The 228,029-nt window shown below is 68.1% G+C and carries 194 protein-coding genes and 1 tRNA gene (1 of these 195 only partly in view); 100 read left to right on the top strand and 95 right to left on the bottom strand.

The window, feature by feature from the left end:
* Positions 1–146 precede the first annotated feature (146 nt).
* The 8 genes from DM194_RS25890 to DM194_RS25855 all read left to right on the top strand — a co-directional run bounded on the left by DM194_RS25890 (position 147) and on the right by DM194_RS25855 (position 7,982).
* Complete coding sequence (locus DM194_RS25890; protein WP_111070518.1) at positions 147–1,268, top strand: muconate/chloromuconate family cycloisomerase; 1,122 nt, start codon at positions 147–149, stop codon at positions 1,266–1,268.
* 40 nt (positions 1,269–1,308) lie between these two features.
* Positions 1,309–1,599, top strand: a complete 291-nt coding sequence (catC, locus tag DM194_RS25885; RefSeq protein ID WP_111070517.1) for a muconolactone Delta-isomerase — start codon at positions 1,309–1,311, stop codon at positions 1,597–1,599.
* 58 nt (positions 1,600–1,657) lie between these two features.
* Positions 1,658–2,572: a catechol 1,2-dioxygenase gene (gene catA / locus DM194_RS25880; protein ID WP_111070516.1), complete on the top strand. Its 915-nt coding sequence runs from the start codon at positions 1,658–1,660 to the stop codon at positions 2,570–2,572.
* A gap of 55 nt (positions 2,573–2,627) precedes the next feature.
* Positions 2,628–3,992, top strand: coding sequence for a benzoate 1,2-dioxygenase large subunit (gene benA / locus DM194_RS25875; RefSeq protein WP_111070515.1), 1,365 nt, complete (start codon positions 2,628–2,630; stop codon positions 3,990–3,992).
* An 11-nt stretch (positions 3,993–4,003) separates the two neighbouring features.
* Entirely contained in the window at positions 4,004–4,495 is a 492-nt protein-coding gene (gene benB / locus DM194_RS25870) for a benzoate 1,2-dioxygenase small subunit (RefSeq protein WP_111070514.1), read from the top strand.
* An 84-nt stretch (positions 4,496–4,579) separates the two neighbouring features.
* Positions 4,580–5,602, top strand: a complete 1,023-nt coding sequence (gene benC, locus DM194_RS25865) for a benzoate 1,2-dioxygenase electron transfer component BenC (protein ID WP_111070513.1) — start codon at positions 4,580–4,582, stop codon at positions 5,600–5,602.
* A gap of 2 nt (positions 5,603–5,604) precedes the next feature.
* Complete coding sequence (locus DM194_RS25860) at positions 5,605–6,384, top strand: 1,6-dihydroxycyclohexa-2,4-diene-1-carboxylate dehydrogenase (protein ID WP_111070647.1); 780 nt, start codon at positions 5,605–5,607, stop codon at positions 6,382–6,384.
* A 209-nt stretch (positions 6,385–6,593) separates the two neighbouring features.
* A complete protein-coding gene (locus tag DM194_RS25855) occupies positions 6,594–7,982 on the top strand; it encodes an MFS transporter (protein WP_111070512.1) in 1,389 nt (462 codons plus the stop codon).
* A gap of 184 nt (positions 7,983–8,166) precedes the next feature.
* Here the strand turns inward: DM194_RS25855 and DM194_RS25850 are convergent, their stop codons facing one another.
* Entirely contained in the window at positions 8,167–9,081 is a 915-nt protein-coding gene (locus tag DM194_RS25850) for a LysR family transcriptional regulator (protein ID WP_111070511.1), read from the bottom strand.
* Positions 9,082–9,264: 183 nt separating this feature from the next.
* Here DM194_RS25850 and DM194_RS25845 point away from each other — a divergent pair, with 183 nt between their 5' ends.
* Positions 9,265–9,726 carry a (2Fe-2S)-binding protein gene (locus DM194_RS25845; RefSeq protein ID WP_111070510.1) on the top strand — a complete coding sequence of 154 codons (462 nt, stop codon included), beginning with the start codon at positions 9,265–9,267 and terminating at the stop codon, positions 9,724–9,726.
* A gap of 3 nt (positions 9,727–9,729) precedes the next feature.
* Complete coding sequence (locus DM194_RS25840) at positions 9,730–11,985, top strand: xanthine dehydrogenase family protein molybdopterin-binding subunit (protein WP_176581514.1); 2,256 nt, start codon at positions 9,730–9,732, stop codon at positions 11,983–11,985.
* Between the two features lie 11 nt (positions 11,986–11,996).
* On the opposite strand, the gene DM194_RS25835 is transcribed toward DM194_RS25840, so the two are convergent.
* The 3 genes from DM194_RS25835 to DM194_RS25825 all read right to left on the bottom strand — a co-directional run bounded on the left by DM194_RS25835 (position 11,997) and on the right by DM194_RS25825 (position 14,935).
* Positions 11,997–12,464, bottom strand: coding sequence for a hypothetical protein (locus DM194_RS25835; RefSeq protein ID WP_111070645.1), 468 nt, complete (start codon positions 12,462–12,464; stop codon positions 11,997–11,999).
* A 152-nt stretch (positions 12,465–12,616) separates the two neighbouring features.
* Positions 12,617–13,183 carry a mismatch-specific DNA-glycosylase gene (locus DM194_RS25830; protein ID WP_111070509.1) on the bottom strand — a complete coding sequence of 189 codons (567 nt, stop codon included), beginning with the start codon at positions 13,181–13,183 and terminating at the stop codon, positions 12,617–12,619.
* A 51-nt stretch (positions 13,184–13,234) separates the two neighbouring features.
* Positions 13,235–14,935: a GMC oxidoreductase gene (locus tag DM194_RS25825; protein WP_111070508.1), complete on the bottom strand. Its 1,701-nt coding sequence runs from the start codon at positions 14,933–14,935 to the stop codon at positions 13,235–13,237.
* 294 nt (positions 14,936–15,229) lie between these two features.
* Between DM194_RS25825 and DM194_RS25815 the strand changes: the two genes are divergently transcribed.
* Together DM194_RS25815 and DM194_RS25810 are read left to right on the top strand one after the other, a co-directional pair.
* Positions 15,230–16,186: a DUF4142 domain-containing protein gene (locus DM194_RS25815; RefSeq protein WP_246024626.1), complete on the top strand. Its 957-nt coding sequence runs from the start codon at positions 15,230–15,232 to the stop codon at positions 16,184–16,186.
* A 102-nt stretch (positions 16,187–16,288) separates the two neighbouring features.
* On the top strand, positions 16,289–16,507 hold the full coding sequence (locus DM194_RS25810; protein WP_111070506.1) for a hypothetical protein: 219 nt from the start codon (positions 16,289–16,291) through the stop codon (positions 16,505–16,507).
* Between the two features lie 35 nt (positions 16,508–16,542).
* On the opposite strand, the gene DM194_RS25805 is transcribed toward DM194_RS25810, so the two are convergent.
* The 3 genes from DM194_RS25805 to DM194_RS25795 all read right to left on the bottom strand — a co-directional run bounded on the left by DM194_RS25805 (position 16,543) and on the right by DM194_RS25795 (position 20,219).
* The gene (locus DM194_RS25805) at positions 16,543–18,006 is read right to left on the bottom strand and encodes a TrkH family potassium uptake protein (protein ID WP_111070505.1); all 1,464 of its coding nucleotides are present in this window, start codon (positions 18,004–18,006) and stop codon (positions 16,543–16,545) included.
* 70 nt (positions 18,007–18,076) lie between these two features.
* Entirely contained in the window at positions 18,077–19,456 is a 1,380-nt protein-coding gene (trkA, locus tag DM194_RS25800; protein ID WP_111070504.1) for a Trk system potassium transporter TrkA, read from the bottom strand.
* Between the two features lie 175 nt (positions 19,457–19,631).
* On the bottom strand, positions 19,632–20,219 hold the full coding sequence (locus DM194_RS25795) for a hypothetical protein (protein ID WP_111070503.1): 588 nt from the start codon (positions 20,217–20,219) through the stop codon (positions 19,632–19,634).
* Positions 20,220–20,429: 210 nt separating this feature from the next.
* Between DM194_RS25795 and DM194_RS25790 the strand changes: the two genes are divergently transcribed.
* From DM194_RS25790 to pstB, 6 genes are all read left to right on the top strand, one after another.
* Entirely contained in the window at positions 20,430–21,035 is a 606-nt protein-coding gene (locus DM194_RS25790; RefSeq protein ID WP_176581513.1) for a glutathione S-transferase N-terminal domain-containing protein, read from the top strand.
* 330 nt (positions 21,036–21,365) lie between these two features.
* On the top strand, positions 21,366–23,963 hold the full coding sequence (locus DM194_RS25785; protein ID WP_246024625.1) for a methyl-accepting chemotaxis protein: 2,598 nt from the start codon (positions 21,366–21,368) through the stop codon (positions 23,961–23,963).
* Between the two features lie 185 nt (positions 23,964–24,148).
* Complete coding sequence (pstS, locus tag DM194_RS25780) at positions 24,149–25,216, top strand: phosphate ABC transporter substrate-binding protein PstS (protein ID WP_111070502.1); 1,068 nt, start codon at positions 24,149–24,151, stop codon at positions 25,214–25,216.
* Between the two features lie 112 nt (positions 25,217–25,328).
* Complete coding sequence (pstC, locus tag DM194_RS25775) at positions 25,329–26,312, top strand: phosphate ABC transporter permease subunit PstC (RefSeq protein ID WP_111070501.1); 984 nt, start codon at positions 25,329–25,331, stop codon at positions 26,310–26,312.
* Positions 26,313–26,318: 6 nt separating this feature from the next.
* Complete coding sequence (pstA, locus tag DM194_RS25770; protein WP_111070500.1) at positions 26,319–27,203, top strand: phosphate ABC transporter permease PstA; 885 nt, start codon at positions 26,319–26,321, stop codon at positions 27,201–27,203.
* Positions 27,204–27,205: 2 nt separating this feature from the next.
* The gene (gene pstB, locus DM194_RS25765) at positions 27,206–28,063 is read left to right on the top strand and encodes a phosphate ABC transporter ATP-binding protein PstB (protein ID WP_425457331.1); all 858 of its coding nucleotides are present in this window, start codon (positions 27,206–27,208) and stop codon (positions 28,061–28,063) included.
* A 510-nt stretch (positions 28,064–28,573) separates the two neighbouring features.
* On the opposite strand, the gene DM194_RS25760 is transcribed toward pstB, so the two are convergent.
* Positions 28,574–29,914 carry a ferredoxin reductase family protein gene (locus tag DM194_RS25760; protein ID WP_111070499.1) on the bottom strand — a complete coding sequence of 447 codons (1,341 nt, stop codon included), beginning with the start codon at positions 29,912–29,914 and terminating at the stop codon, positions 28,574–28,576.
* Between the two features lie 326 nt (positions 29,915–30,240).
* Between DM194_RS25760 and DM194_RS25755 the strand changes: the two genes are divergently transcribed.
* Both DM194_RS25755 and DM194_RS25750 read left to right on the top strand, forming a co-directional pair.
* The gene (locus DM194_RS25755) at positions 30,241–31,488 is read left to right on the top strand and encodes a TCR/Tet family MFS transporter (protein ID WP_111070498.1); all 1,248 of its coding nucleotides are present in this window, start codon (positions 30,241–30,243) and stop codon (positions 31,486–31,488) included.
* A gap of 220 nt (positions 31,489–31,708) precedes the next feature.
* The gene (locus tag DM194_RS25750; RefSeq protein ID WP_111070497.1) at positions 31,709–33,820 is read left to right on the top strand and encodes a YgiQ family radical SAM protein; all 2,112 of its coding nucleotides are present in this window, start codon (positions 31,709–31,711) and stop codon (positions 33,818–33,820) included.
* 262 nt (positions 33,821–34,082) lie between these two features.
* Here the strand turns inward: DM194_RS25750 and DM194_RS28340 are convergent, their stop codons facing one another.
* The 4 genes from DM194_RS28340 to DM194_RS25735 form a co-directional block, all read right to left on the bottom strand.
* Positions 34,083–34,970 (bottom strand): WcbI family polysaccharide biosynthesis putative acetyltransferase, encoded by an 888-nt coding sequence (locus tag DM194_RS28340; protein WP_162630185.1) that lies wholly within the window; start codon positions 34,968–34,970, stop codon positions 34,083–34,085.
* A gap of 428 nt (positions 34,971–35,398) precedes the next feature.
* On the bottom strand, positions 35,399–35,800 hold the full coding sequence (locus DM194_RS25745; RefSeq protein WP_111070496.1) for a response regulator: 402 nt from the start codon (positions 35,798–35,800) through the stop codon (positions 35,399–35,401).
* On the bottom strand, positions 35,797–37,665 hold the full coding sequence (locus tag DM194_RS25740; protein WP_111070495.1) for a sensor histidine kinase: 1,869 nt from the start codon (positions 37,663–37,665) through the stop codon (positions 35,797–35,799). The genes DM194_RS25745 and DM194_RS25740 overlap by 4 nt, the downstream gene beginning before the upstream one ends.
* Before the next feature lie 7 nt (positions 37,666–37,672).
* Entirely contained in the window at positions 37,673–38,332 is a 660-nt protein-coding gene (locus DM194_RS25735) for a chemotaxis protein CheX (RefSeq protein ID WP_111070494.1), read from the bottom strand.
* Positions 38,333–38,736: 404 nt separating this feature from the next.
* Here DM194_RS25735 and DM194_RS25730 point away from each other — a divergent pair, with 404 nt between their 5' ends.
* Positions 38,737–39,531 carry a DUF2076 domain-containing protein gene (locus DM194_RS25730; protein WP_111070642.1) on the top strand — a complete coding sequence of 265 codons (795 nt, stop codon included), beginning with the start codon at positions 38,737–38,739 and terminating at the stop codon, positions 39,529–39,531.
* A gap of 476 nt (positions 39,532–40,007) precedes the next feature.
* Positions 40,008–42,644 carry a methyl-accepting chemotaxis protein gene (locus DM194_RS25725; protein WP_111070493.1) on the top strand — a complete coding sequence of 879 codons (2,637 nt, stop codon included), beginning with the start codon at positions 40,008–40,010 and terminating at the stop codon, positions 42,642–42,644.
* 109 nt (positions 42,645–42,753) lie between these two features.
* Here the strand turns inward: DM194_RS25725 and DM194_RS25720 are convergent, their stop codons facing one another.
* A complete protein-coding gene (locus tag DM194_RS25720) occupies positions 42,754–42,942 on the bottom strand; it encodes a hypothetical protein (protein ID WP_111070492.1) in 189 nt (62 codons plus the stop codon).
* Positions 42,943–43,215: 273 nt separating this feature from the next.
* Positions 43,216–45,987 carry a phosphoenolpyruvate carboxylase gene (ppc, locus tag DM194_RS25715; RefSeq protein ID WP_111070491.1) on the bottom strand — a complete coding sequence of 924 codons (2,772 nt, stop codon included), beginning with the start codon at positions 45,985–45,987 and terminating at the stop codon, positions 43,216–43,218.
* Between the two features lie 371 nt (positions 45,988–46,358).
* Between ppc and DM194_RS25710 the strand changes: the two genes are divergently transcribed.
* The 7 genes from DM194_RS25710 (at position 46,359) to uxuA (ending at position 54,173) form a co-directional block, all read left to right on the top strand.
* Entirely contained in the window at positions 46,359–47,117 is a 759-nt protein-coding gene (locus DM194_RS25710; protein ID WP_111070490.1) for a GntR family transcriptional regulator, read from the top strand.
* A 157-nt stretch (positions 47,118–47,274) separates the two neighbouring features.
* Positions 47,275–48,771 (top strand): mannitol dehydrogenase family protein, encoded by a 1,497-nt coding sequence (locus DM194_RS25705; protein WP_111070489.1) that lies wholly within the window; start codon positions 47,275–47,277, stop codon positions 48,769–48,771.
* Positions 48,772–48,811: 40 nt separating this feature from the next.
* On the top strand, positions 48,812–49,840 hold the full coding sequence (locus DM194_RS25700) for a Zn-dependent oxidoreductase (protein WP_111070488.1): 1,029 nt from the start codon (positions 48,812–48,814) through the stop codon (positions 49,838–49,840).
* 84 nt (positions 49,841–49,924) lie between these two features.
* Positions 49,925–50,950, top strand: coding sequence for a TRAP transporter substrate-binding protein (locus tag DM194_RS25695; protein WP_111070487.1), 1,026 nt, complete (start codon positions 49,925–49,927; stop codon positions 50,948–50,950).
* Between the two features lie 201 nt (positions 50,951–51,151).
* Positions 51,152–51,655, top strand: coding sequence for a TRAP transporter small permease (locus tag DM194_RS25685; protein ID WP_111070486.1), 504 nt, complete (start codon positions 51,152–51,154; stop codon positions 51,653–51,655).
* Positions 51,655–52,929: a TRAP transporter large permease gene (locus tag DM194_RS25680; protein WP_111070485.1), complete on the top strand. Its 1,275-nt coding sequence runs from the start codon at positions 51,655–51,657 to the stop codon at positions 52,927–52,929. The genes DM194_RS25685 and DM194_RS25680 overlap by 1 nt, the downstream gene beginning before the upstream one ends.
* Before the next feature lie 47 nt (positions 52,930–52,976).
* Complete coding sequence (gene uxuA / locus DM194_RS25675; protein ID WP_111070484.1) at positions 52,977–54,173, top strand: mannonate dehydratase; 1,197 nt, start codon at positions 52,977–52,979, stop codon at positions 54,171–54,173.
* A 17-nt stretch (positions 54,174–54,190) separates the two neighbouring features.
* Here the strand turns inward: uxuA and DM194_RS25670 are convergent, their stop codons facing one another.
* Positions 54,191–55,708 carry a sigma-54 interaction domain-containing protein gene (locus DM194_RS25670; RefSeq protein WP_111070483.1) on the bottom strand — a complete coding sequence of 506 codons (1,518 nt, stop codon included), beginning with the start codon at positions 55,706–55,708 and terminating at the stop codon, positions 54,191–54,193.
* A 229-nt stretch (positions 55,709–55,937) separates the two neighbouring features.
* Between DM194_RS25670 and DM194_RS25665 the strand changes: the two genes are divergently transcribed.
* The 3 genes from DM194_RS25665 (at position 55,938) to DM194_RS25655 (ending at position 59,683) form a co-directional block, all read left to right on the top strand.
* Positions 55,938–57,782: a sensor histidine kinase gene (locus DM194_RS25665; RefSeq protein ID WP_111070482.1), complete on the top strand. Its 1,845-nt coding sequence runs from the start codon at positions 55,938–55,940 to the stop codon at positions 57,780–57,782.
* 81 nt (positions 57,783–57,863) lie between these two features.
* Positions 57,864–58,403, top strand: a complete 540-nt coding sequence (locus tag DM194_RS25660; protein ID WP_111070481.1) for a TRAP transporter small permease — start codon at positions 57,864–57,866, stop codon at positions 58,401–58,403.
* Entirely contained in the window at positions 58,400–59,683 is a 1,284-nt protein-coding gene (locus tag DM194_RS25655) for a TRAP transporter large permease (protein ID WP_111070480.1), read from the top strand. Before DM194_RS25660 ends, DM194_RS25655 begins: the two co-directional genes overlap by 4 nt.
* Here DM194_RS25655 and DM194_RS25650 read toward each other — a convergent pair.
* Positions 59,680–59,946 carry a DUF1488 family protein gene (locus DM194_RS25650; RefSeq protein WP_111070479.1) on the bottom strand — a complete coding sequence of 89 codons (267 nt, stop codon included), beginning with the start codon at positions 59,944–59,946 and terminating at the stop codon, positions 59,680–59,682. The genes DM194_RS25655 and DM194_RS25650 overlap by 4 nt on opposite strands.
* On the bottom strand, positions 59,943–61,544 hold the full coding sequence (gene norR / locus DM194_RS25645; RefSeq protein WP_111070478.1) for a nitric oxide reductase transcriptional regulator NorR: 1,602 nt from the start codon (positions 61,542–61,544) through the stop codon (positions 59,943–59,945). Before norR ends, DM194_RS25650 begins: the two co-directional genes overlap by 4 nt.
* Positions 61,545–61,676: 132 nt before the next feature.
* Here norR and hmpA point away from each other — a divergent pair, with 132 nt between their 5' ends.
* Together hmpA and DM194_RS25630 are read left to right on the top strand one after the other, a co-directional pair.
* Entirely contained in the window at positions 61,677–62,852 is a 1,176-nt protein-coding gene (gene hmpA, locus DM194_RS25640; protein WP_111070477.1) for an NO-inducible flavohemoprotein, read from the top strand.
* A gap of 500 nt (positions 62,853–63,352) precedes the next feature.
* Positions 63,353–65,518, top strand: coding sequence for a methyl-accepting chemotaxis protein (locus DM194_RS25630; protein ID WP_111070476.1), 2,166 nt, complete (start codon positions 63,353–63,355; stop codon positions 65,516–65,518).
* A gap of 101 nt (positions 65,519–65,619) precedes the next feature.
* Here DM194_RS25630 and DM194_RS25625 read toward each other — a convergent pair whose 3' ends face one another.
* Positions 65,620–66,462 (bottom strand): fumarylacetoacetate hydrolase family protein, encoded by an 843-nt coding sequence (locus DM194_RS25625; protein ID WP_111070475.1) that lies wholly within the window; start codon positions 66,460–66,462, stop codon positions 65,620–65,622.
* 192 nt (positions 66,463–66,654) lie between these two features.
* On the opposite strand from DM194_RS25625, the gene DM194_RS25620 reads away from it, so the two are divergent.
* The 3 genes from DM194_RS25620 to DM194_RS25610 all read left to right on the top strand — a co-directional run bounded on the left by DM194_RS25620 (position 66,655) and on the right by DM194_RS25610 (position 69,116).
* Positions 66,655–67,581, top strand: coding sequence for a MurR/RpiR family transcriptional regulator (locus tag DM194_RS25620; protein ID WP_111070474.1), 927 nt, complete (start codon positions 66,655–66,657; stop codon positions 67,579–67,581).
* Positions 67,581–68,234: a bifunctional 4-hydroxy-2-oxoglutarate aldolase/2-dehydro-3-deoxy-phosphogluconate aldolase gene (locus DM194_RS25615; RefSeq protein WP_111070473.1), complete on the top strand. Its 654-nt coding sequence runs from the start codon at positions 67,581–67,583 to the stop codon at positions 68,232–68,234. Before DM194_RS25620 ends, DM194_RS25615 begins: the two co-directional genes overlap by 1 nt.
* A 162-nt stretch (positions 68,235–68,396) precedes the next feature.
* Positions 68,397–69,116 (top strand): hypothetical protein, encoded by a 720-nt coding sequence (locus tag DM194_RS25610; protein WP_111070641.1) that lies wholly within the window; start codon positions 68,397–68,399, stop codon positions 69,114–69,116.
* Between the two features lie 51 nt (positions 69,117–69,167).
* Here the strand turns inward: DM194_RS25610 and DM194_RS25605 are convergent, their stop codons facing one another.
* Positions 69,168–69,836: a response regulator transcription factor gene (locus tag DM194_RS25605; protein ID WP_111070472.1), complete on the bottom strand. Its 669-nt coding sequence runs from the start codon at positions 69,834–69,836 to the stop codon at positions 69,168–69,170.
* A gap of 202 nt (positions 69,837–70,038) precedes the next feature.
* Positions 70,039–71,076: an OmpA family protein gene (locus DM194_RS25600; protein WP_246024673.1), complete on the bottom strand. Its 1,038-nt coding sequence runs from the start codon at positions 71,074–71,076 to the stop codon at positions 70,039–70,041.
* Positions 71,077–71,295: 219 nt separating this feature from the next.
* On the opposite strand from DM194_RS25600, the gene DM194_RS25595 reads away from it, so the two are divergent.
* The gene (locus DM194_RS25595; protein WP_111070470.1) at positions 71,296–72,381 is read left to right on the top strand and encodes an MBL fold metallo-hydrolase; all 1,086 of its coding nucleotides are present in this window, start codon (positions 71,296–71,298) and stop codon (positions 72,379–72,381) included.
* 34 nt (positions 72,382–72,415) lie between these two features.
* Here the strand turns inward: DM194_RS25595 and DM194_RS25590 are convergent, their stop codons facing one another.
* Positions 72,416–72,622: a hypothetical protein gene (locus DM194_RS25590; protein WP_111070469.1), complete on the bottom strand. Its 207-nt coding sequence runs from the start codon at positions 72,620–72,622 to the stop codon at positions 72,416–72,418.
* A gap of 228 nt (positions 72,623–72,850) precedes the next feature.
* Here DM194_RS25590 and DM194_RS25585 point away from each other — a divergent pair, with 228 nt between their 5' ends.
* The gene (locus DM194_RS25585; RefSeq protein ID WP_111070468.1) at positions 72,851–73,129 is read left to right on the top strand and encodes a hypothetical protein; all 279 of its coding nucleotides are present in this window, start codon (positions 72,851–72,853) and stop codon (positions 73,127–73,129) included.
* Positions 73,130–73,214: 85 nt separating this feature from the next.
* Here the strand turns inward: DM194_RS25585 and DM194_RS25580 are convergent, their stop codons facing one another.
* The 7 genes from DM194_RS25580 to DM194_RS25550 form a co-directional block, all read right to left on the bottom strand.
* Positions 73,215–74,315, bottom strand: a complete 1,101-nt coding sequence (locus tag DM194_RS25580) for a branched-chain amino acid ABC transporter substrate-binding protein (RefSeq protein WP_111070467.1) — start codon at positions 74,313–74,315, stop codon at positions 73,215–73,217.
* Positions 74,316–74,484: 169 nt separating this feature from the next.
* Positions 74,485–74,844, bottom strand: coding sequence for a DUF6867 family protein (locus DM194_RS25575; RefSeq protein ID WP_111070466.1), 360 nt, complete (start codon positions 74,842–74,844; stop codon positions 74,485–74,487).
* 1 nt (position 74,845) lies between these two features.
* Entirely contained in the window at positions 74,846–75,556 is a 711-nt protein-coding gene (locus tag DM194_RS25570; RefSeq protein ID WP_111070087.1) for an ABC transporter ATP-binding protein, read from the bottom strand.
* Positions 75,557–75,559: 3 nt separating this feature from the next.
* Entirely contained in the window at positions 75,560–76,441 is an 882-nt protein-coding gene (locus DM194_RS25565; protein ID WP_246024570.1) for an ABC transporter ATP-binding protein, read from the bottom strand.
* Positions 76,442–76,449: 8 nt separating this feature from the next.
* Positions 76,450–77,958, bottom strand: coding sequence for a high-affinity branched-chain amino acid ABC transporter permease LivM (gene livM / locus DM194_RS25560; protein ID WP_111070091.1), 1,509 nt, complete (start codon positions 77,956–77,958; stop codon positions 76,450–76,452).
* A gap of 5 nt (positions 77,959–77,963) precedes the next feature.
* Positions 77,964–78,869 (bottom strand): ABC transporter permease subunit, encoded by a 906-nt coding sequence (locus DM194_RS25555; RefSeq protein WP_063635815.1) that lies wholly within the window; start codon positions 78,867–78,869, stop codon positions 77,964–77,966.
* A gap of 400 nt (positions 78,870–79,269) precedes the next feature.
* The gene (locus tag DM194_RS25550) at positions 79,270–80,010 is read right to left on the bottom strand and encodes a hypothetical protein (protein WP_246024672.1); all 741 of its coding nucleotides are present in this window, start codon (positions 80,008–80,010) and stop codon (positions 79,270–79,272) included.
* A gap of 274 nt (positions 80,011–80,284) precedes the next feature.
* On the opposite strand from DM194_RS25550, the gene DM194_RS25545 reads away from it, so the two are divergent.
* Positions 80,285–81,286 (top strand): ROK family protein, encoded by a 1,002-nt coding sequence (locus DM194_RS25545; RefSeq protein WP_246024671.1) that lies wholly within the window; start codon positions 80,285–80,287, stop codon positions 81,284–81,286.
* Here the strand turns inward: DM194_RS25545 and DM194_RS25540 are convergent.
* From DM194_RS25540 to DM194_RS25520, 5 genes are all read right to left on the bottom strand, one after another.
* Positions 81,280–81,699, bottom strand: a complete 420-nt coding sequence (locus tag DM194_RS25540; protein WP_111070463.1) for a hypothetical protein — start codon at positions 81,697–81,699, stop codon at positions 81,280–81,282. The two genes, DM194_RS25545 and DM194_RS25540, sit on opposite strands and share 7 nt — an antisense overlap.
* 130 nt (positions 81,700–81,829) lie before the next feature.
* The gene (locus tag DM194_RS25535) at positions 81,830–83,521 is read right to left on the bottom strand and encodes an ArnT family glycosyltransferase (protein WP_111070462.1); all 1,692 of its coding nucleotides are present in this window, start codon (positions 83,519–83,521) and stop codon (positions 81,830–81,832) included.
* Positions 83,518–83,853, bottom strand: coding sequence for a lipid-A-disaccharide synthase N-terminal domain-containing protein (locus DM194_RS25530; protein ID WP_111070461.1), 336 nt, complete (start codon positions 83,851–83,853; stop codon positions 83,518–83,520). The genes DM194_RS25535 and DM194_RS25530 overlap by 4 nt, the downstream gene beginning before the upstream one ends.
* 48 nt (positions 83,854–83,901) lie before the next feature.
* Positions 83,902–84,663: a glycosyltransferase family 2 protein gene (locus DM194_RS25525; protein ID WP_111070460.1), complete on the bottom strand. Its 762-nt coding sequence runs from the start codon at positions 84,661–84,663 to the stop codon at positions 83,902–83,904.
* Positions 84,664–84,777: 114 nt separating this feature from the next.
* Complete coding sequence (locus tag DM194_RS25520; protein ID WP_111070459.1) at positions 84,778–86,394, bottom strand: DegQ family serine endoprotease; 1,617 nt, start codon at positions 86,392–86,394, stop codon at positions 84,778–84,780.
* Positions 86,395–86,860: 466 nt separating this feature from the next.
* Here DM194_RS25520 and DM194_RS25515 point away from each other — a divergent pair, with 466 nt between their 5' ends.
* Together DM194_RS25515 and DM194_RS25510 are read left to right on the top strand one after the other, a co-directional pair.
* A complete protein-coding gene (locus tag DM194_RS25515) occupies positions 86,861–87,721 on the top strand; it encodes a hypothetical protein (RefSeq protein WP_111070458.1) in 861 nt (286 codons plus the stop codon).
* A gap of 171 nt (positions 87,722–87,892) precedes the next feature.
* Positions 87,893–87,977, top strand: a tRNA-Tyr gene (locus DM194_RS25510).
* 131 nt (positions 87,978–88,108) lie between these two features.
* Here the strand turns inward: DM194_RS25510 and DM194_RS25505 are convergent.
* Entirely contained in the window at positions 88,109–90,010 is a 1,902-nt protein-coding gene (locus tag DM194_RS25505) for a PAS-domain containing protein (protein WP_111070457.1), read from the bottom strand.
* A gap of 264 nt (positions 90,011–90,274) precedes the next feature.
* On the opposite strand from DM194_RS25505, the gene DM194_RS25500 reads away from it, so the two are divergent.
* From DM194_RS25500 to DM194_RS28520, 4 genes are all read left to right on the top strand, one after another.
* Complete coding sequence (locus DM194_RS25500) at positions 90,275–90,700, top strand: YqaA family protein (protein WP_111070456.1); 426 nt, start codon at positions 90,275–90,277, stop codon at positions 90,698–90,700.
* 241 nt (positions 90,701–90,941) lie between these two features.
* Positions 90,942–92,420, top strand: coding sequence for a cytochrome c oxidase accessory protein CcoG (ccoG, locus tag DM194_RS25495; protein WP_246024669.1), 1,479 nt, complete (start codon positions 90,942–90,944; stop codon positions 92,418–92,420).
* A gap of 205 nt (positions 92,421–92,625) precedes the next feature.
* The gene (locus tag DM194_RS25490; RefSeq protein WP_111070454.1) at positions 92,626–93,183 is read left to right on the top strand and encodes a hypothetical protein; all 558 of its coding nucleotides are present in this window, start codon (positions 92,626–92,628) and stop codon (positions 93,181–93,183) included.
* Positions 93,184–93,388: 205 nt separating this feature from the next.
* Complete coding sequence (locus tag DM194_RS28520) at positions 93,389–93,559, top strand: hypothetical protein (protein WP_176581511.1); 171 nt, start codon at positions 93,389–93,391, stop codon at positions 93,557–93,559.
* A gap of 28 nt (positions 93,560–93,587) precedes the next feature.
* Here DM194_RS28520 and DM194_RS25485 read toward each other — a convergent pair whose 3' ends face one another.
* Together DM194_RS25485 and DM194_RS25480 are read right to left on the bottom strand one after the other, a co-directional pair.
* Positions 93,588–94,754, bottom strand: coding sequence for a cytochrome-c peroxidase (locus tag DM194_RS25485; protein ID WP_111070453.1), 1,167 nt, complete (start codon positions 94,752–94,754; stop codon positions 93,588–93,590).
* Between the two features lie 188 nt (positions 94,755–94,942).
* Positions 94,943–95,782, bottom strand: a complete 840-nt coding sequence (locus DM194_RS25480) for a uroporphyrinogen-III synthase (RefSeq protein ID WP_111070452.1) — start codon at positions 95,780–95,782, stop codon at positions 94,943–94,945.
* 182 nt (positions 95,783–95,964) lie between these two features.
* On the opposite strand from DM194_RS25480, the gene DM194_RS25475 reads away from it, so the two are divergent.
* A complete protein-coding gene (locus DM194_RS25475; RefSeq protein ID WP_111070451.1) occupies positions 95,965–97,149 on the top strand; it encodes an acyltransferase family protein in 1,185 nt (394 codons plus the stop codon).
* Positions 97,150–97,183: 34 nt separating this feature from the next.
* Here DM194_RS25475 and DM194_RS25470 read toward each other — a convergent pair whose 3' ends face one another.
* Together DM194_RS25470 and DM194_RS25465 are read right to left on the bottom strand one after the other, a co-directional pair.
* Positions 97,184–97,804: a class I SAM-dependent methyltransferase gene (locus DM194_RS25470; RefSeq protein WP_111070450.1), complete on the bottom strand. Its 621-nt coding sequence runs from the start codon at positions 97,802–97,804 to the stop codon at positions 97,184–97,186.
* Positions 97,805–98,206: 402 nt separating this feature from the next.
* A complete protein-coding gene (locus DM194_RS25465) occupies positions 98,207–99,907 on the bottom strand; it encodes a glycosyltransferase family 39 protein (protein WP_162630184.1) in 1,701 nt (566 codons plus the stop codon).
* 247 nt (positions 99,908–100,154) lie between these two features.
* On the opposite strand from DM194_RS25465, the gene DM194_RS25460 reads away from it, so the two are divergent.
* Both DM194_RS25460 and DM194_RS25455 read left to right on the top strand, forming a co-directional pair.
* Complete coding sequence (locus tag DM194_RS25460; protein ID WP_246024667.1) at positions 100,155–100,619, top strand: MerR family transcriptional regulator; 465 nt, start codon at positions 100,155–100,157, stop codon at positions 100,617–100,619.
* Positions 100,604–102,229 (top strand): 3-(methylthio)propionyl-CoA ligase, encoded by a 1,626-nt coding sequence (locus tag DM194_RS25455; RefSeq protein ID WP_111070447.1) that lies wholly within the window; start codon positions 100,604–100,606, stop codon positions 102,227–102,229. Before DM194_RS25460 ends, DM194_RS25455 begins: the two co-directional genes overlap by 16 nt.
* 142 nt (positions 102,230–102,371) lie before the next feature.
* Here DM194_RS25455 and glpK read toward each other — a convergent pair whose 3' ends face one another.
* The 8 genes from glpK to glpD all read right to left on the bottom strand — a co-directional run bounded on the left by glpK (position 102,372) and on the right by glpD (position 111,748).
* Positions 102,372–103,865, bottom strand: a complete 1,494-nt coding sequence (gene glpK / locus DM194_RS25450; RefSeq protein ID WP_111070446.1) for a glycerol kinase GlpK — start codon at positions 103,863–103,865, stop codon at positions 102,372–102,374.
* 140 nt (positions 103,866–104,005) lie between these two features.
* Positions 104,006–105,769, bottom strand: coding sequence for an ABC transporter substrate-binding protein (locus tag DM194_RS25445; protein WP_111070445.1), 1,764 nt, complete (start codon positions 105,767–105,769; stop codon positions 104,006–104,008).
* Positions 105,770–105,900: 131 nt separating this feature from the next.
* On the bottom strand, positions 105,901–106,173 hold the full coding sequence (locus tag DM194_RS25440; RefSeq protein ID WP_111070640.1) for a DUF2160 domain-containing protein: 273 nt from the start codon (positions 106,171–106,173) through the stop codon (positions 105,901–105,903).
* Positions 106,174–106,205: 32 nt separating this feature from the next.
* On the bottom strand, positions 106,206–106,958 hold the full coding sequence (locus DM194_RS25435) for a carbohydrate ABC transporter permease (protein ID WP_246024677.1): 753 nt from the start codon (positions 106,956–106,958) through the stop codon (positions 106,206–106,208).
* A 113-nt stretch (positions 106,959–107,071) separates the two neighbouring features.
* On the bottom strand, positions 107,072–107,947 hold the full coding sequence (locus tag DM194_RS25430; RefSeq protein WP_111070444.1) for a carbohydrate ABC transporter permease: 876 nt from the start codon (positions 107,945–107,947) through the stop codon (positions 107,072–107,074).
* A 14-nt stretch (positions 107,948–107,961) separates the two neighbouring features.
* Positions 107,962–109,050, bottom strand: a complete 1,089-nt coding sequence (locus DM194_RS25425; protein WP_111070443.1) for an ABC transporter ATP-binding protein — start codon at positions 109,048–109,050, stop codon at positions 107,962–107,964.
* A gap of 14 nt (positions 109,051–109,064) precedes the next feature.
* Entirely contained in the window at positions 109,065–110,168 is a 1,104-nt protein-coding gene (locus tag DM194_RS25420) for an ABC transporter ATP-binding protein (protein ID WP_111070442.1), read from the bottom strand.
* Complete coding sequence (glpD, locus tag DM194_RS25415; RefSeq protein WP_111070441.1) at positions 110,165–111,748, bottom strand: glycerol-3-phosphate dehydrogenase; 1,584 nt, start codon at positions 111,746–111,748, stop codon at positions 110,165–110,167. The genes DM194_RS25420 and glpD overlap by 4 nt, the downstream gene beginning before the upstream one ends.
* A gap of 371 nt (positions 111,749–112,119) precedes the next feature.
* Here glpD and DM194_RS25410 point away from each other — a divergent pair, with 371 nt between their 5' ends.
* The 3 genes from DM194_RS25410 to uvrC all read left to right on the top strand — a co-directional run bounded on the left by DM194_RS25410 (position 112,120) and on the right by uvrC (position 116,162).
* Positions 112,120–112,935 (top strand): DeoR family transcriptional regulator, encoded by an 816-nt coding sequence (locus DM194_RS25410; RefSeq protein ID WP_111070440.1) that lies wholly within the window; start codon positions 112,120–112,122, stop codon positions 112,933–112,935.
* A gap of 155 nt (positions 112,936–113,090) precedes the next feature.
* Complete coding sequence (locus DM194_RS25405) at positions 113,091–114,146, top strand: GMP reductase (protein WP_111070439.1); 1,056 nt, start codon at positions 113,091–113,093, stop codon at positions 114,144–114,146.
* 126 nt (positions 114,147–114,272) lie between these two features.
* A complete protein-coding gene (gene uvrC / locus DM194_RS25400) occupies positions 114,273–116,162 on the top strand; it encodes an excinuclease ABC subunit UvrC (RefSeq protein WP_111070438.1) in 1,890 nt (629 codons plus the stop codon).
* A gap of 18 nt (positions 116,163–116,180) precedes the next feature.
* On the opposite strand, the gene DM194_RS25395 is transcribed toward uvrC, so the two are convergent.
* The 5 genes from DM194_RS25395 to DM194_RS25375 all read right to left on the bottom strand — a co-directional run bounded on the left by DM194_RS25395 (position 116,181) and on the right by DM194_RS25375 (position 121,232).
* A complete protein-coding gene (locus DM194_RS25395) occupies positions 116,181–117,482 on the bottom strand; it encodes a hypothetical protein (protein WP_111070638.1) in 1,302 nt (433 codons plus the stop codon).
* Positions 117,483–117,634: 152 nt separating this feature from the next.
* Complete coding sequence (locus tag DM194_RS25390; RefSeq protein ID WP_111070437.1) at positions 117,635–118,105, bottom strand: hemerythrin domain-containing protein; 471 nt, start codon at positions 118,103–118,105, stop codon at positions 117,635–117,637.
* 103 nt (positions 118,106–118,208) lie between these two features.
* On the bottom strand, positions 118,209–118,469 hold the full coding sequence (locus DM194_RS25385) for a hypothetical protein (RefSeq protein ID WP_111070436.1): 261 nt from the start codon (positions 118,467–118,469) through the stop codon (positions 118,209–118,211).
* A 149-nt stretch (positions 118,470–118,618) separates the two neighbouring features.
* Complete coding sequence (locus tag DM194_RS25380; protein WP_111070435.1) at positions 118,619–119,485, bottom strand: universal stress protein; 867 nt, start codon at positions 119,483–119,485, stop codon at positions 118,619–118,621.
* Positions 119,486–119,669: 184 nt separating this feature from the next.
* Entirely contained in the window at positions 119,670–121,232 is a 1,563-nt protein-coding gene (locus DM194_RS25375) for a bifunctional aminoglycoside phosphotransferase/ATP-binding protein (RefSeq protein ID WP_111070434.1), read from the bottom strand.
* 201 nt (positions 121,233–121,433) lie between these two features.
* On the opposite strand from DM194_RS25375, the gene DM194_RS25370 reads away from it, so the two are divergent.
* From DM194_RS25370 to DM194_RS25355, 4 genes are all read left to right on the top strand, one after another.
* The gene (locus tag DM194_RS25370; protein WP_111070433.1) at positions 121,434–122,105 is read left to right on the top strand and encodes a hypothetical protein; all 672 of its coding nucleotides are present in this window, start codon (positions 121,434–121,436) and stop codon (positions 122,103–122,105) included.
* Between the two features lie 135 nt (positions 122,106–122,240).
* Entirely contained in the window at positions 122,241–122,786 is a 546-nt protein-coding gene (locus DM194_RS25365) for a DUF2934 domain-containing protein (protein ID WP_111070432.1), read from the top strand.
* Positions 122,787–122,905: 119 nt separating this feature from the next.
* Positions 122,906–123,844 carry a DMT family transporter gene (locus tag DM194_RS25360; protein ID WP_176581510.1) on the top strand — a complete coding sequence of 313 codons (939 nt, stop codon included), beginning with the start codon at positions 122,906–122,908 and terminating at the stop codon, positions 123,842–123,844.
* A gap of 192 nt (positions 123,845–124,036) precedes the next feature.
* Complete coding sequence (locus DM194_RS25355; RefSeq protein WP_111070431.1) at positions 124,037–126,754, top strand: TIGR02302 family protein; 2,718 nt, start codon at positions 124,037–124,039, stop codon at positions 126,752–126,754.
* A gap of 82 nt (positions 126,755–126,836) precedes the next feature.
* Here the strand turns inward: DM194_RS25355 and gloB are convergent, their stop codons facing one another.
* A complete protein-coding gene (gene gloB / locus DM194_RS25350; protein WP_111070430.1) occupies positions 126,837–127,604 on the bottom strand; it encodes a hydroxyacylglutathione hydrolase in 768 nt (255 codons plus the stop codon).
* A 54-nt stretch (positions 127,605–127,658) separates the two neighbouring features.
* On the opposite strand from gloB, the gene DM194_RS25345 reads away from it, so the two are divergent.
* Positions 127,659–128,471 carry a methyltransferase domain-containing protein gene (locus DM194_RS25345; RefSeq protein ID WP_111070429.1) on the top strand — a complete coding sequence of 271 codons (813 nt, stop codon included), beginning with the start codon at positions 127,659–127,661 and terminating at the stop codon, positions 128,469–128,471.
* On the opposite strand, the gene DM194_RS25340 is transcribed toward DM194_RS25345, so the two are convergent.
* The gene (locus DM194_RS25340) at positions 128,456–129,682 is read right to left on the bottom strand and encodes a methyl-accepting chemotaxis protein (RefSeq protein ID WP_111070428.1); all 1,227 of its coding nucleotides are present in this window, start codon (positions 129,680–129,682) and stop codon (positions 128,456–128,458) included. The genes DM194_RS25345 and DM194_RS25340 overlap by 16 nt on opposite strands.
* A gap of 128 nt (positions 129,683–129,810) precedes the next feature.
* On the opposite strand from DM194_RS25340, the gene DM194_RS25335 reads away from it, so the two are divergent.
* Positions 129,811–130,371, top strand: coding sequence for an RBBP9/YdeN family alpha/beta hydrolase (locus tag DM194_RS25335; protein WP_111070427.1), 561 nt, complete (start codon positions 129,811–129,813; stop codon positions 130,369–130,371).
* A 77-nt stretch (positions 130,372–130,448) separates the two neighbouring features.
* Positions 130,449–131,489: a 4-(cytidine 5'-diphospho)-2-C-methyl-D-erythritol kinase gene (locus DM194_RS25330; RefSeq protein WP_111070426.1), complete on the top strand. Its 1,041-nt coding sequence runs from the start codon at positions 130,449–130,451 to the stop codon at positions 131,487–131,489.
* A 46-nt stretch (positions 131,490–131,535) separates the two neighbouring features.
* Here DM194_RS25330 and DM194_RS25325 read toward each other — a convergent pair whose 3' ends face one another.
* From DM194_RS25325 to DM194_RS25315, 3 genes are all read right to left on the bottom strand, one after another.
* Positions 131,536–131,850 (bottom strand): DsrE family protein, encoded by a 315-nt coding sequence (locus DM194_RS25325; protein ID WP_425457345.1) that lies wholly within the window; start codon positions 131,848–131,850, stop codon positions 131,536–131,538.
* Between the two features lie 5 nt (positions 131,851–131,855).
* Complete coding sequence (locus DM194_RS25320; protein WP_111070424.1) at positions 131,856–132,917, bottom strand: ABC transporter substrate-binding protein; 1,062 nt, start codon at positions 132,915–132,917, stop codon at positions 131,856–131,858.
* Positions 132,918–133,023: 106 nt separating this feature from the next.
* Positions 133,024–134,253, bottom strand: a complete 1,230-nt coding sequence (locus DM194_RS25315) for a Bcr/CflA family multidrug efflux MFS transporter (protein ID WP_111070423.1) — start codon at positions 134,251–134,253, stop codon at positions 133,024–133,026.
* A 281-nt stretch (positions 134,254–134,534) separates the two neighbouring features.
* Here DM194_RS25315 and DM194_RS25310 point away from each other — a divergent pair, with 281 nt between their 5' ends.
* Positions 134,535–135,578: a BMP family lipoprotein gene (locus DM194_RS25310; RefSeq protein ID WP_111070422.1), complete on the top strand. Its 1,044-nt coding sequence runs from the start codon at positions 134,535–134,537 to the stop codon at positions 135,576–135,578.
* A gap of 54 nt (positions 135,579–135,632) precedes the next feature.
* On the opposite strand, the gene DM194_RS25305 is transcribed toward DM194_RS25310, so the two are convergent.
* A complete protein-coding gene (locus DM194_RS25305) occupies positions 135,633–136,826 on the bottom strand; it encodes a pentapeptide repeat-containing protein (protein WP_111070421.1) in 1,194 nt (397 codons plus the stop codon).
* Positions 136,827–137,105: 279 nt separating this feature from the next.
* On the opposite strand from DM194_RS25305, the gene msrB reads away from it, so the two are divergent.
* From msrB to DM194_RS25290, 3 genes are all read left to right on the top strand, one after another.
* Positions 137,106–137,522 (top strand): peptide-methionine (R)-S-oxide reductase MsrB, encoded by a 417-nt coding sequence (gene msrB, locus DM194_RS25300; protein ID WP_111070420.1) that lies wholly within the window; start codon positions 137,106–137,108, stop codon positions 137,520–137,522.
* A gap of 241 nt (positions 137,523–137,763) precedes the next feature.
* On the top strand, positions 137,764–138,327 hold the full coding sequence (locus tag DM194_RS25295; RefSeq protein WP_111070419.1) for a hypothetical protein: 564 nt from the start codon (positions 137,764–137,766) through the stop codon (positions 138,325–138,327).
* 27 nt (positions 138,328–138,354) lie between these two features.
* The gene (locus DM194_RS25290; RefSeq protein ID WP_111070418.1) at positions 138,355–138,978 is read left to right on the top strand and encodes a hypothetical protein; all 624 of its coding nucleotides are present in this window, start codon (positions 138,355–138,357) and stop codon (positions 138,976–138,978) included.
* A gap of 164 nt (positions 138,979–139,142) precedes the next feature.
* Here the strand turns inward: DM194_RS25290 and DM194_RS25285 are convergent, their stop codons facing one another.
* A complete protein-coding gene (locus DM194_RS25285) occupies positions 139,143–139,838 on the bottom strand; it encodes a response regulator (RefSeq protein WP_111070417.1) in 696 nt (231 codons plus the stop codon).
* A gap of 210 nt (positions 139,839–140,048) precedes the next feature.
* Between DM194_RS25285 and DM194_RS25280 the strand changes: the two genes are divergently transcribed.
* Entirely contained in the window at positions 140,049–141,470 is a 1,422-nt protein-coding gene (locus DM194_RS25280; protein WP_111070416.1) for an aminotransferase-like domain-containing protein, read from the top strand.
* A gap of 8 nt (positions 141,471–141,478) precedes the next feature.
* Here DM194_RS25280 and DM194_RS25275 read toward each other — a convergent pair whose 3' ends face one another.
* Positions 141,479–145,075: an ATP-binding protein gene (locus tag DM194_RS25275; RefSeq protein ID WP_246024663.1), complete on the bottom strand. Its 3,597-nt coding sequence runs from the start codon at positions 145,073–145,075 to the stop codon at positions 141,479–141,481.
* A 65-nt stretch (positions 145,076–145,140) separates the two neighbouring features.
* Here DM194_RS25275 and DM194_RS25270 point away from each other — a divergent pair, with 65 nt between their 5' ends.
* The 3 genes from DM194_RS25270 (at position 145,141) to DM194_RS25260 (ending at position 149,011) form a co-directional block, all read left to right on the top strand.
* A complete protein-coding gene (locus tag DM194_RS25270) occupies positions 145,141–146,235 on the top strand; it encodes an amino acid ABC transporter substrate-binding protein (protein WP_111070414.1) in 1,095 nt (364 codons plus the stop codon).
* 197 nt (positions 146,236–146,432) lie between these two features.
* Positions 146,433–147,053, top strand: a complete 621-nt coding sequence (locus tag DM194_RS25265; protein WP_111070636.1) for a hypothetical protein — start codon at positions 146,433–146,435, stop codon at positions 147,051–147,053.
* Positions 147,054–147,295: 242 nt separating this feature from the next.
* Complete coding sequence (locus tag DM194_RS25260; protein ID WP_111070413.1) at positions 147,296–149,011, top strand: MFS transporter; 1,716 nt, start codon at positions 147,296–147,298, stop codon at positions 149,009–149,011.
* A gap of 102 nt (positions 149,012–149,113) precedes the next feature.
* Here DM194_RS25260 and DM194_RS25255 read toward each other — a convergent pair whose 3' ends face one another.
* The gene (locus tag DM194_RS25255; protein WP_111070412.1) at positions 149,114–150,295 is read right to left on the bottom strand and encodes a calcium-binding protein; all 1,182 of its coding nucleotides are present in this window, start codon (positions 150,293–150,295) and stop codon (positions 149,114–149,116) included.
* Positions 150,296–150,551: 256 nt separating this feature from the next.
* On the opposite strand from DM194_RS25255, the gene DM194_RS25250 reads away from it, so the two are divergent.
* On the top strand, positions 150,552–154,049 hold the full coding sequence (locus DM194_RS25250; RefSeq protein WP_111070411.1) for a PAS domain-containing hybrid sensor histidine kinase/response regulator: 3,498 nt from the start codon (positions 150,552–150,554) through the stop codon (positions 154,047–154,049).
* A gap of 21 nt (positions 154,050–154,070) precedes the next feature.
* Here DM194_RS25250 and DM194_RS25245 read toward each other — a convergent pair whose 3' ends face one another.
* The 3 genes from DM194_RS25245 to gltA form a co-directional block, all read right to left on the bottom strand.
* Entirely contained in the window at positions 154,071–154,721 is a 651-nt protein-coding gene (locus DM194_RS25245; RefSeq protein ID WP_111070410.1) for a response regulator, read from the bottom strand.
* Between the two features lie 142 nt (positions 154,722–154,863).
* Positions 154,864–155,877 (bottom strand): NUDIX hydrolase, encoded by a 1,014-nt coding sequence (locus DM194_RS25240; RefSeq protein WP_111070409.1) that lies wholly within the window; start codon positions 155,875–155,877, stop codon positions 154,864–154,866.
* Between the two features lie 79 nt (positions 155,878–155,956).
* The gene (gltA, locus tag DM194_RS25235) at positions 155,957–157,288 is read right to left on the bottom strand and encodes a citrate synthase (RefSeq protein ID WP_111070408.1); all 1,332 of its coding nucleotides are present in this window, start codon (positions 157,286–157,288) and stop codon (positions 155,957–155,959) included.
* A 196-nt stretch (positions 157,289–157,484) separates the two neighbouring features.
* On the opposite strand from gltA, the gene DM194_RS25230 reads away from it, so the two are divergent.
* The gene (locus DM194_RS25230) at positions 157,485–157,748 is read left to right on the top strand and encodes a hypothetical protein (RefSeq protein WP_111070407.1); all 264 of its coding nucleotides are present in this window, start codon (positions 157,485–157,487) and stop codon (positions 157,746–157,748) included.
* A gap of 48 nt (positions 157,749–157,796) precedes the next feature.
* On the opposite strand, the gene DM194_RS25225 is transcribed toward DM194_RS25230, so the two are convergent.
* The 3 genes from DM194_RS25225 to DM194_RS25215 form a co-directional block, all read right to left on the bottom strand.
* A complete protein-coding gene (locus DM194_RS25225) occupies positions 157,797–160,793 on the bottom strand; it encodes a hybrid sensor histidine kinase/response regulator (protein WP_111070635.1) in 2,997 nt (998 codons plus the stop codon).
* Positions 160,790–162,214: a sigma-54-dependent transcriptional regulator gene (locus DM194_RS25220; RefSeq protein ID WP_111070634.1), complete on the bottom strand. Its 1,425-nt coding sequence runs from the start codon at positions 162,212–162,214 to the stop codon at positions 160,790–160,792. The genes DM194_RS25225 and DM194_RS25220 overlap by 4 nt, the downstream gene beginning before the upstream one ends.
* A 162-nt stretch (positions 162,215–162,376) precedes the next feature.
* Positions 162,377–163,147, bottom strand: a complete 771-nt coding sequence (locus DM194_RS25215; protein WP_111070406.1) for an FCD domain-containing protein — start codon at positions 163,145–163,147, stop codon at positions 162,377–162,379.
* 298 nt (positions 163,148–163,445) lie between these two features.
* Between DM194_RS25215 and DM194_RS25210 the strand changes: the two genes are divergently transcribed.
* The 5 genes from DM194_RS25210 to DM194_RS25190 all read left to right on the top strand — a co-directional run bounded on the left by DM194_RS25210 (position 163,446) and on the right by DM194_RS25190 (position 169,511).
* On the top strand, positions 163,446–166,328 hold the full coding sequence (locus DM194_RS25210; RefSeq protein WP_111070405.1) for an FAD-binding and (Fe-S)-binding domain-containing protein: 2,883 nt from the start codon (positions 163,446–163,448) through the stop codon (positions 166,326–166,328).
* A 107-nt stretch (positions 166,329–166,435) separates the two neighbouring features.
* Positions 166,436–167,188 carry a (Fe-S)-binding protein gene (locus tag DM194_RS25205; protein ID WP_111070404.1) on the top strand — a complete coding sequence of 251 codons (753 nt, stop codon included), beginning with the start codon at positions 166,436–166,438 and terminating at the stop codon, positions 167,186–167,188.
* A complete protein-coding gene (locus tag DM194_RS25200) occupies positions 167,178–168,602 on the top strand; it encodes a LutB/LldF family L-lactate oxidation iron-sulfur protein (RefSeq protein WP_111070403.1) in 1,425 nt (474 codons plus the stop codon). Before DM194_RS25205 ends, DM194_RS25200 begins: the two co-directional genes overlap by 11 nt.
* Complete coding sequence (locus DM194_RS25195; protein WP_111070402.1) at positions 168,595–169,257, top strand: LutC/YkgG family protein; 663 nt, start codon at positions 168,595–168,597, stop codon at positions 169,255–169,257. The genes DM194_RS25200 and DM194_RS25195 overlap by 8 nt, the downstream gene beginning before the upstream one ends.
* The gene (locus tag DM194_RS25190) at positions 169,254–169,511 is read left to right on the top strand and encodes a hypothetical protein (protein ID WP_111070401.1); all 258 of its coding nucleotides are present in this window, start codon (positions 169,254–169,256) and stop codon (positions 169,509–169,511) included. Before DM194_RS25195 ends, DM194_RS25190 begins: the two co-directional genes overlap by 4 nt.
* Here DM194_RS25190 and DM194_RS25185 read toward each other — a convergent pair.
* Positions 169,454–170,755 (bottom strand): D-amino acid dehydrogenase, encoded by a 1,302-nt coding sequence (locus tag DM194_RS25185; protein WP_111070400.1) that lies wholly within the window; start codon positions 170,753–170,755, stop codon positions 169,454–169,456. The two genes, DM194_RS25190 and DM194_RS25185, sit on opposite strands and share 58 nt — an antisense overlap.
* Positions 170,756–171,014: 259 nt before the next feature.
* On the opposite strand from DM194_RS25185, the gene DM194_RS25180 reads away from it, so the two are divergent.
* Complete coding sequence (locus tag DM194_RS25180; protein ID WP_111070399.1) at positions 171,015–172,556, top strand: sigma 54-interacting transcriptional regulator; 1,542 nt, start codon at positions 171,015–171,017, stop codon at positions 172,554–172,556.
* Between the two features lie 21 nt (positions 172,557–172,577).
* Here DM194_RS25180 and DM194_RS25175 read toward each other — a convergent pair whose 3' ends face one another.
* Both DM194_RS25175 and DM194_RS25170 read right to left on the bottom strand, forming a co-directional pair.
* A complete protein-coding gene (locus DM194_RS25175) occupies positions 172,578–173,357 on the bottom strand; it encodes an MJ0042-type zinc finger domain-containing protein (RefSeq protein ID WP_111070398.1) in 780 nt (259 codons plus the stop codon).
* Positions 173,358–173,487: 130 nt separating this feature from the next.
* Positions 173,488–175,137 carry an electron transfer flavoprotein-ubiquinone oxidoreductase gene (locus DM194_RS25170; RefSeq protein WP_111070397.1) on the bottom strand — a complete coding sequence of 550 codons (1,650 nt, stop codon included), beginning with the start codon at positions 175,135–175,137 and terminating at the stop codon, positions 173,488–173,490.
* Between the two features lie 151 nt (positions 175,138–175,288).
* Here DM194_RS25170 and DM194_RS25165 point away from each other — a divergent pair, with 151 nt between their 5' ends.
* The 5 genes from DM194_RS25165 to DM194_RS25145 all read left to right on the top strand — a co-directional run bounded on the left by DM194_RS25165 (position 175,289) and on the right by DM194_RS25145 (position 182,055).
* The gene (locus tag DM194_RS25165) at positions 175,289–176,179 is read left to right on the top strand and encodes a uracil-DNA glycosylase (protein ID WP_111070396.1); all 891 of its coding nucleotides are present in this window, start codon (positions 175,289–175,291) and stop codon (positions 176,177–176,179) included.
* Positions 176,180–176,401: 222 nt separating this feature from the next.
* Positions 176,402–178,630 carry a lytic transglycosylase domain-containing protein gene (locus tag DM194_RS25160; RefSeq protein WP_425457344.1) on the top strand — a complete coding sequence of 743 codons (2,229 nt, stop codon included), beginning with the start codon at positions 176,402–176,404 and terminating at the stop codon, positions 178,628–178,630.
* Positions 178,631–178,684: 54 nt separating this feature from the next.
* Positions 178,685–179,221: a molybdenum cofactor biosynthesis protein B gene (moaB, locus tag DM194_RS25155; RefSeq protein ID WP_044553526.1), complete on the top strand. Its 537-nt coding sequence runs from the start codon at positions 178,685–178,687 to the stop codon at positions 179,219–179,221.
* Positions 179,218–180,234 carry a phosphotransferase gene (locus DM194_RS25150; RefSeq protein WP_111070394.1) on the top strand — a complete coding sequence of 339 codons (1,017 nt, stop codon included), beginning with the start codon at positions 179,218–179,220 and terminating at the stop codon, positions 180,232–180,234. Before moaB ends, DM194_RS25150 begins: the two co-directional genes overlap by 4 nt.
* Positions 180,235–180,327: 93 nt before the next feature.
* A complete protein-coding gene (locus tag DM194_RS25145) occupies positions 180,328–182,055 on the top strand; it encodes a tetratricopeptide repeat protein (protein ID WP_111070393.1) in 1,728 nt (575 codons plus the stop codon).
* A 25-nt stretch (positions 182,056–182,080) separates the two neighbouring features.
* On the opposite strand, the gene DM194_RS25140 is transcribed toward DM194_RS25145, so the two are convergent.
* A complete protein-coding gene (locus DM194_RS25140; RefSeq protein ID WP_111070392.1) occupies positions 182,081–182,521 on the bottom strand; it encodes a bacteriohemerythrin in 441 nt (146 codons plus the stop codon).
* A 229-nt stretch (positions 182,522–182,750) separates the two neighbouring features.
* Between DM194_RS25140 and DM194_RS25135 the strand changes: the two genes are divergently transcribed.
* Positions 182,751–183,506: a Fic family protein gene (locus DM194_RS25135; RefSeq protein WP_111070391.1), complete on the top strand. Its 756-nt coding sequence runs from the start codon at positions 182,751–182,753 to the stop codon at positions 183,504–183,506.
* Positions 183,507–183,539: 33 nt separating this feature from the next.
* On the opposite strand, the gene DM194_RS25130 is transcribed toward DM194_RS25135, so the two are convergent.
* The 10 genes from DM194_RS25130 to DM194_RS25085 all read right to left on the bottom strand — a co-directional run bounded on the left by DM194_RS25130 (position 183,540) and on the right by DM194_RS25085 (position 195,604).
* Positions 183,540–185,201 carry a CocE/NonD family hydrolase gene (locus DM194_RS25130; RefSeq protein WP_111070390.1) on the bottom strand — a complete coding sequence of 554 codons (1,662 nt, stop codon included), beginning with the start codon at positions 185,199–185,201 and terminating at the stop codon, positions 183,540–183,542.
* Positions 185,202–185,435: 234 nt separating this feature from the next.
* Entirely contained in the window at positions 185,436–187,145 is a 1,710-nt protein-coding gene (gene ade, locus DM194_RS25125) for an adenine deaminase (RefSeq protein ID WP_111070389.1), read from the bottom strand.
* 66 nt (positions 187,146–187,211) lie between these two features.
* Positions 187,212–188,435, bottom strand: a complete 1,224-nt coding sequence (locus DM194_RS25120; protein ID WP_162630183.1) for a GNAT family N-acetyltransferase — start codon at positions 188,433–188,435, stop codon at positions 187,212–187,214.
* Between the two features lie 21 nt (positions 188,436–188,456).
* Positions 188,457–189,785, bottom strand: coding sequence for a PAS domain-containing sensor histidine kinase (locus tag DM194_RS25115; RefSeq protein ID WP_111070387.1), 1,329 nt, complete (start codon positions 189,783–189,785; stop codon positions 188,457–188,459).
* Positions 189,782–190,915: a SpbR family protein gene (gene spbR, locus DM194_RS25110; RefSeq protein WP_162630182.1), complete on the bottom strand. Its 1,134-nt coding sequence runs from the start codon at positions 190,913–190,915 to the stop codon at positions 189,782–189,784. Before spbR ends, DM194_RS25115 begins: the two co-directional genes overlap by 4 nt.
* Positions 190,916–191,141: 226 nt before the next feature.
* Positions 191,142–191,906 (bottom strand): DUF6969 family protein, encoded by a 765-nt coding sequence (locus DM194_RS25105; protein WP_111070385.1) that lies wholly within the window; start codon positions 191,904–191,906, stop codon positions 191,142–191,144.
* Between the two features lie 112 nt (positions 191,907–192,018).
* A complete protein-coding gene (locus DM194_RS25100) occupies positions 192,019–192,681 on the bottom strand; it encodes an ABC-type transport auxiliary lipoprotein family protein (RefSeq protein WP_246024660.1) in 663 nt (220 codons plus the stop codon).
* A gap of 2 nt (positions 192,682–192,683) precedes the next feature.
* Positions 192,684–193,643 carry an MlaD family protein gene (locus DM194_RS25095; protein WP_111070383.1) on the bottom strand — a complete coding sequence of 320 codons (960 nt, stop codon included), beginning with the start codon at positions 193,641–193,643 and terminating at the stop codon, positions 192,684–192,686.
* 9 nt (positions 193,644–193,652) lie between these two features.
* Positions 193,653–194,450, bottom strand: a complete 798-nt coding sequence (locus DM194_RS25090) for an ABC transporter ATP-binding protein (protein WP_111070382.1) — start codon at positions 194,448–194,450, stop codon at positions 193,653–193,655.
* Positions 194,450–195,604 (bottom strand): ABC transporter permease, encoded by a 1,155-nt coding sequence (locus DM194_RS25085; RefSeq protein WP_246024658.1) that lies wholly within the window; start codon positions 195,602–195,604, stop codon positions 194,450–194,452. Before DM194_RS25085 ends, DM194_RS25090 begins: the two co-directional genes overlap by 1 nt.
* 269 nt (positions 195,605–195,873) lie before the next feature.
* Between DM194_RS25085 and DM194_RS25080 the strand changes: the two genes are divergently transcribed.
* Positions 195,874–196,389 (top strand): adenine phosphoribosyltransferase, encoded by a 516-nt coding sequence (locus tag DM194_RS25080; RefSeq protein WP_111070380.1) that lies wholly within the window; start codon positions 195,874–195,876, stop codon positions 196,387–196,389.
* Positions 196,390–196,404: 15 nt separating this feature from the next.
* Here DM194_RS25080 and DM194_RS25075 read toward each other — a convergent pair whose 3' ends face one another.
* The 3 genes from DM194_RS25075 to DM194_RS25065 form a co-directional block, all read right to left on the bottom strand.
* Positions 196,405–196,866 carry a DoxX family protein gene (locus tag DM194_RS25075; RefSeq protein WP_111070379.1) on the bottom strand — a complete coding sequence of 154 codons (462 nt, stop codon included), beginning with the start codon at positions 196,864–196,866 and terminating at the stop codon, positions 196,405–196,407.
* 233 nt (positions 196,867–197,099) lie between these two features.
* Entirely contained in the window at positions 197,100–198,062 is a 963-nt protein-coding gene (locus DM194_RS25070) for a DMT family transporter (RefSeq protein WP_246024657.1), read from the bottom strand.
* Positions 198,063–198,234: 172 nt separating this feature from the next.
* Positions 198,235–199,074 (bottom strand): 2-keto-4-pentenoate hydratase, encoded by an 840-nt coding sequence (locus tag DM194_RS25065; protein WP_111070377.1) that lies wholly within the window; start codon positions 199,072–199,074, stop codon positions 198,235–198,237.
* A 172-nt stretch (positions 199,075–199,246) separates the two neighbouring features.
* Here DM194_RS25065 and DM194_RS25060 point away from each other — a divergent pair, with 172 nt between their 5' ends.
* Together DM194_RS25060 and DM194_RS25055 are read left to right on the top strand one after the other, a co-directional pair.
* On the top strand, positions 199,247–200,551 hold the full coding sequence (locus DM194_RS25060) for an acetylornithine deacetylase/succinyl-diaminopimelate desuccinylase family protein (RefSeq protein ID WP_111070376.1): 1,305 nt from the start codon (positions 199,247–199,249) through the stop codon (positions 200,549–200,551).
* Positions 200,552–200,928: 377 nt separating this feature from the next.
* The gene (locus DM194_RS25055; protein ID WP_246024654.1) at positions 200,929–201,303 is read left to right on the top strand and encodes a response regulator; all 375 of its coding nucleotides are present in this window, start codon (positions 200,929–200,931) and stop codon (positions 201,301–201,303) included.
* 79 nt (positions 201,304–201,382) lie between these two features.
* On the opposite strand, the gene DM194_RS25050 is transcribed toward DM194_RS25055, so the two are convergent.
* The 5 genes from DM194_RS25050 to DM194_RS25030 form a co-directional block, all read right to left on the bottom strand.
* Positions 201,383–204,073, bottom strand: coding sequence for a bifunctional diguanylate cyclase/phosphodiesterase (locus DM194_RS25050; protein WP_246024653.1), 2,691 nt, complete (start codon positions 204,071–204,073; stop codon positions 201,383–201,385).
* Positions 204,074–204,234: 161 nt separating this feature from the next.
* Complete coding sequence (locus tag DM194_RS25045; protein ID WP_111070374.1) at positions 204,235–204,741, bottom strand: hypothetical protein; 507 nt, start codon at positions 204,739–204,741, stop codon at positions 204,235–204,237.
* A gap of 145 nt (positions 204,742–204,886) precedes the next feature.
* Complete coding sequence (locus tag DM194_RS25040) at positions 204,887–206,632, bottom strand: methyl-accepting chemotaxis protein (protein WP_246024652.1); 1,746 nt, start codon at positions 206,630–206,632, stop codon at positions 204,887–204,889.
* Positions 206,633–206,851: 219 nt separating this feature from the next.
* Complete coding sequence (gene prs, locus DM194_RS25035; RefSeq protein WP_111070372.1) at positions 206,852–207,763, bottom strand: ribose-phosphate diphosphokinase; 912 nt, start codon at positions 207,761–207,763, stop codon at positions 206,852–206,854.
* Positions 207,764–207,875: 112 nt separating this feature from the next.
* Positions 207,876–208,400, bottom strand: a complete 525-nt coding sequence (locus tag DM194_RS25030; protein WP_111070371.1) for a hypothetical protein — start codon at positions 208,398–208,400, stop codon at positions 207,876–207,878.
* Positions 208,401–208,584: 184 nt separating this feature from the next.
* On the opposite strand from DM194_RS25030, the gene corA reads away from it, so the two are divergent.
* Positions 208,585–209,586, top strand: coding sequence for a magnesium/cobalt transporter CorA (corA, locus tag DM194_RS25025; RefSeq protein ID WP_111070370.1), 1,002 nt, complete (start codon positions 208,585–208,587; stop codon positions 209,584–209,586).
* Between the two features lie 52 nt (positions 209,587–209,638).
* Entirely contained in the window at positions 209,639–210,058 is a 420-nt protein-coding gene (locus tag DM194_RS25020; RefSeq protein ID WP_111070369.1) for a hypothetical protein, read from the top strand.
* 89 nt (positions 210,059–210,147) lie between these two features.
* On the opposite strand, the gene DM194_RS25015 is transcribed toward DM194_RS25020, so the two are convergent.
* From DM194_RS25015 to DM194_RS25005, 3 genes are all read right to left on the bottom strand, one after another.
* The gene (locus DM194_RS25015) at positions 210,148–211,197 is read right to left on the bottom strand and encodes a LysM peptidoglycan-binding domain-containing protein (protein ID WP_111070632.1); all 1,050 of its coding nucleotides are present in this window, start codon (positions 211,195–211,197) and stop codon (positions 210,148–210,150) included.
* Between the two features lie 185 nt (positions 211,198–211,382).
* On the bottom strand, positions 211,383–212,315 hold the full coding sequence (locus DM194_RS25010; RefSeq protein ID WP_111070368.1) for a c-type cytochrome: 933 nt from the start codon (positions 212,313–212,315) through the stop codon (positions 211,383–211,385).
* Between the two features lie 3 nt (positions 212,316–212,318).
* Positions 212,319–212,804 carry a c-type cytochrome gene (locus DM194_RS25005; protein ID WP_111070367.1) on the bottom strand — a complete coding sequence of 162 codons (486 nt, stop codon included), beginning with the start codon at positions 212,802–212,804 and terminating at the stop codon, positions 212,319–212,321.
* Positions 212,805–212,947: 143 nt separating this feature from the next.
* Here DM194_RS25005 and DM194_RS25000 point away from each other — a divergent pair, with 143 nt between their 5' ends.
* The 7 genes from DM194_RS25000 (at position 212,948) to DM194_RS24970 (ending at position 219,111) form a co-directional block, all read left to right on the top strand.
* The gene (locus DM194_RS25000) at positions 212,948–213,532 is read left to right on the top strand and encodes an LOG family protein (RefSeq protein ID WP_111070366.1); all 585 of its coding nucleotides are present in this window, start codon (positions 212,948–212,950) and stop codon (positions 213,530–213,532) included.
* A gap of 131 nt (positions 213,533–213,663) precedes the next feature.
* Positions 213,664–215,169, top strand: coding sequence for a replicative DNA helicase (locus DM194_RS24995; RefSeq protein WP_111070365.1), 1,506 nt, complete (start codon positions 213,664–213,666; stop codon positions 215,167–215,169).
* The gene (gene alr, locus DM194_RS24990; protein WP_246024651.1) at positions 215,166–216,293 is read left to right on the top strand and encodes an alanine racemase; all 1,128 of its coding nucleotides are present in this window, start codon (positions 215,166–215,168) and stop codon (positions 216,291–216,293) included. Before DM194_RS24995 ends, alr begins: the two co-directional genes overlap by 4 nt.
* 128 nt (positions 216,294–216,421) lie before the next feature.
* Positions 216,422–217,198 (top strand): MlaE family ABC transporter permease, encoded by a 777-nt coding sequence (locus DM194_RS24985; RefSeq protein ID WP_111070364.1) that lies wholly within the window; start codon positions 216,422–216,424, stop codon positions 217,196–217,198.
* Between the two features lie 10 nt (positions 217,199–217,208).
* Positions 217,209–217,985, top strand: coding sequence for an ABC transporter ATP-binding protein (locus tag DM194_RS24980; protein ID WP_111070363.1), 777 nt, complete (start codon positions 217,209–217,211; stop codon positions 217,983–217,985).
* Positions 217,986–218,086: 101 nt separating this feature from the next.
* Positions 218,087–218,767: an endonuclease III domain-containing protein gene (locus DM194_RS24975; RefSeq protein ID WP_246024650.1), complete on the top strand. Its 681-nt coding sequence runs from the start codon at positions 218,087–218,089 to the stop codon at positions 218,765–218,767.
* 113 nt (positions 218,768–218,880) lie between these two features.
* Positions 218,881–219,111, top strand: a complete 231-nt coding sequence (locus DM194_RS24970) for a DUF1178 family protein (RefSeq protein ID WP_111070362.1) — start codon at positions 218,881–218,883, stop codon at positions 219,109–219,111.
* A 15-nt stretch (positions 219,112–219,126) separates the two neighbouring features.
* Here DM194_RS24970 and DM194_RS24965 read toward each other — a convergent pair whose 3' ends face one another.
* Complete coding sequence (locus DM194_RS24965; protein ID WP_111070361.1) at positions 219,127–220,011, bottom strand: peptidoglycan-binding domain-containing protein; 885 nt, start codon at positions 220,009–220,011, stop codon at positions 219,127–219,129.
* A gap of 247 nt (positions 220,012–220,258) precedes the next feature.
* On the opposite strand from DM194_RS24965, the gene DM194_RS24960 reads away from it, so the two are divergent.
* A complete protein-coding gene (locus DM194_RS24960) occupies positions 220,259–220,546 on the top strand; it encodes a hypothetical protein (RefSeq protein ID WP_111070360.1) in 288 nt (95 codons plus the stop codon).
* Between the two features lie 19 nt (positions 220,547–220,565).
* Here the strand turns inward: DM194_RS24960 and DM194_RS24955 are convergent, their stop codons facing one another.
* Positions 220,566–220,973, bottom strand: a complete 408-nt coding sequence (locus tag DM194_RS24955) for a hypothetical protein (RefSeq protein WP_111070359.1) — start codon at positions 220,971–220,973, stop codon at positions 220,566–220,568.
* 69 nt (positions 220,974–221,042) lie between these two features.
* On the opposite strand from DM194_RS24955, the gene DM194_RS24950 reads away from it, so the two are divergent.
* On the top strand, positions 221,043–221,636 hold the full coding sequence (locus tag DM194_RS24950; protein WP_111070629.1) for an NAD(P)H-dependent oxidoreductase: 594 nt from the start codon (positions 221,043–221,045) through the stop codon (positions 221,634–221,636).
* Positions 221,637–221,647: 11 nt separating this feature from the next.
* Here the strand turns inward: DM194_RS24950 and DM194_RS24945 are convergent, their stop codons facing one another.
* Positions 221,648–223,108 carry a GH1 family beta-glucosidase gene (locus tag DM194_RS24945; protein WP_111070358.1) on the bottom strand — a complete coding sequence of 487 codons (1,461 nt, stop codon included), beginning with the start codon at positions 223,106–223,108 and terminating at the stop codon, positions 221,648–221,650.
* Positions 223,109–223,314: 206 nt separating this feature from the next.
* Here DM194_RS24945 and DM194_RS24940 point away from each other — a divergent pair, with 206 nt between their 5' ends.
* The 5 genes from DM194_RS24940 (at position 223,315) to DM194_RS24920 (ending at position 226,917) form a co-directional block, all read left to right on the top strand.
* Positions 223,315–223,509 carry a twin transmembrane helix small protein gene (locus DM194_RS24940; protein ID WP_111070357.1) on the top strand — a complete coding sequence of 65 codons (195 nt, stop codon included), beginning with the start codon at positions 223,315–223,317 and terminating at the stop codon, positions 223,507–223,509.
* An 8-nt stretch (positions 223,510–223,517) separates the two neighbouring features.
* Positions 223,518–224,087 carry a cob(I)yrinic acid a,c-diamide adenosyltransferase gene (locus DM194_RS24935; protein WP_111070356.1) on the top strand — a complete coding sequence of 190 codons (570 nt, stop codon included), beginning with the start codon at positions 223,518–223,520 and terminating at the stop codon, positions 224,085–224,087.
* Between the two features lie 152 nt (positions 224,088–224,239).
* On the top strand, positions 224,240–224,989 hold the full coding sequence (locus tag DM194_RS24930) for an electron transfer flavoprotein subunit beta/FixA family protein (protein WP_111070355.1): 750 nt from the start codon (positions 224,240–224,242) through the stop codon (positions 224,987–224,989).
* A 13-nt stretch (positions 224,990–225,002) separates the two neighbouring features.
* A complete protein-coding gene (locus DM194_RS24925; RefSeq protein WP_111070354.1) occupies positions 225,003–225,950 on the top strand; it encodes an electron transfer flavoprotein subunit alpha/FixB family protein in 948 nt (315 codons plus the stop codon).
* Between the two features lie 88 nt (positions 225,951–226,038).
* The gene (locus DM194_RS24920) at positions 226,039–226,917 is read left to right on the top strand and encodes a 3-hydroxybutyryl-CoA dehydrogenase (RefSeq protein ID WP_111070353.1); all 879 of its coding nucleotides are present in this window, start codon (positions 226,039–226,041) and stop codon (positions 226,915–226,917) included.
* 146 nt (positions 226,918–227,063) lie between these two features.
* On the opposite strand, the gene DM194_RS24915 is transcribed toward DM194_RS24920, so the two are convergent.
* Positions 227,064–228,029: the 3' end of a glucose/quinate/shikimate family membrane-bound PQQ-dependent dehydrogenase gene (locus DM194_RS24915; RefSeq protein ID WP_111070352.1), read on the bottom strand. 1,464 nt of this gene lie beyond the right edge of the window; the window shows 966 of its 2,430 coding nt (coding positions 1,465–2,430); its start codon lies off the right edge, out of view — the gene reads right to left on this strand; its stop codon occupies positions 227,064–227,066.

Genomic DNA, 228,029 nt, shown 5'->3' with positions numbered 1-228,029 from the left:
CCGTCATTGAGCGCGGCGGCCCGGATCGCGTCGCCGCGCCATACCATACCTGGAAGGTATCAAATCAGACCAACTCGGTCTTTCACAATGTGCCCGGCGACAGATAGCGTGGTCGCACAACAAAGTTTGCCGAGGACAGCCGCAAGATGACCAGAATTGACGGCATCGAGACCCTCATTGTCGATGTGCCGACCATTCGGCCGCATGTGCTCTCGATGGCCACAATGCACCGGCAGACGATCGTCGTGGTGCGGCTTCGCTGTTCCGACGGTGTGGTGGGCATCGGTGAGGGGACAACGATCGGGGGATTGAGCTACGGCGAAGAATGCCCCGAAGGTATTAAGCTGGCGATCGACACCTATATCGCCCCGGTGCTGCGGGCCAGCGACCCCACCCGTGTCGCCGCAACCATGGCGCAGATCGGGAAAGCCGTTGTCGGCAACCACTTTGCCAAGGCGGCGGTCGAGACGGCGCTGCTGGACGCCATGGGAAAGCGGCTCGGCCTCCCGGTTTCCGAACTGCTGGGCGGGCGGCACCGCGACACGCTTCCGGTCGCTTGGACGCTCGCCAGCGGCAACACGGCCAAGGACATCGACGAAGCCGAACGCATGCTGTCCCTGCGGCGGCACAACATCTTCAAGCTGAAGATCGGCAAGCGCCCGGTGGCCGACGACGTCGCGCATGTCGCTGAGATCAAACGCGCCTTGGGCGACCGGGCCAGCGTGCGCGTCGACGTCAACCAGGCCTGGGACGAAGCCGCCGCGTCGCGCGGAATTGCAATGCTGGAAGACGCCGGCGTCGATCTGATCGAACAGCCGGTGGCGCGCGGCAATCGCTCGGCACTCGCACGCCTGGCCGCACGCTTCATCGTGCCGATCATGGCCGACGAAAGCCTTCACGGGCCGGAGGATGCCTTCGCCATCGCATCGCAGGCGGCAGCCGATGTCTTCGCCGTCAAGATTGCCCAGTCCGGCGGTCTTCAGGCTGCGGCCCGCGTCGGCGCCATTGCGGATGCGGCGGGGATCGGGCTGTACGGCGGCACCATGCTGGAAGGAGGGATCGGCACCATCGCCTCCGCTCACCTCTTCGCCACCTTCCCCCGGCTCGACTGGGGGACGGAACTGTTCGGTCCGCTGCTGCTCACCGAGGAAATCCTGACCGAGCCCCTCGCCTATGGGGAGTTCAGCCTTCAGGTCCCCAACAAGCCCGGCCTCGGCATTGAACTGGACGAGGACCGCATCGCCTTCTTCCGGCGCGACGGCCGCTAACACTCACCCCCCCCCACTTTTCCCGATCGAGACCAAGACCATGCTGTTCCAGGTCGAAATGGATGTCCGCCTGCCGCCTGACATGGCGCCCGAGGTGGCGGACGAGTTGAAGCGGGTCGAGCGCGAGCGCGCCCAGCAGATGCAGAAGGAGGGCAAGTGGCGGCACCTGTGGCGCGTCGCCGGCCGCTACGCCAATGTCAGCATCTTCGATGTTGAAAGCGCGGACGAACTTCACGCGCTGCTCACCTCGCTGCCGCTTTTCCCCTACATGGCGATGAAGGTTACGGCCCTTTGCCGCCATCCCTCGTCCATCCGCGACGATGATCGCTGAACCGGTCGCCGCCTGCCCGCCGCTGAGGCTGCCATAACCAAGGTTTAGGGAGAAAACGATGAACAAGACCCATATCCAGGATTTCGCGAAACGCATCTCCGGCACCCAGATCGCTCCGGCGAACGAGCGGGTGAAGGCGGTCGTCGACCGCATGCTGCTCGATCTTTTCGTGCTGATCGAAGAGATGGACGTCACGCCCGAAGAGATCTGGTCGGCGTGCAGCTATGTCACCGAACTCGGCAAGTCCAACGAGGTCGGACTGCTGGTGCCGGGTCTCGGCGTCGAGCATTTCCTCGACCTGCGCCAGGATGAGAAGGAGCGCGCCGCCGGAATGGACGGCGGCACCCCGCGCACCATCGAAGGTCCGCTCTATGTGGCCGGCGCTCCGGTCTGCCAGGGCGATGCGCGGCTGGACGACGATACCGACGACGGCGAAATCCTGTTCATGGACGGCCGTGTCCTCGACACCCGCGGCAACCCGGTTCCCGGTGCCCAGGTCGAGGTCTGGCACGCCAACAGCCGCGGCAACTATTCTTACTTCGACCAGTCGCAGAGCGCCTTCAACCTGCGCCGCACCATCATCACCGACGCCGAGGGGCGCTACCGGTTCCGCAGCATCATGCCGTCGGGCTACAGCTGCCCGCCCGACGGGCCGACCCAGAAGCTCCTGACCCTGCTGGGCCGCCACGGTCACCGTCCGGCGCACATCCACTTCTTCGTGTCGGCGCCCGGCTATCGGACCCTGACGACGCAGATCAACATCAAGGACGATCCCTACGTCCATGACGACTTCGCCTTCGCCACCCGCGACGGCCTGATCCCCGAGGTCGAGCACCACACGGACCCGGCCGCCCTCCACGACAAGGGTGTGAACCGGCCCTTCGCCACCATCACCTTCGACTTCGTTCTCCCATCCGCACTGGATGGCATGCTGAGCGCGCTGCCCGAGCGTCCGCGCGCCACGGCCGCCTGATCTCCCGGGGGCCTTGCCCGGCCCTCATTCCCGCCATCTTGTGGAGAACCAGATCATGACCGCCAATCTCATGGCGCGGCTGGACGGCGCCGTCGTCGAGGACAAGGAACAGGGCATCTATCGGTGCAGGCGCGACATCTTCACCGATCCTGAGCTGTTCGAACTGGAGATGAAGCACATCTTCGAGGGGAACTGGATCTACCTCGCCCACGAAAGCCAAATCCCCGGCAAGAACGACTACTTCACCACCTTCATCGGCCGGCAGCCGATCATCATCGCCCGCAACAAGGACAACGAGCTCAACGCCTTCATCAACGCCTGCAGCCACCGCGGCGCGATGCTGTGCCGGCACAAGCGCGGCAACAAGGCGACCTACACCTGTCCGTTCCACGGGTGGACCTTCAACAACTCCGGCAAGCTGCTGAAGGTCAAGGATCCGGAGGCCGCCGGCTACCCCGACGCCTTCAATCGGGAGGGATCGCACAACCTGACGAAGGTCGCCCGGTTCGAATCCTACCGCGGCTTCCTGTTCGGCAGCCTGAACGCCGACGTGGTTCCCCTGGCCGAATACCTGGGTGAGGCCGCCAAGATCATCGACATGATCGTCGACCAGTCGCCGGACGGTCTGGAGGTGCTGCGCGGCTCCTCGACCTACATTTATGATGGCAACTGGAAGCTCCAGACCGAGAATGGTGCCGACGGCTATCACGTCAGCGCCGTGCACTGGAACTATGCGGCAACCACCAACCGCCGCAAGACGGCCGCGGCCGGCGACTGCGTGCGTGCGATGGACGCCGGAAGCTGGGCCAAGCAGGGCGGCGGCTTCTATTCCTTTGAGAACGGCCATCTTCTGCTGTGGAGCCGGTGGGCCAATCCGGAGGACCGCCCGCTTTATGAACGCCGGGATGAGTTGGCGGCACAGTACGGGGCCGCGCGGGCGGACTGGATGATCGGCAACTCGCGCAACCTGTGCCTCTACCCCAACGTCTACCTGATGGATCAGTTCAGTTCGCAGATCCGCACATACCGGCCGCTGTCCGTCGACAAGACGGAGGTCACGATCTATTGCATCGCGCCGAAGAACGAGAGTGCGGAAGCCCGCGCCCGGCGCATCCGGCAGTATGAGGATTTCTTCAACGCCAGCGGCATGGCCACTCCGGACGACCTGGAGGAGTTCCGCTCCTGCCAGACCGGCTATCTCGGCAGTGCCGCCCCCTGGAACGACCTGTCGCGCGGTGCGGTCCATTGGGTGACCGGCGCCGACGATGCGGCAAAGGCCATCGACCTGCAGCCGCTGATGAGCGGCGTCCGCACCGAGGACGAGGGGCTGTTCGTCGTCCAGCACCAGTACTGGCTCGACACCATGCGCCGTGCCGTGGCGACGGAAGAGGCATCGTCCGACGTGAAGACGCCGGCCTGAAGGGGGAACGCATGACCATCACCCATGAAGCTCTGCAGGCCTTCCTTCACCGCGAGGCCCGTCTGCTCGATGAAAAACAATGGGACGACTGGCTGCAGCTTTATGCACCGGACGCCGTGTTCTGGATGCCGGCCTGGGATGACGATGGCGCCCTGACCACCGACCCGCAGCGCGAGATTTCGCTGATCTATTACAGCAACCGCGGCGGCCTGGAGGATCGCGTGTTCCGCATCAAGACGGAGCGGTCGAGCGCCACCAGCCTGCCGGAACCACGCACCTCACACAACATCAGCAACCTCGAAGTCGTCGAACAGGGTAACGGTGTCTGCAAGCTGCGCTTCAACTGGTTCACGCTGAGCTTCCGTTACAAGACGACCGACACCTATTTCGGCACCTCCTTCTACACACTGGATGTTTCGGGCGAGACGCCACTGATCAAAGAAAAGACTGTGGTTCTGAAGAACGACTACATCCACCACGTCATCGACATCTACCACATCTGATCGGCCGGGCGGGATCGATCATCCCGGACGGGCGGCAACTGGCCCGACGCCCTTCTGTGCGCCTTAAAGCCAGGGAGACGACTCATGAGCTTTCACATCGCGCTGACTTTTGAGGACGGGCTGACCCGCTTCATCGATGCCAACCCCGGCGAGACGGTCGCCGATGCCGCTTACCGGCAAGGCATCAACATTCCGCTCGATTGCCGCGATGGTGCCTGCGGCACTTGCAAGAGCTTTTGCGAGGCCGGGCGCTATGACGGCGGCTCTTACATCGAGGATGCCCTGACGGACGCCGAGGCGGAGGAGGGCTACTGTCTGACCTGTCAGATGCGTCCGGCATCGGACGTCGTCCTGCGCATCGCCGCATCATCGGAGGTGTGCAAGACCAAGGCGATGGACGTCTGCGCGGAGGTGGTGTCCGTCACCCATCTGTCCGAAAGCAGCATCCAGTTGTCTTTGGCTTTGGACGGAGCCGCGCGCCTGGCCTTCCTGCCCGGACAATACGTCAACATCGAGGTGCCGGGCACCGGACAGACGCGCTCCTACTCCTTCAGTTCGCCGCCGGGGGCGGAGCTTGCGAGCTTCCTGATCCGCAACGTGCCAGGCGGGCTGATGAGCGGCTATCTGACCGGCCGGGCCAAGCCGGGCGACCGTCTGACCCTGACCGGTCCGCTCGGCGGCTTCTATCTGCGCGAGGTCCGGCGGCCGGTGCTGATGTTGGCGGGTGGGACAGGGTTGGCGCCCTTCCTGTCGATGCTGGGCCGCATCGCCGCGGAAGGCGGCAATCCGCACCCGGTTCATCTCATCTACGGCGTCACCCAGGACCATGATCTCGTCGAGGTCGAGGCGCTGCAGAGATTCGCTGAGCAAATCCCGGGCTTTACCTTCACCACCTGCGTGGCCGACCAGGGCAGCGGCCATCCATTGAAGGGATACGTCACCCACCATCTCCAGCCGGAGCATCTGAACGGCGGGAATGTCGACGTGTACCTCTGTGGCCCACCCCCGATGGTTGAGGCCGTGCGCACCCATTTCCGCGACTGCGGCCTGACCCCGGCAAGCTTCCATTATGAGAAATTCGCCGCCAGCGAAGGGAATGGCCGATGACCATGAGCGGACGCCTCGACAATCAGGTGATGATTGTCACCGGTGCCGCCCAGGGCATCGGGCGAGCGGTCGCCGCACGGGCGGCAGGTGAAGGGGCCAGGCTGCTGCTGGTCGACCGTTCCGAATTGGTGCATCAGGTGGCGGAGGAGTTGTTGGGCCAAGGCGCGCCGGCGCTGGCGCTCACCGCCGATCTGGAAACCTATGCCGGCGCTCAAGCGATGGTCGATGCCGCGGTTGACGCTTTCGGGCGCATCGACATCTCCGTCCACAATGTCGGCGGCACCATCTGGATGAAGCCCTTCTGGGAATACCAGGAGGAGGAGATGGTGAAGGAAATCAACCGTTCGCTCTGGCCAACCCTTTGGTCTTGCCGGGCGGTGGTCCCGGTGATGATCGCGCAAGGCGGCGGCAGCATCGTCAATGTCGGCAGCAACGCCACCCGCGGCATCCACCGTGTCCCCTACTCCGCTGCGAAGGGCGGCGTGCATGCCATGACCACCTGTATGGCGATGGAACTGGCGGACAAGGGGATCCGCGTCAACGCGGTCTCCCCGGGGGCCGTCGACAATGGACAACGTGCCATCCCACGCAATCCAAAGCCGATGAGCGAACAGGAGAGGATCTGGCAACGGGAAACCTACGACCAGGTCATGCGCGACACAATGATGGGGCGGATGGGCACGCAAGAGGAGATCGCGGCTGCGATCTGCTTCTACGCGTCGAATGACGCATCGTACATCACCGGCCAGACCTGCTTCGTCGCCGGTGGCAGCATCGGCTGAACAACTCGGCCGACCGCCGGGAGAAGAAGACAAATCCATCGCCAAACGACCTGAAGGGCGCCCACCGCCAAGTGGGCGTCGGCCGAACCGTCGGCATCCCGGCCCATCGAGCCCAAAGCGTTGCCCTGCTCCGCGGGAGCACGCGGGTGGGTCCACTGCGCAACGACGCAGCTTTTTCCCGTCCATCACGTCAATAGGGAGGAACGCCCGTGTCATCGACACCACGCGTCATCGACGTTCAGGACTTCATCAATGCCCACAAGGTTTCCCGATACCAGGCCACACTGATCGCCCTTTGCTTCCTGATCGTCGCCATCGACGGCTTCGACACGGCGGCGATCGGCTTCATCGCTCCGGCGCTCCGCGCCGAATGGCAGCTGGCGCCGGCCCAACTGGCGCCGCTGTTCGGTGCCGGCCTGTTCGGGCTGATGATCGGGGCGTTCATCTTTGGACCTCTGGCCGACAAGATCGGGCGCAAGCGCGCGTTGATCCTCACCGTCCTGTTCTTCGGGTCGACCAGCCTGGCGTCCGCCTGGGCGACGAACCTCACCGAACTGACGGTGCTTCGCTTCCTGACCGGCATGGGGTTGGGTGGAGCGATGCCCAACGCCATCACCTTGACTTCGGAGTTTTGCCCCGACAAGCGGCGGTCTTTCCTGACCACCTTGATGTTCTGCGGCTTCACGCTCGGTTCCGCGCTGGGCGGGCTGGCGGCGGCACAGCTGGTGGCCGGCTACGGCTGGTCGTCGGTTCTGCTGCTCGGCGGCATCGTGCCGTTGCTGCTGGTGCCGGTTCTGCTGCTGACCCTGCCTGAATCGGTGCGATTCCTCGTTCTGCAGAATGCGCCGGCGGAGCGCGTGGCGGCCATCCTCAAGCGCATCGCTCCGGAGGCGGAGTTGTCCGGCGCTCGGTTCACCGGCGTGCAAAGGCCGACGGGCTCACCGGTCGGGCAGCTGTTCCAGCCAGGACTGGTCGCCGGCACGCTGCTGCTGTGGCTGACCTTCTTCATGAGCCTGCTCGTCTTCTACCTGCTGTCGAGCTGGCTGCCGACGGTGATCAGCAGCGCGGGCATGACCATGAAGGATGCTTCGCTGATGACCATGATGCTGCAGTTGGGCGGTACGGTCGGGGCTCTGGCAATCGGCGCATCGATGGATCGTGTCGATCCTCACAAGGTTCTGGGCATCGCCTACGCGACCGCCGCCCTGTTCATTGCGCTGATCGGCAGCGCCACCACCTCTCCTGCCCTGCTTGCCACCGCCGTGTTCGGCGCCGGCTTCTGCCTGGCCGGTGCGCAGGTCGGCGTGAATGCGCTGGCGGCGGGCTTCTACCCGACGGCGAACCGCGCAACCGGCGTCGCCTGGGCCAACGCCGTCGGGCGCAGCGGATCGGTTCTCGGCTCCATGGTCGGCGGCACCATCTTGTCCAGCGGCCTCGGCCTGCCGACCGCCTTCGCCATCGTCGGTATCCCGGTCATCCTGGCCGGCCTGTTCATGGTGGTGAAAGGCAGGTTGGCTCCGCAGCCGGCTCATCAGACGGCTGCTTCCTCGGCGTCGTCCTTCGCCGGCCCGCTGCCAGCCGCGAGCAGCATCGACTGACCCTGCTGCCGCTTCCGCCAATCACAACAGGGACGCCCCGGCCTTCGCGGTACGGGGCGTCTTGCATCCGCCGGCCTCCACCACCGCCATGAGCCTGTTTCCGGACGGCTTCCTCCGGAACCCGGAACATCCTCACCGCCGCACCGGAGTGCCTGCGCTCCCTAACCAGCTGCCCGCGGCGCTATCATAGCTTCGCCGCCTCCTCGCCGATGCGCTGGCGCAGCCAGCTGTGGGAGGGGGAGCCGGTGTTGCGGCGGTGCCAGATCATCGACATCTCGTAGTCGCCGACATCGAAGGGCAGGGGGCTGGTGGCGAGTCCGAGCGCGTCGGCGCACAACCGGGCCAGCCGGGCCGGCAGCGAGGTCAGCATCGGCGCCCGCATCAGGATCATCGGGATCGCCAGGAACTGGGTGGTGGAGGCGGCGACGCGCCGGCTCGTGCCGAGCGCGGCCAGTTCGTCGTCGATGAAGCTGGTCAGGCCGCCGCGCAGGGACGGCATCAGGTGCGGATAGCGGGTGTAATCCTCCAGCCCGATCGGCGGGGAGACCGGCACGAGATCCGGGTTGTACAGACAGACATGGGTCTCCCGGTACAGCACCTGACGGTCGTGCCAGCGCCGCAGCTCCGGCAGATAGCCGATCGCCAGATCGAGGGTGCCGTCGTCCAGCGCATCCAGCATGGCGTCGGGATCGAGGCTGCGCAGAGCCACCGACACGCGCAGGTCGCCCTCCACCGCATCGCGCAGGATGCCGGTCAGCAGAACCGCCTGCATGGAATCGGGGGTGGAGATGCTGAAGCTCCGCTCCTCCCGCTGCGGATCGAAATCCTCCTCCCCCGACAGGGCGCGGGCCGCGCCCACCAGCAGGTCGCGCAGAGGCTCCGCCAGCCGCTGGGCGCGGGGCGTCGGCTCCATCCGGTTGCCGGTGCGCACGAACAGGGGATCGCCGACCAGCGTGCGCAGCCGGCCCAGCGCGTGGCTGACCGCCGACTGGCTGACGCCCAGCGCCTCGGCCGCACGGGAGACATTGCGGGTTTCCAGCAGCGCGTCGAACACCTTGATCAGGTTCAGGTCGAGCGCCGGGTTATGAATTGCTTTCATGACGATATGAACCAAAGCCGCCTACTTCATTGTGCACTAGACGGTGTATTCTGTCGAGGCAGAGCTGCTCCAGCAGCCGACAATCAAGAAATCGCCAATTCGCAGCCAACGCCCGCAACCGGGCAACGGACCCGTCGTCGCCACAGCCCGGCGGTTCCGTTCAGGGAGAAAGAGGCAAGAGCCATGATTCGCATCAACGTCAACGGCGAGGACCGTCAGGTCGACGTGCCCGAGGACATGCCCCTCCTCTGGGTTCTGCGGGACGAGTTGAACATGACCGGCACCAAGTTCGGCTGCGGCGTCGCCCAGTGCGGCGCCTGCACCGTCCATGTCGACGGCACGCCGACCCGCGCCTGCCAGACCCCGGTCGGCATGCTGGGACCGGACAGCAAGGTCACCACCATCGAAGGCGTGACGGGCAAGGCGGCGCAGGCCGTTCAGGCGGCGTGGCAGAAGCTGGACGTCGTCCAGTGCGGCTATTGCCAGTCGGGCCAGATCATGAGCGCGGTCGCGCTGCTGACCGACAACCAGAACCCGACCGACCAGGACATCGACGCGGCGATGGACGGCAATGTCTGCCGTTGCGCCACCTATGTCCGCATCCGCGCGGCGATCAAGGATGCCGCCCAGACTATGAGGGCCTGATCCATGCTGCACCATCTGATCCGTCAGGCCGCCCGGAACGGTTTCCCCGAGGCCGGTTTCGCTCCCGGTCCGCTGGCGGCGCCGTCACGCCGCGGCTTTCTGAAGGCCATCGGCGCCGGGGCCGGTGCGCTGGTGATCGGCGCGCATCTGCCCATGCCGGCGCTGGCCGCCGAAGCGGCTGCGAAGACCGTCGGCCCCGCCGACCCGCGTCCGCATGCCTTCATCATCATCGCGCCTGACAACACGGTCACCGTGCTGGCCAAGCATCTGGACAAGGGCCAGGGCATCGTCACCGGCATCGCCACCATCGCGGCGGAGGAACTGGACGCCGATTGGAGCCAGGTCCGCGGCGCCTTCGCTCCGGCCGATGCCAAGCTGTACGCCAACCACTTCTTCGGCATCCAGGGCACCGGCGGCTCCACCGCCATCGCCAACAGCTGGGACGAGCTGCGGATGGCCGGTGCCGCCGCCCGCGCCATGCTGGTCGCCGCCGCCGCCGCCCGCTGGACCGTGCCGGCCGGCGAGGTGACCGTGTCGAAGGGCGTCGTCCGCCATGCGGCGAGCAACCGCAGCCTGACCTTCGGCGAGTTGGCGGAGGAGGCGGCGAAGCTGCCTGTGCCGCAGCAGGTCAAACTGAAGGATCCCAAGGACTATGTGCTGATCGGCAAGCCGGACCTGCACCGGCTGGACCACGTCAGCAAGACCAACGGCACCGCGATCTTCGCCATGGACATCCGCCGCCCCGATCAGGTGACGGCGGTTCTGGCCCGCAGCCCCCGCTTCGGCGGCACGGTGAAGAGCGTCGACGACGCGGCGGCCCGCAAGGTGCCGGGCGTGATCGAGGTGGTGAGCCTGCCGGTCGGCGTCGCGGTGATCGCCAGGAACACCTGGGCCGCCATGAAGGGCCGCGAGGCTCTGACGGTCACCTGGGACGATGTCAACTCCGAGATGCGCGGCACCGACGCCATGCTGGCCGACTACCGCAAGCTGGCCGACCAGCCGGGCGCCGCCGCCGCCGGCAAGGGCGATGCCGACAAGGCCTTCGCCGAGGCCGCCGCCAGGGGCGGTCATGTGGTGGAGGGCGACTTCGTCTTCCCCTATCTCGCCCATGCGCCGATGGAGCCGCTGAACGCCGTGGTGGCGCTGAACCCGGAGGGCGGCTGCACCATCTGGGCCGGCTCCCAGTTCCAGGGCGTTGAGCAGATGGTCGCCGCCCATATCCTGGGCTGCAAGCCGGAGCAGGTGAAGATAGAGACCCAGTGGGCCGGCGGCAGCTTCGGCCGGCGCGCCACCACCAACGCCGACTACATCGCCGAGGCGGTGATGGTCGCCAAGGCCTACCCCAAGGCGCCGGTGCATCTGGTCTGGACGCGCGAGGACGACATCAAGGGCGGCCGCTACCGCCCGCTGTTCCTGCACCGGATCAAGGCGGCGGTGGATGACAAGGGCGCCCTGGTCGCCTGGAAGCAGCGCATCGTCGGCCAGAGCTTCATGGCCGGAACGCCGTTCGAGGCGGCGATGGTCAAGAACGGCGTCGACGCGACGATGGTCGAGGGTGCCTCGGACATGGCCTATGCCGTGCCGAATCTGGCGGTGGACGCCCACACCGTCGCCTCGCCGGTCACCACCCTGTGGTGGCGGTCGGTCGGGCACACCCACACCGCCTATTCCAAGGAGGTGATGATCGACCGGCTCGCCAAGGCGGCCGGCAAGGATCCGGTGGCCTTCCGGCTGGAGATGCTGAAGGACCATCCGCGTCTGGCCGGCGTGCTGAAGCTGGCGGCGGAGAAGGCCGGCTGGGGCCAGCCCATGCCGCAGGGCAAGGGCCGCGGCGTCGCCGTGCATGAGAGCTTCAACAGCTATGTCGCCCATGTCGCCGACGTGACGGTCGACGCCAAGGGGCAGGTCAAGGTCGACCGGGTCGTCGTCGCCATCGACTGCGGCCAGGTCATCAACCCCGACATCGTCAAGTCGCAGATGGAGGGCGGCACAGGCTGGGGCATCGGCCATGCGCTGCGCGGCGAGATCACCATGACCGACGGGATGGTCGATCAGGCCAACTTCGACAGCTTTCTGCCGATGCGGATGTCGGACATGCCGGTGGTGGAGGTCCACATCATGCCGTCGAGCGAGCGGCCGACCGGCGCCGGCGAACCCGGCGTCCCGACCGCCGCACCCGCGGTGGCCAACGCCATCTTCTCGGTGACCGGCCAGCCGCAGCAGACGCTGCCCTTCAGCCGGGGCGGCATCGTCAGCTGAAGCGGGGCCAGCTAAGGCGAGGCGGATTGCGGTGAAACGGCGATCCCGGCGGTCCTTGCGGCGGCCGGGATCGCCGCCGGCCGCAAGGCGGTCCAACCCTGCTCGGCCAGCCGTTGCAGGGCTTCGTCCGGCCGGACCGGAGAGGCGGGCAGGGCGGCCGGAGGGGTATGCTCCGCCGTCTCCGGCGGCTTGCCGCTCAGAATCCGGGCGAGTTTCCAGGGCCGCGGCCCCAGCGGATGCGGCCCCCAGGGGGCGGCCGCGGGGTCGGCCACGGGGCTTGCCGTGGCGCCTGCCGTCGCCGGCGACAACGCCGTCAGGTAGACGGCGGCGCGCACCACCCCGGCCAGCAGCAGGACGGCCAATGCCAGCACCATCCAATGTCGGCGGCGCAGCCGGGCGGCGACGGGATCCGGCTCCGCGTTCCCGTCCCGGGGCGGTATCCGGTCATGGCTGGAGTTGCGTCGTGCGATAATGGTCATGCGGCGCACAGCATGGCCCATCGACGCCCCGGACGTGTCGGGCTTTCCCGGCGAAAGGCGGGAACAGGGGGAGTGCCCCCGGCGCTCATCCCTCCGCCCGCCGGCCTGCTCCGTTCGGCGCGGGCGCGGCACCCCGATGGCGGCAGCCGCCGTCAGCGCCGCCGCCCGATCTCCGCCCGCACCTCGCGGAACCAGCGCAGTTTTTCCTCGAAGGGCAGGCGGGCGAGACCGCTCGGCGACGGCACCACCACGTCGGCGACACCGTCGAACAGCCCGCGCTCCTGCACCCCCCAGGGCGCGTCCGGCAAGCCGGTCGCCGCCAGATAGACCCCCTTGCCGGTATAGGCCAGCACCCGCGGCCGGACGAAACCGACGATCCGCGCCAGCCGCGGCACCCCGCCGCGCAGCTCCGCCCGCGACAGTTCGGCGGCGCTGGCGGTGGCGCGGGCGACGAGGTTGGTGGAGCCCAGGCCGATGGCCGGCAGGGTGACGTCCTCCTCCGGCCGGTAGAGGCGGGGGGTCAGCCCGGCCTCATGCAGCAGGCGCCAGAACTGGTTGCCGCGCCCGGCATAATGGTGGCCGAGCGCGCCCGACCGCAGGCCGGGGTTGAAGCCCACGAACAGGCAGTCGAGCCCCGGCGCCACGATGTCGGGCAATGGTCCGGCGGCAGCCGGTATCCCTTCCGGGGAAGGGGCCGGAACATCGTCGAACAGGTCCATCGGTCGGTTCCTCTCCGCAGGGAGAGGAAATATGGGAGTCCGCCGCCCCGCTTAAAGCGAGGCGGCGACCGCGGGGGCAGGCGGACTGCTCCGTTCGTCCTGCAGCATCGCGAGGATGCGGTCGGTCATTCTCAGGGCCAGGGCCACGATGGTCATGGTCGGGTGGTCGGCGCCCATGGTGGGGAAGACGGAACTGCCGGCGATGTAGAGGTTGCTGACGCCATGCACGCGCCCCTCGGCATCGACAACGCCGTGACGGGGCGATACATGCATGCGCGTCGTGCCCATGTGGTGCCAGCACCAGCCGACATCCGCCATCGCCGCCTCGTCGGGTTCGTCCTGCCGTTCGTCCGTCTCGATCAGGCCGCGGCGCAGCAGATCCTCGCGCAGCAGGCGCTGGGTCTCGGCCGCGCCCCTGCGGTCCTGCTCGGTCAGCCGCCAATCCACCCGCGGCAGGTTGCAGCCGAACGGGTCGGTGGCATGGTCCAGCGTCACCCGGCTGTCGGGATTGGGGACGGGCTCCAGCACCGTTTCCAGGGTGAAGCGCCGGGACAGCCATCCCGGATCGACGATGCTGTCGAACAGGGCGTGGGCGAGCTGCGGCATGCTGCGCAGGATGCGCGGACCGGCGTTGCGCAGCAGGCTGGCCGCCTCGTCCTCCGACACGCCGAAGCGCCGGCAGCTGTGGCGCGAGGGCAGAATCCGCAGGTCGCGCATCGCCTTGAAGGCGTCCAGCGCCCCCGAATGGTAGGAGGCGACCAGATATGTGCGGGAATTGGGCAGTCCGTGGCGTTCCTGAGACTTAGCGGTCGGCGACAGCGCCAGCGCCACCGACGGGTGCGGCCGGCCCAGCCGGCGCCGCGCCAGGCACAGGCTGACGTCGTAGAGCGCGCGGTGCCGACCCTGCCGGGTCAGACGGACCGGCGGCGTCTTGAAGCGCGGATGGTCGGCGAAGTAGCGGCCGACCAGATCGTTGCCGTTGCCCAGACCCGCCGCCTGCACCTTGTTGGACAGCAGCAGGATGCGCGCATTCTCGATGCCGCCGCAGCACAGCACGAACAGCCGGGCGCCGACGGTGAAGCTCGGGCCGTCCAGCGTGCGGACCTGCACCCGTTCCACCGCGGTGGCGGTCGGATTGCTGTCCAGTCCGGTGACGTTGGCGTTGAGGAAGGCGGTGATGTTGGCGGCGCGCCCGATCTCGGCGCGGTAAGCCTCGCCCATGCGGATCGGCGGGCTGAGCTGGGCGACGCGGTTCTCGAAGCCGTCCCTGTCCCCGTTTCCCCCCCCGTCCTCCACCGGCATCAGTGCCGCCCTCGGCCCGCCGACCCGCTCCATCCAGAAATCGGTGTCGTAATCGAACGGACCCAGGCCCAGCACGCTCTGCGAGCGCTCGTAATAGGGCATCATCGTGTCGCGCTCGATCGGCCATCCGCTTTTGGGGATCCAGGGCCGTTCGGCGAAATCGCCCGGCTCCAGCGGGCGGGAAAATCCGCCCCAGCAGTTGGTGCTGCCGCCCAGATAGCGGCTGCGCGCAGTGGTCAGCCGCTCGTAAGGCAGGCCGACGTTGCGGCCGGCATAAAGCGCCTGGGAGATGCCCTCGACCTCCAGCCCGCCGCCTTCGAGCAGAACGACACTGCAGGAACTGCCGGCCAGCTCGCGCGCGATGGTCAGGCCGGCGGCGCCGCCACCGATCACGCAAAGGTCGCAATCGATATGGGTGCCGTTCAGGACATGGCGGGCGTCACGAAGCAAGCGGGGCCTCCGTACCAGGGATATAAGCCATCCCTTCTTGCCCCGGACACGTGGCTTAGACCGAGCGCGCATTCGGCGATACCCCCGGCGCGCCGGACTACTCCGATGTTCAGCACAAGCGCGGCACCCCATACGATTCGGATAGCTGGTCCGCCTCGCCCCGGCCGCTGGGAGTAATGGCGGGAACGGCGGTCGCAGTCGCCGGTTGAAGGTGGGAAGTACGGTGCCTCGGATCGCCCGGAAGGGCCAGGACGAACGCGCACCGGCAACCATGCAATCGCAGGAACCGTCGCCATGAAACGCCATCATCTTCTTGCCACCGCCGCCCTGATCCTGTTCTCCGCTCCGGCGCTGTCGCTGGCCCAGACGCCGACGCCGCAGAAGACCGTGACCGAGAAGGGACAGCTGTCGCCGCAGGACATGACCTTCGTCGAGGAGGCCGCGATCAGCGACATGTACGAAATCCAGGCCGGCAAGCTGGCGCAGGACCATGCCAAGGACAACGGCGTCAAGCAGTTCGGCAACCACATGGTGACCGAACACACCAAGACGTCGGACGCCATGAAGACGATGGCCCAGCAGAAATCGGTGACGCTGCCGACCAAGCTCGATTCCGCGCACCAGCAGAAGCTGGACAAGCTGCGCGGCCTGCAGGGCGAACAGTTCGATGCCGCCTATCTGCAGGACCAGATCGACGGCCACCAGCAGGCCGTCGCCCTGTTCCGCACCCAGGCCGAAAAGGGACAGGATCCCGACCTGAAGCGCTTCGCCGAGCAGACCCTGCCGGCGCTCGAGCAGCATCTGCGCCAGGTCCGCGACCTGCGCCCGAACGTCGCCTCCACCAGCAGCGCTCCCCAGCAGAGCACCAGCTTCGAAAGCATGATCGGCGAGGAGGTCTATGGCGAGGACGGCGGCCAGTTGGGCGAAGTCGCCGACATCATCCTCGACGCCCAGACGGGCGACGCCACCCAGGTGATTCTGGACCGCGGCGGTATTCTGGGCATCGGCGACAAGCAGATCGCCCTGGACTTCTCCCTGCTGGAGGTCGACGGCGACCGCATCGTCGCCCGGCAGGTGACCGAGGAACAGGTCAATGCGATGCCCGAGTTCCAATACGGCGACAACACCGTCTCGCTGGGCCAGCGCAGCGGCAGCGGCGGCAACGCCGGTCAGGGCAATGCCGGCCAGGGCAACGCGGGTCAAGGCGCCGGCAACAGCCCGGACAGCACCCCGCCGCGCAACCCGCAGTAAGCCTGCGGCGGATCTTCGACACCGCAACCGACACCCAGCCGGCCGGCACCGGGAAACCCCTTCCCGGCGGCCCCGGCAGGCCAAGCAAGGGAGAAAGCAAGGATGGCGAACGCCAGCAAGAAGCACATGAGCCCCGGTGGACAGGGCAAGGGCAGCGGCACCGGCGCGACCACCGACCTGCCGGCCGGCGCCATCGGCGACAACGAAGTGCTGTCGAACCGCGACAAGTCCCGCCATTCCGACGCCCGCGGGCTGGACAGCAAGGCCGTGCAGACCGAACAGATGCAGGAACACGTCGCCAACCGCAATCCCGACGAATAGGTGACCGGAAGGGGCCGGCGGCAGGCGCCGGCCCCTCAGCCCCGCCAGAACTGGGGCATGAACAGCACCAGCACGGTGAACAGTTCCAGCCGGCCCAGCAGCATCGCCAGCGACAGCAGCCATTTCGCCGAATCCGGCAGCGCCGAGAAGGTGCCGGCCGGGCCGATGACGTCACCCAGCCCCGGCCCGACATTGGCCAACGAGCTCGCCGCGGCGCTGATGCTGGTGATGAAATCCAGTCCCAGGGCCATCAGCGCGATGGTGAGAACGCTGTAGGCGGTGAAGAACAGCGTGAAGAAGACGACCACCGATCCCAGCACGTCGTCGTCCAGCTGCCGGCTGCCGTACTGGCGCGGAAAGACGCCGCGGGGATAGACCAGCCGCAGGAAATGGGTGCGCAGCACGATCGCCATCACCTCGAAGCGGAAGATCTTGATGCCGCCGGTGGTCGAGCCGGTGCAGCCGCCGATGAAGGTCAGCCCGAAGAACACGCCGACCGCCAGATTTCCCCATTGGGTGTAATCGGTATAGGCAAAGCCGGTGGTGGTGACGACCGACACCACGTTGAAGGCCACCATCCGCAGGGCGTCGTGGAACTCGTAGCCCTGCTTCAGAGCCAGCCAGACGCTGAGCGGCAGGATCACCGCGGCGAGGAAACCCAGGAAGGTCCGCACCTGGCTGTCCTTCCACAGCGCGTCGCGCTGTCCGTTCAGGGTGCGGACATACAGCACGAAGGGCAGGCTGCCCAGCAGCATGAACAGCGTCGCCAGCCAGTGCAGGGCCGGGCTCTCGAAGTTCCCCATCGATTTGTCGGAGGTGGAAAAGCCTCCCGTCGACAGGCTGGTCAGCGCATGCACCACCGCCTCGAACGGCGTCATTCCGGCCAGCCAGTAGCAGGCGGCACAGATCGTCGTCATCCCGACATAGATCGCCCCGATGGCCTTGGCGATCTGCTGGGCGCGCGGCAGGACCTTCTGCGACCGATCGGAGGATTCGGTGCGGAACAGCTGCATGCCGCCCACCCGCAGGGCCGGCAGGACCGCGATGGCGACGCCGATGATGCCGATGCCCCCCAGCCATTGCAGAAGCGCCCGCCACAGCAGGATGCCCTCCGGCATCCGGTCCAGCCCGACCAGGATCGTCGCCCCGGTGGCGGTCAGACCCGACATGGTTTCGAAGAAGGCGTTCGTGTAATTCAGCGACAGGTCGGGGAAATGGCCGAACTGGAAGGGCAGGGCGGCGAAGACCGCGGTGCTGGTCCAGGTCAGCGGCGTCAGCAGGAAGGCCTGCCTCAGCGACAGCCCGCCCTGCTGGCGGCTGCTGCGGGTGCCGAGCGCCAGCGCACCGCCGCAAACGGCGGTGAAGGCGGCCGAATAGAGGAAGACCTCCGCATCCGGGTTGCCATAGGCGAAATCGACCGCCGCCGGGATCAGCATCATCGCGGCAAGCGCCAGCAGCACGACGGCGACGATGAACAGGATCGGCCTGAAATTCGGCATGATGTCTCTGGTCAGGGGAATGGGCGGCGGCGGGCGGGGGATGACGCGTCGGGCCGGGCCGTAAGGCCGCTCAGAAGAATTCCAGCCCCACCGCGAACAGCTTTTCGAGCTTGCGCACCAGATCGGCGGTGGCCATCACGACGACGCGGTCATGCGGTTGGATCACCGTCTGGCTGGTGGGGATGATGACCTCGTTGCCGCGGACCAGCGCGCCGATGATCATGCCGGGCGGCAGGCCGATGGAGCCGATGGGGCCGCTGACCGCGCGAGAGGTCTCCAGCGCCTCGGCCTCCACCACCTCGCCGAAATTGTCGCCGATGGTCTGCACCGCGGCGACCCGCCCGCGCCGGACATGGCGCAGGATCGAGGACACGGTGACGGCGGAGGGGTTGACCACCACGTCCATTCCCAGACCGGCGACGATGGGCGCGTAGGACGTCTTGTTCAGCAGCGTGATCGCCCGTTCGCAGCCGGCGCGCTTGGCGAGCAGCGAGGCGAAGACGTTGGTCTCGTCGTCGTTGGTGACGGCGACGATGGTTTCGGCCCGGCCGACCTGGGCCTCCTCCAGGATCTCGTTGTCCAGCGCGTCGCCGTTCAGCACCACCGTGCTGGAGCGCAGCGAGCGCGAGATCAGCTCCGCCCGCGCCGCATTGCTTTCGATCATCTTGATGGAGATGCCGCGCATATGCCGTTCGACGACCTGCGCCAGGTTGAAGCCGACATTGCCGCCGCCGGCGATGACCAGACGGCGGGCCGGCGCCTCGGTGTGGCCGAACAGGGAAACGACGCGGACGATGTCGGCGGTGCGGCATACCAGATGCACGTCGTCGCCCAGCCGCAGCATGTCGTTCCCCTTGGGCACGAAACCGGTGCCGTCGCGGAACACCGCCAGCACGGCCGCGCGCACGTCGGGGAACATCTCGGTCAGGCGGCGCAGCGGCGTATTGAGCAGGGGCGAACTGGTGGTGCAGTGGACGCCGATCAGGTGAACCTTGCCTTCGGCAAGCGGCAGCATCTCGAACGCGCCGGGAGAGCGCAGGCGCCGGGCGATGCTGTGGGCGATCTCCACCTCCGGCGAGATGACGACGCTGATGGCCAGATGCTCGGCGGAGAACATGGTCGACCATTCCGGCCGCAGATAGGCCTGCTTGCGGATGCGGGCGATGCGCAGCGGGATGTTGAACACCGAATTGGCGACTTCGCAGGCCACGATGTTGACTTCGTCGGAATGGGTGACGGCGATCAGCATGTCGGCATCCCGCGCCCCCGCCTGGGCCAGCACGTCCGGGTGCGAGGCATAGCCGACCATCCCGCGCACGTCGTGGCTCTCGTCCATCCGCTGCGCCAGCTCGGTCGAGGTGTCGATCACGGTGATGTCGTTGTCTTCCTGCGCGAGGTGCCGCGCGATGCTGGCCCCGACCTGCCCCGCCCCGCAGATGATCACCTTCATGCGCCCGCCCCCGCCTGTCCACGATGCACCCGGCCCAACCGGCCAGTGTCAGCAAATGACGGCAAAGGCGAAGCGTTGCAAGGCAAAGCGGATCGGCCATGGCGGACCCATGCATGGAAAGACCCGCCGGTGGGGGCCGGGCGGGTCGGGGAGGGCGTCGGCGGACTGCGAAAGATCACTTGAATTTGAAAGGCAGGCGAAAGCCCATCTTTGCCGTGTTGAACCCGGCCTTCCGAAAATCCCTTTCCAGCAATTCCAGGGACTTGAGCCCTTGTATGACGTAGCCCTGCGACCGATCCACCATATCGGGAGTGAATGTCCTGAACGGAAGGGAGCTGCTGTCTGTTTCGATGTTCATAAGTGCAAAGTTCAGTATCAGATCGTACATGGTGGAAGATGGGTGGTTGCCCAGCTGACTCTGCCGTTCGTTCCTGAGCTTTCCCACCCAAGTCTTGCGGCTGATGTAATATCTGGATGCTTCATTGATATAGTCGATTTTTTTTCTGAGCCCGCTCGTCCCATCGGATTGCAAATTCATTGATCCCCAGTTGAATTGGGCGGCCTTCTTGGTATCTGGATCAAGAAGCCATTCGTAAATTGCCTGGGATTTCGCTTTTGACGGCGCCTGTTGGAATTGTTCGAGGCAGGTCACAAAAACGATATCCGGGAGGATAAATCCCAGTTGCGCCCCCCATAGGTAAAACAGTGGGCGCTCATTGATGCTTGTCGCTTCCTTGGAAAACCGCTCGAATGCAAGAGCCATGATAACTTATCCGTCCCTATGGTAGATCGATCTGGTAAGGTCCGAAGGGCAAAATGGATTACCACGATTTGGGATGATACCTCAAAATGTAGCCTTTATACAAATCTTGGACGCTGATGGCTCCCGCAACCGATGGTTCGGTGGCAGAATGTGGGGCGGGGCCTCCGTTAGCCGACAGGAACGAGGGCCGACATTGCCAAAGGAACGCCCATGTTGAAGCTGCGCTGGAGCCCCACCTCGCCCTATGTGCGCAAGGTGATGATGGTCGTCATCGAACGCGGGTTGGAGGATCGGGTGGAGCGGGTGGCGACCGATCCGTGGTCGGCCGATACCGATCTTTCCAAGGAGAACCCGCTGGGCAAGATTCCCGCCCTGACGCTGGAGGATGGCACCACCCTGTTCGACAGCCCGGTCGTCGCCGAGTATCTCGATTCGCTCGGCGACCGGTCGCCGCTGTTCCCGCCCGCCGGGCCCGCACGCTGGACCGCGCTTCGGTTCCAGGCGGTTGCCGACGGCATCTGCGACGCCGCCATCCTCCGCCGGCTGGAGTCCATGCGCCCCGATGGCGAGAAGTCGCAAGGCTGGATGGAACGCCAGCGAAAGGCGGTCGTCCGCTCGCTCGATCTGCTGGAGGCCGACGCGGCGGCACTGGACGGCGAGGCCACCATCGGCACGCTCGCCGTGCTGGCGGCGCTCGGCTATCTCGATTTCCGTTTCGGGCAAGAGGACTGGCGCGAAGGCCGCCCGGCGCTCGCGGCGTGGTTCGGAACGGCAGCGGACCGCGACAGCCTGCGGCGTACCGCACCGCCGGTGTAACCCGCGTAACAAGAGGAATGTCTTTCCCCGGTAATACGTAATGAAGCGGCGCCCCGCAGCGATGGGCGCCGCTTTCGCTTCGCAGCGCTGTTTACCTTCGATTCATCATGATTGGCCGGTGCTCGGCCGTCGACCATTGCCGGGACCGGCGATGTCGCGAGCGCAACGCCATTTCGATTGTGCGTCGCGAAAACTTCATCGAAGCGTCACTCAAACATACAAATCGAAGCGTCACTCAAACATACAAGGAGAGGGGCTACCCATGGCGTCGGCCGGGCTGCGGAGAACCGCGGGTCCGGTGCGGACGACTTCCAGACCAAGGTGGCCCATATGGCTAATCGCGCCGACCAGCGCCGCCGATCCGGCATCAAGTCGAAAATGCTGATCGCCTTCGGCACCGTGGCGGCGCTGCCCTGCATCGCGGCGGTCGTCGGCTGGATGTCCTACGGCGCGGTCCGGGGCCATGTCGCCGACATCACGGGAACGCAGGTGCCGCTGCTCGGTGCCGCGCACGGCCTCGCCACCACCACGGCGCGGGTGCTGGCGCTGGGGCCGCTGATCGACGCCGCGTCGTCCGAGGATGATCTGGCCCGGCTGCGCAGCGCGGTGGCGGCGCAACGCGCGGAACTGGACGGCCAACTTACCCTGCTTGCCGGCGGGCAGGGCGATATCGGCCGCATGGGCGAACTGGCGGCCACCGCCCGTTCGCTTTTGGGCACCATCGACGCGCTGGGAGCGGCGACCGGCCGCCGGTTGAGCCTGCAGGAACAGCGCAGCGCCCGGCTGGCGGAGCTGAGCGCCGCCCATGCCCGGCTGCTGGCGGCGCTGAAGCCGGACATGCAGGCCTCGCGCGAACAGCTCGCACAGGCGATCGCCGCGATGGTGGAGGCGACCTCGCACTCCTCCGAGGCGATCGGCGGCGAGTTGGGGCAGACGGTGATCCCGCTGTTCCAGCTGCGGGGCGCGGAGGCGGCGCTGACCAAGGCGCTGCTGATCGGGGCCTTCGAGACCGACCGGTCCAAGGTGATGTCGCTGTCCACCGACTTCGATTCGGCGCTGTCCGACCTGCAGGGCGCCCTGCGTCCGCTGGCGAACAGCGAGGCGGCGGTTCCCGTCGTCGCGACGATGAACGAACTGGCGGCTTACGGCGACGGCGACAAGAGCGTCTACACCCGCCGCGTCCGCCAGCTGACCCCCGGCATCGGGGAGGCGGAGGCGCGCAGCCTGGCCGAGGCGCAGGCCACCGCGGTCGCTGAGATCGTCCGGCTGGACCGCGACGCCAACAGCCGCATGCTGCCGCTGATGCTGAATTCGCGCGGGCGCATCGCCGAGGCCGGGAATGCCATCGCGGAGCGCATGCAGGATCTCTCCACCAATGTCGTGCCGGAGGCCCAGCAGCGCTACACCGTGCTGAGCGGCCTGATGGCCGACGCCAACCTGCTGGCCGGCAAGCTGGCCGAGGCCGGCAATGCGGAGACGCCGGTCCGGCTGGCGGCGGCGCGCCGCACGCTGGACCCGCTGGCCGCGGCCATCCGCAACGCTCTGCAGGACGGGCGGGGCGATCTGGAGGACGAGGTCCGCCGGCTTGCCGAGCGGCTGCTGGTCCTGGGCTTCGGCGACGACGGCATCCTGGCGCTGCGCGGCGGCGAGCTGGCGGCCTATGCCGAGAATGCCGCGCTGATCGACAGCAACCGCAGCACCGGCGCCGTCCTGACCGGGATGGTCGACGGGCTGGTCCGGTCGGCCGGGCAGGCGACCGCCGCCGGGGCATCCGCCGCCCACGAGGCGCTGGAGCGGACCAGCCGGGTGCAGATCCTGCTGGCGACGGCCGGCGTGCTGCTGGCCGGGCTGATCGTCTCCTTCTATGTCGGGCGCCGCGTCGTCGGCCGGATGGAGGCGCTCGCCGCCGCCATGCGCCGGGTGGCCGGCGGCGACCTGAATGTGGAGCTGAAGTCCGGCGGCAACGACGAGATCACCGACATGGCGCGTGCGCTCGACGTGTTCATCGCCAACGCCCGCGCCATGGAAGAAGCGCATGAGAAGGTGGAGGTCGAGCGCCGCAACGCCGCGTCGGCCCGCCGGACCAGCATGCTGGAGATCGCCGAGCAGTTCGAAAGCAACGTGCTGAGCAGTGTCGAGACGCTGGCCGAGGCCGCCGGCCTGATGGCGGCGCGTGCCCGCTCGCTGACCGACATCGCCGCCAACGCCAACGACCGCGCCGAGGCCGCGATGCAACTGTCCGGCGAGATGGCGGCGGGAATCCAGCAGGTGGCGACCGCCGCGTCGGAGATTTCGCAATCCATCGCCGAGATCAGCAAGCGCACCGGCGAATCGGCCCGCATCATCGGCGACACCGCCGCCGGGGCGGAACAGGTCAAGGCCACCGTCGCCGACCTGTCCGGCACCGCCGGCGAGATCGGTGCCGTGATTGGGCTGATCGACGAGATCGCCGGCCAGACCAACCTGCTGGCGCTGAACGCCACCATCGAGGCGGCGAGGGCAGGGGAGATGGGCCGCGGATTCGCGGTGGTCGCCGGAGAGGTGAAGGCCCTTGCCGGCCAGACCGCCCAGGCCACCGCCGAGATCGCCCGCCAGATCGCCGCGACCCAGGCGGCCAGCCGCCAGACGGCGGAGGTGGTGGCGACCATGGCCGGCAGCGTCCAGCGCATCGAATCCAACGCATCCGCCATCGCCGCCGCGGTGGAGGAGCAGGCGATCATCACCTCGAGCATCGTCGACAGCTCCCACCGGGTCGCGGTCGGCACGCAGGCGGCATCGGACCATGTCGCCGGCCTGTCGGAGGCCGCGGCCAAGGTGCGCGCCCAGGCCGGCGACGTGCTGCAGGTGGCGGAAAGCCTGTCGCACGAGGCGACCAGCCTCGGCTCCGCCGTGCATCTGTTCCTCCAGGAAATCCGGGCGGCGCGATGATGGCGCCGCCTCGGCCACGAACGGGTCGGTTTCATAAAACTGACACGTAAACAAAACAAACCCGTCACCAGCGGTGGATATGGTCACCGCGACGAAGAAGGCGGGTTACGACCTCCGGCGAAGGCCGGGCTTTTCCCAAACCCAACGACACCGTCCAACCTATCGGGAGTTTTGCCGTGAAAACCATGACCTCGGCGTTCGTTCGTTGCGCCGCCTTCGGTGCCCTGGCCGTTCTCTCCGTCTCGGTCGCCCCGCTGTCGGTCGCCTCGGCCGCCGACATCTCCGGCGCCGGCGCTACCTTCCCGTACCCGATCTATGCCAAGTGGGCCGACGCCTACAAGAAGGAGACGGGGGTGGGCCTGAACTACCAGTCCATCGGTTCGGGCGGCGGCATCAAGCAGATCAAGGCCAAGACGGTCACCTTCGGCGCCTCGGACATGCCGCTGAAGCCGGAAGATCTTGAGCAGGCCGGCCTGATCCAGTTCCCGATGATCATGGGCGGCGTCGTTCCGGTCGTGAACCTGAAGGGTCTGAAGTCCGGCGACGTGAAGCTGTCGGGCACGGTTCTCGCCAACATCTACATGGGCGAGATCACCAAGTGGAACGATCCGCAGATCAAGGCCCTGAACCCGGACGTCAACCTGCCGAACACCGCCATCGCGCCGGTGTACCGTTCCGACGGGTCGGGCACCAACTTCCTGTTCACCGACTACCTGTCGAAGACCAGCCCCAAGTTCAAGACCCAGATCGGCGCCAACAGCTCGGTCCAGTGGCCGGCCGGCATCGGCGCCAAGGGCAATGAGGGCGTGGCCAGCATGGTCAAGCAGACGGACGGGGCGATCGGCTACGTCGAGTACGCCTACGCCAAGCAGAACAACATCATGTATGTCGGCCTGCAGAACAAGGACGGCAAGGCCGTCGTTCCGAAGATCGAGTCCTTCCAGGCCGCCGCGGCGAACGCCGACTGGGCCAATGCCAAGGGCTATTACGTCATCCTGACCGACGAGCCGGGTGCGGACAGCTGGCCGATCACCGGCGCCAGCTTCATCCTGATGTACAAGGATCCGAAGGATCCGGCGACTTCGGCCGAGGCCCTGAAGTTCTTCGACTGGGCGTACAAGAACGGTGCCCAGATGGCCATCGATCTGGATTACGTGCCGATGCCGGAGTCGGTCGTCTCCATGGTCCAGAAGACCTGGTCGCAGTCGATCCAGTCCGACGGCAAGCCGATCTGGACCGCGTCTGCCAAGTAACCACGGCCAACCCGACCCCGGGATGCGCCGGCGGACGGCGCACTCCGGGGGCAAGATCCGCCGGTGGGGGCGGAAATTTCGCCGACCCCACCGCACGCCTCACGGAGCGGCCATGACCGAGATAACGCTCAACTTGACCGACGCACAAGCTTCCATCGCCCGACGGGCCCGCCGCCAGCGCATGATCGACGCGGTTTTCCGCAACTCCACGCTCTTCTTCGCGCTGCTCGTCCTGCTCATCCTGGGCGGCGTCACGGTTTCTCTCATCGGCGGCGCGCTTCCGGCACTGCGCGAGTTCGGCTTCGGGTTCGTCACCAGCGAAGTCTGGAACCCGGTGACGGATCAATTCGGCGCGCTCGCCCCCATTTACGGCACGTTGATCACGTCGGTCATCGCCATGGCTGTCGGCATTCCGGTCAGCTTCGGCATCGCGCTGTTCATCACCGAGATGTGCCCGGCCTGGCTCAAGCGGCCGCTCGGCGTCGCCATCGAGCTGCTGGCCGGCATTCCCAGCATCATCTACGGCATCTGGGGCCTGTTCGTCTTCGCCCCCTTCATGCAGTCGACCGTCCAGCCCTTCCTGATCAACACGGTGGGGCAGGTGCCGGGCATCGGCCATCTGTTCGCGGGCCCGCCCTACGGCATCGGCATCCTGACCGCCGGCCTGATCCTGGGCATCATGGTGCTGCCCTTCATCACCTCCATCACCCGCGACGTCTTCGAGACGGTGCCGCCGATGGTGCGCGAATCCGCCTATGGGCTGGGCGCCACCACCTGGGAGGTGGTGTGGCATGTGGTTCTGCCCTATACCCGCACCGGCGTGGTCGGCGGCATCATGCTGGGGCTGGGCCGCGCGCTGGGCGAGACGATGGCCGTCACCTTCGTCATCGGCAACGCGCACCGCATCAGCTCCTCCATCATGGCGCCGGGCACGACGATCTCGGCCTCCATCGCCAACGAATTCACCGAGGCGGTCGGGGACATCTACACCGCCTCGCTGGTGGCGCTGGGCCTGATCCTGTTCATGATCACCTTCGCCGTGCTGTCGATCGCCAAGCTGATGCTGCTGCGCCTGCAGCACAAGGCCGGAGTCTGAGGCCCCATGTCCAGCACGACAAATTCCGCGGCTCTGGCCGCCCCGGCCGGCGGCCTGTACAACCGCCGCCGCATCGTCAACAAGGTGGCGCTGACCCTGGCGCTGGGTGCGGCCGGCTTCGGCCTGTTCTGGCTGGTCGCCATCCTGTGGACGCTGCTCTACAACGGGCTGTCGGCGATCAACATCGCCCTGTTCACCGAGAGCACACCGCCGCCGGGCGGGCAGGGCGGTTTGCTGAACGCCATCTTCGGCAGCGTCATCATGACCACGGTCGCCACCCTGGTCGGCACGCCGATCGGCATCATGGCCGGCACCTACCTGGCCGAGTTCGGCCGCAACGGCAAGCTGGCCGAAGTGGTGCGCTTCATCAACGACGTGCTGCTGAGCGCGCCGTCGATCATGATCGGCCTGTTCGTGTACGAGGTGATGGTCATCCGCATGGGCCATTTCTCGGCCTGGGCGGGTGCCATGGCCCTGGCGGTCATCGTCATCCCCGTCGTGGTCCGCACGACGGAGGACATGCTGAAGCTGGTGCCCAACAGCCTGCGCGAGGCCGCGGCCGCTCTCGGCGCGCCGCAGTGGAAGGTGATCACCATGGTCGCCTACCGCGCCGCCCGCAACGGCATGATCACCGGCGTCCTGCTGGCCGTCGCCCGCATCAGCGGCGAGACGGCGCCGCTGCTCTTCACCGCCCTGAACAACCAGTTCTGGAGCGCGGACATGAACGCGCCGATGGCCAACCTGCCGGTGGTCATCTTCCAGTACGCGATGTCTCCCTATGAGGACTGGCGCCAGCTGGCTTGGGGCGGCGCGCTGCTGATCACGGTCGCCATCCTGTTCCTCAACATCGGCGCCCGGCTGCTGGCCGGTCTCGGCTCGACGAGAAAGTAACCATGACGATGACCCACATGGACGCCAACAGCCCCGCCCAGGGCGGCCACGCGATGCCCGCCGGCATGGTCCCCGGTGCCGACCGCCCGATCGCCGGCGCCGGCCTGCCGGAGAAGATCACCATCCGCAACCTGGACTTCTTCTATGACGGCTACCGCGCCCTCAAGGACGTCTCGCTGCCGCTCTACGACCGTCAGGTCACCGCCTTCATCGGCCCGTCGGGCTGCGGCAAGTCGACCCTGCTGCGCATCCTGAACCGGATGTACGACCTCTATCCCAAGCAGGTCGCGACCGGCGAGGTCATGTTGGACGGCGTCAACATCCTGTCGCCCAAGCAGGATCTGAACCTGCTGCGCGCCCGCGTCGGCATGGTGTTCCAGAAGCCGACGCCGTTCCCGATGTCGATCTACGACAACATTGCCTTCGGCGTGAAGCTGTACGAGAAGCTGTCCCGCGCCGAGATGGACGAACGGGTGGAGTTCTCGCTGCGCCGCGCGGCATTGTGGGACGAGGTGAAGGACAAGCTGCGCCAGAACGGCATGAGCCTGTCCGGCGGCCAGCAGCAGCGCCTGTGCATCGCCCGCGCCATCGCGGTCAAGCCGTCGGTTCTGCTGCTGGACGAGCCGACCTCGGCGCTCGACCCCATCTCCACCGCCAAGTGCGAGGAGCTGATCGACGAGCTGCGCTCCGACTACTGCATCGCCATCGTCACCCACAACATGCAGCAGGCGGCCCGCATCTCCAACTTCACCGCCTTCATGTATCTGGGCGAGCTGATCGAGTTCGGGAACACGGAAGAGATCTTCACCAACCCGACCAAGGAAAAGACCTCCGAATACATCACCGGCCGGTTCGGCTGACGCTTTTGCTTTGCCCGTCCTTCCCGCCATGGGCAGGGACGGCGGGGAATTGGCGTCGAGATGAATATCGGAAGCAGTTCAGGGCGGCGGTTCACTCAACCGCCGCCTTTCGCGCGATTCTCAGGCGGGGTTGGATCGGGCCGCCGACTGTGACGGCAAATGGTAAGGGCGTGTATCTTCAATCCCAGCGTCGTTCCAATGACAACCGGATCGCAAACGGTGCTGCTCGCCTTAAATTTCCATAACTGTACTTATGTGCCGTAATTCGCGTCTCCAAGGTCAAACTGCCAATGTCTCCGTGAGCGTCGGCGCCACCCCGGCAAGACGTGCAGACTTTCTCCAAGCCGGCTCTGAACCCACAACTCCGTCGTCGCGGCGATGTCCGTTGCTGCCGCTTCACCCACCGGAAACCGACTTGGGGGCGCCTTGGGCGCACCCGCTCCCGCTGTTCCGGCTGTGGCTGGTGCCGGACCGGCGGATCGGGCGCGCCCTGGAGGCATGACGGGACGATCATCGCATCTCGAAAAGCTCCTGGTGGAAGCGATGCTCCACCGGCAGTCCCTGCTCTGCGAAATCCTGCCGCAGCGCCTGTCCGAAGCCGGTCGGGCCGCAGAACCAGATGCTGGCGTTGCTCCAGTCCGGCACCGCCGCGCGAATGCGCTCGCCGGTCAGGCGACCGTCGCGGCCATCGACCAGGATGTGCAGGCGCACGCCCGCCGCCGCCGCGTCGGCCATCAGCTTGGCGCTCGCGTTCTCGTCATGGTCGTGTGTGGTGTGGAAGAAGTGGATGGTTTGCGGCAGCCGTCCGTCCTGCATCGCCAGATATTTCATGCGGGCGATGAAGGGTGTCACGCCGATGCCCGCCCCTACCCAAATCTGCTGGGGGCAGTCGTCGTCGAAGGTGAAGCAGCCGTATGGCCCTTCGACCGTCACCGTCTGGCCGAGCAGCAGCTTCTCCCGCAGGCGCCGCGTGTGGTCGCCAAGTTCCTTGATCACGAAGGTGATGCGGTGCTCGGCCTCGTTCCAGGCCGAGGCGATGGTGTAGGGATGCGCGCCCTCGGCGGCATCCGACATGGCGAAGGCGAACTGCCCCGCCTTATGGCCCGGCCATCCCCGCGGCACGTCGACCTCGGCCTCGAGCACGCGCAGGGCTGGATAATACTGGAGCTTGCCGATGCTGCCCGGAACCCGGCGGTCGGCTCCGACGCGGCCCAGCAGCGCCACCACGGCCGCCCAGGTGCCGCCTGCGAGCAGAATTGCCAGCACCCAGCCAACCGGCGTGCTCCAGTAAGCGAATTTCGTGAGCACGACGGTGTGGAAGACCAGCGCCAGATAGGTGAGCGCCAGCAGCTTATGCAGCTTGAAGAACTGCCGGTATGGGAAGCTCTTGATCAGCGCCATCGCGATCAGCACCAAGGCGGCGTAGAACGCCCATTCGCCGATCGCTTCCGCCGTGCCGCGAAGCTCCGTCAGCGACTGCGCGACCGGGTTCTCCAACGCCGCGCGCGGGCCACGCTGCGGCCGATCGAGCCAGCCCCAGCCCACCGCCCATTTCGTTCCCTGCGCCCAAAGCCAATGGCCGACCGCAAAGACGAGAGCGCCGATGCCCAACCACTTGTGCAGACGGTACATCTTGTCCAGGCCGCCGAACCACCTCTCCGGCCAGCGGGGACGCAATGCCAGGATCATGGCGACGCTCATGCAGCCGATGGCGATCAAGCCGCTGTGCTGGATCATGCCGGAGCGGAACGGGAAATAGCCGGTCCAACGGAACACCGAGGCATCCGCGGCGAGCCACAGCACGGTTAACAGCGCCAGCAAGCCCCAAAAGGCAAGCTTGATCCTCTGCATGGCGAGCGTCCTCCCGTTGCGCCGCCGGGCGGGCGGCAGTGCATAATTGTTTTTTCTAATGATGAGGACCGGCAAGCCGAATCGCCGAAATGCAGCCATTCGCGTGAGGAACAGATTCGGAACCCGTACAGTGCGGTGGGAAAACCGGTCATCCGCACTTCCCCAAAAGCATCCGCGGTCGGAAATAATTCACTTCACAACCGCGCTCGTGCCGTCTATGATCGCCGCTTGCCTGGGCGATCCCGGCCCGGCTGCCAGTTTGGCCGGCATTGCGTACCCTGCCCGGTTCGGGCGTCTTTATCCGTCGAGTTCCTCAAGGCTCCTCCATGTCTTCCGTTCTTCGGCCGCGCAAGGCCGCGATCGCCTTCATTCTGGTCACCGCAGCGCTCGACATCGTCGCGATGGGCATCGTCATTCCGGTGCTGCCGGCGCTGATCGAGGAATTCGTCGGGCCAAGCGCGCAGGCGGGCACCATCAACGGCGCGCTGGTGGCGCTGTGGGCTCTGATGCAGTTCTTCTGCTCTCCCGTGATCGGTTCGCTGTCGGACCGTTTCGGGCGGCGGCCGGTGATCCTGCTGTCGGCCCTGGGGCTGGCGGTGGATTATGTGCTGATCGCGGTGGCGCCGAACCTGTGGTGGCTGGTGGTCGGCCGGGCGATCGCCGGCATCACCTCCTCAAGCTTCACCACGGTGTTCGCCTATATGGCTGACGTGACGCCGCCGGAGCAGCGGGCGCGGGCCTATGGCCTGATCGGCGCCGCGTTCAGCGCCGGCTTCATTGCCGGCCCGCTCCTCGGCGGCTTGTTGGGAGAGGTGTCGCCGCGCGCCCCCTTCTGGGCGGCCGGGGCGCTCAGCGGGTTGGCCTTCCTCTATGGTCTGGCGGTGCTGCCGGAATCGCTGGCGCCGGAAAACCGGATGGCCTTCTCCTGGCGCCGGGCCAATCCGTTCGGCGCGCTGCGCCTGCTGCGGTCCCACTCCGAGCTGTCGGGGCTGGCCCTGGTCAATTTCATGCTGCATTTCTCCCACAATGTCTTTCCCGCGGTCTTCGTGCTCTATGCCTCGCATCGCTTCGGTTGGAGCGCCTGGGACGTCGGGCTTCTGCTGGCGGTGGTCGGCGCGCTGGACATGGTGGTGCAGGGGCTGGTCGTGTCGCGCATGGTGAAGTGGCTGGGCGACCGTGGCACGATGGTGGTCGGCCTGTTCTGCGGGGCCGGCGGGCTGACCTGCATGGGGCTGGCGCCGGACGGCGGCTGGTTCGTGCTGGCCATCCTGCCGAACGCGCTGTGGGGCCTGGCGATGCCGACCATCCAGTCACTGATGACACAGCGGGTCTCTCCCTCGGAACAGGGCCAGTTGCAGGGCGCCAACATGAGCGTGGCCAGTGTTGCCGGCATCCTGGCGCCGCTCTTCTTCGGTGCGGTCTATTCCGCCTCCGTCGGGGCCTACCCGCTGTTCCCCCATCCGGGCACGGCCTTCGTCAGCGCGGGAGTGGTGCTGCTGGCGGGTGCGGTGATCGGCTGGGTGGTGGCGCGGCGCAACGGCCGGCCGGAAGAGGCCGGCGGCGCCGCGGCCTGACCGGCGCCCCTTCCCTTCCCTTCCCTTCCCACTGCCCCCTGCCCCGCCCCTTTCGTCACCGGCAAGCCTTGCACCGGCTGTGGGGCGTCCCACATAGCTGCGCACCCACCCGCACAATATCCCATTGCTCCGCTGCGTTATCAGCGGTGGGAATTTGCGGGCCGACAAGGTATGACTGTCGGCTTCCATCCGCATTATCAGCTGAGACCCGGAGAACGCGATGCTCGCGGCCCCCAACCTGTTCGCCCAACGCCCGGACCGGAGCGTGCGCCCCAAGGCCGCACCCTTCCTGCCGATGTCGCGTGCGGAGATGGACCGGCTGGGCTGGGACCAGTGCGACGTCATCGTCGTCACCGGCGACGCCTATGTCGACCATCCCAGCTTCGGCATGGCGATCATCGGCCGGCTGCTGGAATCGCAGGGCCTGCGCGTCGGCATCATCGCCCAGCCGGACTGGAGCAGTGCGGAGCCGTTCAAGATCCTGGGCAAGCCGCGGCTGTTCTGGGGCGTGACCGGCGGCAACATGGATTCGATGGTCAACCACTACACGGCCGACCGCCGCCTGCGCCACAACGACAGCTACACGCCGAACGACGAGGGCGGCAAGCGGCCGGACCGCGCCGTCATCGTTTATTCCCAGCGCTGCCGCGAAGCCTTCAAGGACGTGCCCATCGTGCTGGGCGGCATCGAGGCGTCCTTGCGCCGCATCGCCCAGTACGACCATTGGAGCGAGAAGATCCGCCGCTCCGTCCTGGTTGATTCCAAGGCCGACATGCTGGTCTACGGCAACGCCGAACGCGCCATCATCGAGATCGCCCAGCGTGCGCTGAAGGGGGAATCGCCCAAGGCGATGACCGACATCCGCGGCACCGCCATCATGCGCTCCTCCTTGCCGGAGGGCTGGACGGTGGTCGACAGCAGCTCCATCGACGATCCGTCGGCCACGGTGTCGCCGCGCGCCGCCGGCGCCGACCGCATGGTGGTGCGCCTGCCCAGCTACGAGCAGGTGACGGCCGACAAGGTGCTCTACGCCCATGCCAGCCGCGTGCTGCACCAGGAGAGCAATCCCGGCAACGCCCGCGCGCTGGTCCAGCGCCACGGCGACCGCGACGTGTGGCTGAACCCGCCGCCGATCCCGCTGGAAACCAACGAGATGGACGGCGTCTACGACCTGCCCTATGCGCGGGCGCCGCATCCGTCCTATGGCGACGCGCGCATTCCGGCCTGGGAGATGATCCGCTTCTCCGTCAACATCATGCGGGGTTGCTTCGGCGGCTGTTCCTTCTGCTCGATCACCGAGCATGAGGGGCGCATCATCCAGAGCCGGTCGGAAGGCTCCATCCTGCGCGAGATCGAGCATATCCGCGACAAGACCAAGGGCTTCACCGGCGTCATCTCCGACATGGGCGGGCCGACCGCCAACATGTACCGCCTCGCCTGCAAGGACAAGGAGACGGAATCGGTCTGCCGGCGCCCGTCCTGCGTCTTCCCGGACATCTGCAAGAACCTGAACACCGACCACTCGTCGCTGGTGCAGCTCTACCGCAAGGCCCGCGCGGTGCCGGGGGTGAAGAAGATCCACATCGCATCCGGCCTGCGCTACGACCTTGCCGTCCGCAACCCGGAATACGTCAAGGAGCTGGTGACGCACCATGTCGGCGGCTACCTGAAGATCGCGCCGGAACACACCGAGCCGGGTCCGCTGGCGAAGATGATGAAGCCCGGCATGGGCGCCTATGACGAATTCAAGCGGATGTTCGACAAGGCGGCGAAGGAGGCGGGCAAGAAGCTCTACCTGATCCCCTACTTCATCGCCGCCCACCCCGGCACCACCGACGAGGACATGATGAACCTCGCGCTGTGGCTGAAGCGGAACGGCTTCAAGGCGGATCAGGTGCAGACCTTCCTGCCCTCGCCGATGTCGCTTGCGACCGCCATGTACCACAGCGAGCGCAATCCGCTGCGCCCGGTGCGCCGTGTCGGGTCGGAGGTGGTGTCGTCGGCGAAGGGGTTGAAGCAGCGCCGCCTGCACAAGGCCTTCCTGCGCTACCACGACCCGGAGAACTGGCCGATCCTGCGCGAGGCGCTGAAGCGCATGGGCCGCGAGGACCTGATCGGACCGGGCGAGGAGCATCTGATCCCGGCCTGGCAGCCGGTCGGCGCCACCGCCAAGCCGCGGGACAAGGGACCGAAAGGCAAGACCTTCCTCACCCAGCAGGCCGGTCAGGGGCGGCGGGTGGTGCCGCCGGTCGGCAAGGCGCCTGGAGGCAATTCCGCTGCGCCGAAGCCTTCAGGCATGAAGCCGCGCCAGACGAACCTGAAGGGTCGCTGACAGCAAAGGGTACACCCCACATTCCCCCTCTCTTCCTTGGGAGGGAGGGCTGTCTTGGGTGGTCTCTACCGCCGCCAGTTCGAGCAGCAAGCGGCAACGGAGCCGGTATGGCGCAACGGGGGCGTGCGGAATTCCGGTGGGGATGACGGACATGTCGGGAAGGTCCGGTTCGCGCCTGGGCGGCGCGGATCGACCTCTCCGGCATGATTCCGGCTACGGTGGTCCGCCAGCCACCCCGGCGGGGCTCCCGCTGATACGACCGTCAGGCGGAGTCTGAGAAAAAGAGCACCTCTGCTGGCAGTCCCCTGACAAGATTGTACAGTGCCGTCATGTGCGATTTGTAATAGCTTGGCGCTGCCACATCTTGTTTTTGTGCAAATTCGAAATTATAATGACGGACGGAATAAAAATCGATTGGGTAGTACCCTGGAAGCTTGCATATGTTTTCAGGAGAAAATGACTGAGTACGCAAGAACTCTTCCTGGTCAAATTCAAACCCAATATTTGAGGATATTATATGGATAATCTGCCGTGCCATTTCACTCATCACTGCCGAAGTTGGGTGATTGTGAGTTAAGAACAGACGCTTTTTTGCTATGTTATCTTTAATGAAATTAGAAATTTTTACATCGCATTCCTGCTCTATTTTCTCAAGTTCATTGACAAAATCTGTAAACCGTCCAGAAAAATTGAAATACATATCGCCATTCATGTATTTCTTTATTAGGTCATCCTCTGAGCGCGCCGAGCGGGCCATCTCCACTATATGGGGATCCGTTTTAAAAGATATCCCCTTAGTCCTTTCTTCAATATATGTCGGCCAAATCGCATTATTGTTTAGATAAGGAAACGATATTTTCAGGGAATCCTTTTTCGCTTTCGTCATAAAGGAATTGGCAATCCTTCCGCTCGTGGATAGAACGCCTTGATTTTCCGACAAATTTTGATAAACTATGATGTCGGCATCACTTATTATGCGGCTATAGTGCTCAGGAAGATCTGCTGCACCAACAGAGCCATATCCTAACTTGATCGCTTCATAATTTACGATATGAACTGCAGATACCACTACATGCTTGGATATTTCCGGGACGACAAATTTCTCCACCATTGAACCTTGGCAGTTCGCATAAACCAGCAAATTCAACATTCATTCCTCTTATGGAACGTAAAATCGCCTATTGCCCACACCCCAGCATCGGCGACGTGCGGCACTGCGACGTCCGTACTTCAATCACCAAGGTGACGGATGTCTTATGACAAGGCGATCTCGGCTGAAACCATTCGAGCGCAGTATCAGCGCAAAGGAATGCAGTGTTCAAGAGGCATAACCGATCCGAATCGAATCGCGATCAAGCCCCCGTCTCCATCTGTCCTGGAGCCTGCTTGACGGCCGCCTCAGCGGCAGACCCCGTCGGGGTGGCTGGCGGGCCATAGCCGGCATCATGCCGGAAAGGTCGAACCGCGCCGCCCAAGCGCGAACCGGACCTCCCCGACATGTCCGTCATCCCCACCGGAATTCCGCACGACTCCCAAGTGTCGCGGTGCGATTTGGAAAGGCTTCTCCGCCCCTTTCCTTCACACGAACAACTCCATCGTCTGCGGGACGTTGCGCGGCGTCTCCCCCGCCAGGATCGCGCGGGCGACGTCGACGGCGGCGAGGAGGCCGCTTTCGGTGAAGGGCTTGGGCAGGCAGCCGATGCCGGCGAGCGGGCCGTCCTTCTTCAACTCGTCGCGGAACGAGGTGATGAACAGGCAGGGCACGCCGAGCGCGTTCAGGCTGCGCGCGGCGTCTATGCCGTTGGTTCCCATGCCTAGATGCACGTCGACCAGCGCCAGGTCCGGCCCGTCGGCCTCGGCCATCTCCACGGCCTCCATCGCGGTGACGGCGGGGCCGATGACGCTGTGGCCGACGGATTCAAGGTAAAGCTGCTGTTCCAGCGCGATCAGCACCTCGTCCTCCACCAGCAGGATCTTCATCCATCGATCTCCTCGGCGGAGGAAGGCTCCAACAGCGGCACCGCGTCAGGCACCGGAAGATCGATCCGGAAGGTGGTCCCCTGCGGCGTGGTGTCGATGTCCACGCTGGCCCGGATCTGCCCGGCGAGGCTGGAGATCAGGCGCATGCCCAGGCTGCGGCTCTTGCGGATGTCGAAGTTGGGCGGCAGGCCGGGACCGCGGTCCGATACGGTCAGGGACAGATCGTCGCCCGCGCGCCGGAAGGTCACCGTCACCAGTGCCGGCCCGCCCCCGCGATGCTTCACCGCGTTGGTGATCAGTTCGTTCGCGATCAGTCCCAGCGGTGCGGCGTGGTCGATCGGCAGGTCGATCACCTCGGACCGGACGACGATGTCGCACATGCTCTCGCCGCCCGAGGCGCGCGCCAGATCCTCGCACAGTTCGTTCAGGTAGGTGCCGAACTCGATGGTCTGGAACTGGTCGGCCTGATAGAGCCGGTTGTGGACGCGGGCGATCGCCTCGATGCGGCTGCGGGCGTCCTGGAAATGGACCCGCACCCCCTCGTCCGGCAAGCTGAGGGTCTGCAGGGTCAGGAGGCTGGACACCAGCTGCAGGCTGTTCTTGACGCGGTGGTTGACCTCGCGCAGCAGGGTCGATTTCTGTCCGACCAGCTTGCGCAGCGCCGCCTCCATCGACTTGATCTCCGTCACGTCGATGTGCATCAGCACCGCGCCGCCGAAGGGGCCGGCCGGCATGGGGGCGGCAAGGCAGCGGAACCAGTGCTGGTTTGCGGTGACATATTCCGCCGACACCGGCGGCCCGCCGTCCCTCAGCAGCTTGCGCAAGCCCTGCATCACATCGTCCGCCCGCGGGTCGGCGGTCTGGCCCTTGCCGCAATGGTCGATGTAATCGTCGCCGACGATGCAGCCCTGGCCGAGGAAGGTGGTCTCCGGTCCGGCCTCGGCCCAGGCGCGGTTGGCCGAGACGATGCGGCCGGAGCGGTCGAGCACGGCGATGAAGGCGGGCAGCGCGTCCAGCGTCGCCTTGGTCTGCTCGGCCAGCTGCCGCATGGCGAGCGCGCTGGCCCGCAGCTCCTCGCGGGTGCGGCGGCGCTCGGTGATGTCGCGCAGGATGCCGGTGATGAAGCTGCGCCCTTCCGATTCCCAGCGCGCCAGCGACAGTTCCAGGTCGATGTGGCTGCCGTCGCGGCGCCGGCCGGACAGCTCCACCGGCTGGGTCGCGGCGTCGAGGCTGCCGGCGCTGCCAGGTCCGCTGTGCTCGGCCATGGCGATCCAGTCCGGCGCATCGTCGCCCAGCAGCACAGCCACGCTCTGCCCGATCAGTTCCTCCGGCCGATAGTCGAACTGGCGGATCGCGGCGCCGTTCATCCACTGCACCATGCCGCGGGTGTCGGTGGTGACGATGGCGTCTGGCGCGGTGTCGACGATGGCGCGGTGGCGGGCGTCGCGCTGTTCGCGCAGGACCCGCTCGCGGTTGACCGAGGCGGTGACGTCGGTCACCTGGATCAGGCAGCGCGCCTCCCCCCCAGCCATTCCTCCGGCCATCTGGGCGTGGGACGGCAGCGGACGGATCACGACATTGTGGACCATCCGCCGCCCGTCCGGCAGGCGCAGCGGGAACAGCATCGGGTTCAGCGTGTGGGACAGCACGCCGGGCGCCCCGGTCGCCAGCGTGTCGCGCACCGCGATGTGCAGGCGCGATTCGCGCAGGTTCGGCAGCGCGTCGAACAGGTCATGCCCGAGAATCTCCCGGGCGGTCAGGGTGGAGGCCTGCTCCATCCAGCCGTTCCAGTACAGAACCCGGCAATGGCGGTCGAGAAGCAGGATCCCTGCATCCAGCGCCCCCAGGACATCCAGGGCCCACATCGGTTGTTCAGGCAATCTGGGGACCATGTGGCGTTCCGGCGGATGTGGGATCTTCGGAGGCGATGCCTTCGATGAAGGCGTGGATCAGCAGCTGCAGCGATTCCAGCGAGGAAACGCCCATCAGCAAGGCGATGTAGCCACGGATGCTGCGGCTGCGGATCGTGAAGTCGATGTAGAGGAACAGAACGAGCTCGTCGGAAGCTCCTGCCTTGTCCTTCAGGATGTTGGCGCCGTCGCCGCGCAGCACCGCCGGCAGCGAGATGGTCAGCCGATCCTTGAGCGCGTTGGCGACCACCACGAGGCAGCCGTTCAGGATGATGTTGCCGATCTCCGCCAGGGCGTCCTGTTCGAGATCGACGATTTCCGCCAGGGTCAGGTCGCCGCCCAGCACCGCGCGGGCCAGTTCCAGGCTGTTGGCCTCCGGGAAGATCAGCATGGCGCGCCCGTCGAAGGAGCCCTGGAACTGCTGCTCCACCGCCACCAACCCGCTGCGCTCCCGCGCGCTGAGGAAATCGGATGCCTCCTGCCGGCTGACGATGTCCACGGTCGGGACGGACAGCAGAACCTGGTCGTTGACCATGCGGCTGAGATGGGTAGCGGCGCGGCCGACCCCCATGTTCACCAACTCGGTCAGCGCATCGCGCTCCAGGTCGGTCAGTTCCACCATCTCTCGGCGCCTGTTCAGTCTTGGTCTCGGCTTCACAACCGGCGCCGCCCGGCGGTCGCATTCCGAATGTGGCCCATCGACAGCAAAAAGGGCACCCCCGTCAATGTCATATGTTAAGCCGGCGACGCCATAGCCGGTATAGCCGCCCCTATTCCTACAATGGTCAGCCTGTCGATTCACCAACTCATGCTCCAGGTTGGGAAAGGTCGGAAAGATATCGGTACTCTGATGTAATATTGCGTTTAAGAGCCGCAATGAAATGGAACCGTCGCTGTTCGAGGTGACGACAGCGCCCTCGAACGCGCCTCTCCAGGGGACTTGTCCGCCGGGAGATGGCGACTCCACATCATATATGGCGCCCGCGCGATGGACGCCGCGCGAGAACACGGCGCGAGGAGATGGCGATGACCCCAGAGGAACGCAGCCTTCTGTCCGACCTGTTCCGTCGCCTGCGCGAGGTGGAATCCCAGCCGCGCGACGTCGAAGCGGAGGACTTCATCCGCCGCGCCGTGCAGGACCAGCCGGAATCCGCCTATTACATGGCGCAGACCGTCCTGGTGCAGCAGCAGGCCCTGACCGCGGCGCAAACCCGGATCGAGCAGTTGGAGCGGCAGCTGCGCGACCGCCCGGCCCAGCCGGCCGCATCCGGCGGCAGCTTCCTGTCGAACGTGCTCGGCCGCAGCCCGTGGAGCCGGGGTGCTGAGCAGCCCCCCGCCCCACCCCCTGCTGCCGGCCGCAGCCCGTGGGGTGGCGGTCCCGGCGCCGCCTATCCGCGGCAACCCTATGCGCCGCAGCCCTCCCCGCAAGCCGGAATGGCGCCCGGAATGGCCCCTGGGATGGCGCCACGCGGCGGAGGCTTCTTCGCCGGGGCGGCGCAGACGGCGGCGGGCGTGGCCGGCGGCATGCTGGCGGCGAGCGCCATCTCCTCCCTCCTTCACCATTCCCCCGGCCCCTTCGGCGAGGCGGTGGCGCAGACCCCGGTCAGCGAGACGATCAACGAGACGGTGATCGACAACGACTACGGCGGCGATCCGGGAGCGCAGCCCGACGCGGTGCAGGATGCATCCTACGACCCCGCCCCGCCGCCGGCCGACGACGCAACCTACGACCCCGGCCCTCCCCCGGCAGACGATGGTTCGTTCGATGATTCGCCCTTCGATGACGGAGGCAACGACGACGGGGGCGATTCCTGGATCTGACCGGCGCCGGACGGTTCAATCCTCGCCGCTGTAGCGGTTGGCGATATCCCTGAACTCGTCCTCCAGCGCGGAACCGCCTCCCCCGCCGGCCCCCGGGGGTAGCCGGTGCCGAGCCAGCGGCCGGAGAAATAGGCGTGATCTGTCACCGGGTTCCAGCCCCACGGCCCGGTGTTGGCGGCGTCTCCCCGTCACCGATGTCCCGCACGGAAGACCGACATGGCGGTGGCGGGGGAGAGGAGCATCCATAACGCCCGCGCTAGGCCGATAGCCATAATGGCGCATGAGGTGCTGTCGGTCCGCCGATGCATCGCCGAAAGCGAATATGCCCATGGATGGCAGAAAATGAGAGTTCCTCCGTAAGGATCTGTCAACCACACTGCGGTATGGTTGGTACGGCCAGCAATGCGGGGCGGAAACAAATAAAACGGGCGCCAAGCCCGGCCAGTCACATCTTTTCGGGGGAGCAGGGGCAAAATATGACGATCGATGTCCGCGACGACACCATGATGCCGGACCGCAAGGACGGCGAGCCACGCGCCCGCCGCCTGGGCGTACGCGGCAAGCTTCTGCTCGCTTTCGCCGGCATGGCCGGCATGACGGTCGCCGCCAGCATTGTCGGGCTGACCTCCTTCTCCGCCGTCGAGGCGCCGCTGACGCGGATCGTCGGCACCGGGCTGCCGGAAATGGAGCTGGCCAAGCGCCTGTCCGCCGAGAGCAGCGGCATCGCCGCCGCCGCCCCGGTGCTCGCCGCCGCGGACAGCCAGAGCGAACGCGAGCGCGTCCACGGCGAGATCATGGGCAACGGCAAGGCGCTGGGCGCTTTGGTGGAGGAACTGGCGGCCCGCCGGGCCGGCGATCCGCTGATCGCCGAACTGCGCGGCAAGACCCAGGGCCTGATCGCCACGCTGGATCGCGGCAACGCCGCCGCCACCCTGCGCCTGTCCGTCCGCGGCACGCGCGAGACGATGTCGGCCGAACTGGCCAAGGCCTACGATGCCTTCCTCGCCGCTCTCGCCCCGCTGACCGACCGGGCGGGCGCCACCCTGCGCGACAAGGGCGACACGCTGGACAACAGCACCGAACGCGACATGAACGCGCTGAGCGACGCCGTCCGCTCGCTGATCACCATGTATGAGGTGCGCGGCGATCTGAGCGTGGCGTCGGAAGCGCTGATCCGCGCCGGCAGTGCCGAAACCGCCTTCGCCGTCACCCAGCATCAGCAAGCCTATCTGGAGGCGGCCGCCCGCATGGTCAGCGCCACCGCGCAGATCGGCGGCCGGCTGAGCAAGGAGACCGCCGACGGGCTGGACGCCTTCTTCCTGCTGGGCGATGGCGCCGCCGGCGTCTTCGACTTGCGCCGCGCGGCCCTGGAACTGCCGGCCGGCAGCGGGGAGCGCGACGGGCTGCGCCAGAAGGTGGCCGACGTGCTGGCCGACGCCGCGCGCCGTCAGGCCGCCCTGGTGGAGCAGATGGAAGCGCCGCTGATGCGGCTGAAGGCCGAGATCAGGCTGTCCAGCGTCAATGTCCGCTCGCAGACCCGCGAATCCATGCAGGATCTGCTGGGTGACGGGCTGGCCCGCTTCCGGACCTATCTGGAACTGTCGACCTACGCCGCCGCCACCGTCGGGGCGCTGAACGAGGCGGCGCAGGCGCCCAGCACCGACCGGCTGGCGATGCTGGAAACCCGCTATGCCGCTGCGGCCAAGGCGATGGACGAGCGGCTGAAGGCGCTGCAGAAGGCGGGCGACGACGGCCTGCCGAAGCTGGTCAAGAGTGTGGAGGTTCTGGCCGGCTTCGGCAAGGGCGAGAACAGCCTGTTCAAGCTGCGCCGCTCCGAACTGGATGCTGCGGCTGAGAATGAGAAGGTGCTGGCGGAGAACCGGCTGATCGCCCGGCAGTTCGCCGGCACGGTCGACGGGCAGATCGCGGCAATGAAGCAGGAGGCCGATTCCGCCGCCGCCGGCGCCACCGACGCGCTGTCCGCCGGCCGCATGATGCTGATCCTGTTCGCCGCCGCCAGCCTCGTCGGCGCCGCGGCGCTGGCCTGGTTCGTGGTCGGCCGCAACATCGTCGCCCGGCTGAGCGCCCTGTCCGACGCCATGCGGGCGATCGCCGCCGGCAACCTGAACGCCCCGATCCCCGCCGCCGGCTCCGACGAGATCGGCGACATGACCCGCGCGCTGATCGTTTTCCGCGACACCGCCAACGAGGCCAACACCGCCAACGCCCGTGCCGAGGCCGAACGCAGCCGGGCAGCCGGCGAGCGCCGCCGCGCCATGGTCGAGATGGCGGAGAATTTCGAGAGCAGCGTCCGCGGCGTGCTCGACCGCGTCGCCCGCGCGGCCGGCGAGATGCAGGACATGGCCCAGCGCATGAGCCGCAACGCGGAGGCGACCACGGGCGAGGCGGCGACCGCGGCCAGCACCTCGCAGCAGGCCGAAGGCAGCGTCAAGGCGGTCGCCGCCGCGACGGAGGAGCTGTCGGCGTCGATCCAGGAGATCGGCAGCCAGGTCCACGCCTCCAGCCAGATCGCGCGCAAGGCGGCCGGCGAGGCCGAACGCACCGACCGCACGGTGGAAGGGCTGTCGCAGTCCGCCAACAAGATCGGCGAGGTGGTGCAGCTGATCAACGACATCGCCAGCCAGACCAACCTGCTGGCCTTGAACGCGACCATCGAGGCGGCGCGCGCGGGCGAGGCCGGCAAGGGCTTCGCCGTGGTGGCATCGGAGGTGAAGAGCCTCGCCAACCAGACCGGCAAGGCGACGGAGGAGATCTCCAGCCAGATTCAGGCGATGCAGTCGGTGACCCAGGACGCGGTGGACGCCATCCGCTCCATCGCCGGCACCATCCGCGAGATCAACGAGATCGCCGCCAGCGTCGCCGTCGCGGTCGAGCAGCAGAGCGCGGCCACCCGCGAGATCGCCCGCAATGTCGGCGAGGCCGCCGACGGCACCCAGCATGTCCGCCGCAACATCGATTCGGTGGCCCGTGCCGCCGCGGAATCGGGCGAATCCGCCACCCGCGTGCTGACGGCATCCTCCACCGTGGCGGACGAGGTGCGGTCGCTCGGCTCGCAGGTCGACAGTCTGGTCAACCGGATGCGGGCGGGCTGAAGAGAGGCCCCCTGGTGAAAAAGGGGGCGGAAAGCCGGCCGGCTCTACCCCGCCGTCCGCGCTGCGGCGCGGCGGGGTAGAGCCGGGTTCCCGATCGACCCGGCCGCCGTCACCGCCGGCGGCTTTCCTGGACGGTGACGGGCTGCCAGAGGATCGCCGCCCCCGCGCCGGCGCCGCAGGCACTGCCCCAGACGAGGCGCTCTTCCTTACCGGCGGCTTCCGGCTTGGTGTCGGTTGTCTCTTGCGCCCGAGCCTCGTCCGGCTGGGCCATCTGCTGCTGTTGCGACTGAGTGGTCATACCGATCCTCCTGGTGAAGAGACGACAGCTACCAAACCAATCAACAGTCCACAACTCAGATTTTTTAAATAAGCTATGACTTTTTGCGGCCAATTCTTTCGATTTCACCGAATTTCTTTTGCGCATGCGAAGAGATGAACGGCGCCGCACAAGAAAAAATAGCGTCAGCTTGGCATTTTTATTTATTGTATGCACGCAAACAAAACGAGCCCCTCTTCCATGGGAAGAGGGGCTCGTTTTGAAAGGGGCGGGCGCGGGAGAACCGGGTGCGGATCAGCCGCTGTTGCGCAGGCCGGCGGCGATGCCGTTGATGGTCAGATGGATGCCGCGGGCGATCTGCTCGCCGCTATCGCTGGTGCGGTGGCGCTTCAGCAACTCGACCTGGACATGGTTCAGCGGGTCCAGATAGGGGAAGCGGTTGCGGATCGACCGCGCCAGCAACGGGTTCCCTTCCAGCAGGGCCGACTGTTCCGTGATCGCCAGCAGCACCTCGATGCAGTCCTGCCACTCCGCCCGGATGCGGGAGAAGATGGCGTCGCGGAGTTCCGGGTCGGACACCAGCCCGGCATAGCGGGACGCGATGGCGAGGTTCGACTTCGCCAGCACCATGTCCATGTTGGACAGCAGCGTGCGGAAGAAACCCCAGTCGCGGTGCATGGCGCGCAGCCGTTCCATGCCGTCCGGATGCTGGGCCAGATAGGCCTTCACCGCCGACCCGAAGCCGTACCAGCCCGGCAGCATCAGGCGGCATTGCGCCCAGCTGAACACCCAGGGAATGGCGCGCAGATCCTCGATGCTGGTCGACTTCTTGCGCGAGGCCGGGCGGCTGCCGATGTTGAGGTTGGCGATCTCGCCGATGACCGTCGATTCCCAGAAATACTTCTCGAAGCCCTCGGTCTCGTAGACCAGCCCGCGATAGGCCTTGAAGGCATGCTCCGACAGCTCTTCCATGGTCTGGAGGAACAGATCGGTGCAGGGCTCCGCCGATTCCGGGTGCAGCAGGGTCGCTTCCAGCGTCGCCGCCGCCAGGGTTTCCAGGTTGCGGCGGCCGACTTCGGGGTTGGAATACTTCCCGGCGATGACCTCGCCCTGTTCGGTGATGCGGATGGCGCCCTGCACCGCGCCGGCCGGCTGGGCCAGGATCGCCTGGTAGCTGGGGCCGCCGCCGCGGCCGACCGAGCCGCCGCGGCCGTGGAACAGGCGAAGCCGCACGCCATGCTTGGCGAACACCTCGACCAGCGCGATCTCCGCCTTGTACAGCTCCCAGCCGGAGGTGAGGAAACCGCCGTCCTTGTTGCTGTCCGAATAGCCGAGCATCACCTCCTGCAGGTTGCCGCGGCTTTCCAGGAAGCGCCGGTATGTGGGGATCGACAGCAGCCGGTCCATGGTGGCGGCGCAGTTGCGCAGGTCGCCGATGGTTTCGAACAGCGGGGCGATGTTCAGGTGCAGCGCCTTGTCCTTCGGCCGCAGCAGCCCTGCCTCCTTCAGCAGGACGGCGACCTCCAGGATGTCCGACACGCCGTCGGTCTTGGAGATGACGCAGTTCACCACCGCGTCCGAGCCGAAGCGGGCGCGGGCGTCGGCGGCGGTGCGCAGGATGTCGAGTTCCGACGCGGTCTCTTCCGAATAGTCGGCGTAGCGCGAGGAGAGCGGCCGGTTTGTTTCCAGCTCGCGCACCAGCAGCTCGATCCGCTCGTCTTCCGACAGCGATTTATAGTCGATACGGGGATCCGCGAAGGACAGCAGCTCCGCCACCGACCGTTCATGCACGTCGGAGTTCTGGCGCAGGTCGATGCTGGCCAGATGGAAGCCGAACAGGTCGACCGCCCGGCGCAGGTGGCGCAGCCGGCCCTTGGCGAGCGCCGCCGAGCCGTTGACGGTCAACGACCGGTCGATGATGTCCAGGTCGGAACGGAATTCGGCCGACGTCTGGTAGGGCGGCGCGTCGCCCACGGCGTGGCGCGGCGCTTCCAGACCGTCCAGCGTCCGCAACGTCGCGGCGACCCGCGCATAGATGCCGGAGATGGCCTGGCGGTACGGCTCCATCTTGCGGTGCGGCGACGGGTCGGGGGACCGCTCGGCCAGCTGGCGCAACGGCTCGGACACGGCGATGACGCGGGTGCTCAGCGACAGTTCGGCGCCCAGCGCGTGCAGTTCGTCCAGATAGAATTGCAGGGCGCGGGTGCTCTGCATCCGCATCGCCTGACGCAGCACGGGGGCGGTGACGAAGGGGTTGCCGTCGCGGTCGCCGCCGATCCAGCTGCCCATGCGCAGGAAGGAGGGCAGCTCCGTCGTGGTCCAGGACGGGTCCATCCGCCGCAGATGGTCCTCCAGCTGGGCGTAGAAACGCGGCATCTCGCGCAGGAAGGTGTAGTCGTAGAAGGTCAGCCCGTTCGCGACCTCGTCCGTCACCGCCAGCTTGGTGGTGCGCAGGATGGCGGTCTGCCACAGCGTCAGCACGGCGCGCTGGAGGGATTCGAGGTTGGCCTCCTCCTCCTCCGGCGTCATCGGGCCGTGGTCGCGCTCCGCCAGCAGCTTGGCGACCTCCATCTGCACGGTCAGGATGCTCTTGCGCTGCACCTCGGTCGGGTGGGCGGTGAGCACCGGGCTGACCAGGGCGCCGTCGAAGAATTCCTTCAGCTGCTGCGGGGTGATGCCGGCCTTGGTCGCCTCGTCCAGCGCGTGGGCCATGGTGCCTTCGCGCGGCGCCGAGCCGGCGAGCGCATGGGCGCGGGTACGGCGGATGTGGTGCTGGTCCTCGGCGATGTTGGCGAGGTGCGAGAAGAAGCTGTAGGCCCGCACCACCCGCGCCGTCTGCGGCGGCGACAGGCTGTTCAGGATCGCCTCCAGCTCCTTGCGGGCGCCCTGGTCCTCTTCACGGTGGAACCGGATGGAGGTCTGGCGGATGCGCTCGACGATGTCGAACACCGCCTCCCCTTCCTGGCTGCGGACGGTGTCGCCCAGGATGCGCCCCAGCAGGCGGATGTCTTCGCGGAGCGGCTGGTCCTTCGTCTCGGAACTTTCCTGCAGCAGGATGGCGGACATGGGCGGCGGTTTCCTGGTCGAGGATGGACGGATACGGGGCGATGCGCGAACGCCGGATGCTTGAGCCGGATACTTGAATTGGGATGATCGGAATCCGGGCAGGAGCTGTCCCCTGCGCGCGAAGTGGTCAGACCATCGCCGACAGCATGCCGATTCCTCAGGAAGTTTCAACCGTCAGTGTGCTGGTGCGAAATGATTTCCATAGGGCGCAATGCATGAGAAATGCGACGTCGCATATCGCCCCCATCCCCGTAAGGCGGCCTTGCTTCCAAACTAGTATGGTAGTATGCTTGACCGATTGTTTATCCCTGCCCATGCTCCGTATGACGAAGCCGGCGGGGAGAAGGGCGGACTGACGGGATGGCGAAGCGATGCTGAACAAGATCGACCTGGACTCCGGGGAGCCGATCGCTCGGGGCGTGTACCGGGTGCTGCGCCAGGCCATCGTGACGATGCAGTTCCACCCCGGTCAAGCTTTGTCGGAGCAGGAGATCGCCGACCAGCTCGGCGTCAGCCGCCAGCCGGTGCGCGAGGCCTTCATCAAGCTGAGCGAGTCCGGCCTGCTGACCATCCGGCCGCAGCGCGGCACCTTCGTCGTCAAGATCTCGGTCAAGCAGGTGCTGGATGCCCGCTTCGTCCGCGAGGCGGTGGAGACCGCGGTGGTCCGCAAGGCTTGCGAAACCATCACGCCGGCCGGCCTCGCCGAATTGCGCGAGAACCTGAAGGCCCAGTGGGACATCGCCGACGAACCGGTGCCGGTGCGATTCCTGGAGCTGGACGAGGCCTTCCACCGCACCATCGCCATCGGGGCGGAATGCGAATACGCCTGGCGCATCGTGGAGGAGACGAAGGCCCAGATGGACCGCGTCCGCTACCTCAGCGTGCCCTACGCCACGCCGATCCGCCGCCTGATCTCCCAGCATCAGGCGGTGCTGGAGGCGATCGCCGCCCGCGACCCGGTGAAGGCGGAGGCGGCGATGGGCATGCACCTGCGCGAGATCCTGACGTCGCTGCCGGAACTGGAGGGCAAGTTCCCCGACCTGTTCACGCAGGAGGATGGGGCGGCGCCTCCGGCTCCCAAGGCCTCCACCCGCTCCGCCGGCCGTTCGAAGGTCGCCGGCCTGCGCTGACCGGCGCGGGATCGCCCGGCCTCCCGATCAGGGCGCCGTACCGTTTCTCTGCCGAACAATCCTGGTTGCTCTCGCCCGCCCTCTTTGACATACTACCATACAAGAATGTGAGACAACGCCTCGCGCAATCGCTCGGCCGGGAAGGAAACCGATCCACATGCAGCCCCCCGCGACCTCATCCCTGCCCCGTCTCGGCGCCGCCGGCCTGTCCACCCTGCCGGCGGCGGTGGCGCGGCCGGCCTATGACCGCAAGGCGCTGGAACTCGGGATCGTCCATCTCGGCGTCGGCGCCTTCCAGCGCGCCCATCAGGCCGCCTACACCGACGCCCTGCTGGAAAAGCGGTTCGGCCCCTGGGGCATCGCCGGCGTCAGCCTGCGCAGCCCCGACACCCGCGACGCGCTGGAACCGCAGGACGGGCTCTACACCGTCGCGGTGCGCGATGCGGCGGGAGAGCGGCTGCGGGTGATCGGCTGCCTGCTGGAACTGCTGGTGGCGCCCGAGGATCCCCAGGCGGTGCTGGAGCGGATGTGCCGCCCGTCCGTGCGCATCGTCACGCTGACGGTGACGGAGAAGGGCTATTGCCACGACCCGGCGACCGGCGCGCTGAACGAGGATCACCCCGACATCCGCCACGACCTGGACAATCCCGCCAGCCCGCGCACCGCCATCGGCTTCATCGCCGAGGCGCTGGCCCGCCGCCGCGCCGCCGGGCTGGAGCCCTTCACCGTTCTGAGCTGCGACAACCTGCCGAGCAACGGCGACACCGTGGCCCGCATCCTGCGCCGCTTCGCCGAACTGCGCGATGCGGAGTTCGGGGCCTGGGTCGGCGCGGCCGTCGCCTGCCCGAACAGCATGGTCGACCGCATCGTGCCCGCCACCACGCAAGCCGACCGGGCTCGCGTGTCCGAGGCCCTCGACCTGCAGGATGCCTGGCCGGTGGTGACGGAGCCTTTCACCCAATGGGTGGTCGAGGACCGTTTCCCCGCCGGCCGCCCGGCCTGGGATGAGGTGGGGGTGGAGCTGGTCGCCGACGTCCATCCCTACGAGACGATGAAGCTGCGTCTGCTGAACGGCAGCCACTCCACCATCGCCTATCTGGGATATCTGGCGGGTTACGAGACGGTGTCGGACACCATGGCCGATCCCGCCTTCGCCACGCTGGTCCGCAACCTGATGGACCGGGAGACAGGGCCGACGTTGCACATGCCGCCCGGCGCCGACATGGAGCAGTATAAGGACGCGCTGATTGCCCGCTTCCGCAATCCGGCGCTGCGCCACCGCACCTGGCAGATCGCCATGGACGGCACGCAGAAGCTGCCGCAGCGCCTGCTGAACCCGATCCGCGACCGGCTGGCGGCCGAACAGCCCATCGACCGGCTGGCTTTGGCCGTCGCCGCCTGGATGCGCTACGTCGCCGGCATCGACGAGAAGGGCCAGCCCATCGACGTGCGCGACCCGCTGGCGCCCCGTCTGGCGGAGATCGCGGCATCCGCCGCCGGCAACCCGGACCGGCTGGCCGAGGCCCTGTTCGGGCTGACCGCCGTGTTCGGCGAGGATCTGCCGCGCGACCCGCGCTTCACGGGGCCGGTCACCGCCGCGCTTGGGCGCCTGTTCGCCGAGGGGGCCCGCGCCGTGGTCGCCGCCGACGCCTGATCCCGCTTCCGAAGCATCACATCCCCTGGGGAGCATTCCCGTGGTTGCCCTGATCGTCGAAAAGCCGCATGTGCTGGCCCTTCGCCCCGAAAACGCCGCGGATGCCGGGCCGGTCAAGGCCGGCGAGGTGCTGGTGCGTGTCCAGCGCGCCGGGATCTGCGGATCGGACCTGCACATCTACCACGGCTCCAACCCCTTCGCGGTTTACCCGCGCGTGATCGGCCACGAGTTCGCCGGCACGGTCGAGGCGGTCGGTGATGGCGTCACCAACGTCGCGGCCGGCGACCATGTGGTGGTCGATCCGGTGGTGTCCTGCGGCCGCTGCTATGCCTGCCGGGCCGGGCGCAGCAATGTCTGCGCCAATCTGGAGGTGTTCGGAGTCCATCGCGACGGCGGCTTCCGCAACCATGTGGCGGTGCCGGCGGCCAATGCGATCAAGCTGCGTTCCGACCTGCCGATCTCCATCGCCGCCTTGGCGGAGCCGCTGTCCATCGCCGCCAACGTGCTGTCGCGCACCGGCATCGGCGCCGACGACACGCTGCTGGTCTATGGCGCCGGGACGGTCGGGCTGACGGTGGTGCAGGTCGCCAAGCTGCACGGCGCCCGCTGCATCGTCGCCGACCTGGACGACCGGCGGCTGGAGCGCGCGAAGGAGTTCGGCGCCGATGTCGTCCTCAACTCCTCGCGCGTGTCGGTGCCCGAAGCGGTGCGCGACGAGAATGACGGGCTCGGCCCCACGGTGGTGATCGACGGCGCCGGCGTGCCGGCCCTGCTGGAGGAGGCCTGCCGCCTTGCCAGCCCGGCCGCGCGCATCGGTCTGCTGGGCTTCTCACCCGCCCCCTGCAACGTCAGCCAGCAGGAGATCGTGAAGAAGGAACTGACGCTGGTCGGTTCCCGTCTGAACCGCCGCCTGCTGCCGCAGGTGATCGAGTGGCTGGAGAGCGGCAAGCTGCAGCCGGCGGCGATGATCACCCAGGTCTTCCCGATCGCCGACGCGGCAAGCGCCTTTTCCCTGATCGAGACCGACCCGTCCAGCACGATCAAGGTGCAGTTGGACTTCGAGAGCTGACCGCCGGCTTCGAGTTTTCCATCGCGCAAAGGAAGGCGGACCCGATCCGCCCAAAGCGCCCGCCCAAAACGGAGGAACACCAGGATGAACAGCAAGACCCCGATCTCCCGCCGCACGCTGGCCAAGAGCATCGGTCTCGGCGCCGGGATCGCCGCCGGTGCGACCCTGTTGGGCGGCATCGCCGCCCCGGCCATCGTCCGCGCCCAGGCCAAGACGACGCTGAAGCTGGGCCATCTCGGCAACGAGGAGAATGTCTGGCACAAGGCCTCGCTGGTCTTCGCCGAGGAAGTCGCCAAGCGCACCAACGGCGCCGTCGAGGTCAGGGTTTTCCCCAATGAGCAGCTCGGCAAGGAAACCGACCTGATCAAGGGTATCCAGCTCGGCACCATCGACTTCACCATCACCGGTGAATCCCTGCAGAACTGGGCGCCGGCCGCGGCGTTGCTGGCGGTTCCCTACGGTATCCGCGACCTCGACCACCTGGACAAGGTCGTCACCGGCGAGCCCGGCCGGAAAATCGCCGAATCCATCGAGCAGAAGACCCAGCTGGTCCCGCTGACCTACTTCGCCCGTGGCCCGCGCAACCTGACCAGCAAGCGCCCGATCAAGTCGCCGGACGATCTGAACGGCCTGAAGATGCGCGTGCCGAACGTGCCGCTGTTCGTGTCCTTCTGGCAGGGGCTGGGCGCCAAGCCGACGCCGATGGCCTTCTCGGAAGTGTTCACCGGCCTGCAGAACGACACCATCGAGGCGCAGGAAAATCCGCTGGCCCTCATCAAGTCGGCGAGCTTCCACGAGGTCCAGAAATACGTGAACCAGACGGAACACGTCATCAGCTGGATCTATCTGGTCGGCGGATCGAAGAAGATGGGCCGCCTGCCGGCGGAGCAGCGCACCGCCATCATGGAAGCCGCCAAGGCGGCGCAGGCCGCCGAGCGCAAGCTGTTCATCGAGGACGAGGCCAAGCTGGCCGCCGACCTGAAGGCCAAGGGCATGGAGTTCGTCGCGGTCGACAAGGCCGCCTTCGCCGAGAAGGGCCGCGCCGCCGTGGTCGCGGCGCTGTCGCCGGAGATCAAGCCGATCTACGACGAAATCCTCGCGGTGAAGTGAGGGGAAAGAGCCTTGCCCTCTCCCGTCCCGGGAGAGGGAGGGGAGCCACGAAGTGGGGAGGGTGAGGGGTAAGCCAAGCGGCCCGAGTCACATGGCTCCTTGCACCACCCCTCACCCCTCCCACCGCTTCGCGGCGGACCCCTCCCCTCTCCCGGGGCGGGAGAAGGTGTAATCCTTCCCCAACCGCAAGAGCCTTCTCCCATGCGCACAGCCTTTGCCGCCCTGGTGTCGGCCGTATCCGCCCTTTGCCGTTGGGGAACCCTGGCGGCGATCGGCGTCCTCATCATCGTCGTGACGATCCAGGTTCTGGGCCGCGTTCCCGGCTTTCCTTCCCCGGCCTGGACCGAGGAGGTGGCCCGCTTCGCGCTGGTCCAGCTCGTCGCCTTCTCCTGCGGGCTGGCTCTGCTGCGCGGCGAGCTGGTCAACGTGGACATGTTCATCCTGCTGCTGCCCAAGCCGGCGCAGTGGGCGGTCGCCCGGCTGGTGGACGTGGCGGTCCTTGTGTTCGCTGTCGCCATCATCCCCGGCGCCTGGGACTACGTGGTCGGCAGTCTGGGCGAGCGGGCACGCTCCATCAACATGCCGATGATATGGGTCTATGTCGTGACGCTGATCATCCCCGTCTCGCTCGCCTTCTTCTCCATCGCCCGCCTTGCCGGGTTCGGACGCGACAGCGCGCCGCCCAGCCATGGGGAAACCGTCTGATGGTCACCGCACTGTTCCTCACCTTCGCCGTCCTGCTGATCCTGGGCGCGCCGGTCGGCATCGCGCTGGGCGGCGCCTCGGCGGTCTATCTGGTCGGCAGCGACATCGACCTCGCGGTGGTTCCGCAGTTCATGTACGCGGGCATGGACAGCTTCGTCCTGCTCTGCATCCCCGGCTTCGTGCTGGCCGGCAACCTGATGAACGGCGGCGGCATCACCGACCAGATCGTGCGGTTCAGCAACCGGCTGGTCGGCCATATCCGCGGGGGTCTCGGCCTCGCCAACGTCACGGGATCGATGGTGTTCGCCGGCATCTCCGGCACCGCCGTGGCGGAAACGGCCTCCATCGGGTCGGTGATGATCCCGGCGATGCGCAAGTCCGGCTATGACGCACCCTTCGCCGCCGCCGTCACCGCCGCCGCCTCCACCGTCGGGCCGATCATTCCGCCCAGCGTGCCGATGATCATCGTCGGCACCCTGACCGGCCTGTCGGTCGGCAAGATGTTCATGGCCGGCGCCATTCCGGGCCTGCTGTTGGGTCTGGGCATGATGCTGACGGTCTGGATCCTGGCGCGGGTGCGCAACTACCCGAGGGAGCCGTGGCAGGGCTTCGGCGCGCTGATCCGCGCCAGCCGCGGCGCCTTCTGGGCGCTGCTGATGACGGCGATCATCCTGTTCGGCATCGTCGGCGGCTATTTCACCCCGACCGAGGCGTCGATCGTCGCAGCGCTCTACGCCTTCGTCATCGGACTGTTCGTCTACAAGGGCTTCACCCTGCGCCAACTGCCGGCGATCCTGCTGGAAAGCGCCATCGGTTCGGGCGGGCTGATCCTGCTGGTTGGCCTCGCCAACGTCTTCGGCTGGATCCTGACCAGCGAGCAGATCCCGCAGGCCATCGCCGCCTCCATGCTGGAGCTGACCACCAACAAGTACCTGATCATCCTGATGATCAACATCCTGCTGCTGATCGTCGGCACCTTCATGGAGACGATCGCGGCCCTGATCATCCTGTTCCCGCCGCTGCTGGCGGTGGCGACCCAGGTCGGCATCGACCCGATCCATTTCGCCACCTTCGCCGTGCTGAACCTGATGATCGGCCTGACCACCCCGCCGGTCGGCGTCTGCCTGTTCGTCGCGGCGAACATCGCGAAGATCTCGCTGGGCGCGATCACCAAGGCGATCTGGCCCTTCCTGCTCTGCAACATCCTGGTCCTGTTCCTGGTCTCCTACGTGCCGGCGCTGTCGCTCTGGCTGCCGAGCCTGCTTTTCCGCTGATTGCCCGCAATTCCAAAGCCCCCTCTCTTTCCAAGGAGTTCGCAGCCATGGAACAGTCCTGGCGCTGGTTCGGCCCCGAAGACGCCATCAAGCTGAACCACATCCGCCAAGCCGGCGCCACCGGCGTGGTCACCGCCCTGCACCACATCCCCTATGGCGTCGTCTGGTCGGTCGAGGAAATCCAGAAGCGCAAGGCGATGATCGAGTCCGACGAGGAACTCGGCCTCAGCTGGACCGTCACCGAAAGCCTGCCGGTCCACGAGGCGATCAAGATCGGCGAAGGCGACCTGACGGAGCTGTTCGACAACTACCGCCAGTCGATGCGCAACCTCGCCGCCTGCGGCGTGACCACCATCTGCTACAACTTCATGCCGGTGCTGGACTGGACGCGGACGGAACTGGCGGCGGCGCTGCCGGGCGGCGGCACCTCGCTGCGCTTCAACGCTTACGAACATGCGGCCTTCGACGTCTACATGCTGGAGCGTCCGGGCGCCGAGGAGGACCACGCACCGGAGGTTCTCGCCAAGGCGAAGGAGTGGTTCGACCGCTCCTCCGAAAGCGACCGGGGGAAGCTGCTGGCCAACATCATGGCCGGCCTGCCGGGCGCCTATGACCGCTACGACATCCCCGGCCTGCGCAAGATGATCGCGCGCTTCAACGGCATGACCGCCGACGGCCTGCGCGAGACGCTGGCCCGCTTCCTGCGCGAGGTCATCCCGACGGCGGAGGAGGTCGGCATCCGCATGGCGATCCACCCCGACGACCCGCCTCGCCCGCTGTTCGGCCTGCCCCGCGTGGTCAGCACCGAGGACGACCTCGCCCATCTGATCGGCGCGGTGAAGTCGCCCAACAACGGCCTGACCTTCTGCACCGGCTCGCTGGGGGCCGGCCAGACCAACGACGTGCCGGCGATGGCCAGGCGCTTCGTCGAGGACATCCACTTCGTCCACCTCCGCAACGTCGCCAAGGAGCCGGACGGATCCTTCGAGGAAGCCGACCATCTCGGCGGCGACGTCGACATGGTGTCGGTCGTCACCACCCTGCTGGAGGAGCAGAAGCGCCGCCGGGACGCCGGAAACGACAACTGGCGCCTGCCCTTCCGCCCCGACCACGGCCATGAGCTGCTGGACGACATCGGCAAGCCGACCCATCCCGGTTACCCGATGATCGGCCGCCTGCGCGGTCTGGCCGAAATCCGCGGCGTGATGACCGCCGTCGCGGCGATGAAGCAGTTGCCGGTGTGATGCGGGTCGCGCCGGCCTCACCCGCCGGCGCGCATCCCCAGCCGGGCAAGCTTCTTGTAGAAGGCGGCGCGGGAGATGCCGAGCGCCCGCGCCGCCTCCGTCGCCCGCCCGCCATGGGCGGCGAGCGCACGGCCCAGCAGCCCGCGCTCGAACTCGTCGAAGGCCGCGTCGTAGCCCGGCAAGGGCTGCGGCTCCGCGTGAACCAGCGCCGGAACCGCCGGCGGCAGCGCGGCCTCCGCCGGTGCGTCCACCGCCAGATCCGGCAGCGCCTCCGCAAGGTCGGCGGCGGTCAGGCGGCGGTTGTCGGTCAGCAGGCAGGTCCGCTCCAGAACGTTGCGCAGCTCGCGCACATTGCCGGGCCAGCGGTGGCGGCCCAGCGCCTCCACCGCTTCCGGGGTCAGGCCGCGCAGGGGCAACCCGGTGCGGGCGGCGATCTCCTGCAGGATGGATTCGGCGATGGCTTCCAGCCCGCCGCCCATCTCCGCCAGGGCCGGCAGACGGATCGGCAGCACGTTCAGCCGGTAATAGAGGTCGGAGCGGAAGCGGCCGTCGCGGATCCGCTGCTCCAGATCGACGTTGGTCGCCGCGATCACCCGCACATCCACCTTCACCGGCCGGTCGGAGCCGAGCGGTTCGATCTCCTGCTCCTGCAGGGCGCGCAGCAGCTTGGCCTGCAGGCCGAGCGGCATGTCGCCGATCTCGTCCAGGAACAGGGTGCCGCCGTTGGCGGTCTTGAAGCGCCCTTCCCGCCCGCGGCGGTCAAGCCCGGTATAGGCGCCGGGTACGGCGCCGAAGAACTCCGCCTCCAGCAGCGTTTCCGGGATCGCCGCCACGTTGACGCCGACGAAGGACCGGCCGCTGCGGGCCGAAAGGCCGTGGATGGCCTGGGCGATCAGTTCCTTGCCGGTGCCGGTCTCGCCCAGCAGCAGGATCGGCGCATCGGTGCGGGCGGCGAGGCGGGCCTTGCGCTTGACCTCCAGGCACACGGGGCTGTCGCCGACATAGCTCTGCAGCGTGTAGCGCGGCTGCCGTCCCTCGTCGAGCCGGCGCTTGGTCGCCGCCAGTTCCGCCTCCAGGCGCGACAGCTCGGCCAGCAGGGGCTTCAGCCGGTGCAGGCTGTCATACAGGACGAAGCCGACGGCGCCGATCACCGTGCCGTTGTCGTCGGTCAGCGGGAAGCGCGTCACCACCAGCCGCTGGGTGCCGAACAGCATCAGGTCGAGCAGGATCGGCTGGCCGGTGGCCAGGACCTGGCGCATCTGCGAATGGGGGATGATCTCTTCCACCTCGCGGCCGATCGCCTCTGCCGGATCGGCGATGCCCAGCATGCGGGCGTATTTTCCGTTGATCCACACCACGCGGGCGTCGCGGTCGACCGCCACGGTGCCTTCGGATTGGGTCTCCAGCGCCTCGAACAGCGACGGAATGGCGCGGCTGCGCAGCAGAGCGGCGTTCCCGGCGAAGGCATCGCCATCGAAGGGACGGCCGTCCCGCCCATCACGTGAATACCGGTCGCTGTCCGTTCCCTGCGTCACCCCTGCCGCTCCCCTGTGCCCGTCCGTGCCATCCCCGTGTTATCGGGACCGCGCACGGAAACCGCAATGACGGAACGGGCCGGCGTGCGTCCCCGGCCATGGTGCCGCACCCCCCTTGCGGAGTTGCGGCAGGCCGGTCCATGCTGCTCCCGCGCCGCCGGCCCGAACCGGTCCCGGGCGGGCAGCACCTGTCCACCGGAGCCGTCTTGCCTCTGCCGTCCGTCCCGCCATGCTGAGCCTGCCTGCCGTCCTTCTTTTGGCCGCGGTGCTGGCAACCCTGTGGACGGCGTGGCGCAGTTGGGCCCTTGCGCCCTTCCCCGGCCAGTTCGATTTCGTGGCGATGCAGCTTTCCGCCTCCTGGTGGGCGACCGCAGCCGCCATCGAGATCATCATCCCGGCACCGGCGGACAAGCTGTTCTGGGCGGAGATGGCCTGGCTCGGCATCGTCGGCGCACCGAGCTACTGGGCGCTGTTCCTGTGGTCCTACACGCGGGAGGAGCTGCCGTCGCGCTGGCGGCTGGTGCCGGCCGTGGTGGGGGCGGCGACCTGGGTGGCGTCGCTGACCAACGACAGCCACGGACTGATGTACACCGCGGTCCAGCCCATCAGCGATGCGCCGGGGGCGGCGCTGGAGTATAGCCACGGGCTGCTGTTCTTCGTCGTCACCATTTATCTCTATGCTTTCATGGTGATGAGCATCGTCGTCACCGCCAACGGCGTCCACCGGGCGACACCGGCCTACCGCACCCACTATCTGGGATTCCTGGTGGCGATGGCGGTGCCTTGGGTGGCGAATGTCGGCTACGTCACCGGCAACCTGACCCTGTTCGATTTCGATCCGACTCCTTTCAGCTTCCTTCTGATGGGAGCGGTCTTCTATTGGCTGATCACCCAGCAGCGCCTGTTCGACCTGCTGCCGGTCGCGCGCGACGCCCTGCTGGACGCGGTGCCGGACCCTGTGCTGGTGCTGGACGCCGACGGCACGGTGGTGGAGGCGAACGCCGCCGCCCAGGCGCTGGTGCGCGACGGCGGGCCGCTCGGTCACCGGCTGGCCGAGCTTCCCGGCCTGTGCGACCTGTCGTTCGGCACCTCCGCCGCGCTGCCTGTTCCGCTGACGTTGGAGTGCGACGGTGGCCTGCGCAGCTTCGAGGCGACGCGGGTGGCGCTGACCTCCGGCAACCGCGGCGGCGGACGGTCGGCACCGCGCGAGGTCGGTTGCCTGCTGATGCTGCGCGACGTCACCCACCGCCGCCGGGCAGAGAAGAGGCTGGAGGACACCATCCGCCGCCTGAACCTCGCCCGGCTGGAGGCGGAGGAACGGCTGGTCGCAGAGCAGGAGGCGAAGCGGGCGCTGAACGGCTTCCTGTCGATGACCGCGCACGAGTTCAAGACGCCGCTCGCCATCATCGACGGCGCCGCCCAGATCCTGCAGATGGATGCCGAGGTGAAGGCCCCCGGCATGCTGCCGCGCCTGGAGAAGATCCGCCGCGCGGTGCGCCGGCAGGTCAACATCCTGGAGACCTGCCTTGCCGACGACCGGCTGAACGACCCGGCCTTCGCCCTGCGGCGCGATCCGCTGGACCTGCCGGCCCTGCTGCGCGCCGCGGCGGCGGCCCAGTGCGACGCCGCCCCCGGCCGGCGGATCGAGCTTGATCTGAAGGACTGCCCTGCGGGCTTGACCGGCGACGGTCCGATGTTGGAGCTGTGCGTCCACAACCTGCTGAACAACGCGCTGAAATACTCGCCGGCCGGCACGCCGGTGCGGCTGCGCGCGTGGATCGAGGACGATACGGGCGGGCAGTCGCGGGTGGCGCTGTCGGTGGCCGACCAGGGCATCGGCATTCCGGCGGAGGAGGTGGAGCGGGTGTTCGACCGCTTCTTCCGCGCCACCAACACCGGAGCGGCGGCGGGCAGCGGCGTCGGCCTGAACATGGTCCGCCGCATCGCCGCGCTGCATGGCGGGACGGTGACGGTGGACAGCCGGCTGGGCGAGGGCAGCGTATTCACGATGAGGATGCCGCTGGGCCGGGAAGCGCTTTGCGAGAAAGGGATGGCGGACATGTCCGCGAAATAATCCGCAGGTCAGAACGTTTCTTGCATTGATTGCTCGGCGAAGGGAATAATCCCCCCTCCCTCCATCCTGGACCCTGGCAATATGAGCGATCACGACCCCACCGTCGTCCGGCCGGTGCCGGAACCGCGCGTCCCCCTGGGCATCGAAGAGGTGCTGGTCGCCGTCACCATGGCGGCGGTGGCGCTGATCACCTTCGCCAACGTCGCGGTGCGCTACCTGACCGACGTGTCCTTCGCCTTCACCGAGGAATATTCGATCGCCCTGATGGTGATCCTGACCTTCCTCGGCGCTTCGGCCGCGGTGGTGAAGGACCGCCACATCCGCATCACCTTCGTCACCGACAAGATGTCGCCCGCCAACCGCCGCCGGGCCGAACAGTTCGCCATGGCCTGCGTGGCGCTGATGTACGGGCTGCTGGTGTTCTACGGCGTCTGGACGACCTGGGACGACTACCGGTTCGAGGTGACGTCGCCGGCGCTGGGCCTGCCGCAGTGGATCTACACGATCTGGCTGCCGGTGCTGTCGCTGGTGGTGCTGGCCCGCACGGTGGGCCGGATGATCCGCATCCACAAGGGAACCGAGCCGCTGGCAACCGGCCATATCCCGGAGGGGGAACCGTGATCACCACCCTGCTTTTCGGTTCCTTCCTGGTCATGATGGTGCTGGGCGTGCCGATCGCCGCCGCCCTGGGGCTGGCCGGCACCGCCGCCATCGCCTTCGCCCATCTCGGCGTCATCTCCGTGCCGACCAGCGTCTATACCGGCATCGCCAAGTATCCCCTGCTGACCATCCCGATGTTCGTGCTGGCCGGCACCATCTTCGACCGGTCGGGCGTGGCGCAGAAACTGGTGCGCTTCGCCACCGCCATCGTCGGCCAGGGCAAGGGCGCGCTGGCGGTCATCGCCGTGGTGGTGGCGATGATGATGGGCGGCATTTCCGGTTCCGGCCCTGCCATCGCCGCCGCGGTCTGCGGCGTGATGGCGCCCAGCATGATCCGCGCCGGCTATCCCCGACCCTACATCGCCAGCGTCATCGCCGCGGCGGCGGCCACCGACATCCTGATCCCGCCGTCGGTGGCCCTGATCATCTACAGCGTGCTGGTGCCCGCCGCCCCGACCACCTCGATGTTCGCCGCCGGCATCATCCCCGGCACGCTGGCCGGATTGGCGCTGATCGTCCCGGTCTATTGGCTGGCGCGGAAGCACAATCTGGGATCCAAGCTGTCGCAGGAACCGCGCCCGCCCTTCTGGCGCAGCCTGTGGGACGCCGCGCTCGGCCTGTTCGCCAAGGTCATCATCCTCGGCGGCCTGCGCTTCGGCATCTTCACCCCGACCGAGGCGGCGGTGATCGCGGTCGCCTACGGCCTGCTGCTGGGCATGGTGGTCTATCGCACCATCCGCTTCCGCGACCTCTATTCCATGCTGGTGGAGGCGGCGGAGATCTCCGCCATCATCCTGACGGTGATCGCGCTGGCCAGCGTGTTCGGCTGGGCGCTCAGCACCCTGTCGGTGATCGACCCCATCGCCGACGCCATCATCCATTCCGGCCTGGGCGAATATGGCGTACTGGCGCTGCTGGTGGTGATGTTGACCGTCATCGGCACCTTCCTGGACGGCATTTCGATCTTCATCATCCTGCTACCGCTGCTGATTCCCATCGCCCAGGCCTACAACTGGGACCTGACCTGGTTCGGCGTCATCCTGACCCTGATGATCGCCGTCGGCCAGTTCACCCCGCCGATGGCGGTCAATCTGATGGTCGCCTGCCGGATGACCGGCTGTTCCATGGAAAGCACGGTGCGCTGGGTGCTGTGGCCGCTCGTCACCCTGCTGCTGGTGGTGGTCGCGGTGATCGTCTGGCCCGATCTGGCGCTGTGGATGCCGCGGCAGATGGGGTTCTAAAGAGCGCGGGCGATGTCGCGGCTGGTCAGATGCAGGCTGGCCGCGGCGGCGTAGGCGCGCCGGGCGATCTTTTCGGCCGCCGCTGCCTCGAACGCCGCGCGATGGGCGGCGGCATGGGCAAGGCAGTCCTGAGGCGTCGGCTCCCGCAGGCCGAGCAGGGCGCGGAAGGCCAGCCGGTGGACGGCGCACCAGCCGCCATGGCCGGCCGGCTGGAAGACCAGCGCGTCGATCTCCGCCCGCCAGGACAGCCCCTCCCCGCTCATTCGCGCAGCCCCAGCCGCTTGGCGAGGCGGAACAGGTTGCTGCGGTCGAGCCCGAGCGACCCGGCCGCCTTCGCCCAGTTGCCGCCGTGGCGGCTCAGCCGGTCATGGATCATGCGCCGCTGAAGCTCCTCCACCGCATCCCGCAACGGGAGATTTTCCGCCAGAAGTTCGGCCGGCAGGTCGGCCGGCGAATCCGGCAGGCCGGGCTGCGGGATGGCGGGCGCCGCGATCCCCTCCCCCACCTCTTCCAACCCGAGATCGGCCGGAGTCAGGGTCAGCACGCCGCCATCCGGTGGACGGGCGACACGGGCGCGGATGGCGCCGCGGCCGATGGCATGTTCCAGTTCCCGCACGTTCCCCGGCCAGGGGTAGGACAACATGCGCCGCTCCGCCGCCACCGACAGGCGCAGGTTGCGCAGGCCGAGCCGCGCCCGGTTGCGCTCCAGGAACAGACCGGCCAGCCGCAGGATGTCGGTGCCGCGGTCGCGCAAAGGCGGCACCCGCAGCGGATAGACGCTGAGCCGGTGGTAGACGTCGGCACGGAAGCGTCCCTCCCGCACCTCCGCCGCCAGATCGCGGTTGGTGGCGGCGATCACCCGTACGTTCACGGTGATGTGGCGGTCGGAGCCGACGCGCTGGATCTCGCCGTTCTGCAGCGCCCGCAGCATCTTCGCCTGCGCGGCCAGCGGCATCTCGCCGACCTCGTCGAGGAACAGGGTGCCGCCGTCGGCCAGTTCGAACTTGCCGCGCCGGTCGGTCACCGCACCGGAGAAGGCGCCCCGCACATGGCCGAACAGCTCGCTCTCCACCAGCGCGTCCGGCAGCGCCGCGCAGTTGACATGCACCAGCGGACCGGCCGCACGGCTTGAGCGGGCGTGCAGCCGGCGAGCCACCAGTTCCTTGCCCACCCCGGTTTCGCCCAGCACCAGAACGACGAGGTCGCTCGCCGCCACCGTGTCGATTTCCGTCAGCAGGGCCGCCATCGCCGGGCTGGAGCCGGCCGTGCCGGATTCGAGCTCCGCCGGCGGGTCGTCGATCTCCTTGATCCCCCGGTTGCCGTCATCCGTGAGAGCCGCCCGCCGTTCCACCGCGGCGGCGAGCTCGGAAGCAAGCCGCGCCCAGGCGGCGATAGCCTCCTCCCAGCCGTCGAAGCGTCCTTCGTTCAGCGCATCCAGGGTCAGCATGCCCCATGGACGGCCATCCACGTTCAGCGGCGCCCCGACGCAGTCGTGAACATGCAGGCGCTGCTTAAGATCGGGGATCAGCCCGTCATAGGGGTCGGGAAGTTCGCAATCGGGAGGAAAGCGCAAAGGCCGACCCGTCGTCCCGGCGATCGCCCGCAACCGGGGATGATCGTCCAGCGCGAAACGACGGCCGAGCGTGTCCGGGCTGAGCCCGCGCGTGGCGAGCGGCACCAGCAATGCGTCGGCGGAGCGGCCGTCATGGCGCAGCAGCGCACAGGCATCGCAAGGCAGGTGCCGCGCCATCAGATCCAGCAGCAGCGGCCACAGCCGCACCGGATCGTCCAGCATGCGCAGGAGCGTGCCGGCTTCGTCGAGCGTGATAATTGTTGTCGGAATGACCGCGCCGTTGTCCATCCGACATCATAGCCGGCGTGGTCGCTTTGACAACACCCTTCCCGCACTGCGCGGAAACCCGCCCGGTGGCGCCTTGGCACGGGGTTTGCCAACCGGTTGCGGCATCGTGACGCGCAAAAGGAATGCTCCCCCATGCTGACGCCTGCCCAGATCGCCGTCATCAAGGCCACCGCCCCAGTCGTGGCCGCCCATGCCAGCCGGATCACCGGCACCTTCTATCCGCTGATGTTCGAGCGCTTCCCCGAGGTGCGCGCCGTCTTCAACCAGAGCCACCAGCGTAGCAGCGCCCAGCCGGAGGCGCTGGCCAACGCCATCATCGCCTATGCCTCCAACATCGACCGGCTGGAGGTTCTGGGACCGGCCGTCGAAGGCATCGTGCAGAAGCACGTCTCGCTGAACATCACTCCCGACCAGTACGAGATCGTCGGCGCCTGCCTGATGGAAGCCATCGGCAAGGTCCTGGGCGATGCGGTGACGCCGGAGGTCGCCGATGCCTGGGGCGCTGCCTACTGGCAACTCGCCCATCTGCTGATCGCGGCGGAGGAGAAGGAATATGCCCGCAAGGCGGCGCTGACCGGCGGCTGGCGCGGCGCGCGGCGCTTCCAAATCGTGGAGAAGACACCGGAGAGCGCCGTCATCACCTCCTTCCGGCTGGCGCCGGTGGATGGCGGGCGGGTGATGGATTTCCAGCCCGGTCAGTATCTCGGCCTGCGGCTGACCATCGACGGCGAGACCATCCACCGCAACTACAGCCTGTCGGCTTCGCCCAACGGCCGCGATTACCGCATTTCGGTGAAGCGGGAACCGCAGGGGGTGGTTTCCGGCTTCCTGCATGACCGTGCGCAGATCGGTGACGAGTTCGACGTCTACCCGCCGGCCGGCGAATTCGTGCTGCGCGAGGGGACCGGCCCGCTGCTGCTGATCACCGGCGGCGTCGGCCAGACGCCCGCGCTGCCGCTGGCCGAACAGGCGCTGGCGGCCGGCCGCAAGGTGATCTACGTGCATGCGGCGCTCAACGGCTCGGTCCACGCCTTCCGCGAGCAGATCGACCGTCTGGCCGAACGGCACGACACCCTGAAGCCGGTCTATTGCTATGCCGATCCGCAGCCGGGAGACCGGCCGCACATGGTCGGCCTGCTCGACCAGGAGCGCTTGGGCGGTCTGCTGCCGAAGGATGCGGGGGTTGCCGCCTATGTCGTCGGCCCGAAGCCCTTCATGGCAACGGTGGTGAAGGCGCTGACCGCGCTGGGCGTTCCGGAAACGGCGATCGTCCACGAGTTCTTCGGCCCGCGGGAAGCTCTCGCCTGAACCCTCGCCCGATCGGCGGCACCTGATCGTTGCCTTGCACTTCGGCGGGCCGGCCCTTCCACCTTGGGCCGGCCCGTTCCTGTTTCCGCTTCGCGGATGTCACACCCGCGCTCGGCGGTTTTGAGTAAAACTGTTATATTACCACGAAAGTCCGACCATCCGACAGCTGTTCACCGCTTCAAGCGGCGTGCATGGGCCATCTGCACGCCTATTCGCTGAAATCGTTCTGTGACCACGCCGAATCGCCATCGCACGGCGGCAACGTTCATCCCGGTAGACCGAAATATCGTGGATTCTCCTTATTTATTTCTTGGCGAAATTGGCGCTTTCCTAACCGAGCATCCGTCAAATTATTTTCAAGTGTTCCCTTCCCGTGACATCGCCACCAGCTGTCCGGCGAAGGGGACGGATGCAACGACCAATGCGGCGAGAGCCGGAACGGCCAGCCGCGGAAGAGACATGACCATGCCGGTGCGCCGGCACCAGGGGGGGAAGACGGGATGTCGAACGATAGCCACCGGAACAAGCCCGTGAAGGGCAATGCCTGGTATTCCGGCCTGCGTGGAAAGCTGATGATCGCCATCGGCGTCGTGCTGTCCGGCACGCTGGTGGCCGCGGCCGTGGCGCTGATCGGCTATGCAAACGTACGCACCACCATCGACGCCATCGTGGGCGAGGCGGTGCCGGCGATGACCGAAGGCATGGGCGTGGCGCAGCAGGCCGAACGGCTGGTCGCGCTGGCGCCGGAACTGACCTCCGCCGACAAGACCGCCGCGCGAGAGGCGGTGTCCGCCCGCATCGCCGCGGCGAAGGAGGAGTTCAACGCGCGGCTCGACCGGCTGCGCGCCACCGGTTCCGCCGGTGCCCAGTTGACTGCCATCGAAGACTCCTCGAAGGGGCTGCTCGGCAACCTCGCGCAGCTCGATCAGGCGGCGGCGGATCGGGTCGCGCTTGCGGCGGCGCGGGAGGCGATGCTGCCCAAGGTGATGGCGGCGGAAGCGGAAATCCAGAAATTCACCGCGCCCTGGACCTCCGTCCTGAACAATGAGGAGGAGCAGGCGCGCACGACCCTGGCCGATCCCGAAGCGGAGCCCGCCATCCTGCGCGAGGCCGCGACCGCGCTGAACCGCGTCATGGCCCAGAGGAAGCCGCTGGGCACGGTCACCGCCGAAGCCGCCAACGTCCGCAACATGCTGATGGAGGCGGCGAGCACCCGTGACGACCAGCGGCTTGCGATCATCGAAACGCGCGTCGGCGTGTCGTTGGCCGGTCTCGCGAACGCCGCGCAGGCCTTGCCGGAGCGTCTGGCCGCCGTCGTCACCCAGCAGGCGGAGCTTCTGACCGGCTATGCCGTCGGCGAGGAGTCGATGGTCACCCTGCGCCAGAAGGAGTTGGCGATCGAGGGCTATTTCGGCCAGTTGCTGGAGAGCAACCACGCGCTGGCCGGCACCCTGTCCAAGGGCATCGCCACGCTGGTCGACGCACAGAAGCAGGGCATCTCCGCGGCCAGCGGCGCCACCACCCGCATGCTGGACAACAGCCGCCTGACCCAGATCGCGGTGGCGGTCGCCAGCATCCTGGTGTCGATCCTGGTCGTCTGGCTCTATATCGGCCGCGTCGTCATCCGCCGGATGCTGGCGCTGAAGGCCGGGATGGGCCGCATCGCCGTCGGCGATCTGGATGCGGAGATCGCTCTGCACGGCCATGACGAGATCGCGGAAATGGGGGCGGCGCTGCTCGTCTTCCGCGACACCGCGCGCGAGGTTGAAACGACCCGCGCCGCCGCGGAGGCCGAACGCCAGCGGGCCGCCGGGGAACGCCGCGATGCCATGCTGTCGCTGGCCGACCAGTTCGAGAACGGCGTGAAAATGGTGGTGGAGACGGTGTCCGCGGCCGCGACCCAGATGCACCAGACCGCCGCAGGCATGGTGGCGACCGCCGACGACACCTCCCGCCAGGCCGGCAGCGCCGCCGTGGCGGCGGAAACCGCGTCGGTCAACGTCGACGGTGCGGCATCCGCCGCCCATGAACTGTCGCAGTCGATCAGCGAGATCGCCCGGCAGGTGACGGAATCGGCGACCATCGCCGCCAAGGCAGCGAACGAGGCCGAGCGCACCGACGGCACGATGCGCGAGCTGAACGAGGCGGCCAGCCGGATCGGCGCCGTCCTCGACCTGATCTCGGACATTGCCGGCCAGACCAACCTGCTGGCGCTGAACGCGACGATCGAGGCCGCCCGCGCCGGGGAGGCCGGCAAGGGCTTCGCCGTCGTGGCGCAGGAGGTCAAGCAGCTGGCGAGCCAGACGGCCAAGGCCACCGACCAGATCGCCGGCCAGATCGGCGCCATGCAGCAGGCGACCGGCGAGGCGGTGAACGCCATCCGCAGCATCGGCACGACCATCGGCCGGCTGAACGACATCGCCGCCAGCATCGCCACGGCGGTGGAACAGCAGGGCGCGGCCACCTCGGAAATCGCCCGCAACGTCCAGCAGGCGGCGGGCGGCACCGCCCAGGCCTCGCAGAACATCGGCGACGTCCGCACCGCCGCCGGTCAGACCGGGCAATCCGCGCAGGAGGTCCTGTCGGTGGCCCAGGAGGTTTCGACCCAGACCAGCCACCTTCAACAGCAGATCGACCGCTTCCTGCGTCAGGTGCGGTCGGCCTGACGAGGGGGAGAGGGGGCGCGATCCCGGTTGCGCCCCCACCCTTCGGCGCCTCCCTCACCCCAATCCTTCCCCGCGAGGGGAGAAGGGCTTGGGTTTGCCGATCAGCCCTGGACGACCGTCTGGCGCTGGGTGCCGAGACCTTCGATGCCCAGTTCCACCACGTCGCCGGCCTTCAGGAAGACCTGCGGCTTCCGCCCCATGCCGACGCCCGGCGGCGTGCCGGTGGAGATGATGTCGCCCGGCTGCAGGCTCATGAAACGCGACAGGTAGGACACCAGATAGCGCACGCCGTAGACCATGGTGGCGCTGCTGCCGTCCTGATAGCGGTGGCCGTTGACCTCCAGCCACATCTTCAGCTTCTGCGGATCCTCGATCTCGTCGCGCGTCACCAGCCAGGGACCGGTCGGGCCGAAGCTGTCGCAGCTCTTGCCCTTGGTCCACTGCCCCTGCCGCTCGATCTGGAAGGCGCGCTCGGACACGTCGTTGACGATGCAATAGCCGGCGACATGGTCCATCGCCTCGTCTTCCGAGACGTATTTGGCGGTCTTGCCGATCACGAAGGCCAGTTCGACCTCCCAGTCGGTCTTCTCCGACCCGCGCGGCAGTTCGATGGGATCGTTCGGCCCGACGATGGCGCTGGTCGCCTTCAGGAAGATGATCGGCTCCGGCGGCACCGCCATCCCCGTCTCCGCCGCGTGGTCGGAGAAATTCAGGCCGATGCAGACCATCTTGCCGACGCGGCCGACGCAGGGGCCGAGGCGCGGGTCGCCCTCGACCAGCGGCAGCGTCGCCGGGTCGATCGCCCGCAGGCGGTCCAGCCCATCCGGCAGCAGCACCGCGCCGGCGATGTCGTCCACATGGGCGGACAGATCGCGGATGCGGCCGTCGGCGTCGAGCAATCCCGGCTTTTCCTGGCCCGGCGGGCCGTAGCGCAGCAGCTTCATGAAAACTCTTCCCTGGTAGGAGGTTGGCGTCCGCCGATCCTGACCGGTCGGCGCCGAATGTAAAGGGGGTGAGCGAACGGAATGTAGCGTTACTTCACAGATCGGTCGACAGCACGCCAATCCAGTAGTAAAACTACATCGGGCTCGCAGGCAGCCGGACCGGCCGCCGCACCTCCCCAGGTAGACACCCGCATGCTGGACACGATCGCATCCTCAATCGACAGGCTCCGCCGGGCGGAAGCCGCGGTGGCCCGTACCGTGTTGGCCGCCCCCCATGCCGCCGTGCGTGCCAGCCTGGCCCAGCTCGCGGGCAAGGCCGGTGTCAGCGAACCGACCGTCCTGCGCTTCTGCCGCACCGCCGGCTTCGGCGGCTTCCACGAATTCAAGATCGCACTGGCCCAGCATCTGGCGGCATCCGCCGCACGGGAAGAGGCCGGCGACCGGCCAACCCCGCTGGTGCGTGACCTCTCCCCCAACGACAGCGTCGCCAGTGCGACGGAAAAGGTGCTGAACCGCTCCATCGACGCGCTGGTCCGGCTGCGCAGCCGCCTCGACACCGCGGCGCTGGAGCGCGCGGCCGGCGTGATGGCCGGTGCGCAGCGGGTGCAGATCGTCGGCGTCGGCGCGTCCGGCACCGTGGCGCTCGACGCCCACCACAAACTGTTCCGCCTTCTCCCGCAGGTGACCGCCAGCACCGACGCCCATCTCCAGGCGATGGCCGCGGCGACGCTCGGTCCCGGCGATGCGCTGCTGGCGATCTCCAAGACCGGCACCAGCGACGAGATCTTCGATGTCGCCAACATCGCGCGTGACGGCGGCGCGACGGTCATCGCCATCACCGCATCTGCCACGCCGCTTGCCGAACGGGCCGACATCCGCCTGACCGTCGATGTGGACGAGGACACCGCGGTCCACACCCCGATGGTCTCCCGCCTTGCCCAGCTGGCCCTGATCGATGCGTTGACCGTCGCCATCGGGCTGCAGGCTCTCCCCGGGCTCGACCGCCGCCTTGCCCGCATCAAGGCCGTGCTGGCCGGGCACCACCGCGTGCCGGACCGTCCGGCCTCCGCCGCTCCATCGCTTTCCCCGTCCCCTCAAGAGAATCCCGAGGAATTCTGATGTCCACCACCGCGACCGCTTCCGAGATCCTGGACCAGCTCGTCGCCCACGGCGTCGTTCCGGTCATCCGCAACAGCTCCGCCGATCTGGCGCGCACCGCCGTCGGCTGGCTGCGCGAGGCCGGCTACGGCACCTTCGAGATCACCATGACCACCCCTGGCGCCGTCGGCCTGATCGAAGAGCTGTCGGCGGAGGGCGGCGCCCTGATCGGCGCCGGCACCGTGCTGACCCCGGCGGCCGTCGCCGACGTGGTGAAGGCCGGCGCCAAGTATGTCGTGTCCCCCTGCGTGGTGCCGAAGGTGGCCGCCGCCTGCCGCGACCATGGCGTGGCCTGCCTGATGGGCGCCCTGACCCCGACCGAGGTGCATGCCGCCATCTCCGCCGGTGCCGACGCCATCAAGATCTTCCCGGCCTCCACCGTCGGCCCGGCGCACATCAAGGCGCTGAAGTCGGTCTTCCCCGGCGTCCGCTTCGTTCCCACCGGCGGCATCGACGCCACCACCGTGGCCTCCTATGTCGCGGCCGGCGTGGCCTGCGTCGGCGCCGGCGGCAAGCTGGTCGACGAGGGGTTGGTCAAGAACGGTGACCGCGAGGCCATCCTGGCTGCCGGCCGCCAGCTGATGGAAGCCTATCGGGCCGCCAAGAGCGCCTGACGCCCACTGGGAAAATCCTTCCGCCCGGCGGGGAAAAACTGCCGGGCGGCAGGGTCGGCACGTTCGAACTCCCCTTATTGCCAATGACTTGCGTCTGGCCTGCATCCTGCAAAGCCCCCGCCGGCATTCCTTCCGGGGATGCGGAACGAGGGAGAGAACGCCATGGTCAGCCTGTCCAGCTACGCCGATATCGGCGGCATGGCCCAGAGCCTGCAGCAGTCGATCGATGCCGCGGTCAAGCGCGTGCAGCAGCAGGCGGCCGGCAATGGCGGCGCGACCGGCAAGGTCCAGGAATACGAGCAGACCGTGAACAAGTCGGCGCTGAACGCCGCGCCCTTCGCGACCAACATCGGCACGCTGGTGAAGGACACCAGCAGGCTGAACGTCTTCAGCTCCCTGGCTGCCAACGATCCCGCCGATTTCTACAAATTCACCGTCACCACTTCCGGCGCTCCGACGCTGGGGACGGTGGGGGATGCCGGGGTGCGGCTGCAGCTGATGGACCGCGGCGGCAAGGTCATCGCCGACAGCAACAAGGATGCCGGCACCACGTATGATGCCTTCCAGAAGCTGAAATCCGGCCAGCTCACCCTGGACAAGGGCGATTACACGCTGCGCATCGCCCGCGAGAAGGACATTCCGATCAAGGAGGCCAAGAATTACGGCGTCCAACTGCGCATGGGCGACTACAGCAAGGACTATGACACCATCGCCAAGCAGCCGGCCAAGGGCGACAACCCCTTCGGCAACAACACCAAGCTGCAGGGGCTGGCCGCCATCCTGGGCGCCGGCAGCACCTCCCTCAATCCGGCCTCGATGATACTGGGGGGAACCGCCGGCAGCTATGGGGGGCGCGGGTCGCTGCTGAACGCGCTGCTGTAAGGACGCGGCCGTCCTGCCGCTGCCTTCGCAGGACCGGGCCTGCAGGCGATATCACACCAGCCGGTCGCGCCCCGATTCCTTGACCAGCAGGACCGCCTGGGTACGGCTGCCGACGCCGAGCGCCTTCAGCACGCCGGTGACGTGGGTCTTCACCGTGGACAGGTTCAGTCCCAGCCTTTCGCCGATCTCCTGATTCGACAGGCCCTGTGCCAACAGGTCGAGAACCTCCAGCTGGCGGCGGGTCAGGCCGTCGAACACGCTGGGCGCGCCGCCCCGCGCAGGCGCAGCCCCCGCCGCCGCGGGCGCTCCCGGCATGCCCAGAACCGGCGGCACATAGGATCCGCCGGCCATCACCAGCCGCAGGATGTTGACCACCAGCACGTCGTCGGTCGATTTCGGGATGAAGGCGCGCACGCCGCGCGACAGCACCGCGCGCATCTCGTCCGGCGAGTCGATCATGGAGAAGACGGCGACGGGGACCGGCGCCACCCGCTTCACCAGCGCCTCGACATCGTCCAGCCCGCCCAGGCCGGGCATGCGCAAATCCATCACGATCAGATCGAATGCGGTGCCGCCCTCGAGCGTCGACGCGTCGAGGATGGCGTTCAACTGGCTGAAGCTGGTCGCGGCCACCACGGTGGCCTGTTCGTCCAGTTCACCCACCAGATGGGTCAAGCCGCTGCGGACGATGGAATGATCGTCGGCGATCAGAACCTGCATGTAACGTCTCGGACCGAAGCTGCCTCGCGTGCAGCACCGTCATACGCTTACGCAACGGCCGGCGCTACCTCCTTTGCACGTACAGGCACGGCAATGCGGTGAGGAACCGTAAAGAAAAACGCGGAGGAGGTCATCCGCCACCTCCCCCGCGTGCAGGTCCGCGCCGGGAGCCGGGTCGCCGGCCCCGATCCGGTTCCCCCGATCAGGAGACCTTGATGATGATCTGGGCGCGGCGGTTCGACGGGTCGCGCACGTTCGGACCGGTGGGAACCAGCAACTGGTTCTCGCCCACGCCTTCGATCGAGATGATGTTGGCCGGCGTGCCGAGCCCAATCAGCGCCTGACGCACCGCCTCGGCCCGGCGAACCGAAAGCCGCTGGTTGTAGGCCGGCGAACCCGAGGTGTCGGTGTGGCCGATCACCTGGATGTGGACGGCGCGGGAACGGCGGGCCGCCTCGGCGGCTTCGGCGATGATGCTCTCGGCATTCTGCGTGATCGTCGCCTTGTCCCAATCGAAGAACACCTGATACTCGTTCTGCGGCTGGGGGGCTGCCGGCGGGGCGGCGGGTGCGGGCACCGCGACCGGCGTGGGAGGCGGCGGCCCGCCGAAGGTATAGCGCAGGCCGGCCAGGATGGTGTGGTTGCGGTATTCGCCCTTCGAAGTCACCGGACCCAGTTCGAATTTCGGATCGACGGTGGCGAAATAGCGGTAGTCCAGCGTCAGCGCCACATTGTCGTTGATGGCATACGACGCGCCGATGATGCCCTGATAGGCGAAGACCCAGTCACGGTCGCTGACGCCGTTCAGCGTCTGCTTGACCCCGGCGATACCGGCCCCGGCGCCGATATAGGGCGTGACCGGCAGGCCGATGTCGAAGTCGTAGAGCAGGTTGCCCATGAAGGCGTAGGAGCTGATCTTGCCGCCCAGGCCGTTCAGGGCGGGGGTGGCGCTGCTGGTGCTGTCGACGCCGTTGCGCCAACGCCAGGCGGCCTCCAGTTCAGCGCGCAGCCCCATCGCGGTGGCGTAGCCGACGGAAATGTCGCCGATGCCGCCGATCTTGAACTTCTCCTTCAAACCTAGGCCCACAGTCGGATAGCTGCTGATGTCGGCATCCTGGGTCCAGTTCACGCCGGCCCCCGCGCCGACGTAGAAGCCTTCCGGCGCGGCGAATGCAGCGGTCGGAAGGGCCAGGGAAGGAACGGCGACGGCCAGTGCCGTGCCCAACAAAATCCCACGCATCGTCATGTTCTTGTTCCCATGGTTGACGGCGTTGGCGGATCGGGACAACCCGGCCTGCGGCGAAATACGTGACAGAACGGGCTCCGGCCCCGACTATGGAATCGGCGCGCGCGGCTTCCAATCCCGCCCACGCACGGCCGTTTTTTCTGTTGCAGTTTTGCCGCAGCGATGTTGCTGGCATTTCCTTCCGTTATAACAATGACTTGGATACTAGACCCGATGCTTCCTACCCCGGACGATGCGATCGATTACCTCCTCTGCACCACCCCGGATCCCGGCGGCTGGCAAGAGGTGGCGCCGGGCGTGTTGTGGATACGGCTGTCCTTGCCCTTTCAACTCGACCACATCAACACCTGGGCGCTGGACGGCGGTGCGGACGGCTGGACTCTGATCGATTGCGGATTGGGCGACAAACATACCTTGGCGCTGTGGGAGGGGTTGCTGCGCGGCGCGCTCGGCGGCCGGCCGGTGGAGCGGGTGGTCGCCACCCATTTCCATCCCGACCACATTGGCGCCGCCAATTGGCTGGTGGAGCGGACCGGTGCGGCCTTCGCCACCTCGCTGACCGAATGGCTGTTCGCCCGCATGCTGTCGGCCGGCAACGATGCCGCCGCCGATGCCGCGGTGGAGCGTTTCTACCGCCGCTGCGGTCTGGCGCCGGAGACGCTCGATGCCGTGCTTGCCCGCAGGGGCGCCTACAGCCGCGGCGTCCCCGCCGTGCCGGCGACGCTGACCCGCCTGCGTGCCGGCGACAGGCTGCCGGTGGGCGGCCGTCTGTGGACCGTGATCGGCGGCAGCGGCCATACGGCCGAACCGGTCAGCCTCTTCCGCCCGGCCGGGGGCGATGACAATGGCAACGGCCCCGCCCTGCTGATCTCCGGCGACCAGATTCTGCCGCGGATCAGCCCGAACATCAGCGTCTGGCCGACCGAACCCGACGCCGACCCCCTCGCCGACTATCTCGCCAGCCTGAAGGATTGGGCCGCGCTGCCGTCCGACACGCTGGTCCTGCCCTCACACGGCCGCCCCTTCCGCGGCCTGCACCGGCGCGCCGACGATCTGGCCCTCCATCATGCCGAACGGCTGGCCGAGATCGAATCGCTCTGCGCGTCGCCCCGCACGGCGGCGGAGGTGACGCAGGCGCTGTTCCCGCGGCCGCTCGACCCGCACCAGACCGTTTTCGCAGTGGGCGAAGCCGTGGCGCATCTCAACCATCTGATCCGCATGGGGCCGCTGGAGCGGGTGTCCGGCGGCAGGGCGGGCGGGCCTGACATCGACCTTTACCGGCGGCATACCGCCGGCTAGCCCCGATGCCCCGAGGCGCTTGCCGGACGGAGCGCTACTCGGTGACGAGCTCGAACTGCTGGGGATCGAGCAGGGTCGACACCGACAGGGTCTTCAGCGTCTTCGGATCATCGGTCCGCTTCATCTGGGCATGCTGGGTACCCATGCCGTCCTTGCGGATGGCGAGCACTTCCCAATAGCCGCCGCTGGGGGACAGCTTGCGATAAATCTGTCCCTCGATCACCTCGCGCTTTCTGCGCATTGACGTTCTCCAAAACCCATCCCATACCTGCTGCCGTCACGGCAGCTGCGAAGGGCGCCATTGAACCACAAAACACCCCGGTCGTGGCGAGTGTCCGTTCGGTGACAGTTCTTCGATGCCGCATGGGCGTTGTTGCGGCGCAGCACGTCCGGGGCACCCCCGATGACCCTTTGTCGCAGTGCAGCTTCAAGCTGGAACATTGGTCCCGCTTGTGGGTTCATAGGGGTCATGAACACCGATCTCGACGTGCTTGTCTTCGCGACCCGCCTGGTTGATGAACTGGGTGAAACCGCGATTCGAATGAGCCGCGTTCGTCTTGTCGAACTCACGGCCGCCAACCACACCCGTGCCGCCGCCTTTTGGCGGGAGGTGATGAGGACCTCCGAACGACTGCTGAGCGAGCGGTCGGGGCGCCGGATCGCATCCGGCCTTTCGTCACCAGAGATTGCTGCGGCGCAACCGTCCATGGTCCAGTCGGTCGCTTATGTTCCCCGACCTATTCCCTGACCCGGCGGCAAGGCGGGTCGAATGAAAAAAGGGCCGGCACATCTGTGCCGGCCCTCCTTTTTCACGGAACGCGGAAGCGTTTCGCTTACTTCACTTCGGCGTACTGGCCGTTCTGCCACTTGTACCAGACATAGGCCGGGCTGGTGACGTCGCCCTTGGCGTCGAAGCCCAGCTTGCCGATGACGGTGTCGTAGTTGCCCTTGCGCATGACTTCGGCAACCTTGGCAGCGTCGGTCGACTTCGCTTCGTTGGCGGCATTCGCCCAGATCTGGAGCGCGGCGTAGGTGTAAAGGGTGTAGCCTTCCGGCTCGTAGCCCGCCTTGCGGAACTTCTCCACGACGGCCTTGGCGTCCGGCTTCTCGCGCGGATCCGGGCCGAAGGTCATCATGGTGTTCTCGCCGGCGTCGCCGGTGATGGCCCAGTACTCGTTGGTCACCAGCGCGTCACCCGACACGATGATGGCCTTCAGACCCTGGTCCTTCATCTGGCGGGCGATCAGGCCGGCTTCGGTGTGGTAGCCACCGATGTAGACGGCGTCGACGTTCGCCTGCTTCAGCTTGGACACCAGGGCGGAATAGTCCTTCTCACCGGCCGTGTAGGCTTCGTAGATGGTTTCCTTCTGGCCGCCGGCGTTCAGCGCCTTCTGCGTCTCGTCGGCCAGACCCTTGCCGTAGGCCGACTTGTCGTGAAGGATGGCGACGTTCTTGCCCTTGTAAGTGTCCAGCAGATACTTGCCGGCAATCAGGCCCTGCTGGTCGTCACGGCCGCAGACGCGGAAGACGTTCTTCAGGCCCTGCTCGGTCAGCTTCGGGTTGGTCGAAGCCGGAGAGATCTGCAGGATGCCTTCCTCGGCGTAGACCTGGCTGGCCGGGATCGACGAACCCGAGCAGAAGTGGCCGGCCACGAACTTCACACCGGCCTTGGCCAGCTGGTTGGCGACGGCGACGGCCTGCTTGGGATCGCAGGCGTCGTCGCCGACTTCCAGCTTCAGCTTCTGGCCCAGGACACCGCCGGCGGCGTTGATGTCCGCGACGGCCTGCTCCATGCCCTTCTTCATCTGCTCGCCGAAAGTGGCGTACTGGCCTGTGATCGGGCCGGCGGTGGCCACCGCGATGTCGGCCTTGGCGGCCGTGGCGGAGAGCGCGGTCGCCGCGATCGCGGCGAGAAGGGACAGCTTGAATTTCATGGGTGTGCTTCCCTGTTCTGTGAATGGTCCCTGTTGCAACATACCCCCGGCCCTTGCGGGCCTTGCCGCCGGGTCCCCTCCGGCGGATTCCAGATTACCATACCCCAAGTGGTGCGGTATGCGACAGTTTCGCTGGCACCAATCAGCTGTACGGCCTATCCTGAATGACTTATTCGTCGGTGGCGGCGCCCGTTTTCTCCCGCCATGCGAATGGTCCGGCGCGCTCGTAGAGCCAGGGATACTGGTTGACCATGCGGCGGGCGGTGGCGATGCGGTGGGCGGTCAGGGTGATCAGCGCGATCACCGCGGTGTGGACGGCGAAGCCCCACAGCGACAGCAGCTGCTCGCCGAACAGGCCCCAGGCCAGGAAGCGGTCGCCCACCCCCAGCAGGAGCGAATAGGCCAGCACGCTCGACACCGGCTTCCACCCCTCCGCCAGGGTCTGGCCGGTCAGCACGCCGCAGCCGCCGAACACCAGAACCGTCAGGAACACGAACACCGGAACCGACGAGCCCAGGATCGTCTCCATCTCAGTGGCCCCCTTCCAGATAGGCCGCGCGGACCTCCGGGTCGGCCAGAAGCTGCGCCCCCGTCCCCGTCATCGTGATCTTCCCCGTCACCATCACATAGGCCCGGTGCGCCAGCTTCAGCGCGTGGAACGCGTTCTGCTCCACCATGAACACCGTCATCTTCTGTTCCCGGTTGATCTCCTGGATCACCTGGAAGATCTGCTTCACGATCAGCGGCGCCAGACCCAGGCTCGGCTCGTCCAGCAGCAGAAGACGCGGCTGGCTCATCAGCGCGCGGCCGATCGCCAGCATCTGCTGCTCGCCGCCCGACATCGTGCCGGCGCGCTGGTTGATGCGCTCCTTCAGCCGCGGGAACAGCGTCAGCACCCGCTCCAGCTCGCGCTCGAAGCTGCCGGGCTGGGCGACGATCGAGCCCATCTGCAGGTTCTCCAGCACCGTCATCCGCGGGAAGATGCGCCGGCCCTCCGGGCTCTGCGCGATGCCGCGCCGCACGATCTCGTGGGTCGGCAGGTCGGTGATGTCCTCGCCCTCGAAGAACACCCGGCCCTGGCGCGCCCGCGGGCTGCCGCAGATCGTCATCAGCAGCGTCGACTTGCCCGCGCCGTTGGCGCCGATCAGCGAGACGATCTCGCCGGACCCGATCTCGATGTCGATGCCCTTCAGCGCCTCGATGGCGCCGTAGAAGGTGTGGACGCCCGATACCTTCAGCATGGCTCAGGCCCCCTTCTGCGCTTCTTGCGGCATGTTCAGGTCGGCCGCCACCTCCGGCGGCAGCGCCTCGTCCTCGTCCTCGCCCAGATAGGCGCGGATCACCGCCGGGTCGTTCTTCACATGCTCCGGATCGCCGTCGGAAATCTTCCGGCCATAGTCCAGCACCACCACATGGTCGGAAATGCGCATCACCACGCTCATGTCATGCTCGATCAGCAGCACGCCCGTGCGGTGCCCCTGCGGGGTCTGGACGTCGCGGATGAAGGTCAGGATCTCGGCCAGCTCCGCCGACTCGCGCGGGTTCAGCCCGGCCGCCGGCTCGTCCAGGCAGAGCAGGACCGGCTCCGAGCACATCGCCCGCGCGATCTCCAGGCGGCGCTGGGCGCCATAGGGCAGGTTGCCGGCCTCCCAGTCGGCGAACTCGGTCAGACGCACCCGGTCCAGCCAGTATTTCGCCAGCTCCACCGCATCGTGCTCGGCCTTGCGGTAGCTGGGCAAGCCCAGCAGCCCGGCGATGGCGAATTTGGAGGCGCGCATCAGCTTGTTGTGCTGGGCGACGATCAGGTTCTCCAGAACGCTCATGCCGCTGAACAGCCGGATGTTCTGGAAGGTGCGCGCCACCCCGGCCAGCTGGGCGATGCGGTAGCCCGGCATCCGCTCCAGCAGGAACTCCCGGCCCTCCGGGTGGCGCAGCGTCAGCCGGCCCACGGTGGGGGTGTAGAAGCCGGTGACGCAGTTGAACAGCGTGGTCTTGCCGGCGCCGTTCGGGCCGATCAGCGCGGTGATCTCGCCGGCCCGCGCCTCGAACGACACGTCGTTGTTCGCCACCAGACCGCCGAAGCGCATGGTCAGGTGTTCGACGGTGAGCAGGGGCTTTTCACTCATGACGGCGCTCATTTCGCGGCTCCCGTCGCGGCGGGGGGCTTGTTGCCGCCATGGGAGCCGCCATGCAGGAGGATGGTCGGGTCGCGGTGGGCCAGCAGGCCGCGCGGACGCCACAGCATGATCAGCACCATGCCGCCGCCGAAGGCCAGCATGCGGTAGTCGGCCAGCTCGCGGAACGCCTCGGGCAGGCCGATCACCAGCAGCGTGGCGACCACCACGCCGATCTGGCTGCCCATGCCGCCCAGCACCACGATGGCCAGGATGATCGCCGACTCGATGAAGGTGAAGCTCTCCGGGCTGATGAAGCCCTGGCGCGTGGCGAAGAAGGAGCCGGCGAAGCCGCCGAACATCGCGGCGATGGCGAAGGCCGCCAGCTTCATGTTGGTGCGGTTGATGCCGAGCGAGGCGCAGGCGATGTCGTCCTCGCGCAGGGCCTCCCACGCCCGGCCCAGCGGCAGCTTGCGCACCCTCAGCGTGAACAGGTTCACCACCAGCGCCAGGGCCAGGATGAGGTAGTAGAGGAAGATGATGCGGTGCAGCGGCGAGAATTCCAGCCCGAACATCTCGTGGAAGGCGGCCATGCCGTCGGCCGGGCTGCGCGAGAAGTCGGCGATGCCGAAGAAGCTCGGCCGCGGAATGCCGGAGATGCCGTTGGGCCCGCCGGTGAACTGGTACCAGTTGACCAGGATGATGCGGATGATCTCGCCGAAGCCCAGGGTGACGATGGCGAAATAGTCGCCGCGCAGCCGCAGAACCGGGAAGCCGAGCAGCACGCCGGAGATGGCGGCGAGCAGGCCGGCCAGCGGCAGGCAGACCCAGAAGCTGAGGCCGAAGTAATGGGCCAGCAGGGCGTAGGAATAGGCGCCGACGGCGTAGAAGGCGACATAGCCGAGGTCGAGCAGGCCGGCCAGCCCGACGACGATGTTCAGGCCCCAGCCCAGCATGATGTAGGTCAGCAGCAGGATGCCGATGTCCAGGATCATGCGGTCGGCCATCGGGGTCAGCGGCAGGACGGCGGCGAAGGCGACGGCGACCGGGCCGATGTAGCGGCTGGCGTGCTGCACCTTGGCGGCGATGCGGTCCATGCGCTTGTCGCGGTCGGCCTGCGACAGCTTGGAGCGGCCGGTGGCCACCGTCAGCGCGGCGCGGATGGCGATGACGCCGCCGCCCAGCACCAGCACCAGGCGCAGCACCTGGGTCGGCATCGGCAGCAGCAGCCCGACGCCGGCGCAAACCAGCGCCAGGATCAGCACCGGCAGCGCCAGGCCATGGCGGATCAGCCCGAGCCCGAGGCGGCCGAGGAAGACCAGGACGATGGAGGCGACGACCTCCTCCGGCCGGGCTTCGATGCCCAGCCCGGTGGGGCGGTCCACCGTGCGCAGGCCGACCAGCGGCACGGTCAGCAGCAGGGCGACGAAGGCGGCGAGCCCGGCCTCCCTGACGGCGGCGGCCCAGTCGACGCCGCGCGCCTTGCCGCCCGCGGCGGCGGACGGGACGGTGTTGGAGTGCAGGGTCATGGCGCTTACACCTTCTCGATCTCGGGCCGGCCGAGCAGGCCGGTGGGCCGGAAGATCAGGACGAGGACGAGGATGGAGAAGGTTGCGACGTCCTTCCATTCGGAGCCGACATAGCCGGACCAGAAGGCCTCGATCAGGCCGATGACCACGCCGCCGAGCATGGCGCCGGGCAGCGAGCCGACGCCGCCGAGCACGGCGGCGGTGAAGCTTTTCACCCCGGCGAGGAAGCCGATGTAGAAGTCGATGACGCCGTAGATCAGCAGCACCATCATGCCGGCGACGGCGGCGAGCGCGGCGCCCATGACGAAGGTCAGCGAGATGACGCGGTCGACGTTGACGCCGAGCAGCCCGGCCATCTTCTTGTCCTGCTCGCAGGCGCGCTGGGCGCGTCCCAGCGAGGTGCGGTTGATCAGCATGGTGAAGCCGACCATGAGGACCAGGGTGATGACGATGGTGGCCAGGCGCACGTAGCTGACGGAGACGGCGCCGTCCATCAGGGTGAGGTTGCCGGGCAGGATGGGCTGCAGCGGCTTGGAGCGGGCGCCCTGGAGGAGCTGGATGTAGTTCTGCAGGAAGATCGACATGCCGATGGCGGAGATCAGCGGCGCCAGCCGGGGCGAGGAGCGCAGGGGCCGGTAGGCGATGCGCTCGACCGTCCAGCCGTAGACGCTGGTGAACAGCATGGAGGCGAGCAGCATGACCAGCAGGGCCAGAGGCACCCAGGTGATACCGAGCGCGCCGATGGCCAGGAAGGTGATCAGCGCCACGAAGGAGCCGATCATGTAAATCTCGCCATGCGCGAAGTTGATCATCCCGATGATGCCGTACACCATCGTGTAGCCGATCGCGATCAGGCCGTAAATCGCCCCAAGCGACAAGCCGTTGATCAATTGTTGTAGAAAATAATCCATGTCCTCACCCCACCTTCAGCACGGCGCAAAGGCAGGGTGCGGCGGCACGGGCACATTCGGCACACCGGTCACGCAACAGCAGCCCCCTGTCTGGTGCAGCCCGTCCATTCACCAAACGGAATGCCGTAACAGCCGGAGTTCCGTCTACTGGACTGACGGACCATGATTTTTCCTATTTGGAGGATGCAGTTCCGACACGGCCGGGCCGTTCGGCGAGAGTTCCTCCTGACCTTTTCGGTAGTACCAGCCTGACGGATTTTTGCAAGACAGATTTGTGCTGTCCGCATGAGTCGTTCGCGGCGGGCATCGTTCGGGAGAGGTGGAAAAACGCAAAACGCCCCGCCGGCGGTTGCCGTGCGGGGCGTTGCGAATGCGCGTCCGGAAACCGGACGTTGCAGCGTCAGCGGGCGGCGACGGACTGCTTGGCCGGGACGGCGGCGACCTTCGGCTTCGGCTTGGCCGGAGGCTTCGCCTTGGCGGCGGCCTTCGGAGCCGGCGTGGCCTGGGCGACGGCGAAGACCGGATCCGGCCCGCTGACCACCTTCACGTCGCAGAGCGGGCGGCTGGCCAGATGCATCAGGCCCGCGTTCTTCTCGTCCGAGGTCAGGGTGCGCAGGTCGTCGGGGGTCAGATCCTTGGCGACCGCCGACCGTTCGACGAAGTTGGCGCAGTATTGCGGGATGCCGATGGTCGCGGCCCGGCGGCTGATCTCGTTCGCCAATTCCGTGCGGAACATGTCGAACTGGCGGGTGGCGTTGCCGCCGCTGCCGGAGCGCTTGTAATAGCTGATCAGCGACGCTTCCGAATTGGACAGCAGGGCACGGTTCTTGACCGAGAAGTCCTTGTAGATGTCGAACGGCTTCTTGTCCGGCACCACGGTGCGGCAGGTCAGCCCGACCACCATCATCTCGGTGTGCAGGCGCATCATCTGCTCGGCCGCATGTTCGGTCCGATTGTAGCAGGCGGGCGCGGCCGGGACGCTGGCCTTGGTCGGGCGCGCCTTCGCGGCGGCCGTCTTCGCAGCCTCCTTGGCGGTGGCGGCGCTGGCGGGCGCGACAGGCAGGGCGAGCAGCGCGCCGAGGACGGCGGCGCCGGTCAGGGCTTTCAGGGAGAGGCGAAGGGCAGCGCGCTGGCGACTCATCAGGGGCTCCGTTGGCGCGGTACGGTAGGAGGGGCTGGGGCGGGATCGGCGACCGCCCGACAGTCGGCGACCTTCTACCCGAACGCCGTGGCCGGTCAATGGTATTTGCCGGCCGCTTGCGTTTTGTCCCACGACCGCGGCGGAGTCGACACGCCGAGTCGCGGTAGCGACCTATACCTTCGGCGACTGTCCTTTTTGGCAGTTTCCATCGCTGGACGCCGCGGCGGCGGCGACGCTATGGATGATCATTCCATCGCAAGACAGGTCACGCGGCATGGCAGCCACCGGATTGAAATCAGCCGGAACCGGGTTGGACGGCTCCGGGTCGAGCGGATCGGATTTTGCGGGCGGGCGCCGCATCGGCATCGATCTGGGCGGCACGAAGACGGAGGGCATCCTGCTCGACCGTCAGGGAAACGAACTGGCCCGCCACCGGGTGCCTACGCCCAAAGGCGATTATGAGGGGACGGTCGCGACGATCCGCGATCTGGTCGCGAGGCTGGAGGGAGAAATCCCCGCCGGAGGCAAGGCGACGGTCGGGCTGGGCATTCCGGGCGCCATTTCCCCGGCCTCCGGGCTGGTCAAGAACGCCAATTCCACCTGGCTGATCGGGAAGGACTTCACCCGCGATCTCGTCCAGGCGCTCGGCCGGCCGGTGCGGATCGAGAACGACGCCAACTGCCTGGCGGTGTCGGAGGCGACCGACGGCGCCGGGGCCGGCTGCGGCGTGGTGTTCGCGGCGATCCTCGGCACCGGCTGCGGCGCCGGCATCGTCGTGCATGGCCGGCCGCTCGGCGGGCGCAACGCCATCGCCGGCGAGTGGGGACACAACCCCCTGCCCTGGCCGACCGACGCCGAACGGCCGGGACCCGCCTGCTACTGCGGCAAGCACGGCTGCCTGGAGACCTTCGTTTCCGGGCCCGCGGTGGCGGCGGACCATCTGGCGGCCACCGGCGAGGCGCTGGACGCCGCAATGATCCTCTCGCACGCCGACAGCGACCGCGGATGCGCCGCGACGGCGGACCGGCTGGTCGGCCGGCTGGCCCGCGGGCTGGCGGCGGTGGCCAACCTGCTGGACCCGGACGTCATCGTGCTGGGCGGCGGCCTGTCGAACGCGGGACTGCTCTATGACCGGCTGCCGGCGGCGATGGAGCCCTGGGCCTTCTCCGACCGGCTGGACACGCCTGTTCGCCGCGCCCGCCATGGGGATTCCAGTGGCGTGCGCGGCGCTGCGTGGCTGTGGCGGCCGGGCGAGATGCCGGGCGCGGATTACTGAGGCTGGGCCGTCCGCGGGGTGGGCGGGGCGTCGGCGCTGCGCGGCGGGGCCATCATCCGCCGGGCGGCGGCGGGATCGACCGGCGGCGGCGTCAGCGAATGGGTGGTTGAATAGTGGCGGTTCGTCCGCCTCACGTCGGTGCCGTAGCGGGTCATGCCGGCGCGATGCTCACCCGACCGCGTGGCGCCCCAATGGGACGGCGCCGGGCCGGGGAGCGGCTGCGCCTGATCCATGTTGCGCATATAGGGACCGGTCGGCACCATCTGGTCGTACACCCAGGGCGCATATTCCTGCTTCTGGGCGTTGGCCGGCAGCGACAGCGCCGCCATCCCCAGGAGGGACACGGCAGCGACGGCGGCAGTCTTGACGACAGCGGTCCTGGCGGCTCTGGCAGCGGATGCAACGCGGGTCATCGAACAGGCACCTTTCGTCCGGAAAACGGATCTGAAGATGCAGTCGAGCGGAAAGCGCCCGCGCCGTCCAATGCGGAGGCGCGTTACCCATCCCGGCGGCGCCCTCCCCAAGCGGGGAGGCCTTCTGCCCTTATGGCGCAGGCAGGCGGTAGAGGGTGAGGTGCAGGCGCTTGCCCGTGTTGTAGTTGAATCCGTCCAGTTCCGCCAGCGGCAGCGGCGTGGCGGTGCCCAGGCTGTCGAGGAAGGCTGCGGCCTCCCGGTCCTCCACCAGGGCCAGACCGCAGGCGCGGTCCGACAGCAGATGCGCCGCCGCACCGGCGCCATGGACCAGCTTGGTCGGCGTGCCCAGCAGGAAGACGAGGCTCGGTTCCGAATAGCCGGCGGAGGCGACGACGCTGTCCGCGCAGGGCTGGACCTGCGCCACCGCGCGGGCGGCCTGCCGGCTGACCCAGACGCCGTCGATGCCCGGAAGCACCGCGGTGTAGGTCCCCACATAGAGCAGGGCGGCAGCCGCCACCCCGGCCGCGAGGCCCATCTGGCGCCTTGCGCCAAGCAACAGATGAATGGCGAGCGCGAAAAGCCCGCCCACCGCCGGCACCAGCGACACCGCGATCGGGTCGATCCGCTGGCCGACCAGCCAGGGGATCACCGCGACCGCCAGGGTCAGTGCCCCGAAGCCGATGACGCCGAGCGCCACGGCGGCGGCCGTCAGCCAGCGGCGCGGCCGTTCGCGGCTGCGGTCGAAACTGTCGAGCAGCGCCGCCGCGGCCAGCCCGGCGATGGCCGGGAAAACCGGCAGAGTGTAGTGCAGCAGCTTGGTCGGCACCGCCTCGAACACCAGCCAGCTCGGGACGATCCAGGCGATGCAGAAGCGCACGGCGTCCAGCCGGCGGCGCGCCCAGATCCAGGGAAGCGCCAGCAGGGCGAGGAACGACCAGGGGGCGAAGGTGACCCAGAAGGTACCGAGATAATAGCCGGGCGGCAGCCCCTTGCCCTCCTGCCCGCCGGATACCTTGCCCAGCATGTCGTGGCCGACGGATTCGGCGAAGAAGGCGCCATTGCTCTTGATGGCGATGGCGATCAGCCACGGCGCGGCGATGGCGGCGACGATGCCGAGCCCCGCCAGCGGCTTCAGACGCTTCAGCCAGCCGGCCTCGCGGTCCCACAGCGCGAGCACCAGCGCCGTGCTGCCCGACACCAGCAGGACCAGCGGCCCCTTGACGAGAACGCCAACGCCGGCGGCGATCCAGAACACCAGCGGCGCGGTCCAGGCCGCCCGCCCGGCGGGAGCCGGATCGCGCCGCGTGAGGTAGAGATGCGCCAGCACCGCCTGTCCGATCACCACGGTGGCGAGCAGGACGGCGTCCGTCTTGGCCATCCGGGCTTCGACCCCCAGCACGACGCAGGACGCCATCATCAGCCCGGCGATGAAGCCGGCCGGACCGCCGAACAGCCGCGCCGCCGTCCAGGCGCTGCCGAGCACCGCGAGGATCGCGCCCAGGAAGGACGGGATGCGATAGGTCCAGATCAGCTTTTCGCCGCCCACCGGAACGCCGCGCACCGCATCGGCCAGCGTGGTCGCCGCGGTCTGCAGCCAATAGATGCCGACCGGCTTCTTGTAGCGCGCCTCGTCCTGGAAGCGGATGTCGATGAAATTGCCGCTGTCCAGCATCTGGGACGACGCCTGGGCGAAGCGCGCCTCGTCCCGGTCGAAGGGCGGCAGCACCGTGAAGCCCGGCAGGAAAAGCGCGGCGGCGATCAGCGCCAGCAGCGCATAGGCCCAGATCGGCAGGGCGGCGCGCGGCAGGGTGGATGTGGTCACGATTTGCTCGGCACCGCGTCGCCGTCGGCCAGCGACTTCTTGTGGGTCCAGACGAAATAGACGTTGCGGGCGTAGATCACCAGACCCATCCCCTGCCCCAACATGAAGACCGGGTCGAAGCGGTAGAAGGCATAGGCGAACAGCATCAGGCCGCCGCCCAGCGAGAAGTACCAGAACAGCTCCGGCACCACGCTGCGCCGCGCCTTCTCGCTGGCGATCCACTGGACGATGAAGCGCATGGTGAACATCAGCTGGGCGAAGAAGCCGATGCCGACCCAGATCAGGTCGGTCGTGCTCTGTTCGTGGAACCAGGCCGCAGCGCGCTCTAGCATTGTGAAAATCCTGTCCCGGAAGGGTCTTGTGGTCGCAGCGAAGGTCGGTCAGAGGCGTTCGGAGACGGGCGACAGCTTCGTCCGCCGCTTCAGCCAGTAAACGCCCAGCAGATCGACCACGCCGATCAGCCCGCGCCGCCAGTTGTTGTATTTTGACACGCCGCGTTCGCGCGGGCGATGGTTTACCGGCACATAGGCGACCGGATGGCCGTGGGCGCGGAACAGGGCCGGCAGGAAGCGGTGCATCGCCCCGAAGAACGGCAGGTCGAGGAAGGCGTCGCGGCGGAACAGCTTCAGCCCGCAGCCGCTGTCGGTGCAGCCATCCTGCAGGAAGGACTGGCGCACGGCGTTGGCGATCTTGGAGGCCCAGCGCTTGGACAGGGTGTCCTGCCGCTTCCTGCGCAGGCCGCCGACCAGAACCGGAGCGCCGGCCTCTCCCGTCGACACCAGGGCGTAGAGCGCCGGAATGTCGGCAGGGTCGTTCTGCCCGTCGCCGTCGAGGGTGACGACGAATTCGCCGCGCGCCGCCTTGACGCCGCTGCGCACCGCGGCGCTCTGGCCGGAGCGGCGGACATGGCGCAGCACGCGCAGCCGGCCGGCCTCGACCGCCGGGGCCAGCCGCGCCTGGGTGTCGTCGTCGGACTGGTCGTCGACGAAAATGACCTCGAAGCCGCCGACCGGCGCCAGCGCCCGCTCGATCTCGTCGAGCAGCGGCAGCACATTGTCGGCCTCGTTGAAGACGGGGACAACGACCGACAGCCGCACCGGCTGGCCGCTCTCCGGATAAATGCTCACGGTTAGCCATCCCATTCGCCAAACGGGCCGCAAATTACTCTCGCGGCGCGGCGAACGGTAGCGGAAAAGGATGTGACAGGAGCGGGGCAGATGCCCGCTCCTGTCTGACCCTACGGGCTCCGGTACGGGTTAACCCTTCTTGCCATCCAGCGGAAGCGGAACGTAGCGCAGGTCGCCGCCGCGGCTGACCAGCATCAGCAGGGTCTTGCGCCCCTCCTCCCTGGCCTTGGCGATACGGCTTTCCAGGTCGGCGGGGGTTGCCACCGGCTCCTGGCCCGCCTCGACGATCACGTCGCCCAGGTCGAGTCCGCGCTGGGATGCGACACTGTTGCCGTCCACCTCCGTCACCACCACACCGTCGACATCGTCGCCGATCGAGAAGGTTGCGCGCAGGCCCGGCGTCAGCGGAGCGAGCTTGAGGCCGAGCGCCGTCTTGCTCTCCTCCGGCTGGGCGGAACGCGGGGCGCCGCTGGATCCCGACATCGCCAGTTGCTGCGGCTCGTTGGGCAGTTCGCCGAGCGTGACCTGCACCGACTCCTGCTTGCCGCCGCGCAGCACGGTCAACGGCACCTCGCGGCCGATCCCGGTCGAGGCGACGAGGCGGGGCAGTTCGCGCATCTGCTCCAGCGCCTTGCCATTGAAGGCGGTGATGACGTCGCCCTGGCGCAGGCCGGCGGCGGCGGCGGGGCTGTCGGGGGAAACGCTGGTGACGAGCGCCCCGCCGGTGCCGTCCATGCCCAGGCTCTCGGCGATGTCCGGGGTCACCCGCTGGACCTGGACGCCCAGCCAGCCGCGCCGCACCTTGCCGCCGTCCTTCAACTGTTCGATGATCGGCTGGGCGAGCGAGGACGGGATGGCGAAGCCGATGCCGACCGACCCGCCGGTGGGCGAATAGATCGCGGTGTTGATGCCGATCACCGCGCCGCTGGCATCATAGAGCGGGCCGCCGGAATTGCCACGGTTGATGGCGGCATCCGTCTGCAGATACTCGTCATAGGGGCCCTGCTGGATGTCGCGGGCGCGGGCCGACAGGATGCCGGCGGTCACCGAGCCGCCCAGGCCGAACGGGTTGCCGATGGCGACGACCCAGTCGCCGACCTCCACCGACTCGCTGTCGCCCCAATGGGCGGCGGTCAGCGGCTTGTCGGTTTCGACCTTCAGAAGCGCCAGATCGGTCGGCGCGTCGGACCCCACCAGCTTGGCCGGGAGCCGGGTGCCATCATGCAGGGTGACGGAGATTTCCGCCGCATCGGCGACGACATGGCTGTTGGTGACGATCAGGCCTGACGGATCGATGATGAAGCCGGAACCGAGCGCCATGCCGGGAGGGCCGCCCGGTCCGCCGGGCGCGCCATTGGGACCGCCGGGCGGACCGCCTTCCGGCGCGCCGTTGGGCTGGCCGCCGCGCTGGCGGTTGCGGAACTCGCGGAAGAATTCCTCCAGCGGCGAGCCGGGGGGCACGTCCATCCCCTCCGGCATACGGCCGCCGCCGGATGCCTGCGGCGCCTGGGTGCTGGAGATGTTGACCACGGTGTCGACCTGCGTCCGGGCAAGGTCGCGGAAGGATGGCGGCGCGTAGGTCCGGCTGGCGTTGGGCGCAGCGTTGGCGGTGTTCGCGGCCGGCGCCTCCTGCGCGGCGGCGGGAAGCGCCGGAAACAGGAGGGAGCCGGCCAGCAGCGCATACAGCGCCGCAGCCGGAAGGGGGCTGGAACTTTGGGACGAACGCGGAACGGACGCATGCGGCATGGACGGTCTCCGCAAAATCGGTGGGGCAAAACAGTTGGAGCCAACGGGCACCGCCCGCCGAGCCGACAAGTCCCGGTGACGGTCGGAAAGCCCCGTTCAGGGAAATTCCTGCAATCGAAACACGTCACCCCCCGTCCGGGGTCCATCGCTGTTTTCAAAAGACGCCACCACCGGCGGTTTACGGTCCGCGTTTATCATCCGCCGCCGGATTTTTAAAACCGCCTCCATCCACCAATCGTCGTGCCCCGTTGTGACACCGGACACAAAATCACGATTCCGTGCAAAGTTATGCTGGCATTTTTGAGAAGAGTTTCCGATAGTCATCCGTACCGAAAACATCGCCCGCCAGCGTGAAGCCACGATGCAGCCGACGCACGCGCCCGCGTGGTCCCGCGTCGGAAGCGTGCGGTTCGGGTGGACATGCTGACGAATGACTGAAAATTCACTTTGGCAACCGAGCGATATAATGAACTCAGAAACCGGGAGCGAACCGGAGTCTCCCAAGAAGCGTGGGCGCATTCCGCAGTCGGCATGGCCCCAAATTCTTGAACGCTACCGCAGTGGCGCAACGCTTTCGGCCATCGCGCGCGAATTCGAATGCACGCCCAGCGCCATCTCCTACATCATCAAGAAGGCGGAGGCCGCGAGCGGCCAGGGCGACGCCGCCCATGGTGATGACGACCAGGGCGGCGCCCAGGCTGACGACGGCCAGTCTTCCGCGCCGGCCGCTCCGGTCGAGGAGACATCCGCACCGGTGAGCGCGGCTCCGGCTTCCCCGGCGGACGAACCCGCTCCCGCCGCTCCCGCGGAAACCGAATCTCCCGCAGAACCGCGCCGCGCCGGCCGCACGGTCCGCGGCACGCTGACCCGTGCAGCGAAGACGGAGCCTGCGGCCGATCAGACGGCGTCCGATACGCCTGCCGCCTCCCCGGCTCCGGCCCCTGCCGCACCGCCGACGGAAACCCTGCGCCTGAACCGTCAGGAACCCGCACCGGCTCCGGCTCCCGCGGCTCCGCCGGTCACTGCAGCCCCGGCGACGGCGGTCCCTGCGACGGCTGATGCCCCGCGGACGGCCGGACAGCCGACCCCGCCGGTGGATGCGGTCGAAGGCCGGCTGCGCGATACGGCCAAGGCCTGCATCTCCGCCTATCGCGGCTGGCGCCAGCAGCCGAGCGAGGCGACCATCCAGGCGCTGTCCGACAGCGTGCACGAACTGCGCAAGGCTTTGGCCCGCGTGGAAATCGACATGTCGGCCAGCCGGCGCGAGGAACAGGCGATCCGCCCGATTCCGATCCCGGCGCACCGGGCGTCGCGCCGCCCGAACTGAACGGATTTTGAAAAGCGGGTTGCCAAGTCCTCATTGTCAGTTCCGCTTTGAAAGCCGTGTTTCAAAAAGCCTCCGCCCCCTCCTTGGGGCGGAGGCTTTTTGTTGGAGCAGAAATCCATGAAAAGGGCTTGACGCCCGACCTATCGAAAGGCTAATCCTCTGCGCCCCGATGGAAGGGTGGCCGAGTGGTTAAAGGCAGCAGACTGTAAATCTGCCCGCATAGCGTACGCTGGTTCGAATCCAGCCCCTTCCACCATCGCACCAAGGCGTGCGCCGCAGCAGACCGCCGAAAGCAGACGACCACGTCCTGGCGGTGCCGCGATCAACTCCCCGGTTTTGAATTTCCGGGTTTTCAACTTCCAAAATTTGAAAACCTGTGGCGTGCGGCTACAGCGGCAGAGGGTCCGCCGGCGTGACGCGCGGGAAACGCAGCATGAAGGCCGTGCCGGACCCCGGTGCGCTGTCCAGCCGCAACCGACCGCGCAAGGTACGCGTGACCAGCGTATAGACGATGTTCAGCCCCAGCCCGCTGCCGCCACGGTCGCGGCTGGTGGTGAAGAAGGGCTCGAAGACCCGGCCGTGCAGGTTCGCCGGGATGCCTTGGCCGTCATCGGCATAGACCAGTTCCACCTCATCGTCCGACAGCGTGACCGTCACGCTCAATCGGCCGCGCACGCCCGGATCGTAGCCGTGCAGGATGGAATTGATGACGAAGTTGGTCAATATCTGGCTGATGACGCCGGGATAGCTGTCCAGCATCAGGTCTTCCGGGCAATGGACGGCGACGGCATGTCCGCTGCGGCGGATGCGCATTCCCAGGCTGCGCAGGACTTCGTGGATATAGTGGTTCAGTTCGAAAACGCGGCGTTCCTCGCTGGCCTGGTCGACGGCGATCTGTTTGAAGCTTTGGATCAGGCGGGTGGCGCGCTCGACATTCAGAAGCATGAGCTGCGTCGCCTCGTCGGCGATGTCGATGAACTCCGCGAAGTCGCCGCGCCGCAGCGAGCCGGCTTCAAACAGGCGGCGCAGGCTCCGCGTCTTTTCCGCCAGCAATGAGGCACCGGTCAGGGCGATGCCGACCGGCGTGTTGATCTCATGCGTCACGCCGGCCACAAGGGAACCGAGCGCGGCCATCTTCTCCGCCTGGATCAGCTGGACCTGCGCTTCCTTCAAATCCTGGAGGGCGCGCTCGGCCTCCTCCTTGGCGGCGCGGACCGCTTCCGCCGCGCGGACGCTTTCGGTCACGTCGGTGTGGGAGCCGACGATGCGGAACGTCCGGCCGTCGCTGCCCGCCACCGCCAATGCGCGGGTTTCCAGGAAGACCGTCGCGCCCGACCTATGGCGGAACCGCTGCAGCAACCGGCTTTCGGAACGCCGGCCCGACGCCAGTTCCGCCACCATCTCCAATGCGGCCGCGCGGTCGTCGACATGGATCAGCTCTTCCCAACGGCGGCGGCTGTTTTCCATCTCGGCCTCGCCATAACCCAGCAGGCCCCACCATTGCGGGGAGAACCATATCTCGCCCGTGCGCAGATCCCATTGCGAGATGCCCTCCCGCGCGGCGCGGATCGCCAGTTCGAACAGTTCGCGGCTGGCAGCCAGTTCCCGTTCGGCCTGCTTGCGCTCGGTGATGTCGGTGTAGGTGGTGACGAAGCCGCCGTCCGGCAGCGGCAGGGTCACCGTCTCGATGATCACACCGTCAGGCCGCACCCGCTCGTTGTAGAAGGGCCAGGACGCGTTGCGGATATAGTCGAGCCGCTGCGCCACCAGATCGTCCACGTCGCCGCGGCCATAGCCCCCCTGCTCCGCGATGTGGCGCACCACCGCCTCGTAGGGCTGGGCATAGCGCGGGAAATCCGGGTCGATGAAAAGCAGTTCCAGCACGCGCCGGTTCCATGCGACCAGCCGCAGGTCGTGGTCGAAGGCCATCACCCCCTGGCTGAGACAGTCGAGGACGAGGCTGGTCTTTGCCCAGGGTTCCCGCTCCGACGGGATTTCCGCCCGACCGGCGATCTCGACGACCGTCAGCAGACTTTCCCCCGGCGGGCCCGCTCCCAGCGCCAGCGTGACCGTGGCTCCATCGGGAAACACCCGCGTCACGGCATGACCGCGGCGCAGGTCAGCGACCCCGGACAGCCCGAGAGGACCGGCGAGAAGCGCGTCGAGCGTCGCATGGAAGGGCACTTCGGGCGCCCCGACGGCATGCACGGCGAACCGGGCCGCAAAGGCGGCATTGGTCCAGACCAGACGTTCGTCGGCGTCGAAGCGGGCGAACCCGGTTTCCCCCATGCGCGTGCCTTCTCCCACCGCCAATCGGGCCTGCTTGCGATGATCATCGCGATATCCTGCGAGCAAAAGTCGAACGCTGGACACGCTTAAAGGATCGTCGCCCCATTCTTGTTCCTTGACGGTTGCAGGGCAAGCGCCATTGCGCAAACCGCACCCGCCCGCTGCCGCCGCTGAACCCTTGATTTTACGTCCGCCCGACGCCTAATCCTGCGCAAGACAGCAAAGCGTAGCAGGCAAACCATTGGCCGTGAAAGGATTTGCACGATGTCGGACGTCGCGGCCTATGGCAGCCTGTTCCTTGTGGCGCTGGCAGCCGCGACGATTTTTCCCGCCCAGTCGGAGATCCTGCTGGCCGGGTTGCATGCCTCGGGCAACTATCACGACGGCCTCCTGATTCTGGTGGCGACCACCGGAAACGTGGCGGGATCGACGGTCAACTGGGCTCTCGGCCGTTATCTGATGCATTTCCAGGACCGCCGCTGGTTCCCGGTTTCGCGCCGTCTGGTGGAGCGGGCAACCGGATGGTACCAGCGCTTCGGCGTCTGGTCGCTTCTGCTGGCCTGGGCCCCCTTCATCGGTGATCCGCTGACCCTGGTCGCCGGCATCCTGCGCGTCGACCTGCGCGTGTTCCTGCTGCTGGTCACGATCGGCAAGCTCGCACGGTACGTTGCACTGATAGTCGCAATCTAATACAGTACATTATTGACACTGTATTTAATCCACGCACGCCCACGAAATAATGGGCTTGTCGGCGACGGTGGCTGCACAGTATTAACGGAACCCGGACCGCGGATCCCTCGAACCGGCGGAAGGCCCCAACGCGATAGGGGCTTTTCAAAATATCGGTGCTGTTTGACAGAGGTCAAACGCGCCGCACTGGTGGTCGACTATGCTCCGCGCCAACGTGGAATCGCAAATCAGGCGCATCGACATGCCAGACGGAAGCATCGTTCAGCAGGGGTCAGCCCAACCAGCCAAGGTTCCGCTGTACGAAAGCCATAAGACGATTCATCCCAAATCGGTCAAGGGCCTCTATCGTCGCCTGAAAACCGTGACCTTCTCCGTTCTTCTGGTGCTGTTCTTCATCGCTCCGTGGATCCGGTGGGAACGCGGGCCCGACGCCCCGGCCCAGGCGGTCCTGTTCGACCTGACGGCGCCGCGTTTCTTCCTGTTCTGGATCGAGATCTGGCCGCAGGAGATCTACTACCTCACCGGCATCCTGATCGTGTCGGCGCTGGGCCTGTTCCTGGCGACGGCGCTGGCCGGGCGCGTCTGGTGCGGCTTCGCCTGTCCGCACACGGTGTGGACCGACCTGTTCGTCTGGATCGAACGCGTCTTCGAAGGCGACCGGGCGGAGCGCATCCGCATGGAAAAGCAGCCCTGGACCGCGCGCAAGATCCTGCGCAAGGCCGGCAAGCATGCGGGCTGGATGGCGCTCAGCCTCGTCACCGGTTTCGGCTTCCTCGCCTACTTCACCGACGCACCGGCCCTGCTGCGCGATCTGGCCACCTTCCAGGCGAGCTACGAGGCGACGTCCTTCTTCGCCATCTTCGTCGGCATGACCTACATCATGGCCGGCTGGACGCGCGAGCAGATGTGCATGTACATGTGCCCCTGGCCGCGCATCCAGACCGCGATGCTGGACGAGCATTCGCTGGTCGTCACCTATCAGGCCGACCGCGGCGACAACCGCGGGCCGAAGCGCAAGTCGCAGAGCTGGGACGAGCGGCGCGCCCAGGGCTTCGGCGACTGCATCGACTGCGGCCAGTGCGTCCAGGTCTGTCCGATCGGGATCGACGTGCGCACCGGCGAACAGGCCGACTGCATCAACTGCGGCCTGTGCGTCGACGCCTGCGACACCATCATGATCCAGCAGGGCCTGCCCACCCGCCTGATCGCCTTCGATTCGCTGGCGGCCCAGGACACCCGCGCGTCCGGCAAGACCTATCAATGGCGACTGATCCGTCCGCGCGTGATCGTCTATGCCCTGCTGATGCTGGTCATCGGCGGCGCCATGGCCTGGAGCTTCGCGCTGCGTCCCAGCCTGAACATCACCGTCCTGCGTGACCGCGCCCCCCTGTTCGTGACCCTGTCCGACGGGTCGATCCGCAATGCCTACACCTTCAAGGTCGCCAACAAGACCCGCCAGAACCGCTCCTACACCCTCAGCGTCGCAGGCCTGTCCGCCGCCGACATCAAGGTGGTCGGCGAGACCGAGGCGGAGGGCGCCGCCCACACCGCCACCCTCTCGGCGGGGGCGGACAGCGTCGCCACCTACCGCGTCTATGTGACGGTTCCCCGCGGGGAAGTCACCGCCGCCTCGCTGCCGCTGACCTTCCAGCTGTCCGACACCGCGACCGCCGAAAAGAACAGCCGCGACAGCGTGTTCCTGGGACCGGCCAACCAGTAGCCCTTCCCCGAATCTCTCCCTTTGCGCGGAGCAGAAAGGCGGTGGCCGACGGATCGGTCTACCGCCTTTCGCATTTTCGCGCAAAGGGATGACCCACGCATGGACAGTTTGCGCGAACCAGAGCGCCACTCACCTGACTCACCGAACGAAGGCTGGGCAGTCGGGAAATCCGGGCCCGCCGACCGGCAGCAGGGGTGAACAGGCCATGCTTTTCGATTTCGAACCGTCGGGTATCAACGACACCTATCTGCGCCTGACACGCTGCGGCGTGTCCTGCATCGTTGCCCCGGCGGGCGCCTGGAACGGCCTGCTGCGGGTCAATTACATCGTCGCCGGCGCGCCCGGCGGCGGCGAACCGCACATGATCTTCCGCAGCCTCGACGTCGGCTGGGACGACGGCCGCTTCTGCTGGAAAGGCCGCGCCGCGCCGGTGATGACCAGTTCCGCCATGGTGGACATCCTGCTGGAACGCACGCTGGTGACCGAGGCGGAGGCGGAACGCCTGCTGTTCGGCATCAACACACCGGCGGCCGGCGCATCCTCCGACGAGGCGCTGATGATCCGCGCGCTGCTCGCCGGCTGCAGCTTCACCCCCGTCTACGAGTCGCAGCCGCTCAGTACCGAACCGCCCGCCGTGGTCGGATTCGCCATGCGCACGCTGTCCGATCCCGGCGCCTATATGCTGGACGCACGCGGCGGGCTGCCGGTTCTGGACGGCGAAGCGCGGGACGCGTTGCGGCGGCTGGTCGGCGTCGTGATGTAACCTCCCCGCACTTCGACCCTCCTTCTTTGGTCGAAGATAGGGCGGAAAAACGCCAAAACCCTGCCCTATGGCCTATGGATCACACCTTCGGGCGATAGAAACCGTCACAGTGCCGCGACATTCTTACTGCAACCGCTCACAGGAGCCTGCCGCCAGCCCATCGAACCGCCGATCCCGACATCCCGTGCGAGAAAGCTGATCAGCCATGAACGCCAGACTGTCCCATCGCTGCACCGCCCTGCTCGACCGCGCCCGCGAAGCCTGGCTCAGCCAGCCGCTGGCCCAAAAGCTGAGCGCCCGCAAGGCTGCCGGCCGCCGCCGGATGACGATGGAACTGCTGGATATGCAGCTTTACCGGATCGATATCGGCGGCTGAGCGAAGTCCTCGGCCTCTCCCCGGCACCTCACTTCAGCAGATGCTCGTAGCGTGCGTCGGTCAGCGTCTTCATGAAGGCGACCAACGCCTTGACGCGGCGGGTATCCAGCGCCGGGCCTGATTCAAGTTCCTTCCTGGACAGAGTCGCCGCCACCTCGGGTGGGCCCCAGGGCTTGCCGGTTTCCGGGTTGATCGCCGCCTTTTCGGTGCGGTTGTTGTAGTGGTCGTAGAAGCGGACCACCGTCTCCAGATCCTTGAAAACGCCGTTGTGCATGTAGGGGCCGGTCACCGCCACGTTGCGCAGGCTCGGCGTCTTGAATTTCCCCTCGAAAGCCGGTTTGTCGGCCGCCGGGTTGTCGCGCAGGCCACGGTCGGCGAAGGACGCCGGCTTGCCCGACGCCTCGCGCAGGGCCGGGTTCGCCGGAACGCCGATGTTGTGGTGTTCGTAGTTGGTGAACATCTCCCCGGCGGCGGCCGGCATCGGCTTCAGCTTGTGGCACTGGTTGCAATTGGTGAACTGGGTGGAGAAGAACAGGGTCATGCCCAGATCCTCCTCCGGCGTCATCTTGTACTCGCCTCGCAGATGGCGGTCGTATTTCGAATCGAAGGGCGCGAAACGGTCGGTCTTCTCGAAGGCGGCGAGGCTGTCGCTCATCGCGTCATAGGCGCGCTCCGCATCGTCGAGCACGCTGGCGCCATAGAGCGCCACGAAGGCGCGGACATAATCGGGATTTTCTGCCAGCCTGTCGCGCGCCTGCTCCTTGGAAGTCAGCCCCATTTCGGCCGGGTTCAGCGGCGGACCTCCGGCCTGTTCCTTCAAGGTCGCGGCGCGACCGTCCCAGAACTGTCCGCCGACCGCCTTTCCGTCCGCGGTGATGTGAAAGGCCGGCGTGAAGGCCGCATAGCTCGCCGTCGGTGCGTTGCGGTCGCCCACCGATTTGCCGTTGTCGCCGACCGAGGCCGCCCCGCCCGCCCCGCCGGTGCGCGGATCGGCAAAACCGAAATCGGGATTGTGGCAGTCGGCGCAGGCCTGGCTCCGATTGGCCGACAGATTGTGATCGAAGAACAGCGCCTCCCCCAGCCTTTCCTTCGTCGACAGATCCGCCGCGAGCGCGGACCCTCCCCCGGCGATTCCGGCCGACAGAAGCGCCAGCGCCAGCGCGCCGCGGGACAGGGAAAGGATGGTGACGGACATGACCACGCTCCAGGCAACGACCGGCCACCGGCAGGAGCCCGGCGGTCGGCGCCAACATTGCGAGTCAAAGGTTAAGCGAGAGTGAGAATTGTTATCAATATGGCTGCGCAAGGAAATGGTGGGGCGAAAGGTCGCTGTGCTGCCACCACCCCGCCCTGTGCGCGCGCCCTGCCCCGCTCCTGCCGGAGTTATCCGGCCTGCACCCCTTCCGTCAGCAGACGGCGGATGGCATTGACCAGCGGCTTCATGTGGAAGGTCGATTCCGGGGACACCGCGACGGTTCCGCCCGCCGCCTCCACCGCCTCGGCCACCACCGGGCCGACCGCGGCGATCCTGGTCCTGGCGAAGCCCTGGCGGAAGTCGTCGGCAAGGCCGCAGGCCTCCGCCACCTCCTGCAGGCGCCGCACCTGGGGCGAGGCGGTGAAGGCGACGAAGTCGATCCGTCCCGCCGCCATGTCGCGGATGGCGGTCTGCACCGCCCCGGTCTCGGAATCATTGGCATAGCGGTAGGGCGTGACCGCCACCGGCGTGCCGCCGCGCGCCCGCACCGCCTCCAACAGCGGCTCGTTCGGGTTGTCGGGGTAGAGTTGGATTCCGACGCGGCGGCCAGAGAGATCCTCCTCCGACAGCATGGCGATGACGCCGTCGGTGGTCGGGGCCGGAGCGGATTTGAAGGGGCTGCAACCGATCTCCCGCAGCGCCTTCACCGGCTTCGGCCCGCGGACGAAGACGCGCGCCCGGCCGATGGCGGCGATCACCTCGGTTTCGCGGTCCATGGCGCTGGCGACCTTCATCAGCCGCCGCAGCCCTTCGCCGGTCAGCAGCACGATGTCGTCGAATCCCTCGGCCATCAACCGCTCCAGCCACTCCCTGGCCGGCGCCGGATCGTCGAGATCGAGGATCTTGACCATCGGGCAGCGGATGGTCTCGGCCCCATGCTGTTCCATCATGCCGGCGAACAGGTCGAGATCCCGGCTCTCCGGCACCAGAATCCGCTTTCCCGCCAGATCTCCGCCCTGTTCGGCCATGGCCCCGCTCCCGTGATCGCCTGTGTGGTCACCGGCGAGACTAACAGCAGGCGGAGGGGGCGGTCACGCGGGTTGGAGGGGAGCATTCAGCCGACCGCCGGCAAACAACCTTGACAAGCGAAGCACAGCCGCTCCCCATCACGCGGCCTTCATGGCTGCGCATGATGATCCGGAAAGACGCTATGGCCTTGTCCCCGCTCCTGTCGGTTTTCCTGTTCGCGGTGGCGATCTGCGCGTCCTGGGCCGTCCTGCGCCTCATTGCCATGCCGCTTCGCCCGCATGCCGGCGCGGAAGGCCGTTATGCCGCCATCGACGGCATGCGCGGGCTGCTGGCCTATGCCGTGTTCATCCACCACGGCGTCATCACCTGGCAATATCTGCACACGGGTCTCTGGGCGCTGCCGCCGTCCCGGCTCTATACCCATCTGGGACAGACCAGCGTCGCGCTGTTCTTCATGGTCACGGCTTTCCTGTTCTGGGACAAGCTGCTGAGGGCTGGAGCCGATATGGACTGGCCGGGCTTTGTGTCGTCCCGTTTCTACCGCGTCTATCCGCTTTACGCGGTCGCCGTCCTGCTGATCGCGGTCCTGGCGCTGGCCGCGACGGATTTCGAACTCAGGACCGGTCCGCTCGACCTGCTGCGCCGGCTGATCGGATGGGCGACCTTCAAGGCACCGCCGATCAACGGAATGGAGAACACCGGCCAGATTGTCGCCTATGCCACCTGGTCTCTGCCTTACGAACTCCTGTTCTACGCGGCGCTGCCTGCGCTGGCCTTCCTGTTCACGCCGGCGCGGCGGCTGCGGCCCGCCCTCGTCTCGGTCGCCGCGACGCTGATCCTGTTGCTTTATTTCCGCAATTTCAGCTTTGCAGCGCTGGAGTGCTTCCTCGGCGGCATTGCCGCCGCCTATGCCATCCGCCAGACGCGTCTCGTCCGGTTCGCGCGATCCGATCGTGGGCTGGTCGTGGCGCTGGCCGCACTGTTGGCGGTCGTAACAGGCTTCGAAACCGCCTATGCACCGCTCCCGACGCTGGGGCTCGGCCTGTTCTTCATCATGGTCGCGGCCGGGCAGGATTTTCGTGGAGCCTTGACCCGGCAGCCGGTCCTCTGGCTGGGGGAAATAAGCTATGGCGTCTACCTGCTGCACGGAATCGTGATTTGGGCTTCGATCACCGGCAATGCCTCCTTGCGCCCTCTCGTGGAGGAGGATGCGAGCCTATACGCTCTGGCGCTTGCGGGAGCGGGCATTCTCGTCGTGTGGCTAGCCAGCTTGGTTCACCTGACGATCGAGCGGCCGGCGATCATGGTTGGCCGGCGGAGTCGTGCCCTGCGTCGGGACGACCCTACCGACCGTGTCCCAGCCTGATACCGTCCGGCAATCGACCCCCTAACCGCGCCCTCTACCCCCGCCGGCAATGCAGCAGGCTGAACAGCCCGAAGGGCGGCAGGGTGCGGATGCTTTCCACGGCCAGCCGCGATCCGGCCATCATGGCGTCCAGGGTGAAATCGGGCCGCCAGCCCAGCTTCTTCGACAGCGGCGACAGCCAGCCCTCCACCGCGCGGCGGACCCCCGGGCGGGGAGCGGCGAAGTGGTTGACGATCACGATGTCGCCGCCCGGTTTGCAGACGCGCTCCAACTCCGCCATCGTGCCCTGGGGATCGGGGACGACGGTCATGACATACATGGCGACCACAACGTCGAAGCTGCCGTCGGCGAAGGCCAGCTTGCCGGCATCCATTTCCAGCAGCCCTTCGACATTGTCGAGCTTCTCGCGCTCCACCCGCTCCTGCGCGACCTTCAGCATGTCGGTGGACAGATCGATGCCGACGACGCGGTTGTCCTTGCGGTAGTCGGACAGCGACAGGCCGGTGCCGACGCCGACCTCCAGGATCCGCAGGTTCCCGCGACGGTTCAGCCACTCCACCGCCGCATGCCGCCCGGACGCCAGAAGCACCCCGAACACCTTGTCGTAGAATCCCGCATAGCGGCGGTAGGCGGCGCGAATGGAGTCGGCGTCCATGATCCTGTTCCCCCTCTCTCGATCCCTAAGCCGGGTATTGTTCAAAGGCCAAGTCCAAGCCGGCCGGGGCGCACCATAGCCGTCTTCGGAGCTTCATGAAAGTGACGCAAACAACAGAATCGAGACAATGTCGCCATCCGGTATTCCATTCATTTGGTCTATCCATTTCGTGAATTGCCACCCCCCATTCTTGATTGAACGTTCATTCAAAAAAACGTTCGGCATTTTCACGAAGGGATTTCCCGCTCCCGCTGTCCCATCGACGGAGCAAGGCCGGCATGGCCTTCCCCGTTCCGCTGCGGCGTCACAGGCCGGCGTTTCTCGTCGCGGTTCTGGCCGCAGTCACCGCCTTGGCCTGCTGGAGCGCCTACCGCGGGGTGATGAGCGCCCGGTATCGGGCCTCTACCACCAGTGGCGCTGCTGGCGGCCGGTGCGCAGACGGGCGACCTCCACCAGTTCAGCCGGATCCTCCGGTTTGCGCAAATCCTTCACCACCGCCAGCAGGGCGCCGCCGCGCTCGACTTCCGCCACCGTCCGGCCGGTCATCAGGGTGTCGCAATCCTCCTGGGTCGGCGCGATGAAGAAGTCCGCGCGGGTCCAGTCGGTCACCCAGCGCATGTTGGGCGGAGCCAGCTTTTCAAAAGCCAGCGGTTCGGCACAGACGGCGACGCTGTAGGTGCGGTGATGGTGGGTGCGCGCCTCCTCCTCCGCGATCACTTCCGACAGGTCTCCCACCGCTTCGGGCAGGCTGTTGGCCCAGTAATCGACATCGTACTTGCGCACCGCACCGGCGACGCCGCCGACCAGTTCATTGAAATAGACGTATTCGTTGGGATGCAGCGATTCGAGGACCGTCGCCTCGCGGACCAGCACCAGCGTCAATGCGATGCCGGCCAGGGCTGCGGCGGAAAGCCCGCGCCCGGTGCGTTGCGACACGCCGAGCCTCCAGGCTCCGGCCCATCCCAGCAGCCGGTCGAGCCCGATGCCGCCCAGCACCGCCAACGGCGGCAGTACGAACAGGAAATGGCGGATCGCCGTATAGCCGGGTGAATGGGCGGCGGTGAACCAGACGACCGGGAACAGCGCCGCCAGCGCCACCAGCCCGCAGGCCACCGCGCGCGCCCTTCCCCCCTCCCCGGCCATGAGGTCGGAGCGCATCATGCCGGGCAGCGCCAGCAACCCCACCGCCGCCCCGGCCAGCATCACCAGCGGCAGCTTGATGGCGAGATACCAGGCCAGATAGCTGCGCGGCACCTCGTACATCCAATATTCGGTGCCGCCCAGCAAGGTGCGGATCGGGTAGTGGAAATGCGAGAAATCGGCCAGCGCCCGCAACGGGTTCAGCGGATCCAGCACCGCCCAGGGCCAGAAGACCGCCATCACCGCATAGGCGGCCGGCAAGGCCGGCAGCAGGCGCAGCGCAGCGGAAGCCCCCTGACGCAACCGGTCCACGGAAAGGCCGCCGGCCAGCACCCAGCCAACCAACGCGGCAGCCACATAGCCGGCAAGCATCAGCGCCCCGACCCGAATCCCAAGCGCAAGCCCGACGACGACGCCGAACCCCAGCACCATACCCAAACGCGGCCGCGGCATCTGCCCAAGCAACCGGATCAGCAGCGCCACCGCCGCCATCATCAGCACGGCGAAAGGCACGTCCTTGGTGTGGTTGAACAAGCCGCCGTACCAGGGCCCGCACAGAGCCAGCAGCAGCCCGGCGAGCAGGCCCGCCCGCGGCCCGGCCAGCCGGCGCCCGACTGCCCAAACCACCGCGACACCCGCCACCCCGATCAGGGCGCACAGCAGGTGCCGCGTCTCGTAGGGGTCGAAAGGCAGAAGCGGCGCGATCGCCACCGCCGCCATGTCGAACAGCCCGCCATAGAGATAGAGATTCTTGTAGGTGAAGGCCGAGTCGTCGCTGAAGCCGCTGCGGTACAAGTCGATCAGCTTGGCGCCGTAGACATGCTGCACCTCCTCGTCGTTGGAGATGCCGTAATGCCGGAAGGTAACGGCGACAAGGCCCAGCAGCGCCAGCAGGCCGACCGCCGCGGCAAGGTCCCACGGATCGCCGAACAGCCGGCGCAAAAAGCTGGTCCTTCCCGTCAAACCGCTCCCCCTCCGCATACGCCCTAAGCCCGGTCGCAGAAAGCACCGGCCGGTGCAACTTGTCATGTGAAATCTCTGCCACGGCAACACCGGACCGTCAGCAAGCCGGATGCCGCGGCAAGCGGGATGACAGTCCGCACGGCATAAAGCCCGCTTTAGCTGACTGACGTTGACTTCCCCCTGCACCCATGGCGAAATCCACTGGCGCAGAGGATTGTCCATGTCCGAACGGGATCGGGTTTACGGCGTGACGGAACTGGCGGCGGAGTTCGACGTCACGCCGCAGGCACTGCGCTTTTACGAGGAAAAAGGGTTGCTGGCGCCGCAGCGGGCGGGGCGACGCCGGGTGTTCACCCACCGCGACCGCGCGCGGCTGATCCTGATCCTGAGATTCCGGCGGGCAGGCTTCTCGCTGGACCAGATCGCCGAATACCTCGTCCATTCCGATTCGGGCCGGCACAGTGCCGCGCAATATCGCGACGGACTGCGGAAGATCCGCGACGGGCTGGCCGAGCTTGAACGGATGCGGTCGGACATCGCCGAAGTGATCGTCGAGCTGAAGGCGATGGAGACCGACGCCGAAGGGCGGCTCGCGGCCTGCATGGATGACGAAATCCCGATGCAGAAGACGCCGGACCGGAAAACGCCTAAACAGAATTTGCCCAAGCAGACCATGAACGAACCGGGAGGGAATCGATGCTGCGTGGAATGATGATGAACGAGCCGCTGCTGGTGACGTCGATCCTGCGTCATGCGGCTCTCTACCACGCCGACACCGAGATCGTGTCGCGCACCACCGAGGGGTCGATCCACCGCTACACCTATGCCGACGCCTGGGTCCGCGCGCAGAAGCTGGCCAATGCCCTGGCGGCGCTGGGGATGAAGCCGGGCGACCGCATCGGCACGCTGGCCTGGAACGGCTACCGCCATCTGGAATGCTATTACGGCATCGGCGGCTCGGGCATGGTCTGCCACACCATCAATCCGCGCCTGTTCCCGGAACAGATCGCCTACATCGTCAACCACGCAGAAGACCGGCTGCTGTTCACCGACCTGACCTTCGTGCCGCTGCTGGAGGGCATCGCCCATGAGCTGACCGGGCTGAAGGGCATCGTCGTGATGACCGACCGGGCCAACATGCCGCAATCCTCGCTGTCCGGCCTGCTGTGCTACGAGGATCTGCTGGCCGACCAGCCGGGCAGCTTCGACTGGCCGGAGCTGGACGAGAACACCGCCTGCGGCATGTGCTACACCTCCGGCACCACGGGCAACCCGAAGGGCGTGCTGTACAGCCACCGCTCCTCCTATCTGCATGCCATCGCCGCCTGCATGCCGGACGTGTTCGGCCTGTCGGCTTCGGACGTGGTTCTGCCGGTGGTGCCGATGTTCCACGTCAACGCCTGGAGTGTTCCCTATGCCGCGCCGATGGCCGGCGCCAAGCTGGTCTTCCCCGGCGCCAAGCTGGACGGCGCCAGCCTCTACGAGCTGTTCGAGGCGGAGAAGGTGACCAACACCGCCGGCGTGCCGACGGTCTGGCTCGCCCTGCTGAACTGGCTGGATGCGAACAAGAAGCGGCTGTCCACCATGCGCCGCATCGCCATCGGCGGCTCCGCCTGCCCGCCGGTGATGATCCAGCGCTTCCGCGAGATGGGGGTCGAGGTTCTGCATGCCTGGGGCATGACGGAAACCAGCCCTCTCGGCCTCGCCAACATGCCCAAGGGCAAGCATGCGGGGATGAGCGCCGACGACGCGCTGGCGCTGGCCTCCAAGCAGGGACGGCCGATCTGCGGCGTGCAGTTCCGCGTCGTCGACGGCTCCGGCAACGACGTGCCGCGCGACGGAACCAGCTTCGGCCGGCTGCTGGTGCGCGGCCCCACCGTCTGCTCCGGCTATTTCGGCGTGACGGAAAGCCCGGCGCACCAGATGGTGCCGGGCTGGTTCGAGACCGGCGACGTGGTGACGATGGACGCCGACGGCTATGTCCAGATCGTCGACCGCACCAAGGACGTCATCAAATCGGGCGGCGAGTGGATCAGCTCCATCGACCTGGAGAACATCGCCATCGGCCATCCCGGCGTCCAGGAAGCCGCCGCCGTCGCCGTTCCCGACGAGAAATGGGGCGAGCGTCCGGTCCTGGTTGTGGTGCGCAAGCCCGACTCGACCGTCACCCGCGAGGAGCTGCTTGCGGTCTTCGACGGCAAGGTCGCGAAATGGTGCATCCCCGACGACGTCCGCTTCGTCGACAGCCTGCCCCACACCGCCACCGGCAAGCTGCTGAAGAGCGAGATCCGCCAGATGGTGACCAGCCCGGAGGGGGTGTGACGGCGGTTCCGCGATAGGTCCGGGGTGTCCGGATCGTAAAAGAAAACGGGCCGGACGGCGCGAACCGCCCGGCCCAGTGCCCCGCCGGCCGGCGGGGGGACGCACCCGAGGGAGGAGTGTGCGTCTGTTCGGTGGAGTCTCCTCAGCGCTCCGACCGCACCCGCGCCACGGCGTCGCGCCAGCCGGCATAGAGGCGGTCGCGCTTGCCCTGCTCCATGCGGGGGGCGAAACGGCGCTCGCTGCCCCAGGCGCCGGAGACCGAGTCCAGCCCGTCGAACACCCCGACCCGCAAGGCCGCGAGGCAGGCGGCGCCGAGCGCGGTGGTCTCGATCACCTTCGGGCGCTCGACCGGCATGTCCAGCAGGTCGGCCAGGAACTGGCAGAGCCAGTCGTTTGCGGCCATGCCGCCATCGACGCGGAGCGCGTTGATGGTGCCGCCCCAGTCGCCGCCCATCGCCTCCATCAGGTCGCGGGTCTGGTAGGCGACGGCCTCCAGCGCGGCGCGGGCGATATGGGCCGGCCCGACGTCCAGCGTCATGCCGAAGATCGCGGCGCGGGCATCCGAATCCCAATGCGGGGCACCCAGCCCGACGAAGGCGGGGACGAAATAGACGCCGTGGCTGTCGGACACTCGGGTGGCCATGTCGTCTGTCTGGCTGGCATGGGTGATGATGCCGAGGCCGTCGCGCAGCCACTTGATCGCCGCCCCGGCCACGAAGATCGAGCCCTCCTGCGCATAGGCGGTCCTGCCGTCCAGCCGGTAGGCGATGGTGGTCAGCAGCCGGTTCTTCGACACCACCGGAGTCTCTCCGGTGTTGATCAGCGCGAAGCAGCCGGTGCCGTAGGTCGATTTCGCCATGCCCGGCGTCAGGCAAGCCTGCCCGAAGGCCGCCGCCTGCTGGTCGCCCGCCACGCCGGCAATGGGGATCGGCCGGCCGAACAGCTCCGGGTCGGTCTCGCCGAAATCGTCGGAGCTGTCGAGCACCCGCGGCAGCATGGCGCGCGGCACCCGGAACAGCGCCAGCAGCTCGTCGTCCCAATCCTGGGCATGGATGTCGAACAGCATGGTGCGCGAGGCGTTGGTCGCGTCGGTCACATGCGCGCGGCGGCCGGTCAGGTGATGGATCAGAAAACTGTCGATGGTGCCGAAGCACAGCTCGCCGCGCTCGGCCCGCGCACGGGCGCCCGGCACGTTGTCGAGGATCCAGGCGATCTTGGTGGCGGAGAAATAGGCGTCGATCAGCAGGCCGGTCTTGGAGCGCACCAGTTCGGCATGGCCGGCGGCGACCAGATCGTGGCAGAGCGAGGCGGTGCGGCGGTCCTGCCAGACGATGGCGCGGTGGATCGGCTCGCCGGTGGCGCGGTCCCACACCACGGCGGTCTCGCGCTGGTTGGTGATGCCGATGGCGGCGATGGCGGCGACGCCGATTCCGGCCTTGTCCACCACTTCGCGCGCCACGCTGCGGACGTCGCGCAGGATGTCGGCCGGGTCATGCTCCACCCAGCCGTCGCCGGGGTAATGCTGCGAAAATTCGCGCCGCGCCTCGGCCAGCGGCGTCCCCCGGCCGTCGAACAGGATCGCCCGCGACGAGGTGGTGCCCTGGTCGATGGCGAGGATGTGGCCGGCCTTGCTCATGGATGCGTTTCCTCGTGATTTTCTGTGTTCGATAAGAAAGGGGCGGCGGCACGCCATTGAAGGAATGGCCGCCGCCCCAGGGGCACCTCCGGCTCAACCAGGACGAATGCCGGGGTGGGAACCCGTCACCGCAGCCGCCGTCAGCGGGCGCGGCCTTCCTTCCAGGCATTCAGCAGGTCGTCGTAGGCGATGGTCTCGCCCTTGGGCTTCTCGTTGTCCAGCTTGGCCTTCGGAGCGCCCGGCTTGTCGAACCAGACCTTGGCGTCCTCCTCCTTGTTCAGCTGCGGGGCGCACTCCCCGCCGATCTTGGCGCGCTCCATGCGGGCCAGCACCTGTTCCATCTGGGTCGCGAGGTTGTCCATCGCCTGCTGCGGGGTCCGCTCGCCGGTGACCGCCTCGGCGATGTTCTGCCACCACAGCGGGGCCAGCTTCGGGTAGTCCGGCACGTTGGTGCCGGTCGGCGACCACGAAACGCGGGCCGGGCTGCGGTAGAACTCGACCAGTCCGCCCAGCTTGGGGGCGGCGGCGCTCATCGGCTCGGAGTTGATGTCGCTCTCGCGGATCGGGGTCAGGCCGACCAGCGTCTTCTTCAGCGACGCGGTCTTCGACACGGTGAACTGGGCATAGAGCCAGGCGGCCTTGCGGCGTTCCAGCGGGGTGGACTTCAGCAGCGTCCAGGAGCCGACGTCCTGGTAGCCCAGCTTCATGCCGTCTTCCCAATAGGGGCCGTGCGGCGAGGGGGCCATGCGCCATTTCGGCGTGCCGTCGGCGTTGACCACCGGCAGGCCCGGCTTGGTCATGTCGGCGGTGAAGGCGGTGTACCAGAAGATCTGCTGCGCGACGTTGCCCTGGGCCGGCACCGGGCCGGATTCGGAGAAGGTCATGCCCGAGGCTTCCGGCGGCGCGTATTTCTTCAGCCAGTCGATGTATTTGGTCAGGGCGTAGACCGAGGCCGGGCCGTTGGTGTCGCCGCCGCGCTTGACCGAGGCGCCGGCCGGGCGGCAGCCCTCGACGCGGATGCCCCATTCGTCCACCGGCTTGCCGTTCGGCAGGCCCTTGTCGCCGGCGCCGGCCATCGACAGCCACGCATCGGTGAAGCGCCAGCCGAGCGACGGATCCTTCTTGCCGTAATCCATGTGGCCGTAGACGCGGACGCCGTCGATCTCCTTCACGTCGTTGGTGAAGAACTCGGCGATGTCCTCGTAGGCCGACCAGTTCTGCGGAACGCCCAGATCATAGCCGTACTTGGCCTTGAACTTCTCCATCAGGTCGGGACGGGCGAACCAGTCGGCGCGGAACCAGTAGAGGTTGGCGAATTGCTGGGCGGGCAGCTGATAGAGCTTGCCGTCCGGGCCGGTGGTGAAGCTGGTGCCGATGAAGTCCTTGACGTCCAGCGTCGGCAGGGTGACGTCCTTGCCCTCCCCCGCCATGAAGTCGGACAGCGCGACCGCCTGGCCGTAGCGGACATGGGTGCCGATCAGGTCGCTGTCGTTGACGTAGGCGTCGTAGACGTTGCGTCCCGACTGCATCTGCGTCTGCAGCTTCTCGATGACGTCGCCTTCCTGGATCAGGTCGTGCTTGAGCTTGATGCCCGTAAGCTCGCTGAACAGGCGGGCCAGCGTCTTCGATTCATATTCGTGGGTGGTGATGGTTTCGGAGACGACGTTGATCTCCATGCCCTTGTAGGGCTCGGCCGCCTTCACGAACCATTCCAACTCCTTCATCTGCTCGTCCTTGGACAGCGTGGAGGGCTGGAGTTCCTCGATGATGCGCTTGGCGACGGCTTCCTGTTCCGGCGTCATGGCGGCGGACGGGGCGGCCGAGGCCATCGCCAGCAGAACGCCGATGCCGCCGGCCATCACGGCACCGGTCAGGCGGCGCCGCAGAGTCTGGTGCTGAAGCATGTTTCCTCCCATTTGTTCGACTTGATGTCGGGTTGACGCTTCGTATTGCCCTTACCGGCGGAAACCGCCGTTCACCCTCGTCATCCGCCGCCTATGCGGCGGTGACGAATTCCTTATGAAACCCTTTTCCCTCAGCCGAAGCGGATCACGATGGCGATCCACACGAGCGAGACCGCGACGGCGCCCCAAAGCGACAGCTCGGTCGTGGCGAGCCAGCCCAGGGTGATGAAGGCGCTGCCGAGCAGGCCGATGAACAGCCGGTCGCCGCGGGTGGTGCGCATCGGCAGGAAGCCCTTCGCCTCCACCGTCGGCGATACCAGCTCCCACACCGTCATGCCGGCCAGCATCAGGGCGATGCAGAGGAAGAAGATCGCGGTCGGCGTGGTCCACGCCATCCATTCCATGTCCATTGCAGGTCTCCCCCGGATGAGGCCGGTCAAACGCGACCGAGCGCGAAGCCCTTGGCGATGTAATTGCGGACGAACCAGATCACGAGCGCGCCCGGCAGGATGGTCAGCACACCGGCGGCGGCCAGCAGGCCCCAATCCATGCCCGACGCGCTGACGGTGCGGGTCATGGTGGCGGCGATCGGCTTGGCGTCGACCGAGGTCAACGTACGGGCCAGCAGCAGTTCCACCCAGCTGAACATGAAGCAGAAGAAGGCGGTGACGCCGACGCCGGACCGGATCATCGGCAGGAACACCGTGCCGAAGAAGCGCGGGAAGCTGTAGCCGTCGATGTAGGCCATCTCGTCGATCTCGCGCGGCACGCCCGACATGAAGCCTTCCAGGATCCAGACCGCCAGCGGCACGTTGAACAGGCAGTGGGCCAGCGCCACCGCGATGTGCGTGTCGAACAGCCCCACCGTCTGGTAGAGCTGGAAGAAGGGCAGCAGGAACACGGCCGGCGGCGCCATCTTGTTGGTCAGCAGCCAGAAGAAGACATGCTTGTCGCCGATGAAGCGGTAGCGCGAGAAGGCGTAGGCCGCCGGCAGCGCCACCATCAGCGAGATGACGGTGTTCAGCGTCACATAATAGATCGAGTTGATGTAGCCGCTGTACCAGCTGGGATCGGTGAAGATGACGGCGTAATTGCGCAGGGTCGGGTTCTGGGGGAACAGCGTCAGGCCCGACAGGATCTCCTCGTTCGTCTTGAAGGACATGTTGACCATCCAGTAGATGGGCAGCATGAGGAAGACGATGTAGAGGATCAGAACGATCGTCCGGTTGGACACCCGCGCGGTGGAGCGGCGGATGTTCGCCGCCGCCGCCAGCGAACCGGGGGCGAGAACCGCGGCCTTGCTCATTTCTTCTCTCCCTCCCCGGTGTTGATGATCATGGTGTAGAAGATGAAGCTGAACAGCAGCACGATCAGGAAATAGACGATGGAGAAGGCCGCGGCCTTGCCGATGTCGAACTGACCCACCGCCATCTGCGTCAGATACTGGCTGAGGAAGGTGGTGGAGTTGCCGGGACCGCCGCCGGTCAGCACGAAGGGCTCGGTGTAGATCATGAAGCTGTCCATGAAGCGCAGCAGCACCGCGATGATCAGGACGCCGCGCATCTTCGGCAGTTGGATGTAGCGGAACACCGCCCACTTCGACGCGCCGTCGATCTTGGCCGCCTGATAGAAGGCCGGCGGGATCGACTGCAGGCCGGCGTAGCACAGCAGCGCCACCAGGCTGGTCCAGTGCCAGACGTCCATGACCAGCACGGTCAGCCAAGCGTCCAGCGGGTTGTTGGTATAGTTGTAGTCGATGCCGATGGCGCGGAAGGTGGCGCCCAGCAGGCCGATGTCGCCGCGGCCGAAGATCTGCCAGATGGTGCCGACCACGTTGAACGGGATCAGCAGCGGCAGGGCCAGCAGAACCAGCGTCAGCGACGTCTTGGCGCTGCGGCCGCCGGGCATGCTGAGCGCGATCAGGATGCCGAGAGGGATCTCGATCGCCAGCACCGCCAGCGAATAGATGATCTGGCGGATCAGCGCGTCGTGCAGCCGTTCGTCGGCCAGCACCGCCTCGAACCACTCGGTGCCGACGAAGAAGGTCTGGCCGGGGCCGAAGATCTCCTGCACCGAATAATTGACCACCGTCATCAGCGGGATAACCGCGCTGAAGGCGACGATCATAAAGACCGGGATGATGAGGAACCAAGCCCGGTTGTCCTGGACCTTATCCATGGCTCGCGCCTCCTTCAACCGACCAGATGGCTGTCGCGGTAGAGCTTCGTCCACCGGGTGGGGAAACGGATGGCGGCGTCCAGCGCCGGGATTTCCTGCTCCTCGCTCAGCCGGGCCTTCAGCGTGTGGCTGCCCAGCCGCACCGTCGCCAGCTTGGAGGTGCCGAGGTCGTCGACGCCGGTGACCTGAACCGGGATGGCGCCGGCACTGCCGCTGCGGGTCAGCTCCAGGAACTCCGGCCGGATGCCCAGCTCGAACTTGCCGCCGCCTCTGGAGCCGAAGGCAGGAACCGCACGGTCGGGGAGCGGGATGGAAATCCCATCCACCAGCGCGTGGTCGCCGCCCAGCGTGCAGGGCATCAGGTTGATGCCGGGGCTGCCGATGAAATAGCCGACGAAGGTGTGCTGCGGATTCTCGAACAGCTCCTGCGGCGTGCCGAGCTGGACCATGGCCCCTTCGTACATCACCGCGACCTTGTCGGCGAAGGTCAGCGCCTCCACCTGGTCATGGGTCACGTAGATCATGGTCAGGCGGTATTCCTCGTGAATCTGGCGCAGCTTGCGGCGCAGGATCCACTTGGTGTGCGGGTCGATGACGGTCAGCGGCTCGTCGAACAGGATGGCCGCCACGTCGGAGCGCACGAGGCCCCGGCCCATGGAGATCTTCTGCTTGGCATCGGGCGTCAGCCGCTTCGCGCGCCTCTTCAGGTCGGCGGTCAGGTCCAGCGCCTCCGCCACCTGCCGCACGCGGCGGTCGACATCGGCGGCCGGAACCTTGCGGTTGCGCAGGGGGAAGGCGAGGTTCTCGTACACCGTCATGGTGTCGTAGATGACCGGGAACTGGAACACCTGGGCGATGTTGCGCTCTTCCGGCGTGCAGCGGGTCACGTCCAGCCCGTCGAACAGCACCCGTCCCTCGCTGGGCACCAGCAGGCCGGAGATGATGTTCAGCAGCGTTGACTTGCCGCAGCCCGATGGACCCAGCAGCGCATAGGCCTTGCCGTCCTCCCATTCCTGCGACAGCCGGCGCAGCGCATAGTCCTCGGGCCGGCTCGGATGCGGGTGATAGGAGTGGCCGAGATTGTCGAATTGGATGGTCGCCATCGCTCCCGCCCCCCTTAAGCGATGTAGCGCAGCGCGCCGCGCCGCCAGTTGGGTGCCGCCACCAGCCGCCCGGCGGTGGAGAAGACGAAGATGCGGTCGGGATCGGCATAGACCTGGATCTCGCCGCCGATCGGGTGGCTGTGCACCCCGTCCTCGCGCGCGATCAGCGTGGTTCCGCCATGGTGCAGGTGGATGAAGGTCTCCGACCCGCTGATCTCCGACAGCTCCACCCGCCCCCTGATCGGCACCAGCCGCTCGTTCCGCCGCAGCACCGTCAGGTGGTTGGCGCGGATGCCGACCTTGCAGGGTCCGGCCGGCAGGTTGCGGTCATGGGCCGACAGCGGCAGGCTGGTGCCGTCGGACAGCGCGACCCGGTCGTTGGTGAGGATCGCGTCCACCACATTCATCGGCGGGTCGCTGAACACCTCGGCGCAGTCGAGCGTGGCGGGGGCATGGAACACGGCGCCGGTCGGCCCGTTCTGCAGCATCCGCCCCTCATGCAGCACCGTCACGCTGCCGCCGAGGATCAGCGCCTCCTGCGGTTCGGTGGTGGCGTAGACGACGGTGGTCCTGCCATCCGCGAAGATGTCGCGCAGTTCCGCGCGCAGCTCCTCGCGCAGCTTGTAGTCGAGATTGACCAGCGGCTCGTCCAGCAGAAGCAGGCCGGCGCCCTTCACCAGCGCGCGGGCGATGGCGCAGCGCTGCTGCTGCCCACCCGACAGCTCGGCCGGCAGCCGGTCGAGATAGGGGTCGATCCGCAGCATGGCGGCGGTGCGGCGCACCTTGGCGTCGATCTCCTCTTTGTCCTTGCCCTGGCGGCGCAGCGGCGAGGCGATGTTCTCGTACACCGTCATCGCCGGGTAGTTGATGAACTGCTGATAGACCATCGCCACGTCGCGCCGGCGCACCGACACGCCGGTCACGTCCTTGCCGTTCTCCAGCACGCGCCCGGCGCTGGGCGCATCCAGCCCGGCCATCAGCCGCATCAGCGTCGTCTTGCCGGCCAGCGTCCGCCCCAGCAGGACGTTGAAGCTGCCGGGCTGCAGCTCCAGCGACAGGGGGTGGAGATGCTGCTCGGCGCCGACACGCTTCGCCACGCCTTCCAGTGTGAGTGTCACCGCTGTCCTCCCATCGACCGCAGGGTGGCGGTATCGCCGCCCAAATCCCTGTTGGCCGTCGCTTCGCGGCGCCGGTCGAACCAGTCGCCGATGGCTTCCCGGATATTTGCGTCCAGGTGCAGACCAAGTTTGGAGCGCCGCCACAGGAAGTCGTCGCCGGTCAGGGCGAACTCCTCCCGCATGGCGTAGTCGAGTTCGGCCTCATGGACGCCGCCCCCGAAATCGATGCCCAGGTCGTCCAGCCCCTTGGCGTCGCCCAGCAGCCGGTCGACCCGCGTGCCGTAGGCTCGGGCCAGCCGGTAGGCCAGGGCTTCCGGCAGCCAGGGCCGGCTCCGCTTCAGCCCGGCGAGGAAGCCGGCGAAGTCCGCGCCGGCGATGTCGCCGCCGGGAAGCGGCACGTCCGCGGTCCAGGCGGCTGTCCAGGCGGCGCCATCCTTGCCGAGCGCCCGGCCCAGCTTCTCCGTCGCCTCCTCCGCCAGCCGGCGGAAGGTCGTGATCTTGCCGCCGAAGATCGACAGCATCGGCGCGCCGCCGGCCGGCTCGTCCATCTCCAGCACATAGTCGCGGGTGACGGCCGAGGCGTTGCCGCTTTCGTCGTCGAACAGCGGACGGACGCCGCTGTAGGTCCAGACCACATCGCTTTCGCGCACGGGCGTGGCGAAATAGCGCGACACCGCCCGGCACATGTAGGTGATTTCCTCCGCGCTGATCGCGGCGGCGCCGGGATCGCCCGAATAATCGAGGTCGGTGGTGCCGATCAGGGTGAATTCGCGCTCGTAGGGGATGGCGAAGACGATGCGGCGGTCGTCGTTCTGGAAGATGTAGGCGTGTTCGCCTTCGAACATCCTGCGAACGACGATGTGGCTGCCCTTCACCAGGCGCACCGACTTGTCGACGGTGACGCCGGTGCGCCTGGCGATCATCTCGCGCACCCAGGGGCCGGCGGCGTTGACCAGCGCGCGGGCGCGGACGGTGCGCGCGGCGCCCGAGTTCACGTCGACCAGCGTCGCTTCCCACAGCCCGTCGCGGCGGACCGCCCTGTCGCAGCGGGTGCGCGTCAGAATCTCCGCCCCGCGGGCCTGCGCGTCCATCGCGTTCAGCACGACCAGCCGGCTGTCCTCCACCCAGCAGTCCGAATATTCGAACGCCTTGGTGAAGCCGCCCGACAGCGGCTTTCCGGCCGGCGAGCTGGTCAGGTCGACGCCGTGCGAACCCGGCAGGAGCTTACGCTTTCCCAAATGATCGTAAAGGAACAGGCCGATCCGCACCATCCAGGCCGGGCGCATGCTGCTGTCGTGGGGCAGGACGAAGCGCATCGGCCAGATGATGTGCGGAGCGGCGCGCAAAAGCACCTCGCGCTCCTGCAGCGCTTCGCGCACCAGACGGAATTCGTAATATTCGAGATAGCGCAAGCCGCCATGGATCAGCTTGGTGCTGGCCGACGAGGTGGCGCCCGCGAGGTCGCCCTGTTCGCACAGCACCACCGACATCCCGCGCCCGGCCGCGTCGCGGGCGATGCCCGCCCCGTTCACGCCGCCGCCGACGATCAGAAGGTCGGTAACCGCGGACTCGTTCGCCATGAGTTCCTCTCCGTACCGCGCCGGTTCCTTGCGAACCCGGCCGCTTTCGTTTTGGAACGTACGATGTTCGTTTGCGTTTGGAAAGGAAAATGTTCGCTTAGCTGAACATATCTCCGAGGCTACGCCGGTTTTGGCGTCCTGGCTACAGGCAAGAGGGTGGCAGACCGTTTGAAACGCTCATGACGCCGGCCCGCTTTCGGAAACGAATATGCTTGTGCAGCAAACAATCCTTCCCTTACGGTGAAGCCCGCGCCCCGCGCCGGCATGCGGGAGGCCGGCCAGCGGGATCGCTTTTCGCTTTGACCGAATCCGCGCATCTGATTCACTGACGCTCCCACAGTCAGCCCCCACCGACCGGAGACAGCCCCCCGATGGATGCGCGCCTGGACGCCGAACGCCGCCAGCAGGAAATCGTGACCCTCGTCCATGCCAAGGGCATGGTGCAGATCCAGTGGCTGGCCGAGCATTTCGACGTCACGCCGCAGACCATCCGCCGCGACATCGAACATCTCGCCGGGCAGTCCGCCGTGCGGCGTTTCCGCGGCGGCGTCACCGTGCCGTCCAGCGTGGAGAACATCGCCTACTCCACCCGCCAGACCCTGATGGCGGAGGAAAAGCGCCGCATCGCCGAACTGGTCGCCCGCCATGTGCCGGAGGACGCCTCGCTGTTCCTCAACATCGGCACGACGACGGAGGCGGTGGCCCAGGCCCTGCTCGGCCACAAGCGGCTGCGCGTCCTGACCAACAACCTGAACGTCGCCACCATCCTGCACAAGAACACGAACTTCGCGCTGTCCATCGCCGGCGGTCTGGTGCGCGAACGCGACGGCGGCATCATCGGCGAGGCGACGGTGGAGTTCATCCGCCGCTACAAGGTCGACATCGGCATCATCGGCATCAGCGGCATCGATTCCGAAGGCGACCTGCTGGATTACGACGAGCAGGAGGTGCGCGTCGCCCGCGCCATCATCGAAAGCTCGCGCCGGATCTTCCTGGTCACCGACCACACCAAGTTCGGCCGCAACGCCATGATCCGCATGGCCGACGTCAGCGTGCTCGACGCCCTGTTCACCGACCGCCTGCCGCCGCCCGAACTGATGGAGGTGCTGGGCAACGCCGACTGCCAGGTGCATGTCGCCGACGGCAGCGAACCGGCGAACGCCGACGGGGAGGATGCGGAGGAGTGAGGGGATACCCCTCGTTTCGGCGAAACAGCTTCAAACGCGGCACCCCCGCCCATCGCCCGCGATGGCGCTTGCCGAAGCCGGGCCGCGCCTCCACTCTGTGGTGTTGGGCCTGGTGAAAGCGGCCGGCCCGGCAAACAGAGATGAGCAGGTGTGCGGTGATCATCGAAAGCGATCTCAAGCTCGACTTCAAGGATGTGCTGATCCGGCCGAAACGCAGCACGCTGCAGAGCCGCAACGACGTGGACGTCAACCGGAGCTTCACCTTCCTGCACACCCAGCGCGACTGGACCGGCTTCCCATTGATCGCCGCGAACATGGACGTCACCGGCAGCATGGGCATGGCCCGCGCGCTGTCGCGCTTCGGCGCGATGACCGCCCTGCACAAGCATTACAAGGCGGACGAACTGGCCGCCTTCTTCCGGGCGGAGGCGGAATCCGCCACCCTGTCCAACGTCTTCTATTCCATGGGCATCGCCGAAGCCGACCATGACAAGTTCCAGGCGGTGAAGGCCAAGGCGCCGGTGGGCAAGATCTGCCTCGACGTCGCCAACGGCTATACCGAGCGCTTCGTCGAGGTCATCTCCCGCCTGCGCGAAGAGAACCCGGACACCGTCATCATGGCCGGCAACGTCGTCACCGGCGACATGACGGAGGCGCTGCTGCTGGCCGGCGCCGACATCGTCAAGGTCGGCATCGGGCCGGGTTCGGTCTGCACCACCCGCAAGATGACCGGCGTCGGCTATCCCCAGCTGTCGGCCATCATCGAATGCGCCGATGCCGCGCACGGGCTGAAGGGGCAGGTCTGCGGCGACGGCGGCTGCACCGTGCCGGGCGACATCTCCAAGGCCTATGGCGCCGGCGCCGACTTCGTGATGCTCGGCGGCATGCTGGCCGGCCATGACGAATGCGAGGGCGAGATCCGCTACGAGGACCGCGACGGCAACCGCGTGCCCGTCGCCATGACCTTCTACGGCATGTCGTCTGACACCGCGATGCACAAGTATTCCGGCGGCGTCGCCTCCTACCGCGCGTCGGAGGGCAAGACGGTGGAGATCCCCTACCGCGGCCCGGTGGAGAACACGATGCAGGAGATCATGGGCGGCGTGCGCAGCATGATGACCTATATCGGCGCCACCCGGCTGAAGGAGGTGCCGAAACGCACCACCTTCGTGCGCGTCGGCGCCCAGTTGAACACCGTGTTCGGGGGCTGATCCGCGCCCTCGCCGCATGGCAGATCCCTGCCGCCGCGCCCAGTCCGATTCTTGTCTCTTGGTCCTGTTCCGTTCTACTGCTTGGGTGAGCGGCGAATCGGGATCATCGCGGGAACGAGAGTGCTTATGGACAGGGTGCCCGGCAGCGGAGCGGACGTCATCCGCGCGCAGTTGCCGACCCTGCCGGACACGCCCGGCGTCTATCGGATGCTGGCGGCCGACGGGTCGGTCCTTTATGTCGGCAAGGCCAAGAACCTGAAACGCCGGGTGGCCAGCTACACCCGGACCGACGGACTGCCCAACCGCACCCGCCGGATGGTGTCGCTGACCCGCTCCATGGAGTTCGTCACCACCCATACCGAGGCCGAGGCGCTTCTGCTGGAAGCGAACCTGATCCGCAGCCTGCTGCCGCCCTTCAACATCCTGGTGAAGGACGACCGCTCCTTCTCCTACATCGTCATCGGCCACAGCAGCAAAGGAAGCGGCCACGACTTCCCCCGCCTGATGCATCATCGCGGCAGCGCCGAGCGCCGCGGCACGGCGGGCAAGGGCAACCGCCGCGATTCCGACCTGTTCGGCCCCTATGCCTCGCCGCATCTGGTCGGCATGACCATCGCCGCTCTGCAGCGCGCCTTCCTGCTGCGCACCTGCGACGACGGGGTGTTCGTCTCGCGCACCCGCCCCTGCCTGCAGCACCAGATCAAGCGCTGCTCCGCCCCCTGCGTCGGCCGTGTCAGCGAGGAGGAATACACCGCCCAGGTCCAGGGCGTGCGCGACGTGCTGTCCGGCCGCAGCGCGGAGGTGCAGGCGGAATTCGCCCGCCACATGCTCGACAGTTCGGACCGGCTGGAATACGAGGACGCCGCCCGCTGGCGCGACCGCATCCGCGCCCTGACCGCGCTGCAGAGCCGCCAGGACATCAATCTGGAAGACGCGCTGGGCGATGCCGACGTGCTGGCCCTGCACCGCGAGGGCGGAGCGGCCTGCGTCCAGGCCTTCTTCTTCCGCGGCGGCCGCAACCAGGGCACCCGCGCCTTCTTCCCGCGCATCGACGCGGAGGAGGAACCGGGCGACATCCTGGCCGCCTTCGCCGCCCAGCTCTATGCCGATACCCCGCCGCCGGCCCTGCTGCTGCTGAGCGACCCGGTCGAATCCCCGGAACTGCTGGCCGACGCGCTGAGCCTGTCGGCCGGCCACCGTGTCGCCGTGGAATGCCCGAAGCGCGGGCCGAAGCGCCGCGCGGTCGAACATGCGCAGACCAACGCCCGCGACGCCCTCGGCCGCCGGATGTCCGAGCGATCCACCCAGGCGACGCTGCTGGAGGGGGTGGCCCGCGTCTTCGGCCTGCCCGCCGCCCCGCGCCGCATCGAGATCTACGACACCTCGCACATCCAGGGCTCATTCCCGGTCGGCGCGATGGTGGTGGCCGGGCCGGAGGGGTTCCAGCGCAACGCCTATCGCCGCTTCTACATCCGTGACCCCGAAGCCGCCGGCGACGATTACGCCATGCTGCGCGAGACCTTCACCCGCCGCTTCCACCGCAGCAATGATGCCGGCCGCGATTCCGGGCAATGGCCCGACCTCGTCCTGATCGACGGCGGGCTGGGCCAATTGAACGCGGTGAAGGACGAGCTGGCGATGCTGCAGATCACCGACATCCCGCTGGTCGCCATCGCCAAGGGACCGGACCGCAATGCCGGGCGCGAGCGCTTCTTCCGCCCCGGCCAGCCGCCGCTGACCCTGCCGCCCAACGACCCGGTGCTGCATTTCCTGCAAAGGCTGCGCGACGAGGCACACCGAACCGCCATCGACAGCCACCGCGCCCGCCGCATGAAGGCGATGTCGCACACCCGCATCGACGGCATCCCCGGCATCGGCCCGGCCCGCAAGAAGGCGCTGCTCCACCATTTCGGCAGCGCCACCGCCGTCGCCTCCGCCGGGCTGAAGGATCTGGAAGCCGCCCCCGGCATCAGCGCCGCCACCGCGCGGAAGCTCTACGAGCATTTCCACGGATAGACGGTCGGGGATTAACAGTCAGGGCACCGTCTTCCCCGTGAACGGGTTCCATCCCAGCGCGGCCAGCGCCGCCCAGGCGGTGGCGCCCAGATGGGGGCGGCGGTAATAGAGGAAGTCGTCGGTCTTGCTGTCCGGCCCAATGGCGAGCCCGGTCGACAGCACCTGCGGCCGGGTGGCGTAGAGATAGCCGCCGGGGCTGATCTCCTTCAGCAATTCGCCGAACAGCCGGTCGGCATCGGCACGGCGGCCGACGACGCGGTAGGCGAGCGCCGCCTGCGCCGTGCCCTCCACCCACATGCCGTCGCGGTCGTCGTTGAAATCGAAACCGCCGTCGGCGCCATGGGCGCGCTCGGCATAGGACAGCGCGGCGCGCCAGGACTCCGGCGCCTTGGGCAGCATCTGCGGCCAGAGCTGGGCGTCGAGGCCGGAGGTGGAGGTGCTGACCGTCACGCCGTCCGGCCCGGTGCCGATCGGGAAACGATCGCCGCCGGCCGTCCACAGCCTGTCGAGAAAGGCGCGCGCCTCGCGCTCCGGCCCGGCGAAATCGCCGCCGAGCCAGCCGAACAGGGCGACGAGATCGGTGTTGTGCTCGGTCGATTTCCAGGTCAGCGGCTGCGGCGCGTCGTCGAAGCCCTGCAGACCGCCGTTGAAGCCACCGGGGCCGCGCGGATCGCGGGTATGCTCGATGACCCAGCGCGCCAACTCCTCGGCGCCGTCGCGGAACCGGGATTGGCCGGTCGACTCCGCCAGGGTCAGCAGAGCCAGCCCGGCCCAGGCGACGTTGCCGGTGGCGGTGCCGACCTGATAGGGATCCTCGCCCCAATGGTTGCCGACGGCATCCCACCAGCCGTTCGGCGGTATCGGCCGCTGCTTCTGCGCGCCCGCCCGGTAGGTGTTGCGCAGCCGTCCCTTCCAGCCGGCGCGGTCGAGCGACACCGCGTCGAGCAGCGCCTCGCCGATGCGCAAGGCGCGGTCCTGCCGACCGCAGGCGGTCAGCGCCATGATCGCCAGCGCGTTGTCGTAGGTGAAGGCGGCGGTCGAAAGCGCCGGCTCGGAGGACGGGCCGGGGGCGTAGGAGTTGTCGTAGCTGCGCAGGAACAGCGGCCCGCGTCCCGGCACCTCATCGACCCGCGCCGCAAGCGTGGCACAGGTCTTCTGGGCCAGTTCCTTTGCGGGCGCCGCCGGAGCGGCAAAGGCCGGACCGGTCATGGCGGCGGAAGCGGCTGCGGAAATCCCGAGGACGGCCGCCGCCAGCAGGGCGCTGCGGAACCGTCCGGCCCGCCGCGGAGGCACTCGCTTGACGCAGATAGGCTTGGACATCGACACCGCCGGCCAGTTCAAGGAGGTTCCAGATATGGCCCCTTTACCGGCCGGCGGCAACCGAATGGGCGGCGAGCGTAAACTTGCCCTCTCATGCCCCAATGTCCCTCCTCCCCAGGGGGAGAGGGAGAAAAGTGGAAGCGCAGGCCTGCTTACAGCGGCGCCAGCCCGGCCATGATGTGCTGCTTGCGGTCGGCGTAGACGCTGCCCAACTCGGCGGCGCGGGCGTCGTCGAGGACGTCCTTGGCCTCCTCGAACAACTCCTCCTCCTCCTCGTCCAGATGGTGGCGGACCAGTTCGCCCAGCACCTGGAGCTTTTCCTTCCAGCCGCTGTCGCTGGTCTTCATCGCGTTCAGCTCGTCCAGCAGGCCGTTGATAAGGTGGTGCTCGTTCAGCCCTTCGATGGTTTCCGACTTCGCTTCCTTGGCCTTTTTCAGCGAGGCGTAGAACACGCCCTCCTCGACCTTGGAATGGGCCCACAACTCGCGCTGCAGATCCTCGAACACGGCGCGGCCGCTGCCGTTGGCCTTCTCGGTCTTTTCCAGAAGGCTGCGGATGGTGTCGTGATCGGTCTTGATGCGGGCGAAGATGTCGGCCTGGGTGCCGGTGGTCTTGCTGGCCATCGTCAGGGTCCTTGGCAATCGTTGCGGGGGCAATCTCTGAAAGACAGGTTGCCAATAGAACCCCGCCGCGTGCCGACTGTTCCCAAAACCCCAGGCCGCAGCTTCAGCTCTGCGGATGCGTTTCGACGAATTCCCGCAGGGTATGCATCAGTTCCACCGCATGGACGACCTGCCCGTGGGCGCAGGCCTCGGCGATGTCGTCGGCGATGATGTGGGCGATGCGGTCGGGTCCGCCGGGGCAGTGGGCAAGGCAATGGCCCATCTCCACCGCCAGCATTTCCGGCAGATGTTCGTGTTCGGCGATCGCGTCGATCTCGGCTTCGGTGAGATCGCTCAGCGCGATGCAGTCCTTGATCGTCAACATGGCGCGTTCCTCCCGGGAACGGCCGGGCCTCCCTGCGGACAGGGGTGGATCGGTTCGGCTGGACCGCCCGCCTTGGAACGGCCAACGCCGCAAGGCATCCCCGCCCGATTGGGCGGCGGGGATGCCGCGCGGCCGAAGGCCGGCAAAGATCAGTGAGCCATAAGAACCGGCAGCCCGGCGTGGTTCAGCACGTAGCGCGTGACACCGCCCAGGATCATTTCCCGCATCCGGCTGTGGCCGTAACCGCCCATCACGAGCAGGTCGGCGCCCAGCTCCACGGCTTTCTTGGTGACCGTCTCCCCGACGGGTTCCGATCCCGGATGCAATATAGTTAACTCAGGGTTAACGCCCTGCCAAGCGAGATAATCGGTGATGCGGCGTCCTGTCGCGGGCTCGGTAACCGAGGTTTCGGCGGTCAGAACCAGAGCGCGCTCGGCGCTGCGCAGGAAGGGCAGTGCGGCGGCGACGGCGCGGGTCGCCTCCACCTTGCCGTTCCAGGCGACGGCGACGGTGCGGCCGATTTCCGCCGGCAGATCCTTGGGCACCAGCAGCACCGGCCGGGCGGAGCCCAGCAGCGCCGTTTCCATGGTGGTGTAGCCCTGGGTGTCCGCCTCGATGGAGGTGTGGGCGCAGACGATCAGGTCGGACAGGCGGCCTTCGGCCGGCACCACGTCCTCAATCCGCCCGACGACCTCGCGCCAGGCGGCGGACGGCGCCTCCACCCCGCCGGGGAGGTCGCGCAGCTCGATCCCGGCATCGGCGATCACCGTCTCGAAATGCCTGCGGGCGGCGACGCGGTGTTTGTTCGATTCGTCCTCCGCCGCGCGCATGATCTCGTCCACCATGGCGCCTGACATGCCCTCGCCCAGCATCGGCACGGCATCGCGCGGGTCGAGGCACACGAACAGGGCGACGATATGCGCGTCGAAATCCTTCGCAACCGCGACCGCACCTTTGAGGGCCACCGGATCGTTGTCACTGCCGCACAGCGGCACAAGGATGGTCTTATAGGTCATGGACTCCTCCCGGACCGGTTCGAGCGGCCCTTCCCGGACGGTTCCGGTCCGCCCGCCGCTGCGGCGGAACGTTCACCGGGTCGTCGTTCGCCCCATCATACCCGTATGATCGTATCGGTCCACGGCCTGGGGCGGAGCCGCCGACTTCCGACATTCAACCTTTAACATGTTGTCCGCCCTGGAATTAGGCCAAGCTTGCGCGGGCGTCGTCCAGCACATCCGCTGCAACCCTGCCAGCATCCAGGCGCGTCCAATCGATTGTACCCAAATCATAGCTTTCCTGCCGCTCCACCACCCCTGGGGTGGCGTCGGACGCGTCGTTGCGGCGATTGGCCACACGCTCCACCCGCGCGGTCAACGGCGCCTCCAGCCAGATCCCGTCGAATCGCACGCCGGCATCCGCAGCCAACGAGGCAAGTCGGCGGCGCTCCTCCGGCCGGGCGCTGACCGCGTCGACCACCACCGCCTGGCCGGCGGCCAGCACGGCGGCGGCCCGCCGGTACAGTTCGGCATAGACCCGCTCCGTCATGGCCGGGGCATAGCCGTCCTCCGGCAGCCGGTCGGTGTCGGCCACGCCGCACAGCCGCTTGCGCAGCACGTCCGTGCGCAGGACCACCGCGCCGGGTGCCGGTTCCAGTCCGGGGGCGAGCCCTTCGGCAAGGCGCGTCTTGCCGGTGCCGGACAGGCCGCCGACCGCGACCAGCCGCGCCGGTGCCGGATCGAGCGCCGCCAGCGCATGGTCCAGATAGCGCCGGGCCTCCTCCGCCAGCCCGGAGGCGGTGCCGTCCAGCCGCAGTGCGGCGGCCAGCACCTTTGCCCGCACCGCGGCGCGGAGCGACAGGAACAGCGGCAGCGCCGCCAGCCCGCCGTAATCCTCCGTCTTCTCCAGATATCGGTTCAGCACCACATTGCCGAGCGGCCGCAGCCCGCGGTGGTCGAGATCCATCAAAAGGAAGGCGAGATCGTAGAAGACGTCGGCGACCGCCAGCGCCTCGTCGAACTCGATGGCGTCGAACAGGGTCGGCTCGCCGTCCAGCAGGACGATGTTGCGCAGATGCAGGTCGCCATGCCCGTGCCGGACGAAGCCGGTCCGCCGCCGCTCCTCCAACAGCGGCGCCAGCCGGTCGAGCGCCGCCGCGCCGCGCGCCGCCAGCCGTGCCACCATGGTTTCGGGAAACAGGTCGGGAGCGGCACGCAGTTCCTCCAGATTGCCGTCGGCGACCGCCCGCATCGCCGCCGCGCCGCCGCCATCCGGCCTGGGGGCGGCCTCGCCATGAAAGGCGGCGATCCGTTCGGCCAGCCGGCGCATCAGGCCGGGGGTCAACCGGTGCCGCTCCGCCATGCGGTCGAGCAGCGCGTCGTCCGGGAAGCGCTTCATCGCCACCAGCCAGTCGACCGCCTCCCCGCTTCCTTCGCCGGCATCCAGGAACAGCCGTCCGTCGGCGCCGCGGCGGAGTGCCATCACCTCCCGGTAGAGCGCGGGCGCGGTGCGGCGGTTGACCGCCAGTTCCGCCAGACAGGCGGCGTGGCGCTTGTCCAACGTCGAATAGTCCAGATAGGGATAGCGCACCGCGCGCTTCAGCTTCAGCGCCCGGTCGCCGGCCAGGAAAACCAGGGCGGCATGGGTGTCGATCCGCTTCACCGCCAAACCGCCATGGCTGCGCGGATCGCCCAGGAAGGCGATCGCCTCCTGCTGTCCATGGTTCTGCGGCAGGCCGGGCTGCCGGTCGGCGGGGGGCGCTGTCATGACGGGATGGTAACAGTGTCGACCCCGCCCCGCTTCTGCTTTCATGGTTGAAACGCCGATGCCGATCACGACATCCTAGGGGTAGCGCGGATACACCATGGGACGATGGGCACGCCCCATCGTTATAGTGGCCTGACCGCATGGTCCAGAACGCTTGGTAGGAAGCGCTCGCCAGAGCCGACGCGTCACCGGAGGGTGCCCGTGAATCGCCTGTTCAGCCGTCTGACGCACAGCATACCCGCCGCAGCGCGGGCCGGAATGATCGCCGGCATCCTTGCGTGCATCCTGGCGGAACCGGTAGCCGCGCAGACGATCGACGCCGACGGGCGATTCGGCAATTGGGCGCTGGGCGGCCTCGCCTACAGCCTGCAGCCGCCGGCCGAAAGCAGCCTGACCGTGCTGAACAGCAAGATGCGGATCGGCAGCTCGCTGATTCCGCAGATCGAGGGCTATGCCAGTGTGCGGCCCTGGATCGGGCCGGGCACCGGAAGCAGCCTTACCCCGCGCGGCGCCGTGACCGGGCTGACAGGCGGTCTGGGCGGTGGGCTGGGCAGTGGGCTGGCCGGCACGGGAAGCGCCGGGATTTCCAGCGGGCTGGCCGGCATCATGGGCGGCGTGCTGATCGACGTCCCGCTCGGCTCCTTCGTCTTCACGCCCAGCGTCGGCGCCGGCACCCTGCCCACCGTGCGGCGGGAGGGCGCGCCCACCACCGAATTCCGCTCGCAGTTGGAACTGGGGTACCAGTTCGACAACAACTCCCGCTTCAGCCTGGGCTACAGCCGCATCATCAACGATGCCGCCTCGGGCGATCCGTCGGCGGGCGCCAACAACGTCTTCGGCTTTTATTACCGTTTGCCTTTCGGCGGCCCCTGATCCCGCCGGCAGGTCGGGACATCGTGTCGCGGCGACTGGCGGCGGGAAAACGCGCGCTGGGGTAGCATCTTAACGGCATGTTAAACATGGTTCGTTCAAGTGGACCCGGACCGAACGCTTCCCGGGGAACCCACCATGGCCACCAAGCGCAAGACCGCTGCCTCCGCTGCTCCCGCAACCGCTCCCACCGCTGCCGCGCCCGTCTTCGAAGCGCCGGTGGAAAGCTGGGCCGACATCATCCTGCGGACCAACTTCGCGTCGGTGGAACAGGACAGCATCGTCTTGCTGCAGGCGGCCAGCAGCCTCCTGGAATCGGACTCGCCGGAGAAGGTCAGCATCGCGCTGGACCAGAATCTGAAGCTGTGGATCGCGATCAAGACCGTCCTGCTGAACGACGACTGCCCGGTCGAGCCGGAGGTGAAGGCCAACCTGCGCAATCTGGCGCAGTATGTCGTCTCCACCACCATGCTGGCGACCCAGGGCGCCATCGAGACGAGCAAGCTGGTTTCGCTGGCCCGCCTGAACATGAACATCGCCGAGGGCCTGCTGAGCGGCCAGCGCAACCGGATGATCCAGGAACGCGCCTATCAGATTTGGGAAGAGGAAGGCCGTCCGGGAGGGCGCGAGGAGGAGCACTGGCTGCGCGCCGAGGCGGAGGTCTCCGGCCTGTTCACGGTCTAGGCACCTTAATCAGCTAAACAGCGGGGCGGGTTTCGCAACGCCGCCATACCGCATGGACATGACCGCCCGCGTCGCGACACCGTGACGCGGGCGGTTTCGCTTGGTAGGTTCGGTGCACCGTGACAGTCCCGCAGCAAACCCTCTCCAAGCCGCACAAGCGCATCGACAACATCCGGCTCGGCATCGGTTCGATGCTGGCGTCCGTGCTGTTCTTCTCGCTGATGAACGCCCTGGCGAAGCTCCTCATGGACCGCTTCCCGGTGACGGAGGTGATGTTCTTCCGCAGCCTGTTCGCGCTGATCCCGGTCTGCCTGTCGATCCATCTCGGCAAGGGCTTCGCTGCGACGCTGTACACCCGTCATCCCTGGGGCCATATGGGGCGGTCGCTGATCGGGCTGACCACCATGGTCGCCATGTTCTGGTCGTTCCACCTGCTGCCGCTGGGCGACGCCATCGCGCTGAACTTCGCCGCCCCGCTGTTCCTCACCGCGCTGTCGGTGCCGCTGCTCGGCGAGAAGGTCGGCATCCACCGCTGGAGCGCGGTGCTGGTCGGCTTCGCCGGCGTGCTGATCATCGTGCAGCCCAGCGGCGACGTGCTGAACCTGGGCGCCATCATCGCGCTGTGCGGCGCGCTGACCAACGCGCTGGCGATGATCACCATCCGCCAGTTGAGCCGGACGGAACCGCCGGACACCATCGTTTTCTATTTCACCCTGCTGACCACGGTCCTCCTGGGACTGACCCTGCCCTTTTCCTGGGTCACGCCGGATCCGCTGGATTGGCTTCTGCTGGTCGCGATCGGCCTGCTGGGCGGCTGTGGGCAGCTGATGCTGACGCGCGCCTATTCGCTGGCGCCGGCCGCGGTGGTGGCGCCGCTGAACTACACCTCGCTTCTGCTTGCGGTCGGCTTCGGCTGGCTCATCTGGAGCGAAGTGCCGACCGTGACCATGGCGATCGGGGCCGCGGTGGTGATGGCCAGCGGCCTGTACATCCTGCATCGCGAAACCCGTCGCCGCGCCGCCGCGTCGCAGACGCTGCCGCCCGGCGACGGCGATTGACGCTTTAACCTCCTGTTCCGGTTCTGCATTTTCGCGCCATGGTGTTGCCGCCATAGTTTCGCCACTGCGCAATGATGGGCTGTACCATCGCGCCGATGGGCAAACTCCATCGTCGGCGCCATATGATTGGAGTGCGCGGCAGTATCGGTGGGCGGCGGCGGACCGGCTGCATTTCGGCGCGGAGGGGGCGGCATGAAGCAGAACGAGCGGCGCGGCGACTCCGGACCCGGCGACAGCCGGACTGCCAACGGCGACCGGCAGGGCGATGGGTGGGGCGATGGCGTGCGGGAACCGCGCTTCCGGCTGGTCCAGGCGCGCGCGGCGCTGTTATGGGAACGGCTGGGACCGGCTCTCTGGGCGCCCCTGTCCGTCCTCGGCGCCTTTCTGGCGCTGGCCCTGCTGAATCTGCTGGTCCTGTTGCCGGGCTGGCTGCATGCGCTGGCGCTTCTGGGGCTCGCCGCGGCCTTCCTGCTGTCGGTCGCCGTCGGGTTCCGGCGCTTCCGCGCGCCCGCCGAGGATGAGGCGCGGCGGCGGTTGGAGCGCGACAGCGGCCTGGACCACCGTCCGCTGCACACCCTGCGCGACCGCCCGGCCGGCAACGACCCGATGGCCCAGGCCCTGTGGCGCCTGCACCAGGAGCGCGCCCGCGCCGCCATGCGCAAGCTGCGCGTCGCGTGGCCGGGAACCGAGGTGCCGTCGCACGACCGCTACGCCCTGCGGGCCCTCGTGATCCTGATGCTGGTGGTGGCCGGCGCCGCCGCCTGGGGAGATTGGCGCCCGCGGGTGGCCGCCGCCCTGACCCCTCGGTTCGACGGCGGCGCGGCCACGGCCACGGCCACGCTCGATCTCTGGATCAACCCGCCCGAATATACCGGCCTGCCGCCGGTCTTCCTGAAATCCGGCTCCGCCGCAACACCTGCCGGCACACCCGGCGCCACGTCCGGTCCGACATCCGCCGGCCAGCAGCCGGCCAACCAGCCGGTCCAGGTTCCGCAAGGCAGCCTCGTGCTGGCTCGCGTCACCGGCGGCAGCGGCACCCCCAGCCTGGAAGCCGGCGACCAGACCGGCCCGTTCGAGGCGGTGGATTCCACCAATTTCCAGGTACAAAGGCCGGTGACCGGCGGAACCCGCATCTCCGTCACCCAGAGCGGCAGCACGCTCGGCTCCTGGCCGATCGAGGTGGTGCCGGACCGCGCGCCCATCGTCGCCCATGTCAACCAGCCCTCGGCTGCCGAGCGCGGCGCCCTGAAGCTTGAATATGCCGCCCGCGACGATTACGGCCTGACCGAGGTGAAGGCGCAAATCCGCCTCGCCCCCGCCGTTCCGCCGGCAACCGCCCCGGCACCGGACGGGGCCGCGAAGGCGGACAGCGCCGAGATGATGGAGCTTGCGCTGTCGCTGCCCGGCGTCCGCCCGAAGGAGGCGCACAGCACCGCCTTCCAGGACCTGACCGCCCATCCCTGGGCCGGCATGCCGGTGACGGTGCGCCTGACCGCCACCGACGGCGCCGGCCAGACCGGCCGGTCGGAGGATGCGGCGATCACCCTGCCGGAACGGACCTTCAACCACCCGGTCGCCCGCGCCATCGTGAACCAGCGCAAGATCCTGACCCGCAATCCGCAGGGCTCGCGGGTGCAGGTCGCCCGCGCGCTGGCCGAGCTCTCCGCCCGGCCCGGCACCTATGGCGACGACATCGTCGCCTTCCTGTCGATGCGCACCACCATCGCCCGGCTGATGTTGGATGAAAGCCCCGATGCCATCCCCCCGCTGCAGCAGCAGATGTGGGAAACCGCGCTGCGCATCGAGGACGGCGGCCTGTCGCTGGCCGAAAAGGACCTGCGCGACGCCGAGAAGCGGCTGTCCGAGGCGCTGGACAAGAATGCGCCGGACGAGGAGCTGAACCGCCTGATGGACGAGTTGCAGGCCGCGCTCGACAAGTTCCTGGACGCCATGGAACAGCGGATGATGGAAGCCCTGCAGCGCGGCGAGCAGCTGCCCATGGTCCCGCCCGAGATGGCCGATCAGATGACCGACCGCAATGACCTGCAGCAGATGCTCGACCAGATGCGCGAGATGGCGCAGACGGGATCGCGCGACGCCGCGCGCCAGATGCTGTCCCAGCTGCAGCAGATGCTGGAGAACATGCGCTCCGGCGCCATGGCCCAGATGAACCAGCAGAACGGCCAGCAGCAGAACCAGAGCTGGGAGATGATGCAGCAGCTGCAGAAGCTGACCCAGGAGCAGCAGAAGCTTCTGGACCAGAGCTTCCGCCAGTCGCAGGAATCGATGGACCAGCAGCAGCAGGGCGAGCAGGGACAGCAGGGCGAACAGCCGCGCAACCGGCAGTCCGGCCAACGCCGCAGCCAGAACGGCCAGCAGCAGAACGGACAGCAGAATACCGGCAGCCCGACCCTGCAGAAGCAGGCCGAGCAGCAGGAGGCCCTGCGCCGCCAGCTGGGCGAGCTGATGCGCCGCATGGGCGAGCAGCAGGGCGGCGAAATCCCGCAGCCGCTGGGCCGCGCCGAACGCGCCATGCGCGACGCCGCCCAGGCCCTGCAGCAGGGCGCCCCCGGCGCCGCCGTACCGTCGCAGACCGAGGCGATGGAACAGCTCCAGCAGGGGATGCAGGGCATGGCCGAGCAGATGGCCCAGCAGATGATGATGGGCCAGGGGCCGGCCATGATGGGCCAGCAGGGCCAGATGCCGCGCCAGAACGGCCGCGGCCGCGACCCGCTGGGCCGCCGCCCGTCCGGTTACGGCATGCAGGACTCCAACGACGTGAAGATCCCGGAACAGTCGGAACTGCAGCGCGCCCGCGAAATCCTCGATGAACTCCGCCGCCGCTCCGGTCAATACGGCCGCCCGCAGGAGGAACGCAACTACATCGACCGCCTGCTGAAGCAGTTCTGACCGTCTGCGACGGTGTTCCCCCGGCCGGCAAGCTCCTGTCAGTTAGCTCATAGGAACTCTCCGGGAATGCGAGCCGCGCCGGCTAACCGCGGAAATGGTCCTTGCGGTGGCGGAGTTCGGTGAAGACCTCCACCGCCGGGGCGCCGGGCAGGCCGATGGCGGACTGGACGCCGGGGTCGTCGGCGCGCAGGAACGGGTTGGTCCGGCGTTCCAGGCCGATGGTGGTCGGGATGGTCGGCTGGTTGCGCTCGCGCAATGCCGCGACCTCCTCCATGCGTTGGCGCAGCGCGGAATTCTGCGGGTCGACGGTCAGGGCGAAGCGGCCGTTGGACTGGGTGTACTCGTGGCCGCAATAGACGCGGGTCGAATCGGTCAGCGACCGCAACCCTTGCAGAGACTCCCACATCTGCGCGGGCGTGCCCTCGAACAGGCGTCCGCAGCCGAGCGAGAACAGGGTGTCGCCGCTGAAAAGCGTCTCCGCCGCCTCGAACCAGAAGGCGATGTGGCCGCTGGTATGGCCGGGAACGGCGATGACGCGGGCGGTCTGCTCCCCGAACACCGTGCGGTCGCCGTCGCTGAGCGCAACGTCCAGGTCGGGAATGCGGTGGGCGTCGGCGCGGGCGCCGATCACGGTGGCGCGATGGCGGGCCTTCAGCTCCGCCACGCCGCCGATATGGTCGTTGTGGTGGTGGGTCAGGAAGATGTGGGTCAGGGCCCAGCCGCGCCGCTCCAGCTCCGCCTGCACCGGGGCGGCTTCGCCGGGATCGACGACTCCGACCTTGCCGGATGCCGCGTCGCGCAGCACATAAATGTAATTGTCGGCGAAAGCCGGAACCAGAATGACCTCCACGGCAGCGGACTCCCTGCTGTTGCGATACGAAACCCGTGTTACACTTGGGATACCATGTACACAGATATCGTCGATCTGAGGGAGTTCTACGAGTCCGGATTGGGCAGGAGCGCCCAGCGGATGATCCGCCGGCGCATCCGCACCATCTGGCCGGACGTACGCGACCAGATCGTGCTCGGCGTCGGCTACACCACCCCCTATCTGCGTCCCTTCATGGGCGAGGCGGATCGGGTTGTCGCGGTGATGCCGGCCAGCCAGGGCGTCAGCTTCTGGCCGGCGGAGGGGCCGGGCATGGTGGCGCTGGGCGACGAAGCCGACCTGCCCTTCGGCGACAACACCATCGACCGCGTCCTGCTGGTCCACGGGCTGGAAGGCACGGAGCAGCTGCGGCCGATGATGCGCGAGATCTGGCGCGTGCTGGCCGGCGGCGGCCGGGTGCTGGCCGTGGTGCCGAATCGCCGCGGCCTGTGGGCGCGCGCCGACTGGACGCCCTTCGGCCACGGCTTCCCCTATTCGGCCTCGCAGCTGAAGCAGGTGCTGCGCGACACCATGTTCGTGCCGGAACGCACCCGCCACGCCCTGTTCATGCCGCCGTTGCGCTCGCATTTCCTGCAAAAGACGGCGCCGGCCTGGGAAGAGGTCGGCGCGCGCTGGTTCAAGGCCTTCGCCGGGGTGACGATGATCGAGGCGTCGAAGCAGATCTTCGCCGGCGTGTCGCGCCGGGCGGCGCAGCAGCCGGTCAAGCGCCGGCTGATCGTCCCCCTGCCGGGCGGCGCGGCCCCCGCCGCGCGAAGCGGCAGCGCCCGCATCATCACCGGCCCCGGCGGCGACCCGGTGGACGGGCAGCAGCCCTATCCGCGGGCCTGACGCAGCGCGTCGGACAACCGGCCGCCCAGCCCGCTGCCCAGGCTTCCCGCCCGCGCCGCGATGGTCTGGCTCAGCGTCGCCAGCTCGTCGAGCGTGCGCGTCACCCCGCCCAGCGTCTGTTCGGCGTCGCCGATCCGCTGTTCCGCCGCCATGGCGTCCTGGCGGGAGCGGTCGAGCGAGCGCGCCACCTCGGCGGTCAGCGACGCCTGTTCGTCGATGGCGGCGGCGACGGTGCCGTTGATCGCCTGGATCGAACCGATGGTGGAATGGATACGGCCCAGCGCCTCGTCCACCGCCGCCGTCTCCTTCTGCAGGTTGGCGACCTGATCGGCGATCTGCTTGGTGGCGTCGGCGGTCTGGCGCGACAGGGCCTTCACCTCGTTGGCGACGACGGCGAAGCCGCGCCCGGCCTCTCCGGCGCGGGCCGCCTCGATGGTGGCGTTGAGCGCCAGGAGATTGGTCTGGCTGGCGATGGCGTTGATCAGCTTCACCACGCTGGCGATCTGCTCCGCCGCCGAGCGCAGGGAGTTCATGACCGTGGTGGCGCGGTCGCTGTCGGATGCCGCCGCGAGGCTGATTTCCCGCGCCTTGCTGGTGTCGCCGGAAATCTGGTCGGAGGTGGAGGCCAGCCGGTCGAGCATGCCGGCGATCGCGCCGACCGAGCCGTCGACGGCGTGCGCGGCGGCGCCGGCGTCGGCGGTCTGGCGCAGTCCCTCAGCCCCGGCGGTGCGGACGGAGGCGACCGCCGCCTCCAGCCGGCGCCCGGCCTCGACCAGTTCGGCGGACAGCCCGCCGACCTCGCGCTCCACCCGGTCGGACAGGTCGCGCATCGCGGCGACGCGGCGGGTCTCCTCCGTCTCGGCCCGCAGGGTCGCCACCGCCCAATGGCGGGCGAGGCGGGCGAAACGGCGGGCCTGATCGGCCGGCCCGGCGACGGCCAGCGCCCCCACCCGCTCGCCGTCGAGGTCGATGGCGATGGCGTATCCCTCGCGCATCGTTCCGCCCGACTTGGCCGCCTCCTCCCGGCTGACGGCGCGTTCGTCCAGCCGCCGCGCGACGATGTCGGCCGCGGCCGGATGGCCGGTGCCGATCCGCTCGCGCGCGGTGGAGGCGGCGACGGTGCCGCCCTTGCCGATGAAGGACACGACGGCGTCCAGTTCACGGCCGATTGCATCGCAGAGATCCTGTGCGATGGTAGCGCTGATGTCCAAGGCGCTTCTCCCCCTATCTTCGGTTGGTGCTTCCCACCCTTGCTCCGCCCACCGGACGGAGAGCATCTTTCGCCTTTTTGTTGGCTTCAGACACTACACCCAACAGTTACAAACGTAGAGTTGAAAGAATGACGCAGCCGACCGTTCTGGTTCTTCCCGGCCTGGGCAATTCCGGGCCGGGGCATTGGCAGAGCTGGCTGGAAGGCCGGTTGCCGGCGCTGAACCGCGTCGACCTCGGCGACTGGGACGCGCCGGAGCCGGAGCGGTGGGTGGAGCGGCTCGATGCCGCGGTCCGCGCCGCGGCGCTCGCCGCACCGGGGCCGGTGGTTCTGGTCGCGCACAGCCTGGCCTGCATCCTGGTCGCGCGCTGGGCGGCGGCTTCCGACGCCGCGGACAAGGTGGCGGCGGCCCTGCTGGTCGCCCCGCCCGACGTCGAGTCGCCGGATCGCGTGCCGGCGGTGGTCCGCCGCTTCGCCCCGGTGCCGACCGATCCGCTGCCCTTCCCCACCGTGACGGTCGGCAGCCGCAACGATCCCTACTGCGCCGCCGCCCGCGCCTGCGCGTTCGCCGCCCTGTGGGGCGCCGACTTCATCGACGCGGGCGAGGTCGGCCACATCAACGACGACAGCGGCCACGGCCCCTGGCCGATGGGCGAGACGCTGCTGAGGGATCTGCTGGCGCAGCTGTGAAGCAACCCCTTGCCGCTGCGGGGGCAAGGGTGCGACACAGGGCGCGTCGTCGCGCGCCCGCCAGCGGATTGGAGCTTATGACCGGCATTCCCATCGTCGAGGCCGCCCCGGCCAAGCTGAACCTGTACCTGCATGTCACCGGCCGGCGCGCCGACGGCTATCACGAGCTTGACAGCCTCGTCGCCTTCGCCGAATTCGGCGACGTCATCACCCTGACCGCGGGCGCCGCACGGGTGGCGCTGCGCGGCGTCGATCTGCCGCCGGCCGGGCCGCGGCTGGCCATCGCCGGCCCCTTCGGCCCGGCCCTGCTGGGCGAGAACCCGGCCGACAATCTGGTGATGCGCGCCGCCCATGCGCTGGCCGCCCGGCTGGGGCGGCAGGCCGACGTGATGATCGCGCTGACCAAGGCGCTGCCTGTCGCATCCGGCATCGGCGGCGGATCGGCCGACGCCGCCGCCTGCCTGCGGGCGCTGGCCCGCCTGTGGGGGGTGCCGGCCGACGATCCGGCGCTGTTCGCGGTGGCCGCCGGGCTGGGCGCCGACGTGCCGGTCTGCGTCGCCGGGCGCAGCTGCTATTTCGGCGGCATCGGCGACATTCTGGACGAGGCGCCGGAACTGCCGGAAACCCATGCGGTGCTGGTCAACCCGAATGTTCCGGTGCCGACGCCGGCGGTGTTCAAGGCGATGGCCGCCGCAAGGGGCGCGCGCGGCACCGGCTTCTCCGCCCCTGCCCGCTTCACCCGCAAGCCGGCGGATGCCCGTGATCTGGCCGCCCTGCTGCTGGAGCGGACCAACGACCTCACCGCACCGGCCCTGACGGTCGCCCCGGTGATCGCCGACGTGCTGGCGGCGCTGGAACGCAGCGCCGGCTGCCTCCTGCCCCGCCTGTCCGGCAGCGGCGCCACCTGCTTCGGCCTCTATGCCACGGCGCAGCAGGCGGAGGCCGCGGCCAGGGCCATCGCCGCGGCGGCGCCGGGCTGGTGGGTAAAGCCGACCCGCCTGCGCCCCACCCCGCCCGACGCCCCGGCCCTGCCGCGCGGCATCGTCGCCGTCCCCGCCGCGGCAGTCCCGCCGCCGGCCGCCCCCTTCCCCGACACCGGCGGCTGGGGAGTCGGCTGACGGGACAACCGCCGGAACTTACGCTCAGCGCTATAGCTTACGGGTTTCAGGCCCGCATGTAGCCCCAGCCCTCCGCCTGCGCCTCGGCGATGTCGAGGACGCCGGCGGGGACCACCGTCAGCCCCTCGGCGGTCCGGCCGGTCTTCGCCAGCGTGTTGCCGCAGACGCGCAGCAGCCGGTCGGTCTCCGCATCCGGGCCGTCCAGCGCCGCCGCCACCGCACCGGCATTCACCACGATGCGGATTTCGGCGTCCGGCCGCGCCTTCAACAGGTTGCGGGCGTTGTTGCGCGCCCGCTCCAGCGCCGCCGGGGTGGGGGCGTGGATGACCAGACGCAGGGGGCCGTTCAAGGGCAGGGTCATGGCCGTCATTTCCCCGTGGCGGCGTCGTGGAAGGAAAGGTCGAACAGCGCGTCCACGTCGATCGGCTCGGTGATCTGGCCCAGCGTCTGCTGAAACGCCTGCATCCGCTTGGTGGAGTCCAGGATCGCCCTGGGGTCGTCGACGAAGGTCGTCGCGTCGGAGGTCAGCGCCGTCCGCATCACGTCGCGCTCGACGAGGCCCTTGCCGATGATCTCCGTCACCAGTTCCGCCGTGCGGTCGGGGTTGGACTTGGCGAAGGCGGTGGCGCGGATGTGCAGCTTGACCAGATCGGCGACTGCGGCGCGGTTGTTGGCGATGGCGTTCTCCGTCACCGCCAGGACGGCGCCCGGCTGCTTGGGGAACATCGTGCCGGCCTTGGCGATGATGGCGGCGTCCGGCAGGCGCGACTGGACCAGCGTCAGGATCGGCTCCAGGATCGAGGCCCCGTCGATGGCGCCGGTCAGCAGCGCCTGTTGCAGAGGCTGCTCGCCCATGCCGACGATCTCGACATCGTCCGCACCGATCTTGGCGACGTCCGCCATCCAATAGCGCAGAACGGTGTCCGGCACCGAACCGGCCGGCAGCGAGCCGATCTTGGGCAGCCGGCCGTTGGCCGCGCGGAAGGCCTTGATCCCCTCCGCCGGGGTGGCGGCGCCGGCCATCGCCTTGGCCAGCGGACCGCGGCCGATCAGCGCCACCTGATCGATGACGTTGGCGGCGACGACCTTCAGCTTCACCCCCTTCGACCGCGCGATCATCGCCGGGCCGATGCCGACATAGGCGACGTCCAGCGTCCCCGAGGCCAGCGCCTGGATCATCGCCGGACCCGACTGGAAGCTGGTGGTCTGCAGCGCCAGCCCGACATCCTTCGCCCATCCCTCTCCGGTCAGCACATAGAGCTGGGTCATGGGGATGATCGGAATATAGCCGACGCGCAGGGTGGTCGCGGCGAAGGCCGGATGCGACACGGCGGCACCGGCGGCGACGGCGCCCATTGCGGCGGCACCGGCCAGGATCTGGCGGCGGGCGATGGGAAGGGTGGTGATGGAACGGCTGTTCGTCGGCATTGTGGTCTCCCTTTGCCGGGCAAAGCTAGCCCGCCCGGCCGGGAAACTCAATTCACATCACCCGCAAATGGCATATTCCCGTATTCAACGAAGATTTGCTGTTCTACTATTCGCCATGCCGCCGGCGACGGACGGGCCGGATCAGCCACAGATTCACCAGCAGGCTGACCACCGCCGCGCCGCCGATCACCGCCGCCATCGGCAAGGCGGTGCCGTCGGCCATCAGCCCGACCGCCCAGCCCGACGCCGCGCCGATGCTGAACTGCAGCATGCCCGCGAGCGCCGACGCGGTGCCGGCCATCTGCGGGAAGGATTGCAGCGCCCCGGCCATGGAGTTGGCGAAACAGAACCCGGTCATCGACATGAACAGGAACAGACAGGCGACCAGCCCCCACAAGCCTCCCCAGCCGCCAGCCACGACGGCGACCAGCAGGATGCCGCTCGCCGCCGACAGCCAGACCCCGGTCCGCAGCATGACGTCGGACCCGAAGCGCATCACCGCGCGGCTGTTCAGCGTGTTGACGATGATCATGCCGACGATGTTCAGCCCGAACAGGAAACCGTAATTCTCCGGCTGCACCCCGAACAGCTCGATGTAGACGAAGGGAGAGCCGGAGATGAAGGCGAACATCCCCGCATAGATGAAGGACGATCCCACCGCATAGCCCAGATAGCGGCGGTTGGTCAGCAGCGTCCGGTAGGCCTCCGCCAGCACCATCGGGCGCAGGCTGGTGCGCCGCGATTCGGGGTGGGTTTCCGGCAGGGTGGCGAGCGCCAGCATGGCGATGGCGCCGAAGGCCGCCTGCGCCCAGAAGATCCAGCGCCAGTTCGCCCAGACCAGGATTTGCCCGCCGATCAGCGGGGCGATGATCGGGGCGGCACCCATCACCAGCATCATCATCGACAGCACGCTGGCGGCGCGGTCGCGTTCGAACACGTCGCGGATCATCGCACGGACCAGCACCGGCCCGGCGCACGCCCCCACCGCCTGCACGAACCGCCAGGCCGCCAGATGGCCGACATCGGTGGTCAGCGAACAGCCGACGCAGCCAACCGCATAAAGCAGGATGCCGGTCGCAACCGGAATCCGCCGGCCGAACCGGTCGCTCAATGCCCCCCACAGCAGTTGCCCCACGCCGAAGCCCAGGAAGAAGGCGGACAGCGTCCATTGCACCTGATCCTGCGGCGCATGCAGTTCACGCCCGATTTCAGGCATGCCGGGCAGATACATGTCGGTGCCCATCGGACCGAACGACATCAGCACGCCGAGCGCCGCGATGAAGAAGGGGCTTTCGGCAGGCAAACGGGAACGGACGGCGGCAAGGCGCGCGAGCATCAGCAAATCCGAATAGGAGGGGGTGGGGAATCGACCGGACGAAGTCCGCAGCCTTTAAGCTGATCCGTCACTCCCCTTGCGGAAAGTCCCGTCTTGTCATGGCTGCCTTGACCGCTGCGCGATGAGCCGAACCCGCGACAATCCGGGCTTTCGCGGGTTTGCGGCCCGATCCGGCCATTCAGCCGCGGCTTTCGGCGCAACAAAATTCTGGTTTCAACAGCGGAGACGTGGCTAAAATTAAGTCCGCACACCGGGATTTCCACCCAGCCGGAGGCAGCGTCATGCCGTACCCCAACCGCCGGTCGGTCCTGTCCTGCGTCGCCGCCGGGGCCGCTGCTGGAGTCGCTGCTGGAGCCGCCGCCGGGACCACCCTGGTCCTGCTGCCGCGGCAGGCGCAGGCGCAGGCGCAGGCGCAGACCATGCGGCCGGGGCTGGTCTATGCGGCGGGGCAGAAATTCGACAAGAGTTTCAACGAAGGCGCCTTCACCGGAGCGGAGCGGTTCAAGGCGGCCAGCGGAATTCCGTTCGTCGAATACCTGCCGTCCAATCCGGCCCTGTTCGACCAGGGGGTCGCATCCCTGCTGCGGCGGGGAGTGACCGATCTTATCGCCATCGGCTTCTACTATGCGACGCCGCTGGCCCGGCTGGCCCCGGCACACCCGGAAGTGCGCTTCACCCTGATCGATGCGGTGGCGGAGGCGCCGGACATCCGCTGCGTCACCTTCAAGGAGCAGGAGGGCGCCTTTCTGGTCGGCGTTCTGGCGGCGCTGGCGTCGAAGACGGGGACCGTCGGTTTCGTCGGCGCGCTGGACATCCCGCTGATCCGCAAATTCATCGCCGGCTTCGAACAGGGTGCGCGCCATGCCCGCGGCGACATCCGGGTGGTGGTGAACTTCGTCGGCACAACGCCCGCCGCCTTCAACGACCCCACCGCCGGCTCGGAAGTGGCGCGCAGTCAGTTCCAGCGCGGCGCCGACGTGGTCTTCGCCGGGGCGGGCGTGTCGAATTTCGGCATCTTCGCCGCGGCGAGCGAGCACCGCCGGCTGGCCATCGGCGTCGACAGCAACCAGAACTACCTGTATCCCGGCACCATCCTCACCTCCATGCTGAAGCGGGTGGATCTGGCGGTGGACTCGACCTTCCAGGCCGCACTCCAGGGGCGATGGTGCCCCACCACGGTGGCGCTGGGGCTGGCGGAGGGCGCCGTCGATTACGCGGTGGACGAAAACAACCGGGAGCTTCTGACCCCCGCCATGCTGGAAGCGGTGGAGTCGGCCCGCCTTGCCATCGTCGCCGGACGCATTCCGGTGTCGGACGGCAGTTGAACCGGCGATCGGTCCGGTCGTCGATCAGGCAGTCGATCCGAACACGGGGAAGCGTCAGGCCGATGCCTCGCAAGGCTGCCATCCGAGGGCGGCGGACAGGTCGGCCCCCTTCAGCGTGGCGAAACTGGTCTTGATCGCGGTCAGGTCGGTGCCGCGCAGCACCACCTCGGCGAGGCTGGCGTCGCGCAGGTCGGCACCGGTCAGCCGCGCCTTGGCGAAGCTGGTCGGCCACAGGCGGCTGCCGTCGCCGCTGAGATCGACCTTGCGGAACTTGGCCCGCCACAGCTTGGCGCCGGCCAGATTGGCGCCTTCCAGGTTGCAGCCGGACAAATCGGCGCTGGTGAAGTCGGCATCGCGCAGGTCGCTGTAGGACAGGTCGGCCATCATCAGCTTGGCGCCGGAGAAATCCGCCCCGCGCAGCCCGCTGAAGCGCATCACCGCCCCGCACAGCAGTTGATTGGCGAAATTGTAGCCGCGCAGGTCGATGCGCTGCAGCTGGATGCGCTCCCCGCCCTTCCCCAGCTTCTCCACCCAGATCTGATGCTCGGCGATCAGGTCGGACATCCGCGCCGCGGTGGTGGTCAGGCCGGTGCCGTCCACGTCGATGCCGTGCCGCTCCAACGCCACCCGCAATTCCTCGTTCAGGCGGGCGCCGCACATCAGCACGCCGTCCAGCGTCGCCTTGCGCATGGTGGCCCCGGTCAGATCCGCCCCGATCAGGATGGCGCCGCTGAGATCGCTGCCGCTGAAATCGGCGCCCGTCAGGTCGCTGCCGCTGAAATCGCACTGCGCCATCCGGCAATCGGTCAGGATCGCCTTGGTCAGGCTGCAGCCGACGAAGGTGGTGGTGCCGTCGCTGTTGCCGGCCGCCCGGAACTCGCCCGCATCCAGCACCATGCCGCGGCGCAGGTCGGCGCCCTGCAGGTTGGCGTTCTGCAGCTTCGCGCCATCGACCCTGGCCCCGCGCAGATCGGCGCCCTGCAACTGCGCGCCGGTCAGGTCGGCCTTCGACAGGTCGGCGCCGTAGAGATCGGCCTTCGACAGCACGGTGCCGACCATCCGCGCCCGCGCCAGACTGGCGCCCGTCAGCTTGGCGCCCGACAGGTTGACGCGGTTGAGGCCAAGCCCCGCAAGATCGTAAAAGCTGAGATTGGCGCGGCGCCCCCGTCCGGCCGGGTCGCGCAGCAGCCATTGCTGGTGCCGCACCAGCGCGTCGCGAACCGCCCGAAAATAGCGTTCATCCGTCATGCGGCGCGTCGATGCCCCGGCATTGCCGTCCCGGACACGCTGTCCCGGACTGTTGGCAACCGGGATGTTACCGAAACCGATGCAATTTCGGAAGGCATGTCCCCCTCGAACCTTCGCCAGACCGGCAAGAATCTTTTGTCGCAGCCTCAGATCCGATCCGATATAGGACCGCCGCCATCACAGCCGCGTGATCGCTCCCCCGATCCGCTTGGGACAGCGGCAAGTCCGACCAATATAGTGGGTCTGAAACACCGACCACCACCAGCGGAGACCGGCTGAATGCCCGAATCGGACAAGACCAACACGGCCAAGAGCGAACAGGACTGGAAGCGGGAGTTGTCGCCCAATCAGTTCAAGGTTCTGCGCGAACACGCGACCGAGTATCCCGGCACCAGCCCGCTCAACGACGAGAAGCGCCAGGGCGTCTATCGTTGCGCCGGCTGCGGGCAGCCCCTTTATACCAGCGACACCAAGTATGAGAGCGGATCGGGCTGGCCCAGCTTCTGGGAGGCGATTCCGGGAGCGGTGGAAACGTCCACCGACTACAAGCTGGCCTATCCGCGGACCGAGGTCCATTGCGCCAGCTGCAAAGGCCATCTCGGCCATGTCTTCGACGACGGGCCGCAGCCGACAGGAAAGCGCTACTGCATGAACGGTGTCGCCATGTCTTTCATGCCTTCGGAAAAGTCCGGCTGACCCACAGAACTATGACCGGGCGCCGAACTCCTTTGCCCGATCGGCGCCCGGTCATAAACCCTCCTAAAAAAGGCGGGTTTACCCCTAATTGAGCTAAAAATGGCAACCTCGGCAAAGAGCGCGATGGTATGATCGGCCCTCGTGCGGCGGGTTGTCGCGAGGGCATCGCGACCCTCCGCGGTCCATGGCACCATGCGTCGTCGAAGCGGCGCGGTCATACGGTGCGGCTGGCGGAGGGCGAATGGTCATTTCGGCCGAGTTCCTGGGGATGCTGCTTCTGATCACCAGCGCCGCCGCGCTTGGTCTGTCGATCGTGGTGGATGTCGGCCGCGTCAGCGCCGAAAAGGCGCGCGAGGCGATGAACCAGAGACAATACGACAAGAAGCGCGCCGCGCTGGCCGAATGGCGCCAGAAAACGGAGCGCAAGCGCGTCGACGTCACCGCCCTGCAAGCCCGCCTGACCGAATTCAACGGCCGCCGCCAGAAGGCGCTGACCGAGTTGCGGGCGCTGGAATTCTCCAAGATCGAACTGGTGCACGAGTTGGGCGACCAGGACTCCGACGGCGACGTCTATTGGGCGCAGTTGGCGGTCGGTCCCAATTTCAACGAGCTGGACCGCAAGGACATCGTCTTCTCGCGCCAGATCTGGGAATACCGCAACGTCGCGCACATCACGGCCCCGTCGGCCGAACAGGCGCACGGCACGGTGCGGGCCAGCTTTTCCCAGCGCAACGGCGTCATCAGTTCGCCGGTGGTGCCGCTGGCTCTGGCCCCCGATCCCGAGTTGGAGGCGACCGCAGCATGATGAAGGCGGCATGATGGGAGCGGCTCGATGACCGGCATGATGCTGTATTTCGCACTTGGCCTGATGGTGCTGACCGTCCTGTCCAACCGCTATTGGCGCCGCCAGTTGGTCCTGACCCGGGTCGCCATGTCCAAGTTGAAGGAGAAGGTGGACGACGTGACCAGGGAGGTCGCGGACGTCGCCTCCGACTATGGCCAGCTTGCCCAACACCATACGGATATGGAAAAGCGCGTCCAGAAGGCGGAAATCGACATGCAGGCCGCCATCCTGGAACTGGACCAGAAGAAGGGCGCCGCCATGCAGCGCTACTTCGTGTTCGACCGGAACGAGCCGCGCCCCGGCCGCTTCTGGGAGGTCGCGGTGCGCTTCCACCCGACCGCGGTCAGCTTCGTCGACCAGCAGGGCCATCGCGGCTGGTCCGGCATCCGCCGCTTCCTGCTGATCGCCGACAGCGAACGCGACGCGCGCGAACGGGTGGCCGCCCGTTTCCCCCGCAAGGCCGGCTTCGAGATCCTGGAGGTCGCCGGCTGCCGCCTGAACGGGCTGACGGTCAACCGCATTTCCGAACACAGCACCTTCCGCAAGCCCGCCAAGCCGGAGGAGGAGGCCACCGCCCGTCCGCAGCGCCGGGCCTCGCCCGCCCAGACCTGAGCGGGGCGGCGTCTCCTCCTAAAGCGGACTGCAATCCGCTCTGAACCGCGACGGCGGCCCCGGCCGCTCATGCGGCCGAAGCCTGACCGGCGAATGAGGTCATCTGACGCTAAAGCGCGTGCAAAGTCGCTTTAGTGGCGTCAGGAGCGAAATCAGGGAAGCATTCAGTCCACCGTGGCCTGGAACATGTACCCCATGCCGTGAACGGTGACGATGCGGGTGGGTTCGGCGGGATCGGGCTCCACCACCCGGCGCAGGCGGCGGACCAGCCGGTCGATGGAGCGGTCGTAGGGCACCGAGTTGCCCCGCAGCGTCAGATCCAGCAGATCGTCACGGCTCAGCACCCGCCCTGGATTCTCGACGAAGGCGGCCAGCAGCTCGAACTCGGCCGAGGTCAGCCGCGCTTCCTCGCCGTCGGGGTCGCGCAGGCGGCGCTTGTCCAGATGCAGCTCCCACCCGTCGAACCGCCTCACCCGTCCGCCGGTTGGCCGGGCCGGCTTGGCGATGCGGCGCAGGAGGCTGCGGGTGCGGGCCAGGATCTCGCGCGGCTCGAACGGCTTGGTGATGTAGTCGTCGGCACCCAGTTCCAGCCCGATCAACCGGTCCATCCGGTCGGAGCGGCCGGTGATCAGGATGATGCCGATGTTGGAGGTGGCCCGCAGTTCCCGCGTCACCGCCAGCCCGTCCTTGCCGGGAAGCCGGATGTCCAGCAGCAGCAGGTCGATCCGCCCGCGCGCCAGCAGCGCCGACAGCTGTTCGCCATCGCGCGCCAGCACCACCCGATACCCCTCGCCTTCCAGATAGGCCTTCAAGGTCTCGCGGGTGATGGGATCGTCGTCGACCACCGCGATGGTGTTCATTGTGCCCTGTGACGGAGTCCGATGGCCGGCGGATTGACGGCCGGCCGCTCGGCCAGAAGCTATCGGTTCCGCCAACCGGACACAAGCAAGGTGGAGCACACGGACCGCCTGCAATGGCATCCGCTGATTGTGCGAGGCACCGGGAGCCTGCGAATGGGGACAATCGCGCCGAACTTGTCAGAGCGAGGGGACAATGCCAGATTTGTACTCATGACAAATTGGACCCCGAACCTGGAGGGCCGCGCCGGCCCGCTCTACCGCGTCATCGCCGATGCGCTGGCCGAGGACATCGCCGGGGGCACGCTGACGGTCGGCACCCGCCTGCCCACCCACCGCGACCTCGCCTTCCGCCTCGGCGTCACGGTGGGAACGGTGACGCGCGCCTATACGGAGGCGGAAAAGCGCGGCCTGATCGGCGGCGAGGTCGGGCGCGGAACCTTCGTGCAGGGCCAGCGCCCGCCGGCGACACCCCTGCCGCTCGGCTGGCCGCCGGCCGGAGAAACCTCGGCGGGAGATACCGGGGCCGGCTCCGCCATCGTCAACATGACGACGGTCCACCCCGAACATGCCGTCGCGGTGCAGGCCTTCGGCCAGACGCTGGCGGCCATCGGCAACTCCGGCCGCGCGGCGGCGCTGATCGGCTACGGCCCGCATGCCGGACTGCCCGAGCACCGCACCGCCGTCGCCGCCTGGCTGGAGCGCCAGCACCGGGTGCAGACGACCGCCGATGCGGTGCTGCTGACCACCGGGGCGCAGAACGCGCTGGCGGTGGCGATGGCCGCCGTCGCCCGCCCCGGCGACGTCATCCTGGCGGAACGGCTGACCAACATCGGCACCAAGGCGCTGGCGGCGACCCAGGGCTATCACCTGGAAGGGGTTGCGATCGACGAGCATGGGATGGTGCCCGACGCCTTCGACAGCGCCTGCAGGCGGCTGGGGCCGAAGGCGGTCTATCTGGTGCCGACCCTGCAGAACCCGACGGCGGCGGTGATGCCCACCGCCCGCCGCCGCGAAATCGCCGAGATCGCACGCCGTTACGGCGTGCTCCTGATCGAGGACGACGTGTTCGGCTTCATGGTGCCGGACGCCCAGCCGATCCAGACCATCGCCCCCGACATCACCCTCTATGTGTCGAGCGTGTCCAAGAGCCTTGCCGCCGGGCTGCGGCTGGGCTTCGTCGTCGCGCCGGCGGAACTGCTCTCCCGCGTCGAGACGGCCATCCGCGCCCTGCAATATTCCGCCCCCGCCCTGCCGGCGGAGGTGGTTGCGCGCTGGATCCAGGACGGCACCGCCGACCGCATCGTCGCTACCCAGCGGGAGGAGGATCTGGCCCGCCAGCGGCTAGCCCGCTCCATCCTGCCGGCCGGCACCATCCACGGCAGTTCGGCGGCACAGCATCTGTGGCTGGTCCTGCCGGAGCCCTGGCGGCGCGAGGATTTCGTCGGCGAGGCCCGGCGGCGCGGCGTGATCGTCACCGGCGCCGACGCCTTCGCCGTGGGCCGCGCCAGTGCCCCGCATGCCGTGCGCGTGGGGCTGTGCATGCCCCGCAGCCGCGACGAGGCCGCGCGCGGCCTGCGTGCGCTCGCCGATGCGTTGGACGCACCGGCGGCGGCGATGCTGTCGATCGTGTAAAGGCGGCCTTATACCCCCTGCAGCATCCCCTGCACCGCGTCCATCGCCGCAAGCCCGCGGCCGAACACCGACTCAGCGGTCGCGGCAAGCTCCTGGGCCTCGACGCGGCGGCCTTCGCGCATGCAGTCCTCGACCGCGCGCATCAGCCCGACGAAGCGGGTCAGGCCGAAATGGCTGGCCGCGCCGGCCAGACGATGGGCGATGTCCTCGATCTCGTCGTCGGGCGTATCGGCGGCGGTCAGGCGGGGCAGCCCTTCCTGCGCGGAGTCCAGCAGCAACCCGCGGATGGTGGTGAAGCGCGCCGGACCGAGGGAGCGGATGTAGCGCTCCAGAATCTCGTCGCTCAGATCCTCCCCGACCACGGTCGGGCGGGCGGCGGGGAGCCCGACGGCGGCCTCATCACTCACATCCTCGCCCGCATCCTCGCCATCGCCCGCACCATCCCCGCGCGCGGCGATGGCGTTGGACAGCAGATGCATCAGCCGTTCCGGGAAGATCGGCTTCTCGATCACCGCGTCGATGCCGGCGGTGAGATAGCGGGCGCGGTCGGCGGCGAAGACGTTGGCGGTCACCGCGACGATCGGCACCGCCGCCCGGTCGGCATCCGGGAAGGCGCGGATGCGGCGCGCCACCTCCGGCCCGTCGATGTCGGGCAGGCGGATGTCCAGCAGCACGGCGTCGAAGCGCCGCCGCGCCGCCAGGTCCAGCGCCTTCTCCCCCGTCTCGGCGACGGTGATGCGATGGCCGGCGTCGGACAGCAGGCCGAGCGCCACCTCCCGGTTGATCGCGTCGTCCTCCACCAGCAGCAGGGCCAGCGACCGCACCCGGCTGACCGGCAGAAGCCGGCCCGGCCGCCGCGCCGGCAGGGCGATTTCCTCGACCCGCCGCAGGGGGATGGTGACGGTGAAGACGCTTCCCAGCCCGACCGCGCTGTCGACGCGGATGCTGCCCTGCATGGCGTCCAGCAGGTGCCGCACGATGGCCAGCCCCAACCCGCTGCCGCCGAAACGCCGGGCGATGGTGGGATCGGCCTGCTCCAGCTTCTCGAAGATGGCGGCGCGGCGTTCCGGCGGCACGCCGATGCCGGTGTCGCGCACGGCGAGACGCAGCATTTCGCCGGTCTCTCCACCCCCGGAACGTTCCGGAGCCTGTTCGATATCGACGCGCAGATCCACCCCGCCGCGTTCGGTGAACTTCACCGCGTTGCCGACGAGGTTCACCAGAATCTGGCGCAGCCGCTGGCGGTCGACCACCACGAGTTCCGGCACGTCCGGCGCGATGTCGAGGTCGAGGTCGATCCCCTTCTCGTTCGCCAGTCCTTCCACAGTCGCAACGACCTCTTCCAGCACCGGCAGCAGGGCGCAGGGCGCGGGGTCGAGGTCCAGCTTGCCGTCTTCGATCTTGCGCAGATCGAGGATGTCGTTGACCTGATCGAGCAGCCCATGGCCGCAGCGCATGATCGACATGGCGTAGCGCCGCTCGCCCGCATGCAGCTGCCCGGTCAGCAGCAGCCGGCACAGGCCGAGGATGCCGTTCAGCGGCGTGCGCATCTCGTGGCTGACGGTGGCGAGGAATTCGGTCTTGGCGGCGTCGGCGCGCTCCGCCCGCTCCTTGGCCTGGCGCAACTCCTCCCGCGCCCGGCGCGATGCGGTGACGTCGTTGGCGACGCAGATGATGCGGCAGCGGCCGTCGCCCGACCATTCGAAGGGGTGGCGCTGCAGGGCGAACACCGCGGTCTCGCCGTTGCGGGCCAGCGCGAGTTCCTCCACGCCCAGCGAGCGCATGGAGCCGGGATCCCCGCCGGCCAGCGCCCGGCCGGTTTCCGGTCCCAGCACCTCGGCCAGGGTGCGGTCCTCGATGTCGGCGCGGGGGGTGCCGAAGCAATCCTCCGCCGCCCGGTTCCACAGCACGACGCGGCCGGTGTCGCCCTCCAGCACGTAGAGCACGCTCGGCACATTGTCGATCACGGCGTCGAGGAAGGCCTGGGTCCGGCGCAGCAACTCCTCCGCCTCGCGGCGGCGGGTGATGTCCACCACCGAACTCAGCAGCACCTCCTCCCCCTGGAATTCGAAGGCGATGCCGGACAGCAGGCCCCACAGCCGGCGGCCGCTGCGGGTCACCAGCTCCGTCTCCACGTCCAGCGCCAGACCGCTGGCGAAGACGTCGCGGACGAACTCCTCCCGCACCGCCGGAACGTACCAGACGCTGGCGTCCGGCCGGCCCAGCAGTTCGCCGGCATCGGCGGCCTCGAACAGGTCGGCGGCGCGGCGGTTGACGAAGCGGATCTGGCCGTCGGCGCGGCCGGAGATCACCAGCGGGACCGGCGCCGCCTCCAGCACCGTGCGCAGCCATTGCTCGTTCCGGCGCAGGGCCTTGCTCTTGTCCTCGGTCTCCTGGATGTAGAAGCGCAGCGCCCGCGCAAGCTCGCCGATCTCGTCGGCGCCGGTCGCCGGCACTTCCGCCCCGCCGCCTTCGGTGCGGTTGCGGATCGCCTCGCTGACCGCCCACAGGCGGGCCAGCACCTTGCGCCGGACATACAGCACCGACAGAACCATCCCCAGCATCACCACCCCGACCGAGGCGAAGAACAGGCGGGTGTAGGTGGTGGACACCTCGATCACCTGTTGGCGGCTTTCCTCCGCCGCCTTGGTCTGCTCGACGAAGATGCCGGTGTTGAGGCCGGTGTTGACCAGCGACACCTGATTGGCGCGGTCGACCAGCCCGTTCAGCGCCTCCGACGCCTGCAGTTCGGCCTGACGCTGGCCGAAGACGGAGCGCTCGCCCTCCACCACCCCTCGCATGGCCTCGGCCAGCCGGGTCAACCGATCCGATACGCCGTCGGCGAGCCCTTGCGGCACCGAACCCGCAAGGCTCTCCAACTGCGCCGCCGCGCTGTCGGCCAGCCGGGCGAGGGCGAAGCTGTTCTCCATCTGATGGACCGACGCGATCAGGAACAGCAGCCGCTCGGCCATCGCCAGCCAGCGCTGCACGCCGAGGTCGTCGATCCCCCGCAGTCCCGGTTCCGCCAGGGCGTCGGCCATCCGCCGCACGTCGCGCGACCGGTCGGTCAGGGCGCGGCGGGCGGCGACGCGGGCGGTCACGCCACGGTCGATGGCGTCGCGCAGACGCAGGATCTCGTCGCGCTGCTGCTTCAGCCCGGCAATCCGCCTTGCCTGGGGCGCATCGGAGGATTCCATATCCGCCAGCATCCGGTCATAGCCGTCCAGCTGGTCCGCCAACCCCTGCTTGATCGTTTCACGGCCGAAATTGTCGTCCGACAGGGCCAGTTGTTCCAGGGTGCGCATGATCCGCTGATGCTGGCGCTCCAGCTTGGCGGAGGCGACGACGGCCGGAAACTGCTCCGACGTCACCTTGGTGATCCCGGCATGCAGGCCGTCGAAGGCGATATAGGCGCCAAGCCCGATCAGGAAGGCGACCAGACCGTTGAAGGCGAGCGCGCCGAACAGACGCGCGCCGACGCCGATCCTCACCACGCCCGCCTTGCCGGCTTCCGACCTGCCTGCCCCCGATTCGCTGCCGCCCGCCATTCCCAATCCTGCCAGCCCCAATCCCGCCAGTCCCATCCAGCCACCCAGACCCGACACCCCAACGGTTTGCGCGGTGCCGAGGGCAGCGTATCATAGCGACGCTGTAGCATAAGGGGAGAAGGATGGGGCTGAAGCCTGTTGCCGCCGCGTTCGGATTGATTTTGGCGCTTGGGCTGATTTCGGCGCCGGGCGGAACCGCGATGGCGCAACCGGGGCCGCTGCCGGGGCCGCTGCCGGACGTACAGCCCGCGCCGAACGGCGACCGCCCGGTCCTGGCCGAGATCGAGCGGCGCGGGGTGGTCCGCTGCGGTGTGTCCTTCAATCCCGGCTTCGCCGCCAACGACGACAACGGGCGGCCGGTCGGCTTCATGGTCGATCTGTGCCGGGCGCTGGCCGCCGCCGTCCTGGGCAAGGCCGACGCCGTGGAGATCCGCCGCCTGTCCAAGCCGCAGGAATTCGAGGCCGTCGCCGCCGGCGAGGTCGACGTCTCCTTCGCCCAGACATCCTGGACGCTGACCCGCGACGCCACCTATGCCGTCGATTTCGGCCCGCCGGTCTTCCACGACATGCAGGGGATCGCGGCATGGCGCCTGCCCGACGGCCGGTCGGCGTTGGACGGAACGGAACTGACGGTCTGCGTCCCCGCCGGCTCCACCACCCAGGCCGAACTGGAGGCGCTGGTCGCCGGCGGCAAGCGGCCCTGGAAGCTGCGCAGCTTCCCTGGCTGGCCCGATGCGCTGGAAGCCTTCCTCAGCCGCGACTGCGCGGCACTCAGTGCCGACAGGGCCGTGCTGACCACCGCGCTGCACGCGCTGGACACCGCCAAGGAGGCGCTGGAGATCGCCGACGCCCCCCTTCCGTCCCGCGAGCCGCTGGCGCCGCTGACGCCGAACACCGACCGCATGTGGATGGCGGCGGTGCGTTGGACCATCTATGCGCTGTTCCTGGCCGAGGATGCCGGCATAACCGGCGCCGACGCCGGTTTCCAACGGATCACCGGCGGAAGCGAGATGCGGCGCCTGCTGTCCGGCTTGCCGGAGGTCGCGGCGAAGGCAGGCCTGCGTCAGGACTGGGCCTATCAGGCAGTCGTGCAGGTCGGGAATTACGGCGAAATCTTCGAACGCAACCTGGGCGCCCGGTCGCCTTTCAAGCTGGAGCGCGGACCGAATCGACCCTGGACCCGGGGCGGGCTGCTCTATGCCCCCGTATTCCAGTAACGGCGATCCGAACAATTAAAAATACAGCCCCGGCGCACATGTCAAAAACCGAATTTAAGGAAAGATAAGTGGGCTATGGCCAGTTCCATGCCGATAGACTCTGACTTCTTGAGTAGTTTTATATCCAAGAGAATTGAGCAATACTTTTGCATGATCAGTTATCAGAGGACATACTGATCTCCGCCATGGAGGATTGCTTGCCGTCCCTTGACCCACCCGCCAAAATCGTCGCCTCTGCCGCAGATGACATGAGGCAGAAAATCGTCTATGCCGCCCTGACTCTCGGCCCGAACTTAAAGCTGGGAGAAAAAATAACCGACATAGATCGGATATACCTTGTTAAGGATCCGGTGGATGTCGCCGTAACGCGGCTGAAGCGGGTGTTGTTCCCCTGGATGGTCCAGCACTTCTGCGGCTCGCCGACCAAGACCAAGGCAATTTGCATTTTTGAGATGTTCTTGGAAGGAAAAAGCAAGAACGACCAGAATTACAGCCGCCTGATGGGTCGAATGAATACGGTACGGCAAGACTCGGAACTGGCAAAGAGTATGAGTTGGTTCAAGCGGGTATCTACTTCGAGCGGCCGCAAGGTCGATGCCAATATCTTTGACGACATGTACAAGATCCATATGCTGGGATCTTCGGCCGATGAAGTCCACACGACTATTCATCAGGAGATGTTCCGCCAGATCCTGAAGACGCCCGCAAGGAAGAGCTTCAGCAGCGAAGTCTCCGCCGCCGTCCGACAAATCCGCCAGACATGCGAAGCCGCCGGCTTTCCGCTCAAGAAGCTGGGGCTGAGCGACAGCTTCGCCTGAGCTTGCGAAGCTTTGAAGGCCTCGGGCAGCCACAGAACACCTGTCCAAAAGATCAGTGTATCCCAGTACCGCAACGCCTGATACCCCCGACCATGGTCGGGGGTGACGCAGATAGTTTGGATGGCACACTATCTGCCGGAAAACCAATGAGCGGGCCCGGTCATCAGTTCACATGACCGGAATGCACCGCTCACCAAAAACCAACCGATATGCATGACCATTCACTTGGGAGGGTGAAGACCATGGCCTATGCGGCTTCGTCGGACGATGCCGTCCGACCGATGACGGGCGAGGAGAAGAAAGTCATCTTCGCGTCCTCGCTCGGGACCGTTTTCGAGTGGTACGACTTCTATCTCTACGGTTCGCTCAGCGCGGTCATCGCCGCGCAGTTCTTTTCCGGCGTCAATCCGACGGCCGCCTTCATCTTCGCGCTGATGGCCTTCGCCGCCGGCTTCGCCGTCCGGCCCTTCGGCGCCCTGGTCTTCGGCCGTCTCGGCGACATGATCGGCCGCAAATACACCTTCCTCGTCACCATCCTGATCATGGGCGTGTCGACCTTCATCGTCGGCATCCTGCCCAACTACGCATCCATCGGCATCGCCGCCCCGATCATCCTGATCATCCTGCGCCTGCTGCAGGGCCTGGCGCTGGGCGGTGAATATGGCGGTGCCGCGACCTATGTCGCCGAACACGCGCCGCATGGCCGCCGCGGCAACTACACCTCCTGGATCCAGACCACCGCGACCCTCGGCCTGTTCCTGTCGCTGCTGGTCATCCTGGGTTGCCGCGTGTCGATGTCGGCGGAAGACTTCAACGCCTGGGGCTGGCGCATCCCGTTTCTGATCTCCATCGTGCTTCTCGGCATCTCGGTGTGGATCCGCCTGATGCTGAACGAATCGCCCGCCTTCAAGAAGATGAAGGAGGAGGGCAAGCACTCCAAGGCGCCGCTGACCGAATCCTTCGGCCAGTGGAAGAACCTGAAGATCGTGCTCCTCGCCCTGTTCGGCCTCGTCGCCGGCCAGGCGGTGGTGTGGTACACGGGCCAGTTCTACGCCCTGTTCTTCCTGACCCAGACCCTGAAGGTCGACGCCCAGGCGGCCAACCTGATGATCGCGGCGGCGCTGCTGCTGGGCACGCCCTTCTTCGTGATCTTCGGCACGCTGGCGGACAGGATCGGCCGCAAGCCGATCATCATGGCCGGCCTGCTGCTGGCCTGCCTGACCTACTTCCCGCTGTTCAAGGGCATCACCCACTTCGCCAACCCGGCGCTGGAAGAGGCCATCGCGACCGCGCCGGTCGTCGTGGTCGCCGATCCGAACGAGTGCTCGTTCCAATTCAACCCGGTCGGCACCAGCCAGTTCACCAGCTCTTGCGACATCGCCAAGAGCGCACTGGTCCGCCGCGGCATCCCCTACACCAACGAGGCCGCGCCGGCCGGCACCGTCGCCTCGATCAAGGTCGGCAGCACGGTCATCCCCAGCTACTCCGCCGTGCCGCAGGAAAGCACCACCGTGTCGCTCAGCCACGGCCCGACCGCCTCGCATGCACCGACCGACACCAAGGCCGCCGGCGCCGCATTCGACAAGAGCCTGGGCGATGCGCTGAAGACCGCCAACTATCCGCCGAAGGCCGATCCGGCCCGCATCAACACGGTGATGGTCGTCGCCCTGCTGACCGTCCTGGTCATCTACGTGACCATGGTCTACGGCCCGATCGCCGCGATGCTGGTGGAGATGTTCCCGACCCGCATCCGCTACACCTCGATGTCGCTGCCCTACCACATCGGCAACGGCTGGTTCGGCGGCTTCCTGCCGACCACCTCCTTCGCCATCGTGGCGGCGACCGGCGATATCTACTCTGGCCTCTGGTACCCGATCATCATCGCCGCCGCCACCCTGGTGATCGGCATGCTGTTCGTCCGCGAAACCAAGGACGTGGACATCTACCAGCACGATTGACGCAGTTCCTGATCCGGTAAAAGGAAACGGGCGGAGGGGAGAACCCTCCGCCCGCTTGCCGTCCGGCCTCCGGCCGATGCGGGGACGATGCCGGAAGCGCCGTCAGGCGATCGACAGCGTCGCCTGCTGCTGCAGGGCATCGGCCGACGCGAAGGCGGTTCCGGTGCTGGCGCCGAGCGGGGCGGCGCTACGGCCCTCCTCATAGCCATGGGTGATGTAATGGGCGGTCGCCGCCTGCAGGTCGCCGCCGAAAGCCGCCTGCAGGTCGGGATAGCGCGCCAGATAGGCCGAGGCATCGAAGTCCAGGCTCCGCCCCTCGTTCCGGCCAAAGGTCGCGTAATGGAGCGCCGCCGCCGTCGGATCGTAGCCGAAGGCCTGGATCAGGTCCGGATTGGCCGCCAGATAGCTGGTGGCGTCGAAGTCGGTCCGACGGTTCTCGTTGCGGCCGAACTCGATGAAGTGGCGGGTCGCCTCCGCCGTGTCGGCGCCGAACGCCGCGACAAGGTCGGGGTTGTCGGCCAGATAGCCGGCGGCGTTGAAGGTCAGGCTGCGATCCTCGCCCCAGCCGAGGGAGCGGTAATGGTTGAAGGCGGCTTCGCTGTCGGTGTTGAAGGCGGCGGCGAGATCCGGGTTTGCCGCGAGATAGGACAGGCCGTCGAACACCGGGGCGGAGGCGCTGGCCACCGTCTGGTCGGTGTACTGGATGAACTCGACATTGGTCAGCCGGTCATAGCCGTTGGCGTCGATCACATAGATCTCGCCGTTGTGCTTGACGGCGCCGCTGCCGGCCAGCGTCGAACTGCGGACCACCGTGTCGATCCCGTCGCCGCCGTCGATGATGTTCACGCCGCTGCCGCCATCCAGCAGATCGTCGCCCCGCCCGCCGGTGATGGTGTCGTCGCCGGCATAGGCGCGGATCGTGTCGTTGAAGTCCGATCCGGTAAATATGTCGTTGCCGCCCAGCAGAGCCGCGCGGATCGCCTCGGGATCGGTACCGGCGGCCTCCCAGCCCAGCGCCGTCGCGACCGGAAGGTTGAGCTGGGACACCGACAGGCCGGGAATCCCGTTGACCGAGTTCGTGACGCTGGAGATGGTGCCGCCGGTCAGCGTCTGGCCGGCAGCGTCATAGGTGAAATTGCCGCGGAAATCGGTGGAGCGGCCGTCGGCATAGTTGACGACGAGCTGGGTGGGGGTGGCCAGGGCAACCGTGCCGCCCCGGATGCCGGTAACCCCGAGATCGTCGGTATTGATGCTGGTCTGGGAACCGGCGCTGACCGATACCATTCGAACTCTCCTTAACCTTGCATGTTCGACCAAAGGCTTGACAGCCTGGAGGTAGGAACAACGGAAGACACGGATATGTGCCGGCATCTCCGGGTGTGCGGTCGTACGGCCACCTTTGCCCCTTTTTGGCGGCGGGCCCAAACTTTTGCGTACGACCGAAGGTGGGTGCCGAATGTGGGCGCGGCGCGAGGCTGCGCTCTGTGCTAGGCTGCCGCCCGCAGGGAGAGAAAATCAAAAACGGGATGCGAAAAGCCCCATGGAAAGCTGGTTCATCCTGGCCGCGTCGATGGCCTATCTGCTGTCGCTGTTCGCCATTGCATGGTACGGCGACCGCACCGGCAACCAGGGCGCCGACCGGCGCACCCCCTGGCTCTATGCACTGAGCTTCGGCGTCTACTGCACCTCCTGGACCTTCTACGGCGCGGTGGGGCGGGCGGCCACCGGAGGGTTCTACTTCCTGCCGATCTACATCGGTCCGATCCTGATGGTCGGGCTGGGCTGGCCGGTGCTGGCCCGCATCGTCCGGGTGGCGAAGTCGGAGAATGTCGTCTCCATCTCCGATTTCCTGTCGGCCCGCTACGGCAAGAGCCGCAGCCTCGCCGCCCTCGTCACCGTCGCCGCGGTGATCGGGCTGCTGCCCTACATCGCCCTGCAATTGAAGGCGATCAGCGTCAGTTTCGAGATTCTGGCCGGGGCGTCGCTGGGGGCCGACCTGAACCAGATGCCGGGCGGGACAGCGCTGATGGCAGCGCTGCTGATGGCGGCCTTCGCCATCCTGTTCGGCGTGCGCAGCGTGTCGGCCAACGAACACCACCGCGGCCTGATGCTGGCCATCGCCGCGGAATCGGTGGTGAAGCTGGCGGCGGCGCTGGCGGTGGGCGGCGCCATCGCCTTTTCCGTCTTCGGCGATCCGGCCACCTTCGTCGAAGCGGCGATGAACCATCCCGGCTTTCTCGACCTGATCCGCCTGGACAGCATCGGCGCGGACTGGTGGGTGGCCTGCCTGCTGTCGGCGCTGGCGATCCTGTGCCTGCCGCGCCAGTTCCACGTCGCGGTGGTGGAGAACACCCATGACGGCGACGTGCGGTCGTCGGCCAAGCTGTTCCCCGCCTATCTGATCGCCATCAACCTGTTCGTGCTGCCGGTGGCGCTGGCCGGGCTGATGCTGTTCCCGGACGGCACGACCAATGCCGACACCTTCATGGTCTCCATCCCCTTGAGCGAGGGCTGGCCGTGGCTGGCGCTGGCCGCCTTCATCGGCGGCCTGTCGGCGGCGACCAGCATGATCCTGGTGGAGATGGTGGCGCTCAGCACCATGATCTGCAACGACGTCGCCGTGCCGCTGCTGATGGCGCTGCGCCCCGACGACCGGCGGCTGCGCGACAACCCGGCGGGGGTCCTGCTGCTGATCCGCCGCTCGGCGGTGATCGTGCTGGTTCTGCTCTCCTACGGCTGCTACCGGCTGATCGGCCCTGCCTTTCCGCTGGCGACCATCGGCATGATGAGCTTCACCGCTGTGGCGCAGTTCGCCCCCGCCCTGCTCGGCGGCCTGATCTGGGCCCGCGCCAGCCGCGCCGGCGCCTTCGCCGGCATCTGCGCCGGTTTCGTCGGCTGGGCCTACACCATGCTGCTGCCGTCCTTCGCCGATGCGGGATGGCTCGCCTCCAGCGCGCTGCGCGAGGGGCCGTTCGGCCTGACCGGCCTCAGCCCGGTGGCGCTGGCCGGCATCGCCGGCATCGACCCGCTGACCAATGCCGCGCTGTGGAGCCTGGGGCCGAACATCCTGCTGTTCGTGCTGGTTTCGCTGCTGACCCGGCCGTCGACGCTCGAGCGCCAGCAGGCCGCGCGCTTCATCAGCCTGCGCCGCTCCGCCGACGGGGAGGCCACCGGGCCGCGCGGCGCCACGCTGGCCGATCTGCACGACCTCGCCGTCCGCTATGTCGGGCAGGCCCGCGCCGACGCCGCCTTCTGCCGCTTCACCGGGGTGGAGGACGGAGACCTGCGCACCGCGCTGCTGACCCGCACCGACGGCGAGGCGATCCAGCTGACCGAGCGGCTGCTCGCCGGCGCCGTCGGCTCGGCCTCCGCCCGCGTGGTGGTGGCCGGGCTGCTGTCCGACCGCCGGCTGTCGCGCACCGACGCGCGGTCGATCATCGACGAGGCGTCGCGCGCCATCCTGAAGCAGCATGAACTGCTGCGCGCCACCGTGGAGAATGTGCCGCAGGGCATCGCGGTGTTCGACGAGGATTGGCGCGTCGCCACCTGGAACAACCAGTTCCTGGTGCTGCTGGACCTGCCCGACGGCTTCGTGCAGGTCGGCACCTCGCTGCAGGAGATCGTCGGGCTGATCGCGCGGCGCGGCGAATACGGCCGCAACGGCGAGATCGAAACCCTGCTGGAACGCCGTTCCGACCCGCGCCGCCGCAACAAGCCGGACGTCTACGAGCGGGTGCGTCCCGACGGCACGGTGCTGGAGATCGCCACCAACCCGATGCCGGGATCGAAGCCCGGAGGGGGCGGGTTCGTCGCCGTCTACACCGACGTCACCGAGCGCCACCGTGCGGCCGCCGCCCTGCGCGAAGCGAACGAAACGCTGGAACGCCGCATCGAGGAGCGCACCCACGCCCTGTCCGAAGCCAAGGCGGAGGCCGAGCGCGCCAACCGCGGCAAGACCCGCTTCCTCGCCGCCGCCAGCCATGACCTGCTGCAGCCGCTGCACGCCGCCCGCCTGTTCCTGTCCGCCCTGGCGGAGCGCAACGGCGACAGCGCCATCCGCCAGATCGACACCTCGCTGCGGTCGGTGGAACATATCCTGGGCGACCTGCTGGACGTGTCCAAGATCGACAGCGGCGTGGTGAAGCCGAACCCGCTGCCGATGCGCATCGAGGAGTTGCTGAAGCCGCTGGGCGAGGAGTTCACCGTGCTGGCGAGCCGCCACGGTCTGGGGCTGCGGGTGGTCGACTGCTCCGCCATCGTGCACAGCGACCCGACGCTGCTGCGGCGCATCCTTCAGAACTATCTTGCCAACGCCGTGCGCTACACCCGCACCGGCCGCATTCTGCTGGGCTGCCGCCGCCGCGGGAATTTCCTGTCGATCGAGGTGTGGGACACCGGCCCCGGCATCCCCGAACACAAGGTGCCGGAAATCTTCATGGAGTTCCGCCAGCTCGACAACGATGCCGACGACCGCGGCAAGGGGCTGGGCCTCGGCCTCGCCATCGTGGAGCGTCTGGCCGTAATCCTCGGCCACACGGTGCAGGTGCGATCCAGGGTCGGGCGGGGCAGCGCCTTCTCCGTCCTGGTGCCGCTGACCGACGAGCCGGTCGCCGCCCGCGCCGTGGTGGCCCGCCCGCGCGGCCGCGACCTGAGCGGCGTCCTGGTGCTCTGCCTGGAAAACGAGCCGGCCATCGCCCGCGCCACCGAGGATCTGCTGTCGAGCTGGTCCTGCCGCGTCGTCACCGCCGTCGCCCCCGACCTCGCCCTGGCGAAGCTGGAGGGGCGCATGCCCGACGTGATCCTAACCGACTACCACCTCGACCGCAGCCTGACCGGGGTGGAGGCCCTGCGGACCTTGCGTGCCTCGCTGGGCAGCGACATTCCCGCCGCCGTCGTCACCGCCGACCGCGATGCCGCGGTGCGCGAGGACATCGAAGCGGCGGGCTGCCGGCTGCTCTACAAGCCGGTGCGTCCGGGCGCGCTGCGGGCGCTGCTTGGGCAGTTGCTGGCGGAAAGGCAGCGGGTGGCGGGCGAGTGAGGCATGAGGCAGACGGCCCCCTCACTCCACCGGCGGCGGCGGGGCCGAGGACAGCGCCAGCTGGCTCGCCAGCACCGCGGCCTGGGTGCGGGTCAGCACGCCGAGCTTGCGCAGGATCGTCGTGACATGGGCCTTCACCGTCGTCTCGGCGACGTTCATCTCGTAGGCGATCTGCTTATTCAGCTTGCCCTCCGCGATGCCGGCCAGGACGCGGAGCTGCTGGGGGGTCAGGGTGGCGGCGCGCTGGGCCGGGTCGGGAGCGTCGGTCTCGGGTCCGCCGTTGAACTCCGGCAGCCAAAGCTCGCCGTCCAGCACGGCATGGATCGCCTCGACGATCTGGGTGTTGGGGGCGGATTTCGGCACGAAGCCGGAGGCGCCATAATCGATGGCGCGCTGGATCGTCACCGGATCCTCAGACGCCGACACCACGATCACCGGGATCGCCGGATTTTCGGAACGCAGCATCATCAACCCGATCAGGCCGCTCATGCCGGGCATGTGCAGGTCGAGCAGGATGATGTCAGGCGGTTCCCCGGTGTCCAGCAGCGGCTTGATCTGCTCGAATCGCGACGCCTCCAGGATCACGGCACCGGGAATCGCCTGCCCGATCGTCTGGGTCAGGGCGGTGCGCATCAGCGGGTGGTCGTCGGCGATCAGAATGCGGTGCGACATCGGCCTTCTTGGACTTTCCGGGTATGGGCATTCCGGGCATGGACATTCCGGGAATAGAACCGTTCCTGCAGTATCCGCTTGCAGCCGCCCGTTGACAACTGCGCCCAATGCCGCGCGTCGACGTTTCCGGGAGATTCTTTCCTTATCCATCCGCGGACGGAATGGCCCCGGCGCTGGTGCGTTCGTGGATAGCCTGTCGCCGGAAGCGGTACAACTCCGCCGGACGGCCGCCGGTCTGGCTTTCATAACGTCCGGTCGGTTCGACGAAACCGCCGGAGATCATCAGGCGCCGGAAATTCTGTTTGTGAACCCGCTCGCCCGACAGCGCTTCGACCACCAACTGCAATTGATGCAGGGTGAAGGTGGGGGGCAGCAGCTCGAAAACGATGGGTCGGTAGCGAAGCTTGCCGCGCAGCCGCTCCAGCGCGGTCGCCAGGATGCGGCGGCCGTCGCGCGCCATCGGCCGGCCGAGCGCCCGCGGCATCGGTCCGCCGGCCCGCACCGACGCATCGACCCGCGCGGCGAGGTCGCGGTCGCGGAAGGCCTCCACCACCAGCCCGGCTTCATAGAGCAGTTCGAAGCGCTCCAGCACCCGTTCCATGTCCCAGTCGGCGCCATCCAGCCCGAAGGCCATCTGGGCGCGCTCGCCCCGGCGCAGGCGGGTTTCCTCGTCGGGAGCCGAGGCGATCCAGCCGCCGAGCGCCGGGGCGATCACGCCGTCCAGCAGCGGCGGGCGCTGGTCGCGCCAATCCTCCCACGGGAAATGCTCGTAGAGGTCGCGCCACTCGGCCGAGGCATCGCCGCCCAGCGGGCCGTCGCGGACCAGGGCCAGATAGCCGACCACGACCGAGCGCGGGCCGCCGAACAGCTCATGCGGGTCACGGTAGCGGTCCCCGAAGGTGTAGAGCTGCTCGACATAGCGCAGCGCGAGGCCGGACAGCCCCTCCGCCACCGCGCGTACGCCCTCCTGCAGGGTGCGGAAACGGTCCGGCTCGAAGGGTGCGCCGGGCAGGGCGTCGCGATGCGGCAACGGCTCGTCGCCGCGCCGGTGGTCTTCCGGCACGGCGAAGCCGCTGCGCACCGTCACCACGCGCGGCGTACCGCCGATCACCGCCACGATGGCGACCGACAGGCCGAGTTGAAGGGGCTGGGTCACGGCGCTCAGTGCATCCCCCTCACCCTAACCCTCTCCCCGGCGGGGAGAGGGGATTCAAGGCGGGGCAGGTATGGTGCACTCAACGCTTGTCCAGCGGCACGAAGGGACGGGCGGCGTAGCCGGTGAAGAGCTGGCGGGGGCGGCCGATCTTCTGGGCCGGATCCTCGATCATCTCCTTCCACTGGCTGATCCAGCCGACGGTGCGGGCCAGTGCGAACAGCACGGTGAACATGCTGGTCGGGAAGCCCATCGCCTTCAGGATGATGCCCGAATAGAAATCGACGTTCGGATAGAGCTTCTTCTCGATGAAATACTCGTCCGACAGGGCGATCTTCTCCAACTCCATGGCGATGGCCAGATGCGGCTCGTTCTGGATGCCCAGGCGGTCGAGAACCTGATAGCAGGTCTCGCGCATGATCTTGGCGCGCGGGTCGTAGTTCTTGTAGACGCGGTGGCCGAAGCCCATCAGGCGGAAGCTGTCGTTCTTGTCCTTGGCGCGGCGCACGAATTCGGGGATGCGGTCGACCGAGCCGATCTGATCCAACATCTTCAGCACGGCCTCGTTGGCGCCGCCATGGGCCGGACCCCAGAGCGCTGCGATGCCCGACGCGATGCAGGCGAACGGATTGGCGTGGGACGAGCCGGCAAGCCGGACGGTGGAGGTCGAGGCGTTCTGCTCGTGGTCAGCATGCAGGATGAAGATCTTGTCCATCGCCTTGGACAGGACCGGATCGACCGTCCATTCCTCGCAGGGCGTGCCGAAGGTCATGTAGAGGAAGTTTTCGGCGTAGGTCAGGTCGTTGCGCGGATACATGAACGGCTCGCCGACCGTGTACTTGTAGGCCATGGCGGCCATGGTCGGCATCTTGGCGATCAGGCGGTGCGCGGCGATCTTGCGCTGCAGCGGGTCGAAGATGTCGGTGGAATCGTGGTAGAAGGCCGACAGGGCGCCGACGACGCCGCACATGATCGCCATCGGGTGGGCGTCGCGGCGGAAGCCGCTGTAGAACTTGGCCAGCTGCTCGTGCACCATCGTGTGGTAGGTGATGGTGCGCTCGAAATCGGCCTTCTGCTGCGGGTTCGGCAGTTCGCCGTTCAGCAGCAGGTGGCAGACCTCCAGGAAATCGCAGTTCTCGGCCAGATCGGCGATGGCATAGCCGCGGTGCAGCAGGACACCCTCGTCGCCGTCGATGTAGGTGATGGCGGAATCGCAGGCGGCGGTGGAGGTGAAGCCGGGATCGTAGGTGAAATAGCCGGTCTCGGCATAGAGCTTGCGGATGTCGATAACGTTGGGACCGGTGGACCCGCCCAGCAGCGGCAGTTTCAGCGTCTTGCCGGTGGCGTCGTCGGTCAGCGTGACGGTGCCGACCTGGGTCACATCGCCATGCGGTGTGTGCTTGCTCGATTCCATGACCTTATCACACTCCTTGCTGGCCGGACGGCACCTGTCGGTCTTCGCCGCCGGACCTTGGTGGTTGGCCCGTTCTTCTTGCGCTTCTTCGGCACCTCGCGGCGCCGGCTTCTCCCGGTCTCCGAAGGATTGGTCAGGATCGGAACCCGCACCCGTCCAATGTCGTTGACTCCTTCGGAAGATAGCAGAGGACATCATGACCGACACGCCTCAAACGCGCATCCCCTCCGAAGGAATGCCCCACACCGACAAATCCCAACCGGACCATGCCGCAGCGGGCAAATCCGGTTCGGATACCCACGACCAGACGCCGGCGGGCGAACGCTCCCCGCGCGAGGACATGACCAAGACGCCCGGCGACGGCACCCTGCAGGACGCCACCCCGGCCGGCATGTCGTCGAAGGAATTGCGGGAGCGGGCCGAAGACACCGACGGCTCGACCCAGCCCGGCACCGGCTGACGTCCCTCCGGCAGGCGGGATTACAGGCAGGATTCCGGGCGGAAAGGCTCAGGCCGCCGGCCGCGCCGCGCCGGTGCGCTCGCGCAAGGAACGCTCCAGGCGGGCGGCTTCGCGCAGCAGCACCGGCAGAAGCCGGGCGGCCTGCGCCATGTCGCCGCCGCGGCAGATCACCTCCATCCGCCAGGCGAGGTGCATGACCGCCATTCCGCCGAAACTGCCGGCGAGGCTGGACAGGTCGTGCGCCTCCCCCGCCAGCGCCCGCATGTCGAGGGTGCCGGCCGGGGCCGACCGCGCCATGGCCGACAGTCTTTCCAGCCGGCCGGACACGTCGTTGAGAAAGCTGTCGACGATCATGACGAGATTGTCGGCACCCACCGTCTCGGCCAGCTCGGCCAGCACCGCCTCGTCCAGAACCTCGCCGCCGGCGCCGTCGGCGTCCGCCGCCCCATGCGCGCCCCCGGCCTTCGGCATCCACCGGTCCAGCGCCGCCAGCAGTCCGGCCCGGCTGATCGGCTTGGTCAGGTAATCGCTCATGCCCGCGCGCAGGCACAGCTCGCGCGTGCCCGGCATGGCGTCCGCGGTCAGGGCGATGATCGGCAGGCTGACGAGCCGCCCGCCCTGCACATGGCCCTGCGCGCGGATCGCCTGCGCCGCCTCCAGCCCATCCATGCCCGGCATCTGTACGTCCATCAGCACCAGATCGATGCCGCCGCGGCAAGCCGCCGCCACCGCCTGTTCCCCATCCTCCGCCACCTCGACCGTGTAGCCCAGCTTGCGCAGCAGGGTGGTGGCGAACAGCTGGTTGGTGCGGTTGTCCTCCGCCAGCAGGATGCTGCCGCTGCGCGCCGGCTCCCCGCCGCGCTCGGCAGGCTTTCCTTCGGCCTGTTTGTCCGCCGAAGGGGGCGGTCCGGCCGCCTGGAACAGGCCGGTCAGGCAGCCGGCCAGCGCGCCCTGGCGCAGCGGGCGGTTGAGGATGGCATTGGCCAGCCCCTGGACCGGCCCGCAGTCGGCCCGCGCCGCCGTTCCCAGCCCGGCGATCAGAACCCGTCGGGTGCCGGCCAGCGTCGGATCGCCGGCAATGGCCGCCAGCAGGGTGTCACCGCCCATGTCCGGCATGGTCTGGTCCACCAGCACCACGTCGAAGGGCCTGCCGCCGACCGCTGCGCGGGTCAGCGCCTCCAGCGCATCGGGACCATTGTCCACCGCCGTCGGCCGGGCGCCCAAACTGTCGAGCATCGCCGCCAGCACGCGGCGGTTCACCGCCAGATCGTCCACCACCAAGGCACGGCGCCCGGCCAGCGGCTGTTCGGCCGGCGGCATCGCCTCGTCGAGCAGGGCCAGCGGCAGATCGACCAGGAAGCGGCTGCCGACGCCCGGGCTGCTCTCCACCGCGATGCTGCCGCCCATCAGTTCCGACAGCTGGCGGCAGATCGCCAGCCCCAGCCCGGTTCCGCCGAATTTCCGGGCGATCGACCCGTCCACCTGCTGGAACTTGCTGAACAGGATGGGCAGCGCCTCCGCCGGAATGCCGATGCCGGTGTCGGTCACCGTCATGCGCAGCACCAGATGGGCCTCGGTGGCGTCCAGCGCCTCCAGCTCCACCGCGACGGATCCCTGGTCGGTGAACTTCACCGCATTGCCGACCAGGTTGACCAGGATCTGCCGGATGCGCGTCGGATCGCCCAGCAGGGTGCGGCGCAGGAACGGGTCGATGTAGAAGCCGATCTCGATCCCCTTCTCGTGGGCGCGGGGGGTCAGCAGTTCCACCACCCCCTCCACCAGATCGGCGGGGTCGAAGGGCAGCGTCTCGATGGCGACGCGGCCGGCCTCCAGTTTCGAGATGTCGAGGATGTCGTTGATGATGGTCAGCAGCGCGTTGGAGGAGCTGCGGATGGCCTGGGCGAACTGGCGCTGCTCCGCCGTCAGGGGGGTGTCGAACAGCAGTTCCGTCATGCCCATGATGCCGTTCATCGGCGTGCGGATCTCGTGGCTCATCGCCGCCAGGAATTCCGATTTCGCCTGGGTCGCCGCCTCCGCCCGCGCCCGCAGGGCGTCGGCCTCCTCGCGGGCGGCATCCAGCCCTTCGGCCAGCGCGCACATGTCGGCAGCCTGACGCTGCAGCTCCGCCTCTTCCCGCTTGGCGTCGGTGATGTCCTGGACGACGCCGAGCAATCCGATCGGCCGGCCGGCCTCCCCCCATTCCGCCATGCCGCGGATGAAGACGTGGCGCAGCGCGCCGTCGGGACGGACGACCCTCGCCTCCACGGAAAATCCCTCGCCGGTCGCCCGCGCCCGCTGAACCAGGGCGGCGAGAGTCGGCAGGTCGTCGGGATGGTAGGCGCCGCGCGACATGTCGACCGTCGGCGGACCGTCCCGCGGGGTCAGGCCCATGATGCGGTAGACCTCGTCCGACCAGCGGCGGGTGTCGGTGACGAAGTCGATGTACCAATGCCCGAACTGACCGATCTCCTCGGCCAGGGTCAACAGCCGGGAGCGGTCGCGCAACTCCGCTTCCGCCTGCTGGCGCCGGGTCACTTCGCGGCGAAGCTCCAGCTCGTCGACCACCAGCCGGGCGAGCTGGGTCAGGGTTTCCTCCTCCCGCGCGTCGAAGCCGTCGCGGGCGGCGGCGTCGATCACGCACAGCGTGCCCAGCTTGTGGCCGTCCACCACCAGCGGCGCGCCGGCATAGAAGCGGATGTTGGGTTCCCCGGTGACCAGCGGATTGCCGGCGAAGCGCGCATCCTTCGTCGCGTCCGGCACCACAAGGACGCCGTCGTCGAGAATGGCATGGGCGCAGAAGGCGAGGTCGCGGTGCGTTTCCTCCACGTCCAGCCCGATGCGGCTCTTGAACCACTGGCGGTCCCGGTCGATCAGCGAGACCAGGGCGATGCGCGTGCCGAAGAAATGCCGGGCGAGCCGGGTGATGTTGTCGAAGCCGGATTCCGGCCGGGTGTCGAGGACGCAATAGGACTCCAGCACCGCCAGCCGCCGCTCCTCGTCCGGGGGCAGCGCCGCAGGAACCGCACCGGCGGTGTCCCCGCTCACGCGGCACTTCCCCGTGCGGCGGCCCCGTCGGCGGCGCGCCACTGCTGCAGCTTGCGGTAGATGGTGGACGGGCTGATCTCCAGCATCAGGGCGGCGCGCGGCACGTCGTCGCCGCTCAGCCGCAGGGCCTTCAGGATCATCTCCTTCTCCACCTGCCACAACGGCAGGACGGCGCCATCCTCCTCCAGCCCGCCGTCGGCCGGGACTCCGGCACCGGCCGCGGCATCGGCACCGATTCCGCCGGCCCCGGTCAGGGGCGGCAGCATCTCCAGCACCACCTGCGGACCGTCGTGCAGCACGACGACGTTGCGGAGGACGTTCTGGAGCTGCCGCACGTTGCCCGGCCAGTCATGGGCGCGCAGCCGCGCCTCCACCTCCGGCGCGAAGTCCACCAGGGCTTTCCCCTCCTCCCGCGCATAGTCGATCAGGAAGGAGCGGGCGATCTCGATCACGTCGTCGCCGCGGTCGCGCAGCGGCGGCAGAGCGAGCGGAATCACGTGCAGCCGGTAATAGAGATCCTCGCGGAAACGGCCCGCCTGCACCTCGGCCAGCGGATCGCGGTTGGTGGCGGCGACGAAGCGCACGTCCACCCGCTCCTCCCGCCCGCTGCCCACCGGGCTGACGGTGCCGGTCTGGACGAAGCGCAGCAGCTTGCTCTGCAGTTCCACCGGCATTTCGCAGATCTCGTCCAGGAACAGCGTACCGCCGTCGGCCAGCAGGGCCGCACCCGGCCGATCGCCCGCCGCCCCGGTGAAGGCGCCTTTCACATGGCCGAAAATCTCCGATTCCAGCAGTTCCTTCGGAATGGCGGCGCAGTTCAGCGCGATGAAGGCGCGGTCGCGCCGCGGGCTGGCGCGGTGGATCGCCTGGGCGGCCACCTCCTTGCCGGTGCCGCTCTCCCCGGTGATGAAGACGTTGGCGCGGCTGGCCGCCACGCTTTCGATGGTGCGGTAGACCGCCTGCATTTCGGGCGAGCTGCCGATGAAGCCATGGAAGCGCCCGCGGTCGAGATCCTTGCGGTATCCTTCCACCATGCGCGCCAGCGCCCGCCTCTCCAGCGCGTTGCGCAGGGTCAGGTTCAGCCGGTCGGCGTTGAAGGGCTTCACGATGAAGTCGAAGGCGCCCAGCTTCATCGCCTCCACCGCCAGATCGATGGAGCCGTGGGCGGTGATGATGACCACCGACACGCTCAAGTCGCGGGCCTGCAGGGCCTGCAGCACCTCCAGCCCGTCCATGTCCGGCAGCTTCAGGTCCAGAATCACCGCGTCGGGCGGCGATGCCGCCGCGGCGTCCAGCGCTTCGCGCCCGCGGGTGCAATGCACGACCTCATGGGCGTCCGCGCGCAGGAACTCGATGTACAGCTTGGCGAGCGGAACCGTATCCTCGATCAGCAGGATGCGGTGCTTCTTGGCGGAGGACACGGCGGCGGCACTCGGGCGGTCGGTGGCGAAGGAATGTTCGGCCGCAGTGTATCCCGGCGCAAGCCCTGCCGCCAGTCGGGGCGGCCCCACCGGCATATGACCCTGGACCGAGAGCCCCCGCCGGCCGCAAGCCCGGCCTACCCGCTCAGGCCCCGCTGTCGATCAGGCCCCGCTGTCGATCAGGTCGGTGCGCCCGATCCGCCGCAGCGAGACCTGGACGCGGGCATTGTGGTCCCGGATCTCCCGCAGGGTCTGCAGCGTGAACTCCACATGGGCGTCGGCCGCCGCGCTCGCGGCAGCCGCGTCGCCGGCCAGCACCGCATCGGCGATGGCCAGATGCTGCCGCAGCAGAAGCTCGCGCACCCCCGGCCGGGAATAGAGGTCGGCACGGTTGTAGAACACGTCGTTGCGCAGCAGGTTGGACAGGGTCCGCATGATGTGCAGCATGACGACGTTGTGCGCCGCCTCGTAGATCGCCAGATGCAGGTCGGCGTCGGCCTCCGCCTCTTCCGAGCTGTCGTCCTTGCCGTGGGCGTCCTGCATGCGGGCGACGATGGCGCGGATGGCGTCGCGGTCGACGTCGGTCGCCCGCTGCGCCGCCAGCCCGGCCGCCGCCGCCTCGATGGAGCGGCGGAACTCCAGATAGTCGAAGGACGCATCCGGCTTGTTGCGCATCAGCGTCATCAGCGGGTCGGCGATCTGCGACAGGAAGGTGGCGACATGGGTGCCGCTGCGCCCGGTGACCAGCAGGCCGCGCTCCTCCAGCTTGGCGATGGCGTCGCGCAGCGACGGGCGCGACACGTCCAGCTTCACCGCCAGTTCGCGTTCGGCCAGCAGCTTTTCCCCCGGACGGAGCGCGCCCTCCAGGATCAGCCGCTCCAGATGCTCGGCAATGGCGTCGGCCAGCTTGGCCGGTTTGATCGTCCCCTGCATTGGGTAGGCGGCCTCTCCCTGCATCTCCCGATCCCCTTCTACCCATGGACGGAACAGGCGTCCAGCGCGGCCGTCCGGAACAGGATGTTGGGCGTCGGGATCGCCGCGGACACCACCACCTACCAAAGTGGGTCGCCTGAGAAACGATTCAGCCATTGCACAATTTGGTAAAATCTTTTACCCACGTCTTACCGTATGGAAAAGTGATGCCCGCAGCCGCCGGTCCGCAGGGAATCCCCCGCCGCGGGAAGGACGCCGTCGCCACGCCATCCCCTCTGTCCCGCAGGAGCCGCCGACGATGCCGCCCGCCTCCCCGACCGCAGCCCTGGCCGGCCCATACGACCGCGTTCTGGCCGAGCTTCAGTCCGTCATCCCGCGGGACCGGCTGGTCACCGATCCGCTGCGCACGCTGGCCTACGGCACCGACGCCAGCTTCTACCGGCTGATTCCCAGGATCGTGGCGCTGGTGGAGACGGAGGAGGAGGTGGTGCGGCTGCTGCGCATCACCCGCGGCCACAAGGTGCCGGTGACCTTCCGCGCCGCCGGCACCAGCCTGTCGGGCCAGGCGGTCAGCGACAGCGTGCTGGTGGTGCTGGGCGACGGCTGGCGCGGCTGCAGCATCGGCCCGGCCGCGGCGACCGTCACCCTGCAGCCCGGCGTGATCGGGGCGGAGGCGAACCGCCGGCTGGCGCCGCTGGGGCGGAAGATCGGCCCCGATCCGGCTTCCATCGCCACCGCGAAGATCGGCGGGATCGCCGCCAACAATGCCAGCGGCATGTGCTGCGGCACCGCGCAGAACAGCTACCGCACGCTGGAATCGATGCGGCTGGTGCTGACCGACGGCACGGTCCTGGACACCGCCGACCCGGCCAGCCGCAGCCGCTTCCGCGACAGCCACGGCGCGCTGCTCGACCGGCTGGCGGATCTCGGCGCCCGCACCCGCGCCGACGCGGCGCTGGCGGGCCGCATCCGCGACAAGTTCCGCATCAAGAACACCACCGGCTACAGCCTGAACGCGCTGGTCGACTACGAGGATCCGGTCGACATCCTCCAGCACCTGATGATCGGATCGGAAGGAACGCTGGGCTTCATCTCCGCCATCACGTTGCGCACGGTGCCGGAGCATCCGCACAAGGCCAGCGCCCTGCTGTTCTTCCCCGACATCGGCGAGGCCTGCCACGCGGTGTCGCTGCTGAAGGCGGCGCCGGTCGATGCGGCGGAGCTGATGGACCGCGCCTCTCTGCGCTCCATCCAGGACAAGCCGGGCATGCCGCCGCAGATCAGCGGCTTCGGCCCGGACGTGGCGGCGGTGCTGGTGGAGACGCGCGCCGAAACGACGGCGGCGCTGGAGGCCAACGTGGCGGAAATCGCCACGGTGCTGGCCGATTGCATCACCATCGGCGGCACCCGCTTCACCACCGACGCCAAGGCCTGCGAGGGCTTCTGGAAGATCCGCAAGGGCCTGTTCCCGGCGGTCGGCGCCATCCGCCAGACCGGCACCACCGTCATCATCGAGGACGTCGCTTTCCCCCTGCCCCGGCTGGCCGAAGCGACACGCGAACTGCAGGCGCTGTTCCTCCGACACGGCTATCACGAAGCGATCATCTTCGGCCACGCGCTGGAAGGAAACCTGCACTTCGTCTTCACCCAGGCCTTCGACACCCGGGCGGAGATCGACCGCTACCGCCGCTTCATGGACGATGTGGCGGTTCTGGTGGTCAACCGCTACGACGGCTCGCTCAAGGCGGAACACGGCACCGGCCGCAACATGGCCCCCTTCGTCGAGATGGAATGGGGTCCGCAGGCCTATGGGCTGATGAAGGAGATCAAGGATCTCTTCGATCCCGACGGGCTGCTGAACCCCGGCGTCATCCTGAACGGCGACCCCGAGGCCCATCTGAAGAACCTGAAGCCGCTGCCCCCGGCCGATCCGCTGGTCGACACCTGCATCGAATGCGGCTTCTGCGAGCCGACCTGCCCGTCCCACCGCCTCACCCTGTCGCCGCGCCAGCGCATCGTCGGCCGGCGCGAGATGGCGCGGCTGGCGGCTACCGGCGGCGACGCCGGGCGTCTGGCCGAGATCAGCGCCGCCTACGACTATCAGGGCATCGACACCTGCGCCGCCTGCGGCCTGTGCGCCACCGCCTGCCCGGTGGGGATCGAGACCGGGCTGCTGGTCAAGTCCCTGCGCGGCGAACGGCGCGGCGCCATGGCCCGCAAGGCGGGGGCGATGGTCGCCGGCCATATGGAAGGCACGCTGGGCCTCGCCCGCACCGGGCTGCGTCTGGCCGATCTCGCCCGCCGCACGGTCGGGCATGGCGCCACCCAGGCGGCGGCGCGCCTGCTGACCGGCGGCAGCCTGCCGGCCCTGCCCCGCAGCCTGCCCACCGCCGCGAGCTTTGCCGGGTATTCGGACATCCCCAGCGACGACCTGCCGACGGTGGTCTACGCCCCCAGCTGCGTCAGCCGCAGCATGGGCCCCGCCGCCGGCGACCCGCAGCAGCGTCCCTTGCCCGAAGTCGTCGAATCGGTGATGCGCAAGGCCGGCTTCCGCATCCTCTACCCGGAGGAGGCGGACGGCCAGTGCTGCGGCATGCCGCTGGAAAGCAAGGGCCTGACCGAGGCCGCCGACGCCAAGGCCGACGCCATGCTGGCCGCGCTGTCGGCGGCGAGCCGGGGCGGCCGTTACCCGGTGGTGATGGACACCAGCCCCTGCGCCCTGCGCCTGAAGAAGCGCCTGACCGACGCGGGCCTGCGCATCCTCGACGTGGCGGAGTTCCTGAGCGAGTTCGCGCTGCCCCGCCTGGCCATCGCCAAGTCGGCGGAGCCGGTGATGCTGCACCTGACCTGCTCCACCCGCCGCATGGGGCTGGACGGCGCGCTGACCGCGGTGGCGAAGGCCTGCGCCGAGACGGTGGTGGTGCCGCCGGACGTCGGCTGCTGCGGCTTCGCCGGCGACAAGGGCTTCACCACGCCGGAACTGAACGCCCACGCGCTCCGCCACCTGCCGGCCGCGGTGCCGGAGGGCTGCGCGTCGGGCTATTCCACCAGCCGCACCTGCGAGATCGGGCTTTCCGACAAGGCGGGCGTGCCCTACCGGTCGATCGTCTATCTGGTCGACGCCTGCGCGACGGCGAAGTCGGGTGAGGCAGCGGCGCGGGTGGCCGAGGCGGCGTTCTAGGGAGGGCACTTACCCTCCACAAACACTACCCCCCACCCCGACCCTCCCCCCGCTGGGCGGGGGAGGGTCGGGGTGGGGGCAATAACCGAGACGGTGAGGAAACGCCCATGGACCACCAGCCCCCCATACCGGCCCGCGTCTATTACTTCGGCACCTGCCTGGTCGACCTGTTCTTCCCCGACGCCGGCATGGCCGGGATCGAACTGCTGCAGTCGCAGGGGCTGACCGTCGTCTTCCCCCAGGGCCAAAGCTGCTGCGGCCAGCCCGCCTATAATTCGGGCTACCGCGCCGACGCCCTGAAGGTGGCCCGCGCCCAGCTGGACCTGTTCCCCGGCGACGATCCCATCGTCGTGCCGTCGGGCTCCTGCGCCGGCATGATGAAGAAGCACTGGCCCGACCTGTTCCGCGGCGAAGCGGACGAAGCCAAGGCGGTGCAGGTGGCGGCCCGCGTTTGGGAACTGACCCAGTTCCTGGTCCATGTGCTGGACGTCCGGCTCACCGACAAGGGCGAGCCGCTGCGCGTCACCTGGCATGCCTCCTGCCATGCCCAGCGCGAGATGGGCGTGGTGGAGGAACCGAAGTCCCTGCTGCGCCAGCTCGCCAACGTCGAGCTGGTGGAGCTGAAGAGGGAGAAGGAATGCTGCGGCTTCGGCGGCACCTTCGCCGTCCGCCATCCGGAGATCTCCGCCGCCATGGTCGGCGACAAGGTGGCGGACATCGAGGACACCGGCGCCGCCCGCGTGGTGTCGGGCGACTGCGGCTGCCTGCTGAACATCACCGGCGCGCTGGAGGCCGGAGCCAAGGCCGCGCGCGGCCAGCACATCGCCCAGTTCCTGAAGGAGCGCATCCATGGACGGTAATGCACCGGATTTCGCCGCCGCTTCGCGTGCGGCGCTGGCCGACCCGCAGCTGCGCGGCAATTTCCGCCGCGCCATGGATGGGCTGATGACCAAGCGCGCCGCCCAGTTCGCCGACGCGGCGGAATGGAGCGGCGTGCGGGCGCTCGCCGCCTCGGTCCGGCTGCGCGCGCTGTCAAAGCTGCCGGAACTGCTGGAGAGGCTGGAGGAGAACTGCACCCGCAACGGCATCACCGTCCATTGGGCCTCCACGACGGAGGAGGCCAACGGCATCGCGCTGGACATCCTGCACCGGGTCGACGCCCGGCTGGTGGTCAAGGGCAAGTCGATGGTGACGGAGGAGATGCACCTGAACGCCGTTCTGGAAAAGAACGGCATCGAGGTGCTGGAAAGCGACCTCGGCGAATACATCGTGCAGCTGGATGGCACCATGCCGTCGCACATCATCATGCCGGCGATCCACCTGAACACGAAGCAGATCGCCCACCTGTTCAAGCGCAAGATCAAGGACGCCGAAAGCCGCGAGGACGCCGCCTATCTGACCGACCTCGCCCGCCGCGTGCTGCGCGCCAAGTTCCAGGCCGCCGACGTCGGCATGTCCGGCGTCAATGCCGCGGTGGCCGAAACCGGCACCCTCTGCCTGATCGAGAACGAAGGCAACGGCCGCATGTGCACCACCGTGCCGCCGGTCCACATCGCCTTCATGGGGCTGGAAAAGGTGGTGGAAAAGCTGGAGGACGTGCCGCCGGTCATCAGCCTGCTGCCGCGCTCCGCCACCGGCCAGCCGATCACCACCTACGTCAACATGATCTCCGGCCCCCGCAAGGACGGCGAGAAGGACGGCCCGCGCGAGGTGCATCTCATCATCCTCGACAATGGCCGCTCCGGCATCTACGCCGACCCGGAACTGCGCGACACCCTGCGCTGCATCCGCTGCGGCGCCTGCATGAACCATTGCCCGGTCTACACCAAGGTCGGCGGCCATGCCTACGAGGCGCCCTATCCCGGCCCCATCGGCAAGATCCTGGTGCCGCAGATCGAGGGGTTGGACAAGCGCGGCGCCATGCCCCACGCCTGCACCATGTGCAACGCCTGCGTCGAGATCTGCCCGGTGAAGATCCCCATCGTCGAGATCATGGGGCGCCTGCGGGTCGAGGCGGTGAAGCCCGGCGGCACGGTGAAGGACGGCGGCGCCAAGGCCAGCAGGGCGGAGGCGATGGTGTGGAGCGGCTGGGCGGCGATGAACGCCTCCCCCACCGCCTACCGCATCGCCACCACGGCGATGAGCAGGCTCGGCAACGCGGCGCCGTCATCGCTGCCCCTGCTGAAGGAGTGGACGAATGTCCGCGCCAAGCCGCGCTTCGCCGGCCGCACCCTGCACGACCTCGCCCGCGCCAAGGGGGTTCCCGATGTCTGACACCCGCAACTCGATCCTGGCCCGGCTGCGCGCCAGCCGCGACGCCCACCCGCTGCCCCCGCCCGCCTCGGACTTCACGCCGATCGAGGCGAAACACTGGCCGAACGAGGAACGCCTGCCCCGCATCCGCCGCCTGATGGAGGCGGTGCATACCGAGTTCCTGGACGCGACGGAGGCCAACTGGCCGGCGGTGCTGCGGGATTTCCTGGCGCAGGAGGGGGTGGGATCGCTGGTCTACGCACCGGCGACGGACGCCGGGAAACGGCTGGCCGAGGGGTGGGACACGGCCTCCACCACCCTCATCCCCTACGACCGCCCGCTCGAAGACCTCAAGCCCCGGCTGTTCGAATCCATCGAAGCCGGCCTGACCACCACCCGCGGCGCCATCGCCGAGACCGGAAGCCTGATCCTGTGGCCGACGGCCGAGGAGCCCCGCACGCTCTCGCTGGTCCCGCACATCCACATCGCGCTGCTGCGCGCCGACGCCCTCTACGACACCTTCCTGCAGGCGATGCGCGAGCAGGGATGGACGCAGGCGATGCCGACCAACGCGCTGCTGGTGTCCGGCCCCAGCAAGACCGCCGATATCGAGCAGACGCTGGCCTACGGCGTCCACGGCCCGAAGCGGCTGATCGTCCTGGCGGTCCACCCATGACGGCCCGCCCGGCGAACGAGCCGCCGAGCCGGCTCTACGAGGCGATCCTGCATCTCAGGCGTCTCGGCCACCGGGTGGAGAAATTCGAAGGGCGGCGCGGGCGACATCGGCTGGATGGGGCCGAAATCACCGACGCCGCCCTTCTCGAGCTGGCGATGACCCGCATCCGCCGGACGGCGCGGGTTCCCTATTCCGGTCAGGCCGGACGGACGGTGGCCGGGCGCGACACCGCGACCGACGGCTTGCGGCCGTAGCGCTCGACGCTCAGCCCTTCCATGTCGATCTCGGTCCGGCGGCCGCTGACCACGTCGGCCAGCACGCGGGCCGAGCCGGCGGACATCGTCCAGCCCAGCGTACCGTGGCCGGTGTTCAGGTACAGGTTGCGGATGTGGGTCGGCCCCAGGATCGGCGTGCCGTCCGGCGTGTTCGGGCGCAGCCCGGTCCAGAACTCCGCCTTCGACAGGTCGCCGCCCTTGGGGAACAGGTCGCTGACCACATGGTCGAGCGGCCCGCGGCGCTTCTCGCGCAGGGTCAGGTCGAAGCCGGAGAGTTCCGCCGTGCCGCCGACGCGGATGCGGTCGCCCAGCCGGGTGACGGCGATCTTGTGCGTCTCGTCCATCACCGTCGATTCCGGCGCGTGGGCGGCGTCGGTGATCGGCAGGGTCAGCGAATAGCCCTTCACCGGATAGACCGGCAGGTCGATGCCCAGCGGCTTCACCAGCTTGGGCGAATAGCTGCCCATGGCGACGATGTAGCTGTCGGCGGTCAGCGTGCCCTGGTCGGTCCGGACGCCGGTGATCCTGCGGCCGTCGCTCTCCAGCCCGCGGATGGACACGCCGTAACGGAACTCCACCCCACGCTTGGCGGCGAAGTCGGCCAGCTTGCTGGTGAACTGGAAGCAGTCGCCGGTCTCGTCGCCCGGCAGGTGCAGCGCGCCGACCAGCTTGTCCTTCACATGGGCCAAGGCCGGCTCGACCGAGGTCAGACCATCGCGGTCGAACAGCGTGAAGGGAACGCCGTAGCGCTCCAGCACCGCCATGTCGTAGCCGGCGGCGTCCATCTGCTTCTGGGTGCGGAAGACCTGCAGCGTGCCCTGGGTGCGTTCGTCATAGGTGATGCCGGTCTCGGCGCGCAGAGCCTTCAGGCAGTCGCGGCTGTACTCGGCGACGCGGACCATGCGGCTCTTGTTCAGTTGGTAGCTCGCCTCGTTGGCGTTGGCCAGCAGCTTCAGGCACCAGGACCACATGGCAGGATCCAGCTTCGGCCGGATCACCAGCGGCGAATGCTTCATCGTCATCCACTTGATGGCCTTCAGCATCAGCCCCGGCGCCGCCCAGGGAGCGGAATAGCCCGGCGACACCTCGCCCGCGTTGGCATAGCTGGTCTCCAGCGCCGGGCCGGCCTGACGGTCCAGCACGGTCACCTCATGCCCGGCACGCACCAGATAATAGGCGGTGGTGACACCGATGACGCCGCTGCCCAGAACGATCACGCGCATGAGACTGGCTCCCAAGGGGATGGATGACTTCGCTTGGGGTGATTGGTTCGCAAACAATGTGCCAGAGGCGGAAATGGCGGATTTGCTGCGATCCGGCGGGTGGTCATCGGAACGGGGTGTATGCGCAAGTTTACAGGGTCACCGGTTGACGGGGATAGATTGTTGAGAATCAGCGCGTTGTGATGGTGTAAAGTTTTTGATACGCCGTAACGGAATGTGTACACTGGTTGTCGTATTCTCCCTCCCCAACCGTCCTCCCATGCGCCTCGAAGTCACCTTCACCGACCGCGTCGGCATCGCCCATGAGATTCTCGCCGTGCTGGCGATCCGCCGCCTCAACGTCGTCGGCGTCGAGGTCGACCCGCCGCTGATCCACATCGACGCGCCCGGCCTCGATCCGGCGGCACTTCCTGCCCTGTCCGACGCGCTGCGTACCATCGCCGGGGTGCGGTCGGTGGCGGCCATCGACATGCTGCCGGGCACGCGGCGGCGCCTCCATCTCGACGCGCTGCTCGCCGCCCTGCCCGACCCGGTTCTGGCGATCGACCGCGGGGCCCGCGTCGTGGTGGCGAGCGCCGCCGCCGCCCAGGTCGCCGGACTGCCGGAGTCGCGCCTCGCCGGCCGCGACATCGGCGAGCTGTTCGGCGAACCCGGCCTGACGCGCGCGCTTGCCGACGGCGGTTTCCGCATGTCCGGCCGCGAGGTGACGCTGAACGGCCAACCCTTCCTGCTGGAGGTGACGCCCATCGTCGATGTCGAGGCGGCGGGCGCCGTCATCACCCTGTTCACGCCGTCGCGCCTGGGCGAGCGTCTCCACGCGATCCAGAACTTCGACGATCTGGGATCGGGCCGCGGTTTCGACCGCATCCTCGGCGAATCGCCGCCGGTGCGGGCCTTGAAAGCGCGGGCCGCGCGCGTTGCCGCGATGGAGGCGCCGTTGCTGATCCTGGGCGAGACCGGCACCGGCAAGGAGCTGATCGCCCATGCCTGCCACCGCGCCAGCCCGCGCCGCGACAAGCCCTTCCTGGCGCTGAACTGCGCCGCCGTGCCGGAAAATCTGGCGGAGAGCGAGCTGTTCGGCTACGCCCCCGGCTCCTTCACCGGGGCGCAGCGCGGCGGCAAGCCCGGCCTCCTGGAACTGGCCCATGGCGGCACCGTCTTCCTGGACGAGATCGGCGAGATGTCGGCCTATCTCCAGGCCAAGCTGCTGCGCTTCCTCAACGACGGCAGCTTCCGCCGGGTCGGCGGCGAGCGCGAGCAGAAGGTCGACGTCCGCGTCATCAGCGCGACCCACCGCTCGCTGGAGGCGATGGTCGCCGACCACAGCTTCCGCGAGGATCTGTTCTATCGCCTGAACGTGCTGACTCTGAACGTGCCGCCGTTGCGCGAGCGCGGGCACGACATCCTGCTGCTGGCCCGCCATTTCATCGCCCGCGCCGCGGCGCAGGCCCGCCGTCCGCCCGGCCGGCTGACCCCGGCGGCGGCGGCGGCGCTGCTCGCCAACCGCTGGCCCGGCAACGTCCGCCAACTGGAGAACGTCATCTTCCGCGCCGTCACCATGAGCGACGGCGGCACGCTGGACGCCGCCGACCTGGAACTGGCCGGGGCCGGCATGCAATCCGCCGGAATGCCGGCGGAGGATGCCGAAAGCTGGGAGGAGGCGGTGGACGCCTTCGAGCGGTCGCTGCTGCGCCGGCTCTATCCGCGTTTCCCGTCCAGCCGAAAGCTGGCGGCGCGGCTGAACACCTCGCACACCATGATCGCCAACAAGCTGCGCAAACACGGCATTCCGGAGCGGTGACGCGGCCGGGCCGCGACCGGATCAGTGACCGGCGTGCTTATCGCCGGCATGCTTTTCAGGAGCGTGCCTTTCGCCCGTCTTTTCTGCGGTCTTTTCGGGGGCCGGCGCATCCAGCCCCGGCGGCTGGCCGCCGAAGGTGATGGTCACCTCGGTCACCGGTCCGGGCTCCGGCTGGCTGTGATGGAAGCTCACCACCGCACCCGGCAGCAGCACGGACGCGGGCGGCTCGATGGTCCAGCTCTGCAGCGGCTTGCGCTCGGCGCCGAAGGTGATGGCGCGCAGCGGCGGCAGCGCGCGCTCGACATCGGTGGTGTTGGCGATCTCGCCGTCCAGCAGCAGGACGGTCGCCCCGCCCTCCGTCTTCTGCTCGGAGCGGACGCTGCGCAGCTCCAGCCCGAAGCCCGGCGGTTCGGCCTGCATCCCGATGGTCTCGTAGAGAAGGGCGGCGGGCGGCCAGCTGCGGACGATGGCATCGCGGCCGAAATAGCCGGCGGCCACGGTCCCCGAGACGAACACTGCCAGCAGCGCGAAGCCGATCACCGTGCCGCGCGCCGGCTTGGCCCGTGGAGCCTTCGCCGGCTTGGGCTTGCTCTTGCCGGCCGCCTTCGCCGCGGCCTTTGCCGGGGTCGCCTGCCGTATTTCCGTCGGCGCGTCGGCGGCCACCGGCTCGGGGCCTGCCCCCTCCGGCATCTGCCACCACGTATGGCCGCAGCGGGCACAACGCACCTTGCGGCCGTCGGTGCCGAGCGACTCGTCGGACAGGGTATAGCGCGTTGAACAGGTCGGGCAGGAAACGATCATCGCGCCGTCGCAGAGAGGTTACCGCCTGCGTTATAGTTAGGAGTGGCCGGCGGCGCAACCGACACCCGCGTGACTGCCGACTGCCCCTTCCCCCCGCGCCTGCGCATGGGGGAAGGGGCAGACCTCCCTCTTACATCCCGCCCGGATAGTTCGGACCCCCGCCGCCTTCCGGCACGACCCAGTTGATGTTCTGGGTGGGATCCTTGATGTCGCAGGTCTTGCAGTGGACGCAGTTCTGCGCGTTGATCTGCAGGCGCGGGTCGCTGCCGTCGTCGTTGCGGACGATCTCGTAGACGCCGGCCGGGCAATAGCGCTGCTCCGGCGCGTCGTAGAGCGCCAGATTGACGCTGATCGGGACCGACTTGTCCTTCAGCGTCAGGTGCGGCGGCTGGTCTTCCTCATGGTTGGTGTTGGAGAGGTAGACCGAGGACAGGCGGTCGAAGCTGACCTTGCCGTCCGGCTTGGGGTAGACGATCTTCGGCGCCTCGCTGGCCTTCACCAGGGTGGTGTGGTCGGCGTGGTGCTTCAGCGTCCAGGGCGACTTGCCCTTCAGCGCCGTCTCGTAGGCGGCGTTGGCCAGACCGGCCCACAGGCCCTTCTGGAAGCCCGGACGGATGTTGCGGACCGCGTACAACTCCGGCCAGACCCAGGACTGCTTCAGCTTCTCGGGATAGGCGATGACCTCGGGACCGTTGTCGCTGCCGCCGGTCAGGTGGTCGAACACCGCCTCGGCCGCGACCATGCCCGACTTCATGGCGGTGTGGTTGCCCTTGATCTTCGGCACGTTCAGGAAGCCGGCGCCGTCGCCGACGATCAGGCCGCCGGGGAAGGTCAGCTTCGGGATCGACTGGAAGCCGCCTTCCGACAGGGCGCGGGCGCCATAGGCCAGACGACGGCCGCCCTCGAAGGTCGGACGGATCGCCGGGTGGGTCTTGTAGCGCTGGAACTCCTCGAACGGGCTCATGTGCGGGTTCCAGTAGTCGAGGCCGACGACGAAGCCGACCGACACCAGATTCCCTTCCATGTGATACAGCCACGACCCGCCATAGGTCTTGGGGTCCATCGGCCAGCCGATGGTGTGGACGATCAGGCCCGGCTTCGACTGTGACGGATCGACCTCCCACAGTTCCTTGATGCCGATGCCGTAGGTCTGCGGCTGGCAGTCGCGGCGCAGGTCGAACCGCTCGAACAGGGTCTTGGTCAGCGAGCCGCGGCAGCCCTCGGCGAAGATGGTCTGCTTGGCGTGCAGCTCCATGCCGGGCGTGTAGTTGCCGGTCTTCTCGCCGTCCTTGCCGATGCCCATGTCGCCGGTGGCGACGCCCTTCACCGCGCCGTTGTCGTCATACAGCACCTCGGCGGCGGCGAAGCCGGGGTAGATCTCCACCCCGAGCTCCTCGGCCTGGGTCGCCATCCAGCGGGCCAGATTGCCCAGGCTGATGATGTAGTTGCCGTGATTGTTCATCTGCGGCGGGGTGAAGGGCGACTTGTGGGCCTTCGTTTCCGTCAGGAAGAGGAAATGGTCCTCGCGCGCCGGGGTGGTCAGCGGCGCACCCTTCTCCTTCCAGTCGGGGATCAGCTCGTCCAGCGCATGCGGTTCGAAGACGGCGCCGGACAGCAGATGGGCGCCGACCTCCGACCCCTTCTCGATCACGCAGACGCTCAACTCCTGCCCGGTCTCGACCGCGCGCTGCCGCAGGCGGATCGCAGCGCTCAGACCCGACGGGCCGGCGCCGACGATCAGAACATCGTATTCCATGACCTCGCGCGGTTCGCGTTCCATAACCACACTCCCCCAACGTCTTGTTTTGGTACTGTTTCCCTCGGGACGCCCTATGGTGTTTTGCGGGCGCGTGCTTGTAGCACGGTTTGCACCGCACCCAAATTGGGTATCGAGACATGTAAGACCACACGATCTGTGGTAAGGTCAAACGATGATTGACGTAAGCGATATCCTCGACGCGCTGCGCTGGCATGCCGATATCGGCTGCGACGAGGCCATCGGCGACGAGCCGATCGACTGGGCGACCTTCTCCGCCCGGCCGGCGGCGCGCGCCATACCCGCGGGCGCCGCCGCGCCCGGCACAGGGATGGGCACAGGGATGGGTGCCGGGCCGGCGCGCGGTCCCGCGCCGACTCGGGCGCCCGCCCCGGCGGCCCCGCGTCCGGCCGCCCTCTTCGCGTCGCCCGACCAGCCTCTGGGCGCCAGCGAGGCCGGCATCCAGGCCCGCGCCCGCGCGCATGAGGCGCAGACCCTGGAGGCGCTGGAGGCGGCGCTGCGCGGCTTCGACGGCTGTCCGCTGAAAGCCACCGCGATGAACACCGTCTTCGCCGACGGCAATCCGCAGGCTCCGGTCATGCTGATCGGCGAGGCGCCGGGCGAGGACGAGGACCGGCAAGGCAAGCCCTTCGTCGGGGTCAGCGGCAAGCTGCTGGACCGCATGCTGGCGCAGATCGGGCTGGACCGCGGCAAGGTCTACATCACCAACATCCTGCCCTGGCGCCCGCCGGGCAACCGCAGCCCGACCCAGGCCGAGATCGCCGCCTGCCTGCCCTTCCTGGAACGGCATGTGGAGCTGGTGCGGCCGAAGCTGCTGGTGGCGCTGGGCGGCGTGTCGGCCAAGACCCTGCTGAACCGCGCGGAGGGCATCACCCGCCTGCGCGGGCAATGGCGGAGCTATGAGGGAACCGGCGAGGCGGTGCCGCTGATGCCCATGCTCCATCCGGCCTACCTCCTGCGCAACCCGATCGCCAAGCGGGAGGCGTGGCGCGACATGCTTGCGCTTCGGCAAAAGATCGACGAAGTCGGCATCAAGTATTCGTAAGAAAAAAAGCGTCGCCGGAGTTTCACCCAAATCGTTCGTATGACTGCACCGGCCACGCGCCACAAATGCAATGCCGCCACGCCGAAAGGCACCTTCCCAACGGGCTAAGGCCATTTTCCCACTTCCCTTAACCCGTTGTAGGAACTGGCGAATACCGGAGACGACACATTCCGCGCGAATCCGTTGCTTGCGGTTCGCGGGCGCTTGCGCTATTTCGGAACAATGCTCCGGATTTTTTGCAGTGCAGCATACAGGGCCGCGAACGCGGTCCCGCTGCGGCGGAACCTTCTGGGGGTGCTGGGTCTCACGGTGGCTTATACCCTGGGACCCGACGGTGCGGCAGGGCTCCGCCCCGCCAGTGCCGCCCTCATTATTCACGCGCCGGACGGTCACGCCGTCGTCCCGCCCGGCCCGGATTCCGTGCCCGACCCCGATACCTTCGATTTCGGCGAGCCGCCCGCTCAAGGCGACCAGGCTTCCGGCGATCCGTCTTCCGACGCTCCGGCGGCCGAAGCGTCCGCCGGCACGGCCGGCTCCCCGCTGCTGCTCGCCGCGGATGACGAGGCCCGCGCCGTCCAACTGGACGAGGAGGATGCCGGCCGCTACCGCCGCATCTTCGCGCTGCAGGAACAGGCGGACTGGGATGCCGCCGACGCCGAGATGGCGAAGCTGAAGGACCGCCGGCTGGTCGGCTATGTCCTGCGCCAGCGCTATCTCCACCCCGACCGCCGCGCCGGCTACGAGGAACTCGCCCGCTGGATGCAGGATTACGGCGACCTCGCCGGGGCGGAGCGGGTACACAGCCTGGCGCAGAAACGCCAACCCGCCGGCCAGCGCGCGCCGAAGCCCCCGCGGGGGGAGGAGCGCGTGCGGCTCGTCGGCTCGCTGGAACGGCTGGGCGGCCTGCGCACCGTCGCCGCGAACGAGGACGACGACGAGGACGGCGTCACCGTCGCCCCGCGCAGCCGCACCGTGTCCCGCGCCCGCAGCGACCGCGCCGCCGTGGCGCGGGTGGAGGAGTTGCTGCGTTCCGGCCGCGCCGGCAACGCCCTGGCCCTGCTGAACCAGGACGAGTTCGGCGGCAAGCTCGACACCGTGCAGTATGACGCCGCCCGCGCCCGCATCGCGGCATCCCTCTATTATTCCGGCGAGACGGCGCAGGCGCTGACGCTCGCCTCGGCCAGCGCCGCCCGGTCGGGCGACATGCTGCCGGAAGCGCATTGGATCGCCGGGCTGTCCGCATGGCGGCTGAAGCAGACCGACCGCGCCGCCCGCCATTTCCAGGGCATGGCCGCCGCCGGCCCGCGCTCCCCCTGGAAGGCGGCGGCGGCCGATTACTGGGCGGCCCGCGCCCTGGCCCGCAAGCCCGGCAAGGAGAAGGAGGCGGCCGAGCATCTGGCCGCCGCCGCGCGCTATCCCCACACCTTCTACGGCCTGATCGCGCTGCGCACCCTGGGCACGCTGCACGATGTGCGCTGGCAGGCGCCGGAGTTGAGCGGAAAGAGCTTGGCGGCGATGGCGGCCAAGCCGGCAGGATCCCGCGCGATCGCCCTGCTGCAGGTGGGCCAGCGTGAACTCGCCGGCATGGAACTGCAGCGCATCCATCCCAAGGGCGACCCGCTGGTCGAGCAGGCGATGGTGGCGCTGGCCGACCGCGCCGGGGTGGCGACCCTGTCGCTGCGGCTGGGCAACGCCGTGGCCGGACCGGACGGGGCGCCCTATGCCGCCGCCCTCTACCCCCTGCCGCGCTGGACGCCGCGCGACGGCTTCGCGGTGGACCGGGCGCTGGTCTTCGCGGTGATGCGCCAGGAATCGCGTTTCGACCCGCGTCTGGTCAGCTCCGCCGGGGCGACCGGGCTGATGCAGATCCTGCCCAGCACCGCCCAGCATGTGCGCGAACGCCACGCCGACATCGGCAGCGAGGATGCCAGCCGCGACGCCCTGTTCGATCCCTCCCGCAACATGGAGCTGGGCCAGCGCTACCTGACCGAGCTGCTGGGCATGCCGGATATCGACGGCAACCTGTTCCTCGCCGCCGCCGCCTACAATGCCGGGCCGGGCACTCTGGCGCGCTGGCGGCGGGAGTTGAGCGACATCACCGATCCCCTGCTGTTCATCGAAAGCCTTTCCTTCGGCGAGACGCGCGACTATGTGGAGAAGGTGATGGCCAACTTCTGGATCTACCAGCTTCGGCTGGGCCAGGAGCCCACCTCGCTCGACGCCGTCGCCGACGGAAAGTGGCCGTCCTACATCCCGGTGGAGGCCGCCACCCAGGTCGCGGCGCAAACGGATCCGCTGCCGGATCCGCTGCCGGACCCGCTGCCGGCGACGAAGCCCGCGGTCCCGGCTGCGGATGCGGCGGTGGCCGAGTCTCCGACCACGGAGGCCCCGGCGGCGCGCGCTCCGGTGGAAACGGTGGCGGAGCGGGGGGAGGCCAACCCGATACCCTGACGCCGGCGCGCCCATTGTCGGGCTCCGGCCCGACACGAGGACACGCCTGCCGCCATGCCGAAGATCGACGAGAGCCGCCCCTTCCTTCCCGTGAACATCGCGGTGATCACGGTGTCCGACACCCGCAGCGCCGCCGACGACCGGTCCGGCGACGCGCTGGCGGAGCGGATCGCCGGGGCCGGCCACCGGCTCGCCGCCCGGACCATCGTCCGCGACGACATCGCGGCGATCCGCGCGCAGGTGCAGGCCCATATCGCCGATCCGCAGATCGACGTGGTGCTGACCACCGGCGGCACCGGGGTCACCGGCCGCGACGTGACGCCGGAAGCGGTCGAGGCGCTCTATGAAAAGGCGATCCCCGGCTTCGGCGAGCTGTTCCGCTACCTCAGCTACGCCAAGGTCGGCACCTCCACCATCCAGAGCCGGGCGACCGGCGGCGTCGCCAACGGCACCTACATCTTCGCCCTGCCGGGTTCGCCCAGCGCCTGCCGCGACGCCTGGGACGACATCCTGGTCTGGCAGCTCGACAACCGCCACCGCCCCTGCAACCTCGTGGAGCTGATGCCCCGCCTGCGCGAGCATATGGCGTGAGCGGACCCGCCGGTTTTTCGACGGAGGCCCTGCACGCCGCCCTGATCCGGCTGCCTCGCCTTGCCGACCTCGCCCCCGACGCGCTGGAGCCGATGCCGCTGAAGGGCGTCGCCCACGACCATGTGCGGCTGCGCGGCCGGCGGCTGGTCGCCCGCATCCCGCGCTGGAGCCAGCTTGGCCTCGACGCCTGGACGGCGCTCGACCGGCAGGCCGCCGCCTTCCGGCGGGCGGAACCGTCGGGCCACACCCCGCGCTTCGCCGGCCTGCTGCCGCCGGGCGAGGGGCTGCCGCTGGGCGCGCTGGTGGTCGGCGAGGTGGAGGGGCGCACCCCCGTCCTGCCCCGCGACATGCCGGCCATCGGCCGCGCACTGGCGGCGATCCACCGCATGGCCCCGCCGGACTTCTACGAGCCGCTGCCCGCCCCGCCCGATCCGGTCGCCGCCCTGCTGGCCCAGGTGGAGCGGCAGGCGGAGTGGTTCGACCGCGCCGCGCTGGATGCCGGCGCCCGCGCCCTGATCGCGGAGGAGCTTGCCGCCGCCCGTGCCGGCGACCTCGCACCGCCGCCGGAAGCCCCGATGCCGCTGACCGCGGTGGGGGTGGACGTGCATCCCGGCAATTTCCTGATCGACGGTTACGGCAAGGCCTGGTTCACCGACCTGGAGAAGCTGCAATACGGCCATCCGGCAAGCGACCTCGCCCATGCCAGCCTCTACACCTCCACCAAATGGGATCCCGCGGTGAATGCGGAGCTGGCGCCGGCCGACATCGACGCCTTCGTCGAGGCCTGGGCGATGGCGGTTCCCGGCGACCTCGCCGACGAGGTGCGGCCCTGGCTGAAGCCGTTGCGGCGTCTCACCTGGCTGCGCACCCTGTCCTGGATGGCCCGCTGGTCGGTGGAGGGCGCCACGCTGTCGCCGGGCATGCCGGAAGGCCTGCGCGCCCATATGGACGCCCACGCCACCGACATTTTGCGCGCCGAACGGATAGAACAGGTGAGGCGCGATTGGCGTTGACCGGTTTCGCAAAGGGGGAGGGCACGAAAGTCACTTGCCCGCGCCCTGCCGAAAATGATGGGATACCGACTCGGAAAACGAGGTGACGAGAGCATGACGAGTTTCCGACGCCGGTTGCTGCCGATCTCCCGGGCCGTTCTGCTGGCTGCCCTGCTGTCCGCTGGCGTGTTCGCAGGCGCCGCGCCGGCCCCGGCCTTCGCAGCCGGCCCGCCCGGCGAGACCGCCGGTTCCGCCACCGGCAGCTATCTGGCCGGCCGCCACGCCCAGCACAACGACGACTGGACGGCGGCGGCGCGCTTCACCGCCCATGCGCTGGCCGCCGATCCCGACGATCAGGCCCTGCTGCGCCGCACCTTCCTGCTGCGGCTGGGCGAGGGGCAGGTCGACACCGCCATCGGCTATGCCGCCCGCCTGCTGGGCGAGCAGGCCGAGCCGCAGATGGCGCTGACCCTGCTGGCCGCCGATGCGCTCGCCAAGGGCAAGCTGGACGAGGCCGACGGCTATGCCGCCCGCCTGCCGGCCGATGGGCTGGGCCGCTTCATAACCCCGCTGACCCGCGCCTGGCTGGCGACCGCCCGCGGCAAGACGGACGAGGCGCTGGCCGCGCTGGAACCGCTGGCCGCAGTCCAGGGCTTCGGTGCGCTCTACAACCTGCATGCCGCCCTGATCCTCGACCTCGCCGGACGCAGCGAGGATGCCGCCGCCCGCTATGTCAAGGTGATGGACACCGAGGCGCCGCTGCGGGTGGTGCAGATCGTCGGCAACTTCATGATGCGCACCGGCCGCACGGACGAGGCGCGCAAGCTCTACGAGACCTTCCAGGCCGGCAACCCCGACGGGCTGCTGGTGGAGCCGGCGCTGGAGGTCATGGCAAAGGCGCCGTCCGACGCCCGCCCGGTGCCCGACGCCCGCTCCGGCCTTGCCGAGGCGCTGTTCGACCTGGGCAGCGCCCTGCATCACGAGAATGCCGACGAACCGGCGCTTCTGTTCGGCCGCATCGCGCTGCACCTGCGCGAGGATCTGCCGCTCGCCCATCTGCTGATCGGCGACATCGTCGCCTCCCGCGATCATCATGAGGAGGCGCTGACCGCCTACCGGCGGCTGGCGGAGGATCCGCTGCTGGGCTGGACCGCCCGCATGCGCGAAGCCGACAGCCTCGCCCGCATGAACCGCAACGACGACGCCATCGCGGTGCTCAAGGCCCTGTCCGCCGACCGGCCGGAGCGCACCGACGCCGTGACGCGGCTGGGCGACATCTACCGCTATGCCAAGCGGTATGACGAGGCGATCTCCGCCTACACGACCGCTCTGGAGCGGATCGGCGCACCGCAGGAACGGCATTGGCCGCTGCTGTACGCCCGCGCCATGAGCTATGAGAGGACCAAGCAGTGGCCGCAGGCGGAGGCCGACCTGCAGACCGCGCTGACGCTGCGGCCGGACGAACCGTCGCTGCTGAACTTCCTCGGCTACAGTTGGATCGACCGGGGCGAGCATCTGGACAAGGCCAGGGCGATGGTGGAGCGCGCGGTGGAGTTGCGCCCGCGCGACGGCTACATCGTCGACAGCCTGGGCTGGGCCCTCTACAAGCTGGGCGATTTCGAGGGCGCGGTCGCGAAGCTGGAGCGCGCCGTGGAACTGAAGCCGGGCGACCCCACCATCAACGACCATCTCGGCGACGCCTATTGGCGCGCCGGCCGCCGCAACGAGGCCCGGTTCCAGTGGATGCGCGCGCTGCGAAACGCTGACGAGGACACCGACAAGGCCGCCATCCAGGCCAAGCTGGACGGGGGGATGGCCGAGCGGAAGGCGGCGGCGAAGTAACGCAGTGTCCCCTCTTTCCCCCCGCTTACGCGCAAAAATCATTGGCGCTTGAGCGCGGGGCAGAGGGGGGCTCCCCCACATAGGGCTTGTACAGGCTGTCGGTCTGCTGGATGTGCTCCACGAACCAGTCCTTCAGCAGAAGGATCAGGTCGACACGCAGCATGGTGGGGTTGCCGCCTTCGAAGTCCTGGGCCAGCTTATTGACCTCGCCGGCGAAATAGCGGTGGGCGGCGAGGTGGCGGTCCAGTTCGGGATAGCCGCAACGCTCCATCATCGCCTCTTCCCGCGCGAAATGGACGGCGACATAGTCCTTGAGGCTGGCGAGCAGGCTGGACAGCTCCTCCCGGTTGGCGGGGGTGATGCCGCTTTCCAGCAGGCCGTTGAACAGGTCGAGAAGGCGTCGATGCTCGTCGTCGAGCACGGGCACGCCGACGCTCATGGATTCGTCCCAGGCGACATAGGTCATCGCAGCGACCTCCCCCCTCGCATCCCGCGAATTCAAGCGCCTCCGCCCTTTTAAAGCGGTTGCGGCCGGCCATGGCTGGGTTGTGGACATCTTGACAGGGATCCTAAAACCGGCAACCGTGCCCGTCCAAGCGGCAAATCCCCGCAGGGGGCGCGGCATGTTGCGCCGAGCCCCGTTGAACCGGCTTCCAGCCACCAGACCGCTCCCATTCACCAGATCAGAGTGACCGATGGCCCTGCTCGAAGAGATCGCGGAGAAGAAACGGGCGCTGGACGCTGCCCGCCCCCTGCCGCAGGAGGTCGTGCATGGCATCGCCGACCGCTTCGAACTGGACCTCACCGCCGCCGCCGCCGCGCTGGAGGAGGTGCCGGTCAAGCCCGCCGACGTCAAGGCGATCCTGGAGCGCGGCAGCATCCTGCGCCACCGCGCGGCGGAGGAGCAGCGTTTCGTGCTGAACCATCGCGCGGCGCTGGAACTGATGGCGCGGCTGTCCTTCGATCCGACGGGCGCCGTGACCGAACGCACGGTCTCCGCCTTCCACAGCGTTCTGTATCGCGGCATCGAGGACGAGGCCGGGAAATACCGCAACGGCGCGCCGAAGGACGATCCGGCGGAAACGGCGCCCGATCCGGCCAAGCTGCGCGTATCGATGTCGGCGCTGTCGACCTGGATGCGCAAATCGGACGCCGGTCCCGACGCCGCCTTCGAGGCGCATTACAAGCTGAGCGCCATCCGCCCCTTCCACACCGGCAACCGCGCCACGGCGCTGCTGCTGTGCAACCTGATCCTGAATCGCGCCGGCTACCCGCCGGTGGTGGTCCAGGCGGAAGACCGCGACCTTTATCTCGATCTCGTCGAGCGGGCCTGGGCGGTCGGCGACAAGACGCCGTTCCGCGACCTGATGATGCGGCTCCTGTCGCAGAGCCTGGATTACTGCCTGGAGGCTGCGGGCAGGGCCGATACGGACGAACCCGGCGGTCCTTAAGGTTTTCGGGCCAGAGATTTTTGGGCCTGACGTTCATGAGGCCGGCAGGCGCAGGCGCGACGGACGGTCCGGGCCGCTGTGGATCAGCAGCGTGATCGGCAGCGCATCGACCCGGCGGGTCTCGCCCGGCTCGGCCCCGGTGCCGGGATTGACCGGATAGGCGGGGAAACAGGAGCCGGCGAGGCTGAGGCGCAGCGCCGATCCCGGCGCCAGCGTGGCGCAGGCCGCCCGCATGGCGATGGTCAGCGGCCGGGTCGGATCGCCCGGCTCCACCCGCGCATGGCCCTGGGTCAGCGGCAGCACCTGCCCGTCGGGGCGCAGCACCGACAACACGGCGCTGACGTCGAAGGACGGGGCGTCGGCCTCCACCCACAAATCCAGCGCGACCCGCCCGGCCAGCATCAACGGTTCGTCCAAGGGCAGGCTGGTGTAGGTCGCCACATCCGGCCGGCGGTCGACGGCGGCGCGGTCGTGGCGGCCGGCGGCGGACGGCACCGCATGGCCGCCGACCGTCGGCACCGGGCCGCGCGGATCATGCACCACCACGTCGAGTGCCTCGAAATCGGGCATCTCCGGCCCCAGCCGGCCGCCCTGCCGGTTGGCGAGGCCGTCGCTGGTCAGATGAAGCACCGCCTCGGCCGTGGGCAAGCCGGGCAGGTCGTGCCAGCGCCCGGTTTCCACGTCATGCAGGCGCACCGGGCCGCCACGGTCCGATCCCTGCCCTTTCAGCACCCGATCGAACCAGGAGAGTTGCAGCGTGTCGAGCGTCGGCCCCTCCCCCGGCGCCGCGGCGGGTCCGTCGGCGCCCCAGGGACCGATCACCAGCCGCACCGACGCCCGGCCCCGAGCAGCAAGCCGGTCGGCCGCAAGCAGGTCATGCGCATCCAGCGTGCCGGCCAGCCGGGGGTCGTACCAGCCGCCGATCTGCAGCACCGCGACGTCGGCCGGCATGTCCGCCCGCATCGCCTTGGGCGACAGCGCGGTCCAGGCCGGGCCGGGCACGGGGTTGGTCAGCCAGTCGTCGTAATGGGAATAGCGGGCATAATCGCGCAGGGCCTGCGGCCGCGACGGGATCTCGTCGTCGACGGGCAGGCTGCGCGCCGCATCGGACAGGATGCGGTGGCCGGTGCCGTCCTCCACCCGCCGCGCCGCCTCGGCGGCGCTGCGCAGAGCCCAGTCCATCGCGTCGGCCAGCCGGAAGGCGCCGCCCTCATAAGCCCAGTCGGAGAAGACGTCCCAGCCGGCGAAGGCCGGCGCCACCGCGCGCAGGGCGCCCGGCCGCTCCGCCAGCGCCAGCCACTGCGCCATCCCGGCATAGCCGCAGCCATACATCGCCACCACGCCCGACGACCCCGGCAGCGAGGCCGCCCAGGCCACGGCGTCGGCCCCGTCCTCCCGCTCCGCCTCGAAGGGGCGGAAACGGCCGTCCGACGTGCCGCAGCCGCGCACATCCTGCACCACCACGACATAGCCCTGCGCCGCGTACCAGCGGGGATGGGCATAATGGCTGGTCAGCGCGATGCGCCGGCCGCAGGCCACGCGCAGCAGCAGCACTGGCCATGTGCCGGCGGCGTCGGGCCGATAGAGGTCCGCATCCAGCCGCACGCCGTCCCGTGTCCGCATCGACACGGTCTCCGGCGGCCGGACAGGCAGCAGGTCGTGCAACTGGTGGATCATGGGGGCCAGATGGGTCATGGCTGAACATGCTCGCTCGATGACGAACAACGAATAACGTGTCGTCGTGGCAAAGCCTGTGCCAGAGGGTCCGGCGCCCTTGCTGCCGATTTTCGGACGGAGCGCGCCGGCTCGAAAGCCCCTTTCCCGCAAGAGGAAAGGGGATCCGTCAGGCACCCGTGCTTCCTGGTTCCGGAGCGGTCAGGCTCTGCCCATTCGCCGCGCCTCCGCCTCTTTTCCAGGCAATCAGCCCATTCAGGCGGCAATCAGCTCGAACCTGTCGACATCGACCATGCCGCGGTCGGTGATCTTCAGATGCGGGATGACCGGCAGCGGCAGGAAGGCCAGCTGCAGGAACGGCTCGGCCAGCGGGCAACCCATGGCGCGGACGGCGGCGCGCAGGGTGCGCAGCTTCGCCTCCACCGTTTCGAACGGCTCCAGGCTCATCAGCCCGGCCAGCGGCAGGGCAAGCTCGCCCACCACCTTGCCGTCGCGCACGGCGACGAAGCCGCCCTGAAGCTCGATCAGCCAGTTGACGGCGATCCGCATGTCGGCGTCGCTCGCCCCCACCACGCAGATGTTGTGGCTGTCATGCCCGACGGACGACGCCAGCGCCCCCTCCGCGAAGCCGAAACCCTGGACGAAGCCGCGGCCGATGTTGCGGTTGCTGCCATGGCGGGCGAACACGCAGATCTTCAGCAGGTCGCGCGACGGATCGGCCACCATCCGGCCGCCCACCACCGGAACCTCGATCCGCCGGTGCTCGGTCAGGATCCTGCCCGGCTCCAGCCCGATCACCGACTGGACCGACCCGCCAGCCGGCACGGCGAAATCCTCCTCCGCCACCGGCTCCAGCTTCACCGAATCCAGCCCCACCGGCGTCACCGCCGGCAGGCCGTCGAAGCTGTGCGGGCCGACGACCCTGCCGTTGCGGATGACGCGGTTGACCGCGCAATCCTCCAGGTCATCGAGCAGGACCAGGTCGGCGCGATGGCCCGGCGCCACCAGCCCGCGGTCATACAGGCGGAATCCGCGGGCGGCCGACCAGGTGGCGGCGCGGTAGACATGGGCGACCGGCGCGCCGAGGCGGATGGCGCTGCGGATCAGGTGATCCATGTGCCCTTCCTCGGCGATGTCCAGCGGGTTGCGGTCGTCGGTGCAGAATCCCAGGAAGGGCGAGGTTTCGGGGCTGATGACTTCGGCCAGGGCATGGACGTCCTTCGACACCGACCCGTCGCGGATCAGCACCTGCATGCCCTTGCGCAGCTTCTCCATCGCTTCCGCGGCGCTGGTGGTCTCGTGGCAGTTGCGGATGCCGCAGGACAGATAGGCGTTCAGCTCCTTCCCCGACACCAGCGGGGCGTGGCCGTCGATGTGGCGCCCGTCGAAGGCGGCCAGCTTGTCCAGCACGCCGTCCACCTTGTGGAAGACGCCGGGAAAATTCATGAACTCCGCCAATCCCAGCACGCGGGGATGGTCCATGTGGCGGATCAGGTCCGGCGCCTCCAGCCGCGCGCCCGACGTCTCCAGCTCCGTCGCCGGTACGCAGGAGGACAGCTGCACGAACAGGTCGAGCGCCGTCCCGCCGGCACTGTCGAGGAAATAGCGGAGGCCTTGCTCGCCCAGCACGTTGCAGATCTCATGCGGGTCGCAAATGGCGGTGGTGGTGCCGCGCGGCAGGACGCAGCGGTCGAACTCCTGCGGGGTGACGCAGGTGGATTCGCAATGGACATGGGTGTCGATGAAGCCCGGCACCACGGTCAGCCCGCGCCCGTCGATCTCCTCCACCCCGTCATAGGATTCGTAGGTGCCGACGATGACCTCGCCGCAGACGGCGATGTCGCCCTCCGCAATCTCGCCGGTCACGACATTGAGGAAGCGCGTGTTCTTGATGACCAGATCGGCCTTCGCCTCGCCCAGCGCCTGCCCGATGCGCGTCTTCAGATCATCCCGGCTCACCGTCATGTCCCACCCCGCCTGTCACCTATTCAAACAGTCAAGGTGGCGCGGCTTGCCGCGCCGTGCAAGCGGCTATCGACCCTTACCGCCCTCTTCCGGCTGGCGAAAGGGCGAGCGCGCCTGTTCCTGTGCGAAGCAGTCGAGCATCTTCGCATTGTGTGGCTCCAACCCCTCCGCCACCGCACGCCGCATGTCGGTGTGCAGGAACCAATGGCAGGCATGGGTAAGTTTCGGCTGGAAACCACGGTCAAGCTTGTGCGGTCCGCCGCGCCCCGCATCAACCCGGTTCAGGCCATGGGCGATCGCCCATTCGACGGTGCGGTAATAACAGGTTTCGAAATGGACGAACCGCGTGTCCTCTCTTGCGCCCCAAGTTCGGAGATAGAGGCAATCATCCCCTTCCACGGTCATCAATGTGCCGATCGCCACGCCGCCGGATTCGGCGAAGGTCAGCTTCACGGCATCGCCGAAGGCGGCACAGAACCGCAGGACGAAATCCATGGTCAGCGCCTGACGCCGCCCCCGGCGAACGTGAAGGTCGGTCACCAGATCGAGGAAAACCGCGGCGTCGGCCTCCCCGACCCGGCTGCCCGGCACCTCACGGAACCGCACTCCGCTGGCAGCGACCTTGCGGCGCTCCCACAGCAGCACGCCGCGCCGCCGCTTCGACAGGGCAGAGGTGAAATCGGAGAAGTCGCGGTACCCTTCGTTCCTCCATTCGTAGTCGACGCCATGACGGGTAAGCCACCCCGCCCTCTCCAACCGGCTGCGGTCCTCCTCGTTCGGGAAGCCGACATGGATGGAAGACAGGCCATGCTTGTGGGCCAGGGATCGCAACGCGTCGATCAGCGCATCGGCCACGCCGGGCGGTCCCCCCTCCCGCAGCAGGATCCGCGCGCCGGTCACCGGGGTGTAGGGGACGTCCATGAGCAGCTTGGGAAAATAGCGTCCACCCGCCGCCTGGTAGCCGTCGACCCATGGCTGATCGGGCCAGTGCTCATCCGTCGAACGGTCGCGCAGGTAAAGGGGGGCCGCCCCAACCATCCGGCCCGACGCCTCCCGCAGGATCATGTGGGCAGGGCGCCAGCCATTCGCCGGCCCCGCCAATCCGCTGTCCTCCAATGCACTGAGATAGGCATGGCTCACGAACGGCCCCTTGCCGGCCGCGCAGGCGTCCCATTCCAGCGGATCGACACCGGAAATCCCGAACACCATTGCAATCGACAATGGCGCAGCCGGCGATGACGCCGCCGACAACGTCGCATCGCGCCGATCCCCCACCGGCGCGGCACCCATCACCGACATTTCATATTCCGATCATTCCCCATCATATGGCGGCGCAACCGGCAGGCGCACGCTGACCGTCGTGCCCTCCCCTTCGCGGCTGCGGATGTCCAGCGTGCCCTTCAGCAGATCGACGAAGGAGCGGACCAGCGGCAGGCCCAGCCCGGTGCCGCCGGCGCGGCGGGACAACTGGCTGTCGACCTGTCCGAAGGGTTGCAGGGCCACGGCGATGCCTGCGGCGCTCATGCCGATGCCGGTGTCGGCGACCTCGATCAGGACACGGCCGCGATCCGGCTGCACGCGCAGCGCGATGCTGCCGCCGGCGGGGGTGAACTTGACGGCGTTGGACAGCAGGTTCAGCAGAATCTGCTTCACCCGCACCGGGTCGCCCAGCAGGTGCGGGGTATCGGGGGCGATGTCCTGGGTCAGGGTCAGGCCGCTTTCCTTCGCCCGCTCGCCGATCAGCAGCAAAGAGCTTTCCACCGCGTCGCGAACGTCCATCGGCTGCGGATGCATCTCCAGCTTTCCCGCCTCGATCTTGGCGACGTCCAGGATGTCGCTGATGACGGCCAGCAGATGCTGCCCCGACTTGCCGATCACCTTGGCATAGTCGAGGTATTTGGGATGGCCCAACGGCCCGACGATCTCGCTTTCCATCATCGAAGAGAATCCGATGATGGCGTTCAGCGGGGTGCGCAGTTCGTGGCTCATGTTGGCCAGGAACTCGCTCTTGGCCCGGTTCGCCAGTTCGGCCTGCTCCTTGGCCTGGATCAGCGCCTGTTCGGCGCGACGGCGTTCCTGGATTTCCTGCATCAGCGCGCGGGTGCGCTCGGCGACGCGCATTTCCAGCTCGTCGCGGGCCTGCCGCAGAGCCAGTTCCGCCCGCTTGCGCCGGGTGATGTCCTGGCCGACGCACAGGATGCCCGGCGGCACACCCTCCGCCTCCGGCAGGCGGTTCAGGTTCCACAGGAACACCCGCTCGCTTATGCGGTCCTGCTCGCGCAGCGCCTGTTCGAAGTTGCGGACCTCCGTGCCCTGGACGGCGATGGCGAGCTGGGCGGCGAAGGCCCCGGTCGGGCGTTCCCCCATCACCTCCGTCCAATGGCGGCCGATGGCGCTGCCGCCGTCCACGCAGAAGGCGCGTTCGGCTTCCCGGTTGGCCTCCTGCACGCTGCCGTCCTCGCCCAGGACCAGGATGATGCTGGCCGCGGTCTGCACCAGGGAGCGGAAACGCGCTTCGCCCGTCCGCGCCTCGCTCTGCCGCAAGGCGGCCTCCAGCTCGGCCACGCGGGCTTCGAGACGGCGGACGGTCTCCGCCGGCCCGGCCGGGCTTGCATCCGTGAAAGCTGTCCGCTCGGTCACGCCGCGGCGTTTTCCGGCTGCATGATGTCGCCCAGCTTCGCCAGCAGGAATTCCAGATCCTCGGGCGCCAAATCCTCGTACTGGGTCAGGATGCGCTCGATGACGCGGCGGCGGTGGCGCTCGCGGTCGCCGGGTTCGCCGTCATAGGGCGTCTCCTTAAGCACGTCGATGGCGATGCGGCAGGCCGGAAGCAGGGCCGGCGGCAGCTTCGCCTTGTCGTAGAGCGATTTCAGCCCCAGCCGGCCGGCATCGTGGATCAGCAGGCGGGCGTTGGTCAGCGGCACATTCGCCATGCGCGACATGGCCATCTCGAAGAAGACGATGTCGCCGGTACACAGCGAGCGCAGCAGCAGCGAGGGCGTCAGCCGGCCGGTCCGGGCAAGCTGGCCCACCAGCCGGTCCAGGGCGCCTTCGTCGCTCTCCCCGGTGAACAGGGCCACGGTCGCCCGCTCGCGGCTTTGCAGGATCAGCTCCGACGCGACCTTGGCCGGCAGCTCATGGTGCGCGACGAGATGCTGGCGCAGCCGTTCCGACACCACGGCGACCAGCCGTTCGGCGATGGTGATCGGCAGCTTGGAGCGGTGGACCAGCGGATCCTGCACCGCCTCGCTGTCGCCGAAACAGTCGATGACGCGGCCCAGGCTCCGCTCGCCCAGCTCCGCCCCTTCGTTGGCGACCAGGGCGGCGACGGCGCGTTCGGACCCGCTTTCGATCAGCGCGTCGGCCACCACCGCCGGCACGGTCGGGCGCTGGGCGATGGCGGTGCTCTTGGCCTCGGCCCCGGCCCCCCCGGACCGGACGATCTCGACCAGATCGGCCGGGGTCAGCACGGTGGAGACGCTGAGGACCGGGATCGCCACCGCCTCCACGTCGCGGGCGAGGCTCAGCGCCACGTCGCGCGGCAGGGACGGGCTGGATTTCAGGTTCTCGGCCAGGGTCTGGCGGACACGCAGGACCGTGTCGTTGACCATCACGCGGATGATGTCCTCCGCCAGCTTGTGCTCGGCCTGCGACAGCCCGGGGCTGTCGAACTGCTGGGCCAGCTTGGCGGCCAGATCGGTCCGGCTGTTCGGGGACGGGTCGGCCAGCAGCCGCGCCACGTCCTCCTGGGTCAGATGACCCGCTTTCATACCGTCACTCATGGGTCCGGGACCCTTCCTGCCCTGATCCGTCTCCTTATTGGTCGCGAAGAGGCGATAACCCGCGCGGATGTGGGCGGAGACTTGTCCACACAATCAAGAATCTTCAGAAACGGTTGAACCTTCATTAACGCCGGAGGGTCATAGATCGTCGGGAAGGGGCCGGGCCTGCAGGATGGGATTTGCGGGATCGGCCTTGCGGGATCTGGGCCGCGGATCAGGGCTGTTCGACGAAGCTGGGCGGTTCCGGCAGGATCGGGCGGCGGCGGCGGGCGCCGCGCAGGTGGATGGCGATCCCGGCGATCTGCTCCTCCACCGAGATGTGGCGCTGGGAGGCCACCTCCAGCCCGCGGTCCTCGTAGACATAGGCGTCGGGGTGGGCGTCGGCCCAGCGGCGGATGGCGGCGTCGCGCTCGTGCAGCAGGCCGACGATGGTCGGGCGGAACAGCCGCATCATCGCGGTGATCCAGCGGTTGGCGGGCCAGGACGGCCGGGCATGGTCGACCTCGAAGGCGTCGAGCATGGCAATCACGTCGTCGGCCCCGTACCAGGTCTCCCCCGTCACCCAGCGGTTGGTGGTGAACAGACGCACCGGCTGGCCGGCGACGTCCATGGCGATGCCGATCAGGTGCGACAGCGCGTCGTTGTCGTTCTCCGGCGGCTGGAAATCGGGCAGCGGCGCCGGCCGCAGGCCGGGCGGCATGCCGTGGGGCCGCAGGAAGGTGTGGAAATGCCCATGCTCCCCGTTGGGCCGCTCGCCCTCGGGATGGCAGTGGTAATAGTACTGGGCATGGAATTCAGCGTCGTAGACATCGCCCGGCGGATAGTGCTTCCACTCGTACAGCGTGCCGTGGCCGCGCAGAAGCTCGCCCACCACCGTGTCGCCGGTCTTGGCAAGGACACGCTGGCACAGGCGCACCTCGCGTCCGGCCTCGGCCATCGCCTCCAACTCTTCCCGGGACACGTCCGACAAATCCGTCATCGCCCGATCCTGCGCTGCGCGAACAACCCAATTACGTACGCGGCTATGCGGAGGTGGCAAGGGCTTTTCCGCTGCGGCACCTGCGGACGCAGACGTGCCCGCGCTTCGCCGGTCAGCTGCCGGGGGCGGGGAGACGCTGCGACAGCGCCCAGTTCACCAGTTCGCCGGAGACGAGGCCCAGCGCCTCGTCGAAGGCGGTGACGATGTCGGTGAAGGACCGGCCACGCACGGGAACCGACGCCTCGAAGGTCTCGCTCGCCTCGATGGTCCGGCGCGGCATGGCGACCAGCTTGGCCGACAGGCGCACATGCACCCGGTCCGGCATGGCCGCACCCGGCGTCGCGTATTCCGCCTGGAAGTCGCGCAGGTCCGATTTCAGCACATAGTCGGAGCGCAGACCCACCGTGTCACGCCCGACCGAGACGATCCGTCCGCTGTCCTCGAAGGTCTGGACGATCAGCCCCTGCACCATGTTGGGCGCCCGGTCGGCCCAGGACACGTCGGCGAAATAGTCGAGCGAGGTCGGCGTGCGGGCCAGCGCGATGCGCGGCGTGTCGATCCCGGCGGCGGCGGACGGCGTTTCGACCAGCAGCTGCCAGTCGACCTTGGGACCGGGAGCGACGGTGGCGCGCGGGGTGAGGGTGTAGAGTTGCGGCGCCGTCGGGTTCAGCGTGGCGCAGGCGGCAAGCCCCAGCAGCAGGACGGCCCCCGCCACCGCGCGCAGCGCCGACCGCACCGCCCCTTTGCCCGTCCCCTTCCGCAAGATCGCCGTCACCGTCATTTCCCACGCACCTCCACACCCTGACGCGTCCCACCGAACAGGAAGTTCGACGGATCGTTCTCGATTCGCGTGATCACCCGCGACAGCTGGCCGGACAGGTCGCGCAGCTGGGAGATCAGCAGCGTCAAATCATATAGTCCGGTGGCGGTAAAGTCGCGCACCGGCTCGCGATTTTCCGCCATCAGGGCGTTCAGAGTGTCGGAGGTGCGCTTCAGCGAGCGCATCAGCTCGCGCGTGTCCCCGGTCAGCTGCTTGGCGCTGCCGTCCACCGTCGCCAGCGTTTCCCGCGCCTGGGCCAGAGTGCGGTCCAACTGCGGCCCGACCGCCTCGAAGCCGTTCAGCGTCTGCCGGGCCTGGGCCATCGTCTCCTCCAGGCCGGAGCCGGCGCGGGCAAGCTCGCCGCTGAGGATGCGGGCGTTGTTCAGGATCTCGCCGATGGCCTGCTGGTTCTCGCCGTTCAGCAGCTCGCCCAACCTGGTGATGACCTCAAGCGCGCGGTTGACCAGCTGCGGCGCGCTGTCGACCACCGCCGTCAGCGAACTGGGGCGCGACGGGATGGTCGGCACCCCGTCGGCGTCGGTGGCGGTCAGCCGCTTTCCCCCCTCCGTCCCGCCGGAGATCTGGACATAGGCGCCGCCGGTGATACCCTGCACCTCCAGCGAGGCGATGGAATCGGTCATGATCGGCGTGCCCTTCTGCACCTGGATCGTCACCCGGACCCGCGTCACGTTGTCGGGGTCGAGCCGGATGTCGGTCACCGTGCCCACCGGCACGCCGCGGTAGCGCACCGGGCTTCCCTGCTGCAGGCCGGTGACGGAGCCGGTGAAGTAGATGCGGTAGGTCTCGCGCGATTCGTCCAGCTGGACCTTGGCGATCCAGGCGGTGAAGACCAGCAGGCCGGCGACCAGGGCCAGCACGAAGCTGCCGACAAGGATGTAGCTGGCGCGGGTTTCCATGGCGTGGCCCTACCCTTTCGCGTGGCGGAGAGCGGCGTTGCGCTCTTTCGCGTCGAGAGCCGCGCGGCCGCGCGGCCCGTGGAAATACTCGCGGATCCAGGGATGCGGATCGGCCAGATGCTGGGCCAATGTCCCCACCCGGATTTTCTTGTCGACCAGCACGGCGATGCGGTCGCAGATCGAGGTCAGGCTGTCGAGGTCGTGGGTGACCATGAAGACGGTCAGCCCCAGGCTGCGCTGCAGCCCCCGGATCAGCGTGTCGAAGGCGGCGGCGCCGATGGGATCGAGCCCGGCGGTCGGCTCGTCCAGAAACAGGATGTCGGGGTCGAGCGCCAGCGCGCGGGCCAGACCGGCGCGCTTGATCATGCCGCCGGACAGCTGCGCCGGATGCTTGGTCCCGGCATCGGGCGGCAGTCCCGCCATGGCGATCTTGACCCGCGCCACCTCCGCGATCAGCGCCGGCGGCAGATCGGTGTGCTCCTTCAGCGGCAGCATCACGTTTTCCGCCACCGTCATGGAACTGAACAGCGCGCCGTTCTGGAACAGCACGCCGGTGCGGGCCTGCAGCGCCGTGCGCTCCGCCCGGTCGAGTTCGGCGGTGTCGTGGCCCAGCAGCTCGATCCGGCCGTCCGACGGCGCGATCAGGCCCAAAATCTCCTTCAGCAGCACCGACTTGCCGGTGCCGGAGCCGCCGACGACGCCCAGCACCTCCCCGCGCTCCACGTCGAGGTCGAGCCCGTCATGGACGGTCTGCGGACCGAAGCGGGTGACAAGCCCCCGCACCCGGATGACGGGAGAGGCATCCATCACACCCCCAGCATGGAGAAGACGACGGAGAACACCGCATCGATGACGATCACCAGGAAGATGCCCTCCACCACCGACTTGGTGGTCATGATGCCGACGCTTTCGGCGCTGCCGGAAACCTTCAACCCCTCGTAGCAGCCGACCATGGCGATCACCAGGGCGAAGACCGGCGCCTTGATCAGCCCGGCGATCACCGTGTTGATGCCGACGGCGCTGTGAAGCTGGCGGATGAACTGCCCGAAGGTGATGTCCAGCGTGGCATAGGCCATCACCGCGCCGCCGAACAGCCCCATCACGTCGGCGTAGAAGGCCAGAAGCGGCAGCGAGATCATCAGGGCCAGCGCCCGCGGCACCACCAGCAGTTCGATCGGGTCGAGGCCCATGGTGCCGATGGCGTCGATCTCCTGGTTCACCTTCATGGTGCCGATCTGCGCGGTGAAGGCGGAGCCGGAACGGCCGGCGACGATGATCGCCGTCATCAGGATGCCGATCTCGCGCAGGACGGAGATGCCCAGCAGGTTGACCACATACAGCTCCGCCCCGAAGCGCTTCAACTGGTCGGCTCCCTGGAAGGCCAGAACCACGCCGATCAGGAAGGACAGCAGCCCCAGGATCGGCAGGGCGTTCAGGCCGGTCTGCTCGATATGGAACAGGACGGAGGTCAGGCGCAGGCGCGACGGGTGCCGGATCAGCCGGGCGAAGGTGACGGTGACGAGGCCGAGAAAGCCGATGAGGTTCAGCAGTTCCCTGCCGGCGTTCACCGTCGTCTGGCCGGTGCGGAAGACCATGTCCAGGATGGGGTGATGGTCGCGCTCGACCGGATGGTGCGGCGCCTTGCCGGCATCGCGCACCGCGCCGAACAGGGCGGCATGCTCCGGCCGCAGCCCGACCACCTCAACCGAATGCCCTTCCGCCTGCAGGCGGTCGGCCAGCCGGTTCAGCAGATAGGCGCCGACGGTGTCGAGCGCCTCCACCCGCGACAGGTCGAGCCGTACGCCGGCACCGCGCTCCGGCTTCGGCGCTTGGTCCAGCGCATCAGACGCGGCCCCGGCCGCAGGCAGCGTCCAGCGCCCGGCGGCGCCGATCCGCCACCCGCCGTTCTCCGGCCCGGCATCGATCCGGGCCGTCTCGACCGCCGCTCCGTCCTTCGCCAAAATTCCAGCCACAGGCTCCGCCGCACGCAACCGCACTCCGCCCGGTGCGTCAGGCCGACCGGTGTTGTGGAACGTGGCGGAGCACCACGGAATGGTCAACCCCATGCGGCATGGCCGCGTGACACGGCCGCCATGCCCGGCCCTGGCCCCGGCCCCGTCGGGAGCCGCGGCCAATCGCGTCTTTCCGCGCAGTCAGCCAGCCGCTAAAGTGCCGGGCGGCGGCCCCGGCCTGTCAGCCGGCACCAGACCCTTTACGGACACGATCTCCGATGAACCTGAAAGACCATATCCGCGGCATTCCGGATTTCCCGAAACCCGGCATCCTGTTCTACGATGTCTCGCCGCTGCTGGCGAACGGCGCCGCCTGGAAGGCCGCCATCGACGAGCTGGCCGAGGCCGTGCGCCCGCACAAGCCGGACCTTCTGGTCGGAATCGAGTCGCGCGGCTTCCTGGTCGCCGCCCCGCTGGCCCTGGCGCTGGGCATCGGGTTCATCATGGTGCGCAAGCACGGCAAGCTGCCGGGCGACAAGATCGCCCATTCCTACAATCTGGAATACGGCACCGACACCATCGAGGTGCAGGCGGACGCGGTGAAGCCCGGCCAGCGCGTGGTGGTGCTGGACGACCTGCTGGCGACCGGCGGCACCATGGTCGCCGCCATCAACCTGCTGCGCCAGGTCGGCGCCGACGTCCGCGCCGCCGCCTTCCTGGTGGAACTGACCTTCCTCAACGGCCGCGACCGCATCGACGTGCCCAGCGTCTCGCTGATGGCCTACGATTCCTGAGGCCGACCCCGCAGGTCAGCGGCGGGACCGCCAGCCGTCGATGCTGAAGCGCCCGCCGCCCGCCGCCACCAGCGCCAGGAGGCCGCCGATGATGGCGACGTTCTTCATGAACTGGATCTGCTGCATCTTCATGGCCTCCGGCGCGGCGTCCCAATAGCGGTGGGCGATCAGGGTGGCGGCGACGGTGAAGGCCGCGACCAGCAGCGCCGCCAGCCGGGTCCAGGCGCCCAGCACCACCGCCAGCCCGCCGAACGCCTCGACCAGCGCGCCGATGGTGCCCATCACCGCCGCCATCGGCACGCCCTGGCTCTCCAGCCCGGCGATGAAGCCGCCGAGCGCCATCAGCTTGCCGAACCCGCTCTGCACGAAAATCGCGCCGAGCAGGACGCGGGCCGCTAGAAGCAGCGCATCCTGTCCGGCCGTGGCGGCTCCCGCACCCGCACCGTACCCGCTCGACGATGTCGCATGGTTGGTCATCGCACCGGCTCCTCATTGCAATCCCATGGGCTTCAATCCCATGGATCGGCAGACGATGGCGGGAAGCCCGTTATTCCGCCAGTACCCGAAAGAACGGCTTCATACCGGCAGGCCGATGAATTGACCTGCCGTATTGCATTCAAGCGCCACGCAGGCTTTACCGCGCCAGTGGGCGCGCCGCCGTCGCGGCGGCCGGCGAACGCTTGAAGGGTCGGTTCAAGCGTTCGCCGGTATCAGCCTGTCTTCCATAAGGTGATGATCGTGACGCCGGCCACCGTCAGGGTCGCGCCAGCCAGTTGCAGCACGCCCATCGGCTCCGCCAGCATCAGATAACCGAAGACGGCGGCGGCCACCGGACCGAGGGCGCCGCTCAGCGCCACCAGATTGGGGCCGATCCGCCGCAGCGCCTCCGCCGTCATCAGCACCGGCAGCACGGTACAGACCACCGCCATCACCGCCGACAGCCCATAGACCGGCAACGGCAGTTCCAGCGCCGACAAGGGCCGCAGCACGACGAATTGCAGGATGCAGCACAGGCAGGCCGCCGTCATCGCATAGGCGGTGAAGCGCATGGCTCCCATACGCTGCACCACCCGACTGCTGCCCACCAGATAGACCGAATAAAGGAAGGCACCCATGAAGACCAGCCCGGCCCCGGCCATGAGGTTGGGATGGCCGATCCCAACCTCCGACCACACCACCAGCGCGACGCCGGCATAGGAGACGACCAGCGCCACCACCTCGCGCAGGCCGATCCGCTTGCCCAGGAACATGGCGGACAGCAGGACGACGATGGTCGGGTAGAGGAACAGCAGCAGCCGCCCCATCCCGGCCGACACATAGCGCAGCCCCAGGAAATCGCAGACGCTGGCGGCGTAATAGCCGGTGACGCCAAGTACGATGGTCAGGGCGAGGTCGCGTGGGGAAACCGGCGCCCGCTCCCCCTTCCCCGCGCCCGGCCACAGGGCCATGGCGAGGAAAAAGGGCAGCGCGAAGACCATGCGCAGCATGATCAGCGTCACCGGATCGACATTGTAGCGGTAGGCCAGCTTGATGATGACCGGCTTCAGGGAAAAGGCGACAACCCCCGCCACGGCAAGCCCGAGTCCGGCCAGCAACTGGACCGGCGGCAGGATGGAGGCCGCGGCGGCGCCGTCGGACGGCAGGCTGGCCTGGGATGCGCTGGTCTGGGGCAAGGCGTTTGAATCCGGCGACGGGAGCGGGAACGCCATTCAAACATCCCAGCGCCCGTTTGGCTCGCCCCAAGGCGGCGGACGGCCATGCCCTCCGCCACACCCTGGATTGCACGGCCCGCGACGCTCATGGCGAAGCGTCCAAACCGTCAGACGGCAGGATCCGCCGCGATGGTCAGGCGGCGGGAACCGCCGCGACGGCAGTGCCACTCATCGGAGCAAGGCCGGTGAAGGTGATCCGCGCCTGCTGGCCGATGGCGATGGAATGCACGCCGGTCAGGGCGCCGGTGGACACCCATTGCCCCGCCTTGAGCGGCCGGCCCAGCCGGACCGCCATTCTCAGCGCCACCGCGACCGCGGCCGCGATGCCGCCCGGCAGCTTGGCGGCGCTGCCGACCCCGACGCTCTGCCCGCCGATCAGCACCTCGGCCCGCAGGGCATCGGCACCTTCGATGCCGCCGGCGATCTCCTCGCCGACGATGAGGCCGCTGTTGTTGCCGAAGACGGCGGTCGAGGCGGTCGGCCCCAATTCGTTGACCGGGGCCAGCGGGCCGCCCGCCACCTCGACGGCGGCATGGACGGCGGCGATGAAGGCAGCGGCCTCCGCCGGGCTGTAGTCCAGCTTGTCGGCGGGGGCGTCGGCGGCGATGCGCACCGCGAACTCCGCCTCCACCGCGCCGAATCCGCCGGCGATCACCGGAAAGCTCAGCGCCCCGCCATCGGCGGCCTCCACCGTGCCGGCGAAGATCGGGCCGATGTAGCGCATGGCGCCCAAGGCCTCCTCCAGGGCCGGCGGCACCCGCGCCACCTTCCAGCCGGCGACCTCGTCGGGCCAGGCCGCGGTCGCCGTCGCCTGAATGGCGTAGGCGGTGGCGAGATCCGCCGGCAGCGGGCCGGGAAACGCGTCGAGCCCGGTGGCGCTGCGGCGGGCGGCGACGAAGCGGGCGGCGGCCTCGGCGATCACCGGGTCGGCCAGGGTCGGGGCGCTCAGCCCGATGGGGTGCGTGACGGTCATGACAGGAACTCTCAGATGGGGGGCGCCGCGACTGTAGCCGCCCCGGCCGGTCCGGGAAAGTGCGCTGCACAATGCGGTGAACCGGCGGCGGGAGAGATGGTTTCCGAAAGGCGGGGTGGACGGACCATCCGCTTGAGGCGACACTGGTGGCGTCCTTGCCGCGGGAGAGGCCATGCGCTCCGACACCGACGCCGCAACCAGCCAGCTGTTCCGCCGGATCGAGGCACGGCGCGACGATCTGGTCGCCCTGACCCAGGCGCTGATCCGCATCCCGACCGTCAATCCGCCCGGCGACGTCTATACCGACTGCGCCGAGCTGATCGGCCGGCGGCTGGCGGCGCGCGGCTTTGCCGTGGAGTATGTGCGGGCGGAGGGCGCGGCCGGCGACAGCGACCGCTACCCGCGCACCAACGTCGTCGCCCGAATCGAAGCGCCGCGGCCGGGGCCTTGCGTGCATTTCAACGGCCATATCGACGTGGTGCCGGCCGGCCAGGGCTGGACCGTCGATCCCTTCGGCGGGGTGGTGAGGGACGGGCGGGTCTATGGCCGCGGCGCCTGCGACATGAAGGGCGGCATCGCCGCCTCGATCATCGCCGTCGAATCGCTGCTGGAGGAAGGGCTGCTGACCGCCGGCGCGCTGGAGATCTCCGGCACGGTGGACGAGGAATCGGGCGGTTACGGCGGTGTCGGCCATCTGGCGAAGCTCGGCTATTTCTCCCGGCCCCGCGTCGACCACGTCATCATTCCGGAGCCGCTGAACGTCGACCGCGTCTGCATCGGCCACCGCGGCGTCTGGTGGGCGGAGATCGAGACCAAGGGCCGCGTCGCCCACGGCTCCATGCCTTTCCTCGGCAACTGCGCGGTGCGCCACATGGGCGCCGTTCTGCACCGGATCGAGACGGAACTGATCCCCCGCCTCGCCGCCAAGCGCACCGACATGCCGGTGGTTCCGGAGGGGGCGCGCCAGTCCACCATCAACATCAACGCCATCCACGGCGGCCAGCGCGAGGACCATGACGGCCTGCCCAGCCCGATGGTGGCGGACCGCTGCCGCATGGTCATCGACCGCCGCTACCTGATCGAGGAGGATCCCGAGGCGGTCCGCGGCGAGATCGTCGCCATCCTGGAGGATCTGCGCCGCAGCCGTTCCGGCTTCGATTACGAGCTGCGCGAGGTGCTGGCCTTCCTGCCGACGATGACCGACGCCGACGCCCCCGTGGTGCGGGCGGTGGCCGCCGCCATCGAAACCGTTCTCGGCCGCCCGGCCCGGCATGTCGTCTCCCCCGGCACCTACGACCAGAAGCATGTGGTCCGCGTCGGCCAGTTGAAGGACTGCATCGCCTACGGCCCCGGCATCCTCGACCTCGCCCACCAGCCCGACGAATGGGTCGGCATCGAGGACATGGTCCATTCGGCCCAGGTTATGGCGCTGGCGACGCTGGGGCTGATGAACGGCGACGACGGTTTGCCGTTCTGAACGCATATCGGGGAATGGGCGAAGCCGGAGCGCATTGCGGACGCACTCTTCTCCGCTCCCCTCATTCAATCGCCTGACAGACAGATCCAGCGTCGCGCCGCGAACGTATTCATGTTGTCCGGCATGGAGGAGCCGCGCGGGCGGCACTCCATCTGTATGTGGACATTTGGCCCATAACGCGGTGATCAGATCATGCGGACGCTGCCGAGAGAATGCGACCCCTCATTCCCGGAGATGATGAAACCGACAAATATCAGAAAACATCGGAACATTGGAACAACACCGTTCAAATAATTTATTCATCTTTACTTTATGATTTCCCAGATAGACACGGAAGCTCAGGCGAGAAAACCTTGATTCGAGATGCCTTGACCGACTTGACCATTCTGATCGTCGAGGACGAACCTCTGATTGCGATGAGCTTGGAAGATGTGCTGAGCGACCAGGGCGCCATCTGCCTCGGTCCCGTCGGCTCGATCGACAGCGCTCTGGAAATCATCGCAGCGAACCGCTTCGACATCGCGTTGCTCGACATCAACCTGCGAGGCCAGAAGATCGATCCGGTTGCGGACCGTCTGGCCGAAATCGGCATCCCATTCATTTTCACCACCGGCCATGGCGAGGATGGGCTGCCCAAGTCGCACCGCCACCGTCCGGTGATCGCAAAGCCCTACAGCGACACGACCGTGATCGACACGCTGTTGCAGTGCCGGACGCAAAGCGATCCGACTTCCGCGGACTTCCCTGGATGACGGGTGTCCGCTCCTGGCCGCTCCGGCCGCATCGGTCTCGCCGGGGGAGCCGCCTCGATGGCGCATCCGGTCGCCGGCGTCACTCCACAGCCACCGCATGGGCGGCGCCCTGCCTGCCCAGCAGCCGTTCCACCTCCTCGGCCGGGATCGGGCGGCTGAACAGGAAGCCCTGGTAGCTTTCACAGGCCAGGTCGCGCAGAAGCTGCAGCTGCTCCTGCGTTTCCACCCCCTCGGCAATCACCGACAGGCCCAGGCTGCGGCCCAGCCCGACGATGGCGCGCGGGACGGAGGCGTCGCTGGCGCCGGTCGACAGATCGTGGATGAAGGAACGGTCGATCTTCAGCTTGTCGATCGGCAGCCGGTGCAGGTAGCTGAGGCTGGAATAGCCGGTGCCGAAATCGTCCAGCGCGATCAGAACGCCGCGCTGCTTCAATGCCTCCAGCGTCGCCGCCGCCGATTCGACATCGTCGATCAGGGTGCTTTCGGTCACCTCGATCTCCAGCTCCGGCCCGCTCAGGCCGTTGGCGTCGAGGGCACGGGCGACCTTGGCCGGCAGCTGCCCGTCGCGGAACTGGGCGCCGGAGACGTTGACCGCCACCGGGATCGACAGGCCCAGGCGCGAGCGCCAGCGCCGGATCTGCTCGCAGGCCTCGAACAGCACCCAGTCGCCCATCGCCAGCACCAGCCCGGTCTCCTCCGCCACCGGCAGAAAGCGGCCGGGCAGGATCAGCCCCTCCTCCGGGTGGCGCCAGCGGATCAGCGCCTCCAACCCGACGACCCGGCCGGTCAGGGTATCGACCTGCGGCTGGTAGACCAGGAACAGCTGCCCCTCGCGGATGGCTTTGCGCAGGCTGGCCTCCAGATCCATGCGCTCGCGCGATCTGGCGCCCATCTCCCTGGTGACGAAGCGGAAGCCGTTCCGGCCCCTTTCCTTGGCGTGGTACATGGCGATGTCGGCGCAGCGGATCAGCCCTTCCGGGTCTTCGGCGTCGTCGGGATACAGGCTGATGCCGATGCTGGGCGTCACCACGAAATTCTGGCCGCCGACGGTGAAGGGGCTGGCCAGATGCGCCACCACCTTCTCGGCCACGCTCGCCGCATCCCCCGGCTCCATCACGCGGCGCAGCACGATCAGGAACTCGTCGCCGCCCAGCCGCCCGACCGTGTCGGATTCGCGCAATCCCGACCGCAGCCGCCGCGCCACCGACCGCAGCACCTCGTCGCCGAAGCTGTGGCCCAGGCTGTCGTTGATCACCTTGAAGCGGTCGAGGTCGATGAACAGCACCGCCACCTTGCTGCCCTCGCGCCGCGCCTCGCGCAGAGCCTGGGCGATACGGTCGAACAGCAGGATGCGGTTGGGCAGGCCGGTCAACGCATCGAAATGCGCCAGATACTGGATGTGCTGCTCCGCCCGACGCTTCTCGCCGATGTCCTCGGCGAAGGCCAGGACGAATTTCAGCTCTTCCGCCAGGATGACGGGCTGGAAATGCAGGCTGAAATGGCTGCGCCGCCCGCCCAGCACCAGCGGCTGGTCGGACTCCAGCCTGCCGCTTTCCCCCTGCAGCGCCGCCTCCAGCGCGAAGACGGACCCCTGGTCGCCGAAGCGCAGCCGCAAGTCGGTGCCCAGCAGTTCCTCCCGCGCCAGTCCCGCCGCCGCGCCGAAGGCCGGGTTGCAATCCGTCAGGAGGCCGTTCGTGCCGACCAGGGCGATCCCCAGCGGCGCCTGGGTGAACAGCTGCTGCCGTTCAGCCTCCTGCAGGCGGAGCGAGGCCGTCATCCTCCCCGCCAGTTCGACCGCACGGCTATGGGTCGCCAGCATCATGCGCAGGATCAGCGACAGCGCGATGCTCAGCGCGATCCCGCCGACCAGCAGTGCCCCCGGCACCCATTCATGGGCGGTCAGCACCCCATCGGGCAGGCTGTCGTAACGGACGGTCCAGACCCGGCCGCCCACCGGCAACTCCCGCGTCAGGCTGATGGCGGCCGTGGTTTCCAGCGGGCGCCGGCTGCGGTAGAGCGGGAATTCCGCCTCGGCCGGCGGCACGTCGTAGATCTCGATGCCGGTGTCCGGGCCGGTGTCCGGGCCGGCGTCCGGGCCGGCGTCCGGGCCGATATCCGGCCGCTTCTCGTCGACCAGCCCGTCCACCAGAGAACCGATCCGCACCGGGACCGCCACCACGCCGGTGAAGGAGGCCTGCCGCGCCTCCAGAGACGGCGGCAGCGGATCGCCGCGATAGGTCGCCTGATAAAGGATGAGGGCGGGCTTCGCCCCCGCCGCCTCGTCGATCTTCAGCGTGATCGCGCGGGTGGCGGCCGGCTCGCCGCTGTCGCGCGCCCGCTCGATGGTGGAGCGCCGTGTCGCTTCCGACATCATGTCGAAACCGACGGCCCGTACATTCGCCTCGTCGACCGGGGCGGTGAAGATGTTGACCACCCGTTCCGCCCCCGCGCTCTCGGGCCAGATGCGGAAATTCGTCAGGCCGGCCGCCCGCATCGCCGCCACCAGCTCGCCGGAACCGGTGGCCGGCACGGCGCGGGCATAGGCGACGGAAATGATGCCGGGATAGCGCCGCGGCATGTCCAGCGCTTCGACGAAGCGGTTCCACTGCGTCCAATGCAGGTCGGGGAAGGTCATCACCAGCGACGCGGCACTGCGGGCGACCTGCTGATAGACCTGCAGCCGGTCGGCCATCTGGCCGTGAATCTCCTCGACCCGCGTGGCGAAGCGGTGCTCCTCCTCCTGGGTCAGCAGGCGATCGGACTGGAGCATTGCAAGAACGGACAGGCCGCATCCGGCAATCAAAGCCAGAGCGGGTATCAGGGCCGGCAATGGCAGATTGCGCGGGAAACGACTGAAGGAGGGTTTCGGGCGGGAGGCCGGCGGGCGGTCCGCAGGTTGATCGGCTGCGGGATCGGCTGCCGGTTCCGCCATCAGAACTCCTCTAGGATCTTGGGGCTGGTCAGCAGCAGCGTTTCGATCATGCCCAGGATCTGCTCGATCTTGGTGCGGGTCGCATCGAGCTCGTCGGCGGTCTTGTCGTCGATGCCCGCCTCCATCAGCATGGTGTCGAAGGTGTGCAGGGTTTCGTTGAAGGCCTTCTGCTCCGCCACCAGCACGTCGAAGGCGCCCAGCGACGAGGTCAGCGCCAGCGGCGGATCGCTGACGAAGGAATGGCTGATGTCGGTGAAGATGGCGATGGCGCTCAGCTTCTGCCGGAGAACCCATTGCGGGAAATTCGGCGGCAGCTCCTTCCCGGCGGCCTCCAGCCTTTCCTGGATCGAGAAGATCAGCCCCTGGATGTCCAGATAGGCCGCGCGGATCTCGCGGAAGCGCGGAAAGGTCTTCGGCTTTCCGGCGGCGCGCAGCCGGGCCAGGGCGGCGATGTCTTCCGTCAGCTTCCGCGACATCCGAAGCACGACGTCCGTCAACTTCGACATCACACCTCTCCGCTCAAAGGCCCGCCATCGCGCATTTTGGCCGGGCCGCCTTTATACGACCCGCCTATGTCGGCCAGCCTACACCAGAATCCACCCCGATCGTTAGTGTTACCAGCGGGTCGGAAGCCGCCCTCAGAACCCGCGCTCAGAATCCAAACGCGGCGACCGGCGTCGGGCCGTTCTCCAGCCCGGCCTTGTCGAGCGCGTCGAGCAGGAGGATGACGTCCTTGGACGCGCGCTCCACCTCCGCCACCTCGGCCAATGCGCGGTCGATATCGCCGTCGAGATAGGCGCGGGCGGCCGCCTTGCCGTGGTCATGGACCAGCCGGTGCGGGGTTTCCAGCCGGGCGAAGGCGGAATGGGCGCGATAGGCCATCGAGGACGGGCCGTAATACCATTTGCCGAGCCGGCAGGCCTCGTGGCTTGCCAACTCATCCGGGCGCAGGGTTTCCAGCCCGACCAGCATGTCGGCCAGCCGTTTCTTCCAGATGACGTGGTCGACCTTGGCGATCTTCACGATCTTGCCGGGGATGTCCTGCTCCATCAGTTGGGACAGCTGGTTGCCCAGCAGGGCCTCCACGCCGCGGGTCGCCTGGACGCTGCGCAGGATGGCGGCGCTGTTGGACGCGCTGCTTTCGGCGATGCGGGCGGTTCCCGAAGCCACCTGGTTGGCGGCGGCGGACTGCTGGGTCAGGATGCTGGCGATGTCGGACATGCGATTTTCGGTGCGGCCGATATGGTCGCCGATGTCGGCCATGCGCTCGCTGACCTCGCGGATCGCCTGCTGGCCGGCGGCGACGGCGCGGGTGCCGCCCTCCATCGACGCGACGATGGCGCCCATCTCCGCCTTCAGCGCGTCGATGCGCAGGCGGATGTCCTCGGTCGCGCGGGCAGTCTGGTTGGACAGGTTCTTCACCTCGCTCGCCACCACGGCGAAGCCCTTGCCCGCCTCGCCGGCACGCGCCGCCTCGATCGTGGCGTTCAGCGCCAGGAGATTTGTCTGCTTGGCGATGGCCTCGATGGTGGAGACGATCTCCGCGATGCGTTCGGAGGCGACCGACAATTCGCCGACCCGCGTCGCCGCCCCGTCGACCGCGGTGGCGATCTGTTCCATGCGGGCGACCGCCTGCTGAACGGTGTGGCCGCCCTCGGCGGTCACCGACCGTGCCTCCCCGGCCAGCGCCGCGACGTCGCGGCTGCGCGCCCAGATCTCCTGGATGCCGGTCACCGTCTCCTCGGTCGCCGCGGCGATGCCCTGGGATTCATGATCGACCGCGCGCAGCTGCCCCACCATCTGCGCGTTGGCGACCGCCGCCTCGTTGATGGCGATCGCCACGTCGATGGTGCGGTCCATCAGAGCCGCGGCGAAATCGCCCGGCTGCCGCCCGCTCCCGGCACCACCGGCGGCTTCGGCCTCCGACAGGCCGTAGCCCGCCAGGGTCCGGTCCATGTCGAACGACACCGCGCGGGTCACCGCCGCCATCGCCCGCCGCGCCGTGGCCGGGCACCAGCGCAGCGCCCCCTGCACCAGGGCCAGCAGGTCGCTCAGCACCACGCCATAGGCGCCGATGTACCAGGACGGCTCCAGCCCGATGCGCAGATGCGCCTCCCCGGCGGCCCGGCAGCGGGCCTCGTGCGCCGGCGAACCGGCGTCCTGGAACATCAGGCGCCAGTGGTCGGCCTGCTGCCGCTTCAGCCCGGGCAGGTCGCCGTGGGCGTCCAGCAGCTTACGGGTCTCCGGCCAGCGCGACAGGTGGGCGTAGAAGCGCTCGGACAGGTCAGGCAGGCTGCGGTCGATCAACCGCCCCATGCTCGCCAAAAGGCCGCGCTCCTCCGCCTCAAGCCCGAAGAAGCCCGCTTCCGCCCCGAATGCCCGCCGATCAGCCGCCATGTCGCCCATCCAAACCATTGATGCGGCATACGCACATCAGCGCGAAGCCGCGATGCATCCGGCGACAGTTATATGACAATTATCGTAAATGGCAACCCAAGCACGGCCGCGACCGATCAAAGAATCGGCAAAGAGCTGCGCATGATGGTCGCACCTGCCTCCTGACCGGGCATCTCTGCGCCGTCTGACCGGCTACGAAGGCCGCCTTCCGAAATGCATTCATTTGTCTGCGAATGATTGGATGGCTTCCGCGATCAGGCCGCTGAGGGACAAGGCGTTCGACGGGTGCGGCACGCCATCGCAGGACAGTGGGCGGCCCAGCCCTTCCGCCGCAAAGCGTCCGGCGACGGTGTCGTTGAACAGGGCATGGACGCCGTACACCCGGACCGTGTCGGCCCCCAGCGCCCGCGCGGCCCGCGCGCAGGAGAAGATCGTCTCGCCGGAGCTGATGACGTCGTCGACGATCACCACCGGGCGGCCATGGATCGGCGCATCGGGCGGCAGCGCCACCGTCACGTCGCGGTCGCCGCGCCGCTCCTTGCGCCCGACCACCCCGGTCAGGCCGAGCGGGCCGGCCACCGCCTCCACCAGCGGGGCGGACTCCTCGTCGGGGCCGACGATCACCGTACCGGGCGCCACGCCGGCGGCGCGCAGATGGTCGGCGATCGGCGCCGCGCCGCTCAGCGCGATGGCGGGGCGGCCGACGAACACCTCGTCCAGCGTGTGGGTGCGGTGCAGGTGCGGCTCGACGCAGACGAACCGGTCGAAGCAGCGGCCCAGCCACTCCCCGACCACCGTCTGGCTGACCGGCTCGCCCGGCCTGAAGATCGCGTCCTGGCGCATGTAGGCCATGTAGGGCGCCACCAGGCAGAGGTCGGTCGCTCCATGGCGCCGCAGAACGGAGGAGGCGAGCGTCAGCTCCACCAGCTTGTCGTTCGGGCGGTCGAGCGAACGGTAGACGATGGCGCGCTCGACCGGTTCGGGCAGGCGTACCAGGCTCTCGCCATCGGGAAAGCGGTGCAACTCTGCGATGTGGCAGGGAATGTCCATTGCCTGGGCAAGCTGGCGCGCCGCGTCCGCCGACTCCGGAAATCCGTAGACGGCCGTGTAGATGCCCGTATTGCGGGGCATGCCCCATCTCCCCATACCACCTTGGATGCGGGCAAGCTTGGCGCAGGCGGCATGGCCGGGTCAATGATGGCAAAAGGCTGACGCCGCGGCCCATTGCCCCCGTCTTGTCGGCCTATGCCTTGGCGATGACCTCCTCTTCGCCTTGCTTGGCCTCGGCCGCGTCCGCTTCGGAGGCGGCGGGATCGACATGGATGCTCTCGGCCTTGCGCGCCAGCCATTGGAAGGCGCCGAGCCCGACCACCAGCAGCATGACCACCGCCAGCAGCATCACCGGATAGACGATGGAGGAAATCTCGCTGGTGCGCGCCTCGAACACCAGGACAAGGCCCTCCAGGCTGGCGGCGATGATGATGGTGGTCAGGAACTTGGTCAGGGTGCGGCGGGCCTCGTCGGCGCGGCGCAATTCGCGCTCGCGGACGATCTCCTCCTCGTAGAGGTATTTGGCGATCTCGAAGACGGCGATCGCCAGCACGATCATCCCGACCCCTTCCAGCATGGCCGAGGTCAGCGCGTGACTGTCCAGCGCCACCACCCCCTCCACCACCGTCAGGGCGGACAGGCCGATGAACAGCAGGGCGAACAGGCTGAGCGTCACCGCCGCCAGCAGATACATGCCGCGCGCCGCCGATTGGAACATCGTCCCACCCCTCCCGATCTGAACTGGCTCCCGGTCACACTGCTCCGGGCAAAACTGGTCCTTGGCAGTGACAACACATGGGACGCCCGTTCCGCCCGGCCGGCGCCGTCGGATTCGTCGACGCTGCCGGAGAACCTCTTTAGAGTGCCGGCACTCCGCCGCCCGCAGCCGGGTTTTCCGCATCATGACCTTGCCGCCCTCCCCCGTTCCCACCCACAACCCCGTCATGGCCAGCGCCGCCTACTGCGACGGCCGGCGCATCGCCGACGTGCCGGTCGCGGAGGCGGGAGCCTGGGCCGGGAAGGACGGCCATTTCGTCTGGATCGGCCTGTGGGAACCGGACGAGGCGCTGCTGATGGAGGTGAAGCGCCAGTTCGGCCTGCACGAGCTGGCGGTGGAGGACGCGCTGCACGCCCACCAGCGCCCGAAGGTGGAGGTCTATGGCGACAGCCTGTTCATGGTCCTGCGCACAGCCCGGCTGGAACGGGAGGTGCTGGTGCTGGGGGAAACCCATGTCTTCGCCGGGCGCGGCTATGTCGTCACCGTGCGGCACGGCGCATCCACCAGCTATTCGCCGGTGCGCGCGCGGGCCGAAAGCGCGCCGCATCTGCTGAAGCACGGCGAGGATTTCGTCGTCTATACCGTCATGGACTATGTGGTGGACTGCTATGCGCCCGTCCTGGACCAGATGGCGGCGATGGTGGAGGAGCTGGATACCCTGATGATCGCCCGCCCGCCCGGCACGGCGGAGATCGAGCGCATCCACCAACTGCGCCGCGACCTGGAGCGGCTGCGCCGCAACGCCCTGCCCCTGCTGGAGGTCTGCTCGCGGCTGGAGCGCTTCGACCTGCCGATGATCGACCCGGCGATCCGTCCCTATTACCGCGACGTGCAGGACCATGTGATCCGCGTCAACGAACAGATCGCCTCGCTGCGCGAGGTGCTGTCCTTCGCCTTCGAAACCAGTATGATACTGGCCGCCGCGCGGCAGAACGACGTGACGCGCAAGCTGGCCGCCTGGGCCGCCATCCTCGCCGTGCCGACGGCCATCGCCGGCCTCTACGGCATGAACTTCGAGCATATGCCGGAGCTTCACTGGCGGTACGGCTATCCGGCGGTGCTCGCCGCGATCGCCGCCGTCTGCGCCGGCCTGTATATCCGTTTCCGCCGGACGGGATGGCTTTGACGCTGCGGCGGCGGGGACTTCCCGGAAGCCGCCCTTTAGGAATATTCGGACCATGAGCGACGCAAAGAACACGCTGCACGCCCTGCTGGACGCCTATCTGCGCTGCCCGGTGGACGCGGCGCGGAGCGAATTGGAACAGGCGCTCCGCAGCTATCAGACCGACTGGATCCGTGCCCATGCCGGGGCCGACGCGCCGCCGCTGCAGGGGACGGGGGCGGGGGCGGAGGCGCCCGCGACCGCCAGGAAGGCGATCATGCCCAAGCCGCGCTTCCCCATCGCGTCGGCCGATCTCGAGGTGCTGAAGCGGCTTGCCGACGGCTGGCCCGGCACCACCGCCGATGTGACGCGCTGGGCCTGGTTCGAGAATCGGGAACTGGTGGCGCTGGACCCGAACCCGGCCGGCGAGGGGCCGGAAATGCTGCGCCTGACCCAGTTGGGCTGGGCCGCCATCGGCCGCCTGCCGCCGGACTGATACCGCCGAGCATAAAGCCCGCCCCATCAGGCCTTACGCTTGCCTTCGCTGGGGCCTGCGGAGCGGCAGTCGCAGCCCCCCTTGCCGCCTCAATTCACCTGCGGCAGCGAGAAGATCTGGCCGGGATAGATCAGGTCCGGGTCGCGGATCTGCTCGCGGTTGGCGGTGTAGATGGTGGTGTAGAGCATGCCGTCGCCATAGGTGCGCCGCGCCAGCCGCCACAGGCTGTTGCCGGGTTGCACGACGATGCTGCGCCCGTCCGTCGCCTCGGCGGGCAAGGCGGAGACCTGGACCGGCAGTTCGGCCCGCGCCACCACCTTGCCGGCCTGGGTGACCTGATCGGCGCGCAGGGTGTAGACGCCGGGGTCGATCAGCTTTTCCGGGATCAGGCGCCAGCCGCCCTTGGGATCGGTGTGGGCGCTGCCGACCAGGATGTTGTCGAGATAGAGCTGCACCGCGCTGTTGGGCGCCGCCCGCCCGCCCAGCGCAACGCGGCCGGCGGGATCATAGTCCATCGTTTCCACCGACACGCCGCCCGGCGGCGGCGGCGCGCCGTTGGCGGGCACCGGGGGAGCCTGAAGAACCGAGCTGCCGCCCATGGATGCCGGCGCGCCGGCCAGACCGTCGCGCGGAACCGCCACGGCCACCGCACTGCCCAGCGAGGCCGAGCCGGTCACGGCGGCCTGTGTCGAGGCCGTCTGAGTCGCGGCGATTTCAGTCGCGGCGGCCGGATCGGGCACCACCACCACGACCACCTTGTCGGCCGGCACCGGTGTGTCGGCCCCGGGACGGGTCTCCGTCAGGTTCAGTTCGCGCGTGCCGGGGGCCAGCGGATTGTCGGGCAGCATCACCCATTCGCCGCGCTGGTCGGCCTTGGCGGTGGCGACCGGCGTGCCGCCGTCGGTGACCGTCACCTGCGATCCCGGCGCCGCGCGGCCGGCCATAACCGTCGCCCCGTCCGGCGCGACCCGCACCACGTCGAAGCTGGGCGCCGCGGGGGCGGCTGGAGCCGCTGCCTCCGCAGCGTTCACGGGTGCAGCCGGCGAGGCGGCGGGAGCCGATACCGCCGGAACCGGGGCCTGCACAGGAGCACCGGCCGGCCACAGGGCGACCGCCGCCGCCCCACCCGTCAGAGCCACGCCCAAAGCTGCGAACAACGCGTTTCGTTTCACAGAGCACCCATCCGGCGGCCCGCCACCACGGCAGGATGAGCAACTATAGCAGAAGGACAGGCGCCAAAAGAATGGCGCCGTTGGAGCATTTCCATCGGCCAATCGGCATTGATTGCCCCGCAAGATCACGATTTGGCCGAAAACCGGCCGGATCACTCCTTCGCCGGCACAGTCTTCAGATAGGCGGCGATGGCGGCGCGGTCCTCCGCCGTCAGTTTGGAGGTGCTGTTGCGCACGACCTCCCCCATCGCGCCGCCGACGACATCGCCTTCCGGGGTCAGTCCGGTCTCCAGCAGCAGGGTCAGGTCGCCGTCGGACCAATCGCCGATCCCCTTGCCCTGGGCGCCGGTGATCCCCGGCACCTTGTCACCGTCCGGGCCGTCCGGGTTGCCGGCCAGATAGCGGTCGGCGTCCATGCCGCCCATCAGGGTGCGCGGGCTGTGGCATTCGCCGCAATGGCCGAGCGCGTCGACCAGATAGCGCCCGCGATTCCAGCCCGGCGGCTTTGCCGGATCATCGGGCACCGGCCCGGGGGTCAGATACATCCATTGCCAGGCCGGCAGCAGAAAGCGCCAGGAGAAGGGCGGCGTCAGGTCATGCGGCTTGTTCGGGGCGGCGACCGCCGGCTGGCTGAACAGATAGGCCTTCAGGTCGAGCAGGTCGCGGTCGGTCATCCGCGTGTAGCTGGCATACGGGAAGGCGGGGAACAGCGCGGCGCCGTCCGGTCGCACGCCCTCGCGGAAGGCGCGGATGAAGTCGTCGTCGCTCCAGCGGCCGATGCCGGTTTCCGGGTCCGGCGTGATGTTGGGGGTGTAGAAGGTGCCTAAGGGGGTGGCCATCGCCCGCCCGCCGGCCAGCGGCGCCCCGCCCTCCTTCTCGTTGCTGTGGCAGCCGAGGCAGCCGGCGGCATGGAAGATATAGGCGCCGCGGGTCACGGACTCGCCGGGGGCCGGGTCGCCCGCCGACGCCCCATCCGTAACCGCCCCATCCACGGCCCCCCCATCCGCAGCCGGCACAGCGCTGCCCGCGGCGGCGAGCGGCAACAGCATCGCGGCGGCAGCGGCGGCGGTCGGGAGGCGCCGCATCGGTCAGTCCTTCTTGACGCGGAAGTCCTCGTGGCAGCTTCCGCAGGTCCTGGAGGTCGCGCCCAGCGCCTGGGCGATCTGGGCGCGGTCGCCGCTCTTCACCGCGGCGTCCAGCTTCTCGGCCGCCGGCTGGATGGCGCTCCAGTAGCGCTGCACCTCGGCCCAGTTCTTCCACAGCTCCGGCTTGGCGGCGCTGTCGGTCACGCCCACCGCCGTGCCTTCGGGGAAGATCGCCTTCGGGTCGACCTTCGAGACCGCCAGCACGGCCTCCGCGCCCTTGGCCGCATCTTCGAGGGTGCCCCCCTCGTTCTTCACATACTTCGCGACGGCGCCCATGCCGCCGCCGAGCTTCTTCATCGTCTGCTGCCGGTCCTTCACCTGCTCGGCCGGACCGGCGCCTGCGGCATTGCCCGACGACATGCCGAACAGGGCGAACATCAGACCGGCGACGGACGCCGCCGCAAGGACATTGACGACGCGGTTGCTCATGTGGTCCCTCCCGATGATGCCCTGGCTTAACGGTGCTGGCGCCGCAGTTGACGCGCCGCCCTCTCCCGATATTCCATGGCTTTCACCGGATTGTTTACGCCCCGCCCCGGGTGGGCGGCGGTGGCGAGAAAGGTTGACCCGCGATGAAGAGCCTGTCGTCCGTCTGCGTCTATTGCGGTGCATCCAGCCGCGTCGCCGATGTCTACAAGGAAGCCGCCCATGCGCTGGGCGACGGGCTGGCCCGCCGCGGCATCCGCATGGTCTATGGCGGCGGCCGGGTCGGGCTGATGGGCATCGCCGCCGATGCCGCGATCGCCGCCGGCGGCGAGGTGGTCGGCATCATCCCCGAACACATCCAGTCGGCGGAGATCGAGCATACCGGCCTGACCGAACTGCACGTCGTCGACAGCATGCACACCCGCAAGCGCATGATGGTGGAGCGCTCCGACGCCTTCGTCGTCATGCCGGGCGGACTCGGCACGCTGGACGAAGCCTTCGAGATCCTGACCTGGAAGCAGCTGCAGCTGCACGACAAGCCGATCGTCATCGCCGATGTCGACGGCTACTGGCGCCCGCTGCTCGGCCTGATCGACCACATGGTCGCCCAGGGCTTCGCCCGCATCGACCGCTCGGCCCTCTACAGCGTCGCCGACCACATCGATGCGGTGTTCGAGGCGCTGGAGGTGGCGCCGCCCCCCGGCCATCCGCCCCAGCCGAAGAAGCTCTGAGCCAGCTTCGGCGCTTCCCCCGGTTATCCCCAAACTTCCCAGCCTGTGGATAACTTCTGTGCACAGCTTTTGTGGAGGGTTCCCCACCCTTCGCAGAGCGTTCCCGTTCTGTTTCTGCTATTGTGTCCTTCATGAGCAACCAGACCTCATCGCTGTTCGATCCCCGCCCGTCATCCGCGGTCAAGCCGACGGCCGAGTACCGCACGCCCCCCAACAACGAGGAGGCGGAGCAGGCGCTGCTGGGCGCGATCCTGGTCAACAACAAGGCCTACGAGAAGGTCGGCGAGTTCCTGCGGCCGGAGCATTTCTACGATCCGGCCCACCAGCGCATCTTCGCCGCCATCACCAAGATGATCGACCGCGGCCAGATCGCGAACCCGGTCACCCTGAAGGCCCTGTTCGACAACGATCCCGAACTGGCGGTCGAAGGCGGCAGCGCCTATCTGGCCGAGCTGGCGGCCAACGTCGTCACCGTGGTCAACGCCGGCGATTACGGCAAGACCATCCACGACCTGTTCATCCGCCGGCAGCTGATCGAGGTCGGCACCGACATGGTGAACGAGGCGTATCGCCACGACCTCGACATCACCGCGCTCGACCAGATCGGCGAGGCGGAAAAGCAGCTGTTCGACCTCGCCTCGACCGGCGACGTGCAGGGCGGCTTCGTCGCCTTCGGCGAGTCGGTCAAGCACGCCATCGCGACGGCGGAGGTGGCCTTCCGCCGCTCCAGCCACGTCACCGGCGTCACCACCGGCCTGATCGACATCGACCGCAAGCTGGGCGGTCTGCACCCGTCCGACCTGATCATCCTCGCCGGGCGCCCCTCCATGGGCAAGACGGCGCTGGCCACCAACATCGCCTTCAACGCCGCCAAGGCGCATATGCGCTCCAGCGGCCAGGAAGGCGGCGTGGTCGGCTTCTTCTCGCTGGAAATGTCGGCGGAACAGCTCGCCACCCGTATCCTCGCCGACGAGGTGCAGGTGCCGGGCGACAAGATCCGCCGCGGCGAGATCCGCGACACCGACTTCCCGAAATTCGTCCAGGCCAGCCAGGATCTGGCCCGCTGCCCCTTCTATGTCGACGACACGCCCGCCCTGTCGGTCGCCGCGGTGCGCACCCGCTGCCGCCGGCTGAAGCGCACGTCCGGCCTCAGCATGGTGGTGGTCGACTATCTCCAGCTTCTGCGCGGGTCGTCGTCGCGCGGCTCGGAGAACCGGGTGCAGGAAATCTCGGAGATCACCCGCGGCCTGAAGGCCATCGCCAAGGAATTGGACGTGCCGGTGGTGGCGCTGTCGCAGTTGAGCCGCGCGGTGGAGCTTCGCGAGGACAAGCGCCCGCAGCTGGCCGACCTTCGCGAGTCGGGCTCGATCGAGCAGGACGCCGACGTCGTGATGTTCGTTTTCCGCGAACAGTATTATCTTGAGCGCGCCGAGCCCTCGCGCCGGCCCGACGAGAGCGACGACAAGTTCAACGACCGCTATCAGCGCTGGCAGCAGCGCCTGGGCGAGGTGCACAACACCGCCGAGGTGATCATCGCCAAGCAGCGTCACGGTCCGATCGGCACCGTCCGTCTCTACTTCGACGGCCAGTTCACCAAGTTCGGCGATCTCGACCAGCACCACCAGACCGACGAGTGACCAAAGTGACGAGCGACCTGAACCCGCGCGCCGGAGCCATCCTCACCGTGGATCTCGGCGCCGTCGTCGCCAACTGGACGCAGCTGCGCGACCGCGTCGCCCCGGCGGAATGCTCCGCCGTGGTCAAGGCCGATGCCTATGGGCTGGGGGTGGCGCGCGTCGTGCCGGCCCTGGCCGCCGCCGGCTGCCGGACCTTCGTCGTCGCCCAGTTCGAGGAGGCGCTGGCCGTCCGCCGGGCGCTGGAGCCGGTCGCCCCGGATGCACGGGTGTTTTCGCTGGGCGGGCTGCCGGCGGGCTGCGAGGAGGATTTCATCGCCGGCCGCATCCTGCCGGTGCTGAACCATCTGGGCGAGATCGCGGCGTGGCGGGCCTTCGCCGCCTCGCGGGGGGAGGTTCTGCCGGCGGTGATCCACATCGACACCGGCATGAACCGCCTGGGCCTCGGCCCCGACGAGCTGAACGACCTCGCCGCCCACCCGGAGTGGCTGGAAGGCATCGACGTCCGCTGCTGGATGACCCACCTCGCCTGCGCCGACGAGTTCGACAACCCGATGACCGGGGAGCAGTTCGGCCGCTTCCGCGCCGCGCTGGCCCGGCTGCCCAAGGCGAAGGCCAGCTTCGCCAACTCGTCCGGCATCTTCCACGGCAAGGACCATCATTTCGATCTCGCCCGGCCGGGCTGCGCGCTCTACGGCGTCAACCCGACCCCGCATCTGCCCAACCCGATGCGCGGCACGGTGCGGCTGGACGCGCGTCTGCTGCAGGTGCGCAACTGCGCGGTCCCGATGTCGGTCGGCTATGGCGCGGCCCACAGGGTGACCGGCCCGGCGCGGATCGCCACCATCGGCGTCGGCTATGCCGACGGCTACATGCGCTCGCTGGGCGGCAAGGGGCACGTCTTCGTCGACGGCGTCGCCGCCCCCATCGTCGGCCGCGTCTCGATGGACCTCATCACCATCGACGTCAGCGGCCTGCCGGAGTCGGTGGCCCATGCCGGCCGCATGGTCGAGCTGATCGGCCCCAACCGCCCGGTCGACACGGTGGCGGCCGAAGGCGGGACCATCGGATACGAGATCCTGACCTCGCTCGGTCGGCGCTATCACCGGGTTTATCTCGGCGGGTGATCCCCTATTCCCACCGCGCGCGGCGGATGTCGCCCCACCATTGCAAAGTCCAAGGATGACCGCGGGGTCCATCGGTGCTATGACCGCAGCGCCCAAATGAGACTCAAACCAAGGATGCGGGCCGACTGATGGGTTTCCTCGCCGCCACCGGCCGGGCCTTCCTGATCTTCCTGGAAGCGACCGGACGCCTTGCCCTGTTCACCGGGTCCGCCCTGTCGCACTGCGTGCGCCCGCCGCTCTATCCGCGGCAGATCCTGCGCCAGATGATCGACATCGGCTATTATTCGCTGCCGGTGGTCGGGCTGACGGCGCTGTTCACGGGTATGGTGCTGGCCCTGCAGAGCTACAGCGGCTTCTCCCGCTTCCAGGCGGAGGGGGCCATCGCCACCGTCGTCGTGCTGTCGGTGACGCGCGAACTGGGGCCGGTGCTGGCCGGCCTGATGGTCGCGGGCCGCATCGGCGCCGCCATGGCGGCGGAGATCGGCACCATGCGGGTGACCGAGCAGATCGACGCGCTGTCGACCCTGTCGACCAACCCGTTCAAGTATCTGGTGGCCCCGCGCCTGATCGCCGGCCTGACCATGCTGCCGCTGCTGGTGGTGGTCGCCGACATCATCGGCGTGTTCGGCGGCTTCCTGGTCGGCGTCTACCGGCTGGACTTCAACGCCGCCAGCTACATCAACCGCACCTGGGAATTCCTGCAACCGGTCGACGTGATTTCCGGCCTGGTCAAGGCGGCGATCTTCGGTTTCCTGATCGCGCTGATGGGCTGCTACCACGGTTATCACTCCAAGGGCGGCGCACAGGGCGTGGGTGCGGCCACCACCAACGCGGTGGTGTCGGCCTCCATCCTGATCCTGGTGTGGAATTATCTGATCACCGGCCTCTTCTTCTCGACCAAGTGAGCGCCATCGCATGACCACCGTCCCGAAGATCGCGCTCAAGGGCGTCACCAAGCATTTCGGCCCGAAGAAGGTGCTGAACGGCATCGATCTCGAGGTCGCGAAGGGCGAATCGCTGGTGGTCATCGGCGGTTCGGGAACCGGCAAGTCGGTGATGCTGAAAAGCATCCTCGGCCTGCTGACGCCGGATTCCGGCTCCATCCAGGTCGATGGCGTCGAGACGACCCGCCTGCGCTCGCGCGAGCGGGAGAAGATGCTGCACAAGTTCGGCATGCTGTTCCAGGGCGCCGCGCTGTTCGACAGCCTGAAGGTCTGGGAGAACGTCGCCTTCGGCCTGATCCAGGGCGCGAACATGCCCCGATCCCAGGCCAAGGAGATCGCCGTCGCCAAGCTGGGCGCCGTCGGCCTCACCCCCGACGTGGCGGAGCTGTCGCCGGCGGAGCTGTCGGGCGGCATGCAGAAGCGTGTCGGCCTTGCCCGCGCCATCGCCGACGAGCCGGAGATCATCTTCTTCGACGAGCCGACGACCGGCCTCGACCCGATCATGGCAGACGTCATCAACGAGCTGATCGTGCAGTGCGTGAAGGATCTCGGCGCCACCGCCGTCACCATCACCCACGACATGGCGTCCGCCCGCAAGATCGCCGACCGCATCGCCATGATCTACCAGGGCCGCATCATCTGGACCGGCCACGCCCGCGACATCGACAATTCGGGCAACGCCTATGTCGACCAGTTCGTTCATGGCCGGGCGGAGGGGCCGATCAAGATGCAGATCAAGGCGCTCTGATCGGCCATCCGGCCGGAACACTCTGGCCGGAACCATCACGGGGACTTGCCGGTTGACGAGCGGGGTGCCGTTGCAGCCCGTTCCCCGGAGGTGGTTCTCCCGTGAGTTTGCAGTCCGCGACCTCCCAGGCCTTCGATATCGACGAAGCCTTCCGCCGCCTGCGGATCGCGGTCGCCCCCTATCCCAAGGCGGCGATGTTCGAGCTGCGCGACCGCGGCCATGCCACCCCCTTCCAGCAGCTGGTCGCCAGCCTGATCTCCGCCCGCACGCGGGACGAAACGAGCCTGGCGGTCGCCGAACGGCTGTTCGCCGTCGCGGACACGCCGGCCGCCATGGCCGCCCTGCCGGAGGAGCGGCTGGTGGAGCTGCTGCAAGGCGCCACCTTCCCGGAACCCAAGGCCCGCGACATCCGCGACCTGTCGCGCCGCATCGTCGAGGAGCATGGCGGCGAGGTGCCGGACACCCCCGACGCGCTGATGCGCTTCCGCGGGGTCGGGCCGAAGATCGCGGCGCTGACCCTGGCGGTCGGTTTCGACATTCCGGCGCTGGCGGTCGACATCCATGTCCACCGCGTCACCAACCGCTGGGGCTATGTGTCGGCGCGCACGCCGGAAAAGACCATGGCGGCGCTGCTGGCGGTGCTGCCCAAGCGCTATTGGGTCGAGATCAACAAGCGGCTGGTGCCCTTCGGCAAGTGGATCTGCACCGGCGTGCGGCCGCGCTGCTCCACCTGCCCGCTGCTGTCGATGTGCGCCCGCCTGGGGGTCACTGAGTCGCGTTGAGTCCCGGCGATTGATGCAGATGGCGATTGATGCGGATATTGATGCAGATCCTGGCGGGGAGTCGGATGCATGACTAGAACAGCGGCCGAATTTCCGCTTTTCGAGGCTTCGCGATGATCGTCTATGCCCTGCACTGCGCCTGCGGCCATGATTTCGACCAGTGGTTCGACAATATGGCCGATTACGATGCCAAGAAGGCTACCGGCATCCCCTGCCCCTCCTGCGGCGGCACCGAGGTCGCCAAGGCCATCATGGCCCCGCGCGTCGGCAAGTCGCAGCCGGCGCCAGCCCCCGCCTGCGCATCCGGCGGCTGCGGCGGGGGCGGCTGTCCGATGATGATGTGAGGAAAGGGGCGGCGCTCAGCGCCGCCGCGCCTCGGCGGTCAGCCTTGGGCCGGCGGTCAGTTCCTCCCGGCGGCGGGGGGAGCCGAAGCTCGGTTCGACGCGGGTGTCGCGCGGCCGGTTGTCGCCTGCCGGCGTCCGGCTCAGCGGATCGACGCCGCGCCCGCTGCGCCACCAGGCGAAGCCGATGCCGCCCAGCGTCGCTGCGATCAGACCGGCGACACCCGCCCGAGCGGCGTTCGACTGCCAGATCGACGTGCCGCCGCCGACCGCCGCCGGCTCAACCACCGGAACCGGCTTGCCGTCGGGAGTGGTCGCCGACACCGCCCCACGGGGAGCCGCCTGCGGCACCGGCCCATCGCCAGCGCCGGGCGACGGACGCGCCGCGCTCTGGGACGCCGAGGGCGCACTGTGGCCGGTGGAAGCGGACGAGGGGGAGGACGGTGCCGCCGCCGGCGCGCCGCCGAACTGGGCCATGCCGCCGAGGCTCTCGCTGCCCGATTCGACCCGGCCGGTCGGGGCGGCGCGCGGCGCCACCTCCCTGTCCTGGCGGGTCTGGCCGACCTGGCTCTTGGACAGGCTGCCCATGGTGGGAGCGGCCTTCTTCTCGCGCTCGCCCATGATCTTGTTGATGGTGGCCTGATCGAGGTTGCCGGTGGCCGGCAGGCCGACCGACTTCTGATAGGCGCTGAGCGCGGAACGCGTCTCCGGCGTCATCTGGCCCTTGGCCCGGCCGCCGATGTTGTAGCCCTTGTCCTTCAGGAAGGTCTGCGCCCACTGGATGTCGGCGGCCGATGCCTGCGCCCATGCGGAAGCGGGCATTCCCACCGCAGCAACCGACACCATCACCGCCACAGCCGCCACCGCGGCGCCACCACGCACCCGCCGCGCAATCCCAGACATCGCCTTGTCCCTCCGTCCGTGACGCCAGACCGATTTCAGAGCCACGACACTCCCCCCGCGAATCGAGGGCCTGGATCGTGTTACCAGATTGCGACGCTTTTCCGGCGGCGATTTTTGCGCGTCCCTGTTGTCCGCCGCGCAGCGTTGCCGAAAAGGCGCGCTCCCGGAAATGGTGTGGGAAAATGGATCGGAAAAGGCCGGACGTGGTAGCGTCAATTCGGGGGCAACACTGGAGTGCAGGGACGCCATGAACGGGTTCGGGAACGCATCTCCGGGGATCGGGCCGGTAGCAGCAGCCGCCATTCTGTCCGCCATGCTCCTGCTGTCCGGCTGCAGCAGTCAACCCACCTACCGCGAGTGGACAGCCAGCCCCGACGTGCCGACCATCGCCTTCGACGAATGCAACGAGCAGGTCGACCACACCATGCGCCTGCGCGGCTATCCCCAGCGTCCGCTGCCGGAAACGCCACAGTACGGCTATCGCAAGGAAATCTTCGCGCTGTGCATGCGCCGCAAGGGCTACACGACGGAATGACCCTCTACCGGCCGCCCCGTCATCTCCCGCCGGCGAAATGCAGGTAGGCCAGGGCGCCCACGAGCGTACCGATCAGGATCACCGCCAGATAGACCCGCAGCGGTAAAGCCACCGGTTCCGCCGTCCTGCGCCTGCGCCCCGGCTTGGCGGACGCGGCCGGCTTGGGCGCCGGGCGGACGCGCCCACCCTTGGTCGGGTCGTACAGCTCGATCAGCGTCCAGATGAACTCCATTCCCTCATAGGCGGAGTCGGCGTTGTAATCGAGTTGGATCAGCCGGAAATAAGCCCGCGGGTTGACGCCCACCATCCGGTCGAAGCGCGCCTTGGCGTGGGCAAGCTCCTCCCCCACCTCCAGCGTCTTCCACCCCTTGCCGCGCGCCTTCTGGATGGCGAATCGGGTCGGCTGGGATGGGCGTGGGGTCGGCATGTGTCACGGATGGTTTCGAACTTATCGCTGCAGTGTATCATGGTCCGGTCGCCGTGCTATCGTCCCGCGATGCGAATACAGACGATACTCGCCCATCCATTGCCGCAGAGCTTCGCCGCCGCCGTTCACCGCACCGCGGTATCCGCTTTGCGTGCATCCGGTCACGAGGTTCTGGAAACCGATCTCTATGCCGAGGGCTTCGCGCCGGCGCTGACCGTAGCCGAGCGCGCCAGCTATTTTTCGCCCGTTTACGATGCCTCGGCCGTGGCCTGTCTCGTCGAGCGGCTGCGCTGGTCGGAAGGGCTGGTTTTCTGCTACCCGCACTGGTGGTTCGACCAGCCCGCCATCCTCAAGGGATATATAGACCGCGTGTGGGGACCGGGCATCGCGTTCCGGCATGATCGCGACGGCGGCCGCATTCTGCCGCTCCTGACCGGGCTGCGGACGGTGGCTGTGCTGACCAGCTTCGGATCGCCGTGGTGGCTGACGGAACTCTATATGCGCAATCCCGCCCGGCGCATCCTGAAGAATGGCATTCTGACCGCCTGTGCGCCGCAGGCCAGGTTCCACTATCATGCCCACTACGACATGGACCGATCCACCGAAGCCAGCCGGAAGCGTTTCCTCATAAAGGTGGATGGTGCGATGCGCCGCCTGGGCTGACACTCCCCCGCTCAGCGCAGCGGAACCGCGTTGTTGCGGATGACCGAGGCGTACCAGTCGTAGCTGGCCTTCGGCTTGCGGGCCATCGTCTCGCGGTCGACCTGGATCAGGCCGAACTTGCGGCGGTAGCCTTCCGCCCATTCGAAATTGTCCAGCAGCGTCCAGGCCAGATAGCCCTTGAGGTTGCAGCCCTCGTCGATCGCCTTGGCCGCCGCCAGGAGGTGGTCGCGCAGATAGGCGATGCGGTCGCGGTCCTCCACCCGGCCGCTCGAATCGACGACGGTATCGGGATAGGCGGCGCCGTTCTCGGCCACATAGACCGGCGGGTTGCCGTATTTCTCCTGCAGCTCGGCCAGGATCTCGGTCAGCCCGTCCGGCTCCACCGGCCAATCCATGCCGGTCCTGCGCGTGCCTTCGGGCGCCGAGCCGTAGCCGGTGCCGAACAGCCCATGCGGATCGGGCTGCTGGTGCATGCGGCTGTAATAGTTGATGCCGAGGAAATCGACCGGCTGCCTGATCCGCTCCAGGTCGCCCGGCTCGGCGATGCGGGTGAACTCGGCCTCCAGCAGTTCCGGGAAGCGGCCCTTGAACAGCGGGTCCAGGCAGGAGCGGTTCCATACCGCATCCCACATCAGCGACGCCTGATAGTTCGAATCCAGTCCCCCCACCGGCCAGGACGGCTGCAGCGACAGCACGGTGCCGAGCTGCCAGTTCTTCCCGCCTGCCTGCCGCAGCGCGGCCAGCGCCGTGCCCTGGGCGAGGTTCTGGTGGTGGATCGCCTTCAGGCAGTTGTCGCGGCCGGTCATCCCCGGCGCATGGCCGCCGGTGCCGTGGCCGAAGATGGCGACGACCGACGGCTCGTTCAGCATCACCCAGTGCTTGGCGCGGTCGCCCAGCCGGGCGGTCACCGCCAACGCATAGTCGGTGAACCAGCCGGCGATGTCGCGGTTGGTCCAGCCGCCGCGGTCCTGCAAGGCCTGGGGCAAATCCCAGTGGAACAGGCAGGGCCAGGGCTGGATGCCTTTCGCCAGCAGCGCGTCGGTCAGCCGGTCGTAGAAGTCGAGCCCCTTGGCGTTCACCGCCCCCGTGCCCGTGGGCAGGATGCGCGGCCAGGCGATGGAGAAGCGGTAGGCCCTCATCCCGGCCCGCGCCATCAACTCCACATCCTCGGCATAGCGGTGGTAATGGTCGCAGGCGACGTCGCCGGTGTCGCCGTTGGCGATCCGCCCGTAGGAATGGCTGAAGGTGTCCCAGACGCTGGGGCCGCGTCCATCCTCCGCCACCGCCCCTTCGATCTGGTAGCTGGAGGTGGAGACGCCCCACAGGAACCCGTCGGGGAAGGCGACCGTGGGGGCGGCCGAGTCGGAGGCCGCGTGCACGCCCCCGCGGGTCAATGCGGCCATCGCGCCGGTGCCGGCCGCCGCAGCCGCGGTCACATTCAGGGCCGTTTTCAGGAAACTCCGCCGCCGCATCGCACGCATCTCCGCTCCGCTGACCAACCTGGCTGTGGCCGTCCGTCGCCGCGCACTGTATGCAGTCCAACGGCTTTGGCAACCGGGTGATTGCCCGCAACGACAATTCTTCCGGGGCACCGCAACAACGACATTGCATCCATCGTATCGCATCGTATCCAAGGGCAGCCATAGGCGCGGCGCTCATCGCGGGCTATAGTGGCGCCATGCGAGATCTCTTCACCATCCTGATGGTCCTGGCGATGCTGGCCGTGGTCGGCTCGCTGTTCGTCGGCCTCTTCTTCATGGCCCGCGGCGGCAGGAACGATCCCCGCCGTTCCAACAAGGCGATGCGCCTGCGCGTGATCCTGCAGGGCGCGGCACTGGTGCTGTTCGTAATCGCCATCCTCATCAAAGGCTGACGCTTCCAATGGTAAAGCTGAACAAGATCTACACGCGCGGCGGCGACGCCGGCGAAACTTCGCTCGGCGACGGCCGCCGGGTGCCCAAGAACGACCGCCGCGTCGCCGCCTACGGCACGGTGGACGAGGCGAACGCCGTCATCGGCATGGCCCGCCTCCACCTCAGTGACTGGCCGGACGCCGACACGATGCTCGGCCGCATCCAGAACGACCTGTTCGACCTGGGCGCCGACCTCTGCACACCGGAGGAGGAGGAGCCCAAATACCCGCCGCTGCGCATCGTCCAGGCCCAGGTAGACCGGCTGGAGGCGGAGATCGACGCGATGAACGCCAATCTGGCGCCGCTCACCTCCTTCATCCTGCCCGGCGGCTCGCCTGCCGCGGCTTATCTGCATCTGGCGCGCACCGTGGTGCGGCGGGCGGAACGGCTGATGACCGAACTGGCGCGCCACGAACCGGTGACCCCGGCGGCGCTGAAATACGTCAACCGGCTGTCGGACCACCTGTTCGTCCTGAGCCGGGTGGTGAACCGCAACGGGGCGGACGACGTCCTGTGGGTTCCCGGCGCCAATCGTTGATGAAATGGCCGCGGAATCCGGCAGTCACCGCCGTCGGCGCTTCTGGCGCGTCATTGACAGTGGTATTGCCAGATCCTATGGTCCGTTCGCAACCACAGCAATTTTCGCGGTGTTCGCCGTAATGGGCGCGCGCTCAGCAGCCAGGGTGAGTTATGAAAGTCCTCGTCCCCGTTAAGCGAGTGGTCGACTACAACGTGAAGATCCGCGTCAAGGCGGATGGCAGCGGCGTCGAGACCGCCAACGTGAAGATGAGCATGAACCCCTTCGACGAGATCGCCGTCGAAGAGGCTGTCCGTCTGAAGGAAGCCGGCAAGGCGACCGAGATCGTCGTCGTCTCCATCGGCCCGGCGCAGGCGCAGGAAACGCTGCGCACCGCTCTCGCCATGGGTGCCGACCGCGCCATCCTGGTGCAGACCGACGTGACCACCGAACCGCTGGCCGTCGCCAAGGTGCTGAAGGCCCTGGTCGAGAAGGAGGCCCCCGGCCTCGTCATCCTCGGCAAGCAGGCGATCGACGACGACTGCAACCAGACCGGCCAGATGCTGGCGGCGCTGCTCGGCTGGGGCCAGGGCACCTTCGCCTCGAAGGTCGTGGCCGGTGACGGCACGGTCGCGGTGACCCGCGAGATCGACGGCGGTCTGGAGACGGTGGAGCTGAAGCTGCCGGCGGTGGTCACCGCCGACCTGCGCCTCAACGAGCCGCGCTACGCCTCGCTGCCCAACATCATGAAGGCGAAGAAGAAGCCGCTGGAGACCATCACCCCGGACAGCCTGGGTGTCGACGTCGCCCCGCGCCTGACCACGCTGAAGGTGACCGAGCCGCCGAAGCGTCAGGCCGGCATCAAGGTGCCGGACGTCGCCACGCTGGTCGACAAGCTCAAGAACGAAGCGCGCGTGATCTGAGGGGGATGATACCATGGCCAACATTCTCGTCATCGCGGAACACGACAACGCGTCGCTGAAGCCCGCCACCCTGAACGCCGTCACCGCCGCTTCCAAGATCGGCGGCGACATCCATGTCCTGGTCGCCGGCAAGGGCGCCCAGGCCGCCGCCGACGCCGCCGCCAAGGCGGCCGGCGTCGCCAAGGTGCTGCTGGCCGACGATGCGGCCTATGAGCACCAGCTGCCGGAAGACGTTGCCCCGCTGGTGGTTTCGGTCGCCAAGGACGGTTACGGCCATGTGCTGGCCGGCGCCACCTCGGTCGGCAAGAACCTCCTGCCGCGCGTCGCCGCGCTGCTGGACGTCGCCGCCATCTCCGACATCACCGCCGTGGTGTCGGCCGACACCTTCGAGCGGCCGATCTATGCCGGCAACGCGATCGCCACCGTGCAGTCGTCCGACCCGGTGAAGGTCATCACCGTCCGCACCACCGCCTTCGAGACTGCCGCCGCCGAAGGCGGTTCTGCCCCGGTCGAGACGGTGGCGGGCGCCGGCGCCGCCGGCCTGTCGAGCTTCGTCTCGGCCGAGTTGACCAAGTCGGAGCGCCCGGAACTGACCGCCGCCCGCGTGGTGGTGTCGGGTGGCCGCGGCATGCAGTCGGGCGAGAATTTCCCGATGCTGGAGGCTCTCGCCGACAAGCTGGGCGCCGCGGTGGGCGCCAGCCGCGCCGCCGTGGACGCTGGCTTCGTGCCGAACGATTATCAGGTCGGGCAAACCGGCAAGATCGTGGCGCCCGAGCTGTACATCGCCGTCGGCATCTCCGGTGCGATCCAGCACCTCGCCGGCATGAAGGACAGCAAGGTGATCGTCGCGATCAACAAGGATGAGGAAGCGCCCATTTTCCAGGTCGCCGATTACGGCCTCGTCGCGGACCTGTTCAAGGCCGTGCCGGAGCTGACGGCCGAACTGGACAAGGCGCGCTGATCCGGGACGCCGCCGAGGGGGGCTGGCCTGCACCGGCACTCCCCTCGACGGCGGTCCTTCTATCCACATCCCAAGCGGGACAGCCCCCATGACCACGATCAAGAAGATTGGCATCATCGGTGCCGGCCAGATGGGCAGCGGTATCGCCCAGGTCTGCGCCCAGGCCGGCTATGATGTCGTCCTGTCCGACATCAGCGACGCGGTCCTGGAAAAGGCGCTCGCCAGCATCGGCCGGAATTACGACCGCCAGATCCAGAAGGGCAAGCTGGAGGAGGCGGAGAAGACCGCCGCCCTCGGCCGCATCGTCACCGGCACCGACCTGTCGGTGTTCGGCGAGTCCGATCTGGTGATCGAGGCCGCAACCGAGAACGAGGCGCTGAAGCGCGACCTGCTGAAGAAGCTGGTTCCGCATCTGAAGCCGGAGGCGCTGATCGCGACGAACACCTCGTCGATCTCGATCACCCGTCTGGCCGCGGCGACCGACCGTCCGGCCAAGTTCATGGGCATGCATTTCATGAACCCGGTGCCGGTGATGCAGCTGGTCGAGCTGATCCGCGGCATCGCGACCGACGAGCCGACCTTCAACGCCATCAAGGAACTGACGCTCGCCATCGGCAAGACCGCCGCGGTGGCCGAGGATTTCCCCGCCTTCATCGTCAACCGCATCCTGCTGCCGATGATCAACGAGGCCGTCTACACGCTCTATGAGGGCGTCGGCGGCGTCGAGGCCATCGATACGGCGCTGAAGCTGGGTGCCAACCACCCGATGGGCCCGCTGGAACTGGCCGACTTCATCGGCCTGGACACCTGTCTGGCGGTGATGCAGGTGCTGTACGAGGGTCTTGCCGACAGCAAGTACCGCCCCTGCCCGCTACTGGTGAAGTATGTCGAGGCCGGCTGGATCGGCAAGAAATACGGTCGCGGTTTCTACGACTACTCGCAGACGCCGCCGGTCCCGACCCGCTGAGAATCGTTTGCCGGGAAAGCCCGCCCCGGGGTACCTGGGCGGGCTTTTTCATTGGGGAGCGAATGGCTGGCGAACGCTCCCACCTACCCTCCCCGCTGGGCGGGGGAGGGTCAGGGTGGGGGGTCAACTTTTCCGTAAGGACACCCTCACTTCGGCAGCGCATAGGCGATCACCGAATCGCCCGCCTTGGTCCCCAGCGATCCGTGCCCGCCGGCCACCACCAGCACATATTGCCGGCCGTCCTCGCCCAGATAGGTCATCGGCGTCGCCTGTCCTCCCGCCGGAAGGCGGCTTTCCCACAGCTGCCTGCCGTTGGACACGTCATACGCCCGCACATAATCGTCGATGGTGCCGGACAGGAAGGCCACGCCGCTGGCCGTCATGATCGGGCCGCCCAGGCTGGGCACGCCCATGCGGAAGGGCAGCGGGATCGGCGAGGCGTCGCGGGTCGTGCCGTTCTTGTGCTTCCAGACCACCTCGCCGGTCGTCAGGTCGGCTGCGGCGACGTAGCCCCAGGGCGGCGCCTGACAGGGCAGGCCCAGCACCGAAACGAAGGGTCCAAGCTTCACCGCATAGGGCGCGCCGAAATTCTCGTTCAGCGCCGGCAGGCTGTATTCCGGCCGCTCCCCACCCTGGACATACAACTCGGTATCGTTCTCGCGCGGCACCAGCTGCGAGACGAAGGCGAGATAGGCCGGCGTGGTGAAGGCGATCTGGCGCTGCGGATCCACCGCGACGCCGCCCCAGTTGAAGACGCCGAAATTGCCGGGATAGACCAGCGACCCCTGCAGCGACGGCGGCGTGTAGCGCCCCTCGTACCGCAGCCGCTTCAAGGCGATGCGGCAGGCGAGCTGGTCGAACATCGTCGCCCCCCACATGTCGGCGCCGGTCAGCGGCGGCGGGTCGAAGGACAGGGCGGAAACGGGCTGGGTCGGGGCGGTGTGGTCGCCCTCCGCGGCTCCCTGCGGCGCCGGCATCTCGGTCACGGGCAACACCGGCTGGCCGGTGCGGCGGTCCAGAACGAACAACTCGCCCTGCTTGGTCGGCTGGACCAGGGCCGGCACGGTCTGTCCGTTGACCGTCAGGTCGATCAGGCTGGGCTGGGCGGGCAC

The sequence above is a fragment of the Azospirillum ramasamyi genome, from assembly GCF_003233655.1.
GTDB classification, from domain to species: domain Bacteria; phylum Pseudomonadota; class Alphaproteobacteria; order Azospirillales; family Azospirillaceae; genus Azospirillum; species Azospirillum ramasamyi.
The sequence above is the reverse complement of the archived record's forward strand: the minus strand, read 5'-3'. Positions and strand labels throughout refer to the sequence as shown.

What these genes read in the sequence shown, in the direction of transcription:
- DM194_RS25630 (WP_111070476.1), top strand. Translation starts at nt 63,353, where the DNA reads ATGTCGAACGATAGCCACCGGAACAAGCCCGTGAAGGGCAATGCCTGG.
- DM194_RS25185 (WP_111070400.1), bottom strand. Translation starts at nt 170,755, where the DNA reads ATGCGCGTGATCGTTCTGGGCAGCGGCGTCATCGGTGTCACCACCGCC.
- DM194_RS25180 (WP_111070399.1), top strand. Translation starts at nt 171,015, where the DNA reads ATGCGCCTCGAAGTCACCTTCACCGACCGCGTCGGCATCGCCCATGAG.
- uvrC (WP_111070438.1), top strand. Translation starts at nt 114,273, where the DNA reads ATGGACAGGGTGCCCGGCAGCGGAGCGGACGTCATCCGCGCGCAGTTG.
- DM194_RS25355 (WP_111070431.1), top strand. Translation starts at nt 124,037, where the DNA reads ATGAAGCAGAACGAGCGGCGCGGCGACTCCGGACCCGGCGACAGCCGG.
- DM194_RS25395 (WP_111070638.1), bottom strand. Translation starts at nt 117,482, where the DNA reads ATGTCCAAGCCTATCTGCGTCAAGCGAGTGCCTCCGCGGCGGGCCGGA.
- DM194_RS25845 (WP_111070510.1), top strand. Translation starts at nt 9,265, where the DNA reads ATGATTCGCATCAACGTCAACGGCGAGGACCGTCAGGTCGACGTGCCC.
- DM194_RS24940 (WP_111070357.1), top strand. Translation starts at nt 223,315, where the DNA reads ATGCGAGATCTCTTCACCATCCTGATGGTCCTGGCGATGCTGGCCGTG.
- corA (WP_111070370.1), top strand. Translation starts at nt 208,585, where the DNA reads ATGACCTTGCCGCCCTCCCCCGTTCCCACCCACAACCCCGTCATGGCC.
- norR (WP_111070478.1), bottom strand. Translation starts at nt 61,544, where the DNA reads ATGGACAACGGCGCGGTCATTCCGACAACAATTATCACGCTCGACGAA.
- DM194_RS25590 (WP_111070469.1), bottom strand. Translation starts at nt 72,622, where the DNA reads ATGCGCAGAAAGCGCGAGGTGATCGAGGGACAGATTTATCGCAAGCTG.
- DM194_RS25575 (WP_111070466.1), bottom strand. Translation starts at nt 74,844, where the DNA reads ATGGAGACGATCCTGGGCTCGTCGGTTCCGGTGTTCGTGTTCCTGACG.
- DM194_RS25175 (WP_111070398.1), bottom strand. Translation starts at nt 173,357, where the DNA reads ATGATCGTTTCCTGCCCGACCTGTTCAACGCGCTATACCCTGTCCGAC.
- DM194_RS25030 (WP_111070371.1), bottom strand. Translation starts at nt 208,400, where the DNA reads ATGTTCCAATCGGCGGCGCGCGGCATGTATCTGCTGGCGGCGGTGACG.
- DM194_RS25790 (WP_176581513.1), top strand. Translation starts at nt 20,430, where the DNA reads ATGTTGAAGCTGCGCTGGAGCCCCACCTCGCCCTATGTGCGCAAGGTG.
- ppc (WP_111070491.1), bottom strand. Translation starts at nt 45,987, where the DNA reads ATGTCCGCCATCCTGCTGCAGGAAAGTTCCGAGACGAAGGACCAGCCG.
- DM194_RS25515 (WP_111070458.1), top strand. Translation starts at nt 86,861, where the DNA reads ATGAACTCAGAAACCGGGAGCGAACCGGAGTCTCCCAAGAAGCGTGGG.
- DM194_RS25665 (WP_111070482.1), top strand. Translation starts at nt 55,938, where the DNA reads ATGCTGAGCCTGCCTGCCGTCCTTCTTTTGGCCGCGGTGCTGGCAACC.
- DM194_RS25385 (WP_111070436.1), bottom strand. Translation starts at nt 118,469, where the DNA reads ATGTTGACGATCAAGGACTGCATCGCGCTGAGCGATCTCACCGAAGCC.
- DM194_RS24960 (WP_111070360.1), top strand. Translation starts at nt 220,259, where the DNA reads ATGAACGGGTTCGGGAACGCATCTCCGGGGATCGGGCCGGTAGCAGCA.
- DM194_RS25430 (WP_111070444.1), bottom strand. Translation starts at nt 107,947, where the DNA reads ATGGATAAGGTCCAGGACAACCGGGCTTGGTTCCTCATCATCCCGGTC.
- DM194_RS25470 (WP_111070450.1), bottom strand. Translation starts at nt 97,804, where the DNA reads ATGGACGCCGACTCCATTCGCGCCGCCTACCGCCGCTATGCGGGATTC.
- DM194_RS25090 (WP_111070382.1), bottom strand. Translation starts at nt 194,450, where the DNA reads ATGGATGCCTCTCCCGTCATCCGGGTGCGGGGGCTTGTCACCCGCTTC.
- DM194_RS25840 (WP_176581514.1), top strand. Translation starts at nt 9,730, where the DNA reads ATGCTGCACCATCTGATCCGTCAGGCCGCCCGGAACGGTTTCCCCGAG.
- DM194_RS25850 (WP_111070511.1), bottom strand. Translation starts at nt 9,081, where the DNA reads ATGAAAGCAATTCATAACCCGGCGCTCGACCTGAACCTGATCAAGGTG.
- benB (WP_111070514.1), top strand. Translation starts at nt 4,004, where the DNA reads ATGACCATCACCCATGAAGCTCTGCAGGCCTTCCTTCACCGCGAGGCC.
- DM194_RS25425 (WP_111070443.1), bottom strand. Translation starts at nt 109,050, where the DNA reads ATGGCGACCATCCAATTCGACAATCTCGGCCACTCCTATCACCCGCAT.
- DM194_RS24965 (WP_111070361.1), bottom strand. Translation starts at nt 220,011, where the DNA reads ATGTCTGGGATTGCGCGGCGGGTGCGTGGTGGCGCCGCGGTGGCGGCT.
- DM194_RS24995 (WP_111070365.1), top strand. Translation starts at nt 213,664, where the DNA reads ATGAGCAACCAGACCTCATCGCTGTTCGATCCCCGCCCGTCATCCGCG.
- DM194_RS25480 (WP_111070452.1), bottom strand. Translation starts at nt 95,782, where the DNA reads ATGGCCGAACAGGGCGGAGATCTGGCGGGAAAGCGGATTCTGGTGCCG.
- DM194_RS25745 (WP_111070496.1), bottom strand. Translation starts at nt 35,800, where the DNA reads ATGAAGATCCTGCTGGTGGAGGACGAGGTGCTGATCGCGCTGGAACAG.
- DM194_RS25080 (WP_111070380.1), top strand. Translation starts at nt 195,874, where the DNA reads ATGAACCTGAAAGACCATATCCGCGGCATTCCGGATTTCCCGAAACCC.
- DM194_RS24935 (WP_111070356.1), top strand. Translation starts at nt 223,518, where the DNA reads ATGGTAAAGCTGAACAAGATCTACACGCGCGGCGGCGACGCCGGCGAA.
- DM194_RS25540 (WP_111070463.1), bottom strand. Translation starts at nt 81,699, where the DNA reads ATGACCCGCGTTGCATCCGCTGCCAGAGCCGCCAGGACCGCTGTCGTC.
- DM194_RS25505 (WP_111070457.1), bottom strand. Translation starts at nt 90,010, where the DNA reads ATGGGGGAAACCGGGTTCGCCCGCTTCGACGCCGACGAACGTCTGGTC.
- DM194_RS25205 (WP_111070404.1), top strand. Translation starts at nt 166,436, where the DNA reads ATGGACCACCAGCCCCCCATACCGGCCCGCGTCTATTACTTCGGCACC.
- DM194_RS25140 (WP_111070392.1), bottom strand. Translation starts at nt 182,521, where the DNA reads ATGACCTATGTCGCCTGGGACGAATCCATGAGCGTCGGCGTGCCCGTG.
- DM194_RS25555 (WP_063635815.1), bottom strand. Translation starts at nt 78,869, where the DNA reads ATGGATTATTTTCTACAACAATTGATCAACGGCTTGTCGCTTGGGGCG.
- DM194_RS25490 (WP_111070454.1), top strand. Translation starts at nt 92,626, where the DNA reads ATGCTTTTCGATTTCGAACCGTCGGGTATCAACGACACCTATCTGCGC.
- DM194_RS24930 (WP_111070355.1), top strand. Translation starts at nt 224,240, where the DNA reads ATGAAAGTCCTCGTCCCCGTTAAGCGAGTGGTCGACTACAACGTGAAG.
- DM194_RS25795 (WP_111070503.1), bottom strand. Translation starts at nt 20,219, where the DNA reads ATGGCTCTTGCATTCGAGCGGTTTTCCAAGGAAGCGACAAGCATCAAT.
- DM194_RS25485 (WP_111070453.1), bottom strand. Translation starts at nt 94,754, where the DNA reads ATGTCCGTCACCATCCTTTCCCTGTCCCGCGGCGCGCTGGCGCTGGCG.
- DM194_RS25190 (WP_111070401.1), top strand. Translation starts at nt 169,254, where the DNA reads ATGACGGCCCGCCCGGCGAACGAGCCGCCGAGCCGGCTCTACGAGGCG.
- DM194_RS25325 (WP_425457345.1), bottom strand. Translation starts at nt 131,850, where the DNA reads ATGACCCTGCCCTTGAACGGCCCCCTGCGTCTGGTCATCCACGCCCCC.
- DM194_RS25215 (WP_111070406.1), bottom strand. Translation starts at nt 163,147, where the DNA reads ATGCAGGGGACGATCAAACCGGCCAAGCTGGCCGACGCCATTGCCGAG.
- pstB (WP_425457331.1), top strand. Translation starts at nt 27,206, where the DNA reads ATGACGATGACCCACATGGACGCCAACAGCCCCGCCCAGGGCGGCCAC.
- DM194_RS25830 (WP_111070509.1), bottom strand. Translation starts at nt 13,183, where the DNA reads ATGGACCTGTTCGACGATGTTCCGGCCCCTTCCCCGGAAGGGATACCG.
- DM194_RS25680 (WP_111070485.1), top strand. Translation starts at nt 51,655, where the DNA reads ATGGTCACCGCACTGTTCCTCACCTTCGCCGTCCTGCTGATCCTGGGC.
- DM194_RS25120 (WP_162630183.1), bottom strand. Translation starts at nt 188,435, where the DNA reads ATGGGTGCCGCGCCGGTGGGGGATCGGCGCGATGCGACGTTGTCGGCG.
- DM194_RS25725 (WP_111070493.1), top strand. Translation starts at nt 40,008, where the DNA reads ATGACGATCGATGTCCGCGACGACACCATGATGCCGGACCGCAAGGAC.
- DM194_RS25065 (WP_111070377.1), bottom strand. Translation starts at nt 199,074, where the DNA reads ATGACCGTCACGCACCCCATCGGGCTGAGCGCCCCGACCCTGGCCGAC.
- prs (WP_111070372.1), bottom strand. Translation starts at nt 207,763, where the DNA reads ATGCCCCGCAATACGGGCATCTACACGGCCGTCTACGGATTTCCGGAG.
- DM194_RS24920 (WP_111070353.1), top strand. Translation starts at nt 226,039, where the DNA reads ATGACCACGATCAAGAAGATTGGCATCATCGGTGCCGGCCAGATGGGC.
- catC (WP_111070517.1), top strand. Translation starts at nt 1,309, where the DNA reads ATGCTGTTCCAGGTCGAAATGGATGTCCGCCTGCCGCCTGACATGGCG.
- DM194_RS25545 (WP_246024671.1), top strand. Translation starts at nt 80,285, where the DNA reads ATGGCAGCCACCGGATTGAAATCAGCCGGAACCGGGTTGGACGGCTCC.
- DM194_RS25455 (WP_111070447.1), top strand. Translation starts at nt 100,604, where the DNA reads ATGCTGCGTGGAATGATGATGAACGAGCCGCTGCTGGTGACGTCGATC.
- DM194_RS25530 (WP_111070461.1), bottom strand. Translation starts at nt 83,853, where the DNA reads ATGCTAGAGCGCGCTGCGGCCTGGTTCCACGAACAGAGCACGACCGAC.
- DM194_RS28340 (WP_162630185.1), bottom strand. Translation starts at nt 34,970, where the DNA reads ATGTTGAATTTGCTGGTTTATGCGAACTGCCAAGGTTCAATGGTGGAG.
- DM194_RS25410 (WP_111070440.1), top strand. Translation starts at nt 112,120, where the DNA reads ATGGATGCGCGCCTGGACGCCGAACGCCGCCAGCAGGAAATCGTGACC.
- DM194_RS25280 (WP_111070416.1), top strand. Translation starts at nt 140,049, where the DNA reads ATGACAAATTGGACCCCGAACCTGGAGGGCCGCGCCGGCCCGCTCTAC.
- catA (WP_111070516.1), top strand. Translation starts at nt 1,658, where the DNA reads ATGAACAAGACCCATATCCAGGATTTCGCGAAACGCATCTCCGGCACC.
- DM194_RS25135 (WP_111070391.1), top strand. Translation starts at nt 182,751, where the DNA reads ATGGCCCTGCTCGAAGAGATCGCGGAGAAGAAACGGGCGCTGGACGCT.
- DM194_RS25375 (WP_111070434.1), bottom strand. Translation starts at nt 121,232, where the DNA reads ATGACAGCGCCCCCCGCCGACCGGCAGCCCGGCCTGCCGCAGAACCAT.
- DM194_RS25565 (WP_246024570.1), bottom strand. Translation starts at nt 76,441, where the DNA reads ATGAGTGAAAAGCCCCTGCTCACCGTCGAACACCTGACCATGCGCTTC.
- spbR (WP_162630182.1), bottom strand. Translation starts at nt 190,915, where the DNA reads ATGAAAGCGGGTCATCTGACCCAGGAGGACGTGGCGCGGCTGCTGGCC.
- DM194_RS24925 (WP_111070354.1), top strand. Translation starts at nt 225,003, where the DNA reads ATGGCCAACATTCTCGTCATCGCGGAACACGACAACGCGTCGCTGAAG.
- DM194_RS25685 (WP_111070486.1), top strand. Translation starts at nt 51,152, where the DNA reads ATGCGCACAGCCTTTGCCGCCCTGGTGTCGGCCGTATCCGCCCTTTGC.
- DM194_RS25805 (WP_111070505.1), bottom strand. Translation starts at nt 18,006, where the DNA reads ATGCCGAATTTCAGGCCGATCCTGTTCATCGTCGCCGTCGTGCTGCTG.
- DM194_RS25890 (WP_111070518.1), top strand. Translation starts at nt 147, where the DNA reads ATGACCAGAATTGACGGCATCGAGACCCTCATTGTCGATGTGCCGACC.
- DM194_RS25365 (WP_111070432.1), top strand. Translation starts at nt 122,241, where the DNA reads ATGGCCACCAAGCGCAAGACCGCTGCCTCCGCTGCTCCCGCAACCGCT.
- DM194_RS25740 (WP_111070495.1), bottom strand. Translation starts at nt 37,665, where the DNA reads ATGTGGGCCCTGGATGTCCTGGGGGCGCTGGATGCAGGGATCCTGCTT.
- DM194_RS25815 (WP_246024626.1), top strand. Translation starts at nt 15,230, where the DNA reads ATGAAACGCCATCATCTTCTTGCCACCGCCGCCCTGATCCTGTTCTCC.
- DM194_RS25005 (WP_111070367.1), bottom strand. Translation starts at nt 212,804, where the DNA reads ATGAGCAACCGCGTCGTCAATGTCCTTGCGGCGGCGTCCGTCGCCGGT.
- DM194_RS25260 (WP_111070413.1), top strand. Translation starts at nt 147,296, where the DNA reads ATGGCCTATGCGGCTTCGTCGGACGATGCCGTCCGACCGATGACGGGC.
- DM194_RS25255 (WP_111070412.1), bottom strand. Translation starts at nt 150,295, where the DNA reads ATGGTATCGGTCAGCGCCGGTTCCCAGACCAGCATCAATACCGACGAT.
- DM194_RS25195 (WP_111070402.1), top strand. Translation starts at nt 168,595, where the DNA reads ATGTCTGACACCCGCAACTCGATCCTGGCCCGGCTGCGCGCCAGCCGC.
- DM194_RS25095 (WP_111070383.1), bottom strand. Translation starts at nt 193,643, where the DNA reads ATGGAAACCCGCGCCAGCTACATCCTTGTCGGCAGCTTCGTGCTGGCC.
- DM194_RS25695 (WP_111070487.1), top strand. Translation starts at nt 49,925, where the DNA reads ATGAACAGCAAGACCCCGATCTCCCGCCGCACGCTGGCCAAGAGCATC.
- benC (WP_111070513.1), top strand. Translation starts at nt 4,580, where the DNA reads ATGAGCTTTCACATCGCGCTGACTTTTGAGGACGGGCTGACCCGCTTC.
- ccoG (WP_246024669.1), top strand. Translation starts at nt 90,942, where the DNA reads ATGCCAGACGGAAGCATCGTTCAGCAGGGGTCAGCCCAACCAGCCAAG.
- DM194_RS25615 (WP_111070473.1), top strand. Translation starts at nt 67,581, where the DNA reads ATGTCCACCACCGCGACCGCTTCCGAGATCCTGGACCAGCTCGTCGCC.
- pstC (WP_111070501.1), top strand. Translation starts at nt 25,329, where the DNA reads ATGACCGAGATAACGCTCAACTTGACCGACGCACAAGCTTCCATCGCC.
- trkA (WP_111070504.1), bottom strand. Translation starts at nt 19,456, where the DNA reads ATGAAGGTGATCATCTGCGGGGCGGGGCAGGTCGGGGCCAGCATCGCG.
- DM194_RS25720 (WP_111070492.1), bottom strand. Translation starts at nt 42,942, where the DNA reads ATGACCACTCAGTCGCAACAGCAGCAGATGGCCCAGCCGGACGAGGCT.
- DM194_RS25580 (WP_111070467.1), bottom strand. Translation starts at nt 74,315, where the DNA reads ATGAAATTCAAGCTGTCCCTTCTCGCCGCGATCGCGGCGACCGCGCTC.
- DM194_RS25550 (WP_246024672.1), bottom strand. Translation starts at nt 80,010, where the DNA reads ATGAGTCGCCAGCGCGCTGCCCTTCGCCTCTCCCTGAAAGCCCTGACC.
- DM194_RS25040 (WP_246024652.1), bottom strand. Translation starts at nt 206,632, where the DNA reads ATGGCGGCTGATCGGCGGGCATTCGGGGCGGAAGCGGGCTTCTTCGGG.
- moaB (WP_044553526.1), top strand. Translation starts at nt 178,685, where the DNA reads ATGCCGAAGATCGACGAGAGCCGCCCCTTCCTTCCCGTGAACATCGCG.
- DM194_RS25210 (WP_111070405.1), top strand. Translation starts at nt 163,446, where the DNA reads ATGCCGCCCGCCTCCCCGACCGCAGCCCTGGCCGGCCCATACGACCGC.
- DM194_RS25730 (WP_111070642.1), top strand. Translation starts at nt 38,737, where the DNA reads ATGACCCCAGAGGAACGCAGCCTTCTGTCCGACCTGTTCCGTCGCCTG.
- DM194_RS24980 (WP_111070363.1), top strand. Translation starts at nt 217,209, where the DNA reads ATGACCACCGTCCCGAAGATCGCGCTCAAGGGCGTCACCAAGCATTTC.
- DM194_RS25705 (WP_111070489.1), top strand. Translation starts at nt 47,275, where the DNA reads ATGCAGCCCCCCGCGACCTCATCCCTGCCCCGTCTCGGCGCCGCCGGC.
- DM194_RS25330 (WP_111070426.1), top strand. Translation starts at nt 130,449, where the DNA reads ATGACCGGCATTCCCATCGTCGAGGCCGCCCCGGCCAAGCTGAACCTG.
- DM194_RS25860 (WP_111070647.1), top strand. Translation starts at nt 5,605, where the DNA reads ATGAGCGGACGCCTCGACAATCAGGTGATGATTGTCACCGGTGCCGCC.
- DM194_RS25270 (WP_111070414.1), top strand. Translation starts at nt 145,141, where the DNA reads ATGGGGCTGAAGCCTGTTGCCGCCGCGTTCGGATTGATTTTGGCGCTT.
- DM194_RS25595 (WP_111070470.1), top strand. Translation starts at nt 71,296, where the DNA reads ATGCTTCCTACCCCGGACGATGCGATCGATTACCTCCTCTGCACCACC.
- DM194_RS25750 (WP_111070497.1), top strand. Translation starts at nt 31,709, where the DNA reads ATGCTCGCGGCCCCCAACCTGTTCGCCCAACGCCCGGACCGGAGCGTG.
- DM194_RS25755 (WP_111070498.1), top strand. Translation starts at nt 30,241, where the DNA reads ATGTCTTCCGTTCTTCGGCCGCGCAAGGCCGCGATCGCCTTCATTCTG.
- DM194_RS25245 (WP_111070410.1), bottom strand. Translation starts at nt 154,721, where the DNA reads ATGTCGCACCGCATTCTGATCGCCGACGACCACCCGCTGATGCGCACC.
- DM194_RS25605 (WP_111070472.1), bottom strand. Translation starts at nt 69,836, where the DNA reads ATGCAGGTTCTGATCGCCGACGATCATTCCATCGTCCGCAGCGGCTTG.
- DM194_RS25010 (WP_111070368.1), bottom strand. Translation starts at nt 212,315, where the DNA reads ATGCGGCGCCTCCCGACCGCCGCCGCTGCCGCCGCGATGCTGTTGCCG.
- DM194_RS25610 (WP_111070641.1), top strand. Translation starts at nt 68,397, where the DNA reads ATGGTCAGCCTGTCCAGCTACGCCGATATCGGCGGCATGGCCCAGAGC.
- DM194_RS25810 (WP_111070506.1), top strand. Translation starts at nt 16,289, where the DNA reads ATGGCGAACGCCAGCAAGAAGCACATGAGCCCCGGTGGACAGGGCAAG.
- DM194_RS25315 (WP_111070423.1), bottom strand. Translation starts at nt 134,253, where the DNA reads ATGCTCGCGCGCCTTGCCGCCGTCCGTTCCCGTTTGCCTGCCGAAAGC.
- DM194_RS25200 (WP_111070403.1), top strand. Translation starts at nt 167,178, where the DNA reads ATGGACGGTAATGCACCGGATTTCGCCGCCGCTTCGCGTGCGGCGCTG.
- DM194_RS25785 (WP_246024625.1), top strand. Translation starts at nt 21,366, where the DNA reads ATGGCTAATCGCGCCGACCAGCGCCGCCGATCCGGCATCAAGTCGAAA.
- DM194_RS25620 (WP_111070474.1), top strand. Translation starts at nt 66,655, where the DNA reads ATGCTGGACACGATCGCATCCTCAATCGACAGGCTCCGCCGGGCGGAA.
- msrB (WP_111070420.1), top strand. Translation starts at nt 137,106, where the DNA reads ATGCCCGAATCGGACAAGACCAACACGGCCAAGAGCGAACAGGACTGG.
- DM194_RS24985 (WP_111070364.1), top strand. Translation starts at nt 216,422, where the DNA reads ATGGGTTTCCTCGCCGCCACCGGCCGGGCCTTCCTGATCTTCCTGGAA.
- pstA (WP_111070500.1), top strand. Translation starts at nt 26,319, where the DNA reads ATGTCCAGCACGACAAATTCCGCGGCTCTGGCCGCCCCGGCCGGCGGC.
- DM194_RS25145 (WP_111070393.1), top strand. Translation starts at nt 180,328, where the DNA reads ATGACGAGTTTCCGACGCCGGTTGCTGCCGATCTCCCGGGCCGTTCTG.
- DM194_RS25600 (WP_246024673.1), bottom strand. Translation starts at nt 71,076, where the DNA reads ATGCGTGGGATTTTGTTGGGCACGGCACTGGCCGTCGCCGTTCCTTCC.
- DM194_RS25445 (WP_111070445.1), bottom strand. Translation starts at nt 105,769, where the DNA reads ATGCTTCAGCACCAGACTCTGCGGCGCCGCCTGACCGGTGCCGTGATG.
- livM (WP_111070091.1), bottom strand. Translation starts at nt 77,958, where the DNA reads ATGACCCTGCACTCCAACACCGTCCCGTCCGCCGCCGCGGGCGGCAAG.
- DM194_RS25525 (WP_111070460.1), bottom strand. Translation starts at nt 84,663, where the DNA reads ATGGGATGGCTAACCGTGAGCATTTATCCGGAGAGCGGCCAGCCGGTG.
- DM194_RS25835 (WP_111070645.1), bottom strand. Translation starts at nt 12,464, where the DNA reads ATGACCATTATCGCACGACGCAACTCCAGCCATGACCGGATACCGCCC.
- DM194_RS25000 (WP_111070366.1), top strand. Translation starts at nt 212,948, where the DNA reads ATGAAGAGCCTGTCGTCCGTCTGCGTCTATTGCGGTGCATCCAGCCGC.
- DM194_RS25520 (WP_111070459.1), bottom strand. Translation starts at nt 86,394, where the DNA reads ATGCCGCATGCGTCCGTTCCGCGTTCGTCCCAAAGTTCCAGCCCCCTT.
- DM194_RS25380 (WP_111070435.1), bottom strand. Translation starts at nt 119,485, where the DNA reads ATGACCTATAAGACCATCCTTGTGCCGCTGTGCGGCAGTGACAACGAT.
- DM194_RS25625 (WP_111070475.1), bottom strand. Translation starts at nt 66,462, where the DNA reads ATGAAGCTGCTGCGCTACGGCCCGCCGGGCCAGGAAAAGCCGGGATTG.
- DM194_RS24970 (WP_111070362.1), top strand. Translation starts at nt 218,881, where the DNA reads ATGATCGTCTATGCCCTGCACTGCGCCTGCGGCCATGATTTCGACCAG.
- DM194_RS25335 (WP_111070427.1), top strand. Translation starts at nt 129,811, where the DNA reads ATGACGCAGCCGACCGTTCTGGTTCTTCCCGGCCTGGGCAATTCCGGG.
- DM194_RS25250 (WP_111070411.1), top strand. Translation starts at nt 150,552, where the DNA reads ATGGAAAGCTGGTTCATCCTGGCCGCGTCGATGGCCTATCTGCTGTCG.
- glpD (WP_111070441.1), bottom strand. Translation starts at nt 111,748, where the DNA reads ATGGCGAACGAGTCCGCGGTTACCGACCTTCTGATCGTCGGCGGCGGC.
- hmpA (WP_111070477.1), top strand. Translation starts at nt 61,677, where the DNA reads ATGCTGACGCCTGCCCAGATCGCCGTCATCAAGGCCACCGCCCCAGTC.
- glpK (WP_111070446.1), bottom strand. Translation starts at nt 103,865, where the DNA reads ATGAGCAAGGCCGGCCACATCCTCGCCATCGACCAGGGCACCACCTCG.
- DM194_RS25710 (WP_111070490.1), top strand. Translation starts at nt 46,359, where the DNA reads ATGCTGAACAAGATCGACCTGGACTCCGGGGAGCCGATCGCTCGGGGC.
- DM194_RS25170 (WP_111070397.1), bottom strand. Translation starts at nt 175,137, where the DNA reads ATGGAACGCGAACCGCGCGAGGTCATGGAATACGATGTTCTGATCGTC.
- DM194_RS25345 (WP_111070429.1), top strand. Translation starts at nt 127,659, where the DNA reads ATGTACACAGATATCGTCGATCTGAGGGAGTTCTACGAGTCCGGATTG.
- gltA (WP_111070408.1), bottom strand. Translation starts at nt 157,288, where the DNA reads ATGGAATCGAGCAAGCACACACCGCATGGCGATGTGACCCAGGTCGGC.
- ade (WP_111070389.1), bottom strand. Translation starts at nt 187,145, where the DNA reads ATGACGGTGAGCCGGGATGATCTGAAGACGCGCATCGGGCAGGCGCTG.
- DM194_RS25165 (WP_111070396.1), top strand. Translation starts at nt 175,289, where the DNA reads ATGATTGACGTAAGCGATATCCTCGACGCGCTGCGCTGGCATGCCGAT.
- DM194_RS25230 (WP_111070407.1), top strand. Translation starts at nt 157,485, where the DNA reads ATGACCGACACGCCTCAAACGCGCATCCCCTCCGAAGGAATGCCCCAC.
- DM194_RS25320 (WP_111070424.1), bottom strand. Translation starts at nt 132,917, where the DNA reads ATGCCGACGAACAGCCGTTCCATCACCACCCTTCCCATCGCCCGCCGC.
- DM194_RS25020 (WP_111070369.1), top strand. Translation starts at nt 209,639, where the DNA reads ATGAGCGACGCAAAGAACACGCTGCACGCCCTGCTGGACGCCTATCTG.
- DM194_RS25310 (WP_111070422.1), top strand. Translation starts at nt 134,535, where the DNA reads ATGCCGTACCCCAACCGCCGGTCGGTCCTGTCCTGCGTCGCCGCCGGG.
- DM194_RS25050 (WP_246024653.1), bottom strand. Translation starts at nt 204,073, where the DNA reads ATGCTCCAGTCCGATCGCCTGCTGACCCAGGAGGAGGAGCACCGCTTC.
- DM194_RS24955 (WP_111070359.1), bottom strand. Translation starts at nt 220,973, where the DNA reads ATGCCGACCCCACGCCCATCCCAGCCGACCCGATTCGCCATCCAGAAG.
- DM194_RS25285 (WP_111070417.1), bottom strand. Translation starts at nt 139,838, where the DNA reads ATGAACACCATCGCGGTGGTCGACGACGATCCCATCACCCGCGAGACC.
- DM194_RS25650 (WP_111070479.1), bottom strand. Translation starts at nt 59,946, where the DNA reads ATGAGCGGGGAGGGGCTGTCCTGGCGGGCGGAGATCGACGCGCTGGTC.
- DM194_RS25060 (WP_111070376.1), top strand. Translation starts at nt 199,247, where the DNA reads ATGCGCTCCGACACCGACGCCGCAACCAGCCAGCTGTTCCGCCGGATC.
- DM194_RS24945 (WP_111070358.1), bottom strand. Translation starts at nt 223,108, where the DNA reads ATGCGGCGGCGGAGTTTCCTGAAAACGGCCCTGAATGTGACCGCGGCT.
- DM194_RS25130 (WP_111070390.1), bottom strand. Translation starts at nt 185,201, where the DNA reads ATGACCCATCTGGCCCCCATGATCCACCAGTTGCACGACCTGCTGCCT.
- uxuA (WP_111070484.1), top strand. Translation starts at nt 52,977, where the DNA reads ATGGAACAGTCCTGGCGCTGGTTCGGCCCCGAAGACGCCATCAAGCTG.
- DM194_RS25390 (WP_111070437.1), bottom strand. Translation starts at nt 118,105, where the DNA reads ATGGCCAGCAAGACCACCGGCACCCAGGCCGACATCTTCGCCCGCATC.
- DM194_RS25305 (WP_111070421.1), bottom strand. Translation starts at nt 136,826, where the DNA reads ATGACGGATGAACGCTATTTTCGGGCGGTTCGCGACGCGCTGGTGCGG.
- DM194_RS25760 (WP_111070499.1), bottom strand. Translation starts at nt 29,914, where the DNA reads ATGCAGAGGATCAAGCTTGCCTTTTGGGGCTTGCTGGCGCTGTTAACC.
- DM194_RS25290 (WP_111070418.1), top strand. Translation starts at nt 138,355, where the DNA reads ATGACCGGCATGATGCTGTATTTCGCACTTGGCCTGATGGTGCTGACC.
- DM194_RS25660 (WP_111070481.1), top strand. Translation starts at nt 57,864, where the DNA reads ATGAGCGATCACGACCCCACCGTCGTCCGGCCGGTGCCGGAACCGCGC.
- DM194_RS25475 (WP_111070451.1), top strand. Translation starts at nt 95,965, where the DNA reads ATGGCCTTGTCCCCGCTCCTGTCGGTTTTCCTGTTCGCGGTGGCGATC.
- DM194_RS24950 (WP_111070629.1), top strand. Translation starts at nt 221,043, where the DNA reads ATGCGAATACAGACGATACTCGCCCATCCATTGCCGCAGAGCTTCGCC.
- pstS (WP_111070502.1), top strand. Translation starts at nt 24,149, where the DNA reads ATGACCTCGGCGTTCGTTCGTTGCGCCGCCTTCGGTGCCCTGGCCGTT.
- DM194_RS25295 (WP_111070419.1), top strand. Translation starts at nt 137,764, where the DNA reads ATGGTCATTTCGGCCGAGTTCCTGGGGATGCTGCTTCTGATCACCAGC.
- DM194_RS25440 (WP_111070640.1), bottom strand. Translation starts at nt 106,173, where the DNA reads ATGGAATGGATGGCGTGGACCACGCCGACCGCGATCTTCTTCCTCTGC.
- DM194_RS25160 (WP_425457344.1), top strand. Translation starts at nt 176,402, where the DNA reads ATGCTCCGGATTTTTTGCAGTGCAGCATACAGGGCCGCGAACGCGGTC.
- DM194_RS28520 (WP_176581511.1), top strand. Translation starts at nt 93,389, where the DNA reads ATGAACGCCAGACTGTCCCATCGCTGCACCGCCCTGCTCGACCGCGCC.
- DM194_RS25045 (WP_111070374.1), bottom strand. Translation starts at nt 204,741, where the DNA reads ATGTCGAAGTTGACGGACGTCGTGCTTCGGATGTCGCGGAAGCTGACG.
- DM194_RS25570 (WP_111070087.1), bottom strand. Translation starts at nt 75,556, where the DNA reads ATGCTGAAGGTATCGGGCGTCCACACCTTCTACGGCGCCATCGAGGCG.
- DM194_RS25075 (WP_111070379.1), bottom strand. Translation starts at nt 196,866, where the DNA reads ATGACCAACCATGCGACATCGTCGAGCGGGTACGGTGCGGGTGCGGGA.
- DM194_RS25585 (WP_111070468.1), top strand. Translation starts at nt 72,851, where the DNA reads ATGAACACCGATCTCGACGTGCTTGTCTTCGCGACCCGCCTGGTTGAT.
- DM194_RS25435 (WP_246024677.1), bottom strand. Translation starts at nt 106,958, where the DNA reads ATGCTGCCCATCTACTGGATGGTCAACATGTCCTTCAAGACGAACGAG.
- DM194_RS25105 (WP_111070385.1), bottom strand. Translation starts at nt 191,906, where the DNA reads ATGACGGATTTGTCGGACGTGTCCCGGGAAGAGTTGGAGGCGATGGCC.
- benA (WP_111070515.1), top strand. Translation starts at nt 2,628, where the DNA reads ATGACCGCCAATCTCATGGCGCGGCTGGACGGCGCCGTCGTCGAGGAC.
- DM194_RS25735 (WP_111070494.1), bottom strand. Translation starts at nt 38,332, where the DNA reads ATGGTGGAACTGACCGACCTGGAGCGCGATGCGCTGACCGAGTTGGTG.
- DM194_RS25500 (WP_111070456.1), top strand. Translation starts at nt 90,275, where the DNA reads ATGTCGGACGTCGCGGCCTATGGCAGCCTGTTCCTTGTGGCGCTGGCA.